The organism is Corallococcus sp. Z5C101001, assembly GCF_007352635.1.
Taxonomy (GTDB): Bacteria; Myxococcota; Myxococcia; order Myxococcales; family Myxococcaceae; genus Corallococcus; species Corallococcus silvisoli.
The window spans coordinates 114,192-344,877 of record NZ_VKLU01000003.1 but is presented as its reverse complement, the minus strand read 5'-3'; the positions used below and the strand labels follow the sequence as shown (position 1 = coordinate 344,877).

Below are 230,686 nucleotides of genomic sequence, written 5' to 3'. Positions count from 1 at the left end.
GGTGATGACCTTGCCCTTGAGGTCCGGGTCCTGCTCCACGGTCTTCAGGATGAGGTCGCGCACCTGCACGGCGGTCAGGTCCGGGTTCTCCGCGAACATGCGCGCGGCGGTGCCGGCCACCGTGGGCGTGGCCATGGAGGTGCCGCTCATCTCCTCCCAGTCGTTGCCGGGGACGGTGCTGAGCACGTCCTCGCCCACCGCGGCCAGGTCCACCACCTTGTCGCCGTGCGACGAGAAGCGGGCCAGCTTGTCGTTGTTCCGGTCCATGGACGCCACGGTGATGACGTTGGGCAGGTCCACGTTGGCGGGCATGTCCGGCACCTTGTTCATGTTGCTGCCGTTGCCGTTGGCCGTGGCCGCGACCAGCAGGATGTCCGCGTCCGCCAGCTTCTGGATGGCGGCCGTCCAGCGCTTCTGCGACGCGGCGTCGCGGTAGGAGTCGCCGAAGCTCGCGTTGGCGGCGCGGATGTTCACGCCGTGCTCGGTCTTCATCTTCACCAGGTAGTCCACCGAGCGCTCGAAGTTGGTCAGCAGGTCCGCGCCGTCGTACAGGCCGCCCACGCTGAGGATCTTCGCCTTGCCGGCCGCGATGCCGGTGTTGCCCTCGCCGTTGTCCTCGGCGGCGATGATGCCCGCCACGTGCGTGCCGTGGTCGGTGCCCTCGCCCTTGAAGGGGTCGCCCTTGCCGGTGCCCACGTTGAAGCCGTGGATGTCGTCCGCGATGCCGTTGCCGTCGTTGTCGATGCCGTCCCCGTCAATCTCCCCGGGGTTCGTCCACATCGAGTCATCCAGGTCGGTGTGCTTGTAGTCCACGCCGCCGTCGATGACCGCGATGACCGGCTCGCCCGTCAGCTTGGGCTTCGGCTGGGATGGGTCCACCTTCTTCGCGTCGAGGACCTTGTTCGCGTCCGGCTTCACCGCGACGTTGGAGCTCCCGAAGGTGAAGGCGGACGCCGGGACGCTGGCGCCCGGAGGCGTGGGGCGGCCCGTCGGGCGGTCCACGAAGTTGCCGGGGCGCGCGCCCTTGTTCTCGAAGCCGTCACGCACCGTCAGGGGCTTCGCCTTGGGCGCCTCCGCGCGGGAGGTCTCCGAGCGGGCGGTAGGGGCGATGGAGGCGGGCGACTTGCGGTTGATTTCCATGGTGTTCCTCCGGGGGGCTGCGGAACAGACCTACGACCTCCTACATTGTCGCAGCGCGCCACCGAAAGTTTCGTCGCGATGGTTTTTCCCGAGCGCCCCGGGCGGACGGGTGGGTGGGGTGGGCGTTAGAGACGGTCCATTTCCAGGTTCCAAGGAGGACGCATGAGCCAGGAGCAGTGGACCGCCATCGACCGCTACATCACCGACCACATGGTGGCGCCGGACGCGGCGCTGGACGCGGCGCTGGAGGCGAGCGCCAGGGCGGGGTTGCCCGCCATCAACGTGGCGCCGAACCAGGGGAAGCTGTTGATGCTGCTCGCGAGGATGCACGGCGCCCGGCGCATCCTGGAGGTGGGCACGCTGGGGGGCTACAGCACGCTGTGGCTCGCGAGGGCGCTGCCGCCCGGGGGCCGCATCGTCACGTTGGAGGCGATGCCGAAGCACGCGGAGGTCGCCCGGGAGAACATCGCCCGCGCGGGCCTGTCCGACGTGGTGGAGGTCCGCGTGGGCAGCGCCCTGGACACGCTGCCCCAACTGGAGAAGGAGGGACAGGGGCCGTTCGACCTGACCTTCATCGACGCGGACAAGGTGAACACGGCGGCGTACTTCGCGTGGGCGCTGAAGCTGTCGCGCAAGGGCAGCGTCATCCTCACCGACAACGTGGTGCGCAAGGGCGGCATCGTGGACGCGGCCAGCACCGACGCGAACGTCCAGGGCATGCGCCGCTTCTACGAAGCCGTGGCCGCGGAGCCCCGGGTGACGGCCACCGCCGTGCAGACGGTGGGTAGCAAGGGCCACGATGGCTTCAGCCTCGCGCTCGTCACGGGCTGAGGAGGCGGCGCGGTTCGTCGCAGAGCGCCTTCACGGTCCGGCGCAGCCAGACGTGCGCGGGATCGCGGTCGAAGCGGGGATGCCACACCTGCGCGACGACGATGGGGGACAGCGGCAGGGGCACGGGCCGCTCCCTGACGGGCATCAGCGTGGAGACGGCGCGCGCGAACCCGCCGTTGACCACGGCCAGGGCCCCGGTCCGCGCGACGAGGGCCGCCGCGGCGAGCAGGTTGGGCACCACGGCCGTCACCCGGCGTTCATGGCCGTGCTCCTCCAGCACGGCGTCCAGGGGCGTGCGCAGCCGGCCCCGCCGCGACACCACGACATGCTCCGCGCGGGCGAAGCGCTCCAGCGTCATCCGCCCCTTCGCGAGCGCAGACGCGCGCCCCACCAGGCAGACGGAGGGCTCCTCGCCCAGCCGCTGCACGCGGATCTCCGGGCCCAGCGCGCCCTGCACGCCGATGTCCAGGTCCACCTCGCCGTCGCGCAGGGACTCCACGTCCTCCGTGCCCTCCGCCACGAAGCGCAGCGTGAGGCCCGGGGCCTCTTCGCGTGCCCGCTGGTAGAGCGCATTGCCCAGCAGCGGGATGACGCCGTCGTTCACCCGCAGCGTCAGCGTGCGCGTCAGGCGCTCCGGCGCGGTGGGCGTCCCGGGAGAGAGCAGCGCCGTGGCGTCCCGCACCACGGCGCGCACCTGTTCCCGCAGGGCCAGGGCGCGGGGCGTGGGCACCAGTCCCTGGCCCGCGCGCACCAGCACGGGGTCCCCCAGGGCGGTCCGGATGCGCGTGAGCGTGCGGCTCATGGCCGGCGCGCTCAGGTTCAGCCGTTCAGCGGCGCGCGCCACGCTGCCCTCGCGCAGGAGGGCATCGAGCGCCACGAGCAGGTTGAGGTCCAGGTCCGCCATCGGCCCCATCCTAATCGTGGGGGCTTCACGGGGCGCGCACGGCGAAGAGGCAGTCGTCGTCCTCCCAGGACAGGGCCACCACCGCGCGGACGGTGGGCAGCAAGGGCCACGACGGCTTCAGCCTCGCGCTCGTCGTGAGCTGAGGAGCGGCGCGGTTCGCGGCGGAGCGCCTTCACGGACCGGAGCGGTCGGACGTGCGCGGGAGCGCGGTCGAAGCGGGGATGACACACCTGCGCGGCGACGATGGGGAGCGGCGGTAGGGGCTCGGGCTTCTCCCTGAGGGGCATCCGCGTGGGGACGGCGCGCGAACCCGCCGTGGGCCGCCACGACGAGCAGGTTGGGCACCACCGCCGTCACCCGGTGTTCGTGGCCATGCTCCTCCAGCACGGCGTTCAGCGGCGTGCGCAGCCGGCCCTCCGCGATACCACGACATGTCCGGCGCGGGCGAGGCGCTCCAGGGCTTCGGATGAGCGTGCGCGGAGGTCTCCAGGGATTTTTTGGGACGTCGTCGGGCCCGTTCCCTCTTTCTCCTCGAGTGCATGGGCAGCCTGGCCCGGCGGATCGTTGTGCGCATCCCATGCACGCCCATCACGCAGTGGCCGGGTCCTGGATGGGCACCGCCGTGATTCAGCCTTGCGTGAGGGCGGCTCTGGCCCAGCCCCACGGGAGTCGACGACGGGGGCGGAATTGTCATCCCAAATGAAGCGAGCGTTCTTTTCCCATAGGGAGGTTGCGACATGGACAGGCGGATGAAGTTGTTGGCGATGCTTGGAACGGTGCTCTTCGCGGCAGGGTGCGGTCCCGATGCGGCAGCGGACACGGACGAAGCGGGCGGCCCTGTTGAGGCCGCTTCCGCGTGTACGGACGCATGCAACCGAAAGTACGCGACGTGCACCAGTCGCTGTCCAAGCTCGGGTGCTGCCGGTGTCACGTGTACCGTGGCCTGTGCATCAGCGAAAATCAGCTGCACGGCAGGTTGCAGCTCCGTCACGGCCGACGCAGAGCGGGAATAGTCCCTCTCCGTGCCGTCGCGTCGTGGAGTCGTGGACGGCGCCCGGGACTGTCTCTCCTCGAGCAATGCCTTGCGGATGGCGAGCCTGGTTCACGCGTCTCGCGGCCCTCGTGTGGGAGGGCAGCGAGCGCCACGAGCAGGTCGAGGTCCAGGTCCGCCATGGGCCTCATCCCAGCCGTGGGGCCTTCACCCGACGCGCACGGCGAAGAGGCAGTCGTCGTCCTCCCAGGGCAGGGCCACCGGGATGTAGCCGTGCTCCGGCCGCGCGACGTGGGCCGCGAAGTCCGGGCTCATCCGCACGTTGTCCGCGACCAGGATGGCGCCGGGGCCAAGCCTGGGCTCCAGCAACCGGAGCAGCGGCAGGTAGAGCGGCTTGGCGCCGTCGAAGAGCACCAGGTCGATGCCGTCCGGCACGTCGTGGCGCAGCGTCTCCAGCGCGTCGCCCTCGCGGAACTCCACCAGGTCCACGAGCCCCGCGCGGGTGAGGTGCTCCTTCGCGCGGCGCACCTTCGCGGGTTCGTACTCCGTGGTGATGAGGCGCCCGCCACCGCTGTCGCGCAGCGCCGCCGCGAGGTGGAGGGTGGAGAGGCCGAACGACGTGCCGAACTCCACCACCGTCCTCGCGCGCCGCGCGAGGGTGAGCGCGTAGAGCAGCCGGCCCAGCTCCTCCGACACCGGCAGGTAGGCCTCCGCGACGCTGGCGTAGAAGGCGCGCGGGTCGCGGTGCAGCGCGTCCGCCCGCGCCTCGGGAGAGAGGGCGCTGAAGGGCGCGAGCACGGCGGCGTCCGTCTTGCGCGCGTCGGCGAAGAGGTGGGTGAGCAGGGTGGCGACGGGGGGCGAGTGCAGGGTCGAGGTCATGCCCTCACCGTGCGCCCGCGCCTGCTCCGGCACCAGTGCACCGGACGCACGGCCTTCGTGCGCCCGGTGCAGGTGGAGCGGGACTACCAGACCTTCACGCGCTTCTCCGGCGTGAGGAAGAGGCCCTGGCCGGGCTTCACGTCGAAGGCGGGGTACCACGCGTCCAGGTTGCGCACGGTGGCCGCGCGGTACATGCCCGGCGAGTGACCATCCGTCACGAGCAGCCGGCGCAGCAGCGGCTCCCGGAACTTGTTGCGCCACACCTGGGCGAAGCCCAGGAAGAAGCGCTGCTCGCCCGTGAAGCCGTCCAGCGTGGGGGCGGGCTGGCCGGCGAGCGACATCACGTACGCGTCGTGCGCGATGGAGACACCGGCCACGTCGGCGATGTTCTCACCGAGCGTCAGCTCGCCGTTCACGTTCATGTCCGGCAGGGGCTTGTAGGCGTCGAACTGGGCGGCCAGCGCCTGCCCCGCGGCCTTGAACTGCGCCAGGTCCTTGGGCGTCCACCAGTTGGACAGCTTGCCCTTCGCGTCGAACTGCGCGCCCACGTCATCGAAGCTGTGGACGATTTCATGGCCGATGACGGAGCCGATGCCGCCGTAGTTCACGGCCGGATCCGCGTTCGGATCGAAGAAGGGCGGCTGGAGGATGGCGGCCGGGAAGATGATGGAGTTCTGCTGCGGCGAGTTGAGCGCGTTGACCTCCTGCGGCGTCATGAACCACTCCAGCCGGTCCACGGGCTTGCCCAGCTTGGCGACGTTGCGGTGGTGCTCGAAGAGGCTGGCGCGCTCTGCGTTGCCGAAGGCGTCCCCCTGGATGACCTCCAGCGCGGAGTAGTCGAGCCACGTCTCCGGATGCCCGATGCCCACCTGCACCGTGCCCAGCTTCTCCTTGGCGCGGGCCTTGGTCTCCGGCGACATCCACTCCAGCGCGTCGATGTGGCGGCCCAGCGCGGCCAGGATGTTGCGCACCATCACGTCCGCCTCGGCCTTGGCCTCCGGCGGGAAGTGCTTCGCCACGTAGCGCTTGCCCACGGCCTCGCCCATGGCGCCGTTGGTGAAGTCCACGCCGCGCTTCCAGCGCTCGCGCAGCTGCTGCGCGCCGGACAGCGTCTTGCCGCTGAAGTCGAAGCTGGTGTCCACGAAGGCCTTCGACAGGAACGGCGCGCCGCGCATGATGGCGTGGAAGGCGAGGTAGTCCTTCCACACCGGCAGCGGCTCGCTGCCCACGAGCTTCGCGATGCCGGTGATGGCGCTGGGCTGCCAGACGATGAAGTCCTTCTGGGGCGCGAGGCCCGCGCTCGCGAAGTACGCCGTCCAGTCCAGCCCGGGCGCCTTGCGCGCGAAGTCCGCCTGCTTCCAGGGGTTGTTCACCTTGGCCACGTCCTGCGTGTCCTGCGCGGCCCAGTGGACCTTGGCGATCTTCACCTCCAGGCCGTAGATGGCGCGCGCCTTCGCGTCGGCGTCGGCGATGCCCGCGTTCTTCAGCTGCGCGGCGATGTGCTGCTGGTACTTCTCCCGCACCTCTTTGAAGCGCGGCGTGTCCTTCAGGTAGAAGTCGCGGTCCGGCAGGCCCAGGCCGCCCTGGAGGATGTAGGCGGCATAGCGGCTGGGGTCGTTCAGGTCCTCCGCCACCCAGAGGCCCAGCAGGCGCTCCGTGGTGCTCTGCCCGGTGTTGAGCGGATCCACGTCGCTGCGCAGGGTGGTGCCCAGCAGCGTGGCCAGGTCCTTGCGGTTGGCGACGGCGGCGATGGCGTCCAGCCGCGGCTTGAGCGGGGTCGCGCCGCGGGCCTCGATGGTGGCCTCGTCCATGAAGCTGGCGTAGTAGTCACCCAGCTTGCGGTCCTCGGTGCCGGGGGCGGCGTCCGACTGCGCGGCGGCCTCCAGCAGCGCGCGCGTCTGCTGAGAAGCGTCCTCGGCCAGCCGCGTGAACATGCCGTAGGCGGAGCGGTCGGGAGGGATCTCCGTGGTGTCCACCCACTTGCCGTTGACGTAGCGGTAGAAGTCGTCGCCCGGCGCCACGGAGGTGTCCATGCCCGGCGTGTCGACGCCGAAGGTCCCGAAGTAGGGCTTGGGCTGGGGCGCGGGCGCCGGGGCTGGGGTGGTGGCGGCCTGCGTCGGCGGCGGGGTCTTCTCCGCGGTCGCGGAGGACGCGCATGCGGTGATGAGCGCGGACGCGCAGACGCCGAACGTCATGCGCGCGGCGCCAAACGGCGGTCTGGAACGAAACGACATGGAGACTCCTGGATGGGCCCGAACGGGGTGACGTACTCTGGCGCACACGGGCGCGTCGCCAACAGCACAAACGCGGGTTTCATCCCGGTCATTGCGTTCCGCCCGCGTTCCCTGCCGCGGCGCTTCCACGGAGGTGCAGCGCTCCAGGCCCCGTGGGACCGGACGGACGGACCGCGGGGCCTGGACCCGGGGCTCCGGCAATCACAGCCGGCGGCTCACCGGACGGGGTCGCCCTTGAACAGACATGGAAGCGCCGACCGCACACCCGCAAGGTGGACGGAGAAGTCATGATTTGAATGAAGTGCTTTTAATTCGTGTCTGTCCGTTGACTGGAAAATCAACCCATCCCTATCGTGTTCGCGCCTTCCTCCCCCAGCCGCCTCCGAGGTGCGTCAATGGTGCGGAAACTCCCTGCGTGGTGCCTGCGATTGCCGGTCCTCCTGCTGTCCCTGCTCGTGCCGCTCGTGGGTTCGGCGCTGCCCCTCCGGGCCACGGTGGCGCGCACGGCGCTCGCGGGGCTGCCGACCACGGGCTTCCGGTTCGTCGACATCACGGTGGGGGATGGCACCGTCCTCAAGGCCAACTACATCGCGCCGACGACGCCGGGCCCCCATCCCGCGGTGATCTTCATCTCGAGCTGGGGGCTCAACGACCTGGAGTATCTGGCCCAGGCGAATGCGCTGGCCCAGCGGGGCTATGTGGCCCTCTCCTACACGCCGCGGGGCTTCTGGGCCTCGGGCGGGGGCATCGATACCGCTGGCCCGGCGGACATCGCTGACGCCTCGCGTGTCATCGACTGGATGCTCGTCAACACGCAGGCGGATGCCTCTCGCATCGGGCTCGCCGGGGTCTCGTATGGCGCGGGCATCTCCCTCATCGTCTCCGGGTTCGACTCGCGGGTGAAGGCGGTCGCGGCGCTCTCCTGCTGGACGGATCTGGTGGCGTCGCTGTTTGGCGGGGAGACCCGCCGGCCCCAGGCGGTGGCGCTGCTGGATGTCGCCTCCCGGCTGCTGGGCAGGCCCAGCGCGGAGCTGCGCACGACCATCGACAACTACTACGCCAACCGCGACCTCGAGGAGATCATCGCCTGGGGCAAGGTGCGCTCGGCGTCCACCTACGTCCAACGGATCAACGCGAACGCGCCCGCCATCCTGCTGGCCAACGCGTTTGGCGACAGCCTCTTTCCGTCCAACCAGCTCGTCTCGTTCTACGGCCAGCTCACCGGGCCCAAGCGCCTGGAGCTCGCCCCCGGCGACCATGCCGTCGTGGAGGCCACCGGCCTGGCGGGGCTCCCCAATCACGTCTGGACCAGCGTGACGCGCTGGATGGACCAATACGTGGCGGGCGTGGACACCGGCATCTCCCGCGAGCCGCCCGTGGTGCTGCGCACCAACACCAACGCCGCGGAGGGCTATGCGTCCTGGGCCAGCATCTCCTCGGGGGTGCAGCGCCATGGGCTGGGGGCCATCCGCCTGCTGGATGGCACCGGCCCCCTGGGCGGTGCTCCGACGAGCGGTAGCTCGAAGGTGATCTGGTCGGGCATCGACACCACCGCCGACGCGGGCGTGGTGCTGCTGACCAACGGGCTCCAGGCGCTGACGGGCATCCCGCCCGTGGTCTGGCTGCCGGGCGTCAGCCGCCTCAACGCGGGCGTCTGGACGTCCCCCGTCATGGCGCGCGGCGCCTCCATCCGGGGCTCCGCCACGCTGCGCCTGCGCGTCACGCCCTCCACCTCCGCGGGGACGGTCGTGGCCTACCTGTACGATCTCGTGGGCGACTTTGGCGGGCTCATCATCCATGTGCCCCTCAGCTGGAAGGGAGCCACGCCGGGGATGCCGCTCGACCTGGACCTGGTGTTCCCGGCCACGGCCTATGACGTCCCGGCGCTGCACCGGTTGGCCCTCGTCGTCGACACGGAGGACCCGCTCTACCTGGACGCCAACACCACCGGCGCGACGCTGTCGCTGGGGGGGCCGTCCTGGCTGGACCTGCCGGTGCGCTGAGCGGTGGCGAGGAGGGGCGCGTCGAGGCGCCCCTCCGTCGTTCCAGCGGGCCTGTCCGGTGTGTTAACGCTCCCGGCGCGCATGGAAACCGCAGCCTCGGAACGCACCCGCTTCACCCTGCTCGTCCTCGCCGGCGGCATCCTGGCCCTGTTGCTGTCGCACCACCCCGCCATCCTGTCCGGCCTGCGGCTGGTGCAGGGGGACGAGGGCGACGTGCGCTTCAACCATTACGTGCTGGAGCACGGGTGGCGCTTCGTCTCGGGGGATCCGGCGCACGCGCGCTTCTGGGATCCGCCCATGTTCCACCCCGAGCCCAACATCGCCGCGTACTCGGACGTGCTGCTGGGCGTGGCGCCCTTCTACTGGGTGTGGCGCGCGCTGGGGCTGAACGCGGACCTGTCCTGGCAGGCGTGGGCGCTCAGCATGGCGGTGTTGAACTACGCCGCGGCGGTGTGGCTGCTCAAGCGCGGGTTCGGCCTGCGCGCGGGCCCCGCGGTGGTGGGCGCGCTGCTCTTCACGGCGGGGGCGCCGCGCATCAACCAGCTCAACCATCCGCAGCTCGAAGGCCAGTTCTTCTCGCTCCTGGCCGTGGGCGCGGTGCTGGCGCTGACCCGGCCGGAGACGGACCGGCGGCGCGGGGTGGCGTGGGCCGGGTTGCTGGTGGGCGCGTTCGTGGCCCAGCTCTACGCGGGCTTCTACTGGGGCTGGTTCCTCTTCTTCTTCCTGCTGCTGGCGTTCCTCGCCGGGCTCGCGTTCCCGGACACGCGCGGGCGGCTGCTGACGGCGCTGCGCCTCCACCTCCCGGCGCTCGTGGGCTTCGGCGTCGTGGGGCTGGCGCTGCTGGTGCCGCTGGTCCTGCACTCACGCCAGGCCATTGGCTCGGTGGGCCTGCGCAGCTTCTCCGAAGTGTCCCACATGGTGCCGCGCATCTGGAGCTGGTTCTACGTGGGCCAGGACAGCTGGCTGTATGGCTGGACGAACGCGTTCTCCAAGTTCCAGCGCATGCCCATGGCGTGGGAACACCGGCTGGGCCTTGGCTTCGTCACTCCCATCCTGGCGGGCATCGGCCTGTGGCAGGCGCGCTCGCGGCCCGCGGTGCGGGTGCTGCTCGTCGTGACGGTGGCCACCCTCATCCTGGCCTCGCGCTACGCCGGTGGGGTCACGCCCTGGTGGCTCGTCTTCCACGGCGTGCCCGGCGCGGCGGCCATCCGGGCCCTGGCTCGCATTGGCGTGTGGCTGCTGGTGCCCGCGAGCGTGGGGCTGGCCCTGTTCCTCCAGCAGCGGCTCCAGGCGGGCCGCACGGCGCTGGCGGTGGGCCTGGGCGCGCTGTGCCTGCTGGAGCAGGGGCTCTCGGGCCCCGTCTATGATCGCTTCGAGTCCCGCGCGGACGTGGACGCGGTGGCGAGCCGGCTCGGGCCGCCCTCGGCCTGCGGCAGCTTCTTCTACGCGCCCACTTCCGGTGAGGCGCAGGAGTGGAAGTACCAGCTGGATGCCGTCTGGGCGTCGCTGGAGCGGGGCACGCCCACGGTGAACGGCTACTCCGGCAACTATCCGCAGGGCTGGAAGCTGGAGGACAACCGCCGCTTCGACGCGAAGGACGCCGCGCGCCAGGACGCGGCCCTGGAGAACTGGATGCGGTCGCGGCGGCTGGAGCCCGCGACGGTCTGCCGCATCGAGGTGCCGGCGCGGCGGTAGGTCCGCCGCGCCCGCGCCCCCGCGCCTACTTCGCGACGGTGGCGTAGTCGCCCTTGAGCGCGACGCCGGTGACGAAGCTGCCGGCGTGGCACTCGATCTCCGTGGCGCTCTTGCCTTCGACCTTCTTGTAATAGCTGACGATGTTGACCACCGCGTTGGCGCCGTTCTTCTTCGCGCCCTCCTGCAGGGAGATGAGCGCGGAGAGGGCGGCCCACTTGCAGGCGTAGTCGTCCGACTTGCCCACGCCATTGGTCTTCTTGTTCGTCACGTCGTTGCCCAGCGTCTTGAGCACGTTGGGCGTCTTCGCGCCGTCCAGGTAGAACTTCACCGAGCCGTCCAGCTTCTCCTTCGCCTCGGGCAGGGCCAGCACGTCCGCCAGCTTGACCTTCACCACGGTGTCGCGCGCCAGGGCGGGGCTCGCGGCGGTCAGGGCCAGCAACAGGAGGGCTTTCTTCATCGCGGGATCTCCAGACATCAAGGCCAGCGGCGGAAGATCAACGACGTGTTGATGCCGCCGAAGGCGAAGTTGTTGCTCATCACCAGGTCCGTCCGCAAGGTGCGTCCCTCGCCCATGACATAATCCAGGGGCGCGCACTTCGGATCCACGGCGTCCGCCGTGAGGTGCAGCGTGGGCGCGAACCACTCCGAGCGCATCATCTGGATGCTCATCCACGCCTCCAGCGCGCCGCAGGCCCCCAGCGTGTGGCCCATGTAGCTCTTGAGCGAGGAGATGGCGACCTGCTCTCCGAAGACGAGCCGCGTCGCCGCGCTCTCCGCCACGTCGCCCGTGTCCGTCGCGGTGCCGTGCGCGTTGACGTAGGGGATGGCGGAGGCCGGCACGCCCGCGTCCTCCAGGGCCAGCCGCATCGCCTCCGCCATGGTGTCCGCGTTGGGCTGGGTGACGTGGCGGCCGTCGCTGTTGGTGCCGTACCCCAGCAGCTCCGCGTGGATGGTCGCGCCGCGCGCCTTCGCGTGCTCCAGCTCCTCCAGCACCAGCGTGCACGCGCCCTCGCCCAGCACCAGCCCGTCGCGCTCGGCGTGGAAGGGGCGGGGGGACTGGTGCGGCGCCTCGTTGTGCTTCGTGCTGGTGGCGAAGAGGGTGTCGAAGACGGCGGCGCCGGTGGCGTCCAGCTCCTCCGCGCCGCCCGCGAGCATCGCCACCTGGCGGCCCAGCTTGATGGCCTCGTACGCGTAGCCGATGCCCTGGCTGCCGGAGGTGCACGCGCTGGACGTGGTGACGATGCGCCCGGTGACGCCAAAGAAGACGCCGATGTTCACCGCCGCCGTGTGGGACATCATCCGCAGGTACGTCGTCGCGGTGATGCCCTCGGTCGTCTTCTCGGTGATCATCTTCCCGAAGTCGCCCATGTTCTCCGGCGTCCCCGCGGAGGAGCCGTAGGCGATGCCCATCTTCCCGCTCTTGACCAGCGCGTGGCCCAGGAGGCCCGCGTCCTGGAGCGCCAGCTCACTGGCTCGTGTCGCCATCAGCGCCACGCGGCCCATGGTGCGCGTCGTCTTGCGCGAATAGCTGGAGGGGGGCAGCTCGAAGGGCGCGGCGGGCGCGCCCAGCCGCGTGTGCAGGCCTTGGTACTGCTTCCAGGGCTCCATCACCTGGACGGCGTTCTGGCGCGCGCGCAGCCGCGCCTCCACCGTGGGCCAGTCATGGCCCAGGGGACTCAGGGCACCCACGCCGGTGACGACCACGCGCTTCATCCGACCATCCCTCCGTTCACGGAGATCACCTGCCGCGTGATGTAGCCCGCGTCCTCCGCCATGAGGAAGCTCACCGCGGCGGCGACCTCCTCCGGCTTGCCCATGCGGCGGGCGGGGATGATCTTCATCGCCTCCTCCAGCACCTCCGGCGGCACCATCTCCGTGTCGATGAGGCCCGGGGCCACGCAGTTGACGGTGATGTTCCGCTTGGCCAGCTCCACCGCCAGCGCCTTCGTCGCGCCGATGATGCCCGCCTTGGCGGCGCTGTAGTTCACCTGCCCCCGGTTGCCCATCAGCCCGGACACCGACGCCAGCGTGACGATGCGGCCCGGCTTCTTGCGGCGCACCAGCGGCATCGTGAGCGGGTTGAGCACGTTGTAGAAGGCGTCCAGGTTGGTGTGGATGACGCTGTCCCACTCGTCCGCCGTCATGGAGGGGAAGGCGTTGTCGCGCGCGATGCCCGCGTTGCACACCACGCCGTAGTAGCAGCCGTGGGCCTCCACGTCCTCCAGCAGCGCCTTCTGCGTGGCCTCGCGGTCCGCCACGTCGAACTGGAGCACGCGCGCGTCGCGGCCCGCCTCGCGCACGCCCGCCGCCACGGCGTCCGCCTCGTCGCGCCGGCTGCGGCAGTGCACCACGACGTCGTAGCCGTCACGGGCCAGGCGCAGCGCGATGGCGCGGCCGATGCCGCGGCTGGAGCCCGTCACCAGCACCGTCTTGTCACCCATCTGTGTTGCCCCTCCTCACGACGTCCTGCCCCGGTTGCGGCTCGAAGACCGTCAGCGCCGCCGTGGCCACCTGCTCCGTCCCCAGGGTGAGGGTGCAGTCGAACTGGCCCAGCCCGTTGTCCGCGGAGAACTGGCGGATGACCTCGACGCGCAGGCAGTCCCCCGCCTTGAAGACGGGGCGGCTGCATTGATAGCGGCGGGTGCCCAGGAGGAAGCCCACCCGGGGCGTCTCGCCGCGCTGGCGCGCGTGCCACCCGGCCCAGGCCGCCACGGCCTGCGCCATGTATTCGATGCCCACCCAGCCGCCCACGGCGCCGCCTTCGAAGAAGAGGCTGTCCTCGCGCACCGTGACCTCCGCGACGATGGAGTCCGTGTCGCCCTCCAGCACGCGGTCGAGCAGCCGCATCCGTCCCGCGTGGGGCACCAGGTCCGCGATGGGCAGGTCGATGGGGGTTCGCATCAGCCGCGCTCCAGCACGAGGGCGGCGTTGCTGCCCCCGAAGGCGAACGAGTTGCTCAGCACCGCGCGCACCGGCCGCCCCAGCGCCTCGCCGGGCCTCACCAGCGACAGCGCCGGCAGCGACGGGTCCACCGCGCCGTCCCAGAAGTGCGCGGGCAGCTGGCCCCGGGGGTTGTCCGTGAGGGTGAGGTGCGCGAAGGCCGCCTCCAGCGCGCCCGCGGCGCCCAGGGTGTGGCCGGTGAGCGGCTTGGTGGAGCTGGCCTTCACGTCCGAGCCCAGCAGGGCGTGCACCGCGCGGCTCTCCATGGCGTCGTTCTGCACCGTCGCGGTGCCGTGCAGGTTCACGTAGTCCACCCCGTCCGGCGAAAGACCCGCGCGCTTCATGGCCTCCTGGATGGCGGCCATGGCGCCCCGGCCTCCCGGCTCCGGCGCGGAGATGTGGTGCGCGTCGGAGGACTCACCCCAGCCGGACAGGCGCACCGGGCCCGGCTCGCGCGTCATCAGGAACAGCGCCGCGGCCTCCCCGATGTTGATGCCATGGCGGTGGGCGCTCATCGGGTTGCAGCGCTCCTCGCTCACGGAGTCCAGCGCGCGGAAGCCCGCCACGGTGAACCGGCACAGCGAATCCACGCCGCCCGTCAGCACCGCGTCCACGGTGCCCGCGCGCAGCATCCGCGCCGCGCTCGCCAGGGCCTTGGCGCTGGAGGAGCACGCCGTGGAGATGACATAGGCGGGGCCCGCGGCGCCGAGCACCCGCGCGAGCGCCATCGCCGGGGAGCCCAGCTCCTGCTGGTCCAGGTGGAAGCGGCCCGGCATCACGCCCGTGGCCACGTGGTCCTGGATGGCGGACTCGCTCTCCCCGATGCCGGACGTGCTGGTGCCCAGCACCACCGCCACGCGCCCGGGGCCGAAGCGGTCCAGGGCGGCGTCCACGGCGGGACGCACCTGCGCGAGCGCCGTGAGCAGCAGCGCGTTGTTGCGGCTGTGCTGCGACGGCGGCAGGGCGTCCAGCGCCGCGAGCGGGCGGGTGACGACGCCCAGGTGCAGCGGCCGGTCGGCGTACCCTTCATGGAGGGCCACGCCGGACGGGGTGTCCGCGAACAGCGCCTGGGACACCTCCTGCTTCCCGGCGCCCAGCGCACAGACGAGGCCGAGCTGGTTGAGGAAGACGGGAAGCATGGGGGAAGTCACTCGTCCGCGACGCGTGAGTCGATGGTGAGCCGGTAGTGCTCGGAGAGGTTGGTGAGCTGCGTGCGCCCTGCCCAGCGCGGCTCGCCATCGTAGCGCACCGTCACCCATTCCCTGCCGTTCTTCGACAGGGTCCGCTGTCCCGGCCCATCCTCCAACGTCCAGCCAGCGGGCAGGGCGGCGCGCACGGCGTCGGCCGGCCAGTAGACGAGCTCCACGTCCCGGAGCACCCAGGCGGCCTGGAACTGGGCGGGCAGGCGGGGGTCGCGCTCCTCCTGGAGCGTGGCGCCGTCCCAACCCAGCGTGAAGACGCGGTGGTTCATGGCCAGGCCCACGAGCCGCAGCGCCTCCGCGTCCACCTCCATCAGCGCCTCCAGGGAGCGGGGGCCGCCCGGGTCCGCGTCGTGGGCGAACGTCAGGCGCTGGGTCAGGCTGACCGCCGCGCCCAGGGCCGCGGGCGGCAGGCGCAGCTCCGGCAGCGGCTCGCCGGGGGCGGCGGGCCTCGGCCGGGGCGTGGTGGTGCACGCGGCGAGGCCCGCGAGGAGCAGGGCGGGAATCAGGCCGCGCACAGGGCCTCGAGGACGCTCAGGCGCCGCTTGCTCTCCGCGACGTAGGGGTTGGTCGTGTCCCACGCGTACCCGGCCAGGATGGCGGAGATCATCCGGCGCACGTCCGGAGACGGGTTCGGGTGGAAGATGACCTGCTGGAAGCCGCCCGCGTACCAGGACTCCACGAAGGTGCGGAAGGTGTCCACGCCCGCCTTGAGCGGCCGCGCGTACTCCTTCTCCCAGTCCACCGGCTCCCCCGCGAAGGCGCGCTGGATGCAGGCCGCCGCGAGGCTCGCGGACTTGAAGGCGATGGTGACGCCCGAGGAGAACACGGGGTCCAGGAACTCGCCCGCGTTGCCCAGGAGCGCGAAGCCCGGGCCCCACAGCGACTTCACGTTGGCCGCGTAGCCGGTGAGCTTGCGCGCGGGCGTATCCCAGACGGCGTCCTTGAGCAGGTCGGCCAGGGACGGCGTCTCCTTGACGATGGCCTGGAGCCGCTCCGTGTCCGTGCCGGTGAACTGGTCCAGGAACTCCGTCTTCGCGACCACGCCCAGCGAGCAGCGGCCGTTGGAGAAGGGGATGGTCCAGTACCAGACGTGCACGTGCTCCGGGTGCACCGTCACGCGGATCTTGTTCCGGTCGAAGGAGCCGGGCGGCGTGCGGTCCTCGACGTGCGTGAAGATGGCGCCGCGCTTGGGGAAGTTCGACGGCGTCTCCAGGTCCAGGAGGCGCGGCAGCACGCGGCCGAAGCCGCTCGCGTCCAGGAGGAAGCGCGCGCGCACGCGGTACGTCTCCCCTTCGGGGGAGCGCGCCGTCACCTCCGGCTGCTCGCCGGAGACGTCCACGGAGAGCACCTCGTGGCGGTAGCGCACCGCAGCGCCCTGGCGCTCGGCGGCCTTGGCGAGCACGTGGTCGAAGTGGGCGCGCTGCACCTGGAAGGTGGTGCCCCAGCCGGCGCTGAACTTGTCGCGGAAGTCGAAGTCCGTGTAGCGCTCGCCGCGCACGAAGGCCGCGCCGTTCTTGTACTGGAAGCCCGCCTCCACCACGTCCTGGAGCATGCCGGCTTCCTCGATGTAGGCCATGCTCTGCGGCAGCAGGCTCTCGCCGATGGAGAAGCGCGGGAACTGTTCGCGCTCCAGGACGAGGACGTCATGGCCCTGCTTGCGCAGCAGGCCCGCCGCGACGGAGCCCGCCGGGCCCGCGCCGATGATGAGGATGTCCGCCGATTCCGTTTTCAATGTGTGGCTTTCCCGTCAGGAGGTCTGAAGCAGGGGGTGATGATCCAGATGGTGACCTCGCCCAGGAGCATGGCGAGGCCGAAGGAGCGCAGGGCGGGCGTGGCCGACAGGCCCAGCAGGCCGAAGGACAGGAGCGTGCTCACCCCGGCCAGGGCCACCGCGAGCCACGCGGAGCCGTCACCCGGGTGCTCCAGGAGGAAGATGCCGTAGTCCACGCCCATGCCCAGCAGCAGCACGAGCCCCAGCACGGTGAAGAGCTGCAGCGGCGCGCCCGCCCACCCGAAGGTGGCGAGCGTCAGCAGCGTGCCCAGCACGGAGGGGATCCACGCGCGCCACGCCTCGCGCCCGAAGCGGGCCACCAGCGTGAGCAGCACCGCGATATACCCCGCCACGATGAGCCACCCCATGATGAGGCGATAGCGGCTGAGCAGGCTGGAGATCTCCGCCGTCTTGTCCACCCAGCGGATCCCCTCCAGCCCCCGAGCGGCCTCCGCCAGGCGGGGCAGCACCTTTGGATCATTGAGGCCCCGCAGCATGAGGACGCTGTACTGCTGCTTCCCCAGGGTCCCCAGCCACTGCTGCCGGATGGCGGCGGCGGCGGGGCCCGCGAGGAAGCGCGACGGGGTGAGCGGCTCCTCGGCGAACGCGGCGCGCGTCGGCGCCTCGCCGGTGGAGGCGCTGACGGCGGCCACGGCCTGCGCCTCCGCGCGGGCGCTCAGGGCCGCGTCCTCGCGCTGCTGGGCCTCGGAGGGGAGCCAGTCGGACACGGCGCGGTAGCCCGCGAACACCTTGTCCGCGATCAGCGTGTCCAGCTGCCGCTTCAGCGCGGCCTCGCGCGCGAGCACCTGCTCGTCGCTGTCGCCCTCCACGAGGTAGAACTGCGCCGGGCTGGGCAGGCCCAACAGCCGCCCCAGCTCCCGCTGATCCGCGATGAGGGGCGCGGGCGCGCCCTGCAACTGGCGCAGGTCGTCCCGGGGCTCCAGCTTCCAGATGCCCACGGCGACGAGCACGGTGAGGATCGCGGCCGTCGCCCACCAGCCCCGGGTGGACGCGATGCGCGGCCAGCGGGTGATGGAGGCGGAGAAGCGCTGCGCGAAGGGGGTGATGGGCAGGGCGCCCGTGTCCATGGCGGGGAACCAGAACACCACCGTGAGGAACGCGGCGGTGAGGCCGGCGGCGGAGAACACCGCCATCTGCCGCAGGCCCGGGAAGGGCGCGACGCCCAGGGCCAGGTACGCCACCACGCTGGTGACGAGCGCGAGCACCATGCCCGGCAGCAGCGAGCGCATCACCGGGCCCCGCTCGGAGGGGGCCTTGCCCTGGCGCGCGGCGAAGTAGTGGAAGCCGTAGTCCTCCGCCACGCCCACCAGGCTGGAGCCGAACACCAGCGTGAGCAGGTGCACCCGGTCGAAGACGAGCGCGGTGACCGTGAGCGCCACCGCGCAGCCCAGGGTGAGCGACACGCCCACGAGCAGGATGGGCCGCAGCGAGCGGAAGGTGAGCCAGACGAGCAGCAGCACCGCCGCCAGCGACCCGAAGCCGATGGTGGACATCTCCCAGCTCGCCTGCGCGGCGGCGGCCTCCGCGTACAGCGGCACGCCCGCGGCCACGAGCCGCCCTCCGGGCACCGCGGCCTCCACCTGGGCCCGCGCCTTCTCCACCGCGGCGGTGACGCGCGAGCCGTCTCCCAGCGCGAAGGCGGACACCTTGCTCTTCCAGGTGAGGAGCACCCACTCGCGGCCCTCGCCGGACAGCCACAGCCGCCCGTCGCGAGGCCGGGCGGAGGTCTCCGCCGCGCGGGCCTGCCACCAGTCCGGCCACATGCCCAGCGGATCCGCGTTCCAGTCCGTCAGCTGCGCGCCCGCGGGCTGGTACAGCTTCATCAGCGCGGTGCCGCCCAGCTCCTCCGGGGTCGCGCGGGTGAGCCACTGGCGCTGCGCGGGCGTGAGCAGCCGGTCGCGGTAGGGGCGGTAGAAGTCCACCGCCTGTTCCAGCGCGGCGGTGCCCAGCACCGCGGGCTCCAGGTCGTCCGCGGACGCCTCGAGCACGCGCGTGGCCTCGTCCGCGGCGCGCTGCGCGGAGGGCCAGTCCTTCGCGCCCACCAGCAGCACCAATTGCCGGCCGGCCTCGTCCGCCAGCTTGCGCATGGCGGCGTCCACCTCCGGTGCCTGCTCGTCCTCCGGGAGGAGCGCGAGCACGTCGGTGTCCAGGTGGGCGTTGCGCCAGAAGTGCACCTGGTGCGCGCCCACGGCGAGCACCACCAGGGCCCAGAAGATGGCCAGCTTATTTGCCAAGGCGTTCGGTTTCCGTGGCGTCGGGGGGAGGCGTCCGCGCCAGCTGGTCGAAGACGATGACGCTCACGTCTCCGCGCGTTTCATCCAACCGCACCTGGCGCACGTAGCCGTCGCCCTCCAGGTGGATGTGCTTGAAGACGCGCGCGAGCCCCGCGTCCGTGGGCGTCAGCTCCAGCGTCCAGCCCGCGGCGCCCACCAGCTCCCCCTCCACCGTGAAGCGCTTCTGGAGGGCGGCCACGTCGCCCGCGAGCAGCGAGAAGAGCAGCTCGTTCACCGCCGCCAGCGCGGGCTCCTTCGCGGAGTCCAGGTGGTAGGCCGCGCCGCCCGTGCCCTGCTCGGCGCTCAGCGACTTGCGCGTGACCGTCAGCGTGGAGGCGAACGGCGTGCGCGTGTTCCACAGCACGCCCTGGTCGCGGGCCAGGAGGAAGTCCCCCTTGGACACCAGCGGCTTCTTGAAGCCCGCCACGGTCTTCTTCTGTTCGAACTGCCCGCGGATGAGCGGCGCGTCCAGCAGCCGGGCGCGCACGTCCTTCACCAGGTCCGCGGCATGGGCGCTCACGGACAGGAGCGCGAAGGTGAGCACGAGCAGGGGTCTCATTCGGGCCACACTCCCAACTTCTTCCAGAGGATTTCCGGGCAGACGAACTGCATCTCACCCGTCTTGAGGGACACCGCCACTTGCAGCGTGTGGGCCTGGTTCACCTTGCGCCCGGTGTCCGCGTCGCGCAGCAGGTAGTCGAAGCGCAGCCGGTTCTCCCATTCGGTGATTTCGGCGCGCACGATGATGCGCTGCTTGTAGGAGATGGGCGCGACGTACTTGAGCTTCATCTCCACCACGGGCCAGCCGTAGCCGGACTCGCGCATCTGGGGCCAGTCGTAGTCGTGGCGCCGCAGCAGCACGGCGCGCGCCAGCTCCAGGTACTTCACGTAGTGGCCGTGCCAGACGATCTCCATCATGTCGAGGTCGTGGAACGGGGGATCGATTTCGAGCTCGCAGCTCAGGTCAGGCTTCATGCAGCCTCCACTCGCGGTGGCGGATGGCGGTGAGCAGGCCCTGGAGCTCCGTGTCCAGGGCCCGGTCCTCCACCAGCAGGGGGATGCGCGCCTCCAGGTCCGCGTGCATCGCGGCCAGCGCGGGGCCGGGCTTCGCGTCCGCGTCCAGGCGCTGGCGCAGGGTGACGCCCTGGCGCGCGGCGATGAGCATCGCCGCCGCCACCTGTTCGGTCAGCTCCAGCACGCGCAGGCAGTCGCGCGCGGCGATGGTGCCCATGCTCACCTTGTCCTGGTTGTGGCACTCCGTGGAGCGGGAGAAGACGGACGCGGGCATCGTCTGCTTGAGGGCCTCCGCGGTCCACGCGGAGACGCTGATCTGCGCCGCCTTGAGGCCGTGGTTGATGGCCGCGCGCGCGCCGGTGGAGGCGGAGAGGTTGGCGGGCAGGCCGTGGTTGAAGCGCGGATCCACCAGGAGCGCCAGCTGACGGTCCAGGAGGTCCGCCACGTTGGCCACCGCGGTCTTCAGCCCATCCATGGCGAAGGCGATGTGGCCGCCGTAGAAGTGGCCGCCGTGCAGCACCCGCTCGCCGTCCGGGTCGATGAGCGGGTTGTCGTTGGCGCTGTTCAGCTCGTTCTCGATGAGCGTGCGGAAGAACGGCAGCGCGTCCTCCAGCACGCCGATGACGTGCGGCGCGCACCGGAGCGAATAGCGGTCCTGGAGCCGCTGCTCGTTGCGCGGCGGCTTGTCCGACACCAGGTCCGCGCGCAGCCGCGCCGCCACGCGCTGCTGGCCCGCGTGCGGCTTGGCCGCGAAGAGCGTCTCGTCGTAGTGGTGCGCGTTGCCGGCGCTCGCCAGCACGTTGAAGGCGGTGAGCCGCGTGGCCAGCCGCGACAGGTACTCCGCGCGCTCCCACGCCAGGCACGCCAGGGCCGTCATCACGGCGGTGCCGTTCATGATGGCCAGCCCCTCCTTGGGCCGCAGCTGGAGGGGCGTGATGCCCAGCGCCGGGAGCACCGCCGCGGCGGGCTTGCGCTCGCCCTGGTGCCACACGTCGCGCTCGCCGCAGAGCACCGCCGCCACGTACGACAGGGGCGTGAGGTCGCCGGACGCGCCCACGGAGCCCTCCGCGGGGATCAGGGGCAGCACGTCGTGCTGGAGCAGCAGCTCCAGCTGGGTGAGCAGCGCCACGCCCACGCCGGAGAAGCCCTGCGCCAGCGAAGCGAGCCGCGTGGCCAGCACCGCGCGCGTCTCCTCGGGCGTGAGGAAGCGGCCCGCGCCGATGCCGTGGTACGTGTAGAGGTGGTGCGGCAGCTCCGCGACCAGCGCGGGCGGGATGGACACCGTCACGGAGTCGCCGTAGCCGGTGGTGACGCCGTAGATGACGCCGTCCTCCGCGAGCAGCCGGTCCAGGAACGCGGCGCCCCTGGCGATGCGCTGGCGGAAGCCGGGGTCGGTGCCCAACCGGGCCGGGCGCTCCCGCCGCGCGAGCGCGCCCACGTCCTCGAGCGTCAGCCGCCCGCCGTCGAAGCGCACCGGGGTGTCAGAAGGTAGGGGGCTTCGCGGAGACATTCACCTGATCCCAGAAGGGAAAGAAGTTGAACCAGTCATAGGGCGCGCGCTGGAGGAGCGCCGTCACCCGGGCCACGTAGTGGCGCGCGCAGTCGGTGAGGGCGGCCTCGCGCTGGCCCCGGGGCAGGGTGACGCGCTCGAACAGGCGCTCGAAGTGGATGGTGTAGCCGTCGCCTTCATGGATGCAGCCCAGCAGGTAGAGCGGACACTTGAGCAGCGCCGCCAGCACGTAGGGGCCCACCGGAAATGGCGCCGGGTGGCCCAGGAAGTCGACGCGCACGGTCTGGCTGGCATTCACGGGGATGCGATCTCCCGCGATGACCACGAACTCGCCGGCCTCCACGCGCTCGTTGAGCGCGACGGCGGTGGCGGGGCCCATGTCGGTGACCTCCATCAGCCGGAAGTCATTCTCCGGGTTGAGCCGCTTGAGCAGGCGGTTGAACTGCTCCGCGTGCAGCGTGTGCACCAGGATGTTGAGCTTCACCTCGCCCCGGCGCTCGGCCATGGTGCGGCACAGCTCCAGGCAGCCCATGTGCGCGGTGACGATGACGCCGCCCCGGCCCGCCTTCGCGGCCTGGTAGAACTCCTCGCGGCCCTCGGTGCGCACGCGCTCGAAATGGTAGCGCCCGCTCACCGCCAGCAGCTTGTCGAGCATGGTCTCCGCGAAGGCCAGCACGTGGCGCACGCTGTCGCGCCCGCCGGGCGGATGCCCCAGCGCGCCCGTGGCGGCCTGCATCCGCTCCAGGTACTGGCGCGACGCCTGCCGCAGCGAGGGCCGGCTCAGCCAGTGCACCAGCACCACCGGGTAGAGGCAGACGCGGAAGGGCCAGCGGCCCAGCAGCCGGTGGATCCAGTACAGCACCCAGATGCCGGCGACGAAGGTGGTCTCTCCCATCTCCGCCCAGTGGCGGGACTTCATCGCACCACCTTGCGCCACAGCAGCAGGGGCAGCCGGGGCAGCATCCCGAAGAAGAGCCGGGCGTGCATGCCGGAGATGCGCACGTTGTCCCAGAGCACGTCGAAGTGGGAGATGCCGTCGGTGGGGTAGCGCACCCGGGTGGGCTGGTTGAGGATGCGCATGCCGCGCCAGAACAGGCGCACCAGCACCTCCACGTCGAAGTCCATCCGCTTGCCGATGCGCACCGAGTCGATGAGCGCCACGGTGGGGGCCAGCGGGTACACGCGGAAGCCGCACATGGAGTCGCGGATGGCGAACGACAGCGTGTTGATCCACACCCAGATGTGCGTGGCGTAGCGTCCGTACAGCCGGCCCTTGGGCACGGACTCGTCGTAGACGGGCGTGCCGCACACCAGCGTGTCGGGGCTCGCCTTCGCCAGCTCCAGGAAGCGCGGGATGTCGTTCGCGTCGTGCTGGCCGTCCGCGTCAATCTGGAGCGCGTGGCTGTAGCCCCGCGACCGGGCCGCGCGCAGGCCCGCCATCATCGCGCCGCCCTTGCCCTCGTTCTGGGGCAGGCGGACCACCTCCACGTTCGAGCTGTCCTCGCGCGCCAGGCCGTCCAGCACCGCCGCGCAGCCGGGCTCGCTGCCGTCGTCCACCAGCACGCACGGCAGCCCGTGGCTTCGCACGGCCTTCACCACCGCGCCCACGGCCTCGCCGTGGTTGTAGACCGGAATCACCGCGCAGACCTTCATCCCACCCCTCCACCCAGCACGATGCGGCCGCTGGCGTGCGCGCCCACGTCCGACGTCAACTTGAAGCCCAGCCGCCCGGACTCCGCCGCCCAGGTGAGCTCCAGCATCAGGTGCGCGCCGGGCGGGATGACCTGCTGGAACTTCACGGTCTCCAGCCGCAGGAAGTCCGGCGGCAGCGCGAAGTGCTCGCGGCCCAGCAGGAGCGCCCACTCAATCTGGACGACGCCCGGCAGGATGGGCGAGCCCGGGAAGTGCCCGTCGAAGTACGGCGAGCTCGCGGGGACCTCCACCGCCAGGAGCACGCGCTCGGGGGAGCGCTCGCGCACGCGGAACGGGGGGCGCTTCGGATCGAAGAGGGCGGTGAGCGCCGCCTCGGTGGACTTGCCCTGGGAGTTGACCGGCATGGCCTCCAGATACCGGAACCGGCGCGGCAAGGCACTGGAGTCGAAGTGCGGGGCCAGCTTCTCGCGCAGCGCCTGGTTCAGGGAGCGCCTGCCCCCCGACTCCTGGAGCCGCCAGCCCTCCGCGTCCGGCACCCCCACCACCGCGAGCACCACCCGCTGCCCTTCCGTGAGCGGCAGCACCCGCGCCTCGCGCAGCAGCCCCCCGTCCACCAGCGTCCGCTCCATGGCGCTCAGCGAGACGCGCTTCTCCTCCAGCTTGAGCAGCCGGTCGCGGCGCCCCATCAGCTGGAAGCCGCCGGGGACGGGCCGCGCGCGGTCCTCCGTCGTGAACCACGCGCCTTGGGGCAGGTCCAGGTGGGGTGAGCGCACGCACAGCGCCTCTTCGTCGGCGCGCACCTCCACGCCCGGCATCGTCCGCCACGAGGCGTCGTCATCCGTGTCGCGCCGGCGCCACGCGACGCCGCCCGTCTCCGAGCTGCCGTAGACCTCCACCGGAGCCCGGCCCAGCCGCTCGCGGCAGGCCTGGAGCGCTTCGAGGCTCAGCGGCCCTCCCGAGGAGAACAGCCCGCGCAGGTGGCCGCGCACGGGGGACCAGTCCATCGTGGACGGCAGGCGCTTCAGGTGCGCGGGGCTCGCCACCAGCAGCGCGGGGCCTGGCTGGAGCGCGGCCAGGATGTCCTCGGGGTAGGGCAGCGCGTGCGCGTCGAAGACGCGGCCGGACGCCAGCGGCCACAGCACCCGGAACAGCAGGCCGTAGATGTGCTGGTGCGACACGGTGGAGAGCACGGGCACGTCCCCCAGGTCCGCGTCGAACAGCGCGCCCAGCGTGGCCACCTCGCGGGACAGCTGCGACAGGCGCTTGGGGATGGCCGTCGGCTCGCCGCTGGAGCCCGACGTGTAGACGACCAGCGCGGCGAGGTCTGGCGACAGCCGCTGGAAGTCGTGGGCGCCGGACTCCGCGGGCGACAGCGGCGTCAGGCCCGGAGGGGCCCTGACGGCGAAGGCGTCCACGTGGGGGCGCAGCGCCTCCAGCGTGGCGGGGCGCGCGTCCGCGGGGAGGTAGACGCAGGCGCCCGCGTGCCAGGCCCCCAGGAGCGCGCTCGCGAAGTCGAACGTGTCGTCCGTGAAGAGCGCGAAGCGCTCGCCGCCGTGGGCTTCGAAGGCCGCGCGCCAGCCGGCGACCCGCGAGCGCAGCGCGCCCAGGTCCAGCACCGCTCCCTCCCGCCGCGCCACGGGGTGCCCGGAGGGGCGGCCGTGGACGAGGAGCTCTTCGAGCGCGAGCGGCTCAACCATGGGAGTGCCGTGCGCGCACCCGCTGCCGCACCACCCACTCGCCCGCGAACAGCAGGCCCATGAGTCCGTAGGCGATGAGGCCATTGTAGAGCGCCCAGGTCGCGTCGCTCGCCCACAGCGCGGTGATGAACGCGAGCGCGCCGTTGAGGACGAAGAAGCCGCACCACACCTGCGTCACCCGGCGCGTGTACGCCACGCCCGACGGGGGCAGGTCCTTCTCCCGCAGGCGCGCCAGCCGCTCAATCACGCTGGGTGGGTACGCGAGGCTGGTGGCGAAGACGGTGAGCAGCACCGCGTTGACCAGCACCGGGTAGAGCTTCAGGGGCAGCGCGTGGTTGCCCAGCATGCTGGAGCCCGCGAGCACCAGGGCGCCCACCGCGGCCGCGAGCCACATCTTCTCCCGCGTGGCCACCGCGCGCACCACCGCCATGGCCGCCAGGGGCAGCGCCATCCAGCGGGGCTCGAAGTGGCCCAGGCCCAGATAGACGAGCGGCGGGTAGGCGAGGCTCACGAGCCCCAACAGCACCGGGCGCAGACGCTTCACGCGGCGGCGGAGTCGCTGCCGAGCAGCCCGTGCAGCGCGTCCACCACGTCCTGCAGCGTGCGCACGGAGCGGAAGACCTCCGGCGGGACGCGCTGGCCGGCCACCGGCTTCAGGCGCACCAGCAGGTCGATGGCGTCAATGCTGTCGATGTCCAGGTCGTCGTGCAGCCGCGCCTCCGGGATGATGCGCGACGGCTCGATGTCGAAGGTTTCCTGGAGGATGGCGCTCAGGCGCTCGAACAACTCGTCCTTGGTCATGGGGTGACTCCTCGCTCTGGTTTTGGGGGGCTCAGGATCGCGTGCGGTGGGTGCTGACGAAATCCGCGAGCGCCCGCACACTGGCGAAGTGACGGCGGTTCTCCTTGGAGTCGCTCGCCAGCACGACGCCATAGGACTTCTGCAGCGCCAGGCCGAGCTCCAGGGCGTCGATGGAATCCAGCCCCAGCCCTTCGACGAACAACGGCGCGGCCGGATCGATGTCCTCCGGCGTGAGGTCTTCGAGGTTCAGCGTCTCGATGACCAGTCGCTTGATTTCGTGCTCAAGCTCCAACATGACCCTGGCTCTCCCGGGAGAAGTGATCGTGCAGACGGGTGGTGAGCTGGCGCGCGGCCTTCGCCGCGTCGCCCGCGTCCGCGTCCTTGGACGAGACGGGGATGTCGTCCTCCACGCGGATGATGTAGTGCATGGCCCTCGCGGGCACCTTCCACCACGGCATGCCCTTGGTCAGTCCGCGAGGCTCGCAGAGGATGGTGACGGGCGTGATGTCGCAGGGGCCGCGCACCGCGATGTTGGCGGCGCCGCGCTGCAACTGCATGGGCCCTTGGAGGGGCGTGCGCGAGCCCTCCGGGAAGATGATGAGGTTGTTGCCGGCCTTCACGGACGCGATGCAGTCCTGGATGAGGCCGGGCCCGGAGTCATTGCACAGGTAGCGCGTCGCCCGGATGGGGCCGCGCGTGAACGGGTTGTTCGCCAGGCTCGCCTTCACCACGCAGTCCGCGTTGGGGACCAGCGAGATGAGGAACACCACGTCGATGAGCGACGGGTGGTTGGCCAGGATGAGCAGCCCGGAGCGCGACAGCTTCTCCACCCCCTCCACCTCGTAGCGCAGCACGCCCAGGAAGCGCATGTAGCCGATGAAGAAGCGGAAGGAGTGATGCACCGCCAGCCGCGCCAGCCGCTGCTGACGGGCCGGCTCGCGCACGAACAGCTGGAGCAGCGGAAAGTAGATGAGCCGCAGGGCCAGCCCGCCCAACCCGAAGGTGGCGAACGACAACCCGGTGGCGAAGATGCGCCACGGTCGATCCAGCGCCTCAAGCATGGCGTTCCCACCGCCAGCGCCGGGCGCCCACCGCGTGCTCCCACCGCGAGGCGCCAGAGACGAGGAAGCGCAGGATGCGCAGGTCCGCCGGGAGTCCGGCCGGCTCCGGCTCCAGGGCCGCCCTGTCCAGGTCCAGGTCCAGGCCCGGGGACGGCCCGGCGGCGCAGCCCAGCCGGACGGTGTTCCCCTCCGTGCCGGCCGTCAGCAGACAGGCCCAGGCATGCGGGAAGGCCACGTCCTGGGAGAAGTGCTCCCAGGGGCTGGGCACGGGCTCGTCGTAGACGACGACCATCACCCGGGGGACGCCGTCCGCCAGCAGGCCGCACGCCTCCGTGAAGGCGGCCTCCACCGTCTCCTCGCCCGCGGCGATGGCCCCATAGGAGGCCGTGTCGCCCCGCGCGATGGAGTAGAGCGCGCCGATGGCGTTGTGCACCGACAGGCTGAAGGACGTGGGCGACAGGGGCTCCGAGCGGGCCAGCTGCGTGAGCAGCTCCACCGAGCGGCCCAGGTCCCCGTAGCGCGAGGCGAAGATCACCGGCGCGTCGGGCGCGTCCGCGTGGGCGCCATACGCCGCCTGCAACGCGATGCGGCCCAGCCGGTCCACCCGGCGGCGCATCATCGAGGGCATCTCCGTCAGGGCGGGCGTGCCTTCGGCGGGCAGAGGGTGTGGCTTCGCGAGCCACGCTTCCCAGTCGGCAGGGTGAGCGAGGCCAGGGGCCCATGCGGCCCAGCGCTGAACGGAGAATCCCATCATCGTGACGGGGAGGCCCCAAGCGCTCCCAAAGGCAACCTTTACCAAAGCATCCAGAGGGTGACAATTGGGGGTCCCCCCCAGGCGGTCGGGAGGCCCGACGCCTGCCTGTCCCCCTGCGCCCGCGTCGCCGCAACCGGCCGGTATTCCTGATGAAACGCGCAACTCTTCCTCGGCTTTCAGGTTCTCGCGGGTTTGTCCAGGGGAGACATCAGGAGGGCACTCCGTGGGTCGGAGGATGCCCCTGCGAGGGATTCGGAGCGCGGGGAGATTCAGGCCCGCGGTGCGCGTCCCGTGACGTCGCGAACGCCTGGGTTATTCACCCGACGTGCGCCATCGCGGTCTGGGTGGAGTCAGGAGCTCGCGGCTTGTCGCCGTGGGGGCGCGTCAGGGTTCGGCGGGGAAGAGGGCGCGCAGCTCCCGCAGCGTGCGGGGGCTGGCGCCGCGGGGGCCGGTGACCCAGATGCGCTCGGGCTCCAGCGCCAGCTCGCGCCAGGACACCGCGCCGCCGTCGGGGAGCACCACCTCGCCGTCCAGGCGCACCACCGAGTGGCGCCGGGACACCGCCTCCAGGCCGAACAGCAGCCGCTCCACGTCGGACCAGCGCGCGGGGGTGAACAGCAGGTCCACGTCCGACAGGGGCCGCAGGAAGGACTCGCCCGAACGGTGCTGCCAGGCCAGCGACCCGAACACGCCCACCGTGAGGTCCAGCGCGGCGCCCAGGGCGACGACGTCGTCCAGCGCCGGGCGCCACGCCGCGGGCGCCGCGTCCAGCGCCTCTTGCAGCGTGGGGGGCGGCAGCCAGCGCTCCACGGCCTGCATCGCGACGTGCAGGGACAGGTGGCGGCGGTCCGGCAGCGTGAGGCTCAGCCGCACCTCGTCGTCCCGGTCCGGCACGTCCTGGCGGGCGACGGCGAAGGGCCGGCCCTGCTCGCGCCACGCCGTCACCCGAGGGAGGACGTCGGGGCCTGGGGGCGAGCGCAGGTGCTCCTCCCAACCGGGGCCCAGGTACACCCAGTCATGCCGCACCGGACGTTCACCGCCCATGGGCAGCGGTCTCCTCGGGCCGAGTGGGATGCGGGTCTCCTTCCGCGGCACGGGACGGGGCCACCCCCGGGATTCGCGGCTGCGGAAGGGGAACGGACAACTTCATCCGCTGATTCATTACCCGGATTCATGCCGCCGGTGGGGCCGAACCTGCACGGCCGGGCGCGGTAGCCCCCGCTCTGACGCCACTCCCCGGAATTCAGGGTGGGAGTCCCGCGCACGCGGGGGCCTTCAGCGCCAGGGTTAGCGGGGTTTCTGGAGGATGGGGGTGGCGGTGCTCACGTGCTGCCGGCGCATGTCGATGAGGATGTCGTAGTTGCGCGCGTCCGGGGCCACGGGGCCGGCGGCGAAGCGGTAGAGGCCGCTGACGTCCCGCTCCCGGGGGAAGCGCTCCTTGACGAGCGCCTTGAGCATCTCCTTGGCCACCCACTCGGCGTCCACGGACACGGAGCCGAACTCGTCCAGGTAGTGGAACGGCGCGGAGGAGTCCGCCTGCTTCGCGGTGAGCACGAAGACGCGCGGCTTGCGATCCGGGACGACCAGGCTCGCGCCCTGCTCCATCAGCGCCAGCTCCCGGCCCTGGGGCAGGGCGAACAGCTCCAGGGACTGCTCGTGCGCGAGGAAGGCGCTGAAGGCCACGAACCCGGTGAGCAGCCCCGTGGCGATGCGAGGCCCGAACCGGGGCCAGATGGTGCCCACGTTCACCAGCGACGCGGCGAAGAAGACGGCCCACACCCCGGTGAGCGCGTTGAGCGTGCGGTAGGTGGGCCAGCGCTCCCCGGCGAGGAAGCTCACCGAGTACGCCGCCCCCGACAGCGTCACCAGGGCCAGCATCCAACGCCCCACGCCCGTCAGCCCGGAGCGGCGCCCCTCCACCGCGACGCCCACGCCCAGCAGCGTCAGCGTCAGCACCACCATGGCCCAATAGCCGTCCATGTCGCCGACCGGCGCCTCGTTGAGTGCGGACAGGGCGAGCGCGTTGGGGAACACGTGCGTGAGCGCCCAGATGGTCTTGTCCACCCAGTGCTTCTCGAAGGCGAGCCGGGGCGAGGGCGGGAAGACCCCTGATTTGAACAACACCTGGGTGACGAGGTACGCGAGCGCCAGTCCCGCGCCCATGATGAGCAGGTGCTTCGTCATCCACCGCGCGGTGTGCCGCAGCGACACGTCCCGGCGCACCACCAGCGACGCCGCCAGCAGCACCGCGGAGAACAGCCCGCTCACCTGGTAGATGAGCGTCGCGGTGGCCATGGCCCCCACCGCGGCCAGCGCGTGCGGCCAGCGGAGGCGACCTTCCTCTCCCGGGGCTCCGATGGCGCGCCGGGCGAACGCGAACGCCCCCAGCCCCAGCATCAGCGCCACCGCCTGGGGCCAGCAGATGCCCCAGTTGGCGATGACCTGCGCGGAGGGCGTCAGCGTGAGGAACCCCGCCAGGAGCGCGGCGGAGCCGGGCCGCCAGCCCTCCCTTCGCAGCAGCAGGAACACCGCCGCCGCGAGCACGCCCAGCCCGGCCACGCCCATCAGGCGCAGCCCCATCAGCCCGTCGATGCCGCCGGCCGCCTTCGCGGACGCCTCCAGCATCCAGCCGTAGAGCGGGCGGCCCTGGGAGGCGCAGACGCGGAGGATCTTGCCCGGCTCCTCACGCGCCTCGCGCAGGATGGCGTAGTCGTCGCGCAGGCCGTAGCGGTGGATGACCGCGTTCCAATAGATGAGCCAGGGGAGCAGGAGCAGCAGGGCCACGGTGCCGGGAACCACCAGCGCGCGAGGCGTGGGACGCGTCATCAACGAGAAGGCCATTGCGGTTGACGCAGCGTAGCAGATGCCACCCCGCGACTCCTGGAGGAACCGAGACACGGCAGGGTTCCAGTCACGGTGAGAAGTGCGGTGCTCCAAGCACTGGAGCGTCTTCTCCGAACTCCGGGCCCCGGGGCTCGCGGACGACGGTGAGCACGGGCCTGGCATCCGTCAAGGAGGGGGTGAAGAGCGAGGGCTGCTCGGGGTCCGCGAACACCGTGGCGAAGTCCTCCGCGGTGAGGCCACGCGCGAGCCGGGCCGCGAAGGAGTCCTTGAGCAGGCGGACGTAGTACTCGGCATCGTAGTCGCGCGGGTCGTCGCCCGCGGGCTCGCCCGGCGCGGGGCGCGGGCCGGGTTCTCCGTCCTCGGTGTCGTGTTCCGGAAGCAGGCCCGCCCGGCCGCCCGAGGCGCGGTAGATGCGCACGCGCTCGCCCAGGGACCAGTGTTCGCGGCCGTTGGTGAGCAGCGCCTCGTAGGGCAGCTCCCGGCGCTGCTTGCGCGTGGCCAGGTACTGCGCGGGGGACTTGGTCAGCCGCACCTGGGCGGTCACCTCGTAGGTGGGCACCCGCCGCTTGCGCAGCGCCATCACCGCGTCCACGTAGGTGTCGCGCACGGCGCGCACGTCCCCGGACAGCAGGTGCTGGAGGGCGCGGCGCAGGAAGTCCTCGCCGAAGGGCTCCGCGCGGCTGGAGCGGAACGCCACCCCGCGCAGCAGCAGGGGCCCGGCGTAGGGCCGCAGCGCGTAGTTCTTGGGTTCGTGCGACAGCATCGCGGCGTAGCGCCCGTCGAACTCCAGGCGCACGCGCGGCGGCAGCAGGGCCGCGACCTCCGACACCACGCGGCGCTCGTCGACCTCCGTCCAGGTCTCCGGCACCGCGAAGTAGACGCCGTCCGTGTCGGCCTCCAGCAGCGTCACGCCGCGCTTCGCCAGCTCGCGGCACAAGAGGCCCAGCACCTCGCGCCCGCGCCGCGTCACCTCGTTGGCGGCGTGCACGTCCGAGAAGCGCGTGAGCCCCATGGCGCCCATGTAGCCGTAGGCGGAGTTGACGATGAGCTTCATCGCCGCGGACAGCGCCTCGTTCGTGTGGCGCTCCGGGGAGCCCGGAGGGGCCTTCTTCGCCTTCGCCTTGGCGTCCAGGCGCTGGTCCACGAGCCGGTCCACCAGCGACAGCAGCACGTTGAGCCGGTCGCGCTTCGGACCGATGCGGTACTGGCGCATCAGGGACGGGTACAGGCTGGCCACGTCCGCCTTCACCACGTGGCGCGCGACCCCGCAGGCGAAGAGGTGCAGCGCCGCGCCGCTGTGGGACGTGCCGTCGCCGGACTCATGGGCGGGGAGCGCCGCGCCGGAGCGCAGGTAGGCGCGCACCAGCAGCGGATCCAACACGCCCGTCGCCGGGCCCGCGTCCGCCAGCCGTTCGTAGCGCCGGGGGGCCATGCGCGCGAGCGCGAACACCGCGCCGCCGAGCAGGTGCGCGAGCCCAGCGGCCTCCGTCACGTCCTCGCGCGCGTAGCGGCGCACCCGCTCTGGATCCCTGCCGAAGACTTCGTGCACGCGCGCGCCGGGGATGAGCTCGCGGTCGGGGCCCGACAGGCCCAGGTGCCGGGCCACCGCCTTGAGGCCGTGGCCGGGCAGGTCGCGGGCGGAGAAGTCGTGGCGGCGCACGGCGTCCAGCGTGTCGATGAACTCACGGCCGGGGACGGTGTAGCGCGCGCGGCGCATGGCGTCCGCCTCGCGGCCTCCAGGACCCCGGTTCAGCGCGGCGCCTCGGGCGGAGGGCCGGTGCCGCAGCCCTGGCAGGCCCGCGCGACCCAGCGCCAGCGACACGTTCAACCGCTTCGCGCGCTGGTCCAGGAAGGGCAGGTCGAAGCCGTGCAGGTTGTGGTTCTCCACCACGTCGGGGTCCGCCTCGCGGATGCGCGCGACCAGCCGACGCAGCAGGTCCGCCTCGCCCGCGTCACCGTCCGCCGTCACCTCCAGCGTCTCCGCGCGCCCTTCGGGGTCCCGCAGCGCGACCAGGAAGATGCGGTCCTTCGACGGGTCCAGGCCGGTGGTCTCCAGGTCGAACTGGAGCCGGCGCAGGTCGTCGAAGCCCATGCCTCGGAAGTACGTGCGCCCGGTGGCCACCAGGTATTGCTCCTCCGGGGGCAGCACCAGCACCGCGCCCGGGCCCAGGTCGCGCAGGTGGCCCACGCGCTGGTCCAGCCGCCTGGACGCGCCCTTCAGCACCGCCGACGCCAGCGCGCGGCCATCCTCCGCGCTCACCACGAACCGCAGCGCCCCGGGCCCCTCCAGCTCCCGGTACGTCACCGCGCCCGCCACGGGGGGCGTGCCCTCGCGCCGCAGCGCCGGGCCCAGGTGCTCCAGGTCCTGGAGCGACGCGAGCAGCACCCAGGGCCGGTACCTCGCGTCCTCGCGCTGCCGCGCGTGCGTGCCCGGCTGCTGCTTCCAGATGAAGGCGCGGCCATCCGGCTCCGCCCACACGGACACGATGCCCGGCGTGGGGTCCCACCCCCACAACCACTCGTCCTCCAGCGGATGGGGCGGGATGGCCATGGGGGAGAGGAGGTCGGGGAGGGGATGCGGCGGGGCGGGGGCCCCGCTCCGGAGGCTCTTAGGCGCCCCGGCCGCAGGGGCGCAAGTGCGGGAGACCCCAGGCATCCCGGCGCTGTCGGAAGGGCTTCGCATCACGGGTGTTTCCCCGCAGCTTGAGGCCCCCGGCTGACAGCTGTATGTCAGGATACCCAGGCCATGCAGCGAACCGAGCGTCTTTTCGCCCTCGCGGAGTACCTGAGGGGCCGTCGCACCGGCGTCACCGCGGAGGTGCTGGCGGAGCGCTTCAGCGTGACGGTGCGGACCATCTACCGGGACCTGGACGCGCTGCGCGCCGCCGCGCTGCCGGTGGGCGCGGAGCGGGGCCGGGGCGGTGGCTACGCGCTGGACCGGGGCTACAGCCTGCCGCCGGTGAACTTCACCGCGCGCGAGGCGGCGCTGGTGGTGGCGCTGGGTCGCTTCGCCATCGACATGCGGCTGTTGCCCTTCACCGGGACGCTGGAGTCCGCGCTGGACAAGGTGCGCTCGGCGCTGTCCACCTCCGCGCAGCGTGAGTTGCTGGCGCGGCTTCGGGAGCTGACGTTCCTGGGCGTGCCGTCGCTGCCCACGCGCAAGCCCGTGCGCGAGGCGCTGGAGCGCGCGTGGTTCGAACGCCAGCCCCTGCGCATCACCTACGTGGACGGCGACTTCCTGGAGACGGTGCGCGAGGTGCGCATCGAGTCCGTGGTGATGGACCGGCACGAGACGCGGCTGGACGCGGTGGACCTCGCGTCCGGTGAGCGGCGCCACTTCCGGTTGGACCGCATCACCCGCGCGGAAGTGATGGGGTGAGACGGCCGTCCTCGAGTCGTGCGTCCGGCCCCGCGAAGCGGACAGGCGCGCGCCGTCACCCAGGGCCCAATCACACACGGGATTGAGTCACGCGGCGTCACGTCGTCGCCAGACGTCGTGATTTGGCCGGAAAGTGGCTCAAACATGTTTTCTCCTGGCGTGGTGTGACAGGGGGTGTTGCTCAGCCCGCAAGCCGTGTGTGTGACGCCACGGGATGGGCCGGGCTGTGTCATCGGGTGCGTCGGACTGATGTATGGAATGTTTCACGAGACGGGACGGCGACTCTTCCTTCGCCGCACGTTGTCGTGCCGCCTGTCGTTGGGAGGGGTCCCATCACCATGTCGCTTCAAACCTTCGTGCCGCTGCGTGGGGAACGCTCACGCTTCCGTGTGTTGTCGCTCTGCGCGACGTTGATGTTGTCGGCCTGTACGGAGACGACGGGCGATGCGGCCACGGGACCCGAGGGCCCGCAGGGGCCCGCGGGTGCGACGGGGCTCCAGGGCCCGGCAGGCCCGCAGGGCGAACAGGGGCCCGCGGGCGAGCCCGGCCTGATGGGGCCTCAGGGCGAAACAGGCCCCGCGGGTTCGGGGGCTCCGGGTGCGCAGGGGCCGGTGGGACCGCAGGGGCCCGCGGGCGCGACGGGCCCCCAGGGGCCCATCGGCTTGATGGGACCCATGGGGCCGCAGGGCGTCGTGGGGCCCACGGGGCCTGCCGGCGTGAAGGGGGACACGGGCGCGAAGGGCGACACCGGCGCGGCGGGTGCAAAGGGGGACACCGGCGCGGCGGGGGCGAAGGGCGACACGGGCGCGGTGGGCCCGACCGGCCCCACGGGCGCGGCCGGGGCGAAGGGCGACACGGGTGCGAAGGGAGACACCGGCGCGGCGGGGGCGAAGGGCGACACGGGCGTGAAGGGGGACATGGGCGCGGCGGGTCCACAGGGGCCGGTGGGCCCGACCGGTCCCACGGGCGCGACAGGCCCCGCCGGGCCGACAGGCCCCATGGGGTCGGCGGGCACGCTGGGCCTCTATGGCGACGGTTCCGGAGGGGCGTTCAGCGTGGGCATGGGCCAGACGGTGGACCTCACCACCCCGAGCGGCGTGGCCCAGCTTCCCGTGGGCTTCAACATCCAGTTCAGCAACATCAACATCGCGGGCACGCTCGTCGTCCCCAGCGGCACGGTGCTGCGCTCGACGGGTGACATCACGGTGAGCGGGACGATCACCGTGGCGCCGGGCGCGGAGGACCTGGGGGGAGGCGGGGCGCCCACGGGCGTCGCCCGGACGGCAGCGGGTTCCTACAAAGGTGGCGTGGGGCTGACCTCGTTCCAGGGAGCCCAGGTGCGCAGGGTCCAGACCGCGGCGGGCGGGGCTGGCGCGCGCCTCTACGAGGGCGCCGGGGCGGACGGCGGCGCGGGGGGTGGCGCGGTGCTGCTGGCCGCGCGCGGCAACATCCGGATCAACCCGGGCGGCGTCATCAACGCCATCGGCCAGAACGGCGTGAATCCGCAGACGGCCGGACAGGGCATCGTGGGCACGGGCGGCGGTGCTGGCGGCATCGTGCTGGTCGCGGCGAAGGGCAGCATCACCCTGGGGGGGACCATCCGTGCGCAGGGCGGCAATGGCGCGGACGGCTTCAACGGCAACGGCGGCTCAGGCGAAGGCGGCGGCGGCGGTGGCGGTGGGGGCATCGTCCACTTCATCGCCTCCTCGTCGGCCAGCGTGACGGGAACCGTGATGGTGTCGGGTGGAGGGGCGGGCATCAACGCGCCGCCTTCGTCGGGCACGGCCATCACTCCGGGAGGCGGTGGTGGGGGCTGCGGTGGCACGGGAGGAAACGCGGGTGGCACCGTGCCGACGACGAACACGGTGGTGACCGCTTCCGCGGGGACGGCTGGCTACTTCCTGCAGACCGTCGCCCCCGAGCCGGAGTCGCTGCTGGGCCTGTGAGTCCAGGGGCCGCTGGGACCGGTGTTCATCCGGTCCCGGAGTCCCTGCCGGTGCGCTCCCGCGGAGCGCCAGCCCAGGCCGCCAGCGCCCGCTCGTGCGTCCAGGGTGAAGAGGAAGGCCTCGTCTTCGCGCGTGACGAGCCACAGGTCGTACGCGTGGGCCGCGTCACGGGCGCCTTCCAGGTGTCACGGGGGCTTCGCGTGGGGACCGCCAGCGCGAACGAGGGGACGGGGCCCCGTGCGCATGGCGAAGAGGCTTCCGGCCCTCGTTCCCTCATGCCGGACGGAGGCGGGGGTTCGGTGCTCTAGTGCGCACCTCCTTCTCTCCCGGAGGTCCACCCGGTGCCATCCCGTCTTCCGCCTCACGTGCGCATCGCCATCGCGGGCGCGGGCTTCGCTGGCCTGGGCATGGCCATCCGGCTGAAGCAGGACGGCATCGACGACTTCGTGGTCCTGGAGCGCGCGGACGACGTGGGCGGCGTCTGGCGCGACAACGTCTATCCCGGTTGTGCGTGCGATGTGCAGTCGCTGCTGTACTCGTTCACCTTCGCGCCCAACCCCGGCTGGTCGCGTGCGTACTCGCCGGGGGCGGAGATCCATGCGTACCTGCGCGACTGCGTGCGGCGCTTCCACCTGGCGCCGTTCCTGCGCTTCGGGCATGCCGTCCGCTCCGCGCGGTGGGACTCCGTCCGGAGTCACTGGGTGCTGGACACAACCCAGGGACCGCTCACCGCGGACGTCTTCGTGGCCGCGGTGGGGGCGTTGAGCGAGCCCGTCATCCCGCCCCTGCCCGGCTTGGAGCGCTTCCGCGGCAAGGTGATGCACTCGGCGCGCTGGGACACGGGCCACGCGCTGGCCGGGCGCGCGGTGGGCGTGGTGGGCACGGGCGCGTCCGCGGTGCAGTTCGTCCCGGAGATCCAACCGGCGGTGGGCCGGCTCGTCCTCTTCCAGCGGACACCCGCGTGGGTGCTGCCCCGGGGCGACCAGCCCATCAGCGCCCTGCGCAAGGCGCTATACCAGCGCGTCCCGGGCGCCCGCTGGCTGGCGCGCGAGGGCCTGCGCATCCTGCGCGAAGGCATGTCGCTGGGGTTCCAGTACCCGTGGATCCTGCGCCTCGCGCAGCGGTGGGCGCTGCGGCACCTGTCGCGCGTGGTGCACGACCCGGCGCTGCGTGCCCGGCTCACGCCGAGCTACACGATGGGCTGCAAGCGCATCCTCATCTCCGATGCGTACCTCCCAGCCCTCACCCGGGCGAACGTGGAGGTCGTCACGCCCCGCATCCGCGAGGTGACCGAGGACGCGGTGGTCACGGAGGACGGCACCACGCACCCGGTGGACACGCTCATCTTCGGCACCGGCTTCCAGGTGACGGACATGCCGCTGGGGCACCATGTCCAGGGCCGGGACGGCCGCACGCTCGCGCAGGTGTGGGCGGGCAGCCCCAAGGCCCACCTGGGCACCACCGTGAGCGGCTTTCCCAACCTGTTCCTCCTCCAGGGGCCCAACACCGGCCTGGGCCACACCTCCGTGCTGCTGATGATGGAGGCCCAGCTGGACCATGTGCTGGGCGCGCTGCGCTACCTGGACGCGCGGGGCGCCGCCGCCGTGGAGCCCCAGCCTGGAGCCCAGGACGCCTTCGTGCGGGAGATGGACGCGCGCCTGTCCCGCACGGTGTGGAACCAGGGCGGCTGCCGGAGCTGGTACCTGGACGCCACGGGCCGGAACGCCGCGCTCTGGCCGGGCACCACCTCCGCGTATCGCCGCCGGGTGGAGCACTTCGATCCCTCCGAGTACATCACGCTCCCCCGTCCTGCCTCCCGGTCGACGGGCCGCTCCTGAGCCGGGCGCCCGCCGTCGGCGAGGTGCGGGTGTGCCGCGAGGTGGGGGCGTTCGGCGTGGGCACGGTGCTCAACGCGAAGACGGCGCGCAGCCAACTGCTGGGCGGCATCGTGATGGGCATCGGCATGGGGTTGATGGAGGAGACGCAGCTGGATTCGCGCTCGGCGCGCTTCATCACCCAGGAACCGGCGGACGCCCACGTGCCGGTGAGCCCGGACGTGCCGGACATCGACGCCATCTTCGTCCCGGAGCGTGACCCCTACGTGAACGCCGTGGGCGCCAAGGGCCTCGGTGAAATCGGCATCACGGGGACGGCCGCCGCCCCCGCCAACGCCATCCACCACGCCACCGGCCGGCGCATCCGCGAGCTGCCACTCACCCTGGACAACGTGCTCGCGACGTCCTTCTCTCCGCCGTGATCGCGGCCTGTGTCCTTACGGCAGGGGGGACGCGGGGGCGCGGTGCGCCAGGGAGTCCGCCAGCGCGCGGATCGCGTTCGCGTGGGCCTTCCACAGGTCCTTGCCGGCGTGGAAGACGTCCAGCGGGTGCTGGGGCGGGAGGCCCTTCGCTTCGAAGTTCCGGCCGCCGGTGTCGGTGTAGTGCTCGTTCGACAGGTGGACCGTCCACCCGTTGGGCAGCGGCTTGACCAGCACGTCGGAGAAGGCGCCGCGCGTCGGGGTCCCCACCTGGACGACCTGCGGGAGCGCATGCATGGCCAGCGTGAGGACCTCTCCGGCGCTGACGGTGACGTCGCTCGTCACCACGTGGACCGGACCGTGGAAGGACGGACGCGACGAGGGCTGGAGGATGAACCGCTGGAGCGGGACGTCCTTCGCCCCCCGCGCCCATTTGGAGTACGCGGTCCGGGGCCTGTCCGTGAAGCGCTCCGCGATGGCTCGCGCGATGACATCGTGGCCACCCCGGTTGTTGCTCACGTCCAGGATGACCGAGTCCGCCTCCGCGAAGGCCGTCAGCGCTTCATCCAGGACCGGCTCCAGCGCGGCCAGCTCCTGCGCGGGCGTGGGGGCGTTCCCCTCCGCCGCGGCGGCGAAGCCCCCCAGCGTCAGGACGTTGAGGTAGCCGACGCGGGGCGCGGCGAAGCCCCAGAAGACGCGCTGGTTCGCGACGAAGTTCCCCTGCCCGCGCAGCACCGACTGGAGGATGCCGTCGCGATAGGCGCGCATCCAATCCCGATGCACCTCCCGCGCGGGACGGCCCGTCACGATGGCCGCCTGCTCCAGGATGGCGAAGGTCCCCGTGGCGCGCGGCTCGTACTTCAGCGTCTCCGCGGACGCCGCGTCCGCCAGCAGCTCCACGTGCGCGTCGTTCAGGGAGCGCAGCGCGTCCGCGAAGAGGGTGAACAGCGCGGGCCCCTCCATGCCCGGCGTGACATGGGGGCGCTGGGCGTCCAGCCGCGCGAGCCAGTCCGGCCCGCGCTCGGGGAAGTAGGCGTAGTGCTCCGCGAAGGTCGCCCGGAACACATCGAAGAGCTCCAGGGCGCTCCACACTCGCGGCGAGTCGCAGTCCGGGGGCAGGGCGGCCACCCGGTCGAAGCGGTAGCGCGTCTCTCCCGGCGCGGCGAGGAAGTCCCGGCTGTCCTCCGAGGGGCCCGGCTCCTGCACCCCGAACCGCTCCTTCAGCCGCGCCGGGGACGCGGGATCCGGATAACACCCGGCGGCCGTCTGGTGGTGCAGGCGCATGCCCTCCGGCGTCACCGTGAGCAGCCACCCATGGCCGCGCGAGCGCCACACGCCATGTCCCTCCAAGATGGCGTCCTCCAGGACGGCGCGGGGTGCGGCACAGGAGGCCAGCAGCCCCGCGAGCAGCAGGAGCACCCGGCCTCCTCGGCGTGGTCCACGCCCCAGCCCCCCGTCACACGTGGGGAGGGCGGTGCCATGGGGTGCGCTATAAACCTCGCGCCGAATGGCGGTGGCGTGCCCGCCGACGGGAGACATCATGGGTGGAGTCGCTCGGAAGTTGGGATGGGTGGGGCTGGCCCTGGTGGGGGCCTTCAGTCTGGGGGTGGTGGCGCTGCACCGGGGCGAATCCATCAACGCCATCTGGCTGGTGGTCGCCTCGGTCGCGGTGTTCATGTTGGGATATCGCTTCTACGGCCGTTTCATCGCTGAAAAAGCGCTGCGCGTGGATCCCACCCGCGCCACCCCCGCCGAGCGCCGCGACGACGGCCTGGACTACGTGCCCACGGACCGGTGGGTGGTGTTCGGCCACCACTTCGCGGCCATCGCGGGCGCCGGGCCGCTGGTGGGGCCGGTGCTGGCGGCGCAGATGGGCTACCTGCCCGGCACGCTGTGGATCCTGGTGGGCGTGGTGGTGGCGGGCGCGGTGCAGGACTTCGTGACGCTGTTCCTGTCCGTTCGCCGCGACGGCAAGTCGCTGGGCGACATGGTGCGCATGGAGCTGGGCCCGGCGGCCGGCGTGACGGCGATGGTGGGCGTGCTGATGATCATGATGATCATCCTCGCGGTGCTGGCGTTGGTGGTGGTCAAGGCGCTGGCGCACAGCCCTTGGGGCACCTTCACCGTGGCGATGACCATCCCCATCGCCGTGCTGATGGGCCTCTCCCTGCGCTACGTGCGCCCGGGCCGCGTGTTGGAGGTGTCCATCGTCGGCTTCGTGCTCCTGATGCTCAGCATCTGGCTGGGCGGTCAGGTCTCCCAATCCGCGGTCTGGGGGCCGTGGTTCACCTTCGACAGCCGCACGCTGGCGTGGTGGCTCATCGGCTACGGGTTCTGCGCGGCGGTGCTGCCGGTGTGGCTGCTGCTCGCGCCTCGCGACTACCTGTCCACCTTCCTCAAGATCGGCACCGTGCTGCTGCTGGCGGTGGGCATCGCGCTGGCGGCGCCGGACCTGCGCATGCCGGCGGTGACGAAGTTCGTGGATGGCACCGGGCCGGTGTTCTCCGGCAGCCTGTTCCCGTTCCTGTTCATCACCATCGCGTGTGGCGCGGTGTCCGGCTGGCACTCGCTCATCGCGTCGGGCACCACGCCCAAGATGCTCGCCACGGAGGCGGACGCGCGCATGGTGGGCTACGGCGGCATGCTGATGGAGGCCTTCGTCGCCATCATGGCCCTCATCGCCGCGTCGGTCCTGGAGCCGGGCGTCTACTTCGCGATGAACTCGCCCGCGGCGCTGATCGGCACCAGCGCGACGCAGGCGGCGACGACGCTCAGCCAGTGGGGTTTCGTCATCACCCCGGAGGTGCTGGAGCAGACGGCGCGCGACATCGGAGAGACGACCATCCTGTCGCGCGCAGGCGGCGCGCCCACGCTGGCGGTGGGCATGGCGCAGATCCTCCACGGGCTGGTGTCCGGGCAGGGGATGATGGCCTTCTGGTACCACTACGCCATCCTCTTCGAGGCGCTCTTCATCCTCACCACCGTGGACGCGGGCACGCGGGTGGGGCGCTTCATGATCCAAGAGCTGGCGGGCCTGGTGTACGCGCCCCTGAAGCGCACGGAGTCCTGGGGCGCGAACCTGCTGGCCACCGCGCTGTGCGTGTCCGCCTGGGGCTATTTCCTCTATCAGGGCGTGGTGGACCCGCTGGGCGGCATCAACACGCTGTGGCCGCTGTTCGGCATCGCCAACCAGATGCTCGCCGCGGTGGCGCTCACGCTGGGGTGCGTGGTGCTGGTGAAGATGAAGCGCGAGCGCTACGTCTGGGTACCCGCCATTCCCGCCGCGTGGCTGGTGCTGTGCACGCTCACCGCCGGCTTCCAGAAGGTGTTCGGCGCTGACGTGCGCGTGAGCTTCGTCGCCCACGCACGGGCCTTCTCCCAGGCGGTGGCGGAAGGACGCCTCATCGCCCCCGCGAAGTCGGCGGAGGAGATGGAGCGCATCATCACCAACGATTACGTCGATGCGGCCCTCACCGTGTTCTTCATGGCCGTCGTCGTGGCGACGGTGCTCTTCGGAGTGCGCGCCATGCTCGCGGCCCGGCGCTCGGCGGTGCCCACCGCGCAGGAGACGCCCTACGTGCCCACCGCCCGGGAGGCAGCGTGATGCGCGGCGCTGTTCAGAGGCTGCGACACGGCTGGCGCCAGGCCGTGCGCATCGCGCGCCAGATGATTGGCGTGCCCGACTACGACACCTATGTCTCCCACATGCGCCGTCATCATCCGGAGCGCGCGGTGATGACCTACGCGGAGTTCTTCAACAACCGTCTCCAGGCGCGCTATCGGGCCGGGGGCGGCCGGTGCTGCTGAAGCGATGAATCGTTGAGTATTCCGGTTAAAACTGCTTAGTGTGTTTTACGGGTCAGCCCCGTTCAACCCCTTCGCAGGAGTTCGCCGTGTCTCGTACTTCGACGCCGTTCCGGACGTGGGCGCTGGGCGCCGCGTTTCTCGCATCGTTGACGGGCTGTTCGGGGCCGGGGGACGTCGCCGCGTCCGAGGAGCCGCTGGGGGCGGTGGAGTCGCGGGCGCTGGCGACGCGGGTGGTGGGCTACCTGCCGACGTGGGCAGGGGACGTGAACACGCTGCAGTACGGGAAGCTCTCGCACATCAACTACGCGTTCGCGCTGCCCACGGCGTCGGGGGGGCTCACGGGGGTGAGCAGCTCGGATGCGCGGCTGCGCTCGCTGGTGACGCAGGCGCATGCGCAGGGGGTGAAGGTGCTCATCGCGGTGGGCGGCTGGAATGACGGGAACGACAGCGGCTTCGAGCAGATGGCCGCGAACGCCTCCACGCGCACGGCGTTCGTGAACAGCGTGGTGAACTTCATCAACGCGGCCGGGCTGGACGGCGTGGACATCGACTGGGAGTACCCGGATCCGGGTACGTCGGGGAACAACTACGCGCTGCTGATGCGCGAGCTGGGGACGGCGATGCACAGCCGCGGCAAGCTGCTGACGGCGGCCGTGGTGTCCAATGGCTCCACGGGCGGTGGGGTGCAGGCGTCGGTGTTCAGCGACGTCGATTTCCTCAACATCATGGCGTACGACGGCGGGCAGCCGCATTCGACGTATGACCTGGCGGTCCAGTCGTTGAGCTACTGGAAGGGGCGCGGGCTCCCGGCGTCGAAGGCGGTGCTGGGCGTACCGTTCTACGGGCGCTCGCCGTCGAGCTACGTGGGGTATTCGGAGCTGGTCGCGCGCGACTCGCAGGCGCCCTACAAGGACAACGTGGGGGACGTCTATTACAACGGCATCGCGACCATCCAGGCGAAGACCCGACTGGGGCTGCAGAACGGCGGCGTGATGATCTGGGAACTCTCCCAGGACACGTCCGGGAGCACGTCGCTGCTCAGCGCCATTGCTTCGGTGGCGCAGGGGACGGGGGGCACGGGCGCGTACCGGCTGGTGAACAAGGCCTCCGGGCGGTGCGTGGACATCAGCGGCCCGAGCACCACGGACGGCGCCATCATCCATCAGTGGGCCTGCCACACGGGCGCGAGCCAGCAGTGGGCGATGGAGGCGACGGACAGCGGCTACTACCGCTTCGTGTCGCGCTACAGCGGCAAGGCGCTGGACGTGAAGGACGCGAGCGCCGCGAACGGCGCGGGGCTCCAGCAGTGGTCGTACTCCAGCGGTAGCAACCAGCAGTTCAAGCCGGTGGACCTGGGCAACGGCTACGTCCGCCTGGAGGCGCGTCACAGCGGCAAGGTGCTGGACGTGACGGGCTGCCTGCAGGGCAGCGGTGACGGCACGCTGCTCCAGCAGTGGACCTGGTCCAACAACGACTGCCAGCAGTTCCGGCTGGAAGCGCAGTAGCCGGGCCTCCGTCGCGAGACCCGGGCCCGCTGTTTCCTAGCGGCCCTCCCGCTGCGCTCCCGCGAGGGCTTCACGAAGCTTCGCGGCGAGCACGCCGACGTGGGGCGACTTGAGGAAGGAGTAATGGTCTCCGGGCACCTTCTCCAGGTCCAGGCGTCCCGGGGCGAAGGCCTCCCAGCCGTGGTCCCAACGGGAGTCCTCCGCCTCGAACAGGGTGAACGGCCCGCTGGCCTGGGGCGGCTCGTAGACCCAGGCCGCGTGCAGGTGGACCTCGAACGCGTGGCGCATCTCACGCAGCGGCTGCTCCGCCGCGAACAGCGGCTGGCTCGCCTGCTCCAGCGCCTCCATCCACTCGGTGGGCGACCGGCCCTCGTGGGGAGGCAGCGGCTGTCCCGACACGCGCAGCAGATCCTCCAGGAACAGCGCGCTCAGCCGCGCCTTCGCGCTCACGTCATCCGGGTTGCCCGCGTGCAGGCTCGCGGACGTGTCGAGCAGCGCGAGCAGTGAGACGGTCTCTCCCGCTCGCCGCAGCTGGTGCGCCATCTCCCACGCCACGCTGCCTCCCATGGACCAGCCGCCCAGCAGGTAGGGGCCGTGCGGCTGCACCTCTCGCACCGCCTGCACGTACAGCGCCGCCATCTCCGGGATGGATTCGCAGGGGCGCTCCGCGCCGTCCAGGCCTCGCGCCTGGAGGCCGTAGAACGTCTGTGCGGGGCCCAGGGCCCGCGCCAGCTCCGCGTACGGAACGACGCCGCCTCCCACCGCGTGGACGCAGAAGAAGGGCCGTCCTCCCTGGCCTTCCTGGAGCCGCACCAAGGGCGTCCACGGCTCGCCGCCGTCGCGCAGCAGGTTCGCCAGGTGCTCCACCGTCGCGTTCTGGAACAGCGCCGTCACCGGCAGCGGCCGGCCCAGGCGAGCGCGGATGGCCGACTGCAACCGCAGCGTCAGCAGCGAGTGGCCGCCCAGCTCGAAGAAGTCGTCGTGCACGCCGATGGGACTCACCCCCAGCAGCTCCTCCCAGATGCGCACGAGCCGCAGCTCCAATGGCGTGCGCGGCCCCACCAGGGCGCGGGCTGGATCGCGGTTCACCTCCGGTGCCGGCAAGGCCTTGCGGTCCACCTTGCCCACGGGGTTCAACGGCAGGCGCGCCAGTCTCACGAAGGCGGACGGCATGAGGTGCGTGGGCAGCCGCTCCGCCAGCGCCGGACGCAGCGTGGTCAGATCCACGCTCGCGCCCACCACGTACGCGACCAGCTGGCGGTTTCCCGGTGTGTCCTCGCGCACCTCGGCCACCGCGTCGTCCACGCCGGGGAGCTGGTTCAGCGCCGCCTCCACCTCGCCCAGCTCGACGCGGAAGCCGCGCAGCTTCACCTGCGTGTCCGCTCGCCCCAGGAAGTCGAGCTGCCCGTCGGACCGCCAGCGCGCCCGGTCCCCGGTGCGGTAGAGCCTTGCGCCCGGGAGGGGGCCGTACGCGTCCGGGATGAACCGCGAGGCGGTCAGGGCTGCGTCGTTCAGGTAGCCCCACGCGAGCCCGTCGCCCCCCAGGTACAGCTCGCCCTCCACGCCCACGGGCACCAGCGCCTGCTCCGCGTCCAACACATACGCCAGCGTGTTCGCGATGGGCCTCCCGATGGGCACCGGCCGGCTGACGTCCTCGAGCCCCTTCAGCGGGTACGCGGTGGAGAACGTGGTGTTCTCCGTGGGCCCGTAGACGTTGCTGAAGCGATAGCCCGCCTCCAGCATCCGCCGCGCGGCCGGCAGCGACATGATCTCGCCTCCAGTCATCAGTTGCCGCACGCGCATCAGCGCCTGGGGATGCGCCACCACCAGTTGCTCGAAGAGGGCCGTGGTGAGGAACAACGTCGTGATGCCCCGCGTCTCCAGCGCCCGCGCCAGCTCCTCCAGCGAGGGAGGCCGAGCTCCCATCACCACGAGCTTCGCCCCGTGCAGGAGCGCGCCCCACAGCTCCAGCGTGGCGGCGTCGAACGAGATGGGCGCCAGCTGGAGCCAGACCTCCTCCGGGCCAAAGCGCGTGAACGCTGCCCCCTTCACCAGCCGCACCACGCCCCGGTGCGCGATGCAGACACCCTTGGGCTGCCCGGTGCTCCCGGAGGTGTACATGACGTAGGCCAGCGCATCGGCGGGCACGGGAAGCCGCAAGGGCTCCGGTGACTCGTGGGCGAACAGGCTCCAGGAGGGCTCCAGCGGCACCACCCGCGCGTCCAGGCCGGGCAGCTTCGCCTCCAGGCCCGGCTGCGCGAGCAGCACCTGGAGCCGCGTGTCCCGCGCCATGAAGGCCAGCCGCTCCGCGGGGTAGGTCGGATCCAACGGCACGTAGGCGCCGCCTGCCTTCAGGATGGCGAGCGTGGCCACCACCATCTCCAGCGAGCGATGGGTGCACAGGCCCACCGGCGTTCCCCCGCGTACCCCCAGCGCGCGCAGGTGCCGGGCGAGCTGGTTGGCGCGCGCCCCCAGCTGGGCGTACGTCAGGTGCCGCTCCTCGAACTCCACCGCGATGGCTCCAGGCGCGCGCAGCGCCTGCTCCTCGAAGAGGTCCGCGAGGGACGCCTCGCGCGGGTACTGGACCCGCGTGTCGTTCCAGGCCACGAGCTGTTCGCGCCGCTCGTCCATGGACAGCAGCGGCAGTCCTCGCAGGGGGCGCTCCGGTTCGGCGATGGCCGCCTCCAGCAGGCGGGTGAAGTGCTCCGCCATGCGCGCCACCGTGTCCCGCTCGAAGAGGGCGGTGTCGTACTCCCAGTTGAAGCGCAGGCCTTCCGGCGTCTGCGTGGCGAAGACGGTGAGGTCGAACTTCGCCATCCCTGTCTCGACGTCCAGCGGCTCCACGCGCAGGCCGGGAATGGAGGCAGGGGGACCGCCCGCGTTCTGGAGCGCCATCACCACCTGGAACAGCGGCGAGCGGCTCAGGTCTCGCGCGGGCTGGAGCGCGCCGACCAACTTTTCGAAAGGCACGTCCTGGTGGGCGAAGGCGCCCAGGCTGGTCTCCCGCGCCAGGTCCAGGAGGCCGTGGAAGCTCACGTCCCGGGGAGCGTGAATCCGCAGCGGCAGGGTGTTGACGAAGAAACCCACCAGGCCCTCCAGCTCCTGACGCTGGCGGCCCGCGAGCGGCGCGCCGATGACCAGATCCTCCTGGCCGCTGTAGCGGGCCATGAGCGCATGGAAGCCCGCGAGCAGCACCATGAAGGGCGTCACCCCACGGCGCTGGCCCAGGGCCTCGATGGCGCGGGAGAGTGCCAGCGATGCCTGGGCCGGAAGGTGCGCCCCCTGGAACGTCCGCACCGGGGGACGTGGCAGGTCCGTGGGCAGCGCGATGAAGGGCGGCGCGCCCTGGAGCCGGGCCCTCCACCATTCCAGCCGCGTCTCCACCTCGCCGGCCGCCCGCTCGTCGCGTTGCCAGCGCGCGAAGTCCGCGGGCTGGAGGGGCAGGGGCTCCCACGTCACCGGGGGGCCGCCCGTGGCCGCGGCGTAGTGCGCCATCAGCTCCCGCTCCATCACGCCCAGGGACCAGCCGTCGCTCACGATGTGGTGCAGGGTGACGAGCAGCGCGTGCTCCTCCGGCCCCACGCGCACCAACGTCGCGCGCAGCAGCGGCCCCTGCTCGAGGTCGAAGGGGACGCGCACCTCCGCCTCCGCGCGCCGCGTGAGCGCTTCCTCCGACGCCACCTGTTCCCGCTGGAGCGGGAGGTCCAGCGCCGGTGCGATGCGCTGCTCCGGCTGGCCCTGGTGCTCCGCGAAGGTGGCTCGCAAGGCCTCATGGCGCCGCACGAGCATCTGGAGGGAGTGCTCCAGCGCGTCGGCGTCCAGCGGCCCCTTCCAGCGCGTGAACCAGGGCAGGTTGTACGTGAAGCCGCCCGGCTCCAGCCGGGTGAGGAACCACAGGCGCGTCTGCGCGAAGGACAGCGGCGCGGATCCGTCCCGGGGGCCGGCCCTGAGCACCGGCGGTTCCTGCCGCTCCGCTCCGCGCACGAGCGTCGCGAGGTGCCCGGCCAGCGACTCCACCGTCGGATGTTCGAACAGCGCCCGCACGGGCAGCTCCACCTGGAGCCGTTGGAGCAACCGCGCCGTCACGCGGATGGCCAGCAGCGAGTGGCCACCCCGCTCGAAGAAGTGGTCGTGCGCGCCCACGCGCGCCACGCCGAGGAGCGCGGCGAAGGCGTCCGCCACCTCCTGCTCCAGCGGCGAGCGCGGGGCGACGAAGCCGCCCGCCCCTGTGTCGTCGTCCCCGGGAGCGGGCAGCGCGCGCCGGTTCAGCTTCCCGCTGGGCGTGAGGGGAAACGCGTCCAACAGCACGAACGCCGAGGGCACCATGGCGTCCGGCAGCCGCTCACGCAGCGCCGCCTTGAGCGCCGCCGGCTCCACTTCCGCCCCTGGCTGCGGCACCACATAGGCCACCAGGTGCTTGCCCCGCGTCTCATCCTCGCGGGCCACCACCGCCACGTCCTTCACGCCCGGGAGCCTCGCCACCGCGGCCTCCACCTCGGGCAGCTCGATGCGGTAGCCGCGGAGCTTCACCTGCGCGTCGCGCCGACCCAGGAACTCCAGCTCGCCCGTGGGCAGGTACCGCGCGAAGTCTCCCGTGCGGTACATCCGCGCGCCGGGATGCGGACTCAGCGGATCCGGCAGGAAGCGCTCCGCCGTCAGGTCGGGCCGGTGCAGGTAGCCCCGCGCCAGCCCGGCCCCGCCGATATACAGCTCCCCCGCGACGCCCACGGGCACCGGCTCCCATCGCGCGTCCAGCAGGTACGTCCGCGCGTTGGTGATCGTCCGGCCGATGGGCGGCAGGTCCGGCCACGTCTCCGGAGGGCCCTTCAACACATGCGCGGTGGCCGCGTGCGTCTCCGTGGGGCCGTAGTGGTTGTCCAGCACGCACCCGTCCAGCGCGAGCAGCAGCCGGCGCAGCGCGGGGGTGATGCGCAGCTGCTCCCCCGCGGTGTTGATCTCCTTGAGGGACGTGGGCAGCAAGCCCTCCGCGTCCGCCACCTCGGCCAGATGCTGAAGGGCGACGAAGGGCAGGAAGATGCGCTCCACGCCCCGGTCGCGCATCAGCGTCAGCAGGGCCCGGCCGTCGCGCCGCGTGTCCTCCGACACCAGCACCAGCTCTCCGCCCGCGGCGAACGTGGGGAGCATCTCCTGGAAGCACACGTCGAAGCTCAGCGCGGAGAACTGGAGCGTGCGGCCCCGAGGCGCGGTGGAGCGGCGCACCTGCCACTGGATGAGGTTGAGCAGCGGGCGGTGCGGCATCGCCACGCCCTTGGGGATGCCCGTGGAGCCGGAGGTGAAGATGACGTAGGCCAGCGTGTCCGGTCCGCCCACGGGTGGGGGCGCGGTGTCTGGCGTGCCGGGGTCGTCCTCCAGGAACAACCGCTCCGCTCCGCCCTCCGGCAGCCCCGCCGCCAGGCGCCGCTGGGTGACGAGCACCCGCGCGCGGGAGGTCTCGAGCATCAGCGCCAGCCGCTCCGGCGGATAGGCGGGATCCAACGGGCAGTAGGCCGCGCCCGACTTGAGGATGCCCAGCATCCCCACCGCCAGCTCCAGCGAGCGGTCCACGCACAGCCCCACCGCCGTGTCCGGCGTCACGCCGCGCTGGCGCAGCGCATGGGCGACGCGGTTGGCCCGCCGCTCCAGCTCCGCGTACGTCAGGTGCGCATCCCCGAAGCGCACCGCGACGGCCTCGGGGTTGCTGCGCGCGCGGGCCTCGAAGAGGGCGTGCACGCCAGGGTGCACGGGCACGTCCGCGCCCGTGTCGTTCCAGTCCATCACCGCTCGCGCCCGCTCGCGCTCCGTCAGCAGCGGGAGCGCGGACACGGGGGACTCCGGCTTCGCGACGGCGCCCTCCAGCAGGCGCGCGTAGTGCGCGGCCATGCGCGCCACCGTCCCCTCGTCGAAGAGGTCGGCGTTGTATTCCCAGCGCGCCTCCATCCCGCTCGGGTCGTCGTAGAGGAAGAGGGTGATGTCGAAGCGCGCGACGCCGGGCTCGAAGTCCACCTCCGTCACGGTGAGCCCGGGCCACTTCAGCGCGGCCCACGGCGCGTTCACGTGCACGAACATCAGCTGGACCAGCGGCAAGCGGCTGGGGTCGCGCTGGGGCACGAGCAGGTCCACCAGCTGCTCGAAGGGCATGTCCGGGTGCGCGTACGCGCCCAGGCACACCTCGCGCACCCGACCCAGGAGCGCGAGGAAGGTCGGGTCTCCGGACGCGTCCAGCCGCAGCGCCAGCGTGTTCGCGAAGAAGCCGATGAGCCGCTCCACCTCCCGCCGTCCACGCCCCGCCACGGGCGTGCCCACCACCAGGTCCTCCTGCCCGCTGTAGCGGGAGAGCAGCACCTGGAACGCCGCCAGCAAGGTCATGTACGGCGTGACGGCCGCCTTGCGGCTCAGCTCGCGGATGCCCGTCGCCAGGGCGGAGGGCAGGGGCAGGCGGTACACCGCGCCCCGGAACGTCTGCCGGGGCGGACGCGGACGGTCCGTGGGCAGCTCCAGCGCGGGGGGCGCTCCCGCGAGCCGGTCCTTCCACCACGCGCGCTCGGTCTCCAGGAACTCGCCCGTGAGCGCCTGCCGCTGCCAGTGCGCGAAGTCCGCGTACTGCGCCGGCAGCTCCGGCAGCCGGGGCGGTTCGTTCCGCGTGAAGGCGGTGTAGAGCGCGCTCAGCTCGTTCGCCATCCACCCCAGCGACACCGCGTCGCAGACGATGTGGTGCGTGACGAGGAGCAGCGCGTGCTCCTCCGGTGAGAGCCGCACCAGCGTGGTCCGCACCAGCGGCCCGCGCGCCAGGTCGAACGGCGTCCGGGCCGCGTGCTCCGCGTGCTCCCGCAGCGCGCGCTCCCGCCCGGCATCATCCAGCCCTTGGGCGGACAGGTCCTCGTGGTGGAGCGTCAGCGACAGGGCGTCGCGGATGCGCTGCACCGGCTGGCCCTCCACGGAAGCGAACGTGGTGCGCAGGGATTCGTGCCGCGCCACCACGCCCTGGAGCGCGTGCTCCAGCGCGGCGACGTCCAGCGCGCCCTTCAGCCGCACGAAGAAGTAGACGTTGTACGTGGCGCTCAGGCCCTCCAGCTGCGCCAGGAACCACAGGCGCTGCTGCATGAAGGACAGCGGGAGCGCCTCCGTCCTGGGGACGAGGGGGAGCGGGGCGCGCTTCTTCCCCGGAGCAACCGGCGAGGAGGTCGTCATCGTGAGGCTCCGTTACGTTTCGAAGGCCGCGAACCCGCGCGAGCGCAGCGCCCTGAGCAGGACGGCGAGGAGGAGGAACCCGAACGCCGCGCCCGCCATGACGGGCCGGACGCCCAGCCGGTCCGCGAGCGCGCCCTGCAACCACACGCCCAGCGTGAAGCCGACGAAGAGCAGCATGGAGTTGAGGCTGGCGATGCGCGCCTGCAACTCGCCGGACACGCGCGACTGGCACAGCGTGCTCAGCCCCGTGAGCGTCAGCATGTACAGCGCCCCCAGGCCCAGCACCGCCGCCGCCGCCAGCCCCAGCGAAGGGGACAGCCAGTACGCCGCCGCCACCGGGCCGATGAGCAGCAGGCTGACCTCCAACAGCCGCCCCCGTCCCAGCCGGTCCGCCAGCGTGCCCGCGCACAGGGCCGCCAGGAGCGCGCCCGCGCCCTGCGCCGTCACCAACATCGACGTGGCGCCCGCGTCCTGGCCGAACACCCGGATGGCCATCACCGGCGCCAGCGCCGTGAAGGGCGCGATGCACACCGCGATGGCCAGCGTCCCGGTCATCGCCATCGTCAGCGCCTCGTCCGCCCGCGCCACCTGGATGCCCCGCGCGATGCCCGCCCACAGGCCTTCGGGCGACGCGGGCTTCGCCGCCGCCGGGGCTCCCCGCACGCCCACGAGCGACAGCAGCACCATGCCGAAGGACAGCGCGTTGAGCAGCAGCACCCAGCCGATGTCCGCGTGCGCGATGATCAACGCCGCCAGCGCGGGGCCGCAGATGCGCCCCAGGTTCGCCTGGGCCGCGTTGAGGCTGAGCGCGCTGTGCAGGTCCTCCTTCGGCACCGACACGGCGATGAGCGCGGAGAACGCGGGCATGAACAGCGTGACGGCGCACCCGTTGAGGAACGAGATGACCGCCACCCACCGCACGCTGAGCCCTCCCGTGAAGGCCAGCGCCGCCAGCACGCCCGCGAGCGCCATCTGCAGGAGCGCCCCCAGCGCCACCGCGCGCCGCCGGTCGAACCGGTCCCCCAGCGCCCCCCCCAGCGGCGACAGCACGATGGACGGCAGCCACGTCAGCGCCGCCACGCCCCCCGTCCACTCCGCCCGCCCCGTCACCTTCGTCACGTACACGCCCAGCGCCAGCACCTCCATCCACGTGCCGATGTTCGACAGCGCCGCCCCGCCCCACAGGAAGGCGAAGTCGCGGTGCTTCAGCGCGCGGAGCGAGGACAGGCCAGCGGGGCGGGGCGTGGACACACTCGCTTTCTAATTCACCGAGAGCACGGGGTGTGCTGGGACTTCCATTCTGTTGGTTCTAGATGGAATTGCCTTGGAATCGTGCAGTGCTGCTTCAGTTCCGGCGAGGCAGCCGCAGGGTGAAGGTGGAGCCTTCGCCCAGGGTGGAGCGGGCGGACAGCGAGCCGCCGTGCAGCTTCGCGAGCGCGGCGGCGATGAAGAGGCCCAGGCCGTGGCCTCGCCCCCGGTCCTCGTCCGCCCGCTGGAAGCGGTCGAAGATGTGGGGCAGGGCGCTGGCGGGGATTCCCACGCCCCAGTCGCGCACGTGGATGAGCACCAGGCCGGGGTTGAGCGTCACGTCCACGTCGACGCGGTGCGAGTCCCCGCGGTACTTCACCGCGTTGGACAGCAGGTTGTGGAGCACCTGGCGCAGCCGGTCGGTGTCCAGCAGCTGGGGTTCCACCGGTTCTCCGGCGTGGAGGGTGAAGTCCACGTCCGGCTGCAGCTCTCGCCACTCCTGGATGATCTCCTCCAGGAAGGGCGTGAGGGCCGTGGGGACCCGCTTCAGCTCCAGCTTGCCGTCCGCCAGCCGCGAGGCGTCCAGGATGGACGTCACCAGCCCGTTCATCCGGTCCAGCTGGCGCAGGATGGCCTCCGCGGAGCGGCGCTCGTCGTCGACGCCGCGCTTGTGCACCTTGCGCAGCAGCAGCTGGGCGTTGAGCCGCGCGGAGGACAGCGGCGTCTTCAGCTCGTGCGCCACCCAGTTGAGCATCTCCTCGCTGGCGAGGCCCGCCGTGGACGCCGCCTCGCGCGCGGACGGGGCGGACTCCGGGTGGGCCGCCGCGTGGTTCTGGAGCGCGCTGCTCACGGCCTGTTCGAAGGTGGACAGGTCCACCGGCTTCGCGAGGAACGTCTGGGCCGCTTCCCGCCCCTGGGGCCGCGCCGCGCTCAGCAGCAGGAAGGGCACGTCCGACAGCGCGGCCTCCGCGCGCATGGCGTGCAGCAACTGCATGCCGGTGCGCCGGGGCATCATGTGGTCGCTCACCACCAGGTCTGGCGTCTCCGTGCGCGCCAGCAGGAGCGCCTCCTCGCCGTTGTGCGCGCGCACGACCCGGTGGCCCAGCTCCTCCACCACCTCGGAGAAGACCTCCAGGAGCGCCTCTTCATCCTCCGCGATGAGGACGAGGCTCATTCACCCAGCCCTCCGATGGAGGAGCCCAGCGGGTGGGCCTGGCCCGTCAGCAGCCCGCTCGCGGAGCGCATCGGCGCGAGCACCTTCACGCCGGCGTTGGTGATCTGGAACTCGCGAAGGTCGCTGGAGTACTCGCTGTCCCTCATCTTGAGCACCGACAGCAGGCGGTGCATCTTGCCGCGCAGCTCCACGTAGCGCAGCAGCAGCAGGTTCTCCCCCAGGCTGGCCACCGGGGCATCATTGAAGTCCAGCTCCGTGCCCACGACCTTGGGCACCTCCCGCGTGAACAGGGACGTCACCCCCAGCGCCCTCAGCCTCAGCGCCAGCGAGGCGACGAAGGCCCGCCGCCGCATGGGGTCCAGGATGGACAGCTCCAGGTCGGTGAGCCCGTCGATGACCAGCCGCCGCACCCCCAGCGCGCTCACCCGCCGCAGCAGGTCCGCGATGAGCACGTCCGCCTCCACCTCCAAGGGAGGCACGTGCAGGAACGTCAGCGCGTCGCCGCCGCGCAAGGCGCTCACGTCCAGACCCACGCGCTGCGCGCGGGCGGACAGCATGGCCGGGGAGTCGAAGAAGGAGACGAAGAGGGACTTCTCCCCCTTGCGCGCGCCCTCCGCGGCGAAGTGCGCGGCGAGCAGCGTCTTGCCAATGCCCATGCTCCCCGCCAGCAGCGTGGTGCTCAGCTCCGGCAGCCCCCCGTACAGCAGCCCATCCAGCTCCGGCAGGCCAAACCCCTTGCGCGCCAGCGTGGGCGGGTCGTCGAGGAGCTCCGGCGGCGTGGATTCCAGGCGCGGGATGAACTCCACGCCTTCCGGATGGAGGGTCATGACGTGCTCGCCCGCCAGGTGGGCCCGTCCCCGCAGCTTCACCACCTCCGCCCGGCGCACCCGGCGCGACCCGAAGGACTGGACGGACAGCGACACGATGCCGTCCACCGTGGTCGCCTCCGGCAGCGCCATCAGCCGCTCCAGCGGGTACTCCGTGGTGAACAGGCCGATGCAGTTGCTGGCGGCCAGGCCGATGCCCAGCTCGTAGAGGAACTCGCGCAGCCGCGCCTCGTCCTGCCAGAGGTCCCGGATGGAGCGCAGCCCGTCAATGAAGAGCAGCGCCGCGCCGCGCTCGCGCACCGTCTGCAGCAGCAGGTCCCGGGCATCCTTGGCGCCGCGCTTGAGCGCGGAGTAGGCGCTGATGAGGAAGACCTTCTCCCCCAGCAGCTCCGGCTGGAAGAAGGAGAAGTCGGACAGGGCCCCCATCAGCTTGTCATGAGGCTCCGAGGTGACGGTGGCCACCACGACGGGGAGGCCGCGCGCCGCGGCGGTGAAGGCCATCTGGCTGCACAGCACCGTCTTCCCGCACCCGGGCGTACCGGTGACGATGAAGGACTGACGGGCGGGGATGCCTCCCCCTAGCAAGGTGTCGAAGCTGGGGATGCCACTCTGGAAGAGGGACGGCTTGCTGCTGGACATTCCGGGGTCCATCGGACGGCGAGGGGGCGTGCGCGACACTTCCGCCGCTCGAAAGCGCGCGCCGGGACGGGGGCTGGCGGGAGACAGGGCACGCCCGAGGCACCCTCCGCCCGGAGCGGCATAGCCGACGCCCCCGACGCGAACCAAGATGGTGTTCGCGCGCCCGGAGCGCAGCGCCAGCCTGTGAACACCTCCGCCTGCCCGGCGGCCCTGCAACCGGGGTCAGCGTGAGGCGGAGGGGTGCTCGGCCGGGGCTTCGGTGCTGGCGCCGAAGCCGCGGAGGCCCAGCCACAGGGACACCGCGACTCCCACCGCGCAGACGGCCGCCACGTAGTGCGCGGGCGCCAGGGGGCTCTCCTTCAGGGCGAGCGTGACGGCGAGCGGGGTGATGCCGCCGAACAGCGCGTAGGCCACGTTGTAGGCGAAGGAGATGCCGGAGAAGCGGACGGCCGGAGGGAAGGCGTGCACCATCACCGACGGCACCACGCCGACGACGCCCACGCAGAAGCCCACGCCCGCGTAGAGCGGCACCAGGTGCTGGGGCGCGTGCGCGACGCCCCGGTAGAACACCTGCACGGCGACGAGCAGCACGGCCGACCCCAGCGCCATGGCCCGCGCCGGCCCCAGCCGGTCCGCGAGCAGCCCGTAGCAGATGCAGCCCAAGGTGAGCGTGAGCGTGGCCACGCTGTTGGCCCCCAGCGCCTGGGCGGGTGGAATCGCGTGCAGCTGCTGCATCAGCGTGGGCGTCATCAGGATGACCACCACGATGCCCGCGGTGAGCACCCAGGTGAGCAGCATGGACACCGCGACGGCGGGCGCGTGGCCCCGGAGCGCGGCCTTGAGCGGCAGCTCGCGCACCAGCGCATGGCGCTGCCGCATCTCCTCGAAGACGGGCGTCTCCTGGAGCCACCGACGCAGGAACACCGCGAGGAACCCGAAGACGCCCCCCACGACGAACGGCACGCGCCAGCCTCCGGCCATCACCTGCTCCGGCGTGAAGACGGTGTTGACGGCGGTGGCCACCAGCGAGCCCAGCAGGATGCCCAGCGTGAGCCCGGAGGTGAGCGTCCCGCACGCGAGCCCCACCCGGTGCTCCGGCACGTGCTCGGAGACGAACACCCACGCCCCCGGCACCTCGCCGCCCACCGCCGCGCCCTGCAGCAGCCGCAGCGTGAGCAGCGCCAGCGGCGCCGCGTATCCCACGGTGGCGAACGTGGGCAGCAGGCCCATCAGCAGCGTGGGCACCGACATCAGGAAGACGCTCAACGTGAACATCCGCTTGCGCCCGGTCCGGTCCCCGAAGTGCGCCATCACGATGCCGCCCAGCGGCCGCGCCAGATAGCCCGCCGCGAACAGCCCGAACGTCTGCAACTGCCGCAGCCAGTCCGCCGTCTCCGGAGGGAAGAACAGCCGGCCCATCACCGACGTGAAGAACACGAAGATGATGAAGTCATAGAACTCCAGCGCGCCTCCCAGCGCCGCCAGCCCCAGGGTGCGGATGTCCCGGGCGGACAGGGGGCGGGGAGCGGCCAGCGCGGAACGGGCGTCGTCGGTGGAGGGGGTCGCCATGCGGGAAGAACCCGAAGGATATGCCGGGACTCCCGCCCGGGCCCCATCCGTCACGTTACAAGGGAGTAATCACCGTAAAACCAGTTGACACGGTGTGCGAAACTTGTGGGGAGGTCTGGTCATCGGTATCTTCCTGGGATTTCAAGTTCCGTCCTGGGAGTACAATTTGGACAGGGTTGATACCGTGACGCCAACACCGGCGGTGCCTGGGGCGGACCTCCGCTTCGGGAAGTACCGGATGGTCCAGCGGCTCGCGTCGGGCGGGATGGCGCACATCTTCCTTGCGACCATCGACGGCCCGGACGGCTTCTCCAAGGCGTGCGTCATCAAGCGCATCCTCCCGGAGTACGCGAACCTGGAGCCGTTCAGCCGGATGTTCGCGGACGAGGCGAAGGTGGCGGCGCTGCTGACGCACCCGAACATCGTGCAGGTGTTCGACTTCGGGAAGATCGACGGTCAGTACTACCTGGCGATGGAGTGGATCCAGGGCCAGTCGTTGGACCGCATCATGCGGCACGCGGCGGCGGCCAACATCCCGCTGGGGCCCCGGGTGACGGTGGACGTGGGCATCGCGATGTCGGACGCGCTGACGTACGCGCACGCGAAGACGCTGTCAGACGGGACGCCGCTGAAGCTGGTGCACCGGGACATCACGCCGGGCAACGTGCTGGTGTCGCGCGACGGCATCGTGAAGCTGGCGGACTTCGGCATCGTGAAGAGCTCCGTGAACCTGGAGCGCACGGTGGCCGGGGTGGTGAAGGGCAAGTACGCGTACATGTCCCCGGAGCAGATCACCAACCGGGAGCTGGACCACCGCTCGGACCTGTATTCGCTGGGCATCGTCCTCTACGAGGCGTCCACGGGGCGGCGGCTGTTCAAGCGCGACTCGATGGAGGCCACCATCCTGGCCGCGTCGCAGGGGGACGTGCCGCCGCCGTCGCAGGTGTCCCCGGGCTTCCCGCCCGCGCTGGAGCGCATCCTGCTCAAGCTGCTCGCGAAGGAGCCGGAGCAGCGCTACCAGTCGGCGCGCGAGGTGCACGACGACCTGGAGCGCTACCGCACCGGGCAGCACTGGACGTCCGGGGGCCGGGAGCTGGCGTCGCTGATGGCCACGCTCTTCCCTCCGGATGCGTCCGGCCGGGTGTCCACGGCGGTGTCCGTGCCGGGGTCGATGCCGGGCTCCTCTGGCCAGGGCTCCACGCGCACGCCCACGGGCATCTCCAGCCCGTCGCCGTTCGAGCCGTTGGAGCACGCGGTGGATCTCCAGGAGTCCAGCGCGCTGGTGCCCACCGGCGTGTTGCCGCGGAGCACGGGGTCGGGGTCCGCCACGGGAATCATCCCGCCGCCGGAGCAGGGCGCCGCGCCCGGGGCGTTCCCCTGGCCGCTGGCCGCCGCGGCGGGCGTCGCGCTGGTGGGCAGCGCGGTGTTCTGGCTGTTCCTGGCATGAGGGGCGGCGGGCGCATGGTGTCGTCGTGGGAAGTGGGACAACACACGTGAAGAATCAGAAGACCTGGGTCGCTGTCATCCTGCTGGGAACCGTGGCCGCGAACGCCGGGGCCTACCTGGTGGTGCGCTCGCGCAAGGCGGCGCAGGCCGTGGCCCCGCCCGTCGCCACGCGGCCCTCCACGCCTCCGTCCGAGGTGGCCGCCCCGCCCCCGGTGGCGCCGGCGCTGGAGGACGCGAGCGCGGGGCTGTCGCGGGCGCGGCGCGCGTCGGGGTTGGCCGCGCTGGAGGACCGCGACTACGCCAAGGCGGTGACGGACTTCACGGAGGCGCTCAGCCTGCGCAAGGACAACGGCGGCGACCTGGTGGAGCTGCTGCGCATCGCCACCGACCTGCGCTCCCGCGAGCAGTCGCGGACCGCCCAGACGTCCACCCCTCGTGACCCGGCGCCCTCGCGTGTCACGCCCCGCACGCGCGCCGCCAGGATCGCCGCCCAGCGCGCGCAGGCCCGGGAGCAGCAGACGGCCCCGCAGCAGGAGGAGGCGCGGGGGGGACTGTTGCTGGTGACATCCACGCCGCCGGGGCTGGTGGTGATGGTGGATGGCAAGGCGGTGGACATGACGCCCGCGCGGCTGCCGGTGTCCGCCGGGTCGCACCGCGTGGTGCTCGCGCAGGGCGACCGCCACCTCTACGAGGAGACGGTGGTGGTGGACGAGGACGTGGTGCGCTCGCTCAACCGCGACCTCAGCGCGGAGCTGACGCCGCCCACGCCACGGCCCGCCGCGGTGCCCGTGGCCGCGGTCGCGCCGCCGCCCGCCTCGAGCGCGGTGCCCGTGGGAGGCCTGTCCGCGGGCGCCCGCTCCCAGGACGTCACGCCGCCGCCAGAGCCGTCCGTGGCGAAGGCCGCCGTGGCGCAGGTGGCGCAGCGGGGCGACCTGGAGGTCACGTCGCCGGGGCTCTACGGCGAGGTGTGGATCAACAACCGCCCCTATGGCTTCCCGCCCGTCTCCGCGCAGGCCCTGCCCGCCGGGCCCGCGCGCGTGGAGGTCCGCGTCAACGGCGAGGTGAAGCGCCGCATGACGGTGGAGGTCGAGCCCGGCCGCAGCACCCGCGTGCGCGTGAAGTGAAACACGGCTCACACCCGCATTCGACGCGGTGCATGTAAATCCAGAACTTTCGGATGGTGTTGGATCCGGTACACTCGGCTCCGCGTGGAGGACGTCTCCGCTGGAGGCAGGTCCCGCGTTTCCCGCCGTCGAGAGGTTGTTTCGTATGGGTTTCACCAGGCACGGGTGGTCGGGCCGTCGTGTGTGTGTATTGCTGGCGCTCTTGAGCGCGGGCACGGGCTTCGCGCAGTCGGACCCCGACGCCACGCTGGATCCAGGGCCGCCGGAGACGCCCTCCGCCCAGGAGGCCCTCGAGACGCGGCGCGATGAACAGCAGGAGAGCCTGGGCGACGAGCCGGAGGTGCACAGCCAGGTGGCGTCGTTCGCCATCACCAAGCTGCATGACTCGCCGGCGGTGGTGACGGCCATCACCGCGGAGGAGATCCGCGCGTCGGGTGCGCGCGACCTGATGGACGTGCTGCTCCAGGTGCCGGGCTTCTTCTTCGGCGTGGACGTGTCCGGCACGGTGGGGCCGGGCTTCCGGGGCCTGTGGGGCCAGGAAGGCAAGGTGCTGCTCCTCATCGACGGCAAGGAGATCAACGAGCAGCTCTACTCCACCCTCCAGCTGGGCCATGAGTTCCCGGTGGAGCTGATCGAGCGCATCGAGGTGGTGCGCGGGCCGGGCTCCGTCATCTATGGCGGCAACGCGGAGCTGGCCGTCATCAACGTCATCACCCGCGGCATCCAGGGCAGCACGGACGTGCTGGCGGTGGGCACCTACGGGCAGCTGGCGCACGGCAACGGCCGCCGGAGCCTGACGCTGTCGGGGCGCAAGGTGTTCGAGAGCGTGCCGGGCCTGAGCGCCTTCGCCTCCGCGTCGCTGGGGCAGGGCCAGCGCAGCGACGCCATCTTCACGGACTTCGCTGGCCATTCCGCGAGCATGAACGGCGCGTCGGCGCTGGACCCCACGGTGGTGCAGGCGGGCGTGGGCTTCCGCGACCTGCAGTTGAGCGTGCTCTACCTGCGCCAGGACACCACGTCGGTCGTGTCCGTGGACGAGGTGCTGCCCGCTCCCGCGAACACCGACTTCGAGTCCTTCCACGCGGAGCTGAGCGACCGCTTCCGGCCCACGGACCGGATCGAGATCATCCCCCGGCTGAACCTCACGCTGGGCGAGTCCTACCGGGACTCGGACGAGTCGTCGGAGTTCTTCTACGACAAGCGCTACCGCCGCCTGCGGGGCCGGGCCCTGGCGCGCTGGGCGGCGCTGGACTTCCTCCAGCTGACGGGCGGCGTGGACCTGGCGTTCGACCAGGGGCAGCTGCGCGGACCGGCGGGCATTGGCCAGCAGGAGGCCTTCAACGGGGACGAGGACGTCGTCTCCTACCGCAACGTCGCGGCCTTCGTGGAGGCGTACTCGGACAACCCCATCGCCACGGTGGTGGCGGGCGCGCGCTTCGAGGACCACAGCTTCTTCGGCAGCTCCTTCGTGCCGCGCCTGGTGCTGCTCAAGTCCTTCGGGCCGGTGAGCGGCAAGGCGCTCTACAGCCGCGCCTTCCGCGCGCCCGGCATCGAGAACATCTCCCTGGGCCAGGACGTCCGGCCGGAGCGCACCACCGTGTACGAGCTGGAGGCCACGGTGCGCCTGGGCGAGGGCCAGGCGGTGAGCGCCAACGCCTTCGACGTGGGCGTGACGGACCCCATCATCTATTCGTATGACGCGGAGACGGCGTCGGAGGCGTACCGCAACCTGGGCCGCCTGGGCAGCCGGGGCGTCGAGCTGGACTACCGCCTGCGCGGGCCGTGGGGCCGCGTCCAGGCGGGCTATTCCTTCTACCGGCCGGGCGGGCGCAACGACGTGGAGGACTACCTGGTGCCCGGGCACCCCAAGGCCTTCACGGGCCTGCCCACGCACAAGGTGACGCTGACGGGCACCGCGAAGGTGCTGCCGTGGCTGTCCGTCAGCCCCACCGCCGTGCTGGTGGGCCAGCGCTTCGCCGTCGGCGCGCCGGACGAGGAGGGCGTGTCCGACGTCCAGACGCTGTCACCCCGGCTGCTGCTCAACCTGTTCGTGCGCGCGGAGAACGTGGGCACGAAGGGGCTGGAGATTGGCGCCGGCGTCTACAACCTGCTGGGCAGCGACTTCCGGGTGGCCCAGCCCTACAACGGCGGCCACGCGCCCCTGCCGGTCTTCAGCCGGGAGTTCCTGGTGCGGCTCACCTACCTCTTCGAGCCGTCCTACGACGACTAGGCCCGCCGTGACACGGCGTGCATCTGGCGTTGCGCACGGGCGTGGCGGGGCGTAGGGAAGTCGCCCCTGCCATGTCCGAGAACGCCCAGCTCCTCGAAGCCGTCCGAAAAGAAGCCAAGCCAGGACTCTGGTCCAAGGGCGTCAGCCTCGCGCGCGCGGGCGCCGTGGCGCTCCAGTCGCGCACGGCCTCGGAGATCGAGCTGCGCGTGAAGGTGGCGGGCCGGCCGGTGGCCCTCACCGTCGTCCTCTACCCGGGCGACGAGGCGTGGGAGTGCGACTGTCCCAGCCCCGTGGACCCGTGCGAGCACGTGGTCGCGGCGGCCATCTCCCTGGAGCAGGCGGAGAAGCAGGACGCGCCGCTGGAGGCGGTGGCGGAGCGCTGGTCGCGCGTGGTGTACCGCTTCACGCGCGTGGAGGGCGGACTCCAGCTGCACCGCGTCCTGGCGCACGCGGACGGCACGGAGGAGCCGCTGGAGGACAGCCTGGCGGGCCGCATCGCGAAGCCCACGGGCGGCGCCACGCTGCAGGTGGAGCAGGTGGACCTGGTGATGGACCGCCTGCTGGAGCGGCGCACCCGGGGGCCGCTCTTGGCGGAGAAGCTGGACGCGCTGCTGCGGGCGCTGGAGCCCGCGCGCAACGTGCTGCTGGACGGCCGGCCGGTGACGGTGTCCAGCGAGGTGCTCTCCCCGCGCGCGAAGGTGGAGGACAAGGGCCAGCAGTGGGTCATCACCATCACCCGCGATCCGCGCATCACGGAGGTGGTGAGTCCCGGCGTCGCGCTGACGGCGGAGTCGCTGGTGCGCCTGGGCGAGACGGCGATGACGGGGGCGTGGCTCCAGCACCTGCCGCTGGTGCGCACCTATTCGCCGGAGCAGCTGGGCGAGCTGTCCGCGAAGGTGCTGCCGGAGCTGGCGCGGCGCATGCCGGTGGAGATGAGGAGCCGCCGGCTGCCCGCGTTGGATCGCGAGCTGAAGCCGCGCATCCTCCTGGAGCTGAACCAGCTCACCCAGGGCCTGTCGGTGCTGCCCACGCTGGTGTACGGCGCGCCGCCCTCGGTGCGCATCGACAACGGGCGCATGGTGTACCTGCGCGGCGCGGTCCCGCTGCGCGACGAGCCGGCGGAGCAGAAGCTCCTCCACCAGCTGCGTGACGAGCTGAACCTGGTGCCCGGCCGCCGGCTGACGGTGCAGGGCCCGGAGATGATGCGCTTCGCGGACAAGCTGCGGAAGTTCCGGGGCGACCTGGGCGGCGACGCGGCGGGCATCGTCAGCCCGGACATGCGCCTCAAGCCGTCGCTGCGCGTGGAGGGCGGTGCGTCCGGCGCGGGCGTGCCGGAGGTGCGCTTCACGCTGGAGTTCGACGTGGAGGGCGGCAAGGGCGGCGCGCGCACGGTGGACGCGGCGGCGGTGGTGCGGGCGTGGACGGAGGGGTTGGGGCTGGTGCCGCTGGACGGTGGCGGCTGGGCGCCGCTGCCGCGCGCGTGGCTGGACAAGAACGGACAGCGCGTCGCGGACCTCCTGGCCGCGCGTCAGGCGGATGGCCGCGTGGCGAACCACGCGCTGCCGGAGCTGACCGCGCTGTGCGAGTCGTTGGAACAGCCGCCGCCCCCGGGCCTGGACCGGCTGGCCCCGCTGGTGGAGGGCTTCGAGAAGCTGCCGCCGCCGGTGCTGCCGACGGAGCTCAACGCCACGCTGCGCGCGTACCAGCAGCAGGGCGTGAGCTGGCTGTCGTTCCTCAAGGGCGCGGGGCTGGGCGGCATCCTCGCGGACGACATGGGCTTGGGAAAGACGCTCCAGACGCTCTGCGTGCTGGGGCCCAGGTCGCTGGTGGTGTGCCCCACGAGCGTGCTGCCCAACTGGCTGGCGGAGCTCCAGCGCTTCCGGCCGTCCTTGAAGGTCTGCGTGTACCACGGGCCCGGCCGCAAGCTGGACCCGTCGGCGGACATCACGCTCACCACGTACGCGCTCTTGCGGCTGGACGCGCCGGTGCTGGGCGCGCCCACGTGGGAGGCGGTGGTGCTGGACGAGGCCCAGGCCATCAAGAACCCGGAGAGCCAGGTGTCGCGCGCGGCGTTCGGGCTCAAGGCGAACCTGCGGCTCGCGCTCAGCGGCACGCCGCTGGAGAACCGCCTGGATGAGCTCTGGAGCCTGATGCACTTCACCAACCCGGGCCTGCTGGGCGGCCGGCGCCAGTTCGAGGAGAAGACGGCGCAGCCCATCGCGGACGGCAAGCCGGGCGCGGCGGAGGGGCTGCGCCGCCGCATCCGGCCGTTCATCCTGCGCAGGCTCAAGCGGGACGTGGCGCCGGAGCTGCCGCCGCGCACCGACTCCGTGATGCACGTGCAGCTGGATGAGCGCGAGCGCTCCGTCTACGACGCGGTGATGGCCGCCACGCGCGCGGAGGTCGTCGCGCTGCTCAACGAGGGCGGCAGCGTGCTCAAGGCGCTGGAGGCGCTGCTGCGGCTGCGGCAGGCGGCCTGCCACTCCGCGCTGGTGCCCGGGCAGCACGCGAAGACGTCCTCCAAGGTGCAGACGCTGGTGGACGCGCTGGAGACGGCGGTGTCGGAGGGCCACAAGGCGCTGGTGTTCTCGCAGTGGACGTCGCTGCTGGACCTCATCGAGCCGGGCCTCAAGGACGCGGGCATCGCGTTCGACCGGCTGGACGGCGCGACGGCGAACCGGGGCGAGGTGACCTCGCGCTTCCAGGGCGAGGACGGCGCGCCGGTGCTGCTCATGTCGCTGAAGGCGGGCGGCACGGGTCTGAACCTCACGGCGGCGGACCACGTGTTCCTGATGGACCCCTGGTGGAACCCGGCGGTGGAGGCGCAGGCGGCGGACCGCGCGCACCGCATCGGGCAGGAGCGGCCGGTGATGGTCTACCGGCTGGTGTCGCAGGGGACGGTGGAGGAGAAGATTCTGGGCCTCCAGGAGAAGAAGCGCGCCCTGTTCGAGGCCGCGCTCAGCGAGGCCTCGGGCGCCGCGGCCATCACCCGCGAGGACCTGCTCCAGCTCTTCGCGTGAGGCGCGGCTTCACTTCGCGAACGTCACCGCCACGCTGCTGGCGTCCGGGTCGCTGAAGCGCAGGAGGTCCTCTCCCTCCTGCGCGAGCGCGTCGCGGACGGGCTTCTTCAGCGGCGCGAAGGCCTTGCACACGAGGGTGGCGGTGCCCTTCTTGCGCTCAGGGGTCCAGGTGCCGGCGGTGCGCCCGTCCACCAGGAACACGTTGAGCACGCGCAGGTTCTGGGTGGACAGCTTCGCGCGGTGCTCCTCCGGGACGACGCGGGTGCGGTCCGCGTGGGAGAGGATGAGGTTGTCGAAGTCCGGCAGGAAGCGCACGGGCGCGGGGGTTTCCTCGGGAGGGCGCGGGGCCCTGGGCAGATCAAAGAGGACACGCTTCTTCTCGTCGCGGAACTCCACCAGCTTGCCGCGCACCTTCTCGAAGGCGTCCTTCAGCGGCTTGAGGCCGGACCAGGCCTGCATGTCCGCCACGGTGGCGGGGCCGAAGGCGGCCAGGTAGCGCACCACCAGCGGCGAGGCGTCGTCGTCGGTGGAGAGCTTTCCGCCCAGCCAGGACTCCGCCAGCGTGAAGCAGGCGTTGCCCGGCCAGCCCCATTCGAGCCCCTCCTCGGGGACCTGGATGAGGGGGAGCAGCATGCGCGTGGCGAAGCCCATGGCGCGCTCGTCGCCGTCCACGTGGTGTTTCATCAGGTGGGCCCGCACGTCCTCGAAGGTGTGGGCCTTCCCGTCGAGGAAGGGCTTCGCGGTGGCGAGCAGCGCGGGCAGGTCCAGCGCCGCGGCGCGCTCCTTGAGCACGGAGCGCATGGCGGCGGTGAGCAGGGGGCGGAAGAGGTCGCGGTAGCGCAGGTAGTCCTTCGCGCTCATCAGGTGCAGCGTGCCGCGCATCATCGTCCCGCGAACGAGGGTGCGCTGGAGCGCGGGCTTCGTGAGCTGGTCGCGCTGGAAGCCCTGGAGGCGGGACCAGAGGGCCAGGTACGGCGGGCGCGCCAGCTGCGCCTGGAGTCCCACCAGGTGCTCCACGGCGCGCGGCACCGTCATCTTCTCGCGCGTGAGCAGCAGCTGCCGCGCGAGCGTGGCGCGGTTGAGGGCCTGGGGGGACAGCACTTCGGTGGGCATGCGCCCGAGCATACCGGGGGACCGTGATGGCCTGGGGGCTCCAGGAGCCTGTGCGGCGCCTGCGAGACAGCCGCGAACAACGGACGGCACGGAGCGGAGGAGGGGGCCGCCCCGTGCCGCCGTCACGGAGTCAGAACCTCAGTCCAGCTCCGCTTTCTGGAAGAGCTTCTCCGTGGGCGCGACGCCATCGGAGAAATCGATGATGGCCGTGTAGTAGCTGGGGTCGGTGTAGTAGCCGTAGAGCAACTGGTCATGGCCCAGGCCCCGGAAGTCACCGGCGAACATCCGCTTGGCCGAGAAGGAATACCCGCTCTGCTCTTCGCGATAGCGCACCTCGGCGGGCGGTACGCCGTCGAGGAAGTCCGCGACGAGCATGGCCGGCCCCGTGGTACCGGCATTGACCAGGAGCAACTGGTCGTAGCCCAGGCCTCGGAAGTCCCCCACCACCTGGCTGTCATCCGCGTCCATCAGACCGTCCAGCAAGGGGAAGGCGCCAGAGGCCTCCACGTAACGCACCTGCGCCGGCGCCACGCCCGTGTGGAAGTCGATGAGCTTCACCCGCGCGCCCGTGCCGGAGCGGTTGAGGCAGAGCACCTGGTCGTAGCCCAGGTTCTGGAAGTCGCCCACGTAGAGCTTGTCGTCTGGCTCGGAGCAGTCCTCGAAGGAGTTGGTTGTCCCCCACGCCTCGTGGTAGCCGACCTCCACGGGGGCGACGCCGTCGCTGAAGTCGGTGATCATCACCCGGCCCCCGGCGCCGGAGCGGTTGAAGAACAGCACCTGGTCATGGCCCCGCTGCAGGAAGTCGCCCGCGAGCTGGAGGTCCTCCGGATCGTGCCAGCCGTTGAGCACGGCGCTCTGGCCATAGGCCTCGTGGTAGCGCACCTCCGTGGGGACGACGCCATCGCGGAAGTCGGTGATCATCACCCGGCCGCCGACTCCGGAGTTGTTGATGAGGAGCAACTGGTCGTAGCCCAGATGCCGGAAGTCCCCCTGGAGCTGGATGTCACCGGGGTTGTGCCAGCCGTCCAGCAGGGCCGAGACCCCCCACTGCTCCTCGTAGTGGTAGTTGGGGAACGCGGTGGCGTTGACGTAGCCGGAGATCTCGACGCGCCGGCCGTAGCCGGCGCCCCAGATGGAGAGGAGCTGGGCCGCGCTGCCCGTGCCCGCGAAGACGCCCGCCCTGTAGACGGGGGGCATGGCGATTCGGAAGGTCTTGGGCGCGTTCATGAGCAGCGGGCTGTTTCTGCCCTGTTGATCCAACGCGTAGATGCTCAGCGTGTGGTCCGTTCCGTCCACATAGGCGTCCGGGATGCGGAAGGAGAAGCCGTTGGACCCAGAGGCCATCGGATAGGCGTCCTTCACGTCGGACCGGTAGAGGTTCGCCACCACGTTGGTCGCGGTCGCCGGGTTGCCATCGATGGAGTAGTAGACCGTGATGGAGGTGCTGGGCGAGTCCAGGTCCAGCGCCCAGCCCGTCACCGTGCCATCGGCGGCGATGGTGTCGAGCTTCCCGAAGGCGCCCGGCAGGTTGAACGTGCGCGGCGAGCCGGCGATGAGCGGATTGTTGATGCCCTGCACGTCGATGCCGTAGACGTACATCGTGTGGTTCTGCCCGTCGCGGAAGTACGCGGGCACGGGGAACGAGAACCCGTGGTCGCCTTTGATGTTGTCGAACGCGGCGTTGACGTCCTCGCGGAGGACGTTCGTGGGGGCGGCGGCGCCGAACGCACCCGAACCGGTGGGCCCGTCGATGTAGTAGTGCACGTCCACGGACACCTCCGGTGACGCGGTGTCCAGCGCCCAGCCTCCCACCTGGCCGGTGGAGGAGATCTCCTCGAAGTTGCCCCTCATCTCTCCTGGGTAGATCGCGGCGGCGGAGGCGATGTCGCCCGGGCTCAGGCCCTCGCGTTGCCCGATGGATTCCCCTTCCTTCGTCCGAATGGTCGTCATGGGTTTGCCCGTGACGGGATCGGGCTTGCCGAACGCGGTGGCTCCGTAGTGCATGATCGAGTCGAAGTCGTAGGGCCCGAAGTTGTCGCCGTCGCTGATGTGCTGCTCGAAGTTGTGCGACTCGCCGGACACGATGTTGTTCCAGAGAATCTCCACGTAGTCGTCGCGGAACTCGCGGCTCTGCTCGTGCCAGAAGCCGATGGCATGGCCCAGTTCGTGGATGACGGAGCCCTTGTTGCAATCGGCACCGAGCACGATGAACTGCCGGCCACCTTGACGCCCGACGGGGGATGAGCAGCCCTCTCCCTTCACGAAGTAGACATGGTCCACGGAGGACGGCGTGGTCGCGGAGAGCGGCTCGAAGCGCAGGCCCGTTTTTACCTGCCAGTGCCGGATGGCATCGTTGATGATGTAGTTGTCATACAGCGAGCCGTAGACGTGGACATACGGGACGACGCCGTTCGGCCAGCGCTTGCTGCTGCCGGTGACGCGGATGCCCTGGGCGGAGACGCGGTTCTCCGCTTGGGCCTTCACCTTTGGTGAATCGCGCTCCACGTCCTCGACGGAGCCCAGGATGATGTCGCCCTCGAAGAGGGCCAGTCCGTTGACGGCCTTGTACTTCACTTCGCGGGGTTCAGCGTTCGGCCCCAGGTGGACCCATGCCGAGCGCACGCCGGAGCTGGCGGTGGCCGAGGCGGGGGCGGGGAGGGTGGGTGGGGCCGCGTCTTCAGGACGGCAGGCGGTGCCAAGGCAGGCCGCGGCCGTGAGTACCCGGATCCACCGGGTGTGATGGCTGCTACTTCTCATGTGTGGGCTCCCCTCGTCGGGACAGAAGGTGACTCCGGGTGCAATACGCAAGCACCCGCGAAAGCTGGCAGTGCCGGGGCGGAAGCTCCCGCGATAAGAGGCGGCATCTCCATGGCCGCTTCCACCTCCGAGTCCGCTCCTTCCCGTGTTCCCCTCCGCTGCGCGCTCGCGTTCGCGGCGCTGTACGCCGCCTACGAGGCGCCAGAGGGAGTCGGAGGGCGGCTGTTGGGGAACGCGGTGGTGGCCGCGGTGATGATGACGCTCTTCCACGCGGTAGCCTTTGGCGTGGGACGGTGGCTGGGCTACCGCCGCAATGGCTTCCATGCGTACGCGCTGGAGTGGCATGGCTCCGCGCTGGCGCGGGCGCTGGCGGTGATGCTGGTGCTCAAGCCGCTCTCCGTGCTGGTGGGCGTCAGGCTGGGCCTGTTGCAGGTGCTGCCGTTGGAGAAGCCCGTGGTGGGAACGGCGCTGCTGGTGGCGGTGCTGGGCGTGGCGGTGTCCACGTTCGTCCCGTCGGTGGCGGAGGACATCGTCGCGCGGGGCTTCTGGTTCCGCGCGTGGCCGGTGGCGGGGCAGCGCGCGGGCTACGTGCTGCTGTCCGCCGGCGTGTTCGTGCTCACCCACGTGTACCGGCTGGGGAACGGCCCGCTGGAGTGGCTGATGCTCTTCTGCACCGGACTGGCCTACGCGGCGGCGGTGGCCCGCACGGGCTCGCTCTGGGGCGCCGTGGGGCTGCACTGGGGTTGGAACCTGGCGAACAGCCTCATGGACCTGCGGCTGGATGTCACGGCGGTGGGGCAGGGTGGCCGCATGCTGTCCACCGCGACGGGACTCGTGGCGCTGGCCCTCGTCGTGCTGTTGCCCGCGAAGCGGCGGGCCGTGGCGCCCTGACGCTTCGCGAAGTAACCCGTGGCGCACGCTGGAGCTCCCGAGGTCCTTCGCCGTTGACGGAATCCGCGCTACAGACCCGGGACAGGAGGCACGCGATGCCCGCTCCCCTGACGCGGCGCCCGGAGACGAAGTCGTTCAGCATCGAGGACCTGCTCGACCGCGTGCGGCGGGGCGAGGTGCGCATCCCCGACTTCCAGCGGCCCCTGCGCTGGACCGCGGACGACGTGCGCGACCTGCTGGACAGCGTGTACCGGGGCTATCCCATCGGGACCCTGCTGTTCTGGCGACGGGAAGCGCCCGCCGCCAGCGTCAGCTTCGGACCCGTGCGCATCGACGCGCCTTCCTCCAGCCAGGGCCTGTGGGCCGTGGATGGACAGCAGCGGGTGACGGCGCTCGCGGGCGTGCTGCTTCACCCGGCCTACGGCGATGAGACGGGGCGCGACGACTTCCAGCTCTACTTCGACCTGGAGACAGAAGAGCTGCATCCGGCCCCAGCCGAGGGCGTGCCGCCGCCGCACTGGCTGCCGATGAACGAGGTCCAGGACAGCGAATCGCTGCTCCACTGGCTCAGTCGCTATCCCGGACGGGAAGCGCACCCGGAGCACCTGCGCGCCGCCATCCGCCTGGGCAAGGCCATCCGCGAGTACCAGGTCCCGGCCTACGTCGTGGACACCGCGGACGAGAAGGTCCTGCGCATCATCTTCAAGCGCCTGAACACCGCGGGCCGGCCGCTGACGGATGAAGAGGTGTTCAACGCGCTGTACGTGGGCTCGCGGTCGCTCAGCCTGGAGTCGGTGACGCAGGGCCTGCGCGAGCTGGGCTTTGGAAGCATCCCGGAGCCCCTGCTGCTGCGGGCCGTGCTGGCCGTGCGCGGCCTGGACTTCACGCGCGGCTACCAGAAGCAACTCCATCAGGACGACGAACTCGCGGAGACCGTCCAGCGCACGGACCGGGCCCTGCGCGATGCCATCGTCTTCCTCAAGCGCGACGCGCTCATCCCGCACCTCCGGCTGCTGCCCGCGCCGGAGAACTCGCTGGTGTTGCTGACGCGCTTCTTCCAACTGCACCCGGAGCCATCTCCCCGGTCCCGGGAGCTGCTGTCCCGCTGGTTCTGGCGCCACCTCGTCTTCGGCGGATGGGTGCTGGAGCCCGAGGAAGCGCTGGAGATCTTCGCGGCGATCCGCTCCGACGAGGAGCGGTCCATCCAGTCGCTGCTGGCCCAGGTCTCGCATCCGCCCGTCCGGTGGTGGGACGCCCCGGGGCTCCCCTTCATCCCCAACCCCGGCAGGACGCAGCCTCCTCCCTTGATGCGCATCGCGCTGGTGTCGCTCCAACCACGGCACCTGCTGACGGGCGCGCTGCTGGACACCGGCGAGCTGCTCGACGCGGAGGACTTCCAGTCCATCGCGCCCAAGGCCGGCCCCGCCGTGCCGCCGCCCGCCGCGGGCCCGATCCTCCCCATCGCGTGGTCCTTCGTCACCGCACCGGCCTTCGCCTACCTCCTGCACCCCGCGCTCGCGCGGACGTCACCGGCGGCCGTGCTGCGCGCCGAGCCCCCTCCCAGCGAGGAGATCCTTCGCAGCCATGGACTGAGCCTGCCCGTGCTGGAGGCGATGCGACGGGGCCTGGAGGTGGACTTCTTCCGGGAGCGGGTCCGGGTGCTGATGCCCGTGCTGTACCAGTTGATTGAATCCCGCACGCGCTGGGACGACTCGGACCGGCCCTCGCTCCAGTCGATGATCATCGACGACGATGAGGACTGACATGGACTCCACGCCCCCTGTGTCCACCACCGGCATCCTCGACGTCCTGATGGGCGACGTGCACGTCGGCACGCTCACGCTGCTCGCGGACGAGCGCATCGAGTTCAACCTCTCCGAGGACTACCGCCAGCGCTACCCGCGCCCCGTGCTGGGCCAGTTCTTCGAGGACGACCTGTCGCGCCGGCACACCAGCCGCATGCGGCTGCCCCCGTTCTTCTCCAACCTCCTGCCCGAAGGCCCGCTGCGCGACCTCATCTCCGAGCGCGAGCACATCGCCCGGCAGCGCGAGTTCTTCTTCATCGCCCACCTGGGCGCGGACCTCTCCGGCGCCGTGGTCGTCCGCCCCGCGGGCGAGCTCTCCGGCCACGACGCGCCCCTCGCGGACGGCCCCGCGGAGGCCACGGCCGACGGAGAGCCGCTGCGCTTCTCGCTCGCGGGCGTGCAGCTCAAGTTCTCCATGCTGCGCCGCGACCGGGGCATGACCCTGCCCATGGGCGGCATGGGCGGCGACTGGATCGTCAAGCTCCCGGACAACCGCTACGACCGCGTGCCGGAGAACGAGCTGTCCGTGATGACGTGGGCGCGCGCCACCGGCATCGACGTGCCGGAGCTTCAGCTGCTCAAGGTGTCCGACCTGCACGGCCTGCCGGAGGGCATCACCCTGCGCGAGGACCTGGCGTACGCCATCCGCCGCTTCGACCGACCGTCCCCCGGCCGCCGCGTGCACATGGAGGACCTGGCGCAGGTGCTGGGGCTGTACTCGGATGAGAAGTACAAGAAGTACAACTACGAGACCATCGCCAACGTGCTCCTGAAGGTCGCGGGGCTGGACGCGCTCCAGGAGTTCCTTCGGCGGCTGGTGTTCATCATCGCGTGCGGCAACGGCGACGCCCATCACAAGAACTGGTCGCTCTTCTACCCGGACGGCACCCACCCCACGCTGTCGCCCGCGTACGACTTCGTCTCCACCATCCAGTACATGCCGCAGGACCAGCTCGCGCTGAACCTGGCGAAGTCCAAGCGCTTCGAGGATGTCTCGCTCCAGAGCTTCGAGCGGCTGGCGCGCAAGCTGGGGCTGCCCGACGAGGACGTGCTCCCCGTGGTGAAGGGCGCCGTCGAGGTCGCGCTCGATGCCTGGACCACGCTGCGCTCGGGCCTGCCCATGCCAGAGCTGTTCAAGCAGCGCATCGAGGAGCACTGGAAGCGCGTGCCCCTCCTCCAGGGCAACGTGAAGCGCAGCGCGGGCGAGCTGCGCCTGGCGGCCAACGCCTTCTTCACGCTCTACAACGAGCTGCCCCGCCTGGGCCCCGGCAGCGACGACTGCACCCGCGAGGCCCTGCGCCGGTTGGAGCCGCTGCCGACTTCGCCGCGCGTGCTGGACCTGGGCTCGGGCACCGGGCGGCAGTCGCTGGTGCTGGCGCGGATCCCGGGCGCCCATGTCACCGCCGTGGACCTGCACCGGCCCTACCTGGACCGGCTGGAGCGCGAGGCGCGCGAACAGGGGCTCGCGGAGGTCATCACGACGCGGCAGGAGGACATGGGCTCGCTGACGCTCCCGCCCGGGGCCGTGGACCTCCTCTGGTCCGAGGGCGCCATCTACCTGCTGGGCTTCGGGCCGGGCCTGCGCCGCTGGCGGCCGTTGCTCGCGCCCGGAGGCCAGGTGGCCGTCACCGAGTGCACGTGGCTCACCGACGCCCGTCCGCCAGAGGCCGCGCGCTTCTGGTCCACCGCGTACCCGTCCATGGCCTCCATCGCGGAGAACCGCGCCACCGCGGAGGCGGAGGGGTTCACCGTGCTGGACACCTTCACGCTGCCCGCGTCCGCGTGGTGGGACGGCTACTACACGCCGCTGCTCCAGCGCATCGAACGGCTGAGGCCCACGGCGGACGCCGCCCTGCGTGAAGTCATCGCGGCGGCGGAGCAGGAGGTGAACCTGTACCGCCGCCACGGGGACAGCTACGGCTACGTCTTCTATCTGCTGCGAGCGCGAGGAGCGTGACGCGCGGTGTGGCCGGGCGCGGCCGGTGGCGCGGAGGGGGATGAACGGGCGAGGATGGGCGTGCCCATGCCGACCCCCGCCCCCCGCGCCGTCCCCGCCGGGGACCCGCCCTCCGACGCCTTGCCGCCGTCGCAGGGGGGCCCCGGTGCGACCCAGGAGGACGTGGACACCCACTGGCTCACGCGGGTGTACCAGGGCGACCGCATGCCCCAGCTCACCCTGCGCGCGGTGGCGTTGGGCGCGGGGCTGGGCGTGCTCACCTGTGCCACCAACCTCTACGCGGGCCTGAAGACAGGCGTGGCGTTTGGCGTGGCCGTCACCGCCGCGCTGCTCGCGTCCGCGACGCATGGGGCCCTGCGGCGGGTCAGCCCTCGGGTGGCGGGGGCGCCGCTGTCCTTGCTGGAGCTGGGGTGCGCGCAGACAGTGGCCTCGTCCGCGGGGTACGCGACGGGCGGCGCGCTCGTGTCCGTGCAGGGCGCGTGGCTGCTGACGACGGGGCACCACCTGCCCGTCGGCACGCTGCTGGCGTGGACGTTCCTGGTGTCCGCGCTGGGCGTCTTCTTCGCCGTGCCGCTCAAGCGCCAGCTGGTGGACCGCGAGCAGCTCCCGTTCGCCTCCGGCACGGCCGCCGCGGCGACGGCTCGCGCGCTGCATGCGGAGGAGGGGGCGGCGGTGCCTCGGCTGCGCATGCTGGGCGTGGGTGGGGCGGTGGCGGGGGCGCTGACGCTCGTTCGCGATGGCTTCGGGCGGCTGCCGTATGCGTTCGCGTTTCCGGGGGCGCTGGGCGGGGTGCCACTGGAGCGGCTGGGGTTCGCGCTGGAGACGGGGCTGATGCCGGTGGGTGGCGGGGCGCTGCTGGGGGTGCGCATCACCGCGTCGATGCTGCTGGGGGCGCTCGTCGTCCATGGCGTCGTCGCGCCCCGGCTGATGGCGGCGGGGGTGGTGTCGGTGGAGGGGGACTTCCTCGCGTGGGCGCTGTGGCCGGGCGCGGCGGCGCTCACCACCGCGTCGCTGTTGCAGTTCGTGCTCCAGGCCCGGGTGTTCGGCCGGGCGTTGCGGGGGCTGCGCACGCGGGATTCGCGGCGGGCGCCCCATCCCATCCTGGCGTTGCAGGTCCCCGCGCGGTGGTGGGGCGCGGGCATGTTGGTGCTGACGCCCGCGACGGTGGCGCTGGCGCGCATCGGCTTCGACGTGCCGGTGCCGCACGCCCTGCTCGCGGTGGCGCTGTCATTCGTGCTGTGCCTCATCTCCTGCCGCGTCACCGGCGAGACGGACGTGAGTCCCGTGGGGGCGTTGGGGCAGGTGACGCAGCTCACGTATGGCGTGCTCATGCCTGGGGACGTGCGCGCGAACCTGGCCACGGCGGGGCTCACCGTCAACGCGGCGGCGTCCTCGGCGGACATGCTCACCGACCTGAAGGCGGGGCACCTGCTGGGCGCGGATCCGCGGCGCGTGTTCCTGGCGCAGCTGCTGGGGTGCGTCGTGGGCTCGCTGGTGGTGGTGCCGCTGTTCTATCTGCTGGTGCCGGATGCCTCCGCGCTGGGGTCGGAGCGCTTTCCGGCCCCGGCGGCGACGGTGACGGCGAGCGTGGCGCGGGTGCTCGCGACGGGGTGGAGCGCGGTGTCACCGGACCTGCGGATCGCCATGGCGTGGGCCGCGCTGGGGGCGGCCGTCCTCACGCTGGGCGAGCAGGCGCTGCCGGAGCGCTTCCGCCGCTGGGCGCCGTCCGCGGTGGGCGTGGGGCTGGCCTGCCTGCTGCCGCCCTCCACCTGCCTGGGGTTCTTCCTGGGGGGGCTGGGGTGGGAGCTTGCCCGCCAGTGGAAACCCGCATGGGAGGCGCCAGGTGTGACGCTCGCGGCAGGGCTCATCGCGGGCGAGGGGGTGGTGGGCGTGGGCATCGTGCTGGCGCGGGCGCTCTGGTAGCCTTTCGGGACCCACATGCGCTGTCCGGTCTGCCAACGCCGCCTCGCTCCCGGCGCGGCGTGTCCCGTGAACGGCGTCCCCGCCGAACCCGGTCCCCCCGTGGAGCCGTTGGTGCTCCCGGACGTCCCCGGCGTGTCCGGCGCCGCCCTGTTGGGGGTCGGCGGCTTCGCGCACGTCTTCGCCGCCGTGCGCGAGGTGGATGGGCGGGAGGTGGCCGTCAAGGTGGGCATGTCGCGGCATCACGCCCGCATCGCCCGTGAGGCGGAGGCGCTCCGGCGCGTGGGGCCTCCCACGGTGCCCGCGGTGTTCGAGGCGGGGCAGGTCGGCGGCAGGCCCTACCTGGTGCAGGAGCTGCTGCGAGGGCAGACGCTCGCGGCGTGGATGGCGGCGTTGCCGGGGACGGGGGCCGCGTCCGTGGCGCGCGTGCGTGAGCTGCTGTCGGGGCTGTGTCCGGCGGTGGCGCGCGTGCATGCGGTGGGGCTCGCGCACCGGGACCTCAAGCCGGAGAACCTCTTCCTGCGCGAAGGCGGCGCGCTGAGCCTCCTGGACTTCGGGCTCGCGCGCAGGCTGGAGGACGGGCCGGAGGAGGGATTGGAGGCGGTGGGGAACCGGGCGGGGACGACGGTCTACATGGCGCCGGAGCAGTGCCTGGATGCGCGCGAGGCGGGCACGGCCGCGGACATCTACGCGCTGGGGGTCCTGCTCTTCGAGCTGCTCACGGGCTCGCCGCCCTTCCATGGCAGTCCGGACGAGGTCCGCGAGGGGCATGTGAGCCGGCGTCCGCCGCGCGTGTCGGAGCGGGCGCCGGTGCCCATGGCGCTCGACGCGGTGGTGGCGCGGTGTCTGGCCAAGGCTCCGGCGGAGCGGTACGCGAGCGCTCCGGAAGTGCTCGCGGCGTTCGAGGCCGCGTGCGAGGCGGAGCCCTCGCTGCCGGACGTCATCGGGGGCGCGGATCCCCGGGCCACGCAATCGCCGGTGACGTTCTCGGGGGCGCGCCCGGTGGCGGTGCTGGGGTTGCGCACGGCGGCGGCGGTGGAGGGCTTGGGGGCCACGCTGGAGCCCTTCGGAGGCGTGCTGGCGCGGGTCGTGGCGGGGGGCTACCTGCTCGTCTTCTGCGAGTCGTTGTCGGCGGAGGCGAACGTGCGCTCGGGCGCGCTCGCGGCGCGGCGGTTGGTGGAGTCCGGCGAGGCGGCGGCCGTCCTCCACGTCGCGGCGCTGTACGTTCATCCGGGCACCACGTTGCCGCGCACCGCGGGCACCGCGCTGGAGCGACCGGAGACGTGGTGGCTCCAGCCCACCGTCCCGGGCCAGGTGCGTGTGACGCCCGAGGCCGCCGCGAGGCTGGAGCCCGGATGGGTCGAGCCCGTGCCGCACCTGGGGCCCGCGAGGAGCGACTCCGCCGCGACGGCAGCACTGGATGGACGCGAGCCGAACTCGCCGCGGGAGTTTGGTGGAGCACGGCCCGCCGCGACCCATGCGGCTGATGAAGCCGAGCTGAACTCGCCGCAGGAACTCGGTGGAGCATGGCCCGCCGCGACCCATGTGGCTGATGAAGCCGAGCCGAACTCGCCACAGGAACTCGGTGGAGCATGGCCCACCGCGACTCCCTCGGCCGCTGGTGACGTGCCCACCGCGGGGCTCCATGGCGTGGACCTCCGCCTGCGCCTCCAGGATGACGAAGGCGCGCGAATCGAAGGGGAGCCCCCGCCGTTCGTGGGCCGCGACGAGGTGTTGGACGCCCTCATGGCGGACGCGACCCAGTGCCTCTCCGCGTCGGTGCCGGGGCTGGGCGTGCTCACCGGGGAGGTCGGGCACGGCAAGTCGCGATTGCTCAAGGCGCTCGCCACCCGACTGGAGGCCGAGGGCCACGCTCGCATCGTGCGGCTTCGCGCGCCCCCGCCGGATGCGTCCCTCTCCAACGCGCTCCTGGATGCGCTGCGAGCCGTCGTGGGACGTCCGTCCGCGGACCCTCGCACCCTGGCCGAAGCGCTCCTGGCCCAGGCCCGCGAAGCGCCGCGCGTGTTGCTGCTGGACGACGCGCACCTCGCCGACGCGGTGAGCCTGGATGTGCTGGAGCGCGCCACGCTCGCGGGACCCCGTGCCCCGCTGTGGGTCTGCCTCGCCGGCCGCCCCGCGCTGCTCGGACTGCGCCCGCACCTGGGCGAGCGCAGCGCCCATTCGTTCCATCACCCGCTGCCCCCCCTTCCGCCGGAGGCGAGCCGCGCGGTGCTCGTCCACCTGCTGCGCCCCGCGGAGCACATCCCCGAGCCCGTGCTCGCGCGCCTGGAGCACCTGGCGCAGGGCGTCCCCCTCTCCCTGGTGGAGCTGGCGCGCGCGCTCCGGGCAGCGGGAGCCCTGCGCTCGGCTCCGGGAGGCGGGTGGTACGTCGCGCCCGACGCGCTGCTGGACGTGTCGGTGACGCCGCTCTTTGAACGGCTGGCCCCTCGCGTGCTGGCGGGCCTCCCGGAGGTGCACCGCGTGCTGGCGCGCTTGTGCGCCGTGCTCGGCATGGAGATGGACGTGTCGCGCGTGGACGCGGCCCTGCGCCACCTGAGCGTCGTCCCCGAGCTGTCACGCGCCGCGACGCTGGACGCCGGAGCCGGCCTTCAGCGCTTGAGCCGCGCGGGCCTGCTGCGCCCCGCGGGGCCGGGCCGCTTCGCCTTCCGCCATCCCCTGCTGCGCGAGGCCCTGGAGGCCCTGCTTCCTTCCGCGCCCCGCCGCGCCCTGCATGCGGCCGCGCTGAAGGCCAGCGTCGGCAACGACGTGGCCGAGCGCCGCCGCCGCGCCCACCACGCGGCGGCGTGTGGCGCCCACCTGGAGGCCGCCCGGGACTACCTCTCGCTGGCGGAGGAGGCCCGCGAGGGGCACCTGTCCGTGGAAGCGGAGCAGCACTACACCCGCGCGCTCGCGCTCCTCCCGGAGACCGACGACGCGCGCCGGGCCCAGGCGCTCGCGGGGCGCGGACGCGTGCGCCACCGCCTCCAGCGCTTCCGCGAAAGCCTCGCGGACCTGGCCGCGGCGCGCACCCTGGCCCGGACCCGGAACGACGCGGCGCTGGAGGTGGACCTGCTGCTGGAGGAGGCCACTGCCCGCGACTGGATGGAGGACTCGGACGGCTCCGCAGCGTGCACGCGCGAAGCCCTGGACGCCATCGAGCTGCTGGACGCGCCGCGCCTGTCGCTCCGGTGTGGGCTCGCCCGGGGCCGGCTGCACGTGCGCCAGGGCGAGTGGGCCGCCGCGGCCCGCGTGCTCACCTCCACCGCCGAGGGCGCCGAGCGCGCGAGAGACCATGAGACGCTGGTGGTGTCGCTGGCGCTGCTGGGCGCCGCGCTCACCTTCCTGGACCGCGCCTCGGAGGCCGCCGCGCGCTTCGACGAGGGGCTGGAGCGCTGCGAGGCCGCGGGCGACGGACTGCACAAGGCCGCGCTGCTGTGCAACCGCGTCCTGCTGTGGCTCCGCCAGGGCGACGTGCCGCGGATGGAGGAGGACCTGCGCCGTGCCCTCGCGCTGGGCCGCGAGCTGGCGCACGCGCAGATGGAGCGCTGGTCCACCTTCAACCTGGCGGAGGTCCTCTACATGCAAGGCCGCCTGGATGAAGCCCTCCCGCTGGCCCGGCGCGCGCACGAGCTGGGGGTGCGCTTCTTCCGCGAGCACCCCGTGCCCATGGACGCGCTGCTCCTCGCGCGCATCCACGCGGCGGCGGGAGACGAGGCAGCCGCCGCCCGCCAGCTCGCCTGGATCTCCGAGCGCTGTCCGCCAGAGTCCCTGCCGCCCACCGCCATCATGCGGCGCCTCGTGGAGCTCCAGGTCCATCAGCAGGCCACCGGGGCCTTCCGCGCGCCGGACTGGGACGCGCTCCACACGGAGGCGGACGCCTTGGCCTCTCCGGACGAGAAGGCGGAGATCCTCCTGCAGGCCGCGAGCGTCGCGCGGCGCACGGACGCGCTGGAGCAGGCTCGCGCCTGGCTCGAACGGGCCGCTCCCGCCGTCGCGGAGGCCCCGCTGTGGGCCGCGCGCTACCAGGCACTGCGTGACACGCTTGTCATGGAAGCGCTGTAGCGCGAAACGCTACACGGGGCCGTTCGCAGTAACCTTTCGCGCTACCCTCGGGCTCAGCGAACCGTCCTCCGTAACCTTTCGCGCTACAGCGAGACAACGAGGGCATGGCTGGGGTTTCCTTCCCATCCGACTTCCGAAGACCTGTCCAAGGAGTGTTCGCGCGATGGCCTCCCCAATCCTTCGAATCCCCTGGTGTTTCCTGCTGCTGGCATTGACTGGCTGCGAGCCCGCGCTCACGGAAGGCGCGGGCGCTGGCGGCAGCGACCCGGTGCTCGGCACGAGCGAGGCGGAGATCCGCATCTCCAACTCGCTCACCACCCAGGAGCTGGTGACCAACGCCATCGCCGCGAACCACACCGCCAACGAGCTCCTGGCGACGAACTCGCTGGAGTCGCTCTTCGACCCCGCCGTGATGAGCCCCAGCGAAGAGACCGCTTTCATCGCCAACCAGCTGCGCGATCCCTACGCGCAGCGCTTCATGGAGTACCTGGTGGGCTGCGCGCTGGGCCCGGAGCAGACCCTGCACTGGCTCAACCCCTCGAAGAGCGTGGACACGCAGCTCAGCGTGTGGAAGGGCTCCGCGGGCTTGTGCCCGCGGTGGCTCGACCAGCCGCCCGCGGGGGGCCCCGGGTGCCTCAATCGCGTGACCGCTTGCCTCCTGGCGCGCAACAACGGCCTGGGCTACCGCGTGGAGCTGTCGATGCGCGGGGAGATCTACGATCCGGAGCTCGGCATCGAGGAGCCGTTCACGCTGGACACCTGGACGACCCCGCTCGACCACGTCCCGACTTCGCGCACGTCGCTGCCCAGCGCGGAGCCCTGCGACACCGCGACGGTGGGCGCGGGGCGCGACTGTGGCTGGACGATGCATTCGGTGGGGTGGTGCCCCGCGGGCCAGACGATCTCCGTGGGCGCGGGCGGGCCCGCCAGCTGTCCGGCCGGCACCCCGATGGGCTCCAGCGTGGGCGCGCGGATGGTGATGCGCGTGTGCCGGGGCATCGCGGGATGTGACAGCACGGACGGGCGGCTGATCGCGTCGAGCCAGGGCTGCTCGGCGAACTCCAGCTGGCCTTTTCCGTCCGCGGCGACGGACCCGTCCGTGCGCTTCAGCTGCCCGGCGCAGGGCGGGTACTTCTCGGTGATGACGGCGCCCTGGAACAGCACGATGGTGGGCCAGGCGAACGTGGCCGTCACGAGCGGGGTGCCGGCGCCGCTGCCCGAGCGCTCGGTGTACCGGATCCGCGAGGGGGCCTTCTACGGCAACCTCTTCGGGCGGGGGGCGCTGCGCAAGGACGTCAACGTGACGGTGACGCAGGTGACCAAGGCGGGGCGCTACGTCATCAATCGGCCGAAGAGCCCGCAAGCGGAGCCCCTCTTCAACAACCTCTACTCCTGCTACGACCCGGGCTGGGTGCACGGCATGGCGTACGCGACCTACCGCGTGTGCGCGCTGCCGGGCACGCACGAGGACTGCGCGGCCACGGTGACGGGGCCGTGCTGGACCGTGGACCCGATGGAGTCGCACCAGTGCGAGTCACAGGACGGTCCGCTGATGGAGGGCGACGGCGACTTCGAGGAGTGCCGGGACCCCGCCAACGACGCCTGGATGGAGCCCGTCACCGTCTACCTCAACGGCGCGTGCGACCTGGTGGATGACCAGCACCTGGACCTGTGCAAGCGCTGGATGGGGGTCGAGGCGCCCTCGCTGGCCGGGGCGACCATGCAGGCGGGGACGCAGCGGCACTAGCCCATGGCGGAGAACGGCGAGGAGTCCCTCTACGGCGAGGAGCTGCGGCCCGGCGCGCTGGTGGGCGAGTGGGTCGTGGACCGCGTCCAGGTCCAGGGGCCCGTGTCCGCGCTCTACCGCGCGCGGCATGCCCGGTCCGGCATGCTCGCGGCGCTGAAGGTGATGCACTCGCAGGTGGCCGCGTCGGTGGTGGCGCTGCGGCGCTTCCGGCGGGAGGCGGCCACGCTCCAGCGGCTGCGCCACCCGCACATCGTCACGGTGCTGGGATACGGCGAGCTGGCGGATGGCCGTCCCTTCATCGCGATGGAGTGGTTGGAGGGACAGGACCTGGCGGCCGAGCTGGCTTCGCGGGGGCCGCTGTCCCCGCGCGAGGTGCTGGCCGTGATGGAGCAGGTGGGCGCCGCGCTGCGGGTGGCGCACGCGTCGGGCGTGGTGCACCGCGACCTGAAGGCGCAGAACGTGGTGCGGCTGGCCCCGGGGCGCGGCGGGCCCGCGGTGAAGCTGGTGGACTTCGGGGTGGCCAAAGGGCTGGTGCCGGGCGCCCCGGGCAGCACGTCGCTCACGCACACCGGCGTGGTGCTGGGGACGCCCCTGTCCATGGCGCCGGAGCAGATCCGCGGGCTGGTGCCCGACGCGCGCACGGACCTGTACGCGATGGGCGTGCTGCTGTTCCAGCTGCTCACCGGCGTGCCGCCCTTCCAGGGCACCACGCGCCACGACGTGGAGCAGCAGCACCTGCACGCGCCGCCGCCGCGCCCGGGCGAGCACGCGCCGGTGTCCGCCGCGCTGGACGCGGTGGTGCTGCGCTGCCTGCGCAAGGAGCGCGAGGAGCGCTACCCGGACGTGGACGCGCTCCTGGAGCACCTGCGGAGCGCGGTGTTGGGCGGCGTGGCGCCCCTGGAGGTGCCGCGCGCGGTGGGGCTTTACGTGGAGGCGCGCCTCGGGGGCGAACCCGGCCCCGAACAGATGGAGGCGTTGGACGCGGGCCTGGAGCGCGCGAGCGCCCTGGCGCTGGAGGCCGGGATGGAGGTGCGGGTGACGGGCGGCGCGTGCGTCTTCGCCGTGGCCAGCCTCCCGGACGACGTGCGGCTCGAGCGCGAGCTGCGGGCGCGCGTGCTGGACGTGGGGTTGGCGCTGACGGCCGGGGACACCTCCGCCGTGCGCCTGCGCGTGACGGTGCACGTGGACCGGCTGATGTCGCGCGAGGACTCCCACGGGTGGACGGACGCCGTGGCCTCCGCGTGGGACGAGGCGGGTGGGGAGGGGGGCCTGCAACACCTGCCCGGCTGGGTGCGGGAGGACGGGGACGCCGCGCTCGTCGTCACCGGCCCGGCGCTGCGGGACCTGGAGGCGGACTTCGTCGCCAGCCCCCTTTCGGGGGCGTCCGAACGCTGGCGGCTGTCTGCGCGGCGCTGAAGGCGCGTCCGCTCACGGCTTGATGCCGTGCCTGCGCAGCAGCCGGTAGAAGTGCACGCGGTCCATGCCCGCGGTCACGGCGGCCTGGGCCACCTTGCCCTGGTGCTTCTCCAGCAGCGCCCGCAGGTAGCGGCGCTCGAAGTCGTCCACCACGCGGCGGCGCTGCTCCGCGTATGGCCGCGACAGGTCCAGCTCCAGCGGGCTGCCCTCCGGCCGCGAGTCCTCCTCCGCCAGCGGCAGCGCGTCCTCGAACACCAGGCAGCGCTCCAGGTGGTTGCGCAGCTCGCGCACGTTGCCCGGCCACGCCGCGTGCTGCAGCCGCGACAGGAACTCCGGCGTGCGCAGCGCGCCCGTGCGCTCCGGATCCGCGCCCAGCGACGACAGGATGCCCGCCACCAGCATGGGCAGGTCCTCTGGCCGCTGGCGCAAGGACGGCATGGCGATGCGCAGCACCGCGAGCCGGAAGAACAGGTCCGAGCGGAAGCGCCCCGCGTTCACCTCCGCGCGCAGGTCGCGGTGCGTGGCCGCGATGAGCCGCACGTCCACCGGCTGGTACGTGTTGCTGCCCACCCGGCGGATCTCCCGGTTCTCCAGCACGCGCAGCAGCTTCGGCTGGAGCTCCGGGGGCAGCTCGCCAATCTCATCCAGGAAGACGGTGCCGCCGTCGGCCTCCTCGAAGACGCCCGCGCGCCGGTTCACCGCGCCGGTGAACGAGCCCTTCTCATGGCCGAACAGCTCGCTCTCCAGGATGTGGGCGGGGATGGCGCCGCAGTCCACCACCAGGAACGCCGCGTCCTTGCGCCGGCTGGCCTGGTGGATGGCGAGCGCCGCCTGGCTCTTGCCCGTGCCCGTCTCCCCCTCCAGCAGCACCGTGACGTCGCGCGCGGCCGCCCGCTCCATCATCGCGAAGCAGCCGCGCATGGCCACCGACGTGCCCACCAGCGTGCCGAACCGCGCCAGCTCCGACAGCGGCAGCCGGTTGTTCTCCGCGCTGACGTCGAAGCGGAGCACCACCCGGCCCAGCCGCAGGAGGCTGCCGCTGCGCAGGATGCCCTCCACCACCTGCACGCCGTCCACGATGACGCCGTTGAGGCTGTCCAGGTCCTTCACCTGCGGGCCCTTGGGCCCGATGCGCACCTCGCAGTGGAAGCGCGACACGGTGGAGTCCTCCACCGTGAAGTCGTTGAGCGGGTGCGAGCCCACCGAACAGGTGTCCGCCGTGGACTCCCACATCGCGCCCACGCCAGGGCCCTCCACCACGGACAGGCGGAAGCGGCGCACCACGGGCAGGTCCCCCGGGCGGCGGGCCTGCTCGTAGGGCAGCGTCACATGGAGCGCGGCGTCCTCCTCCACTTCGTCCGGGCGGGCGCTCTTGTCCTTCGCCTCCCCCAGGGCCCCGTCGACGCGGGTTCGATCCGACACAGACATGCCTTTCAAACTATCACGTCCAGGCCACCTGCGGCGGCACTGCGGAGTGTCCGGCAGGACACAGGCGTGTCCGCGCGCCAGGCCGTCAGCTGAGCGTCACGTCCAGGAACATCATCAGCACGAAGCCCACCATCAATCCGGCGGTCGCCTCCTTCGCGTACTCCTGCCGGTGGCTCTCCGGGATCATCTCGTCGCTGACGACGTACAGCATGGACCCGCCCGCGAACGCGAGCGCCCACGGGAGGATGCCCGACGCGAACGACGTGGCGAAGAAGCCCACCAGCGCGGCCACGCCCTCCACCAATCCCGTGTACAGCGCCACCAGCACCGCCTGCTTGCGGCTATACGCAACACCCAGCAAAGCCAGCGCGACCACGAAGCCTTCTGGAATGTCCTGGAGTCCAATGCCCACCAGGATTGGCACGGCGATGTCCATGGAGCGGCTGCCCACCCCGGTGCCCACCGCGAGCCCCTCCGGGAAGTTGTGCAGCGCGATGGCCAGCACGAACAGCCAGATGCGCTTCAGGTTCGCCGCCTCCGCGTTGCCCTCCTGGCCCTTGATGAAGTGCTCATGGGGGATGAAGCGATTGCACAGGTGCAGGAACAGGCCGCCCACCAGCATGCTGCCGCCCACGATCAGCGCGGGCACGAAGCGCGATGACGCGCGCGCCTCCGCCAGCCGGATGGCGGGCACCACCAGCGAGAAGGCCGTGGCCGCGAGCATCACGCCCGCGCTGAAGCCCATCAGCACGTCCTTGGCGCGCGGGGAGATGCTGCGCGCGGCCAGGGCGGGCAGCGCGCCCAGGCTGGTGGACAGGACGGTGACGGCGCTGCCAACGAGCGCCAGGGCGAGGGTGGACGAGCCGAAACCACTGTCGGACATGGCCCTCCCAACCTGTCGCGCCGCCCCGCGCGCGGCCACCTTTTCGCGGGCGGCCCTCGTACGGGGTGCGCACCAGGGAACAGAGCCGCCCGGCCGCGGGCGGTGGGCGGTCAGGGGCGCAGGCGCTGCTTCTCCCGCAGGAGGAGGTGCCACTCCTGGAGGTTCAGCTTGAGCGCGGAGAGCCACGCATTGATTTCAGGGTCCATGCGGGGATCCACGCCGCGCAGGGACTCCAGCAGCGGCCGTGCGCTGGACTGCCCCAGGCGCGCGATCCCCTCCAGCGCGGACTTGCGCACCGCGAGGTCGTTGTCGCTCCGGTACTGCGCGAGGAGCGAGCGGCGCGCGCCCGCGGCTTCGGTGCCGGGCACGCCGCCCAGCGCCTTCGCCGCCGCCGCGCGCAGGCCCGGGTCCTCCGAGCGCAGCTGCTGCGTGAGCTTGCGCACCGTCGTCGGGTTCGCGGCCTCCATGGAGACTTCGCCCAACAGGCGCGTGGCCACCGCCGGATCCTCCGAGGCCGCGGCGATCCGGACCGCCGCGTCCGCCAGGTCCGGGTTGTGGCCGAAGTAGATGCCGGCGCTCTCCGTCACCAGGTTCTCCGCCACCGCCTGCCGCACCTCCGGCGCGCTGTCCCGCACGAGCTGTTCGTAGGTGACGACGTCGCCGTTCTTCGCCATGAACTCCACCGACGGCGAGCCCTTGAGCGCGCGCACCGCCGCCGCGCGCAGGCTGGGGTCCGCGTCCTGGCTCGCGCGGGAGAGCAGCGGCTGGAGCAGCTCCGGCCGCTGCGCGTTGCTCGCCTTGGTGGCCAGCGCCGCGCCCACCGCCTCCAGCACGGCGGGGTCGCGCTCCTGGCTCACCGCCCGGCCCAGCGCCTCGGGCGGCAGCGCGATGGCGGCCTCCTTCAGCCGCAGCCGGGCGTAGCGCTGGTACGCGGGCGAGCCCGTCTTCATCGCCCCGCGCACCTCGTCCAGCATGCCCTCCACCGTGCAGGCCGCCGGCGTGGGGACGGCGGCGGGGGCGCCCTGGGCCAGGGTGGGCCCCGACAGCAATGACAGCCCGAGCGCGCAGGCCTTCAGCATTCGCGAACCCATCAGTGCGGCGCTCCTTCCTCGACCACGCAGTCGTGGTGTTCCTTCTTGCCCAGCCAGATGCGCGCGAAGTCCGTCGCGCCCGTGGCGTACAGCGCCTTGAAGTCCAGGGCGTCCTGCCGCAGGCGCGGGTCCTTGCGCGCGAACTCCTCCACCAGGGGTAGGGCGTCCGCGCCGGCCGCGCGCACGGCGAAGCGCAGGAAGGCCCACCGCACGCACAGGTCGCGCTCCCCGTCGAAGGCGGCGCTGTACGCGGCCAGGGCCTTCTGGGGATCCTCCGTGACGGCGAGCCGGAAGGCGGCCATCTCGCGAACGTCGCGCTCCTGGTCGGTGCGCATCACCTTCGCCAGCACGTCGATGGAGTCCGAGTCGAGCAGCGGGTCGGAGTACGACGGCATCTCCAGCGCGAGCAGCCGCACGGCCATGTCCTCCGACGTGGTGCCGATGTCCAGGAGGTCCTTCCAGTACGGCGCATAGGTGCCGGTGCGCTCGTAGTCCTCCTTCATCACCCGGCCCAGCGTGCGCGTGGCCACCCACGCGGCGGAGTCCGCGGAGTCGTCCAGCGCGATGGCCCGCAGCCGCGACCGGGTCTCCGGCGTGAAGCGGTGCTGCGTCTCCAGCGCGTCCAGCGCGGCGGCGCGGTCCGGCGCGGCCAGCGACCGGTCCTCCGACACGGACACCAGCTTCTCGACGACGCGCGGGTGGCGCACGGCGGGCGCGGCCTTGAGCGCCTCCAGGTAGATGGCCGGCTCGGGGGGAGCGGCCTTCACGGCCCACGCCACCAACTGGAGCGCCCGGTCGGGGTCGTCGCCCACCAGCTCCGTCAGGCGCTCCTGGAGATAGGCCACCAGCGCGGTGTCGCGCGCCTGGATGGCGGCGGCCACGGCGGCGTGCAGCGACTCCAGCGTCGCGGACGCGTCCAGCGCGGCCAGGCCGTCCCAGCACCCGGGCATGGGAATCACCTCGCGCGGGGCCGCTCGCGCGGCGGGCGCGGCGGTTCCGGAGGCGGTGGCCGTGGCGACGGCGGGCGTCGCGGCCGGGAGGTTCGCGGAGGGCGGACCGGCGTCGGTGCCACCCGCCGCGCCCCGCCACCACACGACGCCCAGGGCGACGAGGAGGACGAGGCTGGCGAGCGCGACCTTGAAGAGGGGACGGGAAGTCATGTCGGAGACAGGCTCACGCGGGAGGAATGGGCGGCGCACGCGCGCCGGGGACGTGACGCCGGACGGGGGCCGCGCGGGCCCCCATCCGGAAGGCCACGCAGGGGCTACAGCGTGGGAACACCCAGGCGGTTGTTGCAGTACGCGTTGGTGCCGCACGTGGTGCCGACGCTGGTGTACCAGGCCGACTTGCGCGTGCCGTACTGGCGGTTGTCCGAGTGCGAGTGCGGCCCGGTGGCGCTGCCCGTGCCACCCACCAGCCCCAGCGCGCAGCGGTCGCACGTCTTCGTGCCGGAGCTGACGTTCGCGTAGAAGTGCAGCTGGCGGAAGTCCCAGCCGTTCGCGCCGGACACCACGTAGTAGTTGCCCGCGCCGCCGTTGCAGGTGGAGCCGTTGCAGGCCGCCGCGCAGCCGCCGTAGTAGTAGTAGTAGTAGTTGCCCACCAGCATGCCCCGGTGGTTCCACTCACCGCAGGAGCTGTTGCCGACGTCCAGCGCCGTGTGGCTGCTGCCGGTGCAGTTGTAATACGTGGTCGAGTTCACGTAGGCCGCCGTGTCGCAGATGGGGCCATTCGCGGTGGCCGCCGTTACCGGACTGGCCCACGCCGTGGCGGCCAACGCCACCCCGGCGGACAGCAACGTCTTCAGCTTCATGGGGTCCTGCCTCCCGTCATGCGCCCTCCGTATTCCCTCGAATGGGGAAAGGGCGCTGAAGCGGTAATACATGAAGTCCGTGGGTGAGTCCCAAGAATCGAGGATTGAGAAACACAACGATTCCAAGGGTTTCCGTGTCGCGCCGTGTCGTTTCCGGGCCGGGATGCAACCGGACTCAAACGTTCACGAGAATCTGGAATGTCGGCGTTCGTGCGATGCTGGTGCCTCGCCGCCGGACCTCACGCTGGGTGTTCGCGTCATCTGGGAGAAGCGACATGACCTCGATAGGCAGGCCTGGTTCGCGCCCCACGTCCGCCGGCGCCCCGCTTCCGGTGAAGCCGACCTCCGGCGCGAAGGAGGAGTGAGCCCTGGCCTCGCCGGACACGCATGACGACGGGCAGGGGCCTGTCGTCGTCACCGAGGACGCGGACGGGCGCCGCTCGCTGCGCTTCGGAGATGGCGGCGCGCGCCAGAGCGTGGTGTGGCCCGGCGAGCCGCTGCGCCTGGAGCTGCCCTACACCCGCATGGCGATGGTGGCGCTGGCGTTCGTGCCCCAGCCGGAGAACGTCCTCGCGGTGGGGCTGGGCGGCGGCGCCATTCCCATGTTCCTGCGCGCGGTGCTGCCCGACACGCACATCGACGTGGTGGAGGTGGACGCCGGGGTGGTGGAGGCCGCGAAGCAGCACTGCGGCTTCCGGGAGGACGCGCTGCTCGAAGCGCACGTGGCGGACGCGCGGACCTTCATCGAAGCGGAGGGGGCGCCCTACGACATCATCTTCCTGGACGCGTACGGGGCGGACCAGATTCCCGGGCACCTGGCCACGCGCGAGTTCCTGGGCGCCGTGCGCGCGCGGCTGACGCGGGGCGGGGCGGTGGTGGGCAACGTGTGGGAGTCCGCGGCGAACCCGCATTACGACGCGATGGTGCGGACCTATCAGGTGAGCTTCCAGGGCCTGTCCCTCTTCGAGGTCCCCACCAGCAGCAACCGCATCCTGGTGGGGTTGGAAGGCCCCTCGCGGCTGACGCGCGAGACGCTGGTGGAGCGGGCCCGACGCGTGGAGCGCGAGCGCAAGCTGCCGTTCCGGCTGAGCACCTTGGTGGCCCAGCGCTACCGGCCCCTGACCCGGCGGGTGGGGCGGGGCCGGGTACTGACGGACGCGGGGCTGGGGCCCGATGGCCTCATTCCGGACGAGTAGGCGGCGCTCTGCTGGCCAGTGAGCACGGCCGCTTCGGGTCGCGGCTGAATCGGTGGCTGGCGCTGCTAGTCTTCAAGGCTCGGTACGTCAGCACCCTTGCGGAGACGCGATGAACGGCGCGAACGACGGACGATCTGGCCAGCCTCCTGTTTCCTCCGAAGGCGACTCGCCGCTGCACAACGGCGAGTCCGATGGCGAGGGGACGCGAGGCGCTTCCCGGCCGCCGCCCATCTACGTCCTGGAGGGCAACACGCTGAAGACGCGGCTGACGCGCGACGTGGGGTTGCACTATCCCTTCGTGGGCGCGGGCATGGCCTTCGTGTCGCTGCCACCGCTGGTCATCGCGGTGTCGGAGGCGGGCGGCCTGGGCATGCTGGGCACGGCGCCGGAACCGCCGGGGGTGCTGGAGGCGCGGCTGAAGGCCATCCGGGCCGGCACGCAGCTCCCCTTCGGCGTGGACTTCATCGTGGACCGGGAGGAGCCGCATGGCTTCACGGCGCGCGACCACGTCGACACGTGCATCGGCGCGAAGGTGCCGGTGGTGGTGTTCCACTGGACGCTGCCGCCCCGGGAGTGGATCCGCGACCTCCAGGCGGCGGGAACCAGGGTGTGGATGCAGTCAGGGACGGTGGAGCTGGCGCGGGAGGCGTTGGAGATGGGCGTGCAGGGGCTCATCGCGCAGGGGCGACAGGCGGGAGGTCGCAACCTGGGCAGTACGCCGACGCTGACGCTCGTGCGCCAGCTCCGGGCCCTGTCGGACGCGGTCCCGGTGCTGGCGGCGGGAGGCATCGCGGATGGGTTCAGCGCGGCGCGGGCGCTGTACCACGGCGCGGATGGCGTCTGGGTGGGCACGCGGCTCATCGCCTCCGTGGAAGGGTACGCGCACCCGCTCTACAAGCAGCGGCTGGTGGAGGGAGACGCGGGCGACACGGCGACGACGACGCTCTTCGGTCCCGAGTGGCCCGGCAAGCGCATGCGCGTGATCCGCAACCGCGTGGTGCGCGAGTGGGCCGGGCGCGAGTCGAGCGCTCCGCCGGCCTCCGATACGGAGACCATCGGGACGACGCTGCTGTTCCCGGGCGTGCTGGACGTGCCGTACGTGATGCCCAGGTTCAGCTCCTTCCTCCCCACGCCCGACACGCAGGGCGACCTGGAGGAGATGAGCCTTCCGGCGGGAGGCGCGAGCATGTCGCGCATCGACACCGTGCAGCCCGCCGGGCAGATCGTCGTGGAGATGATGGAGCGCGCGCGCCGGCTCCTGGAGTCCCCTGAAGGCCTGGACGAAGAGGACGAGGACGACCGGGGCTAAGCCCGCTCCCGGCGCTCAGCGGGAGGGGGACGTGGGGCGGGCCGCCATGCGCTCGGCCCGACGCCGCTCCCACAAGTCCAGCGCTTCATCGAGGTACCCGCGCTCCGCCGCGGACGTGGCGGTCCGGACGGAGTCCTGGATCCGGCTCAAGTCGTCTCGGAGGTCCTTGTCCAGCACGGGGACCCCGTTCTGGGATGGGAGCCTCGCGCGGATGTCCTCCAAGCGCTGCTCGAGCGACGACTTCACGGACGAGGACGCGGCCGTCAGGGATTGAGGGGCCTTGGGCGCGCGCCCGGTCTTCACGCCAGTCCGGCGCGACGGCGCCTTGAGGTTTCGCTCCTGCTTGAGCGGGCCCTCCAGCGGAGTCGCTGGCGGAGCACCCGCCTCGGGAGGAGGCGTGGCGGTGGCTTGCCGCGTGGTGGCCTGGACCGCGCCTGGGCTGGCGGTGCTCTTCGCAGGAGGCGCCGGGGCCGTCACGGGCGCGGGAGGCATGGGCAGACGCTGCTTCAGGTCGCGCGTCGGGGCCTCGGTCCGTGTCAGCAGCCACAGCCCCGCCCCCAGCAAGGCCACCCCCACGGCCGCCGCGAGCGGCACCCTCCGCCGGCGATCCGCCAGCATCGCCGCGAGCCCCGGAGGCCGAGGCGTGGTCGGTGACGTGGGCTCCTCTCGCGCGGGCTTCACCGGCACGGCGTGCAGCGCCGTGCCGGGTGGCGACTTTCGGGACAACGCGAGGATCCGCTGACGCACCTGCTCCGCGGAGGCGGGCCGCTGCTCGGGGTCCTTCTCCAGCAACTGGAGCACCAGCGCGTCGAGCGCGGGCGGGATGCCGTCCACCCGCGAGGACGGCGGGGGTGGGATCTGTTCGACGTGCGCGAACATCACCTGCACGTTCTCGCCCTGGAAGGGCCGCGTGCCGGTGAGCATCTGGAACGCCATGATGCCGAGCGCGTACAGGTCCGTGGCGGGCTTCACCGCGCCGCCCCGGACCTGCTCCGGCGCCATGAAGTCCGGCGTGCCCAGCACCGAGCCATCCGCGAGCGTCAAGCCCTCGCGCGACCGCATCACCTTGGCGATGCCGAAGTCGACCAGCTTGATCACCGGCGCCGCGTCCGGCCGCTCCACCACGAACACGTTCGCCGGCTTCAGGTCCCGGTGCACCACGCCGGCCCGGTGCGCCGCCCCCAGCGCGGAGAGGATCTGCTCCAATATCCAGAGCGCCGTCCCCACGTCCAGCCGTCCCCGGGCGCGCAGCACGTCCGCCAGCGACTGCCCCTGGAGCAGCTCCATCACCACGTACGGCCGCCCATCCGGGAGCGTGCCGAAGTTGAAGATGTCCAGGATGCCCGGGTGCCGGATGGCGTTCGCTGACCGCGCCTCCATCAACAGCCGCTGCTCCAGCTCCCGCGACACCAGCTCCGCCCGCAGCACCTTGATGGCGGCCTGCTTGCCAATCAGCGGATGCACCGCCCGGTAGACGACCCCCATCCCCCCCGCGCCAATGCGCTCCTGGATGACGAACTCGCCCAGCTGCGCCGACACCAGCGGATCCACCGGCGGTGTCCTGGGGGCCGGCGCCACCGGCAGCTCCCGCTGGGTCAGCGCCCGATGTGCCCCCGAATCTGCAAGTCGTCGAGTCTTCATTGAAAAGCTCGTTTTGCAGTGATGGTAACGGGGGGACAGGCGTCCGTCGCATGCCCTGGGGTCCCACCCGGTGTCCGGTCTCCCGCGAACCGCCTCCGTGGGGCGGGCGCGTCCATGTATCCGTGTTGGTCAGGAAATCCGTTTCTCTAGAGGGGGAAAGGGTGCTCCACCCGGGAGGTGGGCCTCAAGGAAACGACAGGGGCCCGTTGTAGAGTCGGGTCCGTCCTTTCCTGGACGTTCCCGGGTCGTGCGCCTGATCCCTGCTCCCCAGGGATCGCACCCGGAGGGGGAACATGGCACCGGCATACGACACCCTGGTCATTGGCACGGGGTTTGGTGGCGCGGTGGCGGCCTGTCGCCTCGCGCAGGCCGGCCTGGGCGTGCGCGTGCTTGAACGCGGCCTGCGCTATCCCAAGGGCAGCTTCCCGCGCGACTTCGAGGATCCCCGCAACGGCTGGCTGTGGCAGCACCGCCAGGGGCTCTTCGACATCAAGCTGCTCAAGGGGATGAGCATCGTGCAGGCCGCGGGGTACGGCGGCGGCTCGCTCATCTACGCCAACGTGCACCTGCGGCCCCCGCCGGAGGTGTTCGCGTCGGGGTGGCCGGAGGGCTACGGCCGGGAGGCGCTGGACCCCTACTACGACCTGGTGGCGCACATGCTGGACGTGCAGCCCATCACCTCCTCCGCGCGCGGCCTGCCGACGAAGACGCAGCGGATGCGGGAGGTGGCGAAGAAGCTGGGCCGCGAGGCGCAGTTCTTCCATCCGAACCTGGCCGTGCGCTTCGCCCCCGCGGGCGAGCCCCTGCCGAACAAGTTCGGTGTCCTCCAGGAGGGGTGCAACTACTGTGGCGAGTGCGACATCGGCTGCAACCGCCGCGCGAAGAACACGCTGGACCTGAACTACCTGGCCCGCGCCGAACAGCTGGGCGCGGAGGTGACGACGCAGGCGGAGGTGACGCGCATCGAGCCGCTGTCGCCGGGCTACCGCGTCACCTACACCGACCACGCGAACGCGGGCAGGCAGTGCACGGTGGACGCCCGCCGCGTCTTCCTGTGCGCGGGCGCGGTGAACACCACGGAGCTGCTGCTGCGCGCCCGGGACGTCCACGGCACGCTGCCGGACCTGAGCGCGCGGCTGGGGGCGCGCTATTCCGCCAACGGGGACTTCCTCGCCTTCGCCTTCGACACGAAGGAGCCATGGGACCCCGCGGTGGGCCCCACCATCACCACCGGCATGGTGGTGGATGAGGGGCAGGGGAAGGACAAGACCTGGTTCCTCTTCCAGGAGGGCGGACACCCGGCGCAGGCGGCGGGGCTGATGCTCGCCCTGGATCCCGACCGCGCGCTGACGCTGCCGGCGGACCTGCTCCAGCGGGAGCTGGTGAAGGTGCTGCGCACGCGCTCGAAGGAGATGGCCTCCATCGAGAACGAGCGCGGCCGCTTCCAGGCGGTGTTCCTGGCCATGGGCCGGGACAAGTCCAACGGCCGGCTGTCGCTGTCGCCCCTCACGCGCGAGCTCCAGGTGCAGTGGGACGTGCCCGCGAACCTGCCGCTGTACCGCACGCAGGAACAGCTCTGCGAGGACGTGGCCCGGGCGCTGGGCACGCGCGCCGCGTACAACCCGCTGTGGGAGCGGCTGCACCTGCCGGTGTCGGTGCACAACCTGGGCGGCTGCGCGATGGCGGAGGAGCCGGCGTACGGCGTCCTCACGCCCGACGGAGAGGTGCACGGCTACCCCGGCCTGTACGTGTTCGACGGCGCGGCGCTGCCGGTGGGCATCGGCGTCAACCCGTCCGCCAGCATCGCCGCGGTGGCCGAGCGCAACGTGGAGCGGCTCATCCGCGAGCTGAAGGAGGCGCCGGGCTGGGTGGCGCCGGAGCGCGCGCCCGGGACGTCCTCCCCGCAACGCGGCGCCCCTCCGCGCGTGAGCCTGCGGATGATGCCGGAGGTGGAGCCGCCTTCCTCCCCCGTGATGCCGGGGACGGATCCGCTGGGCGACGTGGTGGTGCCGCCGGGCGGCACGGTGGCCTCGCCCACGCCGGTGGTGGGGCTGCGCTTCACGGAGCGGATGAAGGGCTACCTCCAGCCGGGCCATCAGCCCGCGGACGACTTCAACGGGGCGGCGCGGGCGGGCCAGCGCGGGGGCCAGGTGGCGGAGTTCGTCGTCACCATCACGCTGCCCAACCTGGACCGCTTCCTCGCGCAGGAGTCCCACGGCGGCATCGTGCAGGGCACGCTGCACGTGCGCGGGCTCACGCCCCCCGGGGGCGCGTCGGTGGAGAACGGCGTCTTCAACCTCTTCGTGGGCACGGAGCGCTTCTACGAGCGGCGGATGCTGTACCTGCTGCCCTTCACCGGCGCGGACGGCCAGCCGTACCTGCTGGATGGCTACAAGGAGGTCCACGACGACGCGGGCTTCGACGTGTGGAGCGACACGTCCACGCTCTACGCGGTGGTGCGCAAGGGGCACGAGCGCTCCGGGCCCGTCGTCTCCACCGGCATCATCCGCCTGCACCTGCCGGACTTCCTCCAGCAGCTCACCACGTTCTCGGTGCTGGGCACGTCCTCGCCGCTCAAGCAGGCGGACGCGCTGCGGCGCTTTGGCGGCATGTTCATGGGCACGCTCTGGGACGTCTTCGCCCGCGCGAAGTTCGACTGAGGGGAGGGCGGCACATCGTGGCGATCGCGAAGCGGTACGACGTGGTGGTGGTGGGGTCCGGCTTCGGGGGCTCCATCGCCGCGCTCCGGCTGTCGCAGGCGGGCCGCACCGTGGCGGTGCTGGAGCGGGGCCGCCGGTACGCTCCAGGCCAGTTCCCCCGCGACGTCACCCGCGCGGACGAGCTGCTCTGGCACCACCCGTCGCGGCCGGAGGCGCGGGGGCTCTACGATGTGCGCTTCCTGTCCGGCATCGGCACGGTGACGGCGAGCGGCGTGGGCGGCGGGTCCCTCATCTACGCCAACGTGCACGTGCGGCCGGACCCCATCGTCTTCGACCACCCGCGCTGGCCCCGGGGCTTCAGCCGCGAGGCGCTGGACCCGTACTACGACAAGGTGGCGCGCGAGCTGGACGTGAAGCCCTTCCCCGCGTCCCTCCCGCTGCGCAAGCGAGACCTGTTCCAGCAGGCCGCCGGACGCATGGGCCGCCAGACGTTCGACCCACCGGAGGCGGTGTCCTGGACGGAGCCCTCCGCGCCCGGCCGCAAGGCGTGTCAGCTCTGCGCGGAGTGCGAGTTCGGCTGCCAGCACGGCGCCAAGAACACCCTGGACCTCACCTACCTGGCGCGCGCGGAGAAGCTGGGCGCCACGGTGTGGCCGGGCCTGTCGGTGTCCCACGTGCAGCGCGTCGCGGACGGCTACCGGGTGCACTACCGGGACCTCGCCACCGGGGAGAAGGCGTCCGTGGAGGGGCGGCGCGTGGTGCTGTCCGCCGGGGCGCTGGGCACGGTGGAGATCCTGCTGCGCAGCCGCGACCGGGCCCGCACGCTGCCCCTGGTGAGCGCCCGCCTGGGGCACGGGTACTCCGGCAACGGTGACTTCCTGGGCTCGCTGCACGGCAGCCGCGACGAAATCCTGCCGTGGGTGGGACCGGACGTGGCCACCGTGATGCGCTTCTTCGACGCCGCGCCCCGCTTCACGCTGGTGACGGCCACCTTCAACAAGCCCGCCACGGCGGTGCTCGCGGGGCTGGGGCAGGCCCAGCTGGGCCCGCTGGGCGGCGTGGCCGGGCCGCTGTGGACGAAGCTGTGGCCGCTGATGCATGGCGCCTTCAGCAAGGGGCTCTTCAGCAAGCCCCTGGGCCACGGGGTGGACCCCGCGCGCACGAGCAACCTGTTCGCCATTGGCCAGGACAACGCCAACGGGCGCATGGGGCTCAAGGGCGAGCACCTGGACATCGAGTGGGACTACGCCCGCGAGAACGCGGAGCTGGTGGCGCGGATGACGGGCGCGATGCGGGAGCTGGCGTCCCAGTACGGGGGCACCTTCGCGCCGCTCGCCACCTGGGAGCTGTTCCGCCGGCCCTTCACGGTGCACTCGCTGGGGGGCGCGCACCTGGCGGAGTCACCGGCCCAGGGCGTGGTGTCCAAGGAGGGCGAAGTGTTCAACTACCCGGGACTGTACGTGGCGGATGGCTCCGTCATCCCCACGTCCATCGGTTTCCATCCGGTGATGACCCTCAGCGCGGTGGCCGAGCGCATCGTGGAGGCGGTGGCCCATGGCTTTTGACTACCGGAGCGGCGCGGCGGTGTCGCGGACGCTCTCCCAGGACCTCACGCGCGGCGGCCTGCCGGTGGCGGAGCGGTACGACTTCCTCGCGGGCGACGGCGTCCCCCTGCGGCTCACCCGCTTCGTGGGGGGAACCAAGGGGCCGGTGCTGCTGGTGCACGGCGCGGGCGTGTGGAGCGGCATGTTCATGCTCCCCACGCTCCGGGAGAACTTCGTCCAGCACCTGGTGCGCCACGGCTACGACACGTGGCTGTTGGACTGGCGGGCCAGCGTGCAGCTGCCCCTGCGCCAGTTCACGCTGGACGACGCGGCGGACCACGACATGCCCGCGGCGGTGCGGCACGTGCGCGAAATCACCGGCGCGGAGTCGGTGCAGGCGGTGGTGCACTGCGCGGGGTCGGTGGCGTTCTTCATGGCGCTGGCCGCGGGGCACCTGCCGGACGTGCGCGGGGTGGTGGCGTCGCAGGTGGCGCTGCACCACGACACGCCGGCCTCCACGCGCCTCAAGGCGATGCTGCGGGTGCCGGAGCTGCTGGACGCGGGGCTGGACTCGCTCACCCCGGATGATGCGTCCCGCACGCCGCTGTTCCAGGCGGCCTTCACCAGGGTCGCGGGCCTGCTCCGCATGGAGTGCGACAGCCCGGTGTGCCACCGGCTGTCCTTCATGTACGGCCGGCTCTACCGGCACGCGCGGCTCAACGCGCAGACGCACGCGCGGCTGGAGGAGCAGTTCGGCCGCTGCAACCTGCTGACGTTCCGCCACCTGGGGCAGATGGCCCGGAGCGGGCACGCGGTGCGGTTCGACTTCGGCCGGGCGGCCAACCTGCTGCGCTACGGGCAGGCCCGCCCGCCGGACTACCTGGATCCGGAGCCCTTCAAGCGGCCCATCACGTTCGTCTCCAGCGAGCAGAACCGCACCTATCTGCCGTCGTCCACGGAGCGGACCTTCACGTGGCTGCGCGAGGCGAACGGCGCGCGCTACTACCAGCGCCGCATGCTCGCGGGCTACGGCCACCTGGACACCTTCATGGGCAGCACCGCCGCCGAGGACACCTACCCGGTGCTGCGCGAGGCGCTGGAGTTCCAGCCCCGCGCGGGGTGAGCCTTCCTCCGGGCGTGGCGCCTCGCGACTAGCGCACGACGTCCAGGAGGCCCACGCCGCGCTCCGCCCATTCGGTTCCCGGCGCGGTGCGCAGGTCATCCACGGGAAGCGACAGCGGCTCCCAGACGGTGGCGTTCTGCGGGGGCGGCTTGTTCGTGTTCTGGGTGCGCGCCCGGTAGAGCTGCCCGTCGTGCATCACCAGGGCCCCCGCCGCGTACGTCACCTCGGGCGAGCCGGGCGCCAGGGTGGCGCGGTCCGTCCACATCTCCAACCGCCTCGCGCTCGCCCCCGCGGGCAGCCCCGTGTCGACGAAGTTCAACACGGGCACGGGGCCATTCACGTTGCCGGTGGCCGTCACCGAGCCCACCGTCCCGGTGCCTCCCGTCAGGCCTGAGATGAGCTTGCGCCCGCCCTCCCATCGGTTGTCCTTGAACGTCACGGGCGAAGTGATGGCGCCCGACTTGCCAAAGACGACGCCCGGGTCCGTGGCGTCCGGGTAGACGCTGGCATAGCCAAAGTCGAGCCCTCGGAACGCGTTGCGCTCCCAGAGGAATGTCGCTCCGGCCCCGGAGCTGCCGCCCAGATAGACGCCCAGCGAGAGCGTGTCCGCGAAGGAGTTGTCCGTGAACTCGACGTTCAGCGGCAGGTCTCCGGTCTCCGCCTGCGCGAAGAAGTTGAGCAGGGTGCTCGCGCCGCCCACGAAGACGTTGTGGTGGAAGCGGATGTGGCCGCCTCGCACCTGCGCCTGGGAGTTGTTGTCCTGGTAGCGGTCGAAGGCCGCGCGCCAGTCGATGGCGCCGAAGGCGAAGACGTTGTGGTGCACCTCGGTGCCGTCGCCCAGGTTCTGGATCTGCAAGGACTCCGTCCCCGTGCGCACGAGGCGGTTGTTGTAGACCTTCAGGTTGGAGCCGAGCGGCGTGGGCGCGCCCTGCGTCGAACCGAAGTAGATGGCCTCGCTGGCCGTGTCATGGATGTAGAGGTCGTGAAGCTGGATGTCATCCAGGGGCGGCACCTTCCCGTCGCTCCCCGCGGAGCGGTTGATGCGCAGTCCCGCGAAGCCCGACCGGGTGATCTCCAGGTACTCCAGCTCGAAGGCGTGCGCGCCGCCGATGCCCAGCCCCATGTGGCTGCCGTTCAGGAAGAGGTCATCGCTCAGAATCCCGTAGCGCCCCCGGGACGTCGCGTACGCGCCGCAGCGATGGCCCGGGAAGTTCGCGTCGCCCGTTCCGGAGTCCGGGTCATACCGTCCGGTGAGGATCCAATGGGAGCCGCCGTTGATGGCCCAGATGTAGCCCTGGGTGCTCCCGGGTTCAGGCCGGATGACCACCTGCCCACCCGTGTTGGTGATGACCAGCGGCCTGCTGGCGGACCGCTCCGGCAGGTTGCCCAGGTTGAGGACCGTGTAGCGACCCGCGCGGATGTAGAGCCGGTCCAGCTTGCTCCAGTCCACCTCCGGGAAGCGCGCCTGCACATCTGGGATGTAGAGCTCGCCCGTCGCGCCAGGCGGCGGCAGCGTGAAGGTCGTACCCGGTGCGCCGAAGCGGCCGAAGGCCTCGCACTCCGAGGTGCCACCATCCGCCTGGGATTGGGGGCCACCCCCTTCGGGAGGATCCTCCGAGCAACCGGATGCGAGGCAAACGACGACGCAGAGAAGGCCAAGACTCCGGACCATGGTGGAGACTCCCGGTGGCGTGAGCCCGGCAGCCTACTCCGGCCCTGTTCCCCGCGGCGGCCATCGCGTCGGCCCAGGGGGTGCGTTCCTGGATGACGCGCGCGCGTCGCGCGGTGACGCCAGTCTTTGGCTTGCGCGTCCGTCCTGAAGCCAAGTGGGCGGAATCAGACGCTTTCGGTGGCTGCCAGGGAATGGCACTCGGGTTGCTCATGGGGGGATGACCGGCTCGGCGCTGGTGGGGGGCCACACCTGGATGGGTGCCATGCAATCGCAGACGACGCTGAAGCTCCCGGGGGCGCTCGGGCGCACGTCTTCCGTCCGTCGGCGGGTGGCTTGGGCCGACGCTTCGGAGGAGACGGGGGCGCGGGCGGCGCTCCGGCCCGCGCGGCATGTCGCCATCTCCGCGAGCCATGAGCTGTTCCCGTCGCGAGAAGCGGCGCTGGAGTGCGTCGTCGAGAAGCGCCTCGTGGCCCACCAGCGGATGCGCGACCAGCAGGCGGGCCTCACGCTCCGCGCCCCCGTGCGGCTGGCGGCGACGCGGATGGAGCGGACCCGGGAGGGCGGCATCGATGATCTGAAGTTCCTCTACCCGGTGCTCGACACCGTTCCCGTCATCGCGTTGCCCATCCTCCACTTCGCGACCTGTGGGGTTCAGGTCAGCGTCTACGGATCCGCCGAGGTCGGGCGGGTGGTGGAGGTGATGCGGGACTACCTGCTCGAAGCGCGCGTCATCGACGCCCCCGAGAAGCTGCTCTTCGTTCCGGAGGATCCGGAGCACATCTCCTTCTTCCACTCCGTGCGGAGCGCCGTGGAGCCGCTGGAGGCGAGGGATGGCGACGCGCTCGTGTGGTGCGCGGGGGACATCGTCCTCGCCTACGACGTCTTCCCCTGGCTGATGGATCCGGACCTGGACGCGCACCAGCTCATCCTCAACGTGGGCGCGAAGCAGCGGGTGTTTCCGGAGGGGACGCCGGAGCTGTTCCTGGGCAACTATTACGAGTCGCTCGTCACTCGCGACGGCCCCGGTGGCTCGCGGGTGTTCGACGTCAAGGACCCGAACCTGCTTGTCTTCACGCGCGAGGGATTGCGCGGCCTGTCACGCCTGGACGACCTGCGGAGCGCGAAGGACTCCAGCGTCTACATGGGCGTGTTCCTGCGGACGGCGTGGAGGGCGCTGGCCAGCTCCAGGGCGCTCGCGTGCCTGGGCACCTTGCGCTATGGCCTCAAGCGTCAGCGGGGAACGTTGCGGCCTGGGGAAGGCCTGAGACAGGACCACGCCAGCGAGTTCGCTTCGGCCTTCTTCGATGTCCGCGCGCGGCTGAAGGCGGACACGGTCGACCCGTTCGTCCTCAAGGACTGCGACAACTTCGAGGACCTGTTCGGCTTCTACCGGGGCTTGCTCCAAGGCATCGTCGACGAGGGGGCCACGCGCGAGGAGGGCTATCGCCGGCTCGCGGAGTTCTACCCGCACGCGAAGCACCTGCTGGCCCTCTCGTACCGCCTGCTCCCGCTCTGGGACGAACTGCCGCTGTGGCGTCACTGGCCGGAGCTGATCCGCGACCGCATCTCCACCTGCAATCGGCGCATGACGGAGGCGCTCCAGGCCAGCGACCTGTACGACGGGACGCCGCCCCTCCCCGAGTACTTCGCCGCGGACGGCTCCTTCCAGCACGCCCCTGCTCCAGGGGACGACCTGCCTGGCACTCGCGCCTTCCTGCGTGATGTCTACCTGCCGCGCTTCCATCAGGGCCGCGCGGCCCATGCCAGGGTGCTCGCGGGAGTCCGGCCATGAGCCTGCCCTTGGAAATGGACTCCCCGGCAGGGGACACGCTCGAGGCGCGGCTCGCCGCCTTGGCGTCCGCCCGGGTGCTGGTGGTCGGGGACGTGATGCTGGACCGCTACTGGCATGGCACCGCGTCACGGCTCTCCCCGGAGGCGCCGGTGCCCGTGGTGCGAGTGGAGCGGGACGAATGCCGTCCGGGGGGCGCCGCCAACGTGGCGGTGAACATCGCGGCGCTGGGCGCCCAGGCCACGGTGCTGGGCATCACCGGAGATGACGCCGACGCGGGGGCGCTGGACGAGAGGCTCACGGAGGCCCGGGTGTGTTCGCGCGTGATGCGGACCCCGGGCGTGCGCACCGTCAGCAAGCTGCGCGTCCTGGGCACGCGCCAGCCGATGATCCGCCTGGACTTCGAGGACGGTCTGCCGGGGAGCCACGACGCGCGCTTGCTCGAAGGCTTCGGGCCGCTGCTCGCGGACGCCGGCGCCGTCGTGCTGTCCGACTACGGCAAGGGGACCCTGCGCGATCCTCGGCGCTTCATCCAGGCGGCGCGCGCGGCGGGATGTCCCGTCCTGGTGGCTCCGAAGGGCCGCGACTTCACGCGCTACGCGGGGGCCACGGTGCTCGTCCCCAATCGGAGCGAGTTCGAGGCCGTGGTGGGGCCCTGCGCGGACGACGCCTGCCTCGTCGCACGTGGGCTGGAGTTGCTGCGGACGCTGTCCCTGGAGGCGCTGCTCGTCACGCGGGGCGAGGAGGGCATGACGCTGCTGCGGGACGGCCACCCCGCGCTGCACCTGCGCGCCACCGCGACCGCCGTCCTGGACGTCACCGGCGCGGGCGACACCGTCATCGCGGTCCTGGCGGCGGCGCTCTCCGCGCGAGTGCCCCTGCCGGAGGCGGTCTCCCTCTCCAACGTGGCGGCGGGCCTGGTCGTGGGCCGGAGCGGCACGTGCGCCGCCACGCTTCCGGAACTGCGGCGGGCGGTGGCCGGACCGCGCGAGCCGAAGCGGGGCGTCGTCACGGAGGACCACCTTCTGGAGCTCGTGCGCGACGCACGCGCGCGGGGGGAGACGGTGGCCCTGACGCTGGGCTGCTTCGACATCCTGCACGCGGGCCATGTCTCCTACCTGGAGCAGATGGCGGGCCTCGCGGACCGGCTGATCATCGCGGTCAACGACGACGCCTCCGTGCGCCGGTTGAAGGGCCCGTCACGGCCGCTCAACCCGCTGGGGCAGCGCATGCGCGTGCTCGCCGGGCTCGCGGCCGTGGACTGGGTGGTGTCCTTCAGCGAGGACACGCCGGAGCGGCTGGTGTGCAGGGTCGTCCCCGACGTCCTGGTGAAGGGCGGCGACTACCGCCCCGAGCAGATCCCCGGTGGGCGCTGTGTCCGCGAAGCGGGGGGACGGGTGCTCGTCCTCGACTACGTCGACGGCTGTTCGACGACGGGGCTGGTGGCCCGCATCCAGGAGCGCAACGGCGCACCGAAGCTCGCGGGGCCGGGGTGAGCCATGGGAGCGAACGCCCTCATCGAGGACATCCGCGCGGACGTGGTCATCCTGGGCGGCGGCATCACGGGGCTCTGGCTGCTGGCGCACCTGCGTGCGCGAGGCTACGCCGCCGTCCTGTGCGAGGCCCGAGCGCTGGGGGCCGGCCAGACGCTCTGCTCGCAGGGCATCATCCACGGGGGCCTGAAGTACGCGCTCGGCGGGGCGCTGTCGGAGGCGAGCCGCGCGCTGACGCACATGCCCGCGCGCTGGCGCGATTGCCTTGAGGGCGCGCGGACGCCGGACCTGCGCGGCGCCCGGCTCTTGTCCGCGCACCAGTACCTGGTCTCGGGCTGGAGGCTGGCGGGCTTCCTCGCCAGCCGGATGCTCCAGGGCCGGGTGAACCGCGTCGACTCCGGACAGGTTCCGGAGCCCTTCGCCGCGGCGCTGGGGCCCTCCGCCCGGGGCGGCGTCTATCAGCTCGACGAGCCCGTGGTGGACGTGAGGTCGGTCCTCGCGGTGCTGGGCCACGCGCACGCGGACGCCCTGCTGGCGGTGGACGCGGATGGGACGCGGCTGCTCCAGGACGCGGGGGACGTCACCGGGCTGGAGGTCCGTGACCGAGAGGGGCGACGGCTGCGGATCCGCGGCGGGCATGTGGTGCTCTGCGCGGGCGCTGGCAACGAGGGACTGGGGCGGATGATTCCTTCGGGCGCCGCTCCGATGCAGCGGCGGCCCCTGTGCATGGTGATGCTGCGCGGCGCGCTGCCGGAGCTGTACGCGCACTGGCTGGGGACGAGCGCCGCTCCTCGCGTCACCGTCACCAGCCACCGCGACGCGCGGGGGACGCCGGTCTGGTACGTGGGCGGCGAACTGGCGGAGTCCGGCGTGGCCCGCGAGCCGGAGGCGCAGGTGCGCCGCGCCCGCGAGGAGCTGTCGCGGCTGGTGCCCGGCGTGGACCTGGCGTCCTGCGCGGGCGCGGTGCTGTCCGTGGACCGGGCGGAGGGACGGCACGCGTCGGGGCAGCGCCCGGATGGCCCGGTGCTCGCGCGGGCGGGGGCCGTGACCCAGGTCTGGCCCACCAAGCTGGCCTTCGCGCCGCTCGTCGCGGAGCAGGTGGAGGCGCGGCTGTCGCTTGGCGGGATGCGGCCCGGCCGCTGCCCCATGCCCTCCACGCAGGGCTGGCCGCGTCCGGCGCTCGCGCCGCTTCCCTGGGACGAGGCGCGGGCATGGTGCTGAAGCCCGCCACCGGACGGCCGTTCGTCCTGCTGGACCGGGACGGCACGCTCATCGACGAGCGGAACTACCTGCGCGACGTGGAGGCGGTCCGGCTGCTGCCCAACGCCGTCCGCGGCCTGCGCCGGTTCCGGGAGCTGGGGCTGGGCCTGGTCGTCGTCACCAATCAGTCCGGCGTCGCGCGGGGCTACTTCGACATGAAGCGGGTCGACGAGGTCCATGCCCGGGTGGGCGAACTGCTCGCGCGTGAGGGCCTGCACCTGGACGCCACCTATGTCTGCCCCCACCTGCCCGACGCCGGCTGCGCGTGCCGCAAGCCCATGCCGGGGCTGGGGCTCCAGGCGGCGGCGGACCTGGGCATCGACCTCTCCCGCAGCTTCGTGGTGGGGGACAAGCCCGGGGACATCGCCTGGGGCCACCGCCTGGGGGCGATGCCCTTCCTGGTCCGGACGGGCCATGGCGCCAGCGTGGAGCTCGCGCGGCTGCCCCAGCCCAGTCAGGCCGTTGACGACTTGTCGCACGCCGCGGAGCTCGTCCAGCGGCTCATCCACGGAGGTCGCAGATGGAACTGGAGCTGACGCGGGAAGAAGGGGCGGGCCGTATCGACGAGGGCACGCGGCTCGTGAGGCAGCACGTCCTGGGAAGCATCGACGTCAAGCAGCGGCTGCTGGTGAACTGCGAGCGGGAAATCCAGGACGCCGCGGGGCTGCTGTCCCAGGCGCTCCAGTCCGGAGGGAAGCTCCTGCTCTGCGGCAACGGGGGCAGCGCCGCCGACTGCCAGCACCTGGCGGCCGAGTTCGTCAGCGCGCTGAGCCATGACTTCGAGCGGCCGGGGCTCGCGGCCATCGCGCTGACGACGGACACGTCGCTCATCACCGCGCACGCCAACGACTTCGGCTTCGGCCACATCTTCGAGCGGCAGGTGCAGGCGCTGGGACGACCTGGGGACGTGCTCATCGGCATCAGCACCAGCGGCGAGTCCGAGAACGTGGTCCGGGCCTTCCGCTGCGCCCGGCTCCAGGGCTTGCGGACGGTGGCGCTCACGGGCAGCGGCGGAGGCAGGCTCCTGGCCCTCGCGGACGTCTGTGTCCGCGTGCCCAGCACCAACGTGCAGCACGTCCAGGAGTGCCACATCACCATCGCGCACCTGCTGTGCATGCTGGTGGAGAGCGGGATGGTGGCCCAGCCGGTGGCCGCCGCGGGATGGAGCGTGGGCCATGGGAAGTGACGCCCGCGACAGCGGCGTCGAGACGCGCTCGCTCTGGCGCTTCCTCGCGGTGGAGCTCGCGCCCCTCTGGTCGCGCCTGCTGGAGGGGTCGCTCGGCGCTCCAGGCCCGAAGGCGGATGGAGGGCTGGTGTACGGCGTCATCGACGAGCTGCGCGAGCGCACGTCCGCGTTCCTCGCTCACCGCTACCCGGGCCTCCCTCTCAACGAGGAGGGGCTGTCCCGCTGGCCGCCGGAGGGGGACTGCTGCGCGGTGGACCTGGTGGATGGGACGAACAGCCTGCTGCTCGGCGCGCCGCTCTTCGGCCTCCAGTTCGCCACCGTGGTGGGCGGTCGCGTGGAGGAGTCCGTCATCTTCCTGCCCACCGAGGAGCGGCTCAGCGGTTCGGGCCTCCACGTGAGCCGGCGCGGCGCGGGGGCGTATGTGGTGCTGCGCGGAGAGACGGAGCTGCGGCTGCGTGTCTCCGGGGTGCGCGAGCTCGCGAAGGCCTCCATCGCGTTCGACGGGACGACGCCCACGGTGGGCGCGCTCTACCATCCCCCCCTGGTGGCGGCCGTCACGCGGATCCGCAACTTCGGCGCCTTCTGCTGGGCCGGGACACGGCTGGTGCGGGGCGCGCACCTCCCGGTGAGCGTGGATGCCATTGTCGCCATCGGCAACAAGCCCTGGGACCACCTGCCGTCCATCGGACTGGTGGAGGAGGCGGGAGGGCAGGTGACGTGCTTCGACGGGTCGCCCCACTCGCTGAAGCACTGCACCGAACTGCTCTTCTCCAACGGGCCCCTTCACGCGGACCTGCTGGGCCACCTGCGCGGCGCGGGGATGTCCCGGAGGGGGACATGAGCGCGGGGCCGGAGGGAGCGCAGGTCACCGTCCTCTGCGGCTGGCCGCTCTCCGGCAAGAGCGAGACGGCCGCGCGGGTGGGCCGGGAGCTGGGCGCCCACGTCGTCGATGTCGACGTGCTGGCCCGCGCGGGCCTCGGGTTGCCGGAGGAGGACTGGTGGACCACCGACGCGGGCCGGCGGCGCAACCTCAACCGGATGGCCATGGCCTATGAGCTGCTTCATCAGGCGGTGCGCATCCACCTGGAGGTCGCTGAGCCGAAGCGCTCGCTCGTCGTCGTCTCCACCTACTCTCGGCCCTCGAGCTGGCGCTTCCTCCAGGCGGTGATGGCGCCGCACCCGGAGGTCCGGTTCAAGGTGCTGTGGTTGCGGCCCGCGGACGACTCCCCGGAGGCGGTGCGGGAGCTGCTGGGCCGCCGCGCGGGCGCTGGCTACTGCGGAGGGTGCACGACGCCCGCCGAGTACTTCGACGTCAAGGCGCGCTTCGTCCCGCCGCCGTTGCCCCACCGGGTGGTCGACACCTGGTTCCGCCACACCCCCGAGGCCTGCGCGCAGCGGGCCCTCGACTACGTCCTCGCGCCCTAGGGAGCCACCATGCTGTTCCACCGCAGGTTCGAACATCGCTACCCGCGCATCATCCGGGGGCAGGGCGCCTACCTCCATGACGACGAGGGCCATGTCTGGCTCGACGCCGTGGGAGGCGCGGGAGTGGCCATCCTGGGACACGGCCTGGAGGAGCTGGCCCTCCAGGCCGCCGAGTCGATGCGCCACGTCAGCTACCTCCACGGCACCCAGTTCACGACGATGGATCTGGAGGCCTATGGCGAGCGGCTGGTCGCGCTGGCCCCGGACAACATCTCCCACGTCCTGCTGATGGGCAGCGGCTCGGACGCGGTGGAGACGGCCATCAAGCTGGCGTACCAGTATTACGTCGGCAAGGCGGGCACGCGGCGCAGGCGCAAGGTGATCGCCACCCAGCCCGGCTACCACGGGGCCACCGGCCTCGCGCTGGCGGTGACGGGCAAGCCGAGAGACCGCCTGCTGTTCCAGGGGCTGTTGCACGAGCAGTGTTTCGTCCCCGCGCCGGACGGCTACCGGAGGCCGGAGGAGTCGGGCGAGGCCTGCGCCGAGGCGCTGGAGCGAAAGCTCCTCGAAGAGGGGCCCGAGAACTGTCTGGCCTTCATCGTCGAGCCGGTGATTGGCGCGTCCATGGGCATCGGGGTTCCGCCGCCCGGCTACCTCCAGCGGGTGCGGGAGATCTGCGACCGCCATGACATCGCGCTCATCTTCGACGAGGTGATGTGTGGTTTTGGCCGCTGCGGGGAGTGGTTCGCCTCCTCCCTCTCTGGCGTCAAGCCGGACATCATCATCCAGGGAAAGGGGATGGCGGCCGGGCTGGTTCCCCTGTCCGCGGTCTACGCCAGCCGCACCCTCGTGGAGGGCATCCACCGGGACGGCGGCAACTTCGCTCATGGCTTCACGTTCACGAACCACTCGGTCGCCGCGTCCATCGGCCTCCGGGTGCTGGAGCACGTGGAGCAGCACGGCCTGCTGGCCCGCGTCCGGCGTCAGGGAGAGGCGCTGCGCGAGCGGCTGCGGGAGCTGACCGCGCTCTCGTGGGTGGACGATGTGCGGGGGCTGGGGCTGTTCTGCGGCTTCGAGCTGGTCGCGGACAAGGCCACGCGCCGAGCCTTCCCACGGTCGGCGAAGCTGGCGGAGCGGGTGCTGCAACGGGCCATGGCCCGAGGCGGCAACTTCTACTTCTCCATCGGCTACCTGCCGGACGGCAGCGGTGACTCCATCCTCGCGATGCCACCGTACAACGTCACGGACGCGGAGCTGGACCACCTCGTGGACATCCTGCGCGGCACGCTGATGGACCTGGACCCAGAGGTCCAGGCCCTCGCGTGCGACCGCGCCTAGCGCCGGCGAAGGCACCCATGGACATCCGGACCGACTGTCTTCACTTCAATGGCTACAAGCCTTGTGGGCCCCACAAGGAGCGGGGCGTCCACTGTGGGGGCTGCACGAGCTACCAGCCCGCGACCGGCAACGTGCTCATCATCAAGCTCCAGGCCGCGGGCGAGGTGGTGCGCAACACCCCACTCCTGCGGGCCATCCAGCGCCAGCACCCCGGCGCGCGGATCTTCTGGCTCACGAACCACCCGGAGCTGATTCCCCGGCGCGAGGTCTTCAAGGTCCTCCGCTTCGACCTGGCCGGCACGCTGACGGTGATGGACTTGAAGTTCGACCTCCTGCTGTCCCTGGACAAGGACGTGGAGGCCTGCGCGCTGGCGAACCGGGTCGACGCTCGGGTCAAGAAGGGCTTCACGCAGAAGGATGGCGTCATCCTCCCGTTCGACGAAGACAGCCAGCGCAAGTGGCGCACGGGGGTGTTCGACGACCTGATGAAGGCCAACCGGAAGCACTATGTCGAAGAGCTCTTCGAGATCTGCGGCTACACCTTCCAGGAAGAGGAATACCTCCTGCCGGAGTTCGAGGTCCCCTCGGTGCCGCTGGCTCCCGGCAAGCAGGTGGTGATGCTCAACACGGGCGCTGGCAGCCAGTGGAAGCCGCGCCTCTACTCGCCGGCCCGTTGGACGGAGCTGGCCCTGCGTCTGAAGGACTCCGGCCGCGAGGTCGTGCTGGTGGGCGGGCCGGAGGAGCATGCGCGCAACGAGGAGATCTCCGCGGCGGCGGGCGTCCATTACTTCGGCGTCCAGCCCTTCGCCGGGTTCATCGGCCTGCTGAGCCTCGCGGACGTGGTGGTCACGTCGGTGACGTTCGCGTTCCACGCGGCCGTGGGGCTGCGCAAGCGCATCGTCCTGTTGAACAACACCTTCAACAAACATGAGTTCTACATGTACGGGCGCGGCACGGTGCTGGAGCCGGAGGTGCCATGTCTGATGTGTTACAAGCAGGACTTCGACGCGCGCTGCGCCCAGCGTGACTGTATGGATTTGATCTCCCCGGAGCGCATCCTCCGCGCGGTGGGTGAGGTCTGAGCCTGGACGCCACCGGCCCGCACGAGGAGGTGGAGGTCGCCATCGTCGGTGCGGGCGTGGGCGGGTGCTACCTGGGCTATCGCCTCACGCATGACGGCTCACCTCGGCTCCGGGGCCGGGTGGGGCTCTACGAAGCCTCCGGCCGCGTGGGTGGGCGGCTCTGGTCCGTGGAGCTTCCGGGACTGCCGGGGGGCCACGCCGAACTGGGTGGGATGCGCTTCCATGATCAGCTCCACCTCGTGTCCGACCTCATCCAGCACCTGGGACTGGGCGCGCAGGTGGAGGACTTCCACTTCGGGCAGCCGGAGAACTTCACCTACGTGCGTGGCGGCCGCTTCCGGCAGCGCGAGCTGACGGCGGAAGCGCTCGCGAAGCACCCCGGCGTGCTGCCCTACCGCCTGCGTCCATCGGAGCAGGGACGGGGGATCGCGGAGCTGGAGGCGTGGGGGGTGGAGGCCGCGGTGCCGGGGTTCGGGTCCCTTCGCTCGCGCTACCACGCCGCCTTCGATGCGGGGCGGTGGGACGAGGCTGGAGCGCTCGCGGAGGAGTATGCGCGAAGCAAGGACGGGGCCCTGCTGGACGGCGCACGGCTGCACGAGCAGTCATGGTGGAGCCTGTTGACCCTGGTGCTGGGCCAGGAAGCCATCCAACTCCTCCAGGACACCGGCGGCTACGATGGGCTGGCGGCGAATGGCAACGCCTCCGACTGGCTGGACGTCCTCTTCCATGCGCCGGTGTCTGGGCGCTACCGGTGCCTCACCGGGGGCTTCGACACGCTGCCTCGCGCGCTTCACGAGCGCTTCCTCTCGGCGGGAGGGACCACCCGGCCGCGACATCTCCTCCGACGCATCGATCGGAGCACCGCGCCGGAGGGGGGCAGGGCCTACGTGCTCCACTTCGAGTGTCCTGACCGCGATGGGCAGTCACCGCGCTGGCGCCGGGTGCGGGCCCGGGCGGTGATGCTGGCCCTCCCACAACACGCCCTGGCTCGCCTGGACCCTGAAACCTTCCTGCTCCAGGACCCCGGGGTGCGCCACGGCCTGGAGAGCGTGCGTGGGGTGTCGGCCGTGAAGCTGTTCCTCGCGTATCCCTTTCCCTGGTGGGAGCGGATGGGCGTCACGAAGGGGCGCAGCACGACCGACCTACCGCTTCGTCAGCTCTGGTACTGGCGTGGAACGACGCCGGAGTCGTCCGGCCCCGGGCTGCTGCTCGCGGCCTACGCCAGCGGAACGGACGCGGAGTACTGGAGCAGCCTGCGCTCGGGCGAGCCCTTCCCCGATGCACCCGGTGGCTCCGGCCCGATCCAACTCCCCAACGTAGCGCCCGCCAGCCGGCGCATGGTGGCGCGAGCCCACGCGATGTTGCTGGAGCTCCACGGCGTCGAGGATGCGCCGCTGCCCATCGCCGCCCGCTGTCAGGACTGGTCCACGTCACCGCATGGCGCGGCATGGCACGTGTGGCGGGAGCACGCCGTCTCGCGCGAGGTCATCCCCGCCATGCGGCGACCCCTCGCGGACGAGGAGGTCTTCATTGTCAGCGATTGCTGGTCGCACGACCCGGGCTCGGTCCACGGCTCGCTGGGTGCGGCGGAGTGCACCCTGCAAGACCACCTGGGGCTGGCGTGGCCGTCCTGGTTGCGCCGCGAGGGAACCCGCCTGGGGCCTCGCGACCTGAAAGCCAGACACCTTCCAGAAGGAGGAACACCATGGCGTTGAGCGTTCCCGCAGGATACGAGCCCCTCCACGCGCGGAGCCTTCCGGGCTACCTCGCGGGCCTTCCTCCGCTCGCGGCGAGGCTGGGAGGGCGTCCGGAGGACTGGCGGGTCCACGAGGCGAGCGATGGAAACGTGAACCAGGTGTTCCGGGTCCACGGCCCGTCTGGCGACGTGTGCGTCAAGCAATCGCTGCCCTACGTTCGACTGGTAGGCGAGTCCTGGCCGCTCGCGCTGGAGCGCATCGACTTCGAACACCTTGCCCTGCTCGAGCATGGACGGCACACGGGGCGGCGCGTCCCGGAGGTGCTGCACCATGACCCGCGCTTGTTCCTCATCGTCGTGGAGTGCCTGACGCCGCACATCATCCTGCGTGAGGGGATGACGCGCGGCATTCGCTACCCTCGCTTCGCCGGGCAGGTGGCGGACTACCTGGCGCGGTCGCTGTTCTTCACCTCCAGCCTCGCGCTGTCAGCGGAGGAGAAGAAGGGGCAGGTGGCGGCGTTCTGCGCGAACACCGCCATGTGCCGCATCATGGAGGACATGGTGTTCACCGAGCCGTATCAGGTGCACCCGCGCAACAGCTGGACCTCGCCCGCGCTGGACGGACTGGCCTCGGAGCTGCGCGCGGACGTGCCGCTGAAGCTCGCGGCGTTCCGACTGAAGCGCCACTACCTGGACACCGCCGAAGCCCTCATCCACGGCGACCTCCACACCGGCTCCATCATGGTGACCCAGGAGGACACGCGGATCATCGACCAGGAGTTCGCCTTCTGTGGGCCCATGGCCTTCGACGTGGGCTCGCTCCTCGCCCACCTGCTGCTCGGCTTCTTCAGCCAGGAGGGGCACTCCACCGCCCGCGAGCCCCGAGAGGACTACGCGGAGTGGGTGCTGGAGACGGTGGAGGCGCTGTGGTCCTCCTTCCATGACACCTTTCTCCAGCTGTGGGACGCGCACGGACTCGGCGCCGGTGACCCGGCCGTGCTGCTCACCACGGAGGCGGAGCGCTCGGCGCTCTTGCAGGAGCGGCGGGCCTTCCTCCAACGGCTGTTGGAACAGAGCATGGCGTACGCCGGTGCGGAGCTGTTGCGCCGCGTCTTCGGACTGGCGCACACCCTGGACCTGGAGCGCATCGCGGACCTGGAGCGCCGCGCCGCTTGTGAAGCACGCTGTGTCCAGTTGGGCCGGAGCCTGCTCGTCGAAACCGGTCGCTTCCGCACCCTCTTCGATGTGACGGCGGCGGCCCGGGCGCTGGTGGCGCGTCCTCGGCGCGAACAGGTGGCGTGAGGCGCGGCGCATCCCGGAGGCTCACGGCCTCCGGGGCACGGGGCACCTCACTTCACCAGCGCGAGCGCTCCCGGAGTGGGGCTCGCCAGCTCGTGGAACTTCTCCCCGAGCGGCCGGACGACGTGCTTCTCGATCTGGTAGTAGCTGGACAGCTTCTCCAGCGGGACGCGCCGCATGGACCAGCGGCCGTTCAAGTCACAGCCGATGGGGTTCTTCTGGAAGCCGCCGCTCAGCCAGCCGTCGCTCTCGCCCTGGCTCGTGCGCTCGATGCGGAAGTACTTCCACACCTTGTCCGCGGTCACCGCGACGGACTCCGACGGGTCCTCCGGCCGGGGCTCGGCCACGCCAAACCAACACTCCGGTCCCTCGGCGTCGTTCACATACGCGTCATTGAAGCCGAGCCAGATCCAGATGAAGGCGATGAACCGGACGTCCCGGGCGGTGCAGGCATCCACCGGGGTCCCCGCGGGGACGTGCAGCGGGTCCACGTAGAAGCGGCCCAGCCACGACGGCAGCCAGAGATAGAAAGGGTAGGAGCTGTCATCCGACAGCAGATATCCGCTCGCGTTCGAGAACAGCTTGTTCCCCGCCACGGGCTTCAGGCTGACGCCATATTCGCGGATGGCGAAGCGCACCCCGATGATCTCAAAGAAGGACCGGATGTCCTTGTGGTGCTCGGAGAAGTTCGCATAGCTGCCGGAGAGGTCGCTCAAGACTTGTTTTCGGAAGGACATGGCTCAAGTCGTTGCACCCCGTGTACCAGCCAGGGGATCGCGGTCTCTCTCCGGCGAGCCCCGGCCGCCGTCAGGAGTTGCGTCACCCGCTGACGCGCATGCGTTCCGGAGGCAAGCACCCCGCCACGAGCCACTGGTACAAGCGCTGGTTGTGTTCGAAGGAAGGGTGGTAGGCGTTGCGCAGGAAGTCACGCGTCAGGGGAAGGTTGTCGGAGGGCAGGGGGCGCGATTGAAAGACACCCATCGCGTCGAAGTACTCCGGCACGGGCCGCGCCGCGTCAGGGATTCCCAGGCCCCTGAACTCCTGGGCCAGCCGCTGGTTGAGCGTGGCGAGCTTGTCCTGGATGAGCTCCGGCCACCTGCGCCACAGGGGCAGCTCGGATTGGAGCGGGCGCAGGGCCTGGGAGAGGCGATAGAGGATTCCCGCATGAGGGTGGTAGTGCGATAGCTCGCGGTAGCCAGCCTCCTTCGTGGCGGCGGAGTCGACGATGGGCTGGAGGACCGCCCGGTAATAGCCAAACAAGTCCTCCACGCTGTCGCCGTCCCGGACGAAGAAGGGGTCTGTGTTCTCCGCCTTCAGGAGGGTGGACACCCCGAAGAAGGTCCGGGCCAGCTCTCCGGCATGGTGCTGGGTGAGCGCGTCCCCGGCTTGGATGCGGTCCCGGGTCCGCTTCAATCCATAGCGCAGGAACGCCACGGTCGCCGCGGGGCTCGTATGCCAGACGGTCCTCGCCGCGGCACGCAGCAGCACCTTCATATAGGTGTCGCCCGGGCGAGGGTGCCGCAGCTCGTCCACCTTCGTCAGGCCTCGCAGCCCCGCGGAGGTGAAGAGCAGGACGTTCGGCTCCTTGATGTCGAGCACCACACCCGGCTCACCTTCCAGGCGCAGGCGGTCGAAGTAGTTGCGGGCGAAGAGCTCCGGCGTGCCGTCCGGGAAGACGCGCTGACGGGCGTTGAGGTTGAAGATGAGCTCGTAGCCGGGCAGGTGCCGGTCCATCAGCCAGGGATGGGTGTCATACGCCAGCACCAGGTCTCCGGCGGACCAGGCGATGGGCTCATCCTTCGCGGCGGACAGGCACTCCGTGGAGCGCTGGATGGAGCGGGAGAGGGAGATGTCGCGCCGGTCCTCCTCGACGGCCAGGACCTTCGCTCGGTCCCCGATGAGCCCTTGCGCGAGCAGGACGTCGCGCACCACCTCCACCACCCGGCAGACCTCTGGAGGGCCGTGGACGCTGACCTGCGCTCCCGTCAGCGCGTAGCTCAACAGCGGAAAGACGATGAGCGGGAGGTTGTCGAGCACGGGGTAGAGGAACTTCGTGTCGTCCAGGCCCCCGTCGATGGAGCGGAGCAGGGGCGTGGTGTCCACCACCTTCCACCGCCGGTAGCGCGCGGCCTGGCGCTGCTGCCGCTCGCGGACGAGGCGATCCTCGACGCGCCGGGCTACCGCCGCCCGCAGGGCGGCCTCCGCTGAATCGTAGACTTCGTGGCTGGCTCCAATGGCCACATGACGCACCTGCATTCGTGCCACCTCCAGGTGCGTCAATCCATTCACGAACCGTGCGCGGGGGATGGGGGCAGGGCACGTGGGGTTGTGACTCCGCGTGAAGCGTCGTCACGTCACGCAACCGCGTCCTCTGGGAACGCGGAAGAGGTCGTCTTGATGTGGCGAGTTCGTGCTCGTACTTCAGGTGTGTCTGCTTTTTGGGATTGGTACGCAGCTTGCTGATGGCCGTGGCCCGAGTCCTCCGGCGTCCGCCGCGGACTTGCCCTCGCCGTGCGCGGCGAGGGCGGATGCGATGTCTGTCTTTCCATCAGTGCCACTCAGTCCCAATGAAGGGGAGTCCGTCATGAGGAAGAGCCTCGTTGTTTCGCTGGTGTCGTGTGTGAGCCTCGCGGTGTCGTCGGTGGGGTGTGGCGCTCCGGCGGAGTCCACGGAGGGCGGGCAGAAGGACACCGCCGCCCAGGCCAGCGCCGCGCTCGCGGGTGCGGTCACGGTCGTGCTCGGTGATACGGCGTGTCCGTCGGGCTACACGCTCGCGTCTCCCGAGGAGGCCCGCGCCAACTCCTCCGCCATCTGCGCCCAGATGGGCACGTGGGACATCGCGCGGCTGGCGAACGGTGGCGCCATCGATGGCCCTGGCTACGGCTGCGGTGTGCGCACCTTCGACGCGCGCGGGCTGGGCAACAGCATCTGCAAGCAGGTCGGCACGGCCAGCGAGTCCCTGGGCGATGGCGTCTGCCCGTCGGGCCTCACCCTGGTGAGCCCGCTGGTCGCGCGCACCAACCCGTCCGGCTTCTGCGCGACCCTGGGGACGTGGGATGTCGCGCGGCTCGCGGGTGGGGGCAGCATGGACGGCCCGGGCTATGGCTGCGGCATCCGTGACGTCGACACGCGGGGTCTGGGCAACAGCCTGTGCGCGCAGATGTCCTTCGTCGAGGTGCTGGGCGACAAGCCGTGCGCACCCGGCACGGCGCTGCTCTCTCCGCAGGAGGCGCGCGCCCGGTCGGCGGAGGTGTGCGCGAAGCTCGCACCCTGGGATGTCGCGCGGCTCGCGGGTGGGGGCAGCATGGACGGCTCGGGCTATGGCTGTGGCATCCGTGACTGGGATACCCGCACCCTGGGCAACGCCCTCTGCCAGTCGCTGTAGTCGAAGGCTGACGCCTCCTGCTCCCGGACAGCGGCTCCGGAAGCGGGGGGCCCCTTGCTCCATGCGCTTCGTCCACTGCTCCGACGTCCACCTCACCGCGGACTACCGCGGGGAGTCGCTGCTCCGACTGGGGTGGCGCCGCTGGCTGGCCCTCCCGGAGCTGTTCGCGGGGGGGCGGGCCCGTGCGTACCTTCGCGCTCCGCGGGTGCTCGCCGCCATCGCGCGCGAGGCGCGGGAGCATGCCGCGGATCACTTCATCCTCTCCGGAGACCTCACCGCGTGCGCGCTGGACAGCGAGTTCCAGGCGGCGCGTGAGGCCCTGGGCTCGCTGGTGGAGGACCGGAGCCGCTGCACCGTCATCCCGGGCAACCATGACGTGTACACGCCGGGGAGCCTCCGGACCGGACGCTTCGCGCGGTACTTCGGGCACCTGCTGGAGAGCGACCTGCCCGAGCACTGCCGGGAGGGGCCCTTCCCCTTCGTCCGCCGCGTGGGGGACGGGGCCGCGGTGGTGGGGCTCTGCTCCGCTCGCGTGCCGCCAGTGCCCGGCATCTCCCAGGGGTTCATCGGGCGCGCGCAGCTCGACGGGCTCGCGGCGGTGGTGGCGGATCCGCGGCTCGCCGGCAGGGCGCTGCTCGTCGCCGTGCATCACGCGCCGCTGACGCCGACGGGGGATGTGGCCCAGGGGCCGTGGGGGCTCCGCGATGGACAGGCGCTCTGCGCGCTGCTGCCTGGAGCCCGTCACGCGGTGTTGCATGGCCACATCCACCGGCGCTTCCATCACGCGGCCACCGCGGTGCGGCCCCACTTGTTCGGCGCTGGCTCCTCCACGTTCGCAGGACAGGAGGGCTACTGGATCATCGATGTCGCGGGAGGGCAGGTGACAGGGGGCCGGGTGGCGGTCCCTCGGATGCCGGCTGGCACATGACGCGGGCCCGACGGAAGGGGACAGGCCTGCGAGTGGTGGGCTGGTGCGCGCGCGCTCCTTCGCACCGGGGATGAGAGACCTCCGCCGCGTCTGGGGAGGCAAGGAGGCAGGACGACCGCTCGCCGACGATGGCACCCCATCTGGAGGTGCTTACCGTTGGCCCGTCGCGGGATGTCTCTTCCTTTGTCCACCGAGCGGAGGTCCGGATGAAAGCGGTCGTTCTCAAAGGCTATGGGGATGTGGATGTGCTCGCCGTGCAGGACATGCCAGAGCCCAAGGTGGGGCCGGGCGAGGTGAAGGTCCGCGTCACGGCCGCGAGCATCAACCCGGTGGACTTGAAGATCCGCCGGGGGGACATGAAGGAGCGGATGCAGTTGAAGTTCCCCGCCATCCTGGGCCGGGATGTGTCCGGCGAGGTCATCGAGGTCGGCACGGGCGTGGAGGACTTCGAGCCAGGAGATCGCGTGATGGGGCTGGTGAACGCCGGCTACGCGGAGACCGTGGTCGCGCCGACGGAGGCCTGGGCGAAGGTGCCGGAGTCGCTGGACCTGAAGGATGCCGCCGCGCTGCCGCTGGCGACGCTGACGGGCGTGCAGCTCATCGAGGAGCAGGTGCAACCGTCGAAGGGCGACACGGTGCTCATCACCGGGGCGCTGGGCGCCGTGGGGCGCGCGGCGGTCTTCGCGGCGCATGCCCGGGGCGCGAAGATCTGGGTCGGCGTGCGGCGCAAGCAGGTGGAGGAGGCGCGCAAGACGCTGAAGGTGGACGGCGTCGTCGCGCTGGATGATCCCAAGGACGTCGCGAAGCTGCCGACGCTGGACGGTGTGGCGGACACGGTCGGCGGCGACGCCATGACCGCCGTGCTGGAGCGGGTGAAGCACGGGGGCACGGTGGGCAGCGTGGTGGGGCCGACCAAGGGCGCGAAGGAGAAGGGCCTGGTCGTGCGCGCGTTCATGTCCCATCCCGACGGCCGGAGGCTCGCGCAGATTGGCCAGAGCGTGGCGAAGGGCGACCTGGTCATCCCGGTCGGCAAGACCTTCCCGCTGGAGAAGGCGAAGGAGGCCCAGAAGCTCGTGGAGTCAGGCGGCGTGGGCAAGGTGCTGCTCGTCAACTGACGGTGCTCAGAACGGGGCGGCGCGAGTGAAGGACACGCGCTGCCCCGTCGCTGGATGCACGAAGGACAGGGCTTCCGCGTGCAGGTGCAGGCGGGAGCCCGCGTGTCCGTACAGCGGATCTCCGACGATGGGCGCGCCCAGTCCTCGTGGATGCGCCGCGTGGACGCGCAGCTGGTGCGTGCGCCCGGTGCGCGGGTGGAAGGCGACGCGGGTGCGGCCGGCCTCGCGGTGAAGGACCTCCCAGTCGGTGACCGCGGGCTTGCCGTGGACGGGGTCGACGATCTGCCGGGGCCGGTCATCCAGGTCGACGCGCAGGGGCAGCGTGATGGTGCCCGCGTCCGACCGCACCGGCCCGTCGATGAGCGCGACGTAGCGCTTGTCCACGTCGCGGTGGAGGAACTGGCGTTGCAGCGCCGCGTGCGTGCGGGCATCCAGCGCCGCGACGAGCAACCCGGAGGTGTCCAGATCCAGCCGGTGCACGAGCAGGGGCCCCGTGGCATGGGGGTGGCGTGCGCGCAGTCGGGTGAGCACCGAGTCCACGAGCGCCGCGTCCCGGCCGGGCACGGACAAGAGGCCGCAAGGCTTGTCGATGACCACGAGCCACGCGTCCTCGAAGACAATGGACAGGTCCGGCGTGGGGGCGGGCGGTGGGACGAAGACGCGGGGCGCGGAGACCTCCAGGCCCTCCAGCATGAACGGGAGGAGGGGGCCGCACTTGTCACGGCACGCGGGATAGAAAGCGCCCTGGACGCGGCCACCGGACGCGGGAGGTGTGCCCCACCAGAACTCGGCGAGCGCGACGGGTTGGAGACCGTGAGCGAAGGCATGGGCGAGCAGCTTCGCGCCCGCGCAGTCCCCCGCGCCGGAGGGGGGCTCGGCTCCGGAATAGAGCGAGCGCAGGGGGCGCGTCTCTCCGCGCGAGTTGGTGATGACGTAGGTGTCGTGAAACTGTTTCATGAACCCGCGCGAGACAATGCGCCGCAGCCGGTCCAGGGCGCGCACGCGGCGCTCTGCCTTCGCGCGGGCGGGTGAGAGCAAGCGCCGGGCTTCCTCCTGGGCGGCATCCCAGCGGCGCTTCTCCGCCTTGTCCCCCCGGCTCTCCTGATCAATCGCATGCAGTGCCTCCGCACGTTCGGCCTGCGTGAGGCCCGTCGCGGGAAGCGTCTGGGCGGACGGCTCATGGCCGGGGGCACCCAGGGCCTCCGCGCGAGCTGGCATGGCGAGGAGCGCCGCGCGGCGCTCGTGCCGCTGGCGGCGGCGGGCCTCATGGCGCAGCCGCATGGCTTCGCGCTCCGTGGCCTCGCGGGCCTGCCGTGCGTCGTCGTCCGAGCGCAGGCGGAGCAATTCCTCGGAGGTTCCCCACGCTTCGGCGCGGGCCAGCAAGGCCTTCACCGTGGCGTCGGCCACCGGCTCCACCCGGGAGCGGGCCTCGCGGTCGAAGACGGGTGGGACGAAGCCCGGCACGTCCCAGCTTCCCGCGAGCATCGCGGAGAAGGCACGCAGCACGCCCAGCGCCCCATCTGGCCGCCGCACCACGAGCACACCGAACATCTTCCCGCCGTCCGGTCCCTGCAGGATGTGGCTGGAGAGTCCCGGGGCGATGACTCCCTCGCGCAGCGACGCCTGCAATGACTCGGCGGCCCGTCGCGCGAGGTCATGTGGCCCCAGGGCGTCGAAGGGACTTGGGAACGTCCCGGGCACTTCATCCGTCCGGGGCGCCGGTTCGAGGAGCGTGACGAGCGAGTCCACGGCCTTGGGGTAGCACGAAACCGCCGAGAAGGGCGGAGTGGGGCCGGGACCAACTCCAGGCAGGCGTCCAGGGAGTCCAAATCGGCCCGAGGCTCGCTGGCCATCCCCGGCACGAAACGACCGGTCATGCGAAGAGCGGCTTGCCTTCCTCCATGGCTTCGCGGATGTGACGCGCGCTGACGCCTTCTTCCCCCTGGACGAGCGAGGGATGGAGGATGCCCTTGACCGAGATCGCTTCCTTCGGTGAGAAACCGAAATAGCTCGGCTTCTTCAGTTCCGTACCCTCGTCCCTGGCCCGCTTTTCCGCCTCCTCCGCGTACTGCGAGAACGCGTGGTAGCTGCTCTTCTCGACGCGGAGCAGCCGCGCCTGGGGCTTCTGGCCAATCTCGAAGAGGCCATCTCCCGAAGCATCGAGCCAGCTCCCGGCGATCAGCGCCTCCTTGACGGCGAAGTGCGCGGGCTTGCTGAGATTGGTGACGAGCAGTCCCTCCACATGCATTGATTTGCCAACGTAAAGCATCGCGTCTGCGTCGACGAAGGCCTGCTGACAGAAGATCGATCCTGTCACGAAGAGCGCACCGTAAAAGTCGCCCTGGATGAAGAAGAGCGGACCGTTGACGGTGAGGTTACCGTCAATGACATGCAGCGTGACGTCCCCGTCGTCGGCCGCACCAAAACTCACGGGGCCGTCGATGACCACGTCGCCATCGTGGACGAGGTAGTGCGGGGGATCTTCGGGGAAGACCTCGCCGAGGCCGTCCTCGCTGATGCTGTTGATCTCGTACTTCGCGCTCGCGTCCTCGAAGGGGAGCTCACTCCACTCCAGTTCCTTGTTCTCCGTAAACATCGTTTCCTCTTTCAAGATGCGGTCGCGCCGGTGTCAAAACCCGCTCTCGAACGTACCTGTCGGTGCCCGGGCCTGTCGAGGTCGCGACGGCGAATGGGTCTCGAAACAAGTGTCCTGTGCCTGGTTCGTAGCCAGTATTCGGTCGCTGTCTCATGCGTGCGTCGCGGTCGTCTTCGACAGCGCGTCAAGGCGAGTGCGCGCGGCGCGCGGTGGTGGGCTTCGTCAGCTCGGCCTGTCTGCCGCGGCGACGTCGTCCTTGGCGAAGGGAGACGCTGGTGCATGTTCGCCGCGGGGTTGCTGGTGCCGCGGGTCGCTGGCAGGCGGTATATTCCGTCGAACCCATGGATGACGAGACGCAGCGGGCGATCCTGAGTCGTTATACCGAGCGCGATGGCGTCGTGGTCTGCACCCTCTCCGGCCTTGGAGAGGAGGTCGTCGTCGAGACGACCTTGGATCCGAAGACGTGGAGCGCTCTGGGCGATGGCTACGCCAAGGACGCTACTGAAGCCCGGCCGAGGAGCGCGGTCCCCTCACGCGCGCTTCCGCCGAGGCCTGCCGCGGGGCGGCGTCTCCGTCTGGGCCAGCGTTGCCATGGCATCCACGAAGCGCCGGACCTTGGCCGGGAGGTTCAGCCGGCTCGGGTAGACGACGTGGATGGCTCGCAGCGCCGCGGGCCTGGGGCCGAAGAGGACCTTGAGCCGGCCGTCGCGGATCGCGTCCTGGCTGAGGATGTCCGGGACGCGCGCGATGCCGACTCCGGCGATGGCCGCCTCGCACGCCAGCTCATGGTCATTCACGATCAGGACCGGATCGATTCGAGACTTCACTCCCTCCGCCTCCCAGGTCTCGAACGGGCTGAAGCCAATACAGCGCGCGGAGCGGAGCTCCCTGGCGCTCGGCGCGCCGTACTTCGCCAGGAAGCGGGGGCTCGCCACGAAGCGGACCGGCCCCTCGCCGAGCTTCTTCGCCACGAGCGACGAGTCGTTGAGCGGGCCGATGTGAACCGCGACGTCCAGCCCCTCTTCGATGAGGTGGATCCTGCGGTCCGCCAGCACCAGCTCCACTCGCACCTGCTCAAAGCGGGCGAGGTACTCCGAAATCACGGGGCTCAGGAATCGCCGCCCGTAGAGCATGGGGGAAGACACCCGCAGCAGGCCGACGGGCTCCTCATGCCGCTGTTGCACCTCGCTGTTCGCCTCGTCGATCTGCGCGGCGATGGCGGAGCAGCGCTCGTAGTACGTCGCTCCGGCCCCCGTGACCCGCAGGCGCCGCGTCGTCCGCTCCAGCAGCCGCACGCCAAGCCGCTCCTCCAGCTTGCTGATGCGCTCGCTGATGGTCTGCTTGGTGATGCCCAGCTGTCGCGCCGCCCGGGTGAAGCTCTCCTCACGGACGACCGCGGCGAAGAGCAGCATGTCGGCGGGTGGGATCATGACCGTCAAGCCTAGCCTGACAATGAGTTCGCCTGGGGCCAGATTGTCCGGGCGCCTGGGGCGCCGCATGTTGCCGCCTCTCGCGACCCGCAGGAGCGCACACATGAAGCTCTACGCTGCCCCCCGAACCCGAGCGGTCCGTGCCCGATGGCTGCTGGAGGAACTCGGAGTGCCCTACGAGCTGATCAAGCTCGATCTCACCCAACAGGAGAACCGCGCCCCCGCATACCTGGCGGTGCATCCCCTGGGCGAAGTCCCTGCCTTGGTGGACGGGGACGTCACGCTGCTCGAGTCCCTGGCCATTTGTCTCCATCTGGCTGACCGGTTCCCGGAGAAGCGCCTGGCGCCGCCGGTGGGGGCCTCGGAGCGCGGCCTCTATTACCAATGGATGGTCTTCGCCGAGGTGAGCCTCGATCCGGTGGTGATGGAGTTCTTCAGACGCGCGCCGTTGACCGAGCAGAAGAACTCCGGCGCGCGCCCGGATGAAGAACTCTCGAAACACAGGGCCCGCCTCGCGGCCGTGCTCGACGTCATCAACGCGGGCCTCGGCGACCGTGAATTCCTCGTGGGAGGCGCCTTCACGGCCGCCGATGTGGTGATGGCGTCCATCCTCCACCTGGCGCATACGCTGGGGCTGCTCGATGGGCAGCCGAGGCTGATGGAGTACGTCAGGCGCCACACGCAACGTCCGGCGGTGCGGAGGGCGGTCTCGGGATGAGGGCGCCGTAGAAGCGCGGGGGGCGCCACGCCCGCGTCCTGGGGGCTCCTCCCGGGGCGCGGGCATGCGGCGGACTACTTCGCTTCGGCCAGGCCCGCCGGACAGGAGAAGCTGGCGGGCATGGACCACAGCTGGAAGGAGTTCGTGTCGTCGGCGGCGCGGAAGTAGATGCGGTTGCCGATGCGGGTGAAACCATCGGGGTTGGAGGAGCCCGCTCCGGGGCGGATCTCCGCGAGCTGTCCGGTGGTCGCCGCGCTCCCCTGGGTGAACCAGGGCTCGATGCCCGAGCCGCTCTTCGAGGCGACGAAGAGGACGGGGCCCGTGCCCGTGGGGAACAGCGGGGAGGCGTACTCGTCGCTCGTGCTCAGCGTGTGGGAGAGCTGGAGGGTCCCCGCCCCCGTTCCATTCGACGCCCACAGCGACACCTCCCGAGGCGCCGGGCCCGAGGTGCCAATGGCCACGGAGAAGTAGAGCTTCCCGCCCGAGGTCGCGGTCCGCTGCACGCTGGGGTACGCGCCCTCCTGGTCCGCATAGGGATTGGGGAGGGTCGTGACGGAGGCCTTGCCTCCTCCAGCCAGGGAGACACTCTCGATGCGCAGCCGCTTCGTGTTGGAGTCCACCGAATACAGATAGACAGACGTGTTCAGCGCACCGAGCAGCTGGACGAATTTGCCGAACGTCTCCAGGCGGACGGTGCCTCCCGGCGTGCCATCCGTCTTCCAGACCTCGGTGTTGGGGCCGTCGCTCAACAGGAACAGGCCCAGGTTCCCGGCGAAGCCCGTCTGCGGGATGAGGACCGCGTCCGCATCCAGCTTCTTCACCCAGGAGGTGCCGGCCGGGGTTCCATCCGTGCGCCACAGGTGGGTGCCCTGGCCGGGCGTGTTGACGAAGAAGAGCCGGGCATTGCCCACCTCGAATGACGTGTAGGGGGGCGTCGCGAGGGGACCGAAGTTCCCCAGATGCAGGGTGCCTGCCGCGGTCCCGTCCGTGCGCCACAGCGAGGTGCCAGTGCCGGGAGTCTCCAGGAAGAAGAGCAGGGTGCTGCCCAGCATCGATGGGGAGACGAGCTTCCCAAGGGTGCCGAAGTTCACCACCTGCACCGTGCCAGCCGCGGTCCCGTCGGAACGCCACACCTCCACCTGCGGATTGCCGGGCGCGAAGCCCCACTCCCGGATGAAGGTCAGCCGCCCGTTCTGCGCGGCGGTGAACGCGAACCGGGTCCCTTGGGGGCCGGGCGTCACGTCCTTGACGAGGTGTGTCCCGGCGCCGGTGCCGTCGCTGATCCACAGCTCCTGTCCGGTGCCCGGATCATCGAACTGGAAGAAGACCTTTTTCCCCACGGGAACCAGACTGGTCATCCGGGGGACGCCCACGGAGGCGGGTGGAAACGACTTCACCTGGACGGTGCCAGCCTCCGTGCCATTGCTGCGCCACAAGACCGCGCTGCCGTCGAAGAGGTTGGTGGCGAAGTAGAGCGCCCCCTGCACGTCGACCAGCGATTCCGGGTAGGGGCCGTTGACAGAGGCGCCAGACCCCGGAGGAACCACGACCTTGACGCGCGAGGCCACCCCGGCGGGGCAGGCCTGCGCGGTGACCTCGCGGGTTTCAACGCCTTCGTCTGGGAGAGCCCCACACCCGGCCAATCCCAGCCACACCAGGGCACATCCACTCCGTACTCGCATGTCCGCTCCTCTCCGGCCCGAAGCTTGGGACGGTGGGGCGCGCGTTCGAGTTCGCCAATGGGGCCCGGAGGGCAGGGGTCCACTCCGGGACAGAGGCCCCCCAGGCCCCGGTGGGGCCGCGCTCAGCAGCGCTGCTGACAGCGGAGATAGGCTTTGTCGCAGTTCAGCAGGCAGAGGTCGTCCCCATGACACCCACCCACGCAGTAGCCATGGTTGTAGGAACAGGTCTCCCCGCACGTCATCGGGGCGGCGAGGTCGCCGGAGGACGTCGTGGCTCCCGCCACGGCACCCATGCCCACGCCCAATACGAGAGAGATTCCCACGAACCCTTTCTTCATTTGTCGCTCCTCCTGACGCGCCCATTCGCGCGGCGGAAGGGTGCGAGATGGGCAAAGACAGGCGAAGCGAGTAGGGTGTGACCCTGTTGAGTGGCTGACACAGGCTTTGGCGCATTCCCACCGGGGAGGAGACGACGCACGTGGTTTGTCTCCCGATACTCGGGCACGTGAGGCGAAGATGACCCGGTTCCGTTGTCCCAAGTGCAATAAGACGGTCGACAAGGAGTTCTACATTGGCCGGCAGCGGTGCCCTACGTGCAATGGGGTGATGGACAGGCTTGGCGAAGTCGATGCGCCGATAGTGGAGAAGCCGCTCCAACTGCAGCCCTTGCTCCCAAGGCAGAAGCAGCCCGAGCCGCCGCTCCAACTCCTGCACCAGGGCGGCGCGCAGCCGAACCTGCTCCAGCGGTCGCAGAAGCCGAAGCTCTGCCCCAACTGTCATGGCCCCATTCCGCTCGGGGGCGGGGGGTGTCCTGACTGTGGCCACAAGCTCCGTCAGCCGAAGCCCGGAGACGTCCAGCCGGGAGAAAACACGCTCGCACTCGATCTGGTCCTGACGTTGCTCGATCGCTGGATCAATACCTTCAACTTCTGGAAGGACTTCGAGCTGCAGCCGTTCGAGCTGACGAAGAAGGACCTCGAGTCGAACACCTTCTCCGCGGCCAAGGTGGTCGACTCTCTGCTGCGACTGCTCGCGCGGCCCATTCCCTTCAGCAACCAGCGGAATGAGATGGCGCTGTTCCATGTCGCGCTTCGCAAGGTCGTCATCCTCGCGAAGACGCAGAAGGGCAGGCTCGTCAAGCCCAATGACTTCGACCTGCTGTTCCGGCGGGTCTTCCTGAATCGTCTGAACATGCTGAAGTACCTGCTCCACCTCCATGAGCGAGGGGAGCAGCCCTCGCCGATGTCGTCGCCGATCGTGCCCTCGAGCAGTCTGATGGACGAGTGGCGGATCCAGCAGCGGCAGGTGTGGACGATGACGATGAAAGAGGCGATCTACCAGGAGTACCTCAAGAAACATCAGTCGCAATACGTCGCAGCCATGAAGCTGCTGAAGCAGCAGAAGGTCCTGGCGGGGACGTGCGGCCTTCTCCCGGCGTCGATCATCGAGTTGAGCGAGTGCAATCTCTGCTTCGTCATCGATGAGCTGAATACAAAGCTCAAGCCCAAGGGGTCGTGTGTCAGCAAGACCGATTTCTATCAGCTATTGTACAGCGGGAAGATCTATCAGGAGTCGGGCTATTCGAAGTGGCAGATCGATCCCCTCGAAGTCAAGAAGACCTATACCCGGCTGTCGCAGGAGGAGGACAGGCGGCAGATCTCCCTGACGTGCGCGGAGTGGATGCTCTACGAGCACCTCATCAAGCTGCCCATGTACTTCAAGCATGGCACGGAGACAGAGGCGATCAAGGACAGCCACGCGTTGATGTCGCCAACGGTCGGGCACCAGAATCCGAAGTACACCAGCAAGACAATGGACGCCAAGTTCGGCCACATCGAGTACGTCTTCGGTCGGTTGGAGTTCACGTACAACGCCATGACCGGTGGATCCCGGTACGGCGACACGGTCCTGTGCATGGACCTTGACGAGATCGGGCCGGAGCTGTGCATCTCCCTCCATGATCAGGGGATCCCCTTCGACAACGAGAACACCCACAAGAGCGTCGTATTCAAAAACCAGGTCCGGCGGATCTTGTTCAAGGACAAGCATTGCAGCGAGTGGTTGCAGGATTACGGAGAGGGGCTGAAGATCTACAACTGCTTCCTCTTCGAGGTCTTCTACGGGCAATGGGGCTGTCGCGCCGCGCTCGCGCTCTCACTCATCCGGGAGCTGCGCCGATATCAAGGTCAGCAAAATCTACTCGACCTGATCATCGAAAAGCTGTCCGTCCGACCTGCCACGATTGACAGTCCAGAGGGGAAATCCGTGGCCACCCTTCTGCATAAGATCGTCAAGGCGTTCTTCCGTACGGAGATCCGGGTGCCCTGCGTCCTGAGCCTTGAAGAGCCGACAGTCGTGACGATCTTCGACCAGACGGTCGACCAGGATCCCCAGGTGCGCGACGCCACCAGTCAATGGGCGAGGCCCAGGGCGCTCCCGTACGTGGATTATGGTCGCGAGATGTCGGTCAAAAGGCGCATCTACTGCCTGCTGCGGATCGCGCAGATCAACCTCGAGGATGCGGGCTTCGACTTCGAAAAACAGATCAAGCAGAAGTTCCACGTCCTGCAGGGACTCTGCACGTCCGCGGCGCAGGGCAACCGCGTCACGCTGAATCAGGTGCAGGAGTACTTCCGGCCGTACAAAGGGAAGTTGGACAAGCTGGAGGCCAAGAAGAAGGTGAAGAAGACGAAGAGGCAGGCCTTTGTTTTGAACTGCGACAGCCTGTGTGGGGTAATTCATCAAATATTGCTCAGCATCGCCGAGCTTGTCCGCACAGGTCACAGCGATCTGCTCACGCCGCTGCAACTGCGGTCGATGGCTCCCTTCAGCTAAAACCTCTAGGCCTTTTCCTGTGCTTCCTGCCGTTCGGGCCTCACTCCCCTCCGGGTGCCGTCGGTCATCGACGCTGCACAGGGCTTCCGGGCCGGGCGCGGAGCGCGTCGCTCTGTCCCCGTGCCTCGCTCGGAGTCATCCCCGTCCACCGCCTGAACGCGCGATGGAAGGCGCTCGGCTCGGAGTAGCCAAGCAGATATGCGACCTCCGCGATGGCGATCCTTGGATCGGCGAGATGGCGGGAGGCGAGCTCGCGGCGGAGGTCATCCAGCAACCCGTCGAAGCTCGCTCCCTCTTGAGCAAGTCGGCGCTGCAAGCTCCGCTCGCTCATGCGCAGTCGCGCCGAGATGTCCGCGAGGGTCGTCTCTCCTTCTGGCAGGGCCGCGGCCAGCAATCGCCGCACCCGTGAGAGGATGCTCTCGGGCTCCACGGGCTCCACGGGCCGGGAGGCCAGGAGGAGCTCGGCGAAGCGCTCCATCACCTGGGACAGCGATGGGTCCGCCGCCAGAACGGGGTGCTCGAGTACTGCGTGGTCGAGCTCCAGCGCATTCACCCGTGCCGAGAAGCTGGGCCGCACGCCAAACAAGCGCTCATGCTCCAAGGTCGACGTAGGCTCGAGATGGATGAATTCGACCTTGCGTGCGCGAACGGAGACTCCGGCGAGCTGCCGGCCCACCGCGATGATTGATGCAAGGGTGAACTCGCTCGCGTGACGACATGGCGCCATCCCGGCGACCTGGAACGCGTGCTCGACGCGCATCACGTCGCCCTTGTTGGAGAGCGTGAAGGCGGCGGCGTCGTGAACGATGCGGTTGTAGCGAGCGAGGCGTTCGAGCGACGTGCGGACCGTGGGCGCGCTTCGAATGGCGTAATCCAGGACGTCGAAGGTCCCAGGGCGCAGGCGCTCCGCGGCATGGAGTCCGAACTGGGCATCCCCACTCAGGCGCTCCGCTTCCGACCAGAGCGCGTTCTCGACCTCGAGGGGGATCCGCGCATCCGGGTCCTCAGCCGACCTGGGGTCGAAGCCCGTCGCGGCCTGGAGCGCCTGAGGTGCCACGCCTGCCGCGCTCGCAGCGTGAACAATCAACGCCCCGATGCGGGCGGATACGCGGATGGCAACCACCGAGCGATTATCGCCCCCCGGACGCAGGGGTGCAACAGACCCCAGTCTCGCGAAGGCCTGACTGGCGCCCACGGTCAATCGTTCTGTCGTCCGCGGTCACCAGGCCTTGGCCGAGGATGCGGCAGTCTCCGCGATGAACGGAGACCTCATGCGTCCAGCTTGGACCCTGCCTGCGACACCTTTGCTCTGCCTCGTTCTCGCCGTGAGCACCCCAGTCCTCGCCGCATCCCGCGAAGAGGTGGCGCTCGCTCCCTCGGCGTCACCCGTCCGCGTGGACGTGGAGGTCGACCCCATTGCGTACGCGCTCGGGGGCTACTCCGTCCATGCCGGCATCACCTGGAGGCGCCTGCGGCTCGACCTGGGAGCATTCGCCCTGGACATCCCGCACTGGCTCGACGGCAACGAGGGCTTCAAGACCTCCTTCGACGGCTATGGCGTCAAGCTCCAATACTTCCTCTTGGGAGAGCAGCACGGCGGATTCATGGGGGTGGACATGGGCGTCAACCGTCTCCTCGTCCGGCGGGATGGCACGGAGTTGGCCGCTCGCCCCAATCAGCTCTCCGTGGGGTTGAATGCCGGCTGGCGATTCGATGTGGTCGCAGGATTCTATGTCACGCCATGGGTGGGTCTGAGCTGCGACCTCGCAGCGCGTGACGTCACCCTGGGGGATAGGATCTACACACGCAACACATGGACCGTCTTCCCGACCGTTCACCTCGGATACCGGTTCCGCTGAAGGCTCGAGTGCGTGCCTCCACTCCGCGCGGCTCTGCCTCCTCGTCCAGGCTTTTAAATCCCATGCCCCGTGGGGCGCAGCACCCAGTCGACGCTCAACCCCTCGTCGCCAACTACGAGAAGGAGCACGACTGCCTGCGCCGCCGTGACGAGGCCAAGACGCGCGTCGCCATCCAGGTGGATCCGAAGCAGATTGAGCCGCGCGCCAACGCCATGGCCACGGTCTCCATCTGCGTGACCATCTGGTTCGTAAAGCGAAGGTCGTATCCGTCGCTCGGGATGGTCATCTCGAGGTCCGGGTTGCAGCTCAGGCTTCCTCCCCGGGAAACGTGGACTCGAAGACCGGCGCGAAGGTGCTCGAGCAGTTGGCGGAACTGCACGGTGCAGGCTCAACGCTGGTCATGATGACGACCGACGTGGCGAGCGCGAACAAGGCCACGCGCACGCTGAACCTCGTCGACGGCCGCATCGTATAGGACGGGCAGCCTCGCCAAGGCTCGGGAGCGTCATGGAACGCCTGCTCCATGACCTACGCTCCGTGTGGCGCGCGCTGCGAAAACGTCCCGACTTCGTGAGGTGGTTGTGCTCATGGCTTGAGGTTCGATTGCGGGAGCGGAGCCGGCAGAACCGACAATCGCGCGGTGGCGTGCTCGCAAGTGGCACATGGCCACAGAGAGAGTCGGAACCGTTTCAACCGAATGAAGCATCACCTCGACGAGCGCGCATCGAGGCTTCGGCCGACCGTGTAATCCGGGCTCGTGACCTACCGCCAGACCTCACGCCGCGCTCCTGCCTCCAGGCTTACGTGGACGGGCGTTCGAGTGTCTCGGGCATGGCCCGAGCGAAGAGCGCGAAGGCGACCGCCGCGACCGTCGCCAGGAACAGGAAGCCCGCGGAGTAGCCCAGATGGTGAACGAGCGTGCCGGCGATGACCTGGCTGAGCGAGGCGCCAATGCCCACCGCCATGGTGATGGCGCCGAGTGTGACGTTGAACCGGCCCGTGCCGCGTGTCAGGTCCGCGATGACGAGCACGGACACCACCCCGAAGATGCCCGCGCCCACGCCATCCAGCACCTGGATGGCCACCAACAGGGAGGGGTCGTGCGTGAGGGTGTAGAGCACACCACGGAGAGGCAGCACGCCGAACGCGAGCAGCATCAGCGGCTTGCGTCCCCATGTCCCCGCGCGGTGCCCGGCCCACGAGGCCAGCAAGGAGATGACGAACTGGGTCGTCACCACGCAAGCGGACATGAACAGCATGGAGTCGCGGCCACGGCCCTTCGCCAGCAGCTCGCCCAGCAGGGGTAGCATCGCGGCGTTGGCGAAGTGGAACATCACCGCGCACGTCAGGAAGGTTCGCAGCCTGGGGTCCTGGAGCAACTGCCGGAGGCTGGCGGTGTGCTCGGGACCGCCGTCCGGCTTCGCGCCCCGGGCTCGCTCGAAGTCGATCTCCTCGGGACGGATGAAGCGCAGGCTGAGGAGGGTAGGCACGGTGAGGGCCATCACGAAGTAGAAGACCGACGAGTTCGAGACGAAGTGGCCCAGCAGCCCCGCCACCATCGCGGTGGTCACATTGCCGGCGGAGTTGAAGGTCTGATTCCTGCCCTGTCGGCGGTCGAAGAGGGCAGGCCCCACCAACCCCAGGGAAATGGCGCAGGTGGTAGGGATGAAGATGCTGGAGACACCTCCCACAAGGGCCTGGGCGAGGATCTCCGGCCAGAACGTCGGGAAGCTCACGATGAGCCAGGCGCCCACGCCCAGGGTCGCGACGCCCGCGGCGATGAGGGAGCGCTTGGAGTGGACGCGGTCGGCGAGTTCGCCCGCCGGCAGTTGCGTCACGATACCTGCGATGCCTCCCACCGTGAGCGCGAGCCCGACGTGTTGCTCGTTCCATCGGTGGGCCGCCAGGTAGATGGCGAAGAAGGGACCGATGCCGGTCTGCACGTCGGCGAGGAAGAAATTGAGGCAGTCCAGTGCACGCAGCGACGTGCGGGAGGGGGCTGGAGGACTTCCCGCGGACTGGATGGGGGCGGAGGGCATGGGCGTGTTCCGTGAGCGTACCCCGCGAAGATGAAAGAGACCGCGTGCCGGAGCTCATGGATGGCCAACGGAGCGGATGCGGCCATGAGGCCCCTCTCCCTGTGCCGGGGAGGTTTGTGTCTCGTCTGACGCACCGAACTGGCGATGCCTTCTGTGTGACATCGACGCGCACGGATGTGGATCTGCTCCTGAGCAGAGAGTAAGCGGACAGTTTGTCTATCCTTGATGCCGCTCGAGCCCCACCTCCTCCTCGTCCAGGCTTTCACATCCCATGGCCACTGCCCCTCCTGCCGCATTTGGTGTCCTGCTGGTGACCGCGCTGCTGCTCCCCATGGGGGGCGTGGAGGCCCGCACCTCCATCGTGAAGGCAGGGGAGGGGTGGAAGCTGGAGGTGGACGGCCAGCCCTACGTGGCGAAAGGCGTGACCTTCAGCGGCACGGGCGGTCCCTCGAACTTCGACGCGGATTGTGAACGCCTGCGCGCCCAGGGCGTGAACACGCTGCGCACCTGGGGCACCGGTGAGGAGACAGTCGCGCTGCTGGACGCCGCGCACAAGCACGGCCTGCGGGTCCTGGTGGGCCTGTGGCTGCGGCCGGGCCGCGCCGGCATGGAGAACGATGACGCCTTCGACTATGCGCGCGACGCGAAGGGCCGAGAGGCGCAGCTCCAGGCCACGCTCGCCCAGGTGCGCCGCTTCAAGGACCACCCGGCGGTGCTGGCCTGGGGCCTGGGCAACGAGGTCATCCTCAACTCTCCGGATGAGCCATCCAAGGTCGCCTACGCGCGCTTCCTGGAGAAGGTGGTCCGGGCGGTGAAGAAGACGGACCCCGGACACCCGGTGCTGTCCGTGGATGCGTGGACGCTGGGCGTGCCGTTCTGGGAGAAGTATGTCCCCTCGCTGGATGCGTATGGGCTGAATGTCTATGGCCGGGGCATCCACGCGCTGCCGGAGGCGGTGAGGCAGGCCGGCGGGCGCAAGCCGTGGTTCATCACCGAGTTCGGCGCCCAGGGCGAATGGGAGGTCCCGAAGGACGCTCGCGGCGTGCCCCAGGAGCCGGGAGACGCGGAGAAGTACGACGTCATCGTGGACGGCTGGCGCAACGCGCTGGCGCCCCAGGTCCAGGCGGGCCGGTGTCTGGGATTGTTTGTCTTCAACTACAGCTCGGCGTTCGACCACACCGGGCTGTGGTTGGGCATGCTGTCGGGCACCGCCATGCGGCCGGCGTGGCACGCGGTGCGCGAGGCCTATACGGGCACGAAGCCCGCGCCCGCGCTGCCGGTGCCGGTGCGGCTGGAGGTCCAGGGCCTGGAGAAGGAGGGCGTGGCCACCTGGGCGAACGTGGCCTTCGATGTCACGGCCGCCACGCCGCTGGAGGTGTCATTCGCCTACAACGCCCGGGGGGCGCCCACCCGCGAGGAGCGCGACCGCGTGACGGCGCTGGAGGCGCGCAAGGGCGCCACGCCGGGCACGTGGCGCGTGCGGCTGCCGGCCGTGACGGGCGCCATCAAGCTGTATGGGCTGGCGAAGGACGGCGCGGGAAACCTGGTCGCGGCCACGACGTCCGTGGCGGCACCGGCCTCGCCCTGAAAGGGGCGCTCCTGGCGCGAGGGCCTCCCTACTTGGTCCAGCTGTCCCCGTGGCCCTTGGTGAGGCCCAGGGCCTTCACCCAGTAGTTGGCGTGGAGCGAGGCCGGAGACAGGACGGGACCCCCGCCCTCGATCTGTCCGTCCTTCACGGCGTCCACCGCCCAGTTCTCGTCCTGCGGCCGGTAGTGCGCGTGGCGCCGCTTGTGCTCCGCCATGCCCGAATAGATGCTCTGGATGCCCAGCGCGCCCGCGAGGGTGCGTTTCTGCTGGGGGATTCCATCCACGAACGAGTTGCGCATCTGGGAGCGCAGGCTCCCGGATTGGACGGGGCCCCCGCAGAAACCAAACGCCTCCGCCCGGGAGATGTAGTGGCGCGCGATGGTCCACATCATGGGGTGCCGTGCCGGCGCGTACATCGCCCACATGTCGGTGCCGTTGAACTCCGACATCTCGTCCGTGTCGTCCTCCTGCATCCCCATCTGGAGCGCCAGGTCATCCTTCATGAAGCCCGGAGGCTTCGCGTTGAAGGTGAGCGTGTCCTCCAGCTTGAGGAACGTGGGGACCTTGGGGGGCTTCGCGAGCATCTTCTCCAACTGCTTGGGCTCCTCGATGACGCAGTTCGCGTCGAAGAAGTAGCCGCCGTTCACGCCCAGCGTCAGGAAGGTCAGGATGTCCTTGGCGGGCGCGTGGCCTCGGTTGCCCAGGTAGAACTTCAGGAGCTGGTCCAGCTTGTCCAACTGGAGCGCCCCCAGCTCCTTGCGCACGACCGGAGCGCCCAGGACCTCGTCCAGGCCGTGCACCTTCACGCGCTTGCCCAGGGCCTTCTCGAACTCGGGGGCCATCTGCGGCAGGACCCAGAAGTACACCGTGGCCGACGCGGAGAAGCGGGCCGCGATGTCCTTCGGACTTCGGGTGTTCGAGTCGTTCGGCTTGCCCGTCCCGTACCAGACGAAGTGGAGCGGCGTCTTGCGCGGGGCCGGGGCGCGGACGGGAAAGGACTCTGGCCCCTCGACGTCGACCTTCAGGACGCTGAACGGGTTCCAGGTGGAGTCCTGGTCCAGACTGGGCCCTCCGAAGCGTGGCCGGCCTCGGTCGACGACGGAGAAGGAGGGCGAGGGCTTGGGAGGCTTCGGCATCCCCGTAGCATTCTTTGTTCCACCTTGGGTGGCAACGCCGTGAGAGGTCGGGTCCGCGCCGACGTGTGTTTCATGCGGACAGGTCGTGCCGGATGGGCCCGCGCGCATAGAGTGCGCAGCCATGCACTTGCGTCTCGTCTTCCTTCTCCTGGGGTGTGTCGCGACCGGCTGTGCCCACCGCGAGCTTCGCCCGGCCTTGCCTCCTCCGACCGCGAGCCACGGGCACCTGTCGCTGGCCATGGAGTACTTCCTGGAGGATCCGAACTCCGTCGAGGAGCGGATCGCCCGGACCCCGAACTTCGCCGCCGCCGTCTCCACACGGCCTCCGCTGGACGCTCCCACGCTGGAGCTGGAGCCGGGACAGGCTCCCGGGGTCTTCGAGGAGGCCACCCAGGTCCTGAAGGGACAGCCCACCGAACCCCAGGTTCGTCAGGCCTTGAGCGAGCTCCAGGCCGCGTGTGACGCGGACCATGAGGCCGCTTGCCGGTTCCTGAAGGAGCAGAGCCTCCAGCCCTCGCGGCTCGAAGGGGACGTGAGCCATCCCCTGGGGCCCAGCCTGTCCGCCAATCGCGATTTCGCGGTGGTCATCGTCCAATGCCGTCTGGACGCGGACGGGCGGATGCGGGACTGCCAGGCCATCGAGGATGGACCCCTGCCATTCGCACCCAACCTCATCGCGCAACTGAACGCGTGCCGTTACCGGCCCTGGACCCTCGCGGGGCATCCGATGAGCACCCCGTTTGGCATCACCTTCAACCTCCACCGCGGAGGCTCCAGCAAGAGCGAGCTCTCGCTGGAGCAGAAGGTGGGCTGGGCCCAGCAGCGCGCCGCCCGCTTCCCCGAGAGCAGCGCCGCGTGGAGCAACCTCGCCATGCAGCTCGCCGTGCAACGGCCGGACGATCCGGCCTACCCGCAGGCCCTGGAGCGCGCCTACGCCATGGCCCCCCAGAACCGGTGGACGGCCACCGAGATGGCGTGGCGGCGCGTCCAGGCCGGGCAGTACGCGGCGGCCTTGATGGCGCTTCGGCCGGTGATCCGCCGCTCCGCGCGACATGAGCCGCTCAACCCCTACGTGCTGGAGACCGCCGCCGCCGCGTACTTCGGGCTGAGGCAGTGCACCGAAGCGCTGGCGGAGCAACAGCAGGCCGTGGCCCTGCTGCCGAAGGCATGGCCCGAGCCGGAGCACGCGCGCTTCCAGCTCAAGCTCCAGGAATATCAGACCGCGTGCGCCGCGCTCCCGGCCGTCAGCGCAACGCCGGATCCTCGCTGATCCGCGCCACCGCGCCGTGCAGGATGCCCAACTGCCGGGGCACGCGCTCCAGCAGCGCGCTCAGCACCGGATCCCCGCTGGTGCGCGGCAGGGCCAGTGACGGCAGGGGCGGAGGCTCCCGCCGTTCCTGCAGCGCGCGGGCGAGCAGCTCCAGGCTGTCGCTGGCCCGCTGCGCCAGCTGCTGCGGCAGCACGGAGGCCGTCCGGTCCTCGAACCGCCCCGTGCCCAGCGCGGTGACGGCCAGCGCGAACCTGCGCGTGTAGGTGAGCAGGGCCATGCCAGGCTCCAGGTGCTGGGGCGGGCCGCGGTACTCCGTCATCAGCCGCTGGAAGGACGACTCCGCCTCCAGGAGCGCCTGATCCAGTCTCCGGCGCTCCTCGTTCACCGCGGGCTCCGTGCCGCTGCGGTGCGTGGCCAGCTGTTGCAGGTACTTCCCGTCCGCGCGCAGGGCGGAGGCCGCCGCGTCCGGGAAGCGGCGGCGCTCCGGGCTGGGCCACAGCGTCCACGTGCCCAGCAGCGCGAGCGTCCCCGCGATGAGCACGCCCAGCGAGCGCTGCGACGCGACCGTCCAGTCCCCGGAGCTGAGCGTGGCCATCAGCAGGTAGTCCGGCGTGAGCAGCACCTGGAACGCACCGAAGTTCAGGGGGAGGAGCGCCACGGAGATGGCGGTCAGCACGCTGATGACCGCGACCATCAAGGGCGGCGTGTGCACCGTGGTCGCGATGAGCGCCGCCAGGCTCGCGCCCACCAGCGTCCCCATCGTGCGCTGGAGCACGCGCTCCTCCGTGCTCCCCGCGTGGGGCTGGAGGATGGAGATGACCGTGAGGCTCACCCAGTGCGCGTCGCCCACCTGCAGCGCGCGCGTCAGCCCCAGCGCCGCCGTGGCCACCATCCCCGTGCGCAGCGCGTGCCGGAGCACCAGCGAGTCCGGGTGGAGGTTGTCGCGCAGGGGCCGCCACGCGGAGAAGCCAGGCGCCTTCGGGAGGCCCTTCACCGTTCCCTTGCCGCGCTGGGACACGGGGTCTCCGAAGAGCAGGCCGGAGGCCGTTTCGTGCGCCACGCCCGCGTACTCGCGCAGCCGCGCCAGCAGCGCGGCGACGTGCATGGACAGCGGCCCTTCCGCGCTCTGACGCACGGGCGGCGCGGCCATCCTCGCCGGTTGCCGATGCTTGGGCCTCAGCACCAGCCGGGGTGGGGCGCTCATGCCTTCGTTGCGCTCCTGCCGCAGCGCTCGCGCCACCCACAGGTCCATGGCCGCGAAGGCCTCGCACAGCCGCGCCACGCGCTCCCGCGTCGCGTTCATGTGCGGGTCGCGCCCCACCACCTGCATCGCCTCCGCCAGCGAGCTGAGCAGGGCCACCATCGGCTCCGCCAGCTCCACCAGGACCAGGAGGTGTTCGCCGCGCCGGGATTCGTCCGGCCGCCCGCGCCGCGTGGCCGCGAGCACGCCGCGCGCCCGTTCAATCTCCGGGCGGATCCTCGCGTGGCGTTGGAGCCCATCCGCCCACTGCGAGGCCGTGGCCCCGTCCAGGGTCCCCGTGTGCAGCTCCTCCGCCGCGCTGGCGAGCCCCGCGTAGACGCGCGCCACGGCCCGGCGCGCGGGGCGGTAGGGCCTGAGCGGCCAGAGGACCAGCGACAGCGCCATCGCCCAGAGGCCGCCCATCAGCAGGGCCCCGCCGCGCAGCAGCGTTTCGCGCAGGGAGGAGGTGGGCGCCCCCAGCGACACGACGAAGATGACCGCGAGCTGGCCTCCCACGGAGCCCGCGGTCTCGCCGTAGCTGCGGGCGAAGTTGGCCGCCGTGACGCCCAGCAGCAGCAGGCTCGCGTCCACCCAGTACGTCCGTCCCGCGGGAGCGGCGAGCATGCCGACCAGCGACCCCAGCACCGTCACCACGCCCATGACGCGCGCCCGCGCGTGATACGAGCCGCCCTTGTCCGCGAGCGTGACGAGCAGGCCGGTGAGGCCCGCCCAGCTGGCTTCGGGCACGGTGGAGAGGAAGGCCAGGCACAGGGGTAGCGCGGTGGAGATGGAGGCCCGCAGGCCCGCCCACAGCGCCGGTCTTCCCGGCTCCACACGAAAGAGCGACTGGAGGTGTCTCAGCAGCCGGTGCATGGAGGTCGGGGAGGTGGCAAGCCGTCACCCCAGAGGGTGGCCATGGACGTCCTGCTCCACAGACAGGGGCCGCCCCTTCCCCTCCTGTCCGGACGGCCCCGCGGCCCCGGGCCCGCGGGGTCCTCCCTCCCGCACGTCCAGGACAGGGGAGCGGCCCGGCCCCTCCCGGCTCAGCCCGCTCCGCGCGCCGCTTCGCCAGCGGCTCCGGCCATGGCCCCAATCGCTGCCTCGGGCGGCTCCCCGGGCGAAAGCGAGGTGCCGTCCCAGGGGATGTAGCGCACGCCCGGCATCGGCTCCGGCCCGTGGAACTCCAGCGCGCCCACGGTGGAGGTGAGCCGCTGCGTGAAACGCCACGCGGCGAAGGGATGGGGACGGCGGAAGAGCTGCAGCTCGCACCGGGCCACGTCGCTCTGGGCCACCCGCACGTCCCAGCCCTGGGGATCGCGGTACAGGTAGCCCACCAGCGTGCGCGGGTCGCACCACGCGCGGCCCTCCACGGCCACCGTCGCGGACGTGGCGCGGAAGGAGAGCTCGCCGGAGGCGGGCGACGTCATCCGCGTGAAGAACAGGTTGGGCATTTCGTGGAACGTGTGCTGCGTGTCGCGCGTGCGCAGGAAGACGGGGGACAGCCTCGGGTGGCCCCGCTTGCGCTTCGCGCGCACCGCCATCGTCTCCAGTCGCGCCGCTGGGTCCTCACGGAAGCGCGGGCAGTACAGCCACGTGAGCTCCTCCAACCGCCGGTGGCCCCACAGGTGCTTCTGCAGGCCGGGAGCGCCCCTCACGGCGATGCGCTCGCCGTCCACCGTCACCGTGCCGTCGAAAGAGAGGTCATCGTGCACGTGGGCGACGCGCGTGGGCAGCGGCAGGAGCGCGGCGCCGCGCGGCTCGCGGCGCACCGGGAGGCTGCCCTCGGAGGTGAAGCGCAGGTCCCACGCGATGGCGTGGCCACCGGAGGCCACCTGTCCCTGGCAGCGGCCGGGCGACAGCTCCGAGTCCGCGATGCGCACTCCGCCGGACGGGAGCGCCGTGAAGGCGGAGGCCGGGTGGATGGACTTGAGCGCGACCGCGGGCCGGTCCTTCGAAGCGCAGTCGAACGCCGCCGCCCAGACCGTGGCGCGAGGCTCGCCCGCGGTGCCCGGGGCCGGGGTGAACAGCGTGTAGCGCAACCACCAGGCGCGGTCTCCGCCGGGGTCGAGCACCACCAGGAACCAGATCTCGAAAAATCCCCGCTGACCGTTCCAGCGCGGCAGGTTGGCGCGCTCGCTCGACGGCATTGGATGCATCCCCCTCTCGCGGCCTGGCACGGCCCCAGCTCCGCGCCCGGCGGCTTCACGCTGGCAGATGCGGCCCCGTGCGGGCAAGAGGGCCGCGGGTCGCGGATCCGCGGCGGGCGGCCCGTGTCGTCAGGAGCCTGAAGCGCCCCAGGACACGCGATAGGTGACGCTGTCGTCATCGAACTGCACGACGTCCACCTGCGTGGCGGGGCCGCTGGCGGCGCGCACCGTGGCCAGCATCACGCCCTGCTTGAAGTAGCGCAGCAGGCCGGGCTCGTTGAGCCACAGGTCCGCTTCGCGCTCGCCGCGCTCGGTGATGCGCACCTCGGTGTAGTTGTTGCCGGTGCGGAAGCTGTGCTGCGAGCGGTGCAACATCCGCTTGGGCCCGATGAGCCGCAGCACGCCCAGCAGCGCCCGGCCCACCATCGTGTCGCGGTAGCCGTCGATCATCCGCTCGCCCAGCATCCGCCACGCCACCGGCTCCGGCTGCTCCGGGTGGAGCGACTTCGCCGTCAGCGCCACGCAGCGCGTCCAGGTGTCCAGCGAGTACGCCGGTTGCAGCGGCCGGTCCAGGTCCAGCCCCTCCTTGCGCAGCTGCTCCTTGAGGGCGAAGGAGACCTTTCCGGACAGTCCCCGGACGAAGAGTCCCTCGACGATTGTCGGGAACACGAGCTTTTCGGCGGCGGCCATGAAGACCATTCCGCCCAGCCCTTCCGGTTCCGGTCAAGCCCTACCGGGTGCGTGTCGTCCAGAGTGAGAAAGCCGGCCCCTCCTCCGCGACGGTGGCGCGCCCCTTCCCGCCTCCGTCACCCGTGGTGGAGTCCTCCAAGCAATACATGAAAAACAAGTGAATCCATCCGCGTCGGGTCGCGCCCCGGGCACCGGAGCGAGCCCTCTGGAGCGCGGGGGCCGGCGCCTTCGTCGGAGTGAATCCGCGAGGGGGCATCTGGTAGCGTGCCCCGTCCCTGGTTCCCCCTCATGACGTCCCGTGTCCTGACGTGCCTGCTGTTCTCCGCGCTGTGCGCGCTTCCGGCCCTGGGCGCGAGGCCGGTGCCCGCGCCGGCCGCGGACGGGATGGCGATGCTCCAGCGGATGGACACGGCCCGCGTCCAGGGGAGTCCCAGCACGCTGCGCACGGAGCTGGACGCCCAGGAGGCGAAGGCGCCCCGGGATCCGATGCCCCGGGTGTACCGGGCCTTCCTCGCGCTGCCTTCGGACGCGAGCTTCAGCGAGTTCAAGGCGCTCGCGGTGGTGTATCCGGAGAACCCCTGGCCGCACGTGGGCATGGGGCTCGTGTACGTGCGCTGGGGCATGTTGAAGGACGCGGCCGCTCCGCTGGAGGTGGCGCGCAAGGCGGTGCCCGGCTTCGCGCCCGCGCTCTGGGTGGACGGCCTGCGGCTCCAGGCGGAGGGCAAGCCCGTGGAAGCGGAGGCGCGGCTGCGCGAGGCGCTGGCGAAGCTGGACGTCCCGCGCTTCCGCACCGACCTGGCCTTGCTCCTGGCGGGCCGGCCGGGTGGGGCGGCGGAGGCGCGCGCGCTGCTGGTGCGGTCGGTGAAGGACTGGCCGGAGCAGCCGGAGGCGCTCCAGGTGCTGTCGCGGCTGGCCCGCGAGGCGGGGGACGCGAAGGCGGGCGCGGAGGCGGGCGCGTTGCTGGTCGCGCTCCAGCCTCACGACCGCGAGGCGCACCGGCGGCAGGCGGAGGCGTGGCTTGGCGCGGGGGACAAGGCGCAGGCGGTGAAGATGCTGGAGCGGTACTCGGTGCTCGGGGGCGCGGACCCGGCGGTGCTCGCCACCTGGGTGCGGCTCAACGTGGACCTGAACCGCCCGGAGGAGGAGGAGAAGGCCCTGGTGCGGCTGGCGGCCGTGACGCCGAAGGATCCGGAGCCGCTGCTGCGGTTGGCGACGCTGGCGGAGGCGAAGCCGGACGCGGCCGGGACCGAGGCGCGCCTGGATCAGGCGGTGGCGCTGGCTCCGGAGCGCGCGGACATCCAGGCGCGGCGGGCGCGGCTGCTGCTCAAGCAGGAGCGCTTCTTCGAGGCCGTGATGGCGTATCGCGCGGCGCTCGCGGCCCCGGAGCGCCCGGTGCCGGAGGCCGCGGAGGAGTTCGCGCAGCTCTCCAAGCGGCTGCGGCTGCCCGCGTCGCCCGCGAAGGGCACGCTGGAGCAGATCTACGACCGCGTGTCGCTGGGGCTCGTGGCGCTGTACCTGGACCACCTGATGGAGAAGCCGGAGCTCAAGGGCAACTTGAAGGTGCGCGTGGACCTGGACGCCACGGGGAAGGCGACGAAGGTCGTGGTGCTCTACGACAGCCTCCAGGACGTGCTCATCACCCACCACGCGCAGGTCGCCTTCATGGACGCCCAGTACCCGCCCGACAGCGAGTCCCCGGTGTACCAATACGTCTTCCGTCCTCCGCGCTGAGGTCGACACCCCGGCGCTTCCCCTCCGGCAGGCGGGTTGACGCTGGCGGCGCGGGACGGCACAGACTCGGGGGCACGCCTTCCAGGCACCGACCGGGAGCTCCGCCCTTGAACGCCACGCCGCCGCTGACGCCCGAAGCCCTGTGGCCGCGCACCCTGGCGGTCACCCGGCACGCGCTGGAGACCGGGGCGTTGCAGCCCATCACCACCGAGGCGCGCACGGTGGCGGACGCGGGCGCGACGTTCCAGGTGCGGGTGCTGGGCCGGGTGGCGCTCAAGGAGCGCAAGCCGCCCGCGCCCTCGGGTGGGGCGCCGTTCAACCCGTTCGCGCACCCGGAGCCGGACCTCGTGCTGGGCGACGTGCCTCCCGCGCACGTCTGTCTGCTCAACAAGTTCAACGTCGTGGAGCACCACCTGCTGCTGGTGACGCGGGCCTTCGAGTCCCAGGACGCGCTGCTGACGGCCGGGGACTTCGACGCGCTCGCGACGTGTCTGGAGGGCCTGGACGGGCTGGCCTTCTACAACGCCGGGGAGACGGCGGGCGCGAGCCAGCGGCACAAGCACCTGCAGCTGGTTCCCCCGCTGGGGCCGGACCGCCTCCGCGCCCCGGTGGAGGCGCTGCTTCCCGCCACGCTGCCCGCGCCCGGGCGCGTGGTGGCCGCGAGCGCGCTGCCGTTCCCCCACCTGCTGGCGGGCCTGGGCCCCTGGGAGGCGCCGGGGCAGGGGGCCCGGATGCTGGCGGCGTACCGGCTCCTGCGCGACGCGCTGGGCCTGGGCGAGGCGTCGCGCGCGCCGTACAACCTGCTGGCCACGCGGGACTGGATGCTGCTCGTGCCCCGGAGCCGCGCGGAGCACCTGGGGGTCAACGTCAACGCGCTGGGCTTCGCGGGCTCCCTCCTGGTGCGCACGCCCGAGCAGTTCGACGCCGTCGCGGCGCTGGGCCCCCTGGAGTTGCTGCGCCACGTCGCGGGCCTCGCGCCGTAGGGACGGGTGCAACCGCGAGCGCGGAGCGGCACAATGCGCGCGCAGCTGGCTCACCCGTCGGAGGCAGGACGCGGGTGGGGGGCCCGGACCGATGGAGCGATGACCATGGATGTGAACGAGCTGGCCCGCGTGCCGGGCGTGAATCCCCAAGTCCCCGACGCGGCGCGCATCTACGACTACACGCTGGGAGGCATCCACCACTTCGAGTCGGACCGGCAGGCGGCGGAGTACATGTTCTCGCTGCTGCCTTCGACGCGGAAGTGGGTGCGGATGCTGCGCGCCTGCCTTCAGGCCGCGGCGAAGCGGCTGTCGGCGGAGGGCTTCACGCGCTGGGTGGACTTCGCGTCCGGCCTGCCCACCAACGACCACGTGCACGGGGTGCTGCCTCCGGACGTGAAGGTGCTGTACTCGGACATCAATCCGCTGACGATGGCGCAGGCGCGCGTGCTCCTGGGGGATGAGCCGCGCGTGCGCTACCTGGAGTGCGACATCCGTCAGGCGAAGGCGTTCCTGGAGCGCGCCGACGTGCGCGAGTTCCTGGGCGGCCAGCGCAAGGTGGCCCTGGGCGCCAACGGCATCACCGTGTTCCTCAAGCCGGAGGAGAACCGGCAGTTCTTCCGCGACCTGTATGACTGGGCCGCGCCGGGCTCGAAGCTCTTCACCACCTTCGAGACCAAGGACCCCGCGAAGACGACGCCCCAGTGGGAGCAGTTCGTGGGGATGTTCCAGAAGATGGGAGAGTCCTTCGAGCTGCTCTCCCTGCCTGAATACCTGGAGCTCTGCGGGCCGTGGACCCCCGGCCCTGGCGGTGTCGTGCCGGTGAGCCGGTTCCTGGGCCTGCCCGACGACGCCATCACCGAGGAGGACCGGCAGGGCGTGGGCATCGAGTTCTACGCCGTCGTCCTGGAGAAGAAGTAGGCCCTCACCCGCGGCCGAGCAGCGCGAGCAGCGCATCGGTGGTGTCCACCTCTCCGATGCGCGGGAAGATCTTCGACATCGCGAAGTCGTGCGCGGCGAGGTCCGTGTCCGTCATGGCATCGGACGCGAAGGTGAGGTTGTACGCGCGCTCGTGCGCGGCCCGCGCCGTCGTGTCGACGCCGATGCTCGTCGCCACGCCCGCCAGCACGATCCCCGTCACCTGCCGGCGCCGCAGCTGGAGGTCGAGCTCCGTGCCGTAGAACGCGCTCCACTGGTGCTTCGTGATGAGCAGGTCCCCCGGCTTCGGCCCCAGCTCTGGCACCAGCTGCGTGAACTCCGGCGCGTTGGGGATGGGACGCGCGGGCACCTGCGTGCGCGACCGGAGCCGGTCTCCGCCGTCCGGTGAGAAGGAAACCGTCACCAGCACGACGGGCAGCCCGACGCGCCGGAAGGCCTCCGCCAGCCGCACCGTGTTCGCGACGACCTCCTGGAAGGGGTGCACGCAGGGGACCTGGGACAGCCCCCGTTGGAGATCGATGACGACGAGGGCGGTCCTGGAATCCAGCGCCGTGGCGGGCATGCTTCACCTTTCTTTCGTGGAGAGGAAACGGACTCCGATGAGCGCGGCGGCGAAGCCCGCGGCGGCACCCACGCCCAGCGCCCAGCGCGGGCCGAACGCGTCCGCCACCCAGCCGACGATGGGGGCCCCGATGGGCGTCCCCCCCAGGGCGATGGCCAGCAGGATGGCGAGCACGCGTCCCCGCATCACGGGCTCCGTCGAGAGCTGCACCACGCTGTTCGCCGTGGTGGTGAACGTCTGCGCGGAGACGCCGATGAGGACGAGCGCGATGCCGAAGAGGCCGTAGCCCGGCATGACCGCGGCGAGCGCCAGTCCGCCCCCGAAGATGGCGGCCCCCGAGACGAGCAGGCTGGCGCGGGGATGCGCGCGCCGGGCGGAGAGGAGCGCCCCCGCCACCGAGCCCATCGCCATGATCGACGTCAGCAGCCCGTACCGGCCCGCGCCTTCGTGGAAGACGCTGACGGCCATGGTGGAGATGAAGATGGGGAAGTTGAGCCCGAACGTCCCGATCAAGAAGAACATGATCAGGATGGCCCGCAGGTCGGGCCGCCTCCAGACGTAGATGAAGCCGTCCACCAGGCCCCCTCGCGTCCGCGGTGCCCGGTCGCTCCGGTGCAGCTCCTCCACGCGAAGCAGGCTCAGCGAACACAGCACGGCGATGAACGAGGCGGCGTTGAGCACGAACAGCCACCCGGAGCCCACGGCGGAGATGAGCACCCCCGCGATGGCCGGTCCAATCATCCGCGCGGCATGGAACGAGGTGGAGTTCAGCGCCACCGCGTTGGACAGGTCCTCTTCGCCCACCAGCTCCGACACGAACGTCTGCCGCGCGGGGGCGTCGAACGCGGTGACGCAGCCCAGGAGGAACGCGAACACGTAGACGTGCCACAGCAGGATGCGTCCGCTGAGCGTGAGCAGCCCCAGTCCCAGGGCCAGCGCCCCCAGCAGCGCCTGCGTGGCGAACAGCAGCTTGCGCCGGTCCAGGTGGTCCGCCGCGAAGCCCGTCAGGGGCAGGAGGAGCAACTGGGGCCCGAACTGGAGCGCCATGACCACGCCCACCGCGGTCGCGTTGTTGTGCGTCAGCTGGGTGAGGACGATCCAGTCCTGGGCGGTGCGCTGCATCCACGTGCCCACGTTGGACACAATCGCCCCGGCCGCCCATGTCCGGTAGTTGAAGCCTCTCAGCGAGCGGAAGGTCCCCTGCATTCGTATACCCGTGCATCAATATGATGCACCCGTGCACGATTCGTCAAGCGAACCGCCCTGTGCGTTGCGCGCGCTCCACCCGGCGACTACGCTTGGAGACGTGGACCGGCGCGACCCTCACGACTTCTTCGAGCAGCTCACCGCCGTGTCGCGGCGCCTCCGGTCGGTCGCGGCGCAGGCGTATTCGACCTTCGAGGTGGGGAGCGCGCAGGCGAAGTTCCTGCGGCACATCGGCCGCAACAGCCGCATCTCACAGGCGGACCTGGCGAGGGCCACGGAGACCGCTCCGACGCTGACCGGCCGAGCGCTCGAGACGCTGATCGAGCGCGGGTGGATCCGCCGCAAGCGCAGCGAGGAGGACCGCCGCCAGTACGCCCTGGAGCTGACCGCCTCCGGGCAGCGCGCGCGGGAGCGGGTGGAGGCGGTGCGCGAGGGGCTCATCTCGCGGCTCGCGACGGTGCTCGATGACCGGGACGTGGAGGACTTCGAGCGCATCGCGAAGAAGATCCTCGCCGCGTTCGAGCCCCCGTCCGACCCGCGCTCAGGGGAGTAGGGGCCTCGCGCGCGGAGGGCCTACTCGCAGCGCTCGCCCGCCAGCGCGCAGCGTCCGTACGCGCAAGGGGTGAAGGGCGCGTTGGCGCAGCCGGAGGACGGGCAGGCGCAGGTGGTGACCCGGTGGGTGTTCGGGTCGCAGCAGGGCCCATAGCCGGAGGTGTTCGGTCCCGCATCCACGGTGCCTCCGTCAGGCGCGCCCGCGTCGATGTCAGTGCCGCCGTCAGGCGTGCCCGCGTCGATGTCGGTGCCGCCGTCCTGGACGCCGGCGTCCAGGGGCATGCCGCCATCGGCTTCCGGGCCCGCGTCGGCGCCGCCTGCGTCAGCCGTGCCCGCGTCGATGTCGGCGCCGCCGTCCGCGGTGGAGGACGCGCCTCCGTCCTTGCCTGGGCCGCAGGACTGGCTCTGCGACTCCGCGCAGGTGCCGGCCGCGCAGGCCCGGAAGGTGGCCGGGCAGCCATCAGGAGCGTCGCAGGGACAGGTGTCCACCTGCCCGGAGACGCAGCAGACCGCCCACGTCACCTCGCCCAGGGGGTCCGGGTCTTCGTACAGCGGATCGAAGCAGCCGGCGCCCAGGAGCGCGAGCAGGGTGGCGGTGAGCAGTCGGTTCACGTGTGGTTGGGACACCCGGTGGGAGCGACCTGGGACATGCCCCCGGTGCGCGGCTAGTATCCCACACCCCATCGCGCGAGCGATGTCCCAGGCCACCGGGGCCGGGTGTCTCAAGGACGAACAGGAAGGTCGGACCAGGCGGATGGCGAGCGGGCTCGATGCGGAGGAGCTCAGGCAGCTCTACGAGCGCTTCGCGCCCGTGGTGCACCGTCGCGCGCTCGCGCTGCTCGGACGCGATGCCGACGCGTGGGACATCGTGCAGGAGGTCTTCGAGCGCATGTTGACGGCAGGCGCGCGGTTCCGACGGGAGGCCCGTCCCATGACGTACGTGTACCGCGTCACCACCAACCTCTGTCTCAACGCGCTGCGCTCGCGCCAGCTGCGCGAGCCGGGGCTCGTGGCGGCGGAGGAGGCCACGGTGCCCACCCCGGGGCAGTGGGAGGCCGCGGACTTCATCCGCCACCTCGTCGGACGGATGGGCGAGCGCGAGCTGGAGGTGGCCACGCTGCACTTCTTCGACGGGCTGACGCAGGAGGAGATCGCCGGGATGCTGGACGTGTCGCGCAAGACCATCGTCCGGGACCTGGACTCCATCCGGAAGAAGGCCGCGGAGCTGGGGCGGCTGCCGGAGTCGCTGGAGGTGGAGCGTGGCTGAGCATCTCTCGCGGCTGGAGCTGGATGAGTGGTTGGCGGGGCTGGATGCGTCGGGGCGCGCGGAAGGCCACGTGGCGTCGTGCGCGGCCTGCGGACAGCTGGCGGAGCGGCTGCGGCGGGAGCGCGAGTCGAGCCTGCGAGCGCCCCGGGCGAACGCGGTGCTCGCCCGGCTGGAGGAGCAGCGGGCGCGGTCGGCGCGGTCGCGCTGGAGCTGGAGCTGGGGCGGGCCGCTGGTGGCGGTGCTGGCGATGGGGCTCGCGCTGGTCGTCTACGTGCCGAGGGGCCTGGAGGACGGCGTGAGGTTGAAGGGGGACGTGGCGCTGCGGCTCGTGTCGGAGGAGGGCCTGCCGGTGGCGAGCGCGCGGCCCGGTGCGCGGGTGACGCTGGCGGTGGGGACGGGGACGTTCCGGAACGTGCTGGTGCTCGCGGTGGACGAGGCCGGCGCGGTGGACGTGCTCTGGCCTCGAGGGGGACACACGAGCGGCGCGGTGGCGCCGGGCGCGCAGGTGCGGCTGTCGCCGCCGCTGGAGGTGACGCCAGGGTCGGTGGCGCTGCATGCGTTCTTCTCGGATGCGCCGCTGGCCGCGGAGCCCGCACGCGCGGCGCTCCTGGCGCGCGTCGAGGAGGCCCGGGCGAAGGGGCTGGGGCCGTTGGAGGCGGTGACGCCCGATGATGTCGGGAAGGCCCACGCCGAAGTGCGGCTGGGGGTCGAGCCGTGAGGAGGGGGAGTGCCCTGGCGTCAGGGGGGGCCGCGCGATGATGCGGCTTCTCGCCTTGGGCGCGCGGGGGCTCGCGCTCCTCCTGGCCGTGATGGGCGCGGCGCGCGCTGGCGCGGAGGAGGCGCCGCGCCGTTGGGCGTTGATCGTGGGAGAGAACCAGGGACTGCGCGGCGAGGAGCGCTTGCGCTTCGCGGAAGCCGACGCCCGCCGGATGCGTGAGGTCCTTCAGGAGGTGGGCACCGTGCCGCCGGAGCGCACCGTGACGGTGCTGGGCGCGGATGCCACGGCGCTGCGCGAGGCCCTGAGCCGCTTCGGCGCGAGGCTGTCCTCCGAGGCGTCTTCGCGCGACTGGCTGCTGCTCTACGTCTCCTCGCACGCGGGCGATGGCAGCCTGCACCTGCGCGGCACCGAGCTGCCCATGCGGGAGCTGGTGGACTTCCTCAAGGGCGCACCGGTCGGCGTGGGGCTGCTCATCCTGGACTCGTGCCGCTCCGGTGTCGCCACGCGCATGAAGGGCCTGAAGCCGGTGGAGGCCCCCGTCACCATGGAGGCGGCGGACCTGGAGGGCCGGGTCGTCATCAGCGCCTCGGGCGCGGATGAGTACGCGCAGGAATCGGATGTGTTGCAGGGCTCGTACTTCACGCACTACCTGGCGGTGGGCCTGCGCGGCGCGGCGGATGACTCGCGGGACGGACGGGTCACGCTGGAGGAGGCCTACCGCTACGCCTACGCGCGGACGTTGGAGTCCACCCTCGTCTCGCCAGGAGGCATCCAGCGCCCCACGTTCCGGATGGACCTGCGGGGACGCGGCGAGCTGGTCCTCTCCGAGCCCCAGCAGGCGCGCGGAAGGCTGACGCTCGACGTGAAGGCGCCGGGCCGCTGGCTGGTCATGGCCTCGGAGAGCGGCGCGCTGGTGGCGGAGGTGAACAAGGGCGAGGGCCCCACGACGCTGGCCGTGGCGCCGGGCGCCTACCGCCTGTTGATGAGCGCGGAGGAGGGCTACCTGGAGCGGTCGGTGCGGGTCCCCGTCAACGGAAGCGCTTCCGTGGGGGGAGCGCCCCTGGAGCAGGCCGCGCGGCTGCGGCTCGCGCGCAAGGGGGGCGCCGCGTCCTCGCTGCTGCTCGCGGTGGGGCCGTCGGTGACGTCTGGGATTGTCGCGGGCCTGCCGTCCGTCGTGGGCCTGGACCTGCGCCTGGAGCGCGACGGCCGCCTGGGCCCGGGGCTCGACGCGTCGGTGTTGGGCTTCGCGGTGCGGCGGGGGGCGGGCCGGCGGGTGTCCTTCCAACAGACGGAGGTGGAGCTGCGCCTGGGGGCGGGGCCGCGATGGCGGCACGGCGCCTGGACGTTCAGCGGCACCCTGGAGGCGGGGGCGCTGGCCGTCTTCCAGTCGCGGCTCCCATTCGATGAGTCGCGCTTCGGCCTGGAGCCCCTGGCGCTCGTGGCCGCGGGGGTGCGGCTGGACATGGGCCGCCGCCTGTCGACGTTGCTGAGCGCCTCCGCGGGAGGCGTGGTGGCCCGGCGCGAATCCGGAGTGTCGCTGGTGCCCAGGGGCTCCGCGTCCCTGATGGTGGGCTTCGCCCTCTGAATGTGCTGACGCGCAGGGCGGGTGGTTTCAGCTAGAACGCCGCGCGGGACCACCTTCCCGGAGCCTCCATGTCCACGCGCCGTCACCTGCTGCTCGCCGTCATGCTGGGACTCACCCTGGGCTGCGCCGGAGCACGTCCCTCCGAGGCCACGTCCGACGAGCCCGAGGCCTTGACGCGGGTGGCCCTGGTGCACGGTGGCGCGGGACCCTGGGCGGTGGCGGGCTACCGCATGGGCGACTTCGCGCTCCATCAGCTGGGCCTGCCCCGGGGCAGCTTCAAGCTGGAGGTCATCCACCACAGCCCGGCGCAGGTCCAGTACACCTGCGTCGCGGACGGCGCCGCGGCGGCCACCGGTGCCAGTCTGGGCAAGCTCAACCTGTCGCTGGTGGCGGCGCCCGCGCCGGAGGACACCGCGACCACCTTCCGCAACCGCGACACCGGCCAGTCCCTCACCCTGCGCCCGTCCGCGAGCTTCGTGCAGCGCTTCCGCGACGTGCCGCGAGAGAAGCTGGGAGAGGCGGGCCGCGCCGTCCTCACCCTGCCGGACGCGGACGTCTTCGAGCCCGTCGCGCCCTGAGCGCCGTCAGAAGGCGACGAGCGCGATGGCCAGCAGCGGCAGGGCCCCCTGGACGAGGCTCGCCCGGAGGAAGTGGCGGTTGCTGCTCACCAGCACCAGCGCCGCCATCAGCATGCACGCGCAGCCGAACACGACGACGGCCACGCCCGACGCCACCGCGCCCGTGTGCACCAGCCCCACGCCGACGAACACGCCCAGCGCCAGGAACAGGTTGTAGAAGCCCTGGTTGAACGCCATCGGCTTCACCACGTCCGCGTCCGCCTGCGACTTCAGCCCGAAGCGCCGCCAGACCTTCGGCTGCGAGAACGCGATGCTCTCCAGAAAGAAGAACAACACGTGGATGAGCGCGGCGATGACCGCGAAGACCTGTGCCAGTGGCGACATGATTGTTCCCCCTCCGGGGATGGATTATTCTGAACCAGTCAGTTCCGAATCCATATTGAAACGACCGGTTCAGAATTGTCAAGGAGGGTGACGTGGCGCGGACACGGGCGTTCGACGAGACGGAGGCGGTGCGGGCCGCGTTGGGGGTGTTCTGGTCGCGGGGCTACGAGGCCACGTCGCTTTCGGACCTGGAGGCCGCCACGGGGCTGAACCGCTCCAGCCTGTACCAGACGTTCGAGAGCAAGCGCGGGCTGTTCGCGCGGGCCGTCGCGCTGTACCTCCAGGAGGTCATCTCTCCCCGGCTGGGGGTGTTCGCGAAGGAGGCGCCGGGCCTGTCGCAGGTGACGGAGTACTTCGAGGCGCTCGCGACGACGATGAGCACCGCGCCGCCGGTCCTGACGCGGCGGGGCTGCCTGCTGGTGAACACGGCGACGGAGCTGGCGCCGCATGACGCGGAGGCCCACCGGGCGGTGGAGGACTACCGGGACCTGTTGCGGGGGCACCTGACGCGGGCGCTGGAGGGGGCGGCCCGGGCGGGGGTGTTGCCGCGCAAGTCCGTGGGCCGCCGGGTGGAGCTGCTGCTGGGGGCGGTGATTGGCGTGTTGGTCACGGCCCGCGTGGACCCGGGCGCCGCGGCGAAGCTGGCCCGGGCGGCGGCGAGCGAGGCGGCAGGCTGGGCCGAGTAGGGGGGCGCCGGGCTTGTCCGGCCCGGGAAGGCTGGTACAAGGGCGCGTTCTCCCGAGGCGCCCCGTGCCTCCGTTCCCCGAGGCTCCGATGGACTTCTCCGCGCTCGCGCTGTCACCCCCGCTGCTCCAGGTGTTGGAGGAGCTGGAGTTCCGCACCGCCACCCCCATCCAGGCGCAGAGCATCCCGGTGTTGTTGCAGGGCAAGGACCTGGTGGGGCAGGCGCGCACGGGCAGCGGGAAGACGGCGGCGTTCGCGCTGCCCATCCTGCAGAAGGTGAAGCTCACGCAGGACCGGCGGCTCCAGGCGCTGGTGCTCTGTCCGACGCGTGAGCTGTGCGCGCAGGTGGCGGGGGAGATCCGCCGGCTGGCGCGGCGGATGCCGGGGGTGCAGGTGCTGGCGCTCGCGGGCGGGCAGCCCATCCGGCCGCAGGTGGAGGCGCTGGAGAAGGGCGTGCACATTGGCGTTGGGACGCCGGGGCGCATCCTGGACCTGCTGGACCGCGAGGTGCTGGACACGCGGCATCTGGCCACGGTGGTGTTGGATGAAGCGGACCGGATGTTGGACATGGGATTCCGCGAGGACATGGAGCGGGTGCTCGGGGCGACGCCCTCGAAGCGGCAGACGGTGCTCTTCTCCGCGACGTTCCCGGACGACATCGAGAAGCTCAGCCGCGCGTTCCAGAAGGACCCGGTGCGGGTGTCCCTGGCGCAGGAGGAGGCCGCGCCGGACATCCAGCAGGTGGCGTACGCCTGCCAGCCGGAGGACAAGCAGGCCCTGCTGATGCGCCTGTTGCGCCAGCACCAGCCGGCCTCCGCCATCGTGTTCTGCAACTTCAAGGCGGTGGTGGTGGAGCTGACGCGCGCGCTGGTGCAGGCGGGGGTGAGCGCGGACGGGTTGCAGGGGGACCTGGAGCAGTTCGACCGGGACCGGGTGATGGCGAAGTTCCGCAATCACAGCACGCGCGTGCTGGTGGCCACGGACGTCGCGGGCCGGGGCATCGACGTGGAGGCGCTGGATGCGGTGGTGAACTACGAGATGCCGCAGCAGCCGGAGGCCTACGTGCACCGCATTGGCCGCACGGGGCGCGCGGGCCGGCGCGGTCTGGCGCTCTCGCTGGTCACCCGCTCGGACAGCCGCAAGGTGGAGGACATCGAAGCCACCACGGGCGTGAAGCTGGAGAAGGGGGACGTGGACGCGCTGGTGCCGGAGAACGTGACGGGCGTGTCGCTCATCTCCGGTTGGGAGACGCTGTCCATCTCCGCCGGGCGCAAGGACAAGATGCGTCCGGGCGACATCCTGGGCGCGCTCACGGGCGAGGCGGGAGGGCTGAAGGCGGAGGACGTGGGCAAGATTGAGATCCACGACCATCACGCCTTCGTCGCCGTCTCCAAGCGCGTGGTGAAGGTCGCGTTCCAGCGGCTGAGCGAAGGGCGCATCAAGGGACGCAAGCACCGCATCGAACGGGTGCGGTAGGGTCCATGATGCAATCATGATGAGAGGGTTCGGGGATGCCGTGAGAGATTGCGAGCATGCCCGGAAAACTCGTGTGTCTGGCTTTGTTGGCCTTGAGCGTGGCGTGCAGGACCGCCGCGCCCGCCGCCGTCCAGTTGACCCGAACGCCCGCCGCGGTGGAGTGGGAGGCGCAACTGGATGCGGTCCGGTTCTCGCCCGCGGGGCCCGCCCAGCAGCAGGTGTTCGAGCGGGTCCAGCAGGCGCTGGAAAAGGCTGTTCAAAAAGACACGGAGGACGCGCACCTGCATTACCTGTTGGGGCGCGTGTATTTCTATGGCGAGCGTGACGCGGAGGCGGGGCGGGAGTTCGACAAGGCGCTGGCGTTGGCCCCCGAGGTCGCGGAGTACCACTACCTCAAGGGCTATTCGCTAGGGGTCGTTTCGGACAACCAGGGCTCCATCGCGGAGTTGACCCTGGCGACAGCGCTCGCACCTCGGGTGGTGAAATACTGGTCTGCCTTGGGCAATGCCCTGGCCTTGGCGGGGGACGCAGGCAGGGCGCGAAAGGCATTCGAGCATGCACTCTCATTGGATCCCGATGACGGGGAGTCCGCTGGCGCGCTCGGACTGATGCTGTTGGACGGGGGACAGGAGGCGGAGGCCTTTCAATGGCTGTCGAAGGTGACGCCTCGGGCTCCACGCCATCCGATGACCCGGTACAACATCGGGCAGGCCTACCAGAAGAAGGGCGACCACCCGCGGGCGCTGGCGCACTTCCAGGCCGCCGCGTTGGACCTGCCCGATGACTGGCGCACGCTCGCGAAGCTGGTGCAGGAGCACGAGGCGCTGAAGCAGTTCCCGGAGCGTGACGCCGCGCGTGCCCGGTTGGTGAAGCTCCACCAGGAGGGCAAGGTGGACAGTGGCGTCTTCGTCCGGGAGCAGTTCAAGGAGGGCGACGCGACGGTGATGGTCGCGGAGCACTTCAAGCTCGAAGGGGACTGGGCCGTGCGCTACACGTTCTACGTGGAGACGCCCGGGTCGGGAGGGGCCCCCGTCGCGTGGCGCCTGAGCCTGGGCTCGTACGCATTCACCAACGCCGCGCGAGAGCCCGGCGCCACGGGGCGGGTCTTCCACTTCGACGCCTATGCGGCGGACGACTCACACCGGACCTTCGCCTTCTTCAATGGCGAGCCGTCGTATGAGGACACCCGCAAGCTGGCGGTGGCCGTCCTTCGCGATGAGGTGAAGCCCCTCTCCGGCACCCGCGTCGAGCGCAAGTAGCTCACCGTCCCTCCGCAAGCCCGCGCCGAGGCCTTCGCCCGCTCCTCCCTTCTGCTGGGGGTGAGCGGGTTCGGCCGTGCCGCGCATCCCGCGCGGGCAAGGAGGGGCGCGTGACACAAACGACACGCCCACGGCTCGTGTTTCACGTCCGTGACCATTCATCCCGGGGTTCGTGTCATTTCCGTATCGAAACCGTCACGACGCCAATCCCATTGAAAACTCTTGCGGCGACGCCATCTGGCGACTTTCGCCCTCTCCAAAACCCTGTAGAGAGCATCGCGAGTTCCCCGGCAGATCCAGCCATGGGAGTCGCGCCCGCAATCGCAGGCGCATGGCCTGGAGCTGCCGTCACTGGTTGAAACCCACCGCCTCCTGTCCAGGAGACCCACCATGCGTCGTCGTTTGACTGGATTGCTGGCGCTCGCTGCCCTCACCGGGGCGGCTCCGGCGCTCGCGGATGACTGTGCCACCCTCGCCACCAACCAGGGCAAGCAGCTGCTGCTGGTGACCGGCTCCACGGCCCTCAAGCCTCTGCTCAACGTCATGGGCCCGAAGCTGGCGGCGGCCCCCAACAACATCCTCATCGCGTACCTGGGCAACGGCTCGTGCAGCGGCGTCAACGGCGTGGTGGCTCCGGACCAGAACCTGGTCGCGGCGGGCTCCTCGCTCTCCTACTTCCCCGAGTCCTTCAACGACGGCGCCGCGGGGACTCCGCCCACGTGCACCCTGTCGGCGGCCGCCGCCACTCAGCTCGCCATCTCCGACGTCTTCGTGGAGACGTGCACCCGCGCGGTGCGCCCGTCCACCATCGGTGACTTCACCGGCCCCGCGCAGGTCATGACGTTCGTGGTGCCGCCGACCAGCACCCAGTCGGCCATCACCGCCGACGAGGCCTACTTCGCGTTCGGCTTCGGCGGCGCCCAGGGCAAGCAGGCCGCCCCGTGGACCGACCCCAACTTCTTCTTCATCCGCCCGGACAGCTCCGGCACCCTGCGCATCCTCGCCTCCGCCGTTGGCGTGCCCAACGAGAAGTGGTTCGGCCAGCGCAAGAACAGCGCGGGCAAGGACGCCGGCTCCGGTGACGTGCTCGCCTCCGTGAGCTCCAGCGCCAACGTCGAGGGGACCATCGGCATCCTCGGCATGGAGGTGGTGGACGCGGGCACCAACCGCGAAAAGGTGAAGGTGCTGGCCCTCAAGGGCCGCGGCCAGAAGTTCGCCTACTACCCGGACGCCACCAGCACCTCGCATGACAAGATCAACGTGCGCGAGGGCCGCTACGCCGGCCTGGGCTACGCCCACCTCGTCACCCCGGTGAACGCCCAGGGCGTGCCCACCAACGCCAACGCCAAGACGTTCATCGACGTGGTGCTGGGCACGAAGGCGCTCGCGGGCGTGGACCTGGTGAAGACGGTCGCCCAAGACGCCAAGCTCATCCCCCTGTGCGCCATGAAGGTCAGCCGCACCGCCGAGGGCGGCGACCTGCACCGCTTCAAGCCCGCCGCCGCCTGCGGCTGCTACTTCGAGAGCCTCGTGGGCACCGCCTCCTCCTCCTGCAAGGCGTGCACGGCGGACAGCCAGTGCAGCAGTGACCAGTCGTGCCAGAGCGGCTTCTGCGAGGCGAAGTAGGCCCGCGCGGCTTCAACCCCTGACTTCACTGAGGAAACCTCCATGTCGACCCGAATGATGCGGCTCCTGGCCGCGGGCGCACTCTGCGTGCTCGCCCTGACCGGCTGCGGCGATGACAAGAAGCCTGATTCCAATCCTCCCGACGACGACGGCAACCCGACGGAGGAGCAGACCTGCTTCAAGACCCCCGCCGACGTGAACAACGAGATCATCAACTCGTGCCCGCCCGCGGGCGTCACGCAAATCACCAAGAACCCCTCCCTCCCGCTCAACGCGGACGGCACCCTGCCGTCGCTGCCGTAGCGAGCATCCGTTGAACGTCCGTCCGCCGCGCTCTCCTCGTATGTCCCGCTCCCTGAACCCCCAGTTCTCTCGCCGCGCACACGCCCGCCTTCGCGGGGGCGCGTGGCCGCTGGTCACGGCCGCCGTGATGGCCACCGCCAGCACCGCGTGGGCCCAGACGCCGCCCGAGGCCCCCGGGGGCAGCGGCGTCCTCTCACCCGCGGGAACCCAGGAGTCCCCGTCCATCGCCGCTCCGCCGGCCGGTGGAGTGGGGAAGAGCGCGGCGGACGTGCGCCTCGAATCCCTCGAGCAGTCGCTCGCCGCCGAGAAGTCCAGCCGGGACGCGGAGGTGGCCGCCCTCAAGCTGGAGCTGGAGCGCCTGCGCCCCCCCGCGCCGCCCATCCTTCCTGAGGCGAAGGCGAGCCCGGTGGACTTCCGGCTCTCCGGCTTCCTCCAGTCCGACGGCGTGCTGATGCGCCAGTCCTCGGAGGACGAGCTGAACCCCGCCACGGGCGAGCCGCTCAACCAGACACGCTTCCTCATCCGCCGCGCCCGCGTGCGCGCCGAGCTCACCGCGCCGTGGATCTCCGGCGCGCTCGAGCTGGATGGCAACACCGTCAAGGGCCCCGCCGCCCGCCTCCAGGCGGCCGAGGTCAGCCTGCGCTACCAGCCGGACGCGGACGCCCCGCCGCTGGCCATGGCCACCGTGGGCCTCTTCAAGATCCCCTGGGGCCACGAAGTGCTGGAGAGCGACCGCGTGCGCCCCTTCCTGGAGCGCAGCAACGCCGCCTCGGCCCTCTTCCCCGGCGAGTATGACCTGGGCGCGCAGCTGTCCGGCGGCTGGCGCTTCCTGCGCTACGCGGTGGGCGTGATGAATGGCCACCCCCTGGGCGAAAAGTCCTTCCCGGGACGCGCCCCGCTGGCCCTCAAGGACGTGGTGGGCCGCCTGGGCGTGGACACCCAGCTGGAGCGCGTCGGGGTGCGGGCCGGCGTCTCGTACCTCGTCGGCCACGGCTTCACCCGGGGCGTCGCCGCCACGAAGGACCAGGTGACCTGGCGCGACATCAACGAGGACGGCCAGGTGCAGCTGCCGGAGATCCAGATCATCCCCGGCTACCCGGCGCAGGCCTCGCAGTCCTTCTCGCGCGACGCGATGGGCGCGGACCTCACAGTGACGGTGCCCGTCACGGAGCGGGTGACGCTGCAGGCCCTGGGCGAGCTGTACTGGGCCTCCAACCTCGACCGGGGCTTCCAGGTGGCGAACCCGGTGGGTGCCGGCCGCGCGCTGCGCGAGCAGGGCTATCTGGTGGGCCTCACCGCGCAGGTGGGCCCCCACCTCTTCGCCGGCGTGCGCTACGACTTCTATGACCCGGACCGCGACGCCAGCGAGGTGCGCAACGGCACGCAGGTGGTGCGCACCAACGCGCTGTCCACCACCGCGGTGGTGCTGGGCGCGCGGCTGGCTCCCTACGGCCGGGTGATGGTGGAGTACGACCACAACACCAACGCGCTGGCACGCACCACGAGCGGGGCCCCCACCACCCTGCCGGATGACGCGCTCACCGTGCGCGGCGAGGTGGTCTTCTGATGCGGCTCGCGACGACGATGGTGCTGGCGCTCCTGGCGCTGGCCGGCTGTGGAGAGACGAGTGATTCGGGGCTGGACGCCCTGATGCAGGTGGCCGGAGCACGGCACTACCCCCAGGAGCTGCAGGCCCCCGAGGGCGGCCCCGACCTGGTGGACGTCACCACGTCCAACACCCTGGTGCGCGCTGGCGTCCAGGCCAAGTCCTTCAGCGGGCTGGCCGTCAAGGGCGCGGAGGCGGTGGCGCTCAGCTTCTCCGGCGAGCAGGGCCACTGGCGCATCCCCACCGGCAACGTGGACACCCTCAACCAGGACCTGGTGACGTTCAGCGCGCAGCTCGCCTTCTCGCCGCGCGTGGAGGCCGGGCGCTACGAGGTGGTGGCGCGCGCGCTGGACGGACAAGGCCGCGCCGGCCCGCCGCGCGCGCTGGGCGTGGACGTGATGGCCAGCGCCGCCCCCGCGGGCAGCCTCGTCATCAGCCTCTCCTGGGACACGCAGGCGGACCTCGACCTGCACGTCACCATCCCGGACGGGGTGGAGATCTGGGCGCGTAACATCAACTCGTACACGCCGCCCACCGTGGGCGTCATCGACCCCTCGCAGGTGGAGGCCGGGGGCGTGCTCCTGTACGACTCCAACGCGCAGTGCGTGCTGGACGGGCGCCGCCAGGAGGACGTGGTGTGGAGGCAGCCGCCCCCTTCCGGCCACTACGTGGTGCGCGTGGACGCCTTTAGCCTGTGCGCGGAGGCCGGCGCCAACTGGAAGGCGGAGGTGCGCCTTGACGGTGAGGTCCTCGGCCGCGCCGCGGGCAGCATGGTGGAGTCCGACACGCGCGGCGCCCACGAGAAGGGCGCCGGCTTGCTGGCCCTTGAGTTCGACATTCCCTGAGCCGTTCCGGGTTTCGCTTTCGCGCTTCGCGAGGAGTTGATGATGTTGGAGAAGATGCATGGTGCGGTGCAGATGGGCAGCACCGCGGTGCTGTGGCTGTTGATTGCCCTGTCGGTGATGTCGGTGGGCGTGGTGGTGGACCGCATCGTGTATTTCCACAAGCGCCGGGTGGACCCGCGCAAGCTGGGCCGCGCGCTGGTGGAGCGGCTGCGCGCCGGGGACGTGGCGGGCGCGCGCGCGGTGCTCGCCCACCACAAGAGCATCGAGGCGCAGGTGCTGACCGAGGCGCTGGAGTGGTACGCCGACGGCGCGGACGCGGTGGCGGAAATCCTCGGCAGTGGCCTGAAGGACCGGCGGCCGCAGTTCGAGTCCGGACTGCTCTTCCTGGGCACGCTGGCCAACAACTCGCCCTTCATCGGCCTGTTCGGCACGGTGCTCGGCATCATCACCGCCTTCAAGGAACTGGGCAGCGCGCAGGCCGGTGGTGGAGGCATGGGCAACGTCATGGGCGGCATCGCCGAGGCGCTCATCGCCACGGCGGTGGGCATCCTCGTGGCGCTGCCGGCGGTGGTGGCCTTCAACTACTTCCAGAAGAAGTGCAACGAGGTGGAGGACAACGTGGCGACGCTCGGCGGCCAGCTGCTGGCCCACCTGCGCAGCGCGCACCCGGCGCGCACCACGACCGAGGCGCCCTCCAACGGGGCGGCTGCGCTGGCCGCCAGGTCCCCCGTCCGTGAGCGCGAGGTGCAGACGTAATGGCTGGCACGCTCGGAGGAGGCGGGGGCCGCCGCGGCGGCACGATCTCCAACATCAACGTCACGCCCCTGGTCGACGTGGTGCTGGTGCTGCTCATCATCCTGATGGTGTCCTCGACGTACATCGTGGCGCAGACGCTCAAGGTGCAGCTGCCGCGCGCCTCCAGCTCGGACGGCATGGCGGAGAAGCCCACCACGGTGGTGGTCCAGAAGGACGGCAAGCTGCTGATGGACGAGCAGCCGGCGGAGGAGTCCCTCGTGCGCGAGCGCCTGACGGCCGCGGTGAAGGCAAACCCGGACATGAACCTGGTGGTGAGCGCGGACAAGGACACGCCGCATGGCGCGGTGGTGCACATCATCGACCTGGCGAAGGTGACCGGCATCACCCACTTCGCCATCAACGTGCAGGCCGACTGAGAAGACGACGCCATGCGCGGTAAGCCCCTTTTCATCTCCCTGGCGCTCCATGCGCTGGCGGTGGCGCTCATCTTCTGGTTGTCACGCACCCCTACGCAGCACCGCGCCATCGCCGTCGCGGTGGTGGAGGGGGCCAAGAAGAAGCCGGAGCCCAAGCCCGAGGAACCTCCGAAGCCCCCACCGCCGCCGGCGCCCCGCCCGCGCCGTCCGGAGCCGGCGCCCGAGGTGGCCGCCGCGGCCCCGCCGCCTCCCGCGTCCGCCCCCACGCCGGCCCCTCGGCCCGCGGCCCTCTCCACCGGCCTGACGCTGGGCAACGACGGTGGCGGCCAGGGCGGCGGCATCGCCGTGGGCGGGCTGACGCGTGGCCCGACGACTCGCGGCGACGAGCCCGCTCCCTCGAAGCAGCCCATCGCGCGCCGCGAGCCGGTGAAGCCCCCGCCGCCACCGGACGAGGACCCCTGCACGGAGGCGCCCACCAAGCCGGTGCCGCTCGTGCGCACGCCGGACATTGAGTACACCGCCCAGGCGCGCGCCGACGGCGTGGAGGGCCGCTTGGTGCTCTCCGTCATCATCTCCGCGGACGGCAGCGTCGCGAGGGTGGACGTGGTGAGCACCGTGGAGGCGGCCCTGGACGCCGCCGCGGTGGCCGCGGTGAAGCTGTGGCGCTTCAAGCCCTCCACCGCCTGCGGAAAACCCGTGACCGGCGGCGTCTTCACGCTCGCCCGGCGCTTCGAACTCGGAGACTAACGTGGTGCGCGAAGGGCGAATGTTGGTGGCGGCAGTGCTGGCGCTGGTGTGCGCGCTGGGGAGCGCGCGCGCCCAGGAGCAGCAGCAGGGGCAGCTCACGAAGGCCCCCAAGCTGACCACCTTCGTGGAGGCCGAGTACCCGGCGGACAAGCGCGAGAGCGGCGTCACCGCCTCCGTGCTGCTGGGCATCGAGATTGCCGCCGACGGCACCGTGGAGGATGTGAAGGTGGTGGAGAGCGGCGGGGCGGACTTCGCCGCCGCCGCGGTGGCCGCCGCCCGCAGGTTCGTCTTCGAGCCGGCCGAGGTGGACGGCGTGCCGGCGCCGGTGCGCATTGAATACCGCTACACCTTCAAGATCGACGAGGTGAAGGTGAAGCTGGGGCCGCAGGTGAACTTCGAGGGCGTCGTCCTCGAGCGCTTCACCAAGAAGCCCCTGGCGGGCGTCACCGTGACGGTCGTGGACACGGGCGCCACCCTCGTCACGGACGAGCAGGGCACGTTCTCCTTCATCGACGTGCCGGTGGGCACGCACCAGGTGCAGCTCTCCAGCGCCACGCTCATCACCGTCTCCACGCAGGAGGACATCGCCGAGTCGAAGAAGAAGACGGTGCGCTACCTGGCCGAGGAGAAGCAGGAGGGCGTGGACGAGGAGGTGGTGGTGCGCGCGCCGCGCATCCGCAAGGAGTCCACCGAGGTGAGCATCCGCACCGAGGAGGCCCGGCGCGTGCCCGGCACGCAGGGCGACACCCTCAAGGTGGTGCAGAACCTGCCGGGCGTGGCGCGCTCGTCCTTCGGCAGCGGGCAGCTCGTCGTGTGGGGCAGCGCCCCGCGCGACACCCGCGTCAACGTGGACGGAGTGGAGATTCCGGCCCTCTACCACGTGGGCGGCCTGCGCTCGACGATCAACTCCGGGCTGGTGAAGGGCATCGACCTGACGCCCGGCGCCTACGGCGGGGACTACGGGCGCGGCCTGGGCGGCCTCGTGCGGGTGGAGACGCGCGCGCCCCAGGCGGACGGCGTGCACGGCGTGGTGTCCGCGGACGTGATGGACGCCTCCGCGCAGCTCTCCGCGGCGGTCACCCCCACGCTGCGCGTGGCCGGCGCCGTGCGCTACAGCTACCTGGACCGCGTCCTCACCGGCGTGGTCTCCCAGGACGTGGGCGATTTCTTCCCCATCCCCCGCTACAACGACTACCAGCTCCAGGGGCAGCTGGACCTGCGCAAGGACGAGTCGCTGAGCGCGCTGGTGCTCGGCTCGAACGACTACCTCAAGCGCACGGTGGCCTCCAGCGACCCGGCGCAGGTGCGCTCGGAGACGACGGACAGCTCCTTCTCCCGCGTGATCCTGCGCTACAGCCGCATCCTGGAGGACGGCTCCAGCTTCGTGGTGACGCCGTCGGTGGGCATGGACTCCAGCCATCAGCTCGCCACCTTCGGGCCCACGCCGGCGCTGCTGGACATGAGCGGCGTGCGCTGGGGCGTGCGCGGCAGCTACCGGCGCAAGGTGGATCGCGGGGTGACGCTCGCGCTCGGCCTGGACCTGCAGGGCGCGCCCACCCATGTGCGGCGCCAGGGCTCGCTCAACCTGCCCGCGCGCGAGGGCGACATCTTCGTCTTCGGTCAGCGCCCCAGTGACGAGAGCAACGCGGACACCTGGGACGTCAACCAGGTGACGGTGTCTCCGTACGCCACCGCGGAGCTGCGGCTGGGCGCGCTCACCCTCAACCCCGGCCTGCGCCTGTCTGGCTTCCTGCTGGAGGCCAGCCGGCTGACGCCGAGCGTGGGCGGAACGCTGCCCATTGGCCGCTCCACCCTCACCCCCGTCATCGAGCCGCGCCTGTCCGCCAGCTACAAGCTGCGCAAGGACCTCACCCTCAACGCCGCCGCGGGCGTGTACTACCAGGCCCCCGCGCCCGAGGAGATGAGCGCCGTCTTCGGCAATCCCACGCTGCTGCCCCAGCGCGCCGTGCACGCCACCGCCGGTGCCTCGTGGCGCATCACCGGCACCCTCACCGCGGACGCGGTGGGCTTCTACAAGACGCTCGACAACCTGGTGGCCCGCAGCCCCTACGCCACGCCGCAGCTCGCGCGCGCCCTCACCCAGGACGGCACCGGACGCAGCTACGGCGCGCAGTTCCTCGTGCGCCAGGAGCTGTGGCAGAACTTCTTCGGCTGGGTGACCTACAGCCTCAGCCGCAGCGAGCGGCGGGACTCGCCGGACGCGGCCATGCGCCTGTTCGACTACGACCAGACGCACGTGCTGGGCGTGGTCGGCAGCTACCAGCTGGGGCCGTGGACGCTGGGAGCCCGCGTCCGCTTCGCCACCGGCGCGCCCCGCACGCCCGTGGCGAGCGCCTTCTACGACGTCCGCGACGACGTGTACCAGCCGCTGTTCGGCTCGCAGAACTCCGTGCGCATTCCGTCCTTCTACCAGGTGGACCTGCGCGCCGAGCGCGACTTCCAACTCGGGGGCGGCACGCTCAATGTCTACCTGGACATGCAGAACGTGACGAACCGGCAGAACCCCGAAGAAATCACCTACAACTTCGACTACCGCGAGCGGAAGTACATCGTCGGACTGCCCGTGCTCGCGGTCGCCGGCCTGCGATACCAGTTCTGACGATGAAAGCTCTCCAGACCCTCCTCGCCGTGGCCGTGCTCGCCGTGGGCTGCCGCCCGGACTTCGGCACCCGCTCCTCGCGCATCACCGAGCCCCGCATTCTCGCCGTGAAGGCCACGCCCGCGGAGGCACGCCCCGGAGAAGTCGTGGCGTACCGCGCGCTGGTGGCGATGGCGGACGGCGCGCCCGCGCTGAGCTGGTCCACCTGCGCCACCTCCAAGCCCGCCACGGAGAACAACGTGGTGGGCGCCAGCTGCCTGGGCAAGGACGTGCGCGCCTTCGGCGGTCGCGGCCCGGAGACGTCGGGAGAGGTGCCCGCGGATGCATGCACGCTGTTCGGTCCGGACACACCGGCGCCCCGCCCGGGCGAGCCGCCCTTCCGCCCGCATGATGCGGACGTCACCGGCGGCTACTACCTGCCGGTGCGCGTGGACCTGCCGGGGTCGGACCCGGCGGTGGCGCTCGAGCGCATCCGCTGCAACCTGGTGGGCGCCAGCCCCGAGGTGGCCCGCGACTTCCGCGAGCGCTATGTGCCCAACCTCGCCCCGCACCTGCTGGAGGTGACCGCGCAGGTGGACGGCGCCCCGGTGGCGCTCGACGCGCTGCCCGCCGGAGCCACCGTGACCTGGCGCGCCCGCTGGAGCGGCCCGGAGGACGTGGAGCCCTCGGCGGAGACGTACGTGGTGTTCGACGTGGTCTCCCAGTCACTCGTCGAGCGGCGTGAGAGCCTGCGCGTCTCCTGGTACTCCACCACGGGCGACTTCGAGGCGGACCGCACCGGCCGGGGCGAGGACGAGACCGAGTCCTTCAGCGAGAACACCTGGACGGCGCCGACCACGCCCGGGCCCGCGCAGCTGTGGGTGGTGTTGCGCGACGCGCGCGGCGGCGTGGACTTCCTCGCGCTGAACGGGGCCGTCGTCGCTCGCTGATGGCAGGAGGGCCGCCTTCGGGAGTCGTCCCCGAGGTGGCTCAGCCGCCTGGAGGCACGTGCTTCTCCCGGAGGGAGCTTCGGGAGAAGGCGTGTGCGCACCGCGCAAGGCGGGCCCTCGAGCGCTTCCGATGCGGCTTCGGCTTGATGGGGGCGGTGACCCCTCACGAAGGACCGCACGCTGTCTGCGTCAGCCCGGGGCGCTCTTGCGCTCCGGTGCCTCCGCCTGCTCCTTCAGCGCCTCCAGGATCTGCTCCGCCTTCCAGCCGGGATCCAACACGGGGCAGAAGTAGCCCGGGCCCGCGCGCTCGCGCACCGCCCAGGCGAAGAAGTCGCGCGCCACGCCGTGGACCTCCTCCGGGAGGAAGAGCGCCGCGACGTCGTACTCCGTGAAGCGCAGGAGCCCCGGGACCCGCCACTCGCGCTCCCAGTCGAAGCGGTAGCTGTAGGGCGCGTTGTGCGCATCCCCCTGGATGTCCACGAAGGGCGTCACCGCCCACACCGGCTCCTTGTGCGGCTCGCTCGCCGACAAGGCTTGATCCAACTGGTGCCGCATCGCCAGGTGCGCCGGGGAGCCATATTGGACGTACCAGACCGGTCCTCCGCCCTGCGACAGGATGAAGCTCTTGCGGAAGGCGATGCCGTACAGGCTCCGCCGCTGGACCAGCCGCGCGAGCTGATCGAGCGGAATCTCGCTGAAGCACACCGAGCGGTGCCGGTCCGCCACCGCCGTCTCCCGCCGCGCGATGCCAAAGCCCTCCGCGCCGGGGATGAGCGTGCGCGCTCCCAGGATGCTCATCATGTTCTGGTACGCGTCGTGGTACGGCGGCCCTGGCTTCGTGAAGTGCACCACGAAGTCGGACATGTCCCGCCACTGCGCATTCGCCTGATACCCGAGCATCGCCTCGAAACCCCCGCGCGAGTCTCCCGGTCCCATCCCCCCATCGCAACACAACGTGCGGGTGCGCCCCCGCGCCTGCCCCCTCCACGGCCGGGCGGAAGCGCTCAGGGCAGGCGGGCGGGCACGGGGAGCCTCGGCCGCGAGAGCCGCATCAGCGCGAGCCCCGCGAGCACCGCCACCGAAGCCACCCCCGCCTCGCGAGCGCTCGCGCCGAACGCCACCAGCGTCAGGCCCAGCCCCAGCGTGGGCACCGCGAGCAGCGCGTGCACCGGCCGCAGGTCGCGCTCCCGGCGCAGCGACAGCACCGCGAGCGCCGCGGCGGTGACACCGAACTGCATCAGCACCGCGATGGCGGAGAGCGCGAAGAGCTCCGACAGGTCGCCCAGGTTCACGAACCCCAGCACCAGCGCCCACGTCACGGCGAGCGCTCGCATGGGCACCCCCGACTCCGACATGCGCTCCAGCCCGAACAGCGAGCGCTCCCCGGAGGCCAGCGCGGACAGGTAGCGCGGCGTCGTCACCATCATCCCCACGCAGATGCCCAGCGCGGATACGCTGGTGCCCACGCCCACCAGCCGCGCCAGTCCCGCGCCGCCCCACACCTCCGCCGCCTGGGCCAGCGGCGCCGTCGCCCGCGCCAGGTCCGGCAGCGCCGCGACGCACGCCCACACGAGCCCCATGTACAGCAGCACCGCCACCAGCAGCGAGCCCACCGTCGCCATGGGCACCGTGCGCTCCGACGCGCGCACCTGCCCGGCGATGACCGGCACGATTTCAAAGCCCTGGTAGGCGAACATCACCGTCAGCCCCGCCTTCAGCCAGGACGCTCCCGTCACGGGCGCCGGGGGCGGCACCTGTCCGGCCGGCAGGAAGAAGAACGCGGCCAGCAGCGCGCCCAGCGGCACCAGCTTGAGCACCGTGAGCCCCGTCCAGGTCTTCGCCGACACGCGGATGCCGGAGGCCACCAGCGCCGCCAGCCCTGTCACCAGCGCGGAGGCCAGCAGCCGCTCGCCCAGCGGGCCTCCCAGCCCCACCGACGGCGCCACGGCCCGCGCCAGTCCCGCCATCACCGCGGACGTGCTCAGGAAGGCGCTGACGTAGGCCACCCAGCCGACCAGGAAGGACGCGCGCTCGCCAAACGCCGCGCGCGCGAAGACGACGGGCCCGCCATCCGAGTCGAACCGCCGGCCGAGCACCGCGAACGCGAGCGCCACCGGCACCAGCGCCAGCCCCGTGAGCGCGAAGGCCCACACCGCGCCCAGGCCCGGGGCCTGCGCCGCGACCTCCGCGGGCGCGAAGAAGATGCCGACGCCCACGATGCCGTTGACGCCCAGGGCCAGCAGTTGGAAGGGCCCGATGGTTCGCTCGGGCGCCGCGCCGGAAGGAAGAGGGGACACGGCGCGGACTTCACTACACCCGCGCCCTGGGCACCATCCCACGCTCAAGGATGGGAGAGCACCACGCTGAGCGCGGCCATCCGCCCGGCCGCGGACTCGTGCTCCAGCGCCTTCGGGATGACGACGTGCACGTTGTTCTCACGCTGGTCGCCGCAGGCCCGCGTCCCGATGTAGTGCTTGCGGTCGCGCTCGATGATGAGGTTGTAGCCGCACGGCCCCACCGTCCCCGCGATCTCATCCGGGCTGACCGTCAGCGACGAGGGCTTGCCCGCGAAGGTGCCCGCCACCTCCACCACCTCGTCCCGTTGTCGCACGGAGAGGTCCACCGGCTTCTGGTCCACGCTGCCCTGGATGCGCCGGTCCGACAGCTTCAGGTCCACGGGTTGCTGGAAGGCCTGTCCTTGCAGGGCGCTGTCCGTCATCCGGAGTCGCAGGTCCGGGCCCTGGAGGCCCTGCGCGTTGACGCTCGCGCGCACGGTCGTCCGGGGCGACAGCAGCTCCACGGTGTCGGTGCTCCTGGCGATGGCGGAGCCGCCCGCGAGCAGGGCGGCGACGGTGAGGATGCGGGCGGTTCTCATGCTCCAAAGCTGGGGCGTCGGGCCACGCGCCACCAGGGCCGCACCCTGGCTGCTTGGGGGGCGGTGCCCGGGCGGAGCGGTTCCTCCTCCCGCTCCAGCGAGGCGGCGCCGTGATATCCGTGCAGGCGTGTCCCGCGCGCGCCTGCTGGCCGTCCTCGTCGCCTTGGTCGCCGTCCTGGTCGCTGTCTGGCAACGCGCCCGGGCGGTCGAACGGCTGTCGCAGGACTTCGACGAGGCGACCTACCTGCCCATCGCCTACACCTATGCCCGCCTGGTGGAGCAGGGCCGCTGGGGCGACGTGGGCAAGGTGCGGGAGAACTTCGAACATCCGCCGCTGGTGAAGCTGCTCTTCGCGGAGGCGGTGCGGGTGTCAGGCGCGCCCGAGCCGGACTGGGCGAACGTGCCCATGGGGCAACCCCTGCCTGACGCCGCGCGCCCCGCGTTCCGGGTGACCCGAGGCCTGTCCGCGGTGGCCGGAGTGCTCCAGGTGGGGCTGGTGGCGCTGGTGGATCCGTTGGGAGCGCTCCTGCTCGCGTGGGACCCGTACCACACGAAGTACACGGCCCAGGCCTATCTGGAGGCGGTGCCCGGGCTCTTCGCGGTGCTCGCGCTGCTCGCCTTCGAGCGCGCCCGGCGGAGCGGCTTCGCGCCGGGCTGGACCGCGGTGTCCGGCGCGTTGCTCGGTCTGGCGGCGGCGGGGAAGTACCCCTATGGGCTGGTGGGCGGGCTCACGTTCCTGCCGTTCCTGGTGACGGGCGCGAGGACGCGGTGGCGCGCGTGGGCCGCCATCGTCGTGCCGACGGCGGCGGTGTTCGTGCTCGTGAACCCCGCGCTGTGGTCCTCGCCGTTCGCGTCCCTGTGGGAGTCCATCTCGTTCCACTGGGACTACTCACATGGCGAGCATGTGCGCCGCAGCGCGCTGCCCTGGTATCAGCCGCTGGCGTTCCTCGTGAGCCCGTGGCTGTCGCGCTCGCAGGAGGGCATCTACCTCACGGACTTCAACGCATGGGCGCTGCTGGCGCTGGCGTGCGTGGGCCTGCCGAGGACATGGCGCGAGCGGCCCGTGTGGGCCGTGGGCGCCGTCGTCGGGCTGGTGTTCCTGCTGCTGTGGAACACCAAGTGGCCGCAGTACCTGCTGCTCGTCTTGCCGGCGCTGTGCGTCTGCTCTGGCGGGGGCGTGCGGACCGTGGTGGGGTGGGGTGTCTGGCTGTGGCGGAGGGTCCAGCGCTCGCGCGGGCGCGTCAGTGCAGGTGCGTGAAGACACGCGGGGCTGCGGGGAGCTCCATGTCGCTGGTGGGCAGCAGGCACGTCACCTTCGCGCGGCGGGGGAGCGGCACCCAGCCCGCGCGCAACAGCAGGGAGGTGGGCAGGCCGGGGCCCCGCAGCATCCCGGCGCAGGCCACGCCCCGTTGCTCCATGTCCTGCATCGCCACCTGGAGGAGCCGCTGCCGGTCGGTGGCGGACACGGAGTCCTCGAAGGCCACCAGGTCCACGACCTCCGTGGTGATCTCCCCGGTGCCGGTCATCAGGACGCTGTGGGAGCTCACCAGCCCCCGCACGACGCCGTCCTGCTCCAGCACGAAGGTCCGGGGCACGTCTCGATATTGGAGTTGGTGCGCCAGCTGTCCGGCCGTGTACGCGCAGCCCAGCGTCACGGGCCGAAGCATCTGCTGGACCAGCGTCATGCAGCGGTCCAGGTCGGTGGGGCGATAGCGCCGGATGTCCCGGGGGTCCGCCTCGCGGAAGCGGTGGCGCAAGAAGGGCCGTGCCAGTGAGAACAGCTTCCGCTCATGAGGCGTGAACGACCAGCGGGCCATGGCCTGGGCATCAAAGGCATACATCCAGAGTCCGAGCCCCCGGAACAGGCGCGTGTTCCAGGTCCGCTGCCAGAAGCCGCGCGGCCGGAGCTCACCCGTCGTGCATCCCAGCGCGATTCGCGCGGCCCGGTCCTGGTGGCGCCGCAACAGCTCCTGCGCCAGCCGGCCACCGATGCCCTGTCCGCGGTGTGAGTGCGCGACGGTGGCCCGGAGTCCATGGCTTCCGTCCACTTCCACGCGCCCCAGGCGGATGCGCGCGGGCTCCGCGAAGAGGGTGCCCACCAGCGTCCGGCCCTCGTAGGCGGCCAGCAGGTAGTCGCGCGGCGCCTGTCCGCCCCGGAACAGCCGCCAGTCGCAGAAGCGGGTGTCCCAGACCGGGAGCGGCGTCGTCCTGCCATAGGTGGATTGCCAGACGCGGTTGAGGAACCAGGAGGCCTCGGGGGCGTCGCCATCGAACGTGCGCACCTCAATCATGGCCTGCCTCCGGGGACAGGATGCCGGAGGGACTGGAGGTGGCGTGTCGCCCACCCGCCTCGCCATGAGATTGCATTCATGGCGTGGAAGGTAGGGAGGGCGGCCGTGCGGGGAAGCGGTCGCCAGGGATGCTCATTCCCTGGCTGTCATTGATACATCAAACCCGCGCGTGCCTCGTGCGGTGGTCCACAGGCACCGCGCGGGAAGGGCGGGGGAGTGTGCGGGGCCCGGCGTCCTGGATGCGTCAGGGGCGCGAGGCGAACCCGAAGTCCGCGTACACGGCGCCGTGGTCGGAGCCGCCGTAGCTGTTGCCATCGCGGGCGACGCGGAAGGAGCCCGGCACGTAGGTGCCACCGCCGCGCGCGAGGAAGAGGTGGTCGATGGCCTGCCGCTGGCCGGAATAGACATACGTCCACGTCTCGCTGTCCGGGCGGTCGCTGGCGACGCGCAGCAGGGCGCCGTCCTTCTCCAGGGCGTTGATCGCGTCCGAGCCCGGGGTGTCGTTGAGGTCGCCTCCGAACACCACCAGCGCGGAGGGGAACTCCTTCGCCACGGCGGTGACGGTGTCCCGGGAGACGGTGGCTTCGGCGAAGCGGCGGCCGGGATCGTCGTCCACCTTGGAGCGGAAGTGCGCCGCGAAGACGATGGCCCGTTCGCCGTTCACGTCCACGTGCACTTCGAGCAGTTCGCGCGAGAAGCGCGTCGAGGAGCCGTCCGGCCGGACGAGGTAGTCGCGGTGGTGGCGGACTTCGATGATGGGGTATCGGGAGAGGACCGCGACGTCCACCGACGCCGGGGCTCCGGTCTCGCCCAGCTCGGAGTAGTCGAAGCCGGGCGTGTGGGCCTGGAGTGCGTCCAACGACCTCTGCGTTTCGACCTCCTCCAGCATCACCACGTCCGCGTTGAGCGCCGTGATGGCCCGGCCGAGCCGGTCCACCTTCTGCGCGAGCTCCGCCTCCGTGGGCAGCTCCTCATAGGCCGAGCCGCCACAGGAGCCCGAATCACAGACGGTGTCGAAGAGGCGGTGCACGTTGAAGGCCGCGATGCGAACGCGGGGGCCGGATGGATCCGGAGGCGTTCCGCTGTCGGCCTCGGTGCAGGCGCTGGTGAGACACGCGCCGGCGTCGGGGACCGACAGCGGTTGCGTAGGACGGCCGCCGCAGCCCGCGAACGCGAGCAGCAGACCCCAGAGGGCGGGGTTCGAGCGGAGACGGAGGGGGAAGGGGAGTCGCGACGAGGGTGACATCGGGGCGGCAACCTATCACCGCGTTTCATCGCGGACCGCGCGGACAATCTCGAAGTGTTTGACGACGCAGCGCGACTCGCTCGCTGCGTCGTACTTGGGGGCCGCGAAGCGTCCGGCCCGCGAAGTGGCGCGGGAAACCGAGTCGTCGCGGCTCGTCGTGAGGTGGATGCAGTGGAAGGCCGGTGGAGTCAGGGGTCGCTCACGCGGAGTGCGCGGGCCGGGCCTCGCGATGCTCGCTCCGCGTGGGTTGGCGGAATGCCACACACGGCTCACGTGAAGAGGAACGGTGTGTCCACGGGTCGCTTGCCTGGGCTGGGGCTTGGGCCACCGGAGGTTCAGGCCGCGTGGGCGAGCTGCGCGGCACCGCGAGGCGCCCCATGCTGAGCGGGTTGCTTGGGCTCCGGGAGATTCAGGCGGACTGGGCGGGCCGGGCACCACGAGACGCCTGAGCTGAGCGGGTTGCACAGGCCAGGGGAGACTCACATCGCGCGGCCAGGCCGGGCACCACGAGACGTCTGCTCTGAGTCGTTTGCTCGAGCCACGGGAGACTCACATGGCGCGGCCGGGCCGGGCACCACGAGACGCCTGAGCTGAGCGACTTGCTCGGGCCAGGGGAGACCACGTGGCGCGGCCGGGCCGGGCACCACGAGACGCCTGAGCTGAGCGATTTGCTCGGGCCAGGGGAGACCACGTGGCGCGGCCGGGCCGGGCACCACGAGACGCCTGAGCTGAATGGGAGGCTGGGGCCCAATGCCGCTCACGGGGTGGCTGGGCGGACCGCGGGCCCCGCCGCTGCTCGCGGCGTGCGACCGATGCGGTGCCTCATCCGACCGCCCAGACCAGGAAGCCCCCGCTCCCATGCCCACGCGCCCCGACCGGCCACGGGAGAGGGGGCGCCGTTCGGCGGGCTTCCGCGACCGCTCGTCCCCGAGGCCTGCCGCCGTGCCGCCGGGCGTGCGCATGCTGTCTTCATACCGGGCGCTGACGCGCTCGCGAGGTGCCGCCACCATGACCCCGTCCCTTCCGCTCTCCCCACTTCCTCCTCCGGCCACCGCGGCCGCGGCCCCGTCCCGTCCGTGGCTGCCCTGGGTGCGCGCGCCGCGCCAGATGCTGGGCGCGTCGCTGGCGCTGGGGGTGTTCGCGGAGGTCCTGCTGGACCGGGCGCGTTGGGGCCTGGGCTTCCCCGTGCTGGTCGCGGCCCTGGTCGGCGCGCTCGCGTGGCTGGGCGGGCGTGAGGGCTGGCAGCGGGCGCGGCCCAACGCGTGGCTGCTGTCGCCGCTGGGGATCGTCAGCGTCTTCGTGGCGGTGCGGGACAGCGAATGGCTCCTGTCGCTCAACCTCCTGACCGCGGGCGTGCTCTTGATGTTGCTCGCTCACTTCTGGGCCGCGGGCCGGCTGGAGCGGCTGGGGCTGACGAGCTACGTCTCCGTCGTCCTGGGCTCCGCGATCCAGACCCTGCGCTATCCTCCGGTGCTCGTGCGCGACAGCGTGGACGTGCGCGGCCTGCGCGCCCACGGCCCCCGCATCATGTCCCTGGTCCGCGGCCTCCTGCTGACGCTGCCAGTGCTGTACGTGTTCGCGCTGCTGCTCGACTCCGCGGACGACGTCTTCTCCCTGGCGATGCAGCGCCTGCTGTCCTTCAACCTGGGCCTGGACACCCTGGTGGGGCGCGGCATCGGCGTGGCGTTCAGCGCGTGCGTGGCCGCGGGGGTGCTGGGCCACGCGCTGCGCCGCCGCGCTCCGAAGGAAGCCGGTGAAGCGGAGGTGGAGCCCGCGAAGCCGCGCCTGGGCCTCATCGAAGCGCTCATGCTCATCCTCGCGGTGGACGTGCTGTTCTTCGTCTTCGCGGCCATCCAGGTGGCATACCTGTTCATCGGAGACGCGTCGGCCCCCGCGCCGGGCTACTCCTTCGCGGAGTACGCGCGCCACGGCTTCTTCGAACTGGTGGTGGTCTCCGTGCTGACCCTGGTCCTGGTGCTGGCCCTGACCCGCTGGACGCGGCGTGAATCGCCCGCCGCCCAGACCGCGTTCCGCGCGGGCACGTCGCTGATGGTGGGGCTCACACTGGTCATCCTCGCGTCGGCGATGAAGCGCCTGTCGCTGTACGAAGACGCGTTCGGCTACACGCTGCTGCGCCTGTACACGCATGTCTTCATGGTCGCGCTGGGCGCGGCGCTGGCCTGGCGTGCCGTGACGCTGTGGTGGCAGCAGGAGCGCTTCGCGGTGGGGGCCTTCACCACGGCGCTGGGCGCGGTCATCGCGCTCAACCTCCTCAACCCCGAGGCCTTCATCGTCCGCCACAACCTGGAGCGGCATGCGCGCACCGGTTCGTTGGACATCGAAATGCTTTCCCAGCTCTCAGCGGATTCGGTGCCGGGCCTGGTGCGGTCGCTCCCGGCGCTCTCGGAGTCCCAGACGGTGCTCATGTCGGGCGTGCTGGCTCGGCACCAGGACCGGCTGTCGGAGCAGGACACGCTGCCCGAGTGGAATGTCTCCCGCTTCCTGGCCCGGCGAGCGCTCCTGCGCACCGGCACCTCGAGCGCCCCCGTGAATCCTTGAGGCGTCATGGCTAGAGTCCGGCGCCATGACCGAAGCCGCCGGACGCCGGACCTCGACACTGCCGCCCATCCCCGCGGTGCTCATCGCCGTGGTGAGCGTGCAGGGCGGCGCGGCGCTCGCGAAGGGGCTCTTCCCCGTGTTGGGCGCGGCGGGCGCGGCGGGCCTGCGGCTGGTGCTCGCGTCGGTGATGCTGCTGGCGTACTTCCGTCCCGCGCTGACGCGCTACACGTGGGCGCAGTGGTCCGCCGTCCTCCCGTATGGCGTGGCGCTGGGCGTGATGAACCTCACGTACTACCAGGCCATCGCGCGCATCCCGCTGGGCCTCGCGGTGACGTTGGAGTTCGTGGGGCCCTTCGCGCTCGCGGTGGTGGGGTCACGCAAGGCCCTGGACTTCGTGTGGGTGCTCTTCGCGGCGACGGGCATCGTGCTCATCACCCCGTGGACGGCGCGGCCCGGAGCCTTGGATCCGCTGGGCGTGGTGCTGGCGCTGACGGCGGGCGCCTGCTGGGCGCTCTACATCCTGATGGGCGGGAGGCTGTCGCGCCGCGTGCCCGAGGGAGAGGGCGTGGCGGCGGGCATGGTGGTGGCGACGCTGACGGTGCTGCCGTTCATGCTGATGGACGGCCACCTGGAGCGGCTGACCCCCGGGCTCTTCGCGGCGGGGCTGGGCGTGGCGCTCCTCTCCAGCGCGCTGCCGTACACGCTGGAGATGATGGCGCTGGGCCAGCTGTCCAGCCGCACCTTCGGCATCCTGATGAGCCTGGAGCCCGGCGTGGCCACCGTGCTGGGCTGGGTGTTCCTCCGCGAGCAGCTCACGCCGCTGCAATGGCTGGCGGTCGCGTTGGTGAGCTGCGCCTCGGCCGGGGCGACGCTGACGGCGAAGCGTCCACCTCCGCCCGTGGAGGCCTGAGCCTCCGGGACGGAGTTCACGAAGGGACGGCTACGGCGTGCCGAAGTCCTGCGTCCAGTACGCGCGGTAGGTGCTGGAAGGCGCGTTGAAGTAGCCGATGCCGGTCTGCTTCAGCGCCCCGTTCATGATGTTGTTGCAGTGGCCGGTGCTGGCCATCCAGCCATCCACCACCGCCTGCGCGGTGCCGTAGCCCGCGGCGATGTTCTCCGCCGCCGTCCGGTAGCTGTAGCCCGCGGAGGCCATGCGCTGCCACGGCGAGGAGCCGTCGGAGCCCGTGTGGTCGAAGAAGTTGTTCGTGCCCATGTCCTTGGAGTGCTTGCGCGACGCGCAGCGCAGCTTCGTGTCGAGCGTGAGCGCTCCCACCGCCGGCTTCGCCACGCCTCCACAGGTGGCCCCCGCCGCGCGGCGCTGGTTGATGAGCGTGAGGACGTTGTTCTCGAGCGTCACCCACGCCGGGTCCCACGTCGTCACGTCGTCACAGTAGGCCGCGCTCGCGCTCAGCCCGTCCCCGGCGGCCTCGCTCTGGACCGGGGGCACGACGACGCCCTCGCCTCGCGGCGTGGGAACGTCCTCGCCACCACAGCCGCCCAGCAGGGAGGCGACGCCCAACAACGACAGACACAGCGTGCGGGGGAACACCGTCATGGACAGACCTTTCACCGGCGCGTGCCGGTCAGGGAGGGGATTTTGCGATGTCCATCTTTGTCCGCTAATCCAGGTCTGCGCCATGGACGCCGCGTGTATTGCGATTGACGCGCGAGCGGGTGTGGTTGTGTTGGCGGCGTTGCTGGCGGAAAGTTCCTCATCCGTGAAGACACCTTCCGCTGTGGCTGCCATTCGTTCCGTCGTGCTGGACACCAACGTGGTGCTGGATGTGTTCGTCTTTGACGACGCCTTCACCCGGCCATTGAAGGAGGCGCTGCTCACGGGGGCGCTGACGGCGTGGGTGGACCGGCACACGTTGCGGGAGCTGGAGCTGGTGCTGGCCTACCGCTCGTTCGCGCTGAGCCCGGAGGCCCAGCGGAAGGTGCGCGATGACTATGGGGCGCTCGTGCGGGTGTCGGAGGGGGAGGGGGCTCCGGTGGAGCTGCCGCCGTGCCGGGACCGGGATGATCAGAAGTTCCTCGCGCTGGCGGCGCGCGTGGGGGCCGCGTGGCTGGTGAGCAAGGACAAGCGCGTGCTGTCGATGGGCGGTGGGCGGCGGCTGCCGTTCGAGGTCCTGTCGCCGCGGCGCGCATCCCAGCTCGTGGAGGTCGAGGTCCCTCCGCCGGGCGCGTGATCCGCGCCTGAAGCAAGCAGGCAGGGGTGCGCACAGGCAGTCAAAATCGCGATGCGCGCTTGGAGCCATGGGCTTTCTCGGGTCATTCTCGCCCCCGGTGCGTTCCTCACTCTTGATCCTCCTGTTCTGCGCCGGCTGTGCCGCGCGTGTCGTCACTCCCGCCCCGGCCTCCGCTCCGGCCCCGGCTCCGACCCAGGCCGCGCCGCCAGCGCCGCCCTCGGAGGCCCCGGCCGCGCCGCCGCCCGCCGAGGTCAGCACCCCGGGCGCCGCGGCCCCGGGGGAGACCCAGGTCGTGGCCCCGGCGAGCGTGGCCGCCGCGCCGGCCTCGTCGCCGTCCCCCGCGGAGATCGCCGCCGTCATCACCGACGCCGCCGTGCGCGACACCCCCTGCCCGGCGGAGCCCGAGGAGGACGATGACGACGCGACGGTGGCCACCGACGACGAGGGCGTGAGCGAGGAGGGCGAGATGCAGGCGCCGCTCGCGCCCGCCGCTCCGGCGGGGCCGCTCTACACCGCCGACCTGTCCGACGAGGCGCTCACCGAGGCGTGGAAGAAGGACCCGGCCACGCTGGGCTCCATGTCCATTGGCTTCGTGGAGAGCGGCCGGCAGATCAACAGCCGCCGCGTGCCGGATGACAAGGATTGGCTCGTCGTGTCGCCGGAGATCGCCTACGGCACGGAGGAGACGGTCAGCTACGTGGCCGCCGCCATCCACGCGGTGCGCGCGCAATACCCGAACGTGCCCCCGCTGCGCGTCAACCGCCTGTCCACCAAGGACGGTGGCTACCTGCGCCCGCACAAGAGCCACCAGAACGGCCGCGACGTGGACCTGGGCTTCTACTACCCGACGGCGGAGCCGGTGCGCGAGCGGGAGCGGGAGCGCTACATCGACGTGGCCATGAACTGGGCGCTGGTGCGCTCGCTGGTGGTGAACACCGACGTGCAGATGATCCTCGTGGACAAGCGCGTCCAGAAGGTCCTCTACGACTACGCGCTGTCCATGGGCGAGGACAAGGCGTGGCTCGACTCCCTCTTCAACGGAGGGTTCAACTCGCTCATCAAGCACGCGCGGCGGCACCGCGACCACTTCCACGTGCGCTTCTTCAACGGCCGCGCGCAGGAGCTGGGCCGCCGGGTGGCGCCGCTGCTGGCGCTCCAGCCGGACCAGAACCTGATGATCTACAAGGTGCGCAACGGGGACACGCTGGGCGCCATCGCGATGCGCAACAACTCCAGCGTGGTGGCCATCAAGAAGGCCAACCGGATGCGCAACACGTTCCTGAGCATTGGCCGGAGGCTGGTGATTCCGCTGAAGGGCCCGTGCACGCACTGCCCCATTCCTCCGCCGGTGCAGCTGCCTCCGCGCCGCCTGCCACCCACGGTGGAAAGCCCCGCTTTGGTGAACACGGCGCCCGCGGCTTCAGGCAAGCTGCCCACCCCGTGTACTCCCGCCGCGCCGGCACCGACGCCGGTGGCGGTCCCGACGGGTGCTCCGTCCGGTCTGTCGACCGCGCGCTGAAAGGCCTCACGTTCCATGGCAACTCCGCACATCTCCGCCTCCCCCGGTGACTTCGCCGAAGTGGTCCTCATGCCGGGAGACCCCCTGCGTGCCCGCTACATCTCCGAGCGCTTCCTGGAGAACGCGCGCCCCGTCACGTCGGTGCGCAACATGCTGGGCTTCACCGGCACCTTCCGGGGCAAGCGGCTGTCGGTGATGGGGCACGGCATGGGCGTGCCCTCCATCTCCATCTACGCGACGGAGCTGGTGAAGACCTACGGCGCCAAGGTGCTCATCCGCGTGGGCAGCTGCGGCGCGCTGCGCACGGACGTGAAGCTGCGCGAGGTCATCGTGGCGCAGGGCGCGGGCACGGACTCCAACGTGAACCGCATGCGCCTGATGGGCTACGACTTCCCGGCGGTGGCGGACTTCACGCTGGTCCGCCGCGCGGTGGAGGCGGCGGAGAAGCGCGGCAAGCCGTCGCGCGTGGGCAGCGTGTTCACGTCGGACCTGTTCTACCACCCGCAGGAGGAGCTCAACGCGACGCTCGCGCGCATGGGCATCCTGGCGGTGGAGATGGAGATCGCCGGGCTCTACGGCGTGGCGGCCCAGTTCGGCGCGCGTGCGCTGGGGCTGCTCACGGTGTCGGATCACATCCTCACGGGTGAGAGCCTGTCGCCGGAGGACCGGCAGACGACGTTCGACGAGATGATCGAACTGGCGTTCGACGTCGCCGTCTCCGAGGCGTAAGGGACCCGCGCATGGCCTTGCCTCCCCGCAGGGGTCCGGGTTCCCCGCTGGCGCGCAAGGCGGCGCAGCGCACCCCGGGCCACCACTACAACGCGAGCTTCCTCGCCGCGGGAGAGCGCGCGGAGATCCTCGCGTGGCTGGGCACGCTGCACCCGCTGTGGGAGGAGCGCTATTCAAAGCACTTCCCCCCGCCGGAGGGGCAGGTCCAGCGGCGGTTGCTCCGGCCGGTGTACTGGCTGGGCAACTGGCAGTTCGCGTGCCTCGACTACTACCGGCCGCCGAAGGGTGTGAAGGACCGCTGCGTGAAGGCGGAGCCCTTCCCGGCGGTGCTGGAGCGGCAGATTCAAAAGGTAGAGGCGCTGGCGCGGCGCATGTTCCGTGGGCCGGACATGCCGCAGGGCTGGCACCTCAACACGTGCCTGGTGAACTTCTACGGCAGCCGGTTGGAGGACGGACGCTGGGTGGACACCGCGCGGGTGGGCGAGCACAAGGACTTCGAGCCGGGGCCGGTGGCGTCGCTGTCGCTGGGGGAGCGCGCGCTCATCCAGTTCGTCACGTCCACGCGGCCCGGCGAGCGCGACGCGGTGGTGCTGGAGCAGTGGCTGGATGACGGCTCGCTTCAGCTCTTTGGTGGGGCGCAGTGGAAGGAGCAGACGTTCCACCGGGTGCAGCGGGTGGACACGCGCGCCGGACACGTGATGCCGCCGGAGTTGCCGGACTTCCGGACGCGGCGCATCAACCTGACGTTCCGCTATGTGCCGGACGTGCACGTGACGCCGTTCGCGGCGCTGAGCGCGGAGGCCCGCGAGGACGTGCGGCCGTACATGGCGACGCTCGCGAAGGGCAGCCGCTTCTTCCGCGACGAGCTGGCGCGCGAGCCGGAAGTGAAGGCGGAGTAGGGGACGCGGACTCTCCTGGGGCCGCGTTGCACGGGACGGGCGGGGCTCGGGAGTGCGTGGCCGGGATTGTCGCCCGCTCCGGTCGGTGGCGGGCCGGACCGGGCTCGGGAATCCGCCCACGCCGCTCGTCGGCGGAACTGGCCGGACGCGGGAATCCACCCACGCCGCTCGTCGGCGGAACTGGCCGGACGCGGGAATCCACCCACGCCGCTCGTCGGCGGAACTGGCCGGACGCGGGAATCCACCCACGCCGCTCGTCGGCGGAACTGGCCGGACGCGGGAATCCACCCACGCCGCTCGTCGGCGGAACTGGCCGGACGCGGGAATCCACCCACGCCGCTCGTCGGCGGAACTGGCCGGACGCGGGAATCCACCCACGCCGCTCGTCGGCGGAACTGGCGTGACGCGGGAATCCGCCCGCGCCGCTCGTCGGCGGAACTGGCCGTGAGCGCGAATCCGCTTACGCCGCTCGCTGGCGAGACTGGTCGGGCGCGCGAGGGGGTGGGCGGGGTTGCCGCCCACCTCGCTCGTGGGCGGGACTAGGAGGAGCCCGTCTCGGGGCCGTGGGACGCGGGCGGACGGCCCACGTAGCTCACCTGCGGCGCGGCACCTCGCGAGGGACGTCCCCCGCCGCGCTCGGAGCCCTGGCGGGGCATCCGGGGCGTGTTGCCGCGCGCTTCACGGGGACCGGATGACGGCCCCCTGCCTCCCTGACGCGGCTCTCCGTTCTGTGCGGGCGCGGCGTCCGGGACGGTGCTCGTGTTCCGTGGGGGCCGGCCGTTCATCCGGGGCTCGCCGCCCTGCGGTGCCGCGGCGGCCCTGTCCGGGCGCGAGTCGCCTTGCTTCCTCGGGGCGCCCTCCGTCCAGGTGCCGTCATTCGACAGGGGCTGGCCATTCGTCCGCGGCTCGTTGTTCCGCGACCGGGCGCCGGGTCCATTCTGGCGGGGCTCGCCGTTCTGCGGAGGCGGGCGGCCATTCGCGCGCCACTCGGTGCGAGGGGGGCGGCCGTTCTGTCGCTGCGGAGGACCGCTCACGCCCGGCTCGGGCTGTGACGGCGGACCGTTCACGCCCTGCTCCGACCGCGAAGTGCTCATGCGCGGCGCCTGGCTGCTCACGCCCTGCTCGGACCGCGCGAGCTGACCGTTCATGCGCGGCTCGCCGTTGCGCTGCCGCTGACCGTTCACGCCCTGCTCGGACCGCGCGGGCTGACCGTCCATGCGCGGCTCGCCGTTGCGCTGCCGCTGACCGCTCACGCCCTGCTCGGGCTGACCGTCCATGCGCGGCTCGCCGTTGCGCTGCCGCTGGCCGCTCACGCCCTGCTCGGGCTGACCGTCTATGCGCGGCTCGCCGTTGCGCTGCCGCTGGCCGTTCACGCCTCGCTCGCCGTTCGGTGGCTGGGACGGGTTGTTCTGCCTCTGCTGCCCGCTCCTTCGAGGCGACTGGCCGTTCAGGCGGGGTTCACCCGTCTGCTCCAAGCCGCTCGCGCTTCGCTCACCCTGCGGCGGCTGGGACTGGCCGTTCGCGCGCGCCTCGCCGTTCTGCCGAGGGCCGCTCGCGCTCCGCTCACCCTGCGGCGGCTGGGACTGGCCGTTCGCGCGCGCCTCGCCGTTCTGCTGGCGCGGCGGGCGTCCATCGCGGCGCGGCCCCCCATCACGGGGGCCGCCCTGTTGCGGCCGGCCATTCGCGCGCGCATCACCCTGGGCCACCGGAGCGCTCGCCCCCTGCGAGGGAGCGCCGTTGCCCGCGCGCGGTCCGCCCTGCGGAGGACGCCCTGCGTTGCCGTTGGGCCGGTTGGCCCCCGCGCCCTGTGACGGACGCGCTCCCGCGTTCTGCTGCGGCCCCGCGCCACCGGGCCGGGGCGCGTTGCCGTTGCGCGGCGGCGGCTTGCCGGAGAACCCGCCACCCCGACGACGTCCATCGCGCGGGCTCGACGTGACGACGGGCCTTCCCCGCTCACCACCGCCCTGACGCAGCACCAGCGCCTCCAGCGCGCGCAGCTCCGCCTCCTCCGCGCTGAGGCCTTCCTCCACCTCCACCGCCGCCACGGGCGCCGGCTGCGGACGGAGCTCGTTGCGCCGCTCCTCCTGCCGGAACCCCTGGCGGCCCGCGCCACCCTGGCGCCTCGGAGCCTCGCGGAACGTGCCCGACGGCACGTACTCCGGCGTCAGGTCGCGCCGCACGTACGCGTTCCAGATTTCACCCGTGTCGCCCGCGCGGCTCATCAGCCGGTGCGAGAACCCCTCCAGGTACTGGCGCACGTTGTCCAGGTCGCGGCGGAAGTAGAACTCCGCCTGGCTGTTGCGCGCCGCCGCCACCGTCTGCGGGAAGTCGATGAGGGTCGGCCCCACCCCACTCATCAGGATGTTGTAGGGCGACAAGTCTCCGTGGATGAGGTCCGCGCACAACGTGCGAATCACCTGCGCGCGCAGGTCCAGGTAGAGGGCCTCGGCCTCCTCGGGCGTGCGGGGAGGGGCCTCCACCAGCCGGGGCGCGGGCTGGCCTTGTTCGTCCAGCACCAGCTCCATCAGGAGGATGCCTTCGTAGAACAGGACCGGGGTCGGGACGCGCACGCCCTGGGCATGCAGCTTGTACAGCGAGTCCGCCTCCGCGTTCTTCCACGCCTCTTCCGCGGCGGCCTGTCCGAAGCGGCTGCCCTTCTCCATGGCGCGGCGCGTGCGCGAGTTGCGCACCTCGCGTCCTTCTTTGTAGCCGGCGTTGTTGCGGAAGTTGCGCTCGTGGCGCTCCTTGTACAGCTTCGCGGCGACTACCTGGCCGGCGTGCTGGACGAGCCACACCTCTGCCTCCTTGCCTGTCTTCAGCTGGCCGATGACGGCGTCGATGATGCCGTCGGCGAGGAGGTTCTCGAGGGAGTCATTCATTCTTAGGCAAAAGGCCGGAACGGCACGGGGCGGGGAGCTTCAGTCGTAGCGCACAGCGGCGGCCCCTGCTCGCCATGATGCACGTTGGAGATGAGAACACCGGGCAGGCCCTGGTTTCCATCGCCGTCACGCTGAACGTCATCCAGAAGGCCCACGAACCGCTTGCTAGCAGCTTGGGAAGCAGGGGGCCAGGGGTGGCCACGTGCCTGTAACCTGTTCGCCGTCCCCCCATGCCCGGGGACCGGCTTGACGTCCGCCTTCCGGCGGCCCGCGCCGCGCCATCCTGGAGGAGTGTCCGCCCATGAAGGTCCTGTTCCTGTGGGGTGTCCTGCTGGCCTCGCTCTGCGCGCACGCGGAGGACCGGGTCGCGGAGGCCCGGAAGCGCCAGACGGCCGGCCTCGTCCAGGCGTTCAAGGCCGCGGGCCTGTCCTGGCCCCCGGAGGAGCTCTACCTGCGGGCCTTCAAGGTCGAGCGCGAGCTGGAGGTCTGGGCGGGCCCCCGGAACGGACCCCTGGTGAAGGTGCGCACGTTCCCCATCTGCGCGGCCTCCGGGGATGTGGGCCCGAAGCGGGCCGAGGGGGACTCCCAGGTCCCGGAGGGGTTCTACACGGTGGACCTCTTCAACCCGAGGAGCGCCTACCACCTGTCCCTGAGGGTGAGCTACCCGAACGCGCTCGACCGGAAGCAGGGCGCCGCGAAGCCCGGGGGCGACATCTTCATCCACGGCGACTGCGTGAGCATCGGCTGCCTGGCCATCGAGGACGGGCCCATCGAGGCGCTGTACGTGATGGTGTCCGAGGCCCGCGCGCGGATGGGCCGCGACGTGCCGGTGCACCTGTTCCCGCGCAGGCTGGACGCGGCGGGGCTCGCGGCGCTGGAGGCGCTTCCGGGGGTCCCCGCGGCGCGCAAGGCCTTCTGGCGCGGCCTCGCGCCCGCCTACCGTCTGTTCGAGGAATCCCGGCGTCCCCCGCGGGTGAAGGTCGACAGCGCCGCGTCCGCCTACGTGGTGACGCCCGCGCCCCCGGTCCTGGCGCGCTGAGGAGCTGCTAGAACCCGAGGGGAGGGCCCGCGCCGCTGGCGGGGCCTTCGGGGGAGGATGCGCACATGAAGTCCTCGGTCTTGTCGCAGGACCCCGGTGTATCCGGAGGCGCGCGAGCGCTGGTGTCCCTCACGACGACGGAGCTGGCCGTCGCCCTTCGCGAGCGCCAGGTCAGCGCCGTGGAGGTGCTGGAGGCCTTCCTCGCGCGGGCCCACGAGCACAACCCCGCGCTCAACGCCGTGGTGACGTGGGACGAGGCCCGGGCGCGCGCGCGGGCGCGCGAGGCGGACGCGGCGCTCGCGCGGGGCGAGTCGTGGGGGCCCCTGCATGGCGTGCCCTTCACGGTGAAGGACGCGTTCAGCACGGAAGGGCTGCGCACGACGTCGGCCCATCCGGCCCTGGCGGAGTACGTGCCCTCTCGGGACGCGACGGTGGTGGCCCGGCTCAAGGCCGCGGGGGGAATCCTCTGGGGCAAGACGAACCTGCCGCCGTTCGCCGCGGACCTCCAGACGCACGGGCCGCTCTGGGGCCGGACGAACAACCCGCATGACGTGGGGCGCACGCCGGGCGGCTCCAGCGGAGGGGCGGCGGCGGCGGTCGCGGCGGGGCTGACCCCCTTCGAGGTGGGCAGCGACATTGGCGGCTCCATCCGGCAGCCGGCGCACTACTGCGGCGTCGTGGGCATCAAGCCCACGGAGCACCGCGTCTCCAACGCGGGCCACATCCCGGACCTGCCGGACGGGCCCCGCAACGTGCGCCACATGGCCTGCTCGGGCCCGCTGGCGCGTTCGGTGGCGGACCTGCGGCTCATCCTGTCGGTCATCGAGGGCGCGGATCCACGCAACCCGGAGGTGCCGCCCGTCGCGCCGTTGGGGGCCGCGAAGCCCCGGGCGCTCAACGGCCTGCGGCTGGCGTGGGCGGACACCCTGGGCCCCTTCCAGGCCGACCGCGAGACGCGCCAGGTGTTCCAGCGCTTCACCGCCGCCGCGCGCGCGGAGGGCGTCGTCGTGGAGCGGGCCGTGCCTCCGGGGCAGGACTTCGCGGACCTGGTGGAGGTGTGGGGGCTGATGGAGGGCGGGGAGGTGGGCGCGCCGCTGCGCCCTCCCGAGCGAGCGGCCTTCCGGGATCAGTTCCTCCCCTTCGAGCACGACGACCTGATGGCGCGAGCCATCATCCAGGGCATCCGCCTGGACCTGACCGGCTACGGCGATGCGCTCACCCGGCGGGACGCGCACATCGTCACGCTGGAGGGCTTCCTCTCCGGCTGGGACGCGTGGCTGGTGCCGGTGGCGCTCACGGCCGCGCCCCCGCACACGCCCTTCGGCGGCCTGTTGGAGGTGGACGGCGCGCCGAGGAGCTACCTGGAGGCGTTGGGTGGGTTCACCTGCCTGTTCAACGCCACCGGAAACCCCGTGGTGGTGTTCCCGTTGGGGCGAACAGAGGCGGGCCTGCCGGTGGGCGCGCAGCTCGTGGGCCGGCGGTGGGCGGACGGGGCGCTGCTCGACGTGGCGGAGGCGCTGCTTCCGCTGGGCGGCGGCGTGCGGTGGCCGTCGGCGTTCACGCCCTGAGCCCCCGCGTCAGTAGACGCGCAGCAGGCGCGAACGGCATTCGAAGTGCGGGTTGCGCACGTCGATGACGTAGACGTCGCCGGTGGTCTCCTCGAAGCCACCGGCGAGCACGCCCGCGGCGGCGGCGGCGGCCAGGTACGCGCTGTCCGTGCCCTGCATGTCGCGGAGCTTGCGGATGTACACGACGCGGCCCTCGACGGCCCACACGCTGCGGATGCCCTCGGTGTGTACGCCCAGGGCGTCCGCGGGCGGCGCGGGGATCTTCTCCAACGCGGGCGGGACGGACTGAAGCACGTAGTCGTCGTAGGCGCGGTTGCCGCTGCGGCTGATGAGCTTCACCTCGCGCAGGATGCCGTCCTGCCCCTGAAGCAGCTCCAGCGTGACCACGAGCTTCAGGGTGCTGACGCCGTGGGCGAAGTCCTGGAGCTCCTCGCCGGCCTGCGCGCGGGTTCGCAGACTGTTGTACTTGGGGTTGTCGCGCCCCCGGTCCGCGAGCTTCTCCCCGGGAGTGGGCGCGGCGCTCAAGGGCATGTTGCCTCCGGGGGAGCCCGTGGCCCCGAACCGCCGGGCCTTCTCCGCGAAGGAGTACAGGAGCTGCTTGGGCAGGCTGGGCATGTCGAAGAGGGGCGGGGCGTCCATCTGCTTCTCCAGCGTCGCGCGCAGCTTGCTGAAGTACGGGTGGATGCGGCCGGTGTCCACGCGGTCGCGGGCCCGTCGATCATCGACCATGCCCCGCACCCGCTCCGATACGCGCGCGTGCTCCTCGGCGGCGAGGGTCTCGGCGGACAGGCTCGGGTCTCCGGGCCGGAGCGTGCGGCCCCCACCCGACGAGTTCTCCGGCGTCGAGATGATCACCCCGCCGCTCGCGCCCGGCGGCGGCAGCAGGTTCGGGGGCAGCGTGCCCGGGGCCTGGGCCCGGGGAGCGTCGTCCGTGGGGCGGTCCGCGCGCTCGCGGAGCTCCATGCCGGGCGGCGCCTCCGGGGCGTCGGGCCGCGTGCCAGTGTCGGGGGCGGGCGGAGGCTCCCGCGTCGCCACTTCCGGAGGCGCTGAAGGGGGCTTCCGGGGAGCCTCGTCCGGAGGCGTGGCGGGTGGGGGCCTCGGAGGTTCACGGGTGGCCACTCCTGGCGGCGTGGCCTTGGGCGGCTTGCGGGGGGCCTCGTCGGAAGGGGGTGGGGCCTTCGGAGGCCCTTGCGTCGCCACGCCAGCGGGCGGCCCCTGGACAGGCGGGCGCGAGGGCTCCGCGTCCGCGGCGGCCGGCGTCGGCGGTGGGGGGAGGATTTCCACCTCGATCGCCTTCGCGCGCAGCCGGGCCACGCGCGCGGCGGACGACGGCGCGGGGTCCATCCTCCCCAACAGCCACAGCACGATGGCGTGCAGCGCCAGGGAGATCAACCCGGCCCAACCGAGACGTCGCAGGCGCCGCCGCATGGCTCGACGCTTTCAGAAAGCCTCCCCTGGCTCAACCCACACCGGCGCGTGCGTTCGCGAAGCGACGTCCTCCTTGCCGAGCAGGCGACCCCTGAACGCACGGAACGACTCCGGGGTGACTCGACGCAGGCCGTGACACCTGCTGTGCTGCTGGGCCTCTCGTGCCCCCCATGCCCCTCGCTTGCCTGGACGAACCCACGTTCATGGACCTCCTGCTCGGGACGCTGCCGCCCGACAGGGCCGCGGTCGTGGACGAGCACCTGGACACCTGTCCCTCCTGCCGGCGCATGGTGTCCGAGGCGCTGAAGGTGCAACCTCCCTCCACCTCCGAACCCGCGCCGGACGAGGAGGTCCTCGACAGCCAGCTGGCGACGCTGGCCGTGGACCCGTGGCGGGGAAAGAAGCCGCGCCTGCGCCTGCCCACGCCACCCCTCGCGCGAGGGACGGCGGTGGGGCGCTACCTCATCCTGGAGATGCTGGGCGTGGGCGGGATGAGCGTCGTGTACGCGGCGTATGATCCGGAGCTGGACCGCCGCGTCGCGCTCAAGCTCCTGCAGGTGGAGGCGCTGGGCTTGGGCGCGGAGGCCGGCCGCACGCAGGTGCTGCGCGAGGCGCAGGCGATGGCCCGCGTCTCCCACCCGCACGTCGTCTCCGTGTTCGACGTGGGCACCTTTGGCCGGCAGGTCTTCCTGGCCATGGAGCTGGTGGACGCGCACACGCTGCGCAAGTGGGAGCTGGACGGCCCGCACCCGTGGCGGCAGGTGGTGGACGTGTTCGTCGCCGCGGCCCGGGGGCTGGCCGCGGCGCACGCGGTGGGCGTCGTGCATGGCGACGTGAAGCCGGAGAACATCCTCGTCGGGCAGGACGGCCGCGTGCGCGTCACCGACTTTGGCCTGTCGCGCATGATGTCCGGCGCGGCGGCTCCGCCGGTGATGCCGGGCGGCCTCACGCGCCCGCGCGCCATGGAGGGCGGCACGCCCGCGTACATGGCCCCGGAGCAGTTCCCCCCGGAGGAGCGCACCGACGCGCGCAGCGACCAGTTCGGCTTCTGCGCCGCGCTCTACGAGGGCCTCTATGGCGAGCGCCCCTTCGCGGGCTCGACGGTGGAGGAGCTGTCCCAGGCGGTGCACGCGGGGCGCGTGAAGAGCGTGCCCCGTCACTCGGGCGTGCCGCAGTGGCTGCGCCGGGTGGTGGTGAAGGGCCTGTCGGTGAAGCCCGAGGAGCGCCACGCCTCGATGGAGGCGCTGATCGCCGCGCTGGAGGCCCACCCCGCCGCGCGCCGGACGTGGCGGCTGCGCATGGCCGGGGCGTCGGTGTTGCTGCTGTCGGTGGTGGGGATCACGCGCGCCCTGTACGGCCGCGACGTCACGGGCTGCGAGGGCGCCGCGCACGCGGTGGACGGCGTGTGGGACGCCGCCCGGCAGCAGGCGGTGGAGGCGGCCTTCCTCGACACGCAGCGCCGCTTCGCGCACGACGCCTTCCGCCACGTGCGTCGGGGGCTGGACGCGTACACCGCCGCGTGGGTGACGACGCGCACGGCGGCGTGCGAGGCCACCCGCGTGCGGCACGAGCAGAGCGAGGCGGTGATGGCGCTGCGCATGCGCTGCCTGGATGGACGGCTCGCGGACGTGGCCGCGCTCACGCAGTTGTTCACGCAGGCGGATCCCGACATCGTGGAGCGGGCGCCGCGCGCGGTGGAGGGGCTGGCGCCGCTCGCGGGTTGCTCGGACGTGGACGCGCTGACGTCGCGGGGGCACTCCTCGCCGGACGACGCCGCCACGCGCGAGCGCACCGTGGCGCTGCTCCAGGCGCTCGTGGACGCGAGGGCCCTGCGCGCCGCCGGGCGCTATTCGCAGGGGGTAGGGCGGGTGTCGCCCGTGGCCGAGGCCGCGAGGGCCGCCGGGGACTGGTCCGGCGCCGCGGACGCGCTGCTGTTGCTCGCGGAGCTGAAGGACGGCGCCGGGGACTACCGGGGCGCGGAGGCCACGGTGCTCCAGGCCGCGTGGGCCGCGGAGGCGGGCCGCAACGACGAAGCCGCCGCGCGGGCGTGGACGCTGGCGGTGCGCGTGACGGGCGAGCGGCTGGACCGGTACGCGCAGGGGCAGCAGGCCGCGGAGCGCGCCAGCGCCGCGGTGGAGCGGCTGGGGGGCAGCGGGGAGTGGAGCGGGGCGCTCGCGGCGAACCTGGGCCGTCTGTTGTCGCGGCAGGGCCGCTACCCGGAGGCCCACGCGCAGCTCACGCGCGCGCTGTCCTTCCTGGAGAAGCGCTTCGGTCCGGAGGCCCTGGAGGTCGCGGACGTGCGTGTGGAGTTGGGCACCGTGCGCCGCTCTCAGGGGCGGGCGGAGGAGGCGCTGGCCCTCTACGAGCGCGCCCTGGGCACCGTGCGCGGCTCGCTGGGGCCCGAACACCCGGATGTGGCGCGCATCCGCCTGGAGCAGGCCAGCGTGCGTTGGCAGCAGGGAGACTTCGTGCAGTCGGAGCGGCTGGCCCGGGGCGCGCTGGCGCTCCTGGAGCGCTCGCTGGGGCCGGACCACCCGCAGGTGGCGGACGCGCTCAACAGCCTGGCGCTCGCGCTGCAGTACCAGGGCAAGCGCGAGGAGGCGCTGCCCCTGTATGAGCGCGCGCTGCATATCGCGGAGACGACGGAGGGCCGCGACAGCTCCACGGTGGCCATCATCGTCAACAACATCGGCACGCTGCTGGTGCACATGGGCCGGCTGGAAGAGGCCACGAAGCGCTTCGCCACGGCGCTGGAGCAGTTGGAGAAGAGCCTGGGCCCGGACCACCCCACGCTCGCGCTGGTGCTGCGGGGCATGGGCCAGACGCTGAGCTTCCGAAACCAGCCCCAGGACTCGCTGCCGTACTTCCAGCGCGCCGCCGCGCTCCAGACCTCGTTGCCGGACGACGTGAACGGCGGGTGGACGGGCGCGCTGGTGGACCTGGGGCGCACGTACATGGTGCTGGGCCGTCCGCGCGAGGCGCTGGCGCCGCTGGAGAAGGCCGTCACGGGCTGGGACCGGGCCCGGCCCCGGCCCGCGGAGCGTCCCGCCGCCCGCTACATGCTCGCCCGCGCGCTATGGGAAGCGAAGCAGGAGCCGTCCCGCGCCCTCCGGCTCGCGGCCGAGGCCCGCCAGGAGGTCGCCGCGCTGCCTGACGGTGAGTCCTCCGTTCCAGAGCTGCGCCAGGCGATGGACCGGTGGATCGCCCGACTGCCTCCGGCCGCGCGCCGGGACATCCAGGCGGCGATGGTGCCTCCGAAGCCCGCGGACCCCTCGCGGGAAGCCCTCAGCCGGTGAGCCTCCAGGAGGTCCGCGCGCGGGCTCGTCGCCGCCTGTGCTCGCGCCACGAGGCGGAAGGGCCCGCCGGGCGGCTCTGCGCGGGCCTGACTCCCCAGTCGTTTACGCAGTGAGGCGGAGCGGCCCGCCGGACTGGCGCGCGGGTCTGACTCCCCAGGCCTTCGCGCCATGAGGCGGAGCGGCCCGCCGGACTGGCGCGCGGGTCTGACTCCCCAGGCCTTCGCGCCATGAGGCGGAGCGGTCCGCCGGGTGGGTGCGCGGCTCTGACTCCAGGCCTTCGCGCCACGAGGCGGAGCGGCCCGCCAGGCGAGCGCGCGGGCCTGACTCCCCAGTCGTTTACGCAGTGAGGCGGAACGGCCCACCGGGCGGGCGCGCGGGGGCCGCATTATACGGAGGAGGCCATGACGCTCCTCCCGGAACCTCCCGTCGCCGCACTCCCTCCCGAAGCAGGCGCGGACGCCCTGGCCTCGCTCCTGCGCGGACGGCGCGTCGTGGTGCTGACCGGCGCCGGCTGCAGCACCGAGTCCGGCATCCCCGACTATCGAGGCCCGGAGACGCGCCACAAGGTGCGCAACCCCATCCAGCACCGCGAGTTCCTGCACCAGCCCGAGGTGCGCCAGCGCTACTGGGCGCGCAGCCTGCTGGGCTGGCCGCGCTTCACCTCCGCGCGGCCCAACGACGCCCACGCCGCGCTGGCGGCGCTGGAGAAGGCGGGCGTCGTGCCGGGCCTCATCACCCAGAACGTGGACGGGCTGCACCACGCGGCGGGCAGTGAGCGCGTGCTGGAGCTGCACGGCGCGCTGTCGCGGGTGCGTTGCCTGTCGTGCCAGGCGCAGGAGCCGCGCGCGTCGCTCCAGGCGCGGATGCTGGGCCTCAACCCGGACTTCGCGCATGCCGTCGTGGAGCTGAGGCCGGACGGCGACGCGGAGCTGCCCCCGGAGGCCGTGGAGGGCTTCCGCGTCCCCGCCTGCACCCGCTGCGGCGGGACGCTGAAGCCAGACGTGGTGTTCTTCGGAGACAACGTCGCGCCCACGCTGGTGCAGGACGCGTTCGCGCTGCTGGAGGATGGGGACGCGTTGCTGGTGGTGGGCTCGTCCCTGACGGTCTATTCCGGCTATCGCTTCGTCACCCGCGCGGCGGACCGGCACATGCCCATCGGCATCCTCAACATCGGGGAGAGTCGGGGCGACAGCCTCGCGGATGTGCGCGTGGAGGCGCGCGCGGGCGACGTGCTGCCCCGGCTCGCGAAGGCGCTGACCCGCACCTGACGTCCCCCCTCCCACACCAGGCGTGCAGCCGTCGCGGGCGCACCCGGAATGGGCACGTCGGGAGAGGGGACAAGTGTGCCATCATCCCCAGCTTCGCGAGGCACGGGCGATGGGCCGTGCCCGGGACGGAGACACAGGGTCGATGGACACCGGACGCCCGCTGGGCGGCAGGTATGCGCTGGAGCGCAGGATTGGCGGCGGTGGCATGGGCGCCATCTGGCGGGCCGTCGACCTGCAGCTCCAGCGGCACGTGGCCGTCAAGTTGATCGCCTCGGACGTCGTGGCGCGCACACCCGAGGCCCACCGCCACTTCGAACAGGAAGCGCAGGCCGTGGCCCGGCTGCGCCACCCGCACGTGGTGCAGGTGCACGATTCCGGTGTGGACGGCGGCGTCCCGTACATCGTGATGGAGCTGCTGGAGGGCGAGGACCTGGAGACGCGCCTCACCCAGCGTGGGCGCCTGTCTCCGGCCACGGTGGCCGCGCTCGTCACGCCGGTGGCCCGCGCGCTGGCGGCGGCGCACGCGGCGGGCCTGGTGCACCGCGACCTCAAGCCCGCGAACCTCTTCCTGGCCCACGTGGACGGGGAAGAAGTGGTGAAGGTGCTCGACTTCGGGCTCGCGCGCTCGCTCGTGCCCGCGGGCGCGCCCTCGCAGGCCGAGGGGCTGACCGGCACGCTGCGCTACATGAGTCCGGAGCAGCTGCGCGCGGACCCGGACCTGGACGCGAGGGCGGACCTCTGGTCGCTCGCGGTGGTGCTCTACCGCGCCCTCACCGGGCAGTTCCCCTACGGCGCGGAGTCCGTGGGGCCGCTCCTGCGCGGCGCCTTCCACCCGCCCTCGGTGGCCGTGTCGCAGCTGGTGCCGGAGCTGGGTGCGAGCGCGGACGCCTTCTTCCAGCGGGCCCTCAATCCCCGGCCGGAGCAGCGCTTCACCTCCGCGCGCGAGCTGGCCGCGGCCTTCGTCGCGCTGGTGGAGGCGGGCCGGGCCGCGCGGGCGGCCACGGTGCTGGTGGTGGATGACGAGCCGGACGTGGAGGTGCTCATGCGCCAGCGCTTCCGCCGGCACGTGCGCGACGGCGTCTATGCCTTCGTCTTCGCGCGGGATGGCGAAGAGGCGCTGGAGGCCCTGCGCCAGCACCCGGACACGCACGCGGTGCTGTGCGACCTCAACATGCCGCGCATGGACGGGCTCACCTCCCTGTCGCGCGTGGGGGAGGTGGATCCGCTGGTGAAGGTGGTCATCGTCTCCGCGTACGGCGACATGCCCAACCTGCGCACGGCGATGAACCGGGGCGCGTTCGACTTCCTGGTCAAGCCGGTGGACCTGGAGGACCTGGAGTCCACGCTGGCGAAGACGGTGCGCCATGTGGCGGAGCTGCGCCGCGCGGTGCGCTCCACGGAGGAGAACGCGCTGCTGCGCATGTTCGTGCACGGCGGCATCGTGGACCGCGTGCTGCCGCTGGTGCGCGGCCCTGGCGCGCTCGCGGGCGAGCAGGTGGACGCCACGGTGGCCTTCCTCGACGTGGCGGGCTTCACCGCCGTCACCCGGCAGCACCCGCCAGAGTCCGCGCTGCGGAGGCTCAACGCCAACTTCGAGGTCATGCTCCCGGAGCTGGAGTCGCGCGGCGGCGTGGTGGACAAGTTCCTGGGCGACGCGGTGATGGCCGTCTTCCAGGGCGAAGCCCACGTGGCGCGCGCGCTGGACGCCTGCCTCGCGGTGAAGCAGCGGCTCCAGGCGCTCGCGTGGAGCGGGGGCGACGCGTCACCCTACGCCCACGGCGTCTGCATGGGCGTGGACACCGGCCCGGTGGTCTCCGGCAACGTGGGCGCGGCGGGGCGCGGACGCCTGGACCACACGGTGCTGGGCGACGTGGTGAACACCGCGGCCCGGCTCGCCACCGTGGCCGGACGCGATCAGGTGCTGGTGAGCGAGGCGCTGGCCGCGCGGCTCGCGGACGTCTTCGACTGCCGGCCCGCGGGCGAGCGGCACCTGCCGGGGACGGAGGGCCAGGTGCTCGCGGTGCGCGAGGTGGTGGCCCGTAGCACCCACGCGTCGGGCTCCTCCGCGGAGCGCACCCCCGAGCAGGGCGTCCCCTCCGTCCTGGAGGCGCCCGCGCCCGGGGTGGGGGCCTTCACGGCCAAGGGCCCCAGCTGGTCCACGTCCTCCTGAAGCGGCTTCGAGCGCATGCGCCTCATCCTCAACCCAGGCCAGGTGGATGAACGGGCGGTGATGCTGCCGGAGGGCGTCACCACCGTGGGCCGCACGGAGGAGAACGGCATCCGCGTGCCGCACCCCAGCCTGTCCCGGCGCCACGCGCGGCTGGAGCGCATGGGCGAGCGCGTGGTGCTGGTGGACCTGGACAGCAAGAACGGCAGCTACGTGGGGCCGCATCGCGTCTCCCGCCAGGAGCTGACGCCCGGCCAGTCCTTCCGCTGCGGGGAGGTGTGGTTCCGGCTGGTGTCGTCGGACACGCCGCTGCCGGAGGGCTGGGGTCCGCTGCGCACGCAGCCGCTGGAGACGCGCTACTCCGGCGGGCCCATGGAGTCGCTGCTCGACACGCGCTCGCCGGACCGCACCCACGACAAGCTCCAGGTGCTGCTCAAGGTGGGGCAGCTCCTCTCGTCCCCAGGCCCGGTGGAGGGGCTGCTGGAGCGCGTCGTCCAGCTCGTCTTCCAGATCTGGGCGGTGGACCGGGCGGCGGTGCTGCTGGTGGACCGGGACACCGGGGCGCTGGTGCCGCGGGTGTCCCGGGGCGCGCGAGGCGGGGCGCTCCCGGAGCGCTTCTACAGCCAGCACATCGTGGACTACGTGCACTCGCGCGGCGTGGCGGCGCTCTTCTCCGACGCGAAGGACGACGCGCGGCTGCTGGGCGCGGACTCCGTCTTCCGCCAGTCCATCCGCGCCTCCCTCTGCGTGCCCCTGCGCACGCGCGACACGGTGCTGGGCGTGCTGTACCTGGACAGCCTCAAGCAGGGTGGCCTCTTCACGGAGGAGGACCTGGAGTTCCTCACCGCCTTCGCCAACCAGGCCGCCATCGCCCTGGACCACGCGCACCTGGCGCGGCGGCTGGAGGAGGAGGCGGTGCTCAGGAACGCCTACCAGCGCTTCTTCCCACCGGACGTCGTGCGCCAGTTGAAGGCGCTGAGGGGCGTGCCGCTGGACGTGCGCGACGCGGACGTCACCATCCTCTTCTCCGACATCACCGGCTTCACCGCCATGTCCTCGCGCCTGAGACCCCGGCAGGTGGTGGACATGCTCAACGCGTACTTCCCGGTGATGGCGGACATCGTCTTCCGCCACGAGGGCACGCTGGAGAAGTACATCGGTGACGCGCTGATGGCGGTGTGGGGCGCCCCCTTCGCCCGGCCAGACGACGCGGACCGCGCCGTGCGCGCGGCCCTGGAGATGCAGCACGCGCTCGCGGCGCTCAACGCCCGCTGGCGGCAGGAGGGCGCGCCCGAGGTCCACGTCCACATCGGCCTCAACTCCGGCCCGGTGGCCGCGGGCAACATCGGCTCGGAGCGCTACCTCCAGTACGCCACCGTGGGGGACGCCACCAACGTGGCCGCCCGCGTGTGCGGCGTCGCGCGCCCGGGGGAGGTGCTCGTCACGGACGCCACGCGGGCCTTGCTGGACGCGGACGCCTTCACCCTGGAGCCGCTGGGCCCGGTGACGGTGAAGGGCCGCGAAGCGCCCGTGTCCCTCTTCCGCGTGCGCGGCTGAGGGTTACTCGGCGTCCTGGCCCAGCCGCTCCGGCTGGAGGAGGACGATCTGCCCCCCCTCGAAGGTGAGCATCCCCTCGCGCACGTAGTAGCGCAGCCACTTGTTGACGCTCTCGCGGGTGACGCCGCACAGGTTCGCCAGCTCCGACTGCGTGAGCTTCGGGGTGATGGCCAGCCCCTCCGGGGACGGCTTCCCCTGCGTCTTCGCCAGCTCCATCAGCACCCGCACCAACCGCGAGCGGGCGTCCAGGAAGGCCGAGTCGTAGACGAGCTGCGTCGTGCGCCGCACCAGCCGGCTCATGTTCGCCAGGAGCGCCAGGCTCACCTGCGGCCGCGTCTCCAGGTAGCGCCGGAAGTCGTCCCGCTGGAGCGTCAGCAGGTGCGCCTCCTCGCGCGCCATCGCGTCCGTGGAGCGCGACTCGCCGTCCAGCAGCGACAGCTCCCCGAACGCGTCCCCCCGGTCCAGCAGCGCCAGGGTGATCTCCCGCCCCTCGCTGGAGGACAGCCGGATGGCCACCTGGCCCCGCCGGATGATGAACAGCGCCGTGCCCACATCCCCTCGGTGGAAGATGACCTCCCCCCGAGCGAAGCGCCGGGGCTGGAGGAGCGACGACATGTTCTCCAGGTCCTCCCGGCCGAGGCTTTCGAACATGGGGATTTCGGCCAGCAGCTGCGCGTAGGACATGGGGGGACCGCCATTCTGCCCGGAATCCCCGGCTACAGGTAGGGAAGCCTCCCATCCAGGTCCGGCGGACAAGTCCGGCGGGTGTGAACGCCTTCACACACAGCTTGTGGGCCGCTTCACAGCCGGGGAGGGAGCCCCCGGGTACTGTTCCTTCATCGCAGCACGGGAAGCACGGGGGGCCCGCACACGCGACGGTGAGCCAGGGAGTCGGGGGACTTCTTAGCCCACCGCGGCATGAGCGGGAAATGGGGGGGACCGCGGGGCCGGCACATAGAAGGGGGAAGCGTTGAGTTTCTGAGGGGGAACTCAACGCGAACACGAGTGCCGGCTCCAGCAGGGGCCTCAAAGCAATGGACCCGGGCCTGGAGGCCCGTCGCTCCGGGGGGAGTGACGGCCTTCAAGTCCGGGTTGTTTTATTGGGCCACCAGGGCGACGGCGGGCGTGAGCGTCAGCGCCGCCTCGCGGTGCTTCTCCACGGCCTCGCGCGTGTGGAGCATCGGGTGGAACTTCACCTCGCGGCTCAGCGCCATCAGGTCATCGCGGTGCGGGTGGAACAGGTGCTCCGTCTGCCCCGGCGCGTGGACGGACACGGAGCGGGACAGGTCCGCCATGTCGACGATCATCCGCAGCGCGGTGCCGTGGACCACCTTGAAGGGGTGGCTCCAGAGGAACGACGCCCCATCCACGGAGTAGTTGTCCCCGCGGGCGGGCACCGTGCGGGTGTTGAAGACGCGCCGGACCGGGGCGGGAATCATGGGGCCGCCCAGCGGCTGGTGCACGTAGGTGAGCTGGTGCACCCGCCCCCAGGCCCAGGCGTCCAGGTTGGGGCCGTACGTCTTCACGAGCCACGCGGTGGCGTCCGCCAGGGCGGCGCGGAGGATGTCGTCGCGGGTCTCCTTCGCGGGCGTCTTCGGGTCGTCCCACCAGGGGCTGTCCGGCTGGGACATCAGGCCGATGACGAAGGGCATGTGCAGGCTGCCATGCCGCTCGTACTGGCCCATCAGGTACTCGCGGACCAGCTCCGGCCCCAGCTTGTGCTGGAGCAGCTTGCGCAGCACCTCGATGTACCAGGCCTGGAACACCGTGGCGCCCACGCTCTCCGGTTCGAAGCGCAGGTCCCACGCCTTCAGCGCCTCCACCGCCTGCCGCTGCGTGTCGTCCGCGGGGGCCACCGACAGGAAGTACGGGCGCAGGGTCTCCGCGGGCAGCGAGTACGTCTCCGCCTGGATGCGCCGCATGTCCTCCACGGTGTGCTGCGTGCCCGCCTCCAGCAGGTCCGTGATGCGCTTCGCGCGGTAGCCGGGGAACCAGTTGTGCGCGATGAGGTGCGGGTAGTCGTCGGAGGTGATCTTGTTGTTCGCGGTGGCGGCGTAGCCCGCGGGCGGGTTGAACGACGCGGGCAGCTCCTCGAAGGGGATGAAGCCCGTCCACTCGGCTTCGCCCGTCCAGCCCGGCATGGGGATGAGGCCCTGGTGGCCCTGGCGGATGGGGATCTTCCCGGACGCCTGGTAGCCGATGTTGCCCGCCGTGTCCGCGTACACGAAGTTCTGGCCCGGCCCCTCCCACAGCTTCATCGCCCCGCGGAAGGACTCCCAGTCCGTCGCGAGGTTGAGCTTCAGGACGGCGTTGATGAGCGGCTGGCATTCCCTGTGCGCCCACTTGAGCGCCAGCGGCTCGCTGTCCTTCAGCTCGTCCGCCATCGCCAGGTTCATCAGCGGGCCGTGCCGGGTGCTCTTCACCTCCAGCACCACGGGCGCGCCGCCCTTCACCGGAATCTCCTCGCGGCGGATCTCCAGATCGTGCCACTCGCCCTGGAAGAGGTACTTCTTCGGGGCCTTCGGGTCGTCCAGCTTCTCGATGTAGAAGTCCTGGGTGTCCGGCCCCAGGTTGGACATGCCCCAGGCCACCTTCCCGTTGTGGCCCACGATGAGCATGGGCACGCCGGGCAGGGAGAAGCCCACGTGCTGGAAGCGGCCGCCGTGCAGGCCGTTCTCGTACCAGGTGGACGGCATGCCCAGGGGGATGTGCACGTCGTTGGCGAGCAGCGGCTGGCCGCTCTGCGTGCGCTTGCCGTGCACCACCCAGTTGTTGCTGCCGGAGACGATGTTCGGGTCCCCCATCACCGCGTCCACGCCGTCCAGGCCGGACAGCGTCTTCACGTTCTTCAGGCCGGGGAGGCGCGCCTCCTTGGGGACGATGAGGGGCGTCTCCGGCGCGTTCTGCGGCAGCAGCGCGTTGGCCACCTCCTCGCCGGCCGTCGCCACCAGCCGGGCGCGGAAGAGCTCCAGGCGGTGGTTGCCGCCCAGCATCAGCGCCAGCAGGTTGCCTCGCGCGAGCGAATCCGTGGGCGTCCACGGCGTGGGCGTCACGCCCATCACGGTGAACTCGTACGGCAGCGGCTCCGCGGCGATGCGCGCGTTGATGCCCGCGCTGTAGGCCTCCAGGATGGCTCGGGCCTCGGGGTCCACCTGCGCCCAGGAGCGCTCGGCCAGGTGGCGCAGGCCCATGGTGCGCAGGAACTGGTCCGCGGACACCAGCATCGGGCCCAAGAGGCTCGCGAGCCGTCCGTCCACCAGCCGGCGGCCCATCTCCATCTGCCACAGGCGGTCCTGCGCATGCACGTAGCCCTGCGCGAAGAACAGGTCGTGCTCGTCCTGCGCGAAGATGTGCGGCACGCCCCACGTGTCGCGCAGCACCTCCACCTTGCCGTGCAGGCCGGGCAGGGTGAGGGTGCCCTCGGTGCGCGTCCAGCGGCGGCGGGCGAGCCAGGGCCCCAGGCCGGGGGTGGCCACGGCCAGGGCGGGGGGGAGCATGCGCAGCATGCGCAGGACCTGGGTGAAGGCACTCATGAGGCGGAGGCTCCGGCGGTGGGGGCGGTCGGCGGGGGGGAGGCCGCGGCGTCCGCGGCGGTGGGCGGCGTGTCAGGCAGGGCGTCCGGCAGCTCGCGGTCCAGGTAGCGCACGCGCGGGTTGAGCCACGCCACCACCACGTTGGCGATGGTCAGCAGCGCCAGGGCGATGAAGATGACGGCGATGCCTCGCCCCGGGCCCACGCCCAGCAGGCGCCCCATGCTGCCGGAGAGCGCGCCGCCGGGAGCCATGGCCGGCTCGAAGAGGTCATCCGCGAGCGGGCCCGCGATGAGGCCCACGACGGGGGTCACGCACAGGAGCACCATGCGCTTCACCGCGGCGGCGCGGCCCTGGAGGTCCGCCGGAATCTTGCGCTGCCAGATGGACTGGCTGCCCGCCATCATGGGCGGCATGGTGAACAGGTAGAGCGCGGCGGCGGTGGCCACCAGCGGCACGCTGGGCGACGGCGCGGCCAGGAAGAGCACCAGGCCCGACAGCACCTGGAAGCCCAGGATGCCGTGGAGCTGGTTCTTCGGCCCGCCCCACACGCCCATGCTGACGGCGCCCACCAGCGCGCCCACGCCGGCCACCGACGCGATGATGCCCAGCGTGGAGATGTCCGTGAAGGCCAGCACCAGCGGGGTGATGAGCAGCATCACCAGGTCCATGCACAGCACGGCCACGACGGTGAAGCTCAGCAGCCCCACGAGGCCGGGCCGCGTGCGGATGAACGTCCACCCCTGCTTGATTTCATCGCGCAGCGACCCCTTGCCCCGCTGCCCCTCCGAGGACACCGCGGGACGGGGGAAGCGGACCATCAGGAGCGTGAGGACGGCGACGCTGAAGCTGCAGACGTCCACCGTCAGCACGCCCACCAGCCCCACGCGCTCGATCAGCGCGCCCGCGATGATGGGGGAGAGGATCTGGCTGGCGCCGCTGGCCACCTCCGCCACCGCGTTGGCGCGGCTCAGGTGCTGCTTGGGCACCAGCAGCGACACCGTGGCGAAGAAGGCCGGCCAGCGGAAGGCGCCGAAGCACGCGCCGATGGAGACGGGCAGGTAGAAGTGCCAGGCCTTGAGCTCGAACAGGCCCTGGTTGCTGGCCAGCACCATGCTGAAGATGAGCAGCGTGCTGAAGCCGTTGCCCAGGTCCGCCAGCAGCATGGCGCGGCGGCGATCCCACCGGTCCACCAGCGCGCCCGCCAGGGGCGACAGCACCACCATGGGCGCGAAGGCGAAGAAGGACAGCAGCGCGAACTGCGTGGTGGAGCGCGTGTCCAGGAAGATCTTGGCGCCCACGCCGAAGGCGGTGAGCCCGGAGCCGAGGATCGAGATGAGCTGGCCGAACCAGGTGATCCAGAAGACCCGCATGGGCTGGGTGATGGTCAGGCGTTGCGCGAGGCTCATTCCACGTCTCTTCTTCCTCCTGGGGGCAGGAGGGGCAAAGGGGCCCGCGCACCGTACTACGGGAGGGCGTGCGGGCCCGGCGTTCCAAGGGGGGAAGGGTTTCAGCCCTGCTCGAGCTCCGCGAGCATGGCCTCCAGGGCTTCAGGGTCGAGCTGGCTGGCGCTCGCCTCGACGATGGCCACCGTCATCACCTCCACGGTGGGGGATTCGAAGAGGGCGCGCATGGACAGCTCCACCTGGAAGGCCTCGCGGATGCGCGACAACAGCTGCACGCCCAGCAGCGAGTGGCCTCCCAGCTCGAAGAAGTTGTCGGTGATGCCCACCGACTCCACGCCCAGCAGGTCCTGCCAGAGGCCCGCGACCTTCTCCTCCGTCTCGTCGCGCGGAGCGACGAAGGCGTTGGCCAGGGGCGGACGGGGATGCCTGCCGCTGGCGCTGCCCCCCGCGCGGGGCGCGGAGGCCCCTTCGCGCGCGGACTGGAGCCGCGCCTCCAGCGAGCCGAGCGTCGCCAGGAAGCGTCCGCCGGTGGGCTGGGACAGGAGCGCGCGCAGCATGCGGAACCCCTCGGTGGGGACGATGACGGCGTCGGGCCGGAAGCCCTCGCCCACGCCCCACACGTCCCAGTCCACGGCGTACCAGCGGGTGCCGCCCAGCCGGGCCTGCCGGGCCGCCACCGCGTCCATTCCGGCGTGCGCCGCCGCCACCGCGCTGACCGCCATGCCGCCCAGCGCCACGGTGAGCGAGGACTGCACCACCACGAAGTCCGGGCGCCGTGACGCCAGGGCCTCCGCCAGCTGCGCGAGGCCTCCGAAGCGGCCGGCCAGCAGCGGGGCGGTGGTGTCGGGCGTCGACTCGGCCACGGAGATGCGGGTGGCCATGCCGCCGTCGCCCGCGGCGTAGAAGACGCCGTCGATGCGGCCGAACTTCGCCTCCGCCACCTGGAGCGCCTTGTCGAGCTGTCCCGGCACGCCCGCGTCCGCGCGCAGCGCCAGCACCTGCGCGCCCGCCTGCTCCAGCGCGCGCATGCGCTCGATGGCCCGGGACGTGGCGTCCTGGGCGTCATGGCCCGCGCGCCACGCGTCCCACTCCCCGGGGGCGGGGAGCGTGCGGCGCGACAGCAGGACGAGCTTCGGCTTCACCGCCTGCGTCAGCTGCTCCGCGAGCGCGTGCCCCACGCGGCCCAGGCCGCCGACGATGACGTAGACGCCGCCGTCCTTGAGCCCTCCCTGCGCGGGGGCTCCAGCGGCGGGCTCGGCGCCCGGCCGGGACCCGGGCTCCATGCCCGGCGTGGCGATGGGGTCGAAGGACTCCACGTGGCGGTACGGGCCGCGCAGCGCCACCACGGCCTCCTTGCCGGTGGCCAGCTCCGTCACCAGCCGGTCCAGCCACGGGCCCGCCGCGGACTCCTCCGGCGCGGGCCGGGTGACGTCAACGGCGCGCACCGTCAGGCCGGGGAACTCCTGCCGCAGCACGCGGCTCGCGCCCACGGCGGCGGCCTGCCACGGCAGAAGCGGCTCCTCGCCCGTGACGTCCTGAGCGCCGCTGGTCACGACGTCCAGCGACACCGGTGCCTTCGCCGCGCCCGGCCCCACGGCCTTCGCCAGCGCGAGCAGGCCGTGGAAGGACACCGCGAGGCCCGCGTCCAGGTCGCGCGGCTCCCGGACGAGCGGCCACAGGTACGCGATGTGCGCGGGCGTCCAGTCCTCGCCGCGCAGCCGCTCCAGGTGCTCGCTGATGGCGTCCGGAGAGGACGGATCCACGGCGAAGCGCCGCGTCACCGGATCCGACGCGCCCTGGCCCGCGACGAGCGACACCACGTCCGCGCCCGCCTGGCGCAGCCGCTCCGTCACGCGCGCGGCCACGGGCGCGTCCGCCTCCAGCACCAGCCAGCGCTGTCCGGCGAGCGACGGCACCCGAGGCGAGGCGGGCGTGCGCGGCCACGCGGGCACGGTCCACTCCACGCCCTGGGCCGTCGCGGTCCTCGCGGCGATGGCGGCTCGGGGCAGCGCGGGCGGCGGGCCCTTGAGCAGGTCGTAGCGCTCGCGCTGGAAGGGGTAGGCGGGCAGCGGGATGCGGCGGCGGGCCTCGCCCTTGTAGAGGCGGGCGGCGTTCGACTTCGCGCCCGCGAGCCACAGCTTCGCGAAGGCGTCCGCGGCGTGCGCGAGCGCGTCCTGCTGGGCGTCGCGCGGCGCGGGCAGCGACGTGAGGATGGCCGGGAAGGTGCCTTCGGCGGCGTTGCGGCGCACCAGCGTGGCCAGCGCGTTGCCCGGGCCGACCTCCAGGAAGACGTGCTCCGGGTCGCCCAGCAGCTGCGCCGCCGAGTCCTGGAAGCGCACGGCGTCCCGCAGGTGGCGCGCCCAGTACGCGGGGCTCACCGCGTCCTCGGGCGTCACCCAGGTGCCGGTGACGTTGGACAGGTAGAGGTCCTTGGGCTCCTTGCGGGCCACCTTGCCCACCGCCTGGCGGAACTCCTCCACGATGGGGTCCATCATCGTCGAGTGGAACGCGTGCGACGTGTGCAGCCGCGACACCTCCACCTTCCGTGCCTCCAGCGTCGCCTGGAGCGCGTCCACCGCGTCGGTGGGGCCCGCGACGACGATGAAGCCCGGCGCGTTGATGGCGGCCACGGAGAGGCGCGCGTCCATCAGCGGCTTCAGCGCCTCCAGCGGCATCTTCACGGACAGCATCGCGCCCGAGGGCAGCGACTGCATCAGGCGTCCGCGCGTGGCCACCAGCGCCAGCGCGTCGTCCAGCGAGAACACGCCCGACAGGCACGCGGCCACGTACTCACCGATGCTGTGGCCCACCATCGCCTGCGGCGTCACGCCCCAGGACGCCCACAGCTTCGCGAGCGCGTACTCGATGACGAACAGCGCGGGCTGGGTGAGGGACGTCTGCTTGAGCTTCCCCGTGGCCTGCTCGCGCCCCTCCGGGGGCGGATACAGCACGGTGCGCAGGTCCAGGCCCAGGTGCGGCTTGAGCTTCTCCGCGCAGGCGTCCACCTCCGCGCGGAAGGCGGGCTCCTGCTCGTAGAGGCCCCGGCCCATGTCCACGTACTGGGAACCCTGGCCGGAGAAGAGGAAGACCACCGGCCTTCGCGTGTTGGTGCCCGCGCCGCCCAGCAGCCGCCGCGCATCCCGCAGCGCGGCCTTCGCGTCCGCCAGGTCCTTGACCACCACCGCGCGGCGGTGCTCGTGCACGTGGCGGCCCACCTGGAGCGTGTAGGCCACGTCCGCCAGCGGCAGGGTGGGGTTCGCGTCCAGGTGCGCGGCCAGCCGCTCCGTCGCCGCGTCCAGCGCGGCGGGCGTGCGCGCGGACAGCGACAGCACGTGCCACGGGCGGCGCGACGGCGCGGAGGGCTCGGCCTTCGGGGCTTCCTCCAGGATGACGTGCGTGTTGGTGCCGCCGATGCCGAAGGCGCTCACGCCCGCGCGGCGCGGCCCGGCCGGGGACTTCCAGGGCCGGGGCTCGGAGGGCACGAAGAAGGGCCCTCCGTCGAAGTCGATGACGGGGTTCGCCTGCTGGAAGTGGGGGCTCGCGGGAATCTCGCCGTGCTCCAGGGCGAGCACCGTCTTCACCACGCCCGCGATGCCGGCCGCCGCGTCCAGGTGGCCGATGGCCGCCTTGAGCGAGCCCAGCGCCACGCGCTTCGCGCCCGTCTCCTTGCCGCCGAAGGCCTGGTTGAGCGCGGCCACCTCTATCGGGTCGCCCAGCGGCGTGCCCGTGGCGTGCGCCTCCACGTACTGGATGTCGTCCGGCATGACGCCCGCGATGGCGAGCGCCTCCGCGATGACGGCGGCCTGGCCCTCCACGCTGGGGGCGGTGAAGCCCACCTTGCCCGCGCCGTCGTTGTTCACCGCGGTGCCCAGGAGCACTCCGTGGATGGTGTCGCCGTCCTTGAGCGCGTCCGACAGCCGCTTGAGCACCACCACCGCCGCGCCCGCGCCGCGCACGGTGCCGTTGGCCTTCGCGTCGAACGCGCGGCAGTAGCCGTCCGGAGAGAAGATCATCCCCTCCTGGAAGAGGTAGCCCGCCGTCTGCGGGAAGGACACGGAGGAGCCGCCCGCGAGCGCCATGTCGCTCTCGCCCGACAGCAGGCTCTGGCACGCCAGATGGAGCGCCACGAGCGAGCTGGAGCACGCCGTCTGCACCGTCGCGGAGGGGCCGCGCAGGCCCAGCCGGTGGGACACGCGCGTCGCCACGTAGTCCTTGTCGTTGGCCAGCATCACGCCGAACGAACCCGCCGCGTCCATCAGGTCCGGCTGCCGCATCAGCGCGCGCAGCAGGTACGAGCTGAGGCTCACGCTGGCGTAGACGGCCACCGCGCCCTTGAAGCGGCCGGGGTCATAGCCGGCGTGGTCCAGCGACTCCCACGCGCACTCCATGAAGATGCGCTGCTGGGGGTCCATCAGCTCCGCCTCGCGCGGGCTGTAGCCGAAGAGGCCCGCGTCGAAGTCCGTCGCGCCCTCCAGCACGTAGCTGGAGCGCACCCACTGGGGATGGGCGCGCAGGGCCTGCGGAACGCCCGCGTCGTCCAGCTCCGCGTCCGTGGGAACGCGGCGCGCATCGCCTCCGCGCCGGAGCATCTCCCAGAAACCCTCCAGGGTCTTCGCCCCGGGGAAGCGGCCCGCCAGGCCGACAATCGCGATGCGCTCCTCGCCACCACCCACTGCGTCACTCATCCGCGTCTCCATCCGTTTCCACCCGACCCCGCGAGGCCACCGCGCGGCGGTTGACCGTGCGTCGCGCCTCGGCACGGGAGCGGCCCGCCTGCGCCGCGTCCTCCGAGGGCGTGTCCTCCCGGCGCGACAGCCGCGCCGCCAGTGCCCGCACGGTGGGGTACTGGAAGAGGTCCGTCAGCGCCAGCGTCACGCCCAGCTCCGCCGTCAGCCGGCGGTGGAGCTGGAGCGCCAGCAGCGAATTGCCGCCCAGCTCGAAGAACGGGTCGTCCAGGCCCACCCGCTCCACGTGCAGCAGGTCCTTCCACGCCTGGGCGATCTGCTGCTCGATGGCCGTCCCCGGCGCCACGAAGGGCCGCGACGCATCCGCGCCCCCCAGCTCCGGCGCGGGCAGCGCCTTGCGGTCCGCCTTGCCGTTGGGGCTGAGCGGCATGCGCTCCAGCACCACCACGTTGGACGGGACCATGTACTCCGGCAGCCGCTCCAGCAGGAAGGCCCGCAGCACCGCCGCGTCCGGCTTCGCCTCCCGGCCGGTGACGTAGGCCACCAGCCGCTTCTGGCCCGGCCGGTCCTCGCGCGCGAGCACCACCGCCTGCCGCACGGACGGGTGCTTCTCCAGCGACGCCTCGATTTCGCCCAGCTCGATGCGCAGGCCGCGGATCTTCACCTGGAAGTCCGCGCGGCCCAGGTACTCGACTTCGCCGTCCGGCAGCCACCGGGCCACGTCGCCCGTGCGGTACATGCGCGCGCCCGCCACCGTCGCGTATGGGTCCGGGATGAAGCGCTCCGCGGTGAGCGAGGGCCGCGCCAGGTAGCCGCGCCCCACCTGCACCCCGCCGATGTACAGCTCGCCCGCCGCGCCCTGGGGCACCGGTTGCAGCTCCGCGTCCAGGATGCGGATCTGCGTGTTGTCCACCGGCCGGCCAATGGGCACGGAGCGGCGGCCGTCGTTCGCCTTGCACGCGTGGAACGTCACGTCCACGGCCGCCTCGGTGGGGCCGTAGAGGTTGTGCAGCCCCGCGCCGGGCAGCGTGCGCAGACACAGCTCCTTCAGCTCCAGGGGCAGGGCCTCGCCGCTGCACACCACGCGCTGGAGCGACGTGCACTGCTCCACGCCGGGCTCGTCCAGGAAGGCCTGGAGCATGGACGGTACGAAGTGCAGCGTGGTCACCGACGCGGAGGAGATGAGCGCCTTCAGGTACGCGGGGTCCTGGTGCCCGCCCGGCTTCGCGACCACCAGCCTCGCGCCCGTCATCAGCGGCCAGAAGAACTCCCACACCGACACGTCGAAGCTGAACGGCGTCTTCTGGAGCACCCCGTCGCGCGGCGTCAGCCCGTACGCGGACTGCATCCACAGGAGCCGGTTGCACACCGGGCCGTGCGCGTTCATCGCGCCCTTGGGGCGGCCCGTGCTTCCCGACGTGAAGATGATGTACGCCAGCGAGTCCGGCGTCGCGGTGGGGGCGGGCGCGGTGGTGGGCTCACGGGCGATGTCCTCCCAGCCCGTGTCCAGCTTCACCACGGTCGCGTCCGACGGAGGCAGCCGCGCCAGCAGCCGCTCCTGCACCAGCAGCACCGGCGGGCGCGCGTCCTCCAGCATCCAGCCCAGGCGCTCCCGCGGATAGCCCGGGTCCAGCGGCACGTAGGCGCCGCCTGCCTTCAGCGTGCCCAGCAGGCCCACCACCATCTCCAGCGAGCGCTCCACGCACAGGCCCACGCGGACCTCCGGGCCCACGCCGTGCCGGCGCAGCGCGTGCGCGAGCTGGTTGGCGCGGGCGTCCAGCTCCCGGTAGGTGAGGCGCGTGCCCTCGAACTCCAGGGCCACCGCGTCCGGCGTGCGCGCCACCTGCGCCTCGATGAGCGACGTCAGCGTCGCCTCTCTCGGGTGGGGGATGGCGGTGTCGTTCCAGTCCTTCAGCACGCGCTGGCGCTCGCCGTCGGGGAGCAACGGCAGGCGGGAGATGGGCAGGTCCGGCCGCGCGACGATGCCCTCCAGCAGCGTCAGGTAGTGCCCCAGCAGCCGCTCCGCCGTGGCCCGCTCGAAGAGGTCGGTGCTGTACTCGGCGGTGACGCGCAGGCCCTGCGGCAGGTCCACCAGCAGCAGGGACAGGTCGTACTTGGTCGTGCCGGTGTCCACCGGCTTCGCCTCCATCACCACGCCCGGGGCCTCCAGGGCGGGCATGGGTGCGTTCTGGAGGACGAACATCACCTGGAACATCGGCGTGTGGCTGAGGTGGCGCTCCGGCTTGAGCGCGTCCACCAGCCGCTCGAAGGGGATGTCCTGGTGCGCGTAGGCGTCCAGCGTGGACTCGTGCACGCGGCCCAGCAGCTCCCGGAACGTGGGCCGGCCAGACAGGTCCGAGCGCAGCGCCAGCATGTTCACGAACAGGCCGATGAGCCCTTCGACCTCCGCGCGCGGACGGCCCGCGATGGGCGTGCCGACCACCACGTCCTCCTGGCCGGTGTAGCGCGAGAGGAGCACGTTGAAGGCGGACAGCAGCGTCACGAAGAGCGTGCGGCCCTCGCGCTGCCCCAGCGCCTTGAGCGCCTGGGTGAGGGCGGGGGACAGGTGCATCACCTGCCGCTCGCCCCGGGAGCTCATCAGCGCCGGCCGCGGCTTGTCCGCGGGCAGCTCCAGCAAGGCGTGCGGGTTGAGGCGGTTCTTCCAGTAGGTGAGCTGGCGCTCCAGCTCCGCGCCCTGGAGCCAGTCGCGCTGCCAGGTGCCCCAGTCCGCGTACTGCAAGGGCAGCGGGTTCAGCGGCGAGGGCTGGCCCTCCAGGCACGCGCGGTACAGCACCGCCAGCTCGTGCACCAGCACGCCCATGGACCAGCCGTCGGAGACGATGTGGTGCTGATCCACCAGCAGCACCTGCTCCCCGTCGCCCAGGAGCATCAGCACCGCGCGCAGCAGCGGCCCCTGCTCCAGGCTGAACGGCTGCTGCGCGAGCATCACCACGCGCCGCTGGGCTTCCGCTTCGCGCTCGGCCACCGGCAGGCCCTGGAGGTCCATCACCTCCAGCGGCACCTCACCGGCGGGGGCGATGAGCTGCACGGCTCCGCCCTCGCGCTCCTGGAAGGTGGTGCGCAGCGTGTCGTGCCGCTCCACCAGCAGGGCGAGCGCGCGCCCCAGCGCCTCCGTGTTCACGGTGCCGGACAGGCGCACCGCGGTGGGCATGTGGAACGCCGCGCTGCCGGGGCTCCACTTGTCCAGGAACCACATCCGCTCCTGCGCGAAGGACAGGGGCACCTGCTTCGCGGCCGGACGCTTCTTGTCCTTCAGGAGCTGGGCCAGCCGTGCTCGCTTCTCTTCAGGCGTCATGGTCAGGCCGCACCCTCTTCGCCGGCGTCGCCCAGGTCATCGCTGGTGCCCGTGTCTTCCATCACCGCGAGCAGCTCCGCGACCTGCTCATCCGAAAGCTGGTCCATGTTCTCCAGCAGCTTCTCCGCCTCCGCCGCCGTCACCTTCTCCTTCGTGGCGGGCGTGGCCACCTGCGCCGCGACCGGAGCCGGGGCGGGCGTCGCGCCCTCCACGGAGTAGCCCAGCCGCTCGATCACCGCGTGGGTGGAGGCGTCGAACGCGCGGGGCCACTTGATGCGCTTCCACGACTCGCCCAGCTTCTTCTCGATGCCCTGGTGCTGGAGGATGTTGGGGTCGCCCAGACCGCCCATCATGCGCTCCTTCTTGCCGTCGTACGGCTGGACCATGCGCTCGTCGAAGGGCAGGCCCAGGAAGTCGCACACGCCGGTCATCACCTTCGTCGGATCCGCGACCAGGTCCTCGTAGCGCACCCAGTGGCAGCGCTCGCGGCCAATGCCGTCGAAGAAGTTCATCAGGTTCCGGTTGGACAGCGCCCACACCGTCTCCGCGACCACGTAGGGGTCCACGTCCGCGTCGCCGAAGAGGCCGGCGGCGAAGAGGCGGTCGAAGCGCATCCGGAGGATGGACTCCATCACCGGGAGCGGGTGGCGGTAGAGGTAGATGTACTTGTTGCCCTCGAACATCCGCTCCGCGCGCTCCAGCGTCTCCACGTCCATGGCGTACGTGGGCGTCTTGTCCACGAGCAGCCGGGGCGCGGACTTCTCCTGGAGGCGGCGGTAGACGTCCTGCGCGGACACGTCCTGCGACACCAGCGTGTCCACCAGCGCGGCGCCCGCGGCGGAGTCCAGCTTCTCCAGCTCCATGAAGGCCCACTGGAGGCCGCCCGTGGTCCACTCCATCTCACTGCCGAAGCCGATGTTCTCGCGCCACTCGCGCATGCTCTCGAAGAAGAGCAGGTTCACTTCCGGGGGGCAGAACAGCCGGGGGTGGCCCGCCAGCATCACGCGGAACAGCGTGGAGCCGGCGCGCGGGCTGGAGTGTACGAACACCATCGGCGGGTTCTTCTTCGCGGTGTCGGTGCGCGCCTTGCCGGAGGTCTGCGCGCGGTAGGGCTTGAGCGGGTACGCGGACAGCGGCTTGCCCTCCGCGAAGCGCTGCGGATCCGTCAGCCGGTCCATCTCCACGAGCAGGTACTTCGACAGCTCCGGGATGGACGGGTGGGCCTGCACCTCGTGCGGGTAGAGCTGGAACTTGAAGTCCTGCCGCAGGTCGTACTCCAGCTCCGCGCCCAGCGCGTGCAGGTCGTAGCCCTTGAGGCTGCCGTCGGCGGGCAGCTGCGCCTGGGGGATGCGCAGCCCTTCGGAGATGTGGTGGCGCAGGTATTCGGTGAGCAGGGCGGGGCGCTCGGTGGGGAACGCGGCGCGCAGGCGCTCCGCGATGGGCTTCTCCGTGGAGGCCGCGCGCTTGCCCAGCTCCTGCTCCACGCGCCCGGCGACTCCGGCCACGGTGGGCGTCTCGAACAGGCCGCGCAGCGACAGGTCCACCTTCAGCACCGCGTGGATGTGGTTGCGCAGCTGCGTGGCCAGGAGCGAGTGGCCCCCCAGCTCGAAGAAGTTGTCGTGGATGCCGATGCCGTCGATGCCCAGCACCTGCTCCCAGATGCCCGCCACGGTCTTCTCCAGCTCCGTGCGCGGCGCGGCGAAGGGCGTGAGGATGGAGGGCCGCGCGTGCTTGCCGCGCGAGGCGTCCTGCTTCGCCTGCTTCGCCTTCGCGGCGCGCGGGCCCTGCCGCTGTCGCGCGGCCAGGTCCCCGGTGGAGACGGCCAGCCGGCCGCCCTCGGCGTACGACAGCGCGCGGCGCAGGGCGTCCAGGCCCTCCGCCGGCTGGATGGCGAACTGGGCCAGCGTGGGGCTCAGCTCCGCCATGGCGCGGGCGTCCGCGAACTGCCACGCGTCCCAGTCCACGCTGAGCCACGGGTATGCGGAGGACTCCGTGCGCGCTTCCGCGAAGGCATCCATGAAGGCGCTGGCGGACGCCTGCGCCACCTGCCCCAGGCCGCCCAGCACCGACGACAGCGAGGAGACCAGGAGGCAGAAGGCGGGGCCTTGCTTCGGGAGGACCTGCTCCAGCACCCGCACGCCGTGCACCTGCGGGCGGAAGTGCCAGGCGCACTCGTCCGGGCCCGTCTCCGCGATGGTGCCCAGCGTGGCGCCCTGCATGCCGCCCGCCGCGTGGATGACGCCGTCGATGTGGCCGAAGCGCGCCAGCGCCGCGTCCACCACGCCGCGCATGGAGTCCACGTCGGTGAGGCTCGCGGGCAGCACCAGCAGCTCCACGCCCGTGCGCTCCAGGGCCAGGGCGCGCTGGATGCGGCGGCTCACCGCGTCGTCCACGCCCTGCTTCTCCACCCAGGCCGTCCACTGGCCCCGGCTGGGGAAGTCCGCCGTCTCCACCAGGGTCAGCTTCGCGTGATGCGCCGTGGCCAGCTCGGACGCGAGCGCATGGCCGATGCCGCTGAGGCCGTCGGTGATGAGGTACACGCCGCCGTCGCGCAGGGTCGCCGGGCCGCTGGCCTCCAGGCGCACGGGCTCGAACGTCTGCACCCAGCGCTGACGGCCGCGCAGGGCCACCACCGCGTCACGCCCCTCCGCCAGCAGCTCCGGGGCCAGCCGGTCCGCGACCGCGTCCGCCGCTCCGGGCGTCACGTCCACGAAGCGGCAGGTGAGGTTCGGGTACTCCTGGGGCAGCACGCGCGTCGGGCCCACGAGCAGCGCCTGCTCCGGCAGCCGCGCGTCCGCCTGCTCCACGCGCGCCGAGTGGCTGGTCACCACGGACCACGCCAGCGGCTCCAGGTGGCCTGCCTCGCTCAACGCGCGGGCGAGGAACAGCTGGCTGTGGAAGCCCAGGTCCAGCGCCGTCTCCCGCGGCGCGGGCTCACGCGACAGGCTCCACAGGTGCACCACGTTCGCGAACGCGCGGCCCTGCTGCTTCAGCGCGTCCAGCAGCGCGCGGTAGTCCTCGCGGCGCTTCGGATCCACCGCGTACGTGCCGTCCGGCCGCGCTTCGAAGCGCGAGCCCGGGACGACGCGGAAGACGTCCCCGCCCAGCCTCGGCGCCAGGGCCTCCGCCACGCCGGTGTCGTCCGCGAACACGAGCCAGCCCGCCCCCGCGGCGCCCTGGGCCCTGGGCAGCGGCGACAGCTTCCACGACGGCGCGTAGAACCAGTCCGCCACGTCCGCGCGCTTCGCCAGCGACGCGGGCGCGTCCGCGCGGGCCCCTCCGCCCAGCGGCTTCGCTTCAATCCAGTAGCGCTCGCGCTGGAACGGGTAGGTGGGCAGCGGCACCCGGCGGCGCTGCTCGTTCGCGGCGAAGCCCTTCCAGTCCACCGTCACGCCGCCCAGCCACAGCCGGCCCAGCGCGCCCAGCAGGACCTGGAGGTCCTGGGACGCCTCGCGCGGGTGGCGCGTGGAGGCGACGAGCACGCGGCCCTCCGCGCCCGGCTGCTGCTTCGCGAGCGTGGTCAGCACCGTGCCCGGGCCGACCTCCAGCAGGGCCGCCTGCGGCCACTTGCGCGACAGCTCCTGGAGGCCCGCGGAGAAGCGGACCGCCTGGCGCAGGTGCGTGGCCCAGTAGCCCGGGTCCGTCGCCTGAGAGGCTTCGATCCAGGTGCCCGTCACGTTGGACAGGAAGGGCAGGGTGGGGGCGTTGAGCTTCACCTGCCGCACGCGCTCGGTGAAGGGCGCGAGGATGGGGTCCATCATCGCGGAGTGGAACGCGTGCGACGTGTGCAGCCGCGACACCTCCACCTTCTGGGCCTCCAGCTTCGCCTGGAGCGCGTCCACCGCGTCGGTGGGGCCCGCGACGACGGTGAAGCCCGGCGCGTTCACGGCCGCCACGGAGAGGCGCGCGTCCATCAGCGGCCTCAGCGCGGCCTCTTCCAACTTCGCGGACAGCATCGCGCCCGCGGGCAGCGGCTGCATCAGCTTGCCGCGCGCGGCCACCAGGGCTAGCGCGTCGTCCAGCGAGAACACGCCCGCGAGGCACGCGGCCACGTACTCGCCGATGCTGTGGCCCAGCATCGCGGAGGGCTTCACGCCCCAGGCCATCCACAGCTTCGCGAGCGCGTACTCGACGGCGAAGAGCGCGGGCTGGGTCAGCTCCGTGCGCGTCAGCGCCTGGGTCGCGGCCTCCGCCTTGGAGGCCTCCGGGAAGAGCACCGTGCGCAGGTCCAGGCCCAGGTGCGGCGTCAGCTTCTCCGCGCACGCGTCCAGGTGCTTCTTGAACGTCTGCTCGGACGCGTACAGGTCGCGCGCCATGCCCACGTACTGCGAGCCCTGGCCGGGGAACAGGAAGGCCACCGGCCGCTCATGCACGTCCGGCGTCCGCGTCCACAGGCGCGGGCTGCCCTCCACCTCCAGCGCGGCGAGCGCGTCGTCGCGGTCGCGGCACACCAGCACGCGCCGCTTCGCCATCGCCTGACGGCCCGTCTGGAGCGTGAAGGCCACGTCCGCCAGCGCCTGCGCGGGGTGCGCCTTCAGGTGCTGGGCCAGGTTCTGCGTCGCCGCGTCCAGCGCCGCGTCGCTCTTCGCGGACAGCACCACGAGCTGCGCGGGCCGGGACGCGCCGGACACCGGAAGGGCGGGGGCCTCCTCCAGCACCACGTGCGCGTTGGTCCCGCCCACGCCGAAGGAGCTGACGCCCGCGCGGCGCGGGTGCTTGGGGTTCGCCTGCCAGTCTGTGAGCGTCGTGTTGACGAAGAACGGGCCACCCGCGAAGGGGATCTCCGGGTTCACCTCCGTCACGTGGAGGCTGGGGGGAATCTGCCGGTGCTCCAGCGTCATCACCGCCTTGATGAGGCTGGAGACGCCGGCCGCGTTGGCCAGGTGCCCGATGTTGCTCTTGAGCGAGCCCACGGGAATCCTGGGCGGATTCGCCTTGGCCGCGGCGGAGCGGAACTTGAACGCCTTGTTGAGGGCGCGCACCTCGATGGGGTCCCCCATCTTCGTGCCGGTGCCGTGCGCCTCCAGGTAGCCGATGGTCTCCGGGGCCACGCCCGCGGCGCCCAGGGCCTCGCTGATGACAGTGGCCTGTCCCTCCACGCTGGGGGCGGTGAAGCCCACCTTCAGCGCGCCGTCGTTGTTGATGGCCGAGCCCTTGATGATGGCGTGGATGTGGTCGCCGTCGTCGATGGCGTCCGCCAGCCGCTTGAGCACCACCACGCCCACGCCGCTGCCGAACACCGTGCCCTCCGCCTGCGCGTCGAACGCGCGGCAGTGGCCGTCCGGGGACACGATGCCGCCGGGCACGAAGGGGTAGCCCTCCGGGTGCTTCACGTGCACGGACACGCCGCCCGCGAGCGCCAGGTCGCACTCCTCGTTCAGCAGGCTCTGGCAGGCCGCGTGCGTGGCGACCAGCGACGTGGAGCACGCGCTGGTGATGGAGTAGCTGGGGCCGCGCAGGTTGAGCTTGTACGCGACGCGGGTGGCCAGGAAGTCGCCGCCGTTGTTCACGTCGATCTGCACCTGATCCATGCCGCTCAGCTGGTCGAAGTTGGGGACCAGGTGGAACACCAGGTACGTGTTGGTGGCCGCGCCCGCGAACACGCCGATGGGGCCGTCGAAGCCCTCCGGCGTGTGGCCCGCCTTCTCCAGGGCCTCCCACGCGCACTCCAGGAAGACGCGGTGCTGCGGGTCCATCAGCTCCGCCTCGCGGGGCGTGAAGCCGAAGAAGCCCGCGTCGAACAGCTCCATCCCCTCCAGCGCGGCGCTGGCCTTCACGTGGCGCGGGTCCTTGCGCAGGACGGGGTCCACGCCCAGCTTCTCCAGCGTGGCGTCCGGCACGGGCTGGATGGACTCCACCCCCTCGCGCAGGTTCTTCCAGAAGGACTCCAGGTCGGGGGCGCCGGGGAAGCGTCCGGCCATGCCGACAATGGCGATGGCCTGCGCGTCGATGTTCGAATCAGCGGACATGTGGGGTGTGCTCGGGGCTGCGAAAGGTGGGGGGGCGGCGGGCGGCTACTCGTCGTCGGAGGCGCTGTCGCCCCGGCGGTTCGCGCGGCGGGCGCGGCGGCGCTCCCCCCGGCTGAGTGCCTCGGTGTCCTCGGGCGCGGGCTCCGCGTCCTCGGTGCCGCTGGCGGCCTTGAGCAGCCGCGCCAGCGCGCCCACGGTGGGGCCTTCGTAGAGGGTGACGGCTGGGAGCGCGACGCCGAACTGCTCGCGCACGCGGGCGATCAGCTTCACGCCCACCAGCGAGTTGCCGCCCAGCTCGAAGAAATTGTCGTGCACGCCGACCTGCGCGATGCCGAGCGTCGTCTCCCACAGGTGGGCGATCTTCTCCTCCAGCGCATCGCGCGGCGGCACGTACGCGTTCTGGAGCGCCGGCCGGGGCGTGGTGCCCAGGGACGACCCGGGCTCCTGCTTCGCCTCCGCCTTCTCCTGGGAGGCCGCCGGCTGCGACCACTTGCGCGCGCGGGCGCGCAGGTTGCTCGTGGACACGGCCACGTGGGACAGGGCGCCCAGCTGGAAGAGCTGCTCGAAGGCGTCCTCGCCCTCGGCGGCGGTGATGGCCAGCGCGCCGAAGGGGCTCCGCGCGCCCCCGGCGTCGGACTCGAAGTGCCACGCGTCCCAGCCCACGCTCATCCATGGTACGGGCGACGTCTGCGCCTGCTTCATGGCGAACGCGTCCATGAAGGACGTGGCCGCCGCGTACGACGCGAGGCCCAGGCCGCCCAGCACCGCCGCCAGCGACGACGACAGCACGCAGAAGTCCAGCGTGCGTCCGCGCAGCGCCTCCTCCAGCGCGTACAGGCCGCGCACGCGGCCGTGGAAGGTGTCGCGCACGTCCTCGGGGCGGGTGTCCGGGATGGCCCGGAAGAGCGCCTGCCCCACGTCACCGGCCGCGAACACCACGCCGTGCAGCGCGCCGAAGCGGGCCACGGCTTCGTCCACCGCCGCCTTCACCTGGACCTTGTTGCCCGCGTCCACGCTGAGGGTGTGCACCTCGGCGCCCAGCGCCTCCAGCTCCCGCGCCTGCCGGATGCGGCGGGAGATGGCGTCGTCCTCGCCGTGCGCCGTGACGTGCGCGTCCCACCGCGCGCGCTCCGGCAGCGCCGTGCGGCCCGCGAGCACCAGCTTCGCCTTCGCGCGCTTCGCCAGCGACTTCGCGTGGGAGAAGCCCAGCGTGCCGAAGCCGCCGATGAGCAGGTACACGCCGCCGTCGCGCAGCGGAACCTGCGCGGCGCGCGGGGCGTCCGCCGGCACGTGCTCGAAGGTCTGGACCCAGCGGGCCCCGCCCCGGTACGCGATGACGGTCTCCTGCTTGGACGGCGTCGCGGCCTCGGACAGCAGCGCGTCCACCAGCGCCGTCTCCTGCCAGCTGCCCGCGGGCGGAAGCCGCACGTCCACGGCCTTGGCGGAGAGGTGGCTGTACTCCTGCGGAATCACCCGCACGGGGCCCAGCACCGTGGAGAGCTCCGGGTTCGGCGCCTCGTCGCCCAGGGACTGCATGCGGTTCGTCACCGCGACCAGCGACACCGGGCGCGTGCCGGGCTGTCGCCCCAGCGCCTGGGCCAGGCCCAAGAGCCCCAGGAAGCCCTTGCCGAGCGCGGCCTCGAAGTCCGCCTCACCATGCGCTTCACCCAGGCCCAGCGTGCCCAGATGCAGCACGTGGTCCGGCGCGCGGCCCTGCGCGGTGAGCGCCTCCAGCAGCGTGCCCTCGCCGCCCAGCGCGAGCGACCAGTGGTGCTCGTCGTGCTTCGAGGTGACGGCGGCCGGGGTGATGCGCACGACGTCCTGGCCGGCCTCGCCCAGCTTCAGCGCGAGCCGCGTGCCCAGGCCTTCGGGGGCCTCGTCGGGGAGCAGCAGCCACCAGGTGGCCTTCTTCCCGCTCCAGGCGCCCTGCGGCGACGGCAGGGCGCGCTGCCACGACGGCAGGTAGAACCAGCGGGCCACGGGCTGCTTCTGGTCCGCGGAGGCCCACTCGGAGCGCTCGCCGTCGGCGGCGGTCTCCTTGCGCGGATCCACCCAGTGGCGCTGACGCTCGAAGGGGGAGGTGGGCAGCGCGATGCGGCGGCGGCGCTCCGTGCCCCGGAACGCGTCCCAGTCCGCCTCCACGCCCTCCAGCCACAGCCGGCCCAGCGTGCCCAGCACGTGGTCCAGGTCCGCCACCTGCTCCTTCGGGTGGCGCAGCGAGTTGAGCAGCGCGTGCTTCGCGCCCTTGTCCGGGTGCTGCCGCGCCAGCGTGACCAGCGTGTTGCCCGGGCCGACCTCCAGCAGGATGGCGTCCGACTCCTTCAGGAGTTCCGCCACGCCGTCCGCGAAGCGCACCGCGCCGCGCAGGTGCCTGGCCCAGTAGTCGGGGCTGGTGGCCTGCTCGGGCGTCACCCAGGTGCCGGTGACGTTGGACAGGTACGGCTTCGTGGGCGCCTTGCGGGCCACCTTGCGCACCGCCTCGCGGAAGGCGTCCAGGATGGGGTCCATCATCGCGGAGTGGAACGCGTGCGACGTGTGCAGCCGCGAGCTCGCGATGCCCTGGAGCTTCAGCGTCTCCACGAACGCGTCCACGAGCCCCGTGGGGCCCGCGACGACGCAGGTGGCCGGGCTGTTCACCGCCGCCACGGACAGGCCGTCCGGCAGCATCGGGGTGACGTGCTCCTCCGGCAGGGACACCGCGAGCATCGCGCCCGCGGGCAGCGACTGCATCAGCTTGCCGCGCGCGGCCACCAGGGCCAGCGCGTCGTCCAGCGAGAACACGCCCGCGAGGCACGCGGCCACGTACTCACCGATGCTGTGGCCCACCATCGCGTGCGGCGTCACGCCCCACGCCTCCCACAGCTTCGCCAGCGCGTACTCGATGACGAACAGCGCGGGCTGGGTGAGGCCGGTCTGCTTGAGGCGCTCCGACGCCAGCTCGCGCGACTCCGCGGCCGGGTACAGCACGGTGCGCAGGTCCAGGCCCAGGTGCGGCTTGATCTTCTCCGCGCAGGTGTCCACCTGGGCGCGGAAGAGGGCCTCCGTCTCGTACAGCTCGCGGCCCATGTCCACGTACTGCGCGCCCTGCCCGGAGAAGAGGAACATCACCGGACGGCCGCTGTTCTCCGCGCCGCCGCTGAAGACGCGGCCCGGCGTGCGCTCCGCCAGCGCGGAGGCCAGCTCGGCCGTGGTGCGCGCCACCACCGCGCGCCGCTTGCCGAAGCGCTTGCGCCCCACCTGGAGCGTGAAGGCCACGTCCGCGAGGTCCGCGTCCGGGTGCTCGCGCAGGTGCGCGGCCAGCTGGTCCGTGGCCACCTCCAGCGACGCCTCCGTGCGCGCCGACAGCAGCACCACCTGCGCGGGCAGCCGGGCCTTGTCGGTGGCGGGCAGCTCCGGCGCCTCCTCCAGGATGGCGTGCGCGTTGGTGCCGCCCATGCCCAGCGACGTGACACCCGCGCGGCGCGGCGTCGCCCCGCGGGGGAAGTCGCGCAGCTCCGTGTTCACGTAGAACGGGCTGTTGGGGAAGTCGCACGCCGGGTTGGGCGTCTTGAAGTTGAGGCTGGGGGGGATCTGCTTGTGGTGCAGCGTCAGGGCCGCCTTGATGAAGCCCACCGCGCCCGCCGCCGAGTCCAGGTGGCCGATGTTGCTCTTCACCGACCCCAGCGCGCAGAAGTTCTTCTTGTCCGTGCCCTGCCGGAACGCCTGCGTGAGCGCCGCGACTTCAATGGGGTCGCCGACCTTGGTCGCGGTGCCGTGGGCCTCCACGTAGCCGAGGGTGTCCGGCTCCACGCCCGCCACCGCCTGCGCCAGCGCGATGACCTCCGCCTGCCCCGCGACGGCCGGGGCCATGTAGCTGACCTTCTGCGAGCCGTCGTTGTTCACCGCCGAGCCGCGCACCACCGCGTAGACGGTGTCCCCGTCCTTGAGCGCGTCCGACAGGCGCTTGAGCGCGACCACCGCCGCGCCGTGCCCCGCGACGAAGCCCGCGGCCTCCTCGTCGAAGGTGTGGCAGTGGCCGTCCGGCGCCGTGGTGCCACCCTCGTGGTAGAGGTAGCCCGCCTTCTCCGGGAAGTGGATGGACACGCCGCCGGCCAGGGCCATGTCGCACTCGAACGACAGCAGGCTCTGGCAGGCGTAGTGGATGCACGTGAGCGACGTGGAGGACGAGGACTGGACCGTGACGGCGGGCCCCTTCAGGTCCATCCGGTACGCCACCTCCGTCGTCAGGCTGTCCTTGTCGTTGCCGATGGACGCCTGGAGGCTCTCCACCGACGCGACGTGCGCCAGGTGCGAGTACAGGTTGGAGAGCAGGTACGTGTTCATGCTCATGCCGCCGAACACGCCCACGCGGCCGGGCTGGCGCTCCGGGCTGTAGCCGGCGCTCTCCATGGCCTCCCACGCGCACTCCAGGAAGACGCGGTGCTGCGGGTCCATCAGCGCCGCCTCGCGGGGGTTCATCCCGAAGAAGGCCGCGTCGAACTGATCCGTGTCGCCCAGCGTGCCGCGGGCCTTCACGTAGTTGGGGGCGCGCACCATCGCGGGGTCGGCGCCCTCCGCGATGAGCTCCTCGTCGGTGAAGAAGGTGATGCTCTCCACGCCGCCGGTGAGGTTCTTCCAGAACTCGGCGATGGTCTTCGCGCCGGGCAGGCGGCCTCCCAGCCCAATGACCGCGATGCCATCCACTTCGGGGGTGTCAGTGCTCATGGAGCCGTCCTTCGAAACCGGGATGCTTGAAAGTCGTCGTTACTTGCCACGGCCGCGCGCCTGCTGACGCCGCGCCTGGGCGGCGCGGCGGCGCTCCGCCTCGTCCTTGATCTTCTGGGAGGCCGCGCCCGCGTCCTCGCCCTTGTTCGCGAGGTGCTGGGCCAGCGCGCTCACCGTGGTGAACTTGAACATGTCCACCAGCGCGAGGTCCGCGCCCAGCTCCTCGCGGAGGCGGCGGTGCGCCTGCGCGATGAGCAGCGAGTTGCCGCCCAGCTCGAAGAAGTTGTCGTGCAGGCCCACGCGCTCCACCTTGAGCACCGCCTGCCAGATGGACGCCACGCTGCGCTCCACCGCGCTCTGGGGTTGGGCGTAGGCCACGGCCGAGGCGAGGCGCACCCCCTCCGGCGCCGGCAGCGCCTTCGCGTCCACCTTGCCGTTGGGAGACAGGGGCAGCACGGACAGCGGCACGTACGCGGACGGCAGCATGTACGGCGGCAGCGCCTCCGCGAGGAAGGTGTTCAGGTCCGTGTGCGTGGGCGCCGCCGCGTCGGAGAAGACCAGGTACGCCGCCAGCCGCTTGTCGCCGGGCGAGTCCTCGCGCGCCATCAGGAACGCGTCGCGCACGGCGGGGTGGCGGCGGACGGCGGCCTCCACCTCTCCCAGCTCGATGCGGAAGCCGCGGATCTTCACCTGATCATCCGCGCGGGACAGGAACGTGAGCACGCCGTCCGGCAGCCAGCGCGCGCGGTCGCCCGTGCGGTACAGGCGCTCGCCCGCGTGGAAGGGATTCGCGACGAAGCGCTCGGAGGTCAGCTCCGGCCGCTTCCAGTACCCGCGCGCCACGCCCAGGCCGCCCACGTACAGCTCGCCGGGGACGCCCACGGGGAGCAGGTTGCGCTCCGCGTCCAGCACGTACACGTCCGTGTTGATGATGGGCCGGCCGATGGGCACCCACGCGTGGCCCTGGAGGTCCTCCACCGCCATGCGGTGGTAGGTCGTGCACACGGTCGTCTCGGTGAGGCCGTAGCCGTTCACCACCGGCGTCGTGGCGAGCAGCTTCTCCACGTCGCTGGCCACCAGCGCCTCGCCGCCGGAGAGCACGAGCCGCAGGGGCGGCAGCTCCTCCAGGCGCGCGTTGAGCCCCGCGATGACCGCGGGCACCGTGCTCACGATGGTGACGGTGTGGCGGGTGATGAGCTGGAAGAGCTTCTCCTGGTCCAGGATCTCATCCTCGGTGGGCAGCACCAGCGCGCCCCCCGTGCACAGCAGCGGGAGGATCTCCCCCACGAAGCTGGCGGAGGCCACCGACGTGAGCGGCAGCATCCGGTCCTTCGCGGTGGGCGCGTACGACTCCACGAACGAGCGCACCAGGTTCGACAGGCCCCCGTGCTCCAGCATCACGCCCTTGGGCTGGCCGGTGGAGCCGGAGGTGTAGACGAGGCACGCCAGGTCCTCGGCCCGCACCGTGGCCGCGGGCGCGGCGGACAGCGCGCCGTCCAGGGGCTGGTCCACGAACAGCGTGCGCGCGGACGTGCCGGACGGCAGCGTGCGCTGGAGCCAGGACTGGGTGAGCAGCACCGGCGCCTGCGTGTCGCCCAGGATGAAGGCCACGCGCTCGGAGGGGTAGGCCGGGTCGATGGGCACGTACGCGGCGCCCGCGGCCATCACGGCCAGCACCGACACCAGCGTCTCCACCGAGCGCTCCAGGCAGATGCCCACGATGTCGCCCGGCTTCACGCCGGAGTCCTTCAGCCACGCGGCCAGCCGCCCCGCGCGCGCGTCCAGCTCGCGGTAGGTGAGCTGGGCGTCCTTGAAGAGGACCGCGACGTGGTCCGGCGTGCGCGCCACCTGCGCCGCGAAGAGCGCGGGCAGCATGTCCGCCTGGGTCAGCGCCACGCGCGGGCCCTTCCAGCCCTCCAGCAGCTGGTGCTGCTCCGCCCGCGGGAGCAGCGGCAGCCCCGCGAGCGCGCGGCCCGGCTGGGCGGCGATGCCGGCCAGCAGCGTGGACAGGTGCCCGGCCATGCGCTCGATGGTGCCGGCGTCGAAGAGGTCGGTGTTGTATTCGAAGGACGCGACCAGCTCGCCGTCCGCCTCGCCCATGGTGAGCGTGAGGTCGAACTGCGCGCCGCCGTGCGAGAGCACCAGCGACTCGATGGGCAGGCCCGCCACGGTGGACGTCGCGCCCGGGATGTCCAGGGCGAAGGGCGTGAGGCCCCGCTCATCCAGCTTGGAGGCGCGCTGGTAGACGAACATCACCTGGAACAGCGGCGAGCGGCTCTGGTCGCGCACCGGCTGGAGCCGGTCCACCAGCGCGCTGAACGGGTAGTCCTGGTGCTCCAGCGCGCCCAGCATCGTCTGGCGCGTCTGCGCCAGGTAGTCCGTGAAGGACAGCGCGGGGGCGGGGCGCGTGCGCACCACCAGCGGGTTGACGAAGTAGCCGGTGATGCCCGCCAGCTCCGCGCGTCCGCGGCCCGCGCTCACCACGCCGAGCGTGAAGTCCTGCTGGCCGGTGTAGCGGTGCAGCAGCACCTGGAAGGCCGTCTGGAGCACCATGTTCGGCGTGGCGCCGTGGTCGCGCGCCAGCGCCTTCACCGCGTTCGTGATGCCCGCGTCCAGCCGGGTGGTGTGCACGCGGCCGTTGAACGTCTGCGCCGGGGGGCGCGGGTGGTCCGTGGGCAGGTCCAGCACCGGCAGCGGTCCGGAGAGCTGCTCGCGCCAGTACTTCTCCAGCGCCTGACCGCGAGCGCCCGCGAGCATCTCCGCCTGCCAGCGCGCGTAATCCGCGTAGGTGCGCGCGGGCTGCGCGAGCGTGGGCCGCTTGCCCAGCCGCAGCGCGGGGTAGAGCGCGTCCAGCTCCTCCGCCATCACCGCCAGTGACCAGAAGTCGGTGACGATGTGGTGCATCGCGATGAGCAGCGCGTGGTCCTCCGCCGAGCGCGACACCAGCCGCACGCGCAGGAGCGGCCCCTTCTCCAGGTCGAAGGGACGGCGCGCCTCGGCGGACAGGTGCTCGGCCACCTGCGCGTCGCTCCAGCCCTGCGCGTCGGTGGTGGTGAAGTCCAGCGGCAGCTCCGCGTGCACCCGCTGCACGGGGCCCGTGGCCGCCATCACGAACGTGGTGCGCAGCGCGGGGTGGCGGGCCACCAGCGCCTCGAAGGCCCCCTTGAGCGCGGCCGCGTCCAGCCCCGCGCGCACGCGCACGGCGACGGGCACGTGGTAGGCCGCGCTGTCCGGCGCCAGCTGGTGCATGAACCACAGCGCCTGCTGCCCTCCCGACAGGGGCGCGTCGCCCGTGGCGGACGTGACGGCCACCGCGCCCGGCGCCTGCTCCGAGCGCGGCGTGGACAGCAGCGTCACCACCGTCTCGGCCAGCTTCGACAGGGACACGCCCTGGAGCACGTCCGACAGCGGCAGGTCGATGCCCAGCCCCGCGTCCACGGCGCTCTTGAAGTCCACCGCCATCAGCGAGTCCACGCCGTAGGCGTGCAGCGGCTTCTGCGCGTCCACCTGCGCGGTGGGCAGCCGCAGCACCTGCGCGGCCTGCTCCTGGAGGAACACCGCCACCATGGCCCGGCGCGCGGTGGGGTCCTGCACCACCGCGAGCATCTTCTGGAGCATGCTCGTGTCGGGGCCCACCTGCGCGGGCGCGGCTTCGGCGGCCGCGGCCGGAGCCGTGGGCGCCGGGGCCGGGACCGGCGCCGCGGCGAGGACGCTCTTGTGCAGCGCCTCCAGCGTGTCCGCGACGTACTCCGCGCGGGTCGCGAAGCGCTGGATCTTCCCGCTGGACGTCTTTGGGATGGCGCCGGGCCCCAGCAGCACCACGCCCTGGGCCTGGAGGTCATGCCCGGCCGCGACGGCCTGCCGGATGCCCTGCGCGAGCGCGTCCAGGTCCACGCCGTCGCGCTCCACCGCGCGGCGGTCCACCTCCGTGACGACGATGAGGCGCTCCTCGTCGTCCTGCTCGATGGAGAACGCCGCCGTGCAGCCGGGCCGGATGGCGGGGTGGCTGGACTCCACCGTGCGCTCGATGTCCTGCGGGTAGTGGTTGCGCCCGCGGATGATGATCAGGTCCTTCAGGCGGCCCGTGACGAACAGCTCCCCGTCCGCGAGGAAGCCCAGGTCGCCCGTGCGCAGGAAGGGCGTCGCGTCCTCCGCGCCCGCGAGCGGCTGGCGGAAGGTCGTCTCGGTCTGCTCCGGGCGGCCCCAGTAGCCCTGGGCGATGCTGGGCCCCGCGACGCGGATCTCACCCACCTGGCCCGGCGCCAGCGGCCGGCCCGTCTCCGGATGCGCGATGACCAGCCGCTGGTCGGTGAGGTTGCGGCCGGAGCCCACCAGCGTCTGGGCGCCGGGGCTCTGGGCCTCCGCGGCCACCACGCGGTTGTCCTTCAGCGCGCCCGCGTCCACGGTGCGCTGCACCGGCAGCTCGCGCTTGTCGCCGCCAGAGGCGATGAGCGTGCCCTCCGCGAGCCCGTAGCAGGGATAGATGGCCTCCGAGCGGAACCCCTGTGGACCGAAGGCCTCCGCGAAGCGCCGGAGCGTGTCCGGCATGATGGGCTCCGCGCCGTTGAAGGCCAGGTCCCACTGGCTCAGGTCCAGCTTCGCGCGCTCCTCCGGCGTGGACTTGCGCACGCACAGGTCGAACGCGAAGTTGGGCCCGCCGCTCGTCGTGGCCTTGTAGCGGGAGATGGCCTCCAGCCAGCGCATGGGGCGCTTGAGGAAGTCCACCGGCGAGAACAGCGTCACCGGGAAGCCGCCATACAGCGGCTGGAGGATGCCGCCGATGAGGCCCATGTCGTGGTACGGCGGCAGCCAGATGACGCCCTGGCTTTCGGTGGAGTGCCCGAAGCAGGAGTGGATCAGCTTCGAGTTGTGCAGCAGGTTGCCGTGCGTCAGCACCACGCCCTTGGGCGACGACGTGGAGCCGGACGTGTACTGGAGGAACACCCGCGTGTCGGTGGCCACGCCCGGGTCGCGCCAGCCCTCGGCCACCTCCGCGTCCAGCGTGTCCGTGGCGATCCAGTGCAGCTCGCGCAGCTCCGGCGCCTGCTCGAAGAGCATCTCCCCCATGCCGTAGATGAAGTCGGTGGTGAGGGCGACGGTGGCCTGCGCGTCCTGGCTGATGGCCAGGAGGCGCGGCAGCGTCCGCGCCAGCCGCATGGGGTCCGGCGGATAGATGGGGACCGCGATGACGCCCGCGTACAGACAGCCGAAGAACCCGGCGATGTAGTCCAGTCCGGGCGGATACAGCAGCAGCGCCCGCTGTCCCTGGGCCCCGCGCGCCTGGAGCGCCGCCGCGATGGCGCGCGCCTTCTGGTCCAGCTCCGCGTACGTCAGGTGCGCTTCGTCCGTCTCCCCGTCCAGCAGGAACGTAAAGCCGCGCCGGTCCCCCTGGTCGCGCGCGCGGATGCGCAGCAATTCAACCAGGGTGGAAAACGCAAAGTCGGAGGCCGGAGGAGAACCGGGCCGGGTTCCAGTGGGCATGGACGCGACTCCTGGGAGGCGGGGGTGTTCCGTGCTCGGAGAGCACGAAAACGCGGATTCAGGGGCCGGGGGGAAGCAGTCGCCCGGCGAGACAGGGTTTCAAGTGGTCAGTCGCAAGCAGCACCCGCCGTGAAGAGGCGATGTCCCGCGCATGTATCGTTTGACGCGCGAGTGAGCAATCCCCCCACCCCCACTGGGCGCCATGTGGCTTCGGACACGGCGGCGGGCTTGGGAGGCGGGGACGGGGGTGCGGATTTCATGGTGACGGAATTCGGAGAGCGTCAGGGCCGCCGGACTCTTCCGCGAGGAGGGGCGCGTTCAAACGACCCCCAAGGTCGGAAACCCGGGAACCTCCCCTGTTCACGGAACATCGCTCGTTGTCGGTCTAAACGTGACACATCGGTTCATGTGACGGGAACACGCGGCGCGTATGGGTCCGCAGCCAGGGCCCGTCACAGAGCGGGCCCGCGTCACATGAACTGGCGTTCATGTCTTTGAATTGTGAGTGAAAATAGGATTCCTTGGATTTGGCTCGCGCCGTTCCGTTCCAAGGAAGGATAGGGGACCCGTCCGACATGGGGACCCATCCGGGCCGGGCGTCTGGGGAAGACGCACCTGGCGCGGACGGTCCGCTCAGGGCGTGACGGCGGGATCCGCGAAGCGCGGGTCGTTCAGGAACGCGGTGTCCGTGAGCGACTCCAGGAACGCGATGACGTCCGCCTTCTCCTGGGGCGTCAGCGTGAAGCCGCGCACGAAGGGGCTCTGCAGGGGGCTGGCCTGTCCGCCGTTCTGGGCGCGGGCGCGGCCTCCCGCCGCGTAGTGGTCCAACACGTCGGAGAGCGTCGCCACGCTGCCGTCGTGCATGTACGGCGCGGTGACGGCCACGTTGCGCAGGGACGGCGCGCGGAAGCGCCCCATGTCCTCCGGACGGCCCGTCAGCTCGATGAGGCCGGGGTCCGTCGCCGGGTACGCCCCCTGGCCGTCGTCGTTGTAGAGGCCCGTGTTGTGGAACGGGAGGATGGGCTCCGGCGTCGTGTCGTGCGCGGTGGCGTCCTGGAAGTTGAAGCCGGAGTGGCAGTGGTCGCACTCCAGGCGCTCCGACAGGAACAGCTCCAGCCCCCGCTTGGCCGAGGGACTCAGCGCGTCCACCGCGTTGCCTCGCAGGTAGCGGTCATACGGCGACGTCCCGGAGAGCAGGGAGCGCTCGAACGCGGCCAGGGCCCGCGTCAGCGTCGCGAGCGACACGGGCGTCGCTTCCGTGGGGAACGCCTCCGCGAAGCGCGCCGTCAGGTCCGCGTCCGCCCGCAGCCTGTCGAGCAGCGCCTCCTGCTGATCCGCGAAGCCCAGTTCCACCGGCTCCGTTCCGAACAGCGGCACCAGCGCCTGGGCCTCCAGCGTGGTGAGCGCCGGGTTGGCCCAGGTGAGGCTCGTGGCGTACGCCACGTTGGCCAGCCCCTGTCCATTGCGGCGGTGCATCTGCCCCGTGCTGCCCACGGCATGCACGCGCCCGTCCGTGAAGGCCCGGGCCTGCTCGTGGCACGAGCCGCAGGACTGCGTGCCGTTGAGCGACAGGCGCTTGTCGTAGAAGAGGCTCCGGCCCAGCCGCACCTTCGCCTCCGACATCGGGTTGTCCGCGGGCACGCGCGGCGTGGGGAAGCCCGCGGGCAGCTTCCAGTCGTAGGGCTGGGGCCCGTCCGGAGGGGACTCGGGATGGGAGCAGCCCACGGCCAGCAGCGCCGCCGCCGTCAGGAGTCTCCACGCCTGCCCTTGTCGTCGCGCCACGGCGGTGTCCTTCCTATTCGGCCCGGATGAAGGCCTGCGCGGCGGGGTTCGCCGCCTGCTCGCCGAAAGCGAGTCCCAGGCGCTCGAAGAGGGGAGCGCAGTCCACGTCGGTGGGGGACGACATGCAGCCCACGGCCGTGTTGGGCCCGCTGGCGTTCACGTCCAGGTTGGAGTCCGCGAAGAGCGCGCCCAGGTCCATCACCACCTTGCCCGTCGAGAGGTCGAAGCCCTCCAGGTTCAGCTGGGGCCGGTTTTCGTTCGCGCACCCGGCGGTGCCGTTCGTCTGGCCCGCGGGCGGCGGCGCGCAGTCGGTGCTGCCCAGGTGCATGACGTGCTGGGGCAGGCCCTTCGTGCGGCCCTCGATGCGCGCGAACACATAGCCGGAGCGCCAGCTCCAGAAGAGGCTGGTGTCTCCCAGCGGCGCGGGCGCGGTGGACACGTCCCCGTGGTTCAGGTCCTCCGGCACGCCCAGCGTGAAGCGCAGGCCCGTGTAGTCGCCCCCCGGCACCGAGCCCCGGATGGCGGCGTTCATGCCCGCCGTGCCCTGGGTGCACAGGCCGTCCTTGTTCGCGAAGTCCAGCAGCACCACGCCCGCGTGCTGCCACGTGTTGTCCTCGTCCAGCGTGACGGGCACCTCCTGGCCTCCCCGCGTCACCAGCCGCACGTCGTGCACGTACACGCGGAAGTCCATGGGCTCGTAGGTCGTCTTCGTCGTCCCGACGTCCGTGTACGTGCGGCCGCAGGCGAAGGGCTCGGCGCCCACGCGCGCGACGACGGGGATGGCCACCGTCAGCCGCGCGGGCGTCTGGGGTTCGTCCTCGCCACAGCCGAGGCCGCCCAGGAGGGCCAGCGGGAGGACGAGGCAGGAGCGCAGCAGTGAGTGCATGGGAGGCTTCCTTGAAAGAGGCTTCCGTCTAACGCAGCGGCCCCGCCACCCCGCCGTGGCATGTTGCCGCACCCGCGCCCATCCTCACGCCACCTCACGCGCCACGTCCGGAACCGGACGTCCAGCCCCGCGCGCGCGCCGCTTCTGGATGGAGAGGAAGAGCGCCTCGTGCGTGGCGGGCGAGGGCAGCTCCACGTCGCCGCCCGGCTCGCCGAAGGCCGCCACCGCGTCGCGCAGGGCTTCGCGCACGGAGAGGGCCAGCATCAGCGGCGGTTCGCCCACGGCCTTGCTGCCGTGGATGACGCCGCGCTGCTCCGCCCGCTCCAGGAGCGCCACGCGCAGGTCGATGGGCGCGTCGCTGAACGCGGGCACCGCGTAGGTGCTGGCCGAGTGCGTGAGCAGCCGCCCGTTCGCGTCCCATTTCAGCTCCTCGCCGGTGAGCCACCCCATGCCCTGCACGAAGCCGCCCTCCACCTGACCCCGGTCCACGCCGGGGTTGAGCGAGTCGCCCACGTCCTCCAGCAGGTCCGAGCGCACCACGCGCTTCATGCCCGTGTCGCCGTCCACCTCCACCTCGCTCACCGCCGCGCCATACGCGAAGTAGAGGAACGGCCGGCCACGGCCCTTCACCCGGTCGTAGCCGATGCCCGGCGTGCTGTAGTACCCCGTGACGGACAGGCCCACGCGCTCGCGGTACGCCTGCTCCACCACGTCCGCGAAGGGCAGGCCCTGCTCCGGCCGCGACGCCGCCGCGATGCGCCCGTCCTGGAACACCAGCGCGTCCGGAGACACCGCCTGCCCGTGCAACTGCACCAGCAGGCGCGCCGCCACCGGGGCCAGCCGCTCGCGCACCGTGGTGCACGCCTCGCGCACCGCCGCGCCGTTGAGGTCCGAGCCGCTGGAGGCCGCCGTCGCGGACGTGTTGGGCACCTTGTCGGTGGCCGTCTGCGCCACGCGCACCTGGTCCGCCGGCAGGCCCAGCTCGCGCATGGCCACGCCTTGAATCTTGGTGTGCAGCCCCTGGCCCATCTCCGTGCCGCCGTGCGACAGCAGCACGGAGCCGTCGCGGTACACGTGCACCAGCGCGCCCGCCTGGTTGAGGAACGTGGCGGTGAAGGAGATGCCGAACTTCATGGGCGTGATGGCGATGCCGCGCTTGATGCGGGGGCTCGCCGCGTTGAACGCATCCACCTGGGCGCGGCGCCGCGCGAAGTCGGACGACTCCAGCAGGTCGCTCCACAGCTTCGGCAGCCGGTTGTCCTCCAGCTCCTGGCCGTAGTGCGTGGTGTTGGTGTCGCCCGTGCCGTCGTAGAGGTTGCGCTGCCGCACCGCCTCCGGCGCCAGGCCCAGCACGCGCGCGATGCGCGCCAGGATGTCCTCCATCACCAGCATGCCCTGCGGCCCGCCGAAGCCCCGGAAGGCGGTGTTGGAGACCAGGTGCGTCTTCGCCACGCGGCCGGTGTAGCGCACCGCGGGCACGTAGTAGCCGTTGTCCAGGTGGAAGAGGGCGCGGTCGGTGATGGACTCGGACAGGTCCAGCGACCAGCCGGCGTTGGACGTCAGGTCCGCCCGGAGCGCGAGCAGCCGCCCCGTGGCGTCGAAGCCCACCTCCCAGTCCGCGTGGAACGGGTGGCGCTTGCCCGTGACGACCATGTCCACGTCCCGGTCCATCATCCACTTCACCGGCCGACCCGTGTGCACCGCCGCCAGCGCCATCAGCGCCGCCGGCGCGTTGCCCTGCGTCTCCTTGCCGCCGAAGCCGCCGCCCATGCGGGGCGCCTTCACCACCACGCGGCTGCGGGGCACGTGCAGCACGTGCGCGATGACCGCCTGCACCTCCGACGGATGCTGGGTGGAGGAGGTCACCGTGACGTCGCCGTCGTCGCCCACCTCCGCGAAGGCCGCGTGCGTCTCCAGGTAGAAGTGCTCCTGGCCGCCCATCGTGAACTCGCCGGCCAGCCGGTGCGGGCTGGACGCGAGCGCGCTGTCCACGTCCCCCCGGCGGATGACGTGCGGGTCGGTGTGGTAGCTGCCCTGCGCCCGGGCCGCGTCCAGCGTGAGCACCGCGGGCAGGGGCTCGTAGTCGACCGCCACCTGGCGGGCCCCCTCGCGGCAGGCCTCGGGCGTCTCGCCGACGACGAGCGCCACCACCTGCGCGTGGAAGAGGACCTCGTCCTTCGCGAGCAGCGGCTCGTCGTGGCGGATGGGCCCGGTGTCGTTCATCCCCGGGATGTCCTCCGCGAGCAGCACCTTCACCACGCCGGGCACCTTCAGCGCGGCGCTGGCGTCGCGGCGGAGGATGCGCGCGTGCGCGTGCGGCGACAGCACCGGCCACGCCGTCAGCATGGGGCGGCGCTGCGCGAGGTCGTCCACGTACTGCGCGCTGCCCGTCACGTGGCCCAGCGCGCTCTCGTGGCGCAGCTCGCGTCCCGCGTCCGCCGTGGCGCAGGGCGCGCCGGTGACGAAGCGGGGGCGCTCGTCCAGCACCGGGCTGCGTTCACCCGACGCGAACTTCTCCAGGAGCGACACCACCAGCCCGCGCCGGTAGTCCGCGCCGCCGCGCAGGTCGTTGAGGGGGGTGAACTCTCCCTCCAGGGTGGAGCGCACGCGCGCCACGGCCTCCGCGTTCCACGGGTGGCCCAAGAGCAGGCCCTCCGTCTGCCTCGCCCGCGCCGGGGTGGCCGCCACGCCGCCGTAGCCCAGCCGCGCGGTGCGCACGATGCCCCGCGCATCCGTTTCGATGCAGAACCCCGCCGCGACGATGCTGATGTCCAGCTCCCGGCGCTTGGACACCTTGAAGCTGTCCGCATGGCGGGTCAGCCCGCTGTCCTGCGCCGGGGCGTGCGGGATGACGATGAAGCGCACGACCTCGTCCGGCTGGAGCGCCGTCTTGCGGTAGGCGAGGAAGAACTCCGACAGCGGCAGGGTCCGCTCCCCGCGCACGGAGGCCAGCACCAGCCGCGCGTCCAGCGCGAGCAGCACCGGCGCCGTGTCCCCGATGGGCGAGGCCGTCACCAGGTTGCCCGCCAGCGTGGCGCGGTGGCGGATCTGCCGCGATGCGAAGACGTTGAGCATTTTCGCGAGCGCCGGGACCTCCGCTCCCAGCGTGTCCTCCACGTCCACCAGCGACGCGGCGCCGCCCACGTACCAGCCGTCCTCCTCGCGGCGGATGGCGCGCAGGTCCTCCACGCCCTCCGTGGAGAGCAGGAAGGGGTAGCGGCGGGACTTCTTGGTGATGTCCACGCCCAGCTCGGTGGCCCCGGCCACCAGCATCGCCTCCGGGTGCAGCGCGCGCAGCGACAGCAGGTCCTCCCACGAGGTGGGGCGCAGGAACAGCCCGTCCTTCGCCTCGTAGCGCAGGAGCGGAATGGGCGACGGGGGGCCTTCCAGCGAGACGCCGGGGAGGCCGGGGGCCTTCGCGTCACGGGTGGCGAGCGCGTCCATCATCGCGTCGCGGATGGGGCGGTAGCCCGTGCAGCGGCAGATGTTGCCGCAGAGCTGATCCGCCACGGCCTCCGGCGTCCCGGCGTCCTTCCGGCAATAGGCCTCCACCATGGAGACGACGAAGCCCGGCGTGCAGAAGCCGCACTGCGAACCGTAGTGCTTCACCATGGCCTGCTGCACCGGGTGGGGCGCGGCGCGGCTGCCCACGCCCTCCACGGTGATGAGCTCGCGCCCGGCCACCATGGGGAGCAGCGCGATGCAGCTGTTGAACGCGCGCAGGGTCTTTTGTCCCTTCGCGTCCCGGTCCACCAGGGCCACGGTGCAGGCGCCGCAGTCGCCCTCCGCGCAGCCCTGCTTGGTGCCCGTCAAGCCGCGCGAGCGCAGGTGGTCCAGCAGCGTGGTGTTGGGCGACGCGTCGTCGACCCGGACGGTCTGGCCATTGAGCCGGAACTCGAAGGGGGTGCTCATTCCCCGGAGGATAGCAGGGGCGCGGGCTCGGGCTGAGTCCCCACCCCCTGGCCCAGCCCGTGGTGGAGCTGGAGCAGCCCCGCCGCGATGCTCACCGCCACCTCCTGCGGCGCCTTGCCACCAATGGGCAGCCCCATGGGGCACTGGACCCGCCCCACCTGCCGGGCGGACATGCCCTTCGCCTCCAGCCGTTGCCGGAACCGCGCCCACTTCGTGTCGCTGCCAATCAGGCCGATGTAGCGCGCCGGCTTCTGGATGGCGAAGGCGATGATGTCCTGATCCACGTCGTGGCGGTGCGTCATCACCGCCACGTAGGTGCGCTGGTCGTCCCAGACCGCGCGCGACGCGAAGTCGTCCCAGGCCTCCTCGTGGCGGACCACGGAGGCGGGCACCTGCGGGGACTGGACCCACTCCGCGCGCTCGTCCACCAGGTGGACGCGGAAGGCCGTGCCCTCCAGGATGCGGCACAGGGCCTGGCCCACGTGGCCGGCGCCGAAGAGATAGAGCTGGGGCCCGTGGTTCACGGGCTCGACGAAGACGTCCACGACCCCTCCACAGCACTGGCCCAGCTTCGCGCCCAACGGATAGCGGATCGTCCGCGCCTCGCCCCGGTCCAGGCAGGCGCGGGCGTCCCGGAGCACCAATTGCTCCAGGTGGCCGCCGCCAATCGTCCCGTGGAACGAGCCGTCCGCGCGCACCAGCAGCTTCGCGCCGGGGGAGGCGGGCGTGCTGCCCTTGCACTCCGTCACCGTGACCACGGCGAACGGCGTGTCTCCCCGTGCCCACTCCGCCAGCTGGTGAACCCAGTTCCACATGACCGCCGCCCAGTCTGCCACGGCTGGCGCCGGGGCGCGGACGGACTGGCGAAGGTTCCGGCCCCTCTGTCCAGGACCCCGACGCGGGCCATTCCCCGCCAGCGCTCCCCTGGCCCCCTGCCGCGTGGACGGGGGGGGCAGCCCTCGTTGCCGACCGGGCGCGGCACACCACCTTTGCGCCAGACGATTTCCGTCCACCGGAATCAATCATCAATCAAGGAGATGACGTCATGGCCAATACCGACATCGAGACGCTGAACTCCTTCCTGCGCGGCGAGCTGTCCGCCGTGGAGACCTATCGACAGGCGAGCAAGCACATCAAGAGCGACATCGCGCGGACCGAGGTGGACGCGTGCCTTCATGACCACGAAGCCCGCGTGGTCGAGCTGAAGGAACGCATCCAGAAGCTGGGCGGCAACCCGTCGGAGAGCTCCGGCGTCTGGGGCGCCTTCGCCAAGGTCGTGCAGGGCGGGGCCGACCTGCTGGGTGAGAAGGTCGCCATCGACGCGCTGGAGCAGGGCGAGGACCACGGTCTGGCCGACTACAACCGGGACATGGACAAGCTCCATGGCGAAGCGCGCACCTTCGCGCGCCAGCAGCTCCTGCCGAAGCAGAAGCAGACGCACGACCGGCTCAGCCGCCTGAAGCACAACCCGAATCTGCACTGAGCGTCACGGATGCGCAGTGCCGGACATCGCGAGGCGCTCACCCTGGGTTCCGGGGGTGGGCGCCTTGTGGTGCATTTCACGTCACCGCATCCAGGCCTGGAGGTGGACGGAGGCGTGCGATATTCGAAGGGGGGTTCTTTTTCCGCCCGCGAAGGAGGCTGGAGCGCGCATGGGGCGTGAGCACGCGGCGCCGGGGCCGAAGGGGCCCGGGGCCGGCACCGAGAGCGAGGACGCAGGGGCCTCCCCGCGAACGCCCGACGTGCACGCCGAAGCCGGCCTGCCCCCCATCCCCTCCCCGACGTTCGCCGACACCAGCCACGCCGCGGGCGCGCTCGGCACCGGCCTGGAGGTCCTCTTCACCACCTCCGAGCGCGCCCTCCAGTGGGCGTGGCGCGTGCTCCAGCTGGCCCGGGGCGTGGTGGACGCGGGGCCCCGGGGCGACGCCTTCATCCGCGAGTCCCGCGCGTGCGTGGTGGACTTCCTGGACCACATCCCTCCGCACGTGCGCCGCGGCGTCGAGGAGGTGCTGGTCTTCTGCAACCTCTGGCAGGCCGTGGGCGCGCGGCTGCGCCGCCGGGGCAGCTTCGCGGCCAGCGACGACCACGCCTGGCGCCAGCTCAGCGAGGACGTGGAGCTGCTGCAGCGCGCCGCCCAGGCCCGGCTGGGCACCGCCGCCGCGCTGGAGCAGGGCCTGCTCAAGGACCTGGGCCGCCTGCGCGCGCTGGCCCTGTCCAGCGGCGCCACCGCCAACGAGGTGACGGTGGGCATGGAGGTCTTCACCCGCTGCATCGCGGAGCTGATGGCCGTCGCCAGCGCCGTGCGCCGCGCCTGGGAGGCCGCCGCGGGCGAGCTGGCCGAGTCCGCCGCGTGGCTGCGCGCGGGCGACCCGGCCTTCAGCGAGTGGCTGGCGGAGCACCTGGTCGACTCCGAGCCCGCGTGGGAGCGCACCCAGAAGATCGCCCGCTGGCTGCGCGACGTGGGCGCCTTCGCGGGCCAGCCCTGACGCGCTAGGGCTCCACCAGGATGCGGTGCCGGTGCAGCTCCAGGAGGATGTCCGGATCCAGGTCCGCCTGCTTGTGGTCGCGCAGGTGCTGGCGGACGGCCTCCACGGGCTTCTGCCCGGTGAACTCCACCAGCAGCGCGTAGGCCTCGCCCGGCAGCGCCACCGCCTCGTATTCGCTGTAGTAGCCCAGCGCCACGCTGCCGTCCGGCAGCCACTTCACCGTCGCCTCCGGGTTGAAGCGCAGCACGCGCGGCAGGGTGGGGGCGTTGGCCTGCGTGTGCAGCTTCTCCAGCACCTTCAGCTCGATGGTGCCATCCAGGCCCAGCAGCCGCTCCAACCCGTCGCGGGGGACCGCGCGCACCACGTCGAAGCAGGCCCGGTAGAAGTCCCGCTCCCTGCCCGCGTGCTCCTTCCAGAGCGCCGCGTACACCTTGGCCGGGGGCGCCGCGTCGTCCAGGTCCTCCACGGACAGCGGGGTGGTGGCCAGCTCCGGCTTGTCGCGCCCGTCCATGAGGAACTCCGGCATCAGCTGGAGCAGCGCGTGGCGCGACAGCTGGTACTCCGCCAGCGTCAGGTACGTCTTGAGCGACATCCAGAAGCGCCGGCCGTCCTGGCCCGCCACGTACTTGCAGAAGAACGTGGAGCACACCGACTCGCGGTAGGCCCAGATGGTGCAGCCCCCGGACTCCAGCGCGTAGTACGGGCAGCGCAGCGACGAGGCCCGGCCGAAGAACTGGTGCGCGTTCTTGTAGAGGTGGTTGAACTTCGCCGGCGGCTTCACCCACTGCGGGGTCACGCCGATGCGGCTGTCGATCTTCTGCTCGATGCGCCGGCGCCCCTCCGCCATCTCCGGCGTGTCGTCCGACAGGAGCGCGCCAATCAGGTAGTTGGGCAGGCGCGGGTAGTACGTGCAGCACTTGGTGTCCGGCCGGAACAGGTGCTCCACGCCGTCCACCGACTCCACGGCGGCCTGCGCGGAGGCGCGGCTCATGGCGCAGTTGGAGCAGGTGGCCTTCGTCTCCGTGGGCGCTTCCTTCTGGAAGAAGGCCGGGAGCAGGTCTTGGTAGAGGGCGGGCAGCGTCGAGAGGATGGAGGCCATGGGGTGCGGTGTCAGGAGGCCCCGCCGTCCCACTCCAGGTGGTACGTGATGGCCTCGGGCGAGTGGCGGGTGCGGTGCAGGTTGAGGCTCCGCACGCCAATGCGCAACAGCCCTTCTTCCAGCACGCCGTCCACGAACCCCTCCATCAGGTCGGGCTCGTTGAACCAGATGTCGACCTGGGCGGGGCCCAGCACGGTGAGGCGCGTCTCCGTGAAGTTGTTGGCGCTGCGGAAGTTGTGCTGCATGCGCTCGAGCGAGCGCATGGGCCCCACCACGCGCGCCAGCGTGAGGACGGCGCCGCCCATCAGCGTCTGCGAATAGCCTTCCATCATCCGGCGGCCCAGCATCCGGCGGGCCTGGTCCAGCGGCCGGTCGGGGTGCAGCGTGCGGGCCGTGTCGTCCAGGCACTCCACCCACGTGGCCAGGGGATACGCGGCGAGCAGCGGCATCTGGAGGTTCAGCCCCCGGGCCCGCAGGCGCTCCACCAGCTCCGGCCTCAGCGAAGGCATCAGCACCTTGCGGTACAGGCTGTCCACGGTGTTGCTGAAGATGACGCGCTCGTCCCGCATGGTCCCTGGGTCCTTGGTGGGGCCCCAGCGGCCCCGGGCGCGCATTCTTCGCCCAGGGCCCGGGAGGAGGCCAGTCCCCGGACGGCTCCGCCCCCACCGCGAGTGCGTGCGGTGGAGGCGGAGCAGGTGCGTCAGTAGCTCACGGACAGGGTCACGCCGCTGTAGGCGGTGTAGCCGTTGAGGAGGATCCACTGCCGGCCGTCGGTGGCCTGCGCCGCCAGGGCGCAGGTCTCGTTGTTGCCGGTCTTGTACGGACGGCAGCCGTAGGCCGACAGCGTGGGCTGCAGGCCGAAGCGCGTGTAGAGGTCCACGTCCCCGGTGCCGCCGGAGATGGTCACGGTGGACGGCGTGTTCGCGGGCACGTCGAAGCAGTAGTACCGCTTCGAGCCAGCGGGCCCGAAGATCATGGAGACGGTGGCGTTGTTGGGCAGCGGCACGCAGCCGCCGGGCGTCGGGCCCGGCTCGCCCACGCCCACCGCGAGCCACGCCGCGTCCACCGCGTCCTGGATGGCGGTGCTGTAGCCCAGGAGCTGCGCCGCCTGCCGCGTCGCTGCCTTCGCGGCGTAGAGGGGGGTGTTGGGGGTGAAGAGGTTCGCGTTGGCGTAGTAGAAGATGCGGGCCGCGTCCTCCACGCCGATGCCCGGCACGTTCACCGTCGTCTTGCCGCGCGGGTGCGTGCCCCCCTTGGAGAGCAGCGCGAACGCCAGGTTGGGCACGCCGGAGCCGTAGTGCACGTCCGTGCCAGAGATCAGGTCGAAG

At 71.6% G+C, this 230,686-nt stretch carries 162 protein-coding genes (2 of these 162 only partly in view); 81 read left to right on the top strand and 81 right to left on the bottom strand.

Annotated features, from left to right (window positions below; translation table 11 throughout):
• Positions 1-1,140 carry the 5' portion of a S8 family peptidase gene (locus FOF48_RS07495; protein ID WP_143899479.1) on the bottom strand. 90 nt of this gene lie to the left of the window's left edge, so only the first 1,140 of its 1,230 coding nucleotides appear in the window; it begins with the start codon at positions 1,138-1,140; its stop codon lies beyond the left edge, outside the window.
• A gap of 162 nt (positions 1,141-1,302) precedes the next feature.
• On the opposite strand from FOF48_RS07495, the gene FOF48_RS07490 reads away from it, so the two are divergent.
• Complete coding sequence (locus FOF48_RS07490; protein WP_143899478.1) at positions 1,303-1,971, top strand: O-methyltransferase; 669 nt, start codon at positions 1,303-1,305, stop codon at positions 1,969-1,971.
• Here the strand turns inward: FOF48_RS07490 and FOF48_RS07485 are convergent.
• From FOF48_RS07485 to FOF48_RS07475, 3 genes are all read right to left on the bottom strand, one after another.
• Positions 1,961-2,875 carry a LysR family transcriptional regulator gene (locus FOF48_RS07485; RefSeq protein ID WP_143899477.1) on the bottom strand — a complete coding sequence of 305 codons (915 nt, stop codon included), beginning with the start codon at positions 2,873-2,875 and terminating at the stop codon, positions 1,961-1,963. The genes FOF48_RS07490 and FOF48_RS07485 overlap by 11 nt on opposite strands.
• A gap of 1,198 nt (positions 2,876-4,073) precedes the next feature.
• Positions 4,074-4,745, bottom strand: a complete 672-nt coding sequence (locus tag FOF48_RS07480) for an O-methyltransferase (protein ID WP_143899476.1) — start codon at positions 4,743-4,745, stop codon at positions 4,074-4,076.
• An 83-nt stretch (positions 4,746-4,828) separates the two neighbouring features.
• A complete protein-coding gene (locus FOF48_RS07475) occupies positions 4,829-6,979 on the bottom strand; it encodes a M13 family metallopeptidase (protein WP_143899475.1) in 2,151 nt (716 codons plus the stop codon).
• 428 nt (positions 6,980-7,407) lie between these two features.
• Between FOF48_RS07475 and FOF48_RS07470 the strand changes: the two genes are divergently transcribed.
• Together FOF48_RS07470 and FOF48_RS07465 are read left to right on the top strand one after the other, a co-directional pair.
• On the top strand, positions 7,408-8,982 hold the full coding sequence (locus FOF48_RS07470; protein ID WP_255441990.1) for a CocE/NonD family hydrolase: 1,575 nt from the start codon (positions 7,408-7,410) through the stop codon (positions 8,980-8,982).
• A gap of 81 nt (positions 8,983-9,063) precedes the next feature.
• Positions 9,064-10,677, top strand: a complete 1,614-nt coding sequence (locus FOF48_RS07465; RefSeq protein WP_143899473.1) for a hypothetical protein — start codon at positions 9,064-9,066, stop codon at positions 10,675-10,677.
• 25 nt (positions 10,678-10,702) lie between these two features.
• On the opposite strand, the gene FOF48_RS07460 is transcribed toward FOF48_RS07465, so the two are convergent.
• The 22 genes from FOF48_RS07460 to FOF48_RS07355 form a co-directional block, all read right to left on the bottom strand.
• Positions 10,703-11,134: an excinuclease ATPase subunit gene (locus FOF48_RS07460; RefSeq protein ID WP_143899472.1), complete on the bottom strand. Its 432-nt coding sequence runs from the start codon at positions 11,132-11,134 to the stop codon at positions 10,703-10,705.
• A 17-nt stretch (positions 11,135-11,151) separates the two neighbouring features.
• On the bottom strand, positions 11,152-12,390 hold the full coding sequence (locus FOF48_RS07455) for a beta-ketoacyl-ACP synthase (RefSeq protein WP_143899471.1): 1,239 nt from the start codon (positions 12,388-12,390) through the stop codon (positions 11,152-11,154).
• Positions 12,387-13,118 (bottom strand): 3-oxoacyl-ACP reductase FabG, encoded by a 732-nt coding sequence (gene fabG, locus FOF48_RS07450; RefSeq protein ID WP_143899470.1) that lies wholly within the window; start codon positions 13,116-13,118, stop codon positions 12,387-12,389. The genes FOF48_RS07455 and fabG overlap by 4 nt, the downstream gene beginning before the upstream one ends.
• A complete protein-coding gene (locus FOF48_RS07445; RefSeq protein ID WP_186001820.1) occupies positions 13,111-13,578 on the bottom strand; it encodes a hotdog family protein in 468 nt (155 codons plus the stop codon). The genes fabG and FOF48_RS07445 overlap by 8 nt, the downstream gene beginning before the upstream one ends.
• The gene (locus FOF48_RS07440; protein ID WP_143899468.1) at positions 13,578-14,756 is read right to left on the bottom strand and encodes a beta-ketoacyl-ACP synthase; all 1,179 of its coding nucleotides are present in this window, start codon (positions 14,754-14,756) and stop codon (positions 13,578-13,580) included. The genes FOF48_RS07445 and FOF48_RS07440 overlap by 1 nt, the downstream gene beginning before the upstream one ends.
• 8 nt (positions 14,757-14,764) lie before the next feature.
• Positions 14,765-15,334, bottom strand: coding sequence for a DUF3261 domain-containing protein (locus FOF48_RS07435; RefSeq protein ID WP_143899467.1), 570 nt, complete (start codon positions 15,332-15,334; stop codon positions 14,765-14,767).
• Positions 15,322-16,551: an NAD(P)/FAD-dependent oxidoreductase gene (locus FOF48_RS07430; RefSeq protein WP_143899466.1), complete on the bottom strand. Its 1,230-nt coding sequence runs from the start codon at positions 16,549-16,551 to the stop codon at positions 15,322-15,324. Before FOF48_RS07430 ends, FOF48_RS07435 begins: the two co-directional genes overlap by 13 nt.
• Positions 16,548-18,845: an MMPL family transporter gene (locus FOF48_RS07425; RefSeq protein ID WP_143899465.1), complete on the bottom strand. Its 2,298-nt coding sequence runs from the start codon at positions 18,843-18,845 to the stop codon at positions 16,548-16,550. Before FOF48_RS07425 ends, FOF48_RS07430 begins: the two co-directional genes overlap by 4 nt.
• Positions 18,835-19,443 carry an outer membrane lipoprotein carrier protein LolA gene (locus FOF48_RS07420; protein WP_143899464.1) on the bottom strand — a complete coding sequence of 203 codons (609 nt, stop codon included), beginning with the start codon at positions 19,441-19,443 and terminating at the stop codon, positions 18,835-18,837. Before FOF48_RS07420 ends, FOF48_RS07425 begins: the two co-directional genes overlap by 11 nt.
• Complete coding sequence (locus tag FOF48_RS07415; RefSeq protein ID WP_143899463.1) at positions 19,440-19,859, bottom strand: thioesterase family protein; 420 nt, start codon at positions 19,857-19,859, stop codon at positions 19,440-19,442. Before FOF48_RS07415 ends, FOF48_RS07420 begins: the two co-directional genes overlap by 4 nt.
• Positions 19,849-21,408, bottom strand: coding sequence for a histidine ammonia-lyase (gene hutH, locus FOF48_RS07410; RefSeq protein ID WP_143899462.1), 1,560 nt, complete (start codon positions 21,406-21,408; stop codon positions 19,849-19,851). The genes FOF48_RS07415 and hutH overlap by 11 nt, the downstream gene beginning before the upstream one ends.
• Positions 21,380-22,327 (bottom strand): acyltransferase, encoded by a 948-nt coding sequence (locus FOF48_RS07405; RefSeq protein ID WP_143899461.1) that lies wholly within the window; start codon positions 22,325-22,327, stop codon positions 21,380-21,382. The genes hutH and FOF48_RS07405 overlap by 29 nt, the downstream gene beginning before the upstream one ends.
• On the bottom strand, positions 22,324-23,061 hold the full coding sequence (locus FOF48_RS07400) for a glycosyltransferase family 2 protein (protein ID WP_143899460.1): 738 nt from the start codon (positions 23,059-23,061) through the stop codon (positions 22,324-22,326). Before FOF48_RS07400 ends, FOF48_RS07405 begins: the two co-directional genes overlap by 4 nt.
• Positions 23,058-24,758 carry an AMP-binding protein gene (locus FOF48_RS07395; protein WP_143899459.1) on the bottom strand — a complete coding sequence of 567 codons (1,701 nt, stop codon included), beginning with the start codon at positions 24,756-24,758 and terminating at the stop codon, positions 23,058-23,060. The genes FOF48_RS07400 and FOF48_RS07395 overlap by 4 nt, the downstream gene beginning before the upstream one ends.
• Positions 24,751-25,302: a hypothetical protein gene (locus tag FOF48_RS07390; RefSeq protein WP_143899458.1), complete on the bottom strand. Its 552-nt coding sequence runs from the start codon at positions 25,300-25,302 to the stop codon at positions 24,751-24,753. Before FOF48_RS07390 ends, FOF48_RS07395 begins: the two co-directional genes overlap by 8 nt.
• The gene (locus FOF48_RS07385; RefSeq protein ID WP_143899457.1) at positions 25,299-25,559 is read right to left on the bottom strand and encodes an acyl carrier protein; all 261 of its coding nucleotides are present in this window, start codon (positions 25,557-25,559) and stop codon (positions 25,299-25,301) included. The genes FOF48_RS07390 and FOF48_RS07385 overlap by 4 nt, the downstream gene beginning before the upstream one ends.
• Before the next feature lie 31 nt (positions 25,560-25,590).
• Complete coding sequence (locus FOF48_RS07380; RefSeq protein WP_143899456.1) at positions 25,591-25,854, bottom strand: phosphopantetheine-binding protein; 264 nt, start codon at positions 25,852-25,854, stop codon at positions 25,591-25,593.
• Positions 25,841-26,620 carry a 1-acyl-sn-glycerol-3-phosphate acyltransferase gene (locus FOF48_RS07375; RefSeq protein WP_143899455.1) on the bottom strand — a complete coding sequence of 260 codons (780 nt, stop codon included), beginning with the start codon at positions 26,618-26,620 and terminating at the stop codon, positions 25,841-25,843. Before FOF48_RS07375 ends, FOF48_RS07380 begins: the two co-directional genes overlap by 14 nt.
• A complete protein-coding gene (locus FOF48_RS07370; protein WP_221938226.1) occupies positions 26,613-27,371 on the bottom strand; it encodes a beta-ketoacyl synthase chain length factor in 759 nt (252 codons plus the stop codon). The genes FOF48_RS07375 and FOF48_RS07370 overlap by 8 nt, the downstream gene beginning before the upstream one ends.
• A 387-nt stretch (positions 27,372-27,758) precedes the next feature.
• Complete coding sequence (gene mdcG / locus FOF48_RS07365; protein ID WP_143899453.1) at positions 27,759-28,418, bottom strand: malonate decarboxylase holo-[acyl-carrier-protein] synthase; 660 nt, start codon at positions 28,416-28,418, stop codon at positions 27,759-27,761.
• Between the two features lie 243 nt (positions 28,419-28,661).
• Positions 28,662-30,200, bottom strand: coding sequence for a hypothetical protein (locus FOF48_RS07360; RefSeq protein ID WP_235685443.1), 1,539 nt, complete (start codon positions 30,198-30,200; stop codon positions 28,662-28,664).
• An 85-nt stretch (positions 30,201-30,285) separates the two neighbouring features.
• Positions 30,286-32,769, bottom strand: coding sequence for a DNA polymerase domain-containing protein (locus FOF48_RS07355; protein WP_143899451.1), 2,484 nt, complete (start codon positions 32,767-32,769; stop codon positions 30,286-30,288).
• 195 nt (positions 32,770-32,964) lie between these two features.
• Here FOF48_RS07355 and FOF48_RS07350 point away from each other — a divergent pair, with 195 nt between their 5' ends.
• The 4 genes from FOF48_RS07350 to FOF48_RS07335 all read left to right on the top strand — a co-directional run bounded on the left by FOF48_RS07350 (position 32,965) and on the right by FOF48_RS07335 (position 37,800).
• A complete protein-coding gene (locus FOF48_RS07350) occupies positions 32,965-33,597 on the top strand; it encodes a YafY family protein (RefSeq protein ID WP_143899450.1) in 633 nt (210 codons plus the stop codon).
• Between the two features lie 338 nt (positions 33,598-33,935).
• Positions 33,936-35,543, top strand: coding sequence for a collagen-like protein (locus FOF48_RS37500; RefSeq protein WP_221938224.1), 1,608 nt, complete (start codon positions 33,936-33,938; stop codon positions 35,541-35,543).
• A gap of 341 nt (positions 35,544-35,884) precedes the next feature.
• The gene (locus FOF48_RS07340; RefSeq protein ID WP_255441986.1) at positions 35,885-37,381 is read left to right on the top strand and encodes an NAD(P)/FAD-dependent oxidoreductase; all 1,497 of its coding nucleotides are present in this window, start codon (positions 35,885-35,887) and stop codon (positions 37,379-37,381) included.
• A gap of 23 nt (positions 37,382-37,404) precedes the next feature.
• Positions 37,405-37,800, top strand: a complete 396-nt coding sequence (locus FOF48_RS07335; protein ID WP_221938223.1) for a molybdopterin cofactor-binding domain-containing protein — start codon at positions 37,405-37,407, stop codon at positions 37,798-37,800.
• Positions 37,801-37,815: 15 nt separating this feature from the next.
• On the opposite strand, the gene FOF48_RS07330 is transcribed toward FOF48_RS07335, so the two are convergent.
• On the bottom strand, positions 37,816-39,216 hold the full coding sequence (locus FOF48_RS07330) for a S41 family peptidase (RefSeq protein WP_143899449.1): 1,401 nt from the start codon (positions 39,214-39,216) through the stop codon (positions 37,816-37,818).
• A gap of 121 nt (positions 39,217-39,337) precedes the next feature.
• Here FOF48_RS07330 and FOF48_RS07325 point away from each other — a divergent pair, with 121 nt between their 5' ends.
• The 3 genes from FOF48_RS07325 to FOF48_RS07315 all read left to right on the top strand — a co-directional run bounded on the left by FOF48_RS07325 (position 39,338) and on the right by FOF48_RS07315 (position 43,109).
• On the top strand, positions 39,338-41,401 hold the full coding sequence (locus tag FOF48_RS07325) for a carbon starvation CstA family protein (protein WP_143899448.1): 2,064 nt from the start codon (positions 39,338-39,340) through the stop codon (positions 41,399-41,401).
• The gene (locus FOF48_RS07320) at positions 41,401-41,604 is read left to right on the top strand and encodes a YbdD/YjiX family protein (RefSeq protein WP_143899447.1); all 204 of its coding nucleotides are present in this window, start codon (positions 41,401-41,403) and stop codon (positions 41,602-41,604) included. The genes FOF48_RS07325 and FOF48_RS07320 overlap by 1 nt, the downstream gene beginning before the upstream one ends.
• A gap of 86 nt (positions 41,605-41,690) precedes the next feature.
• Complete coding sequence (locus tag FOF48_RS07315) at positions 41,691-43,109, top strand: RICIN domain-containing protein (protein ID WP_143899446.1); 1,419 nt, start codon at positions 41,691-41,693, stop codon at positions 43,107-43,109.
• A 36-nt stretch (positions 43,110-43,145) separates the two neighbouring features.
• On the opposite strand, the gene FOF48_RS07310 is transcribed toward FOF48_RS07315, so the two are convergent.
• The 5 genes from FOF48_RS07310 to FOF48_RS07290 all read right to left on the bottom strand — a co-directional run bounded on the left by FOF48_RS07310 (position 43,146) and on the right by FOF48_RS07290 (position 55,754).
• The gene (locus FOF48_RS07310; protein WP_143899445.1) at positions 43,146-50,297 is read right to left on the bottom strand and encodes a non-ribosomal peptide synthetase; all 7,152 of its coding nucleotides are present in this window, start codon (positions 50,295-50,297) and stop codon (positions 43,146-43,148) included.
• A gap of 12 nt (positions 50,298-50,309) precedes the next feature.
• The gene (locus FOF48_RS07305; RefSeq protein WP_143899444.1) at positions 50,310-51,548 is read right to left on the bottom strand and encodes an MFS transporter; all 1,239 of its coding nucleotides are present in this window, start codon (positions 51,546-51,548) and stop codon (positions 50,310-50,312) included.
• A 94-nt stretch (positions 51,549-51,642) separates the two neighbouring features.
• Entirely contained in the window at positions 51,643-52,719 is a 1,077-nt protein-coding gene (locus FOF48_RS07300) for a HAMP domain-containing sensor histidine kinase (RefSeq protein WP_143899443.1), read from the bottom strand.
• Positions 52,716-54,185 (bottom strand): ATPase domain-containing protein, encoded by a 1,470-nt coding sequence (locus FOF48_RS07295; protein WP_143899442.1) that lies wholly within the window; start codon positions 54,183-54,185, stop codon positions 52,716-52,718. Before FOF48_RS07295 ends, FOF48_RS07300 begins: the two co-directional genes overlap by 4 nt.
• 222 nt (positions 54,186-54,407) lie before the next feature.
• A complete protein-coding gene (locus FOF48_RS07290) occupies positions 54,408-55,754 on the bottom strand; it encodes an MFS transporter (RefSeq protein WP_143899441.1) in 1,347 nt (448 codons plus the stop codon).
• A 184-nt stretch (positions 55,755-55,938) separates the two neighbouring features.
• On the opposite strand from FOF48_RS07290, the gene FOF48_RS07285 reads away from it, so the two are divergent.
• The 4 genes from FOF48_RS07285 to FOF48_RS07270 all read left to right on the top strand — a co-directional run bounded on the left by FOF48_RS07285 (position 55,939) and on the right by FOF48_RS07270 (position 63,574).
• The gene (locus tag FOF48_RS07285; protein ID WP_255441984.1) at positions 55,939-57,201 is read left to right on the top strand and encodes a serine/threonine-protein kinase; all 1,263 of its coding nucleotides are present in this window, start codon (positions 55,939-55,941) and stop codon (positions 57,199-57,201) included.
• Between the two features lie 46 nt (positions 57,202-57,247).
• Positions 57,248-58,324: a PEGA domain-containing protein gene (locus FOF48_RS07280; protein WP_143899439.1), complete on the top strand. Its 1,077-nt coding sequence runs from the start codon at positions 57,248-57,250 to the stop codon at positions 58,322-58,324.
• Positions 58,325-58,505: 181 nt separating this feature from the next.
• Entirely contained in the window at positions 58,506-60,554 is a 2,049-nt protein-coding gene (locus FOF48_RS07275; RefSeq protein WP_255441983.1) for a TonB-dependent siderophore receptor, read from the top strand.
• A gap of 71 nt (positions 60,555-60,625) precedes the next feature.
• A complete protein-coding gene (locus FOF48_RS07270) occupies positions 60,626-63,574 on the top strand; it encodes a DEAD/DEAH box helicase (protein WP_143899437.1) in 2,949 nt (982 codons plus the stop codon).
• 9 nt (positions 63,575-63,583) lie between these two features.
• Here FOF48_RS07270 and FOF48_RS07265 read toward each other — a convergent pair whose 3' ends face one another.
• Together FOF48_RS07265 and FOF48_RS07260 are read right to left on the bottom strand one after the other, a co-directional pair.
• Positions 63,584-64,687, bottom strand: coding sequence for a winged helix DNA-binding domain-containing protein (locus FOF48_RS07265; RefSeq protein ID WP_143899436.1), 1,104 nt, complete (start codon positions 64,685-64,687; stop codon positions 63,584-63,586).
• A gap of 138 nt (positions 64,688-64,825) precedes the next feature.
• A complete protein-coding gene (locus FOF48_RS07260) occupies positions 64,826-67,444 on the bottom strand; it encodes a M12 family metallopeptidase (protein WP_143899435.1) in 2,619 nt (872 codons plus the stop codon).
• A gap of 111 nt (positions 67,445-67,555) precedes the next feature.
• On the opposite strand from FOF48_RS07260, the gene FOF48_RS07255 reads away from it, so the two are divergent.
• The 7 genes from FOF48_RS07255 (at position 67,556) to FOF48_RS07220 (ending at position 81,242) form a co-directional block, all read left to right on the top strand.
• The gene (locus FOF48_RS07255; protein WP_186001818.1) at positions 67,556-68,335 is read left to right on the top strand and encodes a CPBP family intramembrane glutamic endopeptidase; all 780 of its coding nucleotides are present in this window, start codon (positions 67,556-67,558) and stop codon (positions 68,333-68,335) included.
• Between the two features lie 95 nt (positions 68,336-68,430).
• On the top strand, positions 68,431-70,098 hold the full coding sequence (locus FOF48_RS07250) for a DUF262 domain-containing protein (RefSeq protein ID WP_143899433.1): 1,668 nt from the start codon (positions 68,431-68,433) through the stop codon (positions 70,096-70,098).
• A 1-nt stretch (position 70,099) separates the two neighbouring features.
• Complete coding sequence (locus tag FOF48_RS36915) at positions 70,100-72,097, top strand: HipA domain-containing protein (RefSeq protein ID WP_235685441.1); 1,998 nt, start codon at positions 70,100-70,102, stop codon at positions 72,095-72,097.
• A 66-nt stretch (positions 72,098-72,163) separates the two neighbouring features.
• Positions 72,164-74,020 carry an OPT family oligopeptide transporter gene (locus FOF48_RS07235; protein ID WP_143899432.1) on the top strand — a complete coding sequence of 619 codons (1,857 nt, stop codon included), beginning with the start codon at positions 72,164-72,166 and terminating at the stop codon, positions 74,018-74,020.
• A gap of 15 nt (positions 74,021-74,035) precedes the next feature.
• Complete coding sequence (locus FOF48_RS07230) at positions 74,036-78,079, top strand: serine/threonine-protein kinase (RefSeq protein ID WP_143899431.1); 4,044 nt, start codon at positions 74,036-74,038, stop codon at positions 78,077-78,079.
• A gap of 163 nt (positions 78,080-78,242) precedes the next feature.
• Positions 78,243-79,826, top strand: coding sequence for a hypothetical protein (locus tag FOF48_RS07225; RefSeq protein ID WP_143899430.1), 1,584 nt, complete (start codon positions 78,243-78,245; stop codon positions 79,824-79,826).
• A 3-nt stretch (positions 79,827-79,829) separates the two neighbouring features.
• Positions 79,830-81,242: a serine/threonine-protein kinase gene (locus FOF48_RS07220; RefSeq protein ID WP_143899429.1), complete on the top strand. Its 1,413-nt coding sequence runs from the start codon at positions 79,830-79,832 to the stop codon at positions 81,240-81,242.
• Positions 81,243-81,254: 12 nt separating this feature from the next.
• Here FOF48_RS07220 and FOF48_RS07215 read toward each other — a convergent pair whose 3' ends face one another.
• The 5 genes from FOF48_RS07215 to FOF48_RS07195 all read right to left on the bottom strand — a co-directional run bounded on the left by FOF48_RS07215 (position 81,255) and on the right by FOF48_RS07195 (position 86,454).
• Positions 81,255-82,670 (bottom strand): sigma 54-interacting transcriptional regulator, encoded by a 1,416-nt coding sequence (locus FOF48_RS07215; RefSeq protein WP_235685440.1) that lies wholly within the window; start codon positions 82,668-82,670, stop codon positions 81,255-81,257.
• Between the two features lie 85 nt (positions 82,671-82,755).
• Positions 82,756-83,553, bottom strand: a complete 798-nt coding sequence (locus tag FOF48_RS07210) for a ZIP family metal transporter (protein ID WP_143899428.1) — start codon at positions 83,551-83,553, stop codon at positions 82,756-82,758.
• Between the two features lie 110 nt (positions 83,554-83,663).
• Entirely contained in the window at positions 83,664-84,644 is a 981-nt protein-coding gene (locus FOF48_RS07205) for a HEAT repeat domain-containing protein (RefSeq protein ID WP_143899427.1), read from the bottom strand.
• A complete protein-coding gene (locus FOF48_RS07200) occupies positions 84,644-85,804 on the bottom strand; it encodes a HEAT repeat domain-containing protein (RefSeq protein WP_143899426.1) in 1,161 nt (386 codons plus the stop codon). The genes FOF48_RS07205 and FOF48_RS07200 overlap by 1 nt, the downstream gene beginning before the upstream one ends.
• 104 nt (positions 85,805-85,908) lie before the next feature.
• A complete protein-coding gene (locus FOF48_RS07195) occupies positions 85,909-86,454 on the bottom strand; it encodes a peptidase M23 (RefSeq protein ID WP_143899425.1) in 546 nt (181 codons plus the stop codon).
• Between the two features lie 476 nt (positions 86,455-86,930).
• On the opposite strand from FOF48_RS07195, the gene FOF48_RS07190 reads away from it, so the two are divergent.
• Complete coding sequence (locus FOF48_RS07190; protein WP_255441980.1) at positions 86,931-87,650, top strand: spermidine synthase; 720 nt, start codon at positions 86,931-86,933, stop codon at positions 87,648-87,650.
• Positions 87,651-87,759: 109 nt separating this feature from the next.
• On the top strand, positions 87,760-88,959 hold the full coding sequence (locus FOF48_RS07185) for a nitronate monooxygenase family protein (RefSeq protein WP_143899423.1): 1,200 nt from the start codon (positions 87,760-87,762) through the stop codon (positions 88,957-88,959).
• 15 nt (positions 88,960-88,974) lie between these two features.
• Here the strand turns inward: FOF48_RS07185 and FOF48_RS07180 are convergent, their stop codons facing one another.
• A complete protein-coding gene (locus tag FOF48_RS07180; protein WP_143899422.1) occupies positions 88,975-90,600 on the bottom strand; it encodes a serine/threonine-protein kinase in 1,626 nt (541 codons plus the stop codon).
• A 293-nt stretch (positions 90,601-90,893) separates the two neighbouring features.
• On the opposite strand from FOF48_RS07180, the gene FOF48_RS07175 reads away from it, so the two are divergent.
• The 3 genes from FOF48_RS07175 to FOF48_RS07165 are packed head-to-tail and all read left to right on the top strand — an operon-like array spanning position 90,894 to position 95,927.
• Positions 90,894-93,260 (top strand): GMC oxidoreductase, encoded by a 2,367-nt coding sequence (locus FOF48_RS07175; protein ID WP_143899421.1) that lies wholly within the window; start codon positions 90,894-90,896, stop codon positions 93,258-93,260.
• A gap of 17 nt (positions 93,261-93,277) precedes the next feature.
• On the top strand, positions 93,278-94,825 hold the full coding sequence (locus FOF48_RS07170) for an FAD-dependent oxidoreductase (RefSeq protein ID WP_221938222.1): 1,548 nt from the start codon (positions 93,278-93,280) through the stop codon (positions 94,823-94,825).
• The gene (locus FOF48_RS07165; RefSeq protein ID WP_235685439.1) at positions 94,815-95,927 is read left to right on the top strand and encodes an alpha/beta fold hydrolase; all 1,113 of its coding nucleotides are present in this window, start codon (positions 94,815-94,817) and stop codon (positions 95,925-95,927) included. Before FOF48_RS07170 ends, FOF48_RS07165 begins: the two co-directional genes overlap by 11 nt.
• Before the next feature lie 28 nt (positions 95,928-95,955).
• On the opposite strand, the gene FOF48_RS07160 is transcribed toward FOF48_RS07165, so the two are convergent.
• Positions 95,956-97,599: a carbohydrate-binding protein gene (locus FOF48_RS07160; RefSeq protein ID WP_143899420.1), complete on the bottom strand. Its 1,644-nt coding sequence runs from the start codon at positions 97,597-97,599 to the stop codon at positions 95,956-95,958.
• Positions 97,600-97,861: 262 nt separating this feature from the next.
• Here FOF48_RS07160 and FOF48_RS07155 point away from each other — a divergent pair, with 262 nt between their 5' ends.
• The 11 genes from FOF48_RS07155 to mtnK are packed head-to-tail and all read left to right on the top strand — an operon-like array spanning position 97,862 to position 110,170.
• On the top strand, positions 97,862-99,391 hold the full coding sequence (locus tag FOF48_RS07155; protein WP_143899419.1) for a hypothetical protein: 1,530 nt from the start codon (positions 97,862-97,864) through the stop codon (positions 99,389-99,391).
• Positions 99,388-100,884 (top strand): bifunctional D-glycero-beta-D-manno-heptose-7-phosphate kinase/D-glycero-beta-D-manno-heptose 1-phosphate adenylyltransferase HldE, encoded by a 1,497-nt coding sequence (hldE, locus tag FOF48_RS07150; protein WP_201755911.1) that lies wholly within the window; start codon positions 99,388-99,390, stop codon positions 100,882-100,884. The genes FOF48_RS07155 and hldE overlap by 4 nt, the downstream gene beginning before the upstream one ends.
• 3 nt (positions 100,885-100,887) lie before the next feature.
• Positions 100,888-102,102, top strand: a complete 1,215-nt coding sequence (locus FOF48_RS07145) for an FAD-dependent oxidoreductase (RefSeq protein ID WP_143899418.1) — start codon at positions 100,888-100,890, stop codon at positions 102,100-102,102.
• Positions 102,093-102,677, top strand: coding sequence for an HAD-IIIA family hydrolase (locus FOF48_RS07140; RefSeq protein ID WP_143899417.1), 585 nt, complete (start codon positions 102,093-102,095; stop codon positions 102,675-102,677). The genes FOF48_RS07145 and FOF48_RS07140 overlap by 10 nt, the downstream gene beginning before the upstream one ends.
• The gene (locus tag FOF48_RS07135; RefSeq protein WP_186001817.1) at positions 102,662-103,327 is read left to right on the top strand and encodes an SIS domain-containing protein; all 666 of its coding nucleotides are present in this window, start codon (positions 102,662-102,664) and stop codon (positions 103,325-103,327) included. The genes FOF48_RS07140 and FOF48_RS07135 overlap by 16 nt, the downstream gene beginning before the upstream one ends.
• Positions 103,317-104,168: an inositol monophosphatase family protein gene (locus FOF48_RS07130; protein WP_143899416.1), complete on the top strand. Its 852-nt coding sequence runs from the start codon at positions 103,317-103,319 to the stop codon at positions 104,166-104,168. The genes FOF48_RS07135 and FOF48_RS07130 overlap by 11 nt, the downstream gene beginning before the upstream one ends.
• Positions 104,165-104,752, top strand: coding sequence for an AAA family ATPase (locus FOF48_RS07125; RefSeq protein WP_143899415.1), 588 nt, complete (start codon positions 104,165-104,167; stop codon positions 104,750-104,752). Before FOF48_RS07130 ends, FOF48_RS07125 begins: the two co-directional genes overlap by 4 nt.
• A gap of 9 nt (positions 104,753-104,761) precedes the next feature.
• Positions 104,762-106,090, top strand: coding sequence for an aspartate aminotransferase family protein (locus FOF48_RS07120; RefSeq protein ID WP_143899414.1), 1,329 nt, complete (start codon positions 104,762-104,764; stop codon positions 106,088-106,090).
• A gap of 17 nt (positions 106,091-106,107) precedes the next feature.
• Complete coding sequence (locus tag FOF48_RS07115) at positions 106,108-107,172, top strand: glycosyltransferase family 9 protein (protein ID WP_143899413.1); 1,065 nt, start codon at positions 106,108-106,110, stop codon at positions 107,170-107,172.
• Positions 107,173-107,201: 29 nt separating this feature from the next.
• The gene (locus FOF48_RS07110) at positions 107,202-108,887 is read left to right on the top strand and encodes an FAD-dependent oxidoreductase (RefSeq protein WP_186001816.1); all 1,686 of its coding nucleotides are present in this window, start codon (positions 107,202-107,204) and stop codon (positions 108,885-108,887) included.
• Positions 108,878-110,170, top strand: a complete 1,293-nt coding sequence (gene mtnK, locus FOF48_RS07105) for an S-methyl-5-thioribose kinase (protein WP_143899411.1) — start codon at positions 108,878-108,880, stop codon at positions 110,168-110,170. The genes FOF48_RS07110 and mtnK overlap by 10 nt, the downstream gene beginning before the upstream one ends.
• 47 nt (positions 110,171-110,217) lie before the next feature.
• Here mtnK and FOF48_RS07100 read toward each other — a convergent pair whose 3' ends face one another.
• Together FOF48_RS07100 and FOF48_RS07095 are read right to left on the bottom strand one after the other, a co-directional pair.
• Positions 110,218-110,904 (bottom strand): hypothetical protein, encoded by a 687-nt coding sequence (locus FOF48_RS07100; RefSeq protein ID WP_143899410.1) that lies wholly within the window; start codon positions 110,902-110,904, stop codon positions 110,218-110,220.
• A gap of 82 nt (positions 110,905-110,986) precedes the next feature.
• On the bottom strand, positions 110,987-112,423 hold the full coding sequence (locus FOF48_RS07095) for a hypothetical protein (protein ID WP_143899409.1): 1,437 nt from the start codon (positions 112,421-112,423) through the stop codon (positions 110,987-110,989).
• Positions 112,424-112,751: 328 nt separating this feature from the next.
• Between FOF48_RS07095 and FOF48_RS07090 the strand changes: the two genes are divergently transcribed.
• From FOF48_RS07090 to FOF48_RS07080, 3 genes are all read left to right on the top strand, one after another.
• Positions 112,752-113,552 (top strand): hypothetical protein, encoded by an 801-nt coding sequence (locus tag FOF48_RS07090; RefSeq protein WP_143899408.1) that lies wholly within the window; start codon positions 112,752-112,754, stop codon positions 113,550-113,552.
• Positions 113,553-113,613: 61 nt separating this feature from the next.
• Positions 113,614-114,480: a metallophosphoesterase gene (locus FOF48_RS07085; protein ID WP_143899407.1), complete on the top strand. Its 867-nt coding sequence runs from the start codon at positions 113,614-113,616 to the stop codon at positions 114,478-114,480.
• A 206-nt stretch (positions 114,481-114,686) separates the two neighbouring features.
• A complete protein-coding gene (locus FOF48_RS07080) occupies positions 114,687-115,595 on the top strand; it encodes an NADP-dependent oxidoreductase (protein ID WP_143899406.1) in 909 nt (302 codons plus the stop codon).
• A 6-nt stretch (positions 115,596-115,601) separates the two neighbouring features.
• Here the strand turns inward: FOF48_RS07080 and FOF48_RS07075 are convergent, their stop codons facing one another.
• From FOF48_RS07075 to FOF48_RS07065, 3 genes are all read right to left on the bottom strand, one after another.
• A complete protein-coding gene (locus tag FOF48_RS07075; protein WP_143899405.1) occupies positions 115,602-117,344 on the bottom strand; it encodes an RluA family pseudouridine synthase in 1,743 nt (580 codons plus the stop codon).
• A 124-nt stretch (positions 117,345-117,468) separates the two neighbouring features.
• The gene (locus FOF48_RS07070) at positions 117,469-118,191 is read right to left on the bottom strand and encodes a hypothetical protein (RefSeq protein ID WP_143899404.1); all 723 of its coding nucleotides are present in this window, start codon (positions 118,189-118,191) and stop codon (positions 117,469-117,471) included.
• A 530-nt stretch (positions 118,192-118,721) separates the two neighbouring features.
• Positions 118,722-119,621: a LysR family transcriptional regulator gene (locus FOF48_RS07065; RefSeq protein ID WP_143899403.1), complete on the bottom strand. Its 900-nt coding sequence runs from the start codon at positions 119,619-119,621 to the stop codon at positions 118,722-118,724.
• 103 nt (positions 119,622-119,724) lie between these two features.
• Here FOF48_RS07065 and FOF48_RS07060 point away from each other — a divergent pair, with 103 nt between their 5' ends.
• Entirely contained in the window at positions 119,725-120,339 is a 615-nt protein-coding gene (locus FOF48_RS07060; protein WP_143899402.1) for a glutathione S-transferase family protein, read from the top strand.
• Positions 120,340-120,413: 74 nt separating this feature from the next.
• On the opposite strand, the gene FOF48_RS07055 is transcribed toward FOF48_RS07060, so the two are convergent.
• Together FOF48_RS07055 and FOF48_RS07050 are read right to left on the bottom strand one after the other, a co-directional pair.
• A complete protein-coding gene (locus FOF48_RS07055) occupies positions 120,414-122,021 on the bottom strand; it encodes a hypothetical protein (protein WP_143899401.1) in 1,608 nt (535 codons plus the stop codon).
• 122 nt (positions 122,022-122,143) lie between these two features.
• Entirely contained in the window at positions 122,144-122,359 is a 216-nt protein-coding gene (locus FOF48_RS07050) for a hypothetical protein (RefSeq protein WP_143899400.1), read from the bottom strand.
• 268 nt (positions 122,360-122,627) lie between these two features.
• On the opposite strand from FOF48_RS07050, the gene FOF48_RS07045 reads away from it, so the two are divergent.
• Positions 122,628-124,856 carry a zinc ribbon domain-containing protein gene (locus FOF48_RS07045; RefSeq protein ID WP_143899399.1) on the top strand — a complete coding sequence of 743 codons (2,229 nt, stop codon included), beginning with the start codon at positions 122,628-122,630 and terminating at the stop codon, positions 124,854-124,856.
• Positions 124,857-124,920: 64 nt separating this feature from the next.
• On the opposite strand, the gene FOF48_RS07040 is transcribed toward FOF48_RS07045, so the two are convergent.
• Complete coding sequence (locus FOF48_RS07040) at positions 124,921-125,979, bottom strand: AraC family transcriptional regulator (RefSeq protein WP_186001815.1); 1,059 nt, start codon at positions 125,977-125,979, stop codon at positions 124,921-124,923.
• Positions 125,980-126,112: 133 nt separating this feature from the next.
• On the opposite strand from FOF48_RS07040, the gene FOF48_RS07035 reads away from it, so the two are divergent.
• Together FOF48_RS07035 and FOF48_RS36375 are read left to right on the top strand one after the other, a co-directional pair.
• Complete coding sequence (locus FOF48_RS07035) at positions 126,113-126,715, top strand: hypothetical protein (protein WP_143899397.1); 603 nt, start codon at positions 126,113-126,115, stop codon at positions 126,713-126,715.
• Positions 126,716-127,043: 328 nt separating this feature from the next.
• A complete protein-coding gene (locus FOF48_RS36375) occupies positions 127,044-127,190 on the top strand; it encodes a hypothetical protein (protein ID WP_186001814.1) in 147 nt (48 codons plus the stop codon).
• Positions 127,191-127,515: 325 nt separating this feature from the next.
• Here the strand turns inward: FOF48_RS36375 and FOF48_RS07025 are convergent, their stop codons facing one another.
• A complete protein-coding gene (locus FOF48_RS07025; protein ID WP_143899395.1) occupies positions 127,516-128,754 on the bottom strand; it encodes an MFS transporter in 1,239 nt (412 codons plus the stop codon).
• A 271-nt stretch (positions 128,755-129,025) separates the two neighbouring features.
• On the opposite strand from FOF48_RS07025, the gene FOF48_RS07020 reads away from it, so the two are divergent.
• Positions 129,026-130,342 (top strand): glycoside hydrolase family 2 TIM barrel-domain containing protein, encoded by a 1,317-nt coding sequence (locus FOF48_RS07020; protein WP_143899394.1) that lies wholly within the window; start codon positions 129,026-129,028, stop codon positions 130,340-130,342.
• Between the two features lie 28 nt (positions 130,343-130,370).
• Here the strand turns inward: FOF48_RS07020 and FOF48_RS07015 are convergent, their stop codons facing one another.
• Complete coding sequence (locus FOF48_RS07015; protein WP_143899393.1) at positions 130,371-131,477, bottom strand: hypothetical protein; 1,107 nt, start codon at positions 131,475-131,477, stop codon at positions 130,371-130,373.
• Between the two features lie 121 nt (positions 131,478-131,598).
• Between FOF48_RS07015 and FOF48_RS07010 the strand changes: the two genes are divergently transcribed.
• Positions 131,599-132,747: a hypothetical protein gene (locus FOF48_RS07010; protein WP_143899392.1), complete on the top strand. Its 1,149-nt coding sequence runs from the start codon at positions 131,599-131,601 to the stop codon at positions 132,745-132,747.
• Here the strand turns inward: FOF48_RS07010 and FOF48_RS07005 are convergent.
• The 3 genes from FOF48_RS07005 to FOF48_RS06995 all read right to left on the bottom strand — a co-directional run bounded on the left by FOF48_RS07005 (position 132,722) and on the right by FOF48_RS06995 (position 136,824).
• A complete protein-coding gene (locus FOF48_RS07005) occupies positions 132,722-134,860 on the bottom strand; it encodes an FUSC family protein (protein WP_143899391.1) in 2,139 nt (712 codons plus the stop codon). The genes FOF48_RS07010 and FOF48_RS07005 overlap by 26 nt on opposite strands.
• A gap of 170 nt (positions 134,861-135,030) precedes the next feature.
• Positions 135,031-136,134 carry a hypothetical protein gene (locus tag FOF48_RS07000; RefSeq protein WP_143899390.1) on the bottom strand — a complete coding sequence of 368 codons (1,104 nt, stop codon included), beginning with the start codon at positions 136,132-136,134 and terminating at the stop codon, positions 135,031-135,033.
• Between the two features lie 129 nt (positions 136,135-136,263).
• Complete coding sequence (locus tag FOF48_RS06995) at positions 136,264-136,824, bottom strand: DUF2378 family protein (protein WP_143899389.1); 561 nt, start codon at positions 136,822-136,824, stop codon at positions 136,264-136,266.
• A gap of 288 nt (positions 136,825-137,112) precedes the next feature.
• Here FOF48_RS06995 and FOF48_RS06990 point away from each other — a divergent pair, with 288 nt between their 5' ends.
• From FOF48_RS06990 to FOF48_RS06980, 3 genes are all read left to right on the top strand, one after another.
• The gene (locus tag FOF48_RS06990) at positions 137,113-138,555 is read left to right on the top strand and encodes a hypothetical protein (RefSeq protein ID WP_143899388.1); all 1,443 of its coding nucleotides are present in this window, start codon (positions 137,113-137,115) and stop codon (positions 138,553-138,555) included.
• A gap of 107 nt (positions 138,556-138,662) precedes the next feature.
• Positions 138,663-139,538, top strand: coding sequence for an ATP adenylyltransferase (locus tag FOF48_RS06985; protein ID WP_143899387.1), 876 nt, complete (start codon positions 138,663-138,665; stop codon positions 139,536-139,538).
• A 105-nt stretch (positions 139,539-139,643) separates the two neighbouring features.
• Positions 139,644-140,456, top strand: a complete 813-nt coding sequence (locus FOF48_RS06980; protein ID WP_143899386.1) for an SAM-dependent methyltransferase — start codon at positions 139,644-139,646, stop codon at positions 140,454-140,456.
• Positions 140,457-140,460: 4 nt separating this feature from the next.
• Here FOF48_RS06980 and FOF48_RS06975 read toward each other — a convergent pair whose 3' ends face one another.
• Complete coding sequence (locus tag FOF48_RS06975) at positions 140,461-141,036, bottom strand: isochorismatase family protein (RefSeq protein WP_143899385.1); 576 nt, start codon at positions 141,034-141,036, stop codon at positions 140,461-140,463.
• A gap of 3 nt (positions 141,037-141,039) precedes the next feature.
• Positions 141,040-142,242, bottom strand: a complete 1,203-nt coding sequence (locus FOF48_RS06970; protein WP_143899384.1) for an MFS transporter — start codon at positions 142,240-142,242, stop codon at positions 141,040-141,042.
• 100 nt (positions 142,243-142,342) lie between these two features.
• On the opposite strand from FOF48_RS06970, the gene FOF48_RS06965 reads away from it, so the two are divergent.
• Entirely contained in the window at positions 142,343-142,795 is a 453-nt protein-coding gene (locus FOF48_RS06965; RefSeq protein ID WP_161664280.1) for a MarR family winged helix-turn-helix transcriptional regulator, read from the top strand.
• Positions 142,796-142,815: 20 nt separating this feature from the next.
• Here the strand turns inward: FOF48_RS06965 and FOF48_RS06960 are convergent, their stop codons facing one another.
• Positions 142,816-143,406, bottom strand: coding sequence for a hypothetical protein (locus FOF48_RS06960; RefSeq protein ID WP_143899382.1), 591 nt, complete (start codon positions 143,404-143,406; stop codon positions 142,816-142,818).
• Between the two features lie 142 nt (positions 143,407-143,548).
• Here FOF48_RS06960 and FOF48_RS06955 point away from each other — a divergent pair, with 142 nt between their 5' ends.
• The 4 genes from FOF48_RS06955 (at position 143,549) to FOF48_RS06940 (ending at position 146,942) form a co-directional block, all read left to right on the top strand.
• Positions 143,549-144,061: an RNA polymerase sigma factor gene (locus FOF48_RS06955; protein ID WP_143899381.1), complete on the top strand. Its 513-nt coding sequence runs from the start codon at positions 143,549-143,551 to the stop codon at positions 144,059-144,061.
• Positions 144,054-144,779, top strand: a complete 726-nt coding sequence (locus FOF48_RS06950; RefSeq protein ID WP_143899380.1) for a hypothetical protein — start codon at positions 144,054-144,056, stop codon at positions 144,777-144,779. Before FOF48_RS06955 ends, FOF48_RS06950 begins: the two co-directional genes overlap by 8 nt.
• A gap of 37 nt (positions 144,780-144,816) precedes the next feature.
• The gene (locus FOF48_RS06945; protein ID WP_161664278.1) at positions 144,817-146,364 is read left to right on the top strand and encodes a caspase family protein; all 1,548 of its coding nucleotides are present in this window, start codon (positions 144,817-144,819) and stop codon (positions 146,362-146,364) included.
• A 68-nt stretch (positions 146,365-146,432) separates the two neighbouring features.
• Entirely contained in the window at positions 146,433-146,942 is a 510-nt protein-coding gene (locus tag FOF48_RS06940; protein ID WP_143899378.1) for an FmdE family protein, read from the top strand.
• A 6-nt stretch (positions 146,943-146,948) separates the two neighbouring features.
• On the opposite strand, the gene FOF48_RS06935 is transcribed toward FOF48_RS06940, so the two are convergent.
• A complete protein-coding gene (locus FOF48_RS06935; protein ID WP_143899377.1) occupies positions 146,949-147,326 on the bottom strand; it encodes a DUF1304 domain-containing protein in 378 nt (125 codons plus the stop codon).
• A 92-nt stretch (positions 147,327-147,418) separates the two neighbouring features.
• Between FOF48_RS06935 and FOF48_RS06930 the strand changes: the two genes are divergently transcribed.
• The 12 genes from FOF48_RS06930 (at position 147,419) to FOF48_RS06875 (ending at position 160,593) form a co-directional block, all read left to right on the top strand.
• Positions 147,419-148,012, top strand: coding sequence for a TetR/AcrR family transcriptional regulator (locus tag FOF48_RS06930; protein ID WP_143899376.1), 594 nt, complete (start codon positions 147,419-147,421; stop codon positions 148,010-148,012).
• An 88-nt stretch (positions 148,013-148,100) separates the two neighbouring features.
• Entirely contained in the window at positions 148,101-149,486 is a 1,386-nt protein-coding gene (gene dbpA, locus FOF48_RS06925; RefSeq protein WP_143899784.1) for an ATP-dependent RNA helicase DbpA, read from the top strand.
• 56 nt (positions 149,487-149,542) lie between these two features.
• A complete protein-coding gene (locus tag FOF48_RS06920; RefSeq protein ID WP_143899375.1) occupies positions 149,543-150,745 on the top strand; it encodes a tetratricopeptide repeat protein in 1,203 nt (400 codons plus the stop codon).
• 390 nt (positions 150,746-151,135) lie between these two features.
• Positions 151,136-152,371 carry a hypothetical protein gene (locus FOF48_RS06915; protein WP_143899374.1) on the top strand — a complete coding sequence of 412 codons (1,236 nt, stop codon included), beginning with the start codon at positions 151,136-151,138 and terminating at the stop codon, positions 152,369-152,371.
• A 42-nt stretch (positions 152,372-152,413) separates the two neighbouring features.
• Positions 152,414-152,674 (top strand): hypothetical protein, encoded by a 261-nt coding sequence (locus tag FOF48_RS06910; protein ID WP_143899373.1) that lies wholly within the window; start codon positions 152,414-152,416, stop codon positions 152,672-152,674.
• A 124-nt stretch (positions 152,675-152,798) separates the two neighbouring features.
• The gene (locus tag FOF48_RS06905; protein WP_143899372.1) at positions 152,799-154,241 is read left to right on the top strand and encodes a hypothetical protein; all 1,443 of its coding nucleotides are present in this window, start codon (positions 152,799-152,801) and stop codon (positions 154,239-154,241) included.
• Complete coding sequence (locus FOF48_RS06900; protein ID WP_143899371.1) at positions 154,241-155,125, top strand: hypothetical protein; 885 nt, start codon at positions 154,241-154,243, stop codon at positions 155,123-155,125. Before FOF48_RS06905 ends, FOF48_RS06900 begins: the two co-directional genes overlap by 1 nt.
• Before the next feature lie 39 nt (positions 155,126-155,164).
• A complete protein-coding gene (locus FOF48_RS06895) occupies positions 155,165-155,881 on the top strand; it encodes a MotA/TolQ/ExbB proton channel family protein (protein WP_143899370.1) in 717 nt (238 codons plus the stop codon).
• Entirely contained in the window at positions 155,881-156,297 is a 417-nt protein-coding gene (locus FOF48_RS06890; protein ID WP_143899369.1) for a biopolymer transporter ExbD, read from the top strand. Before FOF48_RS06895 ends, FOF48_RS06890 begins: the two co-directional genes overlap by 1 nt.
• Before the next feature lie 12 nt (positions 156,298-156,309).
• Entirely contained in the window at positions 156,310-157,044 is a 735-nt protein-coding gene (locus FOF48_RS06885) for an energy transducer TonB (protein ID WP_143899368.1), read from the top strand.
• Positions 157,045-157,063: 19 nt separating this feature from the next.
• On the top strand, positions 157,064-159,664 hold the full coding sequence (locus tag FOF48_RS06880; protein ID WP_143899367.1) for a TonB-dependent receptor domain-containing protein: 2,601 nt from the start codon (positions 157,064-157,066) through the stop codon (positions 159,662-159,664).
• A gap of 2 nt (positions 159,665-159,666) precedes the next feature.
• Positions 159,667-160,593, top strand: coding sequence for a hypothetical protein (locus tag FOF48_RS06875; RefSeq protein ID WP_143899366.1), 927 nt, complete (start codon positions 159,667-159,669; stop codon positions 160,591-160,593).
• Positions 160,594-160,782: 189 nt separating this feature from the next.
• Here FOF48_RS06875 and FOF48_RS06870 read toward each other — a convergent pair whose 3' ends face one another.
• The 3 genes from FOF48_RS06870 to FOF48_RS06860 all read right to left on the bottom strand — a co-directional run bounded on the left by FOF48_RS06870 (position 160,783) and on the right by FOF48_RS06860 (position 163,468).
• Positions 160,783-161,457, bottom strand: coding sequence for an abortive infection system antitoxin AbiGi family protein (locus FOF48_RS06870; protein ID WP_235685436.1), 675 nt, complete (start codon positions 161,455-161,457; stop codon positions 160,783-160,785).
• A gap of 140 nt (positions 161,458-161,597) precedes the next feature.
• Entirely contained in the window at positions 161,598-162,851 is a 1,254-nt protein-coding gene (locus FOF48_RS06865; RefSeq protein WP_143899781.1) for an APC family permease, read from the bottom strand.
• Between the two features lie 83 nt (positions 162,852-162,934).
• Complete coding sequence (locus FOF48_RS06860) at positions 162,935-163,468, bottom strand: hypothetical protein (RefSeq protein WP_143899365.1); 534 nt, start codon at positions 163,466-163,468, stop codon at positions 162,935-162,937.
• A 127-nt stretch (positions 163,469-163,595) separates the two neighbouring features.
• Here FOF48_RS06860 and FOF48_RS06855 point away from each other — a divergent pair, with 127 nt between their 5' ends.
• Positions 163,596-164,726, top strand: coding sequence for a hypothetical protein (locus tag FOF48_RS06855; RefSeq protein WP_143899364.1), 1,131 nt, complete (start codon positions 163,596-163,598; stop codon positions 164,724-164,726).
• Here the strand turns inward: FOF48_RS06855 and FOF48_RS06850 are convergent.
• A complete protein-coding gene (locus FOF48_RS06850; protein ID WP_143899363.1) occupies positions 164,710-165,759 on the bottom strand; it encodes a GNAT family N-acetyltransferase in 1,050 nt (349 codons plus the stop codon). The two genes, FOF48_RS06855 and FOF48_RS06850, sit on opposite strands and share 17 nt — an antisense overlap.
• 244 nt (positions 165,760-166,003) lie before the next feature.
• Entirely contained in the window at positions 166,004-167,005 is a 1,002-nt protein-coding gene (locus tag FOF48_RS06845; RefSeq protein WP_143899362.1) for an endonuclease/exonuclease/phosphatase family protein, read from the bottom strand.
• A 1,008-nt stretch (positions 167,006-168,013) separates the two neighbouring features.
• On the opposite strand from FOF48_RS06845, the gene FOF48_RS06840 reads away from it, so the two are divergent.
• Together FOF48_RS06840 and FOF48_RS06835 are read left to right on the top strand one after the other, a co-directional pair.
• Positions 168,014-169,564, top strand: coding sequence for a DUF4153 domain-containing protein (locus FOF48_RS06840; RefSeq protein WP_143899361.1), 1,551 nt, complete (start codon positions 168,014-168,016; stop codon positions 169,562-169,564).
• Between the two features lie 25 nt (positions 169,565-169,589).
• Complete coding sequence (locus FOF48_RS06835; RefSeq protein WP_143899360.1) at positions 169,590-170,474, top strand: DMT family transporter; 885 nt, start codon at positions 169,590-169,592, stop codon at positions 170,472-170,474.
• A 30-nt stretch (positions 170,475-170,504) separates the two neighbouring features.
• On the opposite strand, the gene FOF48_RS06830 is transcribed toward FOF48_RS06835, so the two are convergent.
• On the bottom strand, positions 170,505-171,119 hold the full coding sequence (locus FOF48_RS06830; protein WP_143899359.1) for a CAP domain-containing protein: 615 nt from the start codon (positions 171,117-171,119) through the stop codon (positions 170,505-170,507).
• A gap of 181 nt (positions 171,120-171,300) precedes the next feature.
• On the opposite strand from FOF48_RS06830, the gene FOF48_RS06825 reads away from it, so the two are divergent.
• The 4 genes from FOF48_RS06825 to FOF48_RS06810 all read left to right on the top strand — a co-directional run bounded on the left by FOF48_RS06825 (position 171,301) and on the right by FOF48_RS06810 (position 174,900).
• On the top strand, positions 171,301-171,753 hold the full coding sequence (locus FOF48_RS06825; RefSeq protein WP_255441976.1) for a putative toxin-antitoxin system toxin component, PIN family: 453 nt from the start codon (positions 171,301-171,303) through the stop codon (positions 171,751-171,753).
• Between the two features lie 97 nt (positions 171,754-171,850).
• Positions 171,851-173,272 (top strand): LysM peptidoglycan-binding domain-containing protein, encoded by a 1,422-nt coding sequence (locus FOF48_RS06820; protein ID WP_143899358.1) that lies wholly within the window; start codon positions 171,851-171,853, stop codon positions 173,270-173,272.
• A gap of 15 nt (positions 173,273-173,287) precedes the next feature.
• Positions 173,288-174,001: a purine-nucleoside phosphorylase gene (deoD, locus tag FOF48_RS06815; protein WP_143899357.1), complete on the top strand. Its 714-nt coding sequence runs from the start codon at positions 173,288-173,290 to the stop codon at positions 173,999-174,001.
• 11 nt (positions 174,002-174,012) lie between these two features.
• A complete protein-coding gene (locus FOF48_RS06810; RefSeq protein WP_143899356.1) occupies positions 174,013-174,900 on the top strand; it encodes an alpha-ketoglutarate-dependent dioxygenase AlkB in 888 nt (295 codons plus the stop codon).
• Positions 174,901-175,439: 539 nt separating this feature from the next.
• Here the strand turns inward: FOF48_RS06810 and FOF48_RS06805 are convergent.
• Positions 175,440-177,779, bottom strand: coding sequence for an RIO1 family regulatory kinase/ATPase (locus tag FOF48_RS06805; RefSeq protein WP_143899355.1), 2,340 nt, complete (start codon positions 177,777-177,779; stop codon positions 175,440-175,442).
• A gap of 301 nt (positions 177,780-178,080) precedes the next feature.
• On the opposite strand from FOF48_RS06805, the gene FOF48_RS06800 reads away from it, so the two are divergent.
• Both FOF48_RS06800 and FOF48_RS06795 read left to right on the top strand, forming a co-directional pair.
• Positions 178,081-178,818, top strand: a complete 738-nt coding sequence (locus FOF48_RS06800; protein ID WP_143899354.1) for a murein L,D-transpeptidase family protein — start codon at positions 178,081-178,083, stop codon at positions 178,816-178,818.
• 65 nt (positions 178,819-178,883) lie between these two features.
• A complete protein-coding gene (locus tag FOF48_RS06795) occupies positions 178,884-180,386 on the top strand; it encodes an amidase (protein ID WP_143899353.1) in 1,503 nt (500 codons plus the stop codon).
• A gap of 9 nt (positions 180,387-180,395) precedes the next feature.
• Here FOF48_RS06795 and FOF48_RS36910 read toward each other — a convergent pair whose 3' ends face one another.
• Positions 180,396-181,814, bottom strand: a complete 1,419-nt coding sequence (locus tag FOF48_RS36910; RefSeq protein ID WP_255441975.1) for a hypothetical protein — start codon at positions 181,812-181,814, stop codon at positions 180,396-180,398.
• A 203-nt stretch (positions 181,815-182,017) separates the two neighbouring features.
• Here FOF48_RS36910 and FOF48_RS06785 point away from each other — a divergent pair, with 203 nt between their 5' ends.
• The 4 genes from FOF48_RS06785 to FOF48_RS06770 all read left to right on the top strand — a co-directional run bounded on the left by FOF48_RS06785 (position 182,018) and on the right by FOF48_RS06770 (position 190,102).
• Positions 182,018-185,110 (top strand): tetratricopeptide repeat protein, encoded by a 3,093-nt coding sequence (locus tag FOF48_RS06785; protein WP_255441974.1) that lies wholly within the window; start codon positions 182,018-182,020, stop codon positions 185,108-185,110.
• A gap of 401 nt (positions 185,111-185,511) precedes the next feature.
• Positions 185,512-186,378, top strand: a complete 867-nt coding sequence (locus FOF48_RS06780; RefSeq protein ID WP_143899351.1) for an NAD-dependent protein deacetylase — start codon at positions 185,512-185,514, stop codon at positions 186,376-186,378.
• 142 nt (positions 186,379-186,520) lie between these two features.
• Positions 186,521-188,548 carry a protein kinase gene (locus tag FOF48_RS06775; protein WP_143899350.1) on the top strand — a complete coding sequence of 676 codons (2,028 nt, stop codon included), beginning with the start codon at positions 186,521-186,523 and terminating at the stop codon, positions 188,546-188,548.
• Between the two features lie 15 nt (positions 188,549-188,563).
• Positions 188,564-190,102: an adenylate/guanylate cyclase domain-containing protein gene (locus tag FOF48_RS06770; RefSeq protein WP_143899349.1), complete on the top strand. Its 1,539-nt coding sequence runs from the start codon at positions 188,564-188,566 to the stop codon at positions 190,100-190,102.
• A gap of 3 nt (positions 190,103-190,105) precedes the next feature.
• Here FOF48_RS06770 and FOF48_RS06765 read toward each other — a convergent pair whose 3' ends face one another.
• The 12 genes from FOF48_RS06765 to xdhC all read right to left on the bottom strand — a co-directional run bounded on the left by FOF48_RS06765 (position 190,106) and on the right by xdhC (position 226,588).
• Positions 190,106-190,786, bottom strand: coding sequence for a Crp/Fnr family transcriptional regulator (locus FOF48_RS06765; protein WP_143899348.1), 681 nt, complete (start codon positions 190,784-190,786; stop codon positions 190,106-190,108).
• 413 nt (positions 190,787-191,199) lie between these two features.
• Positions 191,200-193,635, bottom strand: coding sequence for a penicillin acylase family protein (locus FOF48_RS06760; protein WP_143899347.1), 2,436 nt, complete (start codon positions 193,633-193,635; stop codon positions 191,200-191,202).
• Positions 193,632-195,041, bottom strand: a complete 1,410-nt coding sequence (locus FOF48_RS06755; protein WP_143899346.1) for an MFS transporter — start codon at positions 195,039-195,041, stop codon at positions 193,632-193,634. The genes FOF48_RS06760 and FOF48_RS06755 overlap by 4 nt, the downstream gene beginning before the upstream one ends.
• A gap of 101 nt (positions 195,042-195,142) precedes the next feature.
• A complete protein-coding gene (locus FOF48_RS06750; RefSeq protein ID WP_186001813.1) occupies positions 195,143-199,723 on the bottom strand; it encodes a type I polyketide synthase in 4,581 nt (1,526 codons plus the stop codon).
• Complete coding sequence (locus FOF48_RS06745; protein WP_143899344.1) at positions 199,716-203,039, bottom strand: non-ribosomal peptide synthetase; 3,324 nt, start codon at positions 203,037-203,039, stop codon at positions 199,716-199,718. Before FOF48_RS06745 ends, FOF48_RS06750 begins: the two co-directional genes overlap by 8 nt.
• A 2-nt stretch (positions 203,040-203,041) precedes the next feature.
• Positions 203,042-209,008 carry a type I polyketide synthase gene (locus tag FOF48_RS06740; RefSeq protein ID WP_143899343.1) on the bottom strand — a complete coding sequence of 1,989 codons (5,967 nt, stop codon included), beginning with the start codon at positions 209,006-209,008 and terminating at the stop codon, positions 203,042-203,044.
• Between the two features lie 45 nt (positions 209,009-209,053).
• Positions 209,054-213,712 carry a type I polyketide synthase gene (locus FOF48_RS06735; protein ID WP_143899342.1) on the bottom strand — a complete coding sequence of 1,553 codons (4,659 nt, stop codon included), beginning with the start codon at positions 213,710-213,712 and terminating at the stop codon, positions 209,054-209,056.
• A 39-nt stretch (positions 213,713-213,751) separates the two neighbouring features.
• On the bottom strand, positions 213,752-219,193 hold the full coding sequence (locus FOF48_RS06730) for a non-ribosomal peptide synthetase (protein WP_143899341.1): 5,442 nt from the start codon (positions 219,191-219,193) through the stop codon (positions 213,752-213,754).
• Positions 219,194-219,826: 633 nt separating this feature from the next.
• Positions 219,827-220,975, bottom strand: coding sequence for a methanobactin export MATE transporter MbnM (locus FOF48_RS06725; RefSeq protein WP_143899340.1), 1,149 nt, complete (start codon positions 220,973-220,975; stop codon positions 219,827-219,829).
• Positions 220,976-220,988: 13 nt separating this feature from the next.
• Positions 220,989-221,861 (bottom strand): MbnP family copper-binding protein, encoded by an 873-nt coding sequence (locus FOF48_RS06720; RefSeq protein ID WP_143899339.1) that lies wholly within the window; start codon positions 221,859-221,861, stop codon positions 220,989-220,991.
• Between the two features lie 84 nt (positions 221,862-221,945).
• Positions 221,946-225,773, bottom strand: coding sequence for a xanthine dehydrogenase molybdopterin binding subunit (gene xdhB / locus FOF48_RS06715; RefSeq protein WP_143899338.1), 3,828 nt, complete (start codon positions 225,771-225,773; stop codon positions 221,946-221,948).
• Positions 225,770-226,588: a xanthine dehydrogenase accessory protein XdhC gene (gene xdhC / locus FOF48_RS06710; protein ID WP_143899337.1), complete on the bottom strand. Its 819-nt coding sequence runs from the start codon at positions 226,586-226,588 to the stop codon at positions 225,770-225,772. Before xdhC ends, xdhB begins: the two co-directional genes overlap by 4 nt.
• Before the next feature lie 230 nt (positions 226,589-226,818).
• On the opposite strand from xdhC, the gene FOF48_RS06705 reads away from it, so the two are divergent.
• Together FOF48_RS06705 and FOF48_RS06700 are read left to right on the top strand one after the other, a co-directional pair.
• Entirely contained in the window at positions 226,819-227,256 is a 438-nt protein-coding gene (locus FOF48_RS06705) for a DUF2383 domain-containing protein (RefSeq protein WP_143899336.1), read from the top strand.
• 169 nt (positions 227,257-227,425) lie between these two features.
• Entirely contained in the window at positions 227,426-228,259 is an 834-nt protein-coding gene (locus tag FOF48_RS06700; RefSeq protein WP_143899335.1) for a hypothetical protein, read from the top strand.
• Positions 228,260-228,263: 4 nt separating this feature from the next.
• Here the strand turns inward: FOF48_RS06700 and FOF48_RS06695 are convergent, their stop codons facing one another.
• The 3 genes from FOF48_RS06695 to FOF48_RS06685 all read right to left on the bottom strand — a co-directional run.
• Positions 228,264-229,358, bottom strand: coding sequence for a hypothetical protein (locus FOF48_RS06695; protein WP_143899334.1), 1,095 nt, complete (start codon positions 229,356-229,358; stop codon positions 228,264-228,266).
• 11 nt (positions 229,359-229,369) lie between these two features.
• Positions 229,370-229,927, bottom strand: a complete 558-nt coding sequence (locus FOF48_RS06690; protein ID WP_143899333.1) for a DUF2378 family protein — start codon at positions 229,925-229,927, stop codon at positions 229,370-229,372.
• A 131-nt stretch (positions 229,928-230,058) separates the two neighbouring features.
• Positions 230,059-230,686, bottom strand: partial view of a M4 family metallopeptidase gene (locus tag FOF48_RS06685; RefSeq protein WP_186001812.1) — the 3' portion only. It continues 1,277 nt past the right edge of the window; the window shows 628 of its 1,905 coding nt (coding positions 1,278-1,905); its start codon lies off the right edge, out of view; its stop codon occupies positions 230,059-230,061.

Excerpts from the sequence above, each read along its gene's own strand:
- xdhB (WP_143899338.1), bottom strand. The coding sequence starts at position 225,773 with ATGAGCACCCCCTTCGAGTTCCGGCTCAATGGCCAGACCGTCCGGGTC.
- FOF48_RS07260 (WP_143899435.1), bottom strand. The coding sequence starts at position 67,444 with ATGAGAAGTAGCAGCCATCACACCCGGTGGATCCGGGTACTCACGGCC.
- FOF48_RS07320 (WP_143899447.1), top strand. The coding sequence starts at position 41,401 with ATGCGCGGCGCTGTTCAGAGGCTGCGACACGGCTGGCGCCAGGCCGTG.
- FOF48_RS06740 (WP_143899343.1), bottom strand. The coding sequence starts at position 209,008 with ATGTCCGCTGATTCGAACATCGACGCGCAGGCCATCGCCATTGTCGGC.
- FOF48_RS07175 (WP_143899421.1), top strand. The coding sequence starts at position 90,894 with ATGGCACCGGCATACGACACCCTGGTCATTGGCACGGGGTTTGGTGGC.
- FOF48_RS07160 (WP_143899420.1), bottom strand. The coding sequence starts at position 97,599 with ATGGTCCGGAGTCTTGGCCTTCTCTGCGTCGTCGTTTGCCTCGCATCC.
- FOF48_RS06845 (WP_143899362.1), bottom strand. The coding sequence starts at position 167,005 with ATGTCACCCTCGTCGCGACTCCCCTTCCCCCTCCGTCTCCGCTCGAAC.
- FOF48_RS07035 (WP_143899397.1), top strand. The coding sequence starts at position 126,113 with ATGAACGGAGACCTCATGCGTCCAGCTTGGACCCTGCCTGCGACACCT.
- FOF48_RS06915 (WP_143899374.1), top strand. The coding sequence starts at position 151,136 with ATGCGTCGTCGTTTGACTGGATTGCTGGCGCTCGCTGCCCTCACCGGG.
- FOF48_RS07455 (WP_143899471.1), bottom strand. The coding sequence starts at position 12,390 with ATGAAGCGCGTGGTCGTCACCGGCGTGGGTGCCCTGAGTCCCCTGGGC.
- FOF48_RS07490 (WP_143899478.1), top strand. The coding sequence starts at position 1,303 with ATGAGCCAGGAGCAGTGGACCGCCATCGACCGCTACATCACCGACCAC.
- FOF48_RS07415 (WP_143899463.1), bottom strand. The coding sequence starts at position 19,859 with ATGAAGCCTGACCTGAGCTGCGAGCTCGAAATCGATCCCCCGTTCCAC.
- hutH (WP_143899462.1), bottom strand. The coding sequence starts at position 21,408 with ATGTCTCCGCGAAGCCCCCTACCTTCTGACACCCCGGTGCGCTTCGAC.
- FOF48_RS06830 (WP_143899359.1), bottom strand. The coding sequence starts at position 171,119 with ATGACGGTGTTCCCCCGCACGCTGTGTCTGTCGTTGTTGGGCGTCGCC.
- FOF48_RS07165 (WP_235685439.1), top strand. The coding sequence starts at position 94,815 with ATGGCTTTTGACTACCGGAGCGGCGCGGCGGTGTCGCGGACGCTCTCC.
- FOF48_RS06720 (WP_143899339.1), bottom strand. The coding sequence starts at position 221,861 with ATGCACTCACTGCTGCGCTCCTGCCTCGTCCTCCCGCTGGCCCTCCTG.
- FOF48_RS06805 (WP_143899355.1), bottom strand. The coding sequence starts at position 177,779 with ATGAATGACTCCCTCGAGAACCTCCTCGCCGACGGCATCATCGACGCC.
- FOF48_RS07325 (WP_143899448.1), top strand. The coding sequence starts at position 39,338 with ATGGGTGGAGTCGCTCGGAAGTTGGGATGGGTGGGGCTGGCCCTGGTG.
- FOF48_RS06955 (WP_143899381.1), top strand. The coding sequence starts at position 143,549 with ATGGCGAGCGGGCTCGATGCGGAGGAGCTCAGGCAGCTCTACGAGCGC.
- FOF48_RS36910 (WP_255441975.1), bottom strand. The coding sequence starts at position 181,814 with ATGCGGCGGCGCCTGCGACGTCTCGGTTGGGCCGGGTTGATCTCCCTG.
- FOF48_RS06765 (WP_143899348.1), bottom strand. The coding sequence starts at position 190,786 with ATGTCCTACGCGCAGCTGCTGGCCGAAATCCCCATGTTCGAAAGCCTC.
- FOF48_RS07230 (WP_143899431.1), top strand. The coding sequence starts at position 74,036 with ATGCGCTGTCCGGTCTGCCAACGCCGCCTCGCTCCCGGCGCGGCGTGT.
- FOF48_RS06705 (WP_143899336.1), top strand. The coding sequence starts at position 226,819 with ATGGCCAATACCGACATCGAGACGCTGAACTCCTTCCTGCGCGGCGAG.
- FOF48_RS06895 (WP_143899370.1), top strand. The coding sequence starts at position 155,165 with ATGATGTTGGAGAAGATGCATGGTGCGGTGCAGATGGGCAGCACCGCG.
- FOF48_RS06980 (WP_143899386.1), top strand. The coding sequence starts at position 139,644 with ATGGATGTGAACGAGCTGGCCCGCGTGCCGGGCGTGAATCCCCAAGTC.
- FOF48_RS06875 (WP_143899366.1), top strand. The coding sequence starts at position 159,667 with ATGAAAGCTCTCCAGACCCTCCTCGCCGTGGCCGTGCTCGCCGTGGGC.
- dbpA (WP_143899784.1), top strand. The coding sequence starts at position 148,101 with ATGGACTTCTCCGCGCTCGCGCTGTCACCCCCGCTGCTCCAGGTGTTG.
- FOF48_RS07475 (WP_143899475.1), bottom strand. The coding sequence starts at position 6,979 with ATGTCGTTTCGTTCCAGACCGCCGTTTGGCGCCGCGCGCATGACGTTC.
- FOF48_RS07370 (WP_221938226.1), bottom strand. The coding sequence starts at position 27,371 with ATGGGATTCTCCGTTCAGCGCTGGGCCGCATGGGCCCCTGGCCTCGCT.
- deoD (WP_143899357.1), top strand. The coding sequence starts at position 173,288 with ATGGCAACTCCGCACATCTCCGCCTCCCCCGGTGACTTCGCCGAAGTG.
- FOF48_RS36915 (WP_235685441.1), top strand. The coding sequence starts at position 70,100 with ATGGACTCCACGCCCCCTGTGTCCACCACCGGCATCCTCGACGTCCTG.
- FOF48_RS07050 (WP_143899400.1), bottom strand. The coding sequence starts at position 122,359 with ATGAAGAAAGGGTTCGTGGGAATCTCTCTCGTATTGGGCGTGGGCATG.
- FOF48_RS06690 (WP_143899333.1), bottom strand. The coding sequence starts at position 229,927 with ATGCGGGACGAGCGCGTCATCTTCAGCAACACCGTGGACAGCCTGTAC.
- FOF48_RS07065 (WP_143899403.1), bottom strand. The coding sequence starts at position 119,621 with ATGATCCCACCCGCCGACATGCTGCTCTTCGCCGCGGTCGTCCGTGAG.
- FOF48_RS07115 (WP_143899413.1), top strand. The coding sequence starts at position 106,108 with ATGGACATCCGGACCGACTGTCTTCACTTCAATGGCTACAAGCCTTGT.
- FOF48_RS06835 (WP_143899360.1), top strand. The coding sequence starts at position 169,590 with ATGACCGAAGCCGCCGGACGCCGGACCTCGACACTGCCGCCCATCCCC.
- FOF48_RS06775 (WP_143899350.1), top strand. The coding sequence starts at position 186,521 with ATGGACACCGGACGCCCGCTGGGCGGCAGGTATGCGCTGGAGCGCAGG.
- FOF48_RS06795 (WP_143899353.1), top strand. The coding sequence starts at position 178,884 with ATGAAGTCCTCGGTCTTGTCGCAGGACCCCGGTGTATCCGGAGGCGCG.
- FOF48_RS07045 (WP_143899399.1), top strand. The coding sequence starts at position 122,628 with ATGGACAGGCTTGGCGAAGTCGATGCGCCGATAGTGGAGAAGCCGCTC.
- FOF48_RS06745 (WP_143899344.1), bottom strand. The coding sequence starts at position 203,039 with ATGACGCCTGAAGAGAAGCGAGCACGGCTGGCCCAGCTCCTGAAGGAC.
- FOF48_RS06890 (WP_143899369.1), top strand. The coding sequence starts at position 155,881 with ATGGCTGGCACGCTCGGAGGAGGCGGGGGCCGCCGCGGCGGCACGATC.
- FOF48_RS06880 (WP_143899367.1), top strand. The coding sequence starts at position 157,064 with ATGTTGGTGGCGGCAGTGCTGGCGCTGGTGTGCGCGCTGGGGAGCGCG.
- FOF48_RS07095 (WP_143899409.1), bottom strand. The coding sequence starts at position 112,423 with ATGCAGGTGCGTCATGTGGCCATTGGAGCCAGCCACGAAGTCTACGAT.
- FOF48_RS06850 (WP_143899363.1), bottom strand. The coding sequence starts at position 165,759 with ATGATTGAGGTGCGCACGTTCGATGGCGACGCCCCCGAGGCCTCCTGG.
- FOF48_RS07225 (WP_143899430.1), top strand. The coding sequence starts at position 78,243 with ATGGCCTCCCCAATCCTTCGAATCCCCTGGTGTTTCCTGCTGCTGGCA.
- FOF48_RS07420 (WP_143899464.1), bottom strand. The coding sequence starts at position 19,443 with ATGAGACCCCTGCTCGTGCTCACCTTCGCGCTCCTGTCCGTGAGCGCC.
- FOF48_RS07100 (WP_143899410.1), bottom strand. The coding sequence starts at position 110,904 with ATGTCCTTCCGAAAACAAGTCTTGAGCGACCTCTCCGGCAGCTATGCG.
- FOF48_RS07465 (WP_143899473.1), top strand. The coding sequence starts at position 9,064 with ATGGAAACCGCAGCCTCGGAACGCACCCGCTTCACCCTGCTCGTCCTC.
- FOF48_RS07215 (WP_235685440.1), bottom strand. The coding sequence starts at position 82,670 with ATGTCTGTGTCGGATCGAACCCGCGTCGACGGGGCCCTGGGGGAGGCG.
- FOF48_RS06900 (WP_143899371.1), top strand. The coding sequence starts at position 154,241 with ATGCGGCTCGCGACGACGATGGTGCTGGCGCTCCTGGCGCTGGCCGGC.
- FOF48_RS07195 (WP_143899425.1), bottom strand. The coding sequence starts at position 86,454 with ATGAAGCTGAAGACGTTGCTGTCCGCCGGGGTGGCGTTGGCCGCCACG.
- FOF48_RS07200 (WP_143899426.1), bottom strand. The coding sequence starts at position 85,804 with ATGACTTCCCGTCCCCTCTTCAAGGTCGCGCTCGCCAGCCTCGTCCTC.
- FOF48_RS07440 (WP_143899468.1), bottom strand. The coding sequence starts at position 14,756 with ATGCTTCCCGTCTTCCTCAACCAGCTCGGCCTCGTCTGTGCGCTGGGC.
- mdcG (WP_143899453.1), bottom strand. The coding sequence starts at position 28,418 with ATGGGCGGTGAACGTCCGGTGCGGCATGACTGGGTGTACCTGGGCCCC.
- FOF48_RS07355 (WP_143899451.1), bottom strand. The coding sequence starts at position 32,769 with ATGGCCATCCCGCCCCATCCGCTGGAGGACGAGTGGTTGTGGGGGTGG.
- FOF48_RS07445 (WP_186001820.1), bottom strand. The coding sequence starts at position 13,578 with ATGCGAACCCCCATCGACCTGCCCATCGCGGACCTGGTGCCCCACGCG.
- FOF48_RS07080 (WP_143899406.1), top strand. The coding sequence starts at position 114,687 with ATGAAAGCGGTCGTTCTCAAAGGCTATGGGGATGTGGATGTGCTCGCC.
- FOF48_RS07265 (WP_143899436.1), bottom strand. The coding sequence starts at position 64,687 with ATGCCCACCGAAGTGCTGTCCCCCCAGGCCCTCAACCGCGCCACGCTC.
- FOF48_RS06780 (WP_143899351.1), top strand. The coding sequence starts at position 185,512 with ATGACGCTCCTCCCGGAACCTCCCGTCGCCGCACTCCCTCCCGAAGCA.
- FOF48_RS07405 (WP_143899461.1), bottom strand. The coding sequence starts at position 22,327 with ATGAAGTCCCGCCACTGGGCGGAGATGGGAGAGACCACCTTCGTCGCC.
- FOF48_RS07290 (WP_143899441.1), bottom strand. The coding sequence starts at position 55,754 with ATGGCGACCCCCTCCACCGACGACGCCCGTTCCGCGCTGGCCGCTCCC.
- FOF48_RS07270 (WP_143899437.1), top strand. The coding sequence starts at position 60,626 with ATGTCCGAGAACGCCCAGCTCCTCGAAGCCGTCCGAAAAGAAGCCAAG.
- xdhC (WP_143899337.1), bottom strand. The coding sequence starts at position 226,588 with ATGTGGAACTGGGTTCACCAGCTGGCGGAGTGGGCACGGGGAGACACG.
- FOF48_RS06995 (WP_143899389.1), bottom strand. The coding sequence starts at position 136,824 with ATGGCCGCCGCCGAAAAGCTCGTGTTCCCGACAATCGTCGAGGGACTC.
- FOF48_RS07085 (WP_143899407.1), top strand. The coding sequence starts at position 113,614 with ATGCGCTTCGTCCACTGCTCCGACGTCCACCTCACCGCGGACTACCGC.
- FOF48_RS07130 (WP_143899416.1), top strand. The coding sequence starts at position 103,317 with ATGGGAAGTGACGCCCGCGACAGCGGCGTCGAGACGCGCTCGCTCTGG.
- FOF48_RS06750 (WP_186001813.1), bottom strand. The coding sequence starts at position 199,723 with ATGAGTGACGCAGTGGGTGGTGGCGAGGAGCGCATCGCGATTGTCGGC.
- FOF48_RS06770 (WP_143899349.1), top strand. The coding sequence starts at position 188,564 with ATGCGCCTCATCCTCAACCCAGGCCAGGTGGATGAACGGGCGGTGATG.
- FOF48_RS06990 (WP_143899388.1), top strand. The coding sequence starts at position 137,113 with ATGACGTCCCGTGTCCTGACGTGCCTGCTGTTCTCCGCGCTGTGCGCG.
- FOF48_RS06735 (WP_143899342.1), bottom strand. The coding sequence starts at position 213,712 with ATGAGCACTGACACCCCCGAAGTGGATGGCATCGCGGTCATTGGGCTG.
- FOF48_RS06860 (WP_143899365.1), bottom strand. The coding sequence starts at position 163,468 with ATGAGAACCGCCCGCATCCTCACCGTCGCCGCCCTGCTCGCGGGCGGC.
- FOF48_RS06730 (WP_143899341.1), bottom strand. The coding sequence starts at position 219,193 with ATGCCCACTGGAACCCGGCCCGGTTCTCCTCCGGCCTCCGACTTTGCG.
- FOF48_RS07055 (WP_143899401.1), bottom strand. The coding sequence starts at position 122,021 with ATGCGAGTACGGAGTGGATGTGCCCTGGTGTGGCTGGGATTGGCCGGG.
- FOF48_RS07360 (WP_235685443.1), bottom strand. The coding sequence starts at position 30,200 with ATGACGCGTCCCACGCCTCGCGCGCTGGTGGTTCCCGGCACCGTGGCC.
- FOF48_RS07480 (WP_143899476.1), bottom strand. The coding sequence starts at position 4,745 with ATGACCTCGACCCTGCACTCGCCCCCCGTCGCCACCCTGCTCACCCAC.
- hldE (WP_201755911.1), top strand. The coding sequence starts at position 99,388 with ATGAGCCTGCCCTTGGAAATGGACTCCCCGGCAGGGGACACGCTCGAG.
- FOF48_RS07235 (WP_143899432.1), top strand. The coding sequence starts at position 72,164 with ATGCCGACCCCCGCCCCCCGCGCCGTCCCCGCCGGGGACCCGCCCTCC.
- FOF48_RS06945 (WP_161664278.1), top strand. The coding sequence starts at position 144,817 with ATGATGCGGCTTCTCGCCTTGGGCGCGCGGGGGCTCGCGCTCCTCCTG.
- fabG (WP_143899470.1), bottom strand. The coding sequence starts at position 13,118 with ATGGGTGACAAGACGGTGCTGGTGACGGGCTCCAGCCGCGGCATCGGC.
- FOF48_RS07135 (WP_186001817.1), top strand. The coding sequence starts at position 102,662 with ATGGAACTGGAGCTGACGCGGGAAGAAGGGGCGGGCCGTATCGACGAG.
- FOF48_RS06940 (WP_143899378.1), top strand. The coding sequence starts at position 146,433 with ATGTCCACGCGCCGTCACCTGCTGCTCGCCGTCATGCTGGGACTCACC.
- FOF48_RS06935 (WP_143899377.1), bottom strand. The coding sequence starts at position 147,326 with ATGTCGCCACTGGCACAGGTCTTCGCGGTCATCGCCGCGCTCATCCAC.
- FOF48_RS07210 (WP_143899428.1), bottom strand. The coding sequence starts at position 83,553 with ATGTCCGACAGTGGTTTCGGCTCGTCCACCCTCGCCCTGGCGCTCGTT.
- FOF48_RS07000 (WP_143899390.1), bottom strand. The coding sequence starts at position 136,134 with ATGCCGTCGAGCGAGCGCGCCAACCTGCCGCGCTGGAACGGTCAGCGG.
- FOF48_RS07125 (WP_143899415.1), top strand. The coding sequence starts at position 104,165 with ATGAGCGCGGGGCCGGAGGGAGCGCAGGTCACCGTCCTCTGCGGCTGG.
- mtnK (WP_143899411.1), top strand. The coding sequence starts at position 108,878 with ATGGCGTTGAGCGTTCCCGCAGGATACGAGCCCCTCCACGCGCGGAGC.
- FOF48_RS07395 (WP_143899459.1), bottom strand. The coding sequence starts at position 24,758 with ATGGTTGAGCCGCTCGCGCTCGAAGAGCTCCTCGTCCACGGCCGCCCC.
- FOF48_RS07010 (WP_143899392.1), top strand. The coding sequence starts at position 131,599 with ATGCACTTGCGTCTCGTCTTCCTTCTCCTGGGGTGTGTCGCGACCGGC.
- FOF48_RS06800 (WP_143899354.1), top strand. The coding sequence starts at position 178,081 with ATGAAGGTCCTGTTCCTGTGGGGTGTCCTGCTGGCCTCGCTCTGCGCG.
- FOF48_RS06700 (WP_143899335.1), top strand. The coding sequence starts at position 227,426 with ATGGGGCGTGAGCACGCGGCGCCGGGGCCGAAGGGGCCCGGGGCCGGC.
- FOF48_RS06695 (WP_143899334.1), bottom strand. The coding sequence starts at position 229,358 with ATGGCCTCCATCCTCTCGACGCTGCCCGCCCTCTACCAAGACCTGCTC.
- FOF48_RS07205 (WP_143899427.1), bottom strand. The coding sequence starts at position 84,644 with ATGGGTTCGCGAATGCTGAAGGCCTGCGCGCTCGGGCTGTCATTGCTG.
- FOF48_RS06760 (WP_143899347.1), bottom strand. The coding sequence starts at position 193,635 with ATGAGTGCCTTCACCCAGGTCCTGCGCATGCTGCGCATGCTCCCCCCC.
- FOF48_RS07250 (WP_143899433.1), top strand. The coding sequence starts at position 68,431 with ATGCCCGCTCCCCTGACGCGGCGCCCGGAGACGAAGTCGTTCAGCATC.
- FOF48_RS07185 (WP_143899423.1), top strand. The coding sequence starts at position 87,760 with ATGAACGGCGCGAACGACGGACGATCTGGCCAGCCTCCTGTTTCCTCC.
- FOF48_RS07220 (WP_143899429.1), top strand. The coding sequence starts at position 79,830 with ATGGCGGAGAACGGCGAGGAGTCCCTCTACGGCGAGGAGCTGCGGCCC.
- FOF48_RS07120 (WP_143899414.1), top strand. The coding sequence starts at position 104,762 with ATGCTGTTCCACCGCAGGTTCGAACATCGCTACCCGCGCATCATCCGG.
- FOF48_RS07255 (WP_186001818.1), top strand. The coding sequence starts at position 67,556 with ATGGCCGCTTCCACCTCCGAGTCCGCTCCTTCCCGTGTTCCCCTCCGC.
- FOF48_RS07310 (WP_143899445.1), bottom strand. The coding sequence starts at position 50,297 with ATGACGACCTCCTCGCCGGTTGCTCCGGGGAAGAAGCGCGCCCCGCTC.
- FOF48_RS07485 (WP_143899477.1), bottom strand. The coding sequence starts at position 2,875 with ATGGCGGACCTGGACCTCAACCTGCTCGTGGCGCTCGATGCCCTCCTG.
- FOF48_RS06970 (WP_143899384.1), bottom strand. The coding sequence starts at position 142,242 with ATGCAGGGGACCTTCCGCTCGCTGAGAGGCTTCAACTACCGGACATGG.
- FOF48_RS07375 (WP_143899455.1), bottom strand. The coding sequence starts at position 26,620 with ATGCTTGAGGCGCTGGATCGACCGTGGCGCATCTTCGCCACCGGGTTG.
- FOF48_RS07350 (WP_143899450.1), top strand. The coding sequence starts at position 32,965 with ATGCAGCGAACCGAGCGTCTTTTCGCCCTCGCGGAGTACCTGAGGGGC.
- FOF48_RS07460 (WP_143899472.1), bottom strand. The coding sequence starts at position 11,134 with ATGAAGAAAGCCCTCCTGTTGCTGGCCCTGACCGCCGCGAGCCCCGCC.
- FOF48_RS07140 (WP_143899417.1), top strand. The coding sequence starts at position 102,093 with ATGGTGCTGAAGCCCGCCACCGGACGGCCGTTCGTCCTGCTGGACCGG.
- FOF48_RS07090 (WP_143899408.1), top strand. The coding sequence starts at position 112,752 with ATGAGGAAGAGCCTCGTTGTTTCGCTGGTGTCGTGTGTGAGCCTCGCG.
- FOF48_RS07005 (WP_143899391.1), bottom strand. The coding sequence starts at position 134,860 with ATGCACCGGCTGCTGAGACACCTCCAGTCGCTCTTTCGTGTGGAGCCG.
- FOF48_RS06975 (WP_143899385.1), bottom strand. The coding sequence starts at position 141,036 with ATGCCCGCCACGGCGCTGGATTCCAGGACCGCCCTCGTCGTCATCGAT.
- FOF48_RS07025 (WP_143899395.1), bottom strand. The coding sequence starts at position 128,754 with ATGCCCTCCGCCCCCATCCAGTCCGCGGGAAGTCCTCCAGCCCCCTCC.
- FOF48_RS07015 (WP_143899393.1), bottom strand. The coding sequence starts at position 131,477 with ATGCCGAAGCCTCCCAAGCCCTCGCCCTCCTTCTCCGTCGTCGACCGA.
- FOF48_RS07155 (WP_143899419.1), top strand. The coding sequence starts at position 97,862 with ATGCAATCGCAGACGACGCTGAAGCTCCCGGGGGCGCTCGGGCGCACG.
- FOF48_RS07300 (WP_143899443.1), bottom strand. The coding sequence starts at position 52,719 with ATGAGCCTCGTCCTCATCGCGGAGGATGAAGAGGCGCTCCTGGAGGTC.
- FOF48_RS06810 (WP_143899356.1), top strand. The coding sequence starts at position 174,013 with ATGGCCTTGCCTCCCCGCAGGGGTCCGGGTTCCCCGCTGGCGCGCAAG.
- FOF48_RS07380 (WP_143899456.1), bottom strand. The coding sequence starts at position 25,854 with ATGTTGGAGCTTGAGCACGAAATCAAGCGACTGGTCATCGAGACGCTG.
- FOF48_RS07060 (WP_143899402.1), top strand. The coding sequence starts at position 119,725 with ATGAAGCTCTACGCTGCCCCCCGAACCCGAGCGGTCCGTGCCCGATGG.
- FOF48_RS07180 (WP_143899422.1), bottom strand. The coding sequence starts at position 90,600 with ATGAAGACTCGACGACTTGCAGATTCGGGGGCACATCGGGCGCTGACC.
- FOF48_RS06910 (WP_143899373.1), top strand. The coding sequence starts at position 152,414 with ATGTCGACCCGAATGATGCGGCTCCTGGCCGCGGGCGCACTCTGCGTG.
- FOF48_RS07070 (WP_143899404.1), bottom strand. The coding sequence starts at position 118,191 with ATGTTTACGGAGAACAAGGAACTGGAGTGGAGTGAGCTCCCCTTCGAG.
- FOF48_RS07145 (WP_143899418.1), top strand. The coding sequence starts at position 100,888 with ATGGGAGCGAACGCCCTCATCGAGGACATCCGCGCGGACGTGGTCATC.
- FOF48_RS37500 (WP_221938224.1), top strand. The coding sequence starts at position 33,936 with ATGTCGCTTCAAACCTTCGTGCCGCTGCGTGGGGAACGCTCACGCTTC.
- FOF48_RS07400 (WP_143899460.1), bottom strand. The coding sequence starts at position 23,061 with ATGAAGGTCTGCGCGGTGATTCCGGTCTACAACCACGGCGAGGCCGTG.
- FOF48_RS06785 (WP_255441974.1), top strand. The coding sequence starts at position 182,018 with ATGGACCTCCTGCTCGGGACGCTGCCGCCCGACAGGGCCGCGGTCGTG.
- FOF48_RS07295 (WP_143899442.1), bottom strand. The coding sequence starts at position 54,185 with ATGTCCAGCAGCAAGCCGTCCCTCTTCCAGAGTGGCATCCCCAGCTTC.
- FOF48_RS06870 (WP_235685436.1), bottom strand. The coding sequence starts at position 161,457 with ATGTCCGACTTCGTGGTGCACTTCACGAAGCCAGGGCCGCCGTACCAC.
- FOF48_RS06920 (WP_143899375.1), top strand. The coding sequence starts at position 149,543 with ATGCCCGGAAAACTCGTGTGTCTGGCTTTGTTGGCCTTGAGCGTGGCG.
- FOF48_RS06885 (WP_143899368.1), top strand. The coding sequence starts at position 156,310 with ATGCGCGGTAAGCCCCTTTTCATCTCCCTGGCGCTCCATGCGCTGGCG.
- FOF48_RS07020 (WP_143899394.1), top strand. The coding sequence starts at position 129,026 with ATGGCCACTGCCCCTCCTGCCGCATTTGGTGTCCTGCTGGTGACCGCG.
- FOF48_RS07385 (WP_143899457.1), bottom strand. The coding sequence starts at position 25,559 with ATGACCAAGGACGAGTTGTTCGAGCGCCTGAGCGCCATCCTCCAGGAA.
- FOF48_RS06840 (WP_143899361.1), top strand. The coding sequence starts at position 168,014 with ATGACCCCGTCCCTTCCGCTCTCCCCACTTCCTCCTCCGGCCACCGCG.
- FOF48_RS06755 (WP_143899346.1), bottom strand. The coding sequence starts at position 195,041 with ATGAGCCTCGCGCAACGCCTGACCATCACCCAGCCCATGCGGGTCTTC.